Origin of the sequence: Roseovarius tolerans (assembly GCF_028885395.1) — a bacterium.
Lineage (GTDB): Bacteria > Pseudomonadota > Alphaproteobacteria > Rhodobacterales > Rhodobacteraceae > Roseovarius > Roseovarius tolerans.
The window spans coordinates 1458644-1684711 of sequence record NZ_CP118494.1 but is presented as its reverse complement, the minus strand read 5'-3'; the positions used below and the strand labels follow the sequence as shown (position 1 = coordinate 1684711).

The window sequence follows — 226068 nt, the reverse complement described above, 5'->3', positions numbered from 1 at the left end:
TGACCGTTGGCATAGGGCGGGCCATCGTGCAGGGTAAACGGCTCACGGCCCTCCGCCCGCCCGCGCAGCCGGTCATAGATGCCGATTTCCTCCCAACGGGCAAGCCATTCCGGCTCGCGCTTGGGCAGGCCCGCCCGCATCGGGAACTCGGTCTGCGGCAGGTTCAGGGTGTCTTTGTACTCGGGCGTGTCAGAACACATGGGTGACGTCCTTTGTCACTGGGTGTTGAAAATCTGGGGTTCTGGGGCGGCGCGATGGCTCAAACGCCTTTTCCCGGCGGCTCGATGGGGTCAGAGCGCCGGGCATGTAATTCGATTAATGATCGCTATGCGTCTCATCATGCCCGCCTTATAGGCGCGCACCCGGGACGCGTCCAGAGGGGGAGCCCCCGCTTTCTTGAAAAGAAAGCGTTCCGAAATCTTTTGAAGATTTCGCCCCGGCCCAGTCACAAGAGGGGATTGCCTCGGCCCGCGTCTCGCGCCACATAAAGGCCATGAGTATCGCCCTGCCCCCGCGTTTCGACATCACCCGCCCGGAGATCGAGCGGGTCGTCGCCGCCTTCTACGAGGCAGTCCGCGCGCATCCCACGCTCGGACCCGTCTTTGCCGTGCATGTCGATGACTGGCCCGCGCATGTGGCCAAGGTCGCCGATTTCTGGGCCAATTCGATCCTGCATGAGCGGGTCTATGACGGCTCACCCATGGCCGCGCATGTAAAAGCAAAAAACGTGCGCCCGGGCATGTTCTCCACCTGGCTCGATCTGTTCGACAACGTGCTGCGCGCGGAACTGCGCCCCGATCAGGCTGCCGCGTGGTCGGCCTTGGCGCATCGCATCGGGCGGTCCTTGCGCGCGGGCGTGGTAGAGCGTGACACCCTCCCCGGCGGCGTGCCGAAGCTGCGCTAGCTGCTGCCCTTGGCGCGATCCCATTGCGCTGACATCTTGCGATTGAGCCACACCAGCCCCGCCAGCCCGAGACCAAGACCCATGAAGGACATCACCCGGATCAGGCCCGACAGGCCGGAGGTATCGATCACGAAAACCTTGGCCACGGTCAGCGCAACCCCCAACATCGCCAACTTTCGCAGCACGACCGAGCGGCGAGCAAAGGCAAAGAGCAAAAGAGCCACCGACACGGCGAGCATGGCGACGGTATAGGAGTATAGCTCTGGCTGTGTCACGCCGGGCACCGAAAGGTCGGGCCCACGCCACAGCCTGCGTATCTCGAGCGTCGCATACGCAGCCGCATAGCCCGCGGTCAGAGCGACACAACCCATCCGCAAGAGGCGCGGCAGATGCGCAAGCCGCCAAGCCGCAACGCCGAACGCAACGGCAAGAGGCAGATAGGCCACCGCAAGGCTGTCGAGGAGTGGCGGGCCAAGCACACGCTCATTGCTTAAGAGATCAAAGACCGGGTTGAAAAGCGTCGCCTGCAAAAGCATCACGCCCGCGCCCATTAGCCCAAAGACGCAGGCCAGACCGATCCGCACCGCGCGGATGAGGCCCCCACCTGCCTTCATCCGGTAGAGCTGGTTGACCGCCGAGGCGACCCAGATCGTCGCCAAAAGGCCAAGTCCCCAATGGCTGAACAGACGGTCCTCACCCATCATGCGGAAGAGCAGAACGCAGGCAAAGACCGCTGAGAGGGTCCAGACCGCACTTTCCAGCACCACCCGTGCCGCGGATTGCGGGCGATGCGCCATGAGCCAACACGATGCGCCCAGCAGGGCCGTCGCGCCGCCATAGGCCAGCCAAACCTGCACGGTCGCGGCGTCGATGCCCCAGAAGACGCCGGGATCGACGATCAGCCGATACCCGATGATCACCGCGCCGACCTGCACCACCCAACCAAGGAGCGGCAAATCGTGACGCCGGTCGATCACCACCGTGCCCAGAACCATCACGCCAAGCGCCACGGTCAACGCCGCATCGGCCAGCATGAGGAACAGCGCAAGCGCAATCAGGGTCAGCGCCGCAACGCCGAATATGGCGGCCCGCAAGGCTGGCTCGACCGGCCCCGCAGCTTGGTGACAACGCGCGGCCATCCCCGTCATCAACGCCGCGAGGGCAAGCGCGTGCAACGCCCAGACGTAAGCCCCGAGAACCACCGCCGGTTGCCAAAGAAACTCGAACATCAAGAGCATCCCCGGCGCGAACATGGCGGCGCCGATCGCCCAGAGGATCGCCGGGCCTGGCGCTGATACCTCCGCCGCGCGCTGCATCCGTCCGTAGGCCAACAGGCTGGCAAGAGCGGCCAACCCAAGGATCACCGTGACCGTCAGCGGCATACCCGACTCAGGCACGCGCGGGGCGCGGAAAGCACTCAGGAGCGGCCCAAAGGGATAGGCCGCCTGTTCCGCCAGGACCAAGGCCACGGCAATCGCGGGGGCCAGGGCGATGTCCTGCAAGCCCTCAGCCTCACGCAACCACCAAAGCGCGCCACCAAGCATCAGCGCCAGCAGGCCAAGCGCGAGCCAGACCAGCACGACAGTCTCCGCATCCGCAGCGACGACGACCGCCCCGATACTGGCCGCGATGACCATCCCACCACCAAGTCGGGTCGGAAATTCCGGCCAGGGGCGTTGTCCCAGAACCATGCCAAGTATCGGCGTTCCGGTATGGCGCGGCATCAACCGCCGTTCGGGAATGACGAGCGCCATGGCACTGAGCAAAGCCAGGAACACGAGGAAATGCACGGCCTCCACGCCCATGACGTAAAGACCAGAGGCTGCCAGCATCGTCACCACAATCACCAGCGCTGACACCCAGGCCCATCTCTTGACCGTATCCACGGCAAGCCCGGCGAGGGCGATCAGCGCAAAATAGTAGTAGAACAGCCAAGGCGCCTCGGAGGAGCCGCCCAGAAGAAACGGCGCGGCGGTTGCGCCGATGATGCCACCGGCGGCAAGCACCGGCCCGTAAAACCAGCCCAACACAATGGCCACAGCGGCAACCGCCACCAGCCCAAGCAGCGCCGTTCCTGCGGGAACGAGGGCGTAAAGTGCATGCGCGGCCAGCACCCCCGCAAAGAGCGAGACAAGCCCTGCCCCGGACAGCACCGAAGGAAGCGATTGCGTCGCACCTCGTGTTTCGTCGCCATGCCGCCGCCGGATCACCTCGCCCACAGCGATCAGGGCAGCCCCTAGGATCAGCGCGCCAGTGACGCGCCAAACCGGCGTCAGCAACCCCTGCTCGACCCCGTATTGCACCATGAACACCCCGGCGAGCGCCATCGACAGCCCCGCCACCGCCAGCGCCCAGTTGTCGCGCAACCACCGCCCGAGGGCGGCAATCCGGTCAGCGCGAAACACGAAGGCGCGCGGGACCTGACCGCGCGCCGCAGATGGTGACGCCGCGGCGTCCGGCTCTGACATCTCTGCACGCGCCTGTTTAACGCTAGCCGCCTTTGGTGCCGGCTGCGAGGGTCGTGCGATCTCGGGTATCGGAGGTGTGGCGTCATCAATGCGCTGCGAGGCCGAATCTGCGCGCAGGTCCGACATTGTCTCTTCCAGGGCGCGTAGCCTGCGTCTCAGCCCGACCTGCGCAATCAGCAGATATGGCACGGCCAAAACCAGAAGGACCGACCCCAGACCGACAAACCCGAAAATAATATCCACGCCACGCACCCGCCTTCACCGTTACGGTCCGCTGACGCTAGCGCGTTGGAAAGAGCCCAACAAGCGCGCGTTTGACCAGACCCGAGACCGAGGGACGACGCACTCGAAGGAAGGGCAGCGGGCGGCAGACCTCCATCGTCGCGACCCCCACACGCGCGGTCAGCGCGCCGTTGACCACGCCTTCTCCAAAGCGGCGCGACAGTTTCGAGAGCATGCTGCCGCCCGCGACGCTGCTGATCATGTCGTCCCCCACGGCCACCGCGCCGGTCGCCACCAAATGCGCCATCACCGCCCGCGTCAGCCGCCAGCCACCCAGCACACCCGCGCGCCCGCCATAGATCTCGGCGATGCGTCGGATCATCCGCAGATTGGCAATCAGCGCGCCTGCCACATCCGCAAGCGCCAACGGCACCAACGCGGTGACCGTCGCCACCTGCCGCGACGCCAGCTCGATCTCTTGCAGGGCCTGCGCATCGAGCGGGGCCAGCAACTCGGCCTCCGCCAGCCCGAGAAGCGCCTCGGCGTCGAATTGATCCGCCTCGCGCTCTTTCAGCCGGGCCTGCCCCCATTGCAGCACATCGCGCCCAGCATAAAGTGCCGAGAGCCGCGTCACCGTGGCGCGCGCACCAGAGAGGTCCTCCTCTGCCAGCGCCGCGCTTGCCGCGCTGCGCAGACTGTCGAGCCGCCCCAGACGGGCAAAGGCCGCGATCTCGCGCAGGGCGATGAGCACAATCACGATGAGCAGCGCCACGCCCATACCCGCCACCACATAGCCCAAAAGCGGGGCCCGCGCGATCAAGCCGGCCGCGAAATCCCAGGCCGCGACCGAAATCGCCGCGCCAATGAGGCCGAGCGCCAGCGCCCAGAACGCCCGCGCCAAGCGCGAGGGCGGCCGCGCCGCCCGCGCCATTGCCGCCTGCATCGCACGGCCCTCAGGGCGGGGCTGGTCATCGGGAACCGGCGGCGCGCGATCAGGCTCTGCCGCCCTGTCCTCGTCAAGATCAATCAGAACCGGACCGTTACTCATGCCGCCTCTTCCTCTTCACTCCAGATCATCAGGATATCGGGCAAGCCCTCGTCATTGCCCGCCCCCTGCCCGCGCGCCGCCTCGCGAAAGCCCTGCGCCGCGTAAAAGCCGCGCGCACCCGCGTTCTGTTCCAGCACCCACAGGTCGAGCGCGCCGGTATCGGCCTTGGCCTCGGCCAGCAGCGCGCCGCCATGGCCCTGCCCGCGCCGCGCAGGCGCGACGTAAAGCGCATGCACCCGCGAGCCGTCGCGCACGATGAAGGCGGCGATGCCAGACCTGTCGCGCACAATCCTGACCCAACCCCGCCGCGTCACCCAAGCGAGCGCGCGCAGATCGTCGCGCGGGCTGCGCACTTGCGGCAGCCAAGGGGTCGCCCGGGTAAACGCCCACAGGATGCGCGCCAGATGTGGCAGATGCCAGAGCCGGGCGCGCGCGATACTCATAGCCGATCCCCGATCAGGAACTGCGCGGCACGATCCAGCCGGATATGCGGCGGCCCCTCGCCGGGGCGCAGGTTGAGGACCGAAGGCGCAAAGCGCATCGCCCGATACTCGCCGTCAGGCCATGCCTCCGCGCCGCCCCGCGCCGCCGCCAGAAGGCGCGCGGGATCCTCGGGCAACGCGCCCGGATGAAACGCCGCCTGTCGCCCGGTGTCCAAGAGCCGCCCGCGCACGCAATCGAGATCGCGGCCCTGATGGTTCATTCGGTCCTCGACCGTGGCGCGTAGCGCGGCGATGGCCATGGCGCGGGTCTCGGCCCCGGCGAAGTCCGCGCGGTCGCGGGCCGCGCGCAACAGCGCCTCCATGATTGCGGTCAGGCGTACGTGCTGAGTGTGATGCAGATGATCGGCTTTGGTCGCGGCAAAGAGGATCTTCTCCACCCGCCGCCCCATCAGAAGCTGCGTCAGAAACGCATTCCGCCCGGGGCGAAACGCCCCGAGGATATCGGCCATGGCACCACGCATGTCCTCGACCGCGCGCGGCCCCTTGTGGATCGCGTCGAGCGCATCGACCAGCACCACTTGCCGGTCGATCCGCGCGAAATGATCGCGGAAAAAGGGCCGCACCACCTCGCGTTTATAGGCCTCATAGCGCCGCGCCATCTCGGCGCGCAGGCTTTTGCGCGGGGGCGCGCCGTCGGCGGGTAGCGGCGCGAAGGTCACCACCGGCGAGCCCGCCAGATCACCGGGCAACAGAAACCGCCCCGGCGTGCAATCATAAAACCCGGCATCGCGCGCGGCGTTGAGATAGGTGGTAAAGCCCTGCGCCAGACGCTGTGCCACTGCCTCCTCCAAAGGGGCCGCGGCATCGGTGGCGCGCGCGGCCTCCAGATAGGCGGCGGCCTGCGGACGTGCCTGGATGCGGGCCAACACCTCCTCGCACCACTGATTATAGCTCTTGTCCAGCAGCGCCAGATCGAGCAGCCATTCGCCCGGATAATCCACGATATCAAGATGCACCACGCGCGGGCCGGTCATACCTGACAGAAAGCCACCCGGCCGCACCCGCAGCGACAGGCGCAGTTCCGAAACGGCGCGGGTGCTCTCGGGCCAATGCGGCGCGGGACCGGTGAGGGCCGCCAGATGCGTCTCATAGTCGAAACGCGGCAGGGTCACGTCGGGCTGCGGTTGCAAATAGGCCGCAAGAATGCGCCCCTCGCCCTCGGCCAGAAGGCCCGGCATGCGCGCGCGGTCGAGCAGATTGGCGATCAGCGAGGTGATGAACACGGTCTTGCCCGCGCGGGCAAGGCCCGTGACCCCCAATCGCACCACCGGCTCGAAAAACGCGCCTGAAACGCGATCCCCGAATTCCTCAATGCCGCGCGTCAGCCCGTCCGCCAGCCCTGCAATCGCCAAACCTGCCCCTTTCCTCTTTGCCCCCAAGATAGAGGCGCACCCGGGGGCTTGCTAGGGGCCATTTTCGCCCGTCCTTCCGCAACCCGATTGCGCGCGCGCCGCATCCGGCGGATATGAGTATTTTTGCCAAGAAGAAGCTGCATGCCAGCGATGGTCAAAGGCGCGTTTCTTGGCTAAGACGGGCGAAATTGCCAAGGAGCGCCCAGATGGACGAGATCGAGCAGCCGCAAATCTATCTCATCACTCCGCCAGAGTTCGAGCTGGAGATATTCCCCGACCGTCTGGCGCATGTGCTTGACGCGCACGAGGTGGCCTGCCTTCGGCTCAGCCTTGCCACCCGCGACGAGGACCGCATCGCGCGCGCCGCCGATGCCTGCCGCGAGGTGACCCATGCGCGCGATATTGCACTGGTGATCGACAGCCATGTGCTGATGGTGGAACGGTTGGGGCTCGACGGGGTGCATCTACTGGATGGCTCGCGCGGGGTGCGCGCCGCGCGCAAGGAACTGGGCGAAGAGGCCATCGTCGGGGCCTTCTGCGGCACCTCGCGCCATGACGGGATGAGCGCGGGCGAAGCAGGTGCCGATTACGTGAGCTTCGGCCCCATCGGCTCCACCGGTCTTGGCGATGGGAGCCATGCAGACCGCGAGATTTTCGAATGGTGGTCAGAGGTGATCGAAGTGCCGATCGTCGCCGAAGGCGCGCTTGGCGTGGCGGAAGTGGCCTCCTTCGCCCCTGTCAGCGATTTTCTGGCCTTCGGCGAGGAGATCTGGCGCGAAGACGATGCAGCCGCGGCGCTCAGCCGCCTGATCGCCGCCATGGCTGACGGCTAGCCGCCCTTCAACCGCTTGAGCAAAACCACCTCGCTATCCTCGGCAATCGGCTGGAACCAGCTGTCGTTATAGACCCGCCCGTCGATCGACACCGACACGCCGCGCTCCAGTTCCGGGCGCAGGCCGGGGAATTTCTCCCCCAGCCCGTCGAGCAACTCGCGCAAGGTGGCGGCCTCGACCTCGACCTTGCGCGCGCCGTCCGCCTGATCGGCGAGCGAGCCCCAGAGCAGCACTTCGACCATCAGCCCTCCGCTTTGGCCTGCAGAGCCGCCAGCACACGCGGCGGCGACATCGGTAGTTGCGTCATCCGCACGCCTGCCGCCTCCGAGACCGCATTGGCGATGGCCGCCAGGGGCGGCACAATCGAGGTCTCGCCCACCCCGCGCACGCCGTAGGGGTGGCCGGGATTGGGGATTTCCAGAATGACCGTGTCGATCATCGGCAGGTCCGAGGCCACCGGAATCCGGTAGTCGAGGAACCCGGCATTCTGCAAGATGCCATCCTCGCCATAGATATACTCCTCGTTCAGCGCCCAGCCAATGCCCTGCACCGCGCCGCCCTGAAACTGCCCTTCGACATAGGAGGGATGCACCGCCTTGCCGGCGTCCTGGAACACCGTGTAGCGCAGGATCTTGGTCGATCCGGTGTCGCGGTCAAGCTCCACATCCACCATATGGGTGGCGAAACTCACGCCTGCACCTTCGGCGTTGACCTCGTGATGCCCGGCAATCGGCCCGCCGGTGTTGGAGGCGATGGCGGCGATTTCCTTGAGCGTCATGGGCGGGAATTTCCCGGCATTCGGCCCCGCAGGACGCGCAGCGCCGTCTTCCCATTCCACGGCCTCCTCGTCGATGCCCCAGACCAGCGCTGCCCGGCGGCACATCTCCTTTTTTGCAGCCTCAGCGGCCTTGATCGTGGCCAGCCCCACGGCAAAGGTTACGCGGGAGCCGTCGGTCACCTCGTTCTGCCCCAATGATCCGGTGTCGGCGATGATCGTGCGAACCTGATCGTAGGGTATGCCCAGCTCCTCGGCGGCCATCATCGTCATCGACGCGCGCGACCCACCGATATCGGGGTTGCCCTCCGACACGGTCACGGTGCCATCCGGCGTGATGTTGAGCGACACGCAAGTGTCGCCGCCGAAATTGAACCAGAACCCGCAAGCGACACCCCGACCCTGATTTTCACCCAAAGGGGCGGACCAGTGCGGGTGCGATTTCGCCGCCTCCAGCGTCGCCTTGAGGCCGATGGCGGGATAGGTCGGGCCGTAAGAGGCCTTGGTCCCCTCATCCGCACCGTTCATCAACCGCACCTTTAGCGGGTCGAGGCCAAAGCCCTTGGCCGCCTCGTCAATCGCGCTTTCGATGGCGAAGGCGGCCATCGGCGCGCCGGGCGCGCGGTAGGCGGCGGCCTTGGGCCGGTTGGTCACCACGTCCCAGCCCACGGTCTTGACGTTTTCCAGATCGTAAGGCGCAAAGCCGGACATCGCGCCCATATCGACGGGCGATCCCGGATAAGCACCGCCCTGATAACGCAACTCGGCGAAACCGGCGGTGATCTTGCCGTCTTTGGTCATGCCGATTTTCACGTCAATTGAGGTCGAAGAGGTCGGCCCGGTGGCGCGCAGCACCTCGGAGCGGCTCATCACCATCTTGACCGGGCGACCCGCCTTCTTGGCCAGCATGAGTGCGACAGGTTCAAGGAAAACCACCGTCTTGCCGCCGAAGCCGCCGCCAATTTCGCTGGCGGTGACGCGCAGTTGTCCCTGCTCCATACCCAGAATGGCGGCACAGGTGTTGCGCACCATGTAATGCCCCTGGGTGCAGACCCAGAGATCGGCGCGGCCATCCGAGCCCATCGTGGCCAGACAGGCATGCGGCTCGATATAGCCCTGATGGGTGGCCGCGGTGCGATAGGTGCGCTCAACCACGCGGTCGGCCTGCTTGAGCCCGGCCTCGATATCGCCATGCCCGAATTCAGAGCGCGCGATCACGTTCTGAGACAGGCCCTCGGGCACCGTCTCCTGTTGGCGGCCCTCATGCAGTACCGCCGCGTCGGGCTTTATCGCCTCGTCCACATCCGTCACATGCGGCAAGACCTCGTATTCGACCTCGATGAGTTTCAGTGCCTTGCGCGCCACCGCCGGGCTGCTTGCGGCCACAGCGGCCACCGCGTGACCATCATAAAGCGCCTTGTCGCCCGCCATGCAATTGTCGAGCACATCGGCCACATCCTCGGGCACCTCGCCGAAATCGGCGCGGGTGACCACGGCCTTTACGCCCGATAGCGCCTCGGCCTTCGACGCGTCGATCCTGACGATCCGCGCATGGGCATGCGGCGAGCGTAGGATGCGCCCGGTCAGCATGCCGGGTGCCACCATGTCGGCACCAAAGCGCGCGCGCCCCGTCACCTTGTCGATGCCGTCGGGCCGGTCGGGGCGCGTGCCGACGACCTTGAATTCGCGCGTTTTCTTGGTGTCATCCAATGCCATTACGATGCCCTCCGCATATCCGCCGCCGTTTCCATCACGGCGCGGATGATCTTGTCATAGCCGGTACAGCGGCAGAGATTTCCTGCCAACCAATAGCGCACCTCTTCTTCGCTCGGATCGGGGTTGCGCTCCAGCAGCGACTGCGCCGCGACCAGAATGCCCGGCGTGCAGATGCCGCATTGCAGCGCGGCCATCTCGATGAATTTCTGTTGCAGCGGGTGCAGTTGATCGCCGGTCGCCATGCCCTCGATGGTGGCGATGTCGCGGCCCTCGGCCTCGGCCCCCAGCATCAGGCAGGAACAGACAAGACGTCCATCCACGGCCACCGAACAGGCCCCGCAATCGCCGGTGCCGCAGCCTTCCTTGGTGCCGGTCAGGCCCAGCCGGTCGCGCAGCACGTCGAGCAGCGTGTCCTCGGCCTCGCAGAGAAACTCGGTCTCATCTCCGTTGATCTTGGTGGTTACGTGTAGCTGGCTCATGCCGTTTCTCCTTTCGCGCGTTTGGCCGCGATCACCGCCGCGCGGCGGGCCAGAACGCCCGCGACGTGGCGACGGAAATCAATCGTGCCGCGCTTGTCGTCAATCGGTGTGGCCGCCGCCGAGCAGGCCGCCGCCAGATCGCTCAGAGCCGCCTCGTCGAGAACGCGCCGCGTTATCGCTTCTGCCGCCTCCTCGACCAACATCACCTTGGGGCCGACCGCGCCAAGCGACACCCGCGCCGCCGTCACCCGGTCGCCCTCGTCAAGGCTCAGCGAGATGCCACAGCCGACAACGGCGATATCCATCTCGGTGCGCGGGATGAAGCGCAGATAGGCATCGCTAGAGCGTTCGCCACGGGCAGGCAGCCAGACAGAGGCGATGAATTCGCCACGCTCCAGCGCCGTCTTGCCGGGTTTTTGGGGGACGTCGATCACATCCATGTCACGCATGCCGTTCGGCCCGGCAATACGCACGGTCGCGCCCGCCGCAACCATCGCCGGGACGCTGTCCGCCGCAGGTGACGCGTTGCAGAGGTTCCCCGCCAGCGTGGCGCGGCCCTGGATCTGCGTCGAGCCAATGAGCCCCGCCGCCTCGACCACACCGGGCCAATCGGCGACAAGCCCCGCATGCTCGCCCATCTCGGCGCCCGAGACCGCAGCCCCGATGCGCCAACCACCGTCCTCGGCGGCAATCTCGCGCATGCCCTCGATGCGCTTGATATCGACGATCATCTCCGGCTCGATCATCTCCGAGCGCAGCTTGACGAGCAGGTCGGTGCCCCCCGCCAGCACATGCGCACCATCCTGCCCGGCCAGCAGGCTCACGGCATCTTCCAACCGTCTTGGTGCCTCGTATCGCATATGGATTGTCCTTTCCTCTTGATCGCCCGTGCAGGGCACAGCCTGACTCGGTCGCTATTTGGCACGACTATCCCGCATGTGAGGACGAGACGCAAACACCCCGCCGACATCCGCAGGATCACGCGCGGCATCACGTTATTCACACCGCAAAACCTGCCAAACGTCACATCACCGCTTCTTTCGCGCGCCAAAAGCGCCTTAATCCTCCGTCAATCTTCAATGGCTATTCAGACGAGACTGATTTCGACGAGTGACCCGATGACCTATGCCCGGCAAGCTGACGGATACACCGAAAAGAGCCCGCGCCACGCGTTGCTCTTCGAGCTCATTCGGCAACGTAGCATGGCGCAGCATGTAAGCCAGCGCATCGCGCAAACACCACCAGCCAATCCCGTCGAGGTTCTGCTTTTCGCCGATGATGCGCGCAGGTCCCTCGTCATGCAAGAGCACCCGCGCGTCACCTCATAGCCTGATCGCTACATCGCCGCTTGGAAGAGCGCCGCCAGGTTTTCTTCCGTCAGTTCAATGGGATTGCCGCCGCAGGACGGATCCTTGATCGCGCCCTTGACAAGTGTCGGGATGGCATCCTCGGTCACGCCGAGCGCAGCCAGCCCCTTGGGCACGCTGAAGCTGTCGTTGAAGCGGTCCACGAAGGCGCGAAAGCCGTCATAGCCGCCCTCGATGCCCAAATAACCCGCCGCACGGTCGAAGCGGTCGGCAATCATGGGCGCGTTCAGGTCCAGAACGGCGGGCATGCAAACCGCGTTGGTGGTGCCGTGATGGGTGTTGAAATGCGCGCCGATGGGATGGCTCATGGCGTGGATCGCGCCCAGACCCTTCTGGAACGCCGTCGCCCCCATGGCCGCAGCACTCATCATATGGGCGCGCGCCTCGATATCGTCAGGCGTCTCATAGGCGCGCGGCAGGTTCTCGATCACCAGCCGCATGCCTTCGAGCGCGATGCCCTGAGACATCGGGTGATAGTGCGGCGAGGAGAACGCCTCGACGCAATGCGCGAAGGCGTCGAGCCCGGTGCCCGCGGTGATCGCCTTCGGCATTCCGACGGTCAGTTCGGGATCACAGATCACCGTGACGGGCAGCATCTTGGGGTGAAAGATGATCTTTTTCTCGTGGCTTACCGAATTGGTCAGTACGCCCGCGCGCCCAACCTCCGAGCCCGTTCCGGCGGTGGTGGGCACGGCGATGATCGGAGCGATGGCATCGGCATCGGCGCGCGTCCACCAATCACCGATGTCCTCGAAATCCCAGATCGGGCGCGTCTGCCCCGCCATGAAGGCCACGCATTTGCCAAGGTCGAGCCCCGAGCCGCCGCCGAAGGCGATCACCCCGTCATGGCCCCCGGCCATGTAGGCCTCGACCCCGGCGGCGAGGTTGATCTCGTTTGGGTTGGGATCGACCTCGGAAAACACGGCGGCCTCCAACCCCGCCTTGCGCAGGATCTCCATTGCCTGCGCGGTGATCGGCAGCGGGGCCAGCCCCTTGTCGGTCACGAGCAGCGGGCGGGCGATGCCTGCCTGTGTGCAAGCCTCGGCCAGTTCCGCGATGCGGCCCGCCCCGAAACGGATGGCGGTGGGATAGGACCAGTTTGCGGTGAATGTCATGTCGTAGCCTTCTTGAGATGATAAGATTTCGGACGGGTCAGGTTGTGATAGCCGATGACCGAGAGCGCGCCACCGCGTCCGGTGCTCTTGCAGCCGGTCCAGCACAGCGCGGGATCAAGGTAATCGGCGCGGTTCATGAAGACTGTGCCGGTCTCGATGGCATCGCCGACCTGTGCGGCGCGAACCGCGTCACGGGTCCAGAGCGAGGCGGTCAGGCCGAAGGGGCTGTCATTCATCAGCCGGACTGCCTCGGCGTCATCCTTGACCGGCATGATGCCGACCACGGGGCCAAAGCTCTCGTCGCGCATGACCCGCATGTCATGGGTGACATTGGTAAGGATCTGCGGCGTCAGGTAGCAGCCGCCATCGTCCTGCGGCATGGTCGCGATGTGCGCCACAGCCCCCGCCGCCACGGCCTCATTGATCTGCGCGCGCACCTCTGCGGCAAAGCGTGTGTTGGCCATCGGGCCGATTGTGGTCTCGGGGTCCAGCGGATCGCCCACGCGGTAGCCGTTCACGATCTCCACGGCCTTTGCCACGAAGGCATCAAACAGGCTATCGTGCACGTAAATCCGCTCAATCCCGCAACAGCATTGGCCGGAATTGAACATCGCGGCGTCAATCAGCCCCTCGGCTGCGGTCGCGGGGTCGGCATCGTCCATCACGTAGCCCGGATCCTTGCCACCCAGTTCCAGACCCAGACCGGTAAAGGTGCCTGCGGCGGCGCGCTCCATCGCCTGCCCGCCGCCGACCGAACCGGTGAAATTGACGAAATCGAACTGCCGGTCGGCTATGAGCGTCGATGTGGTGTCGTGATCCAGAAACACGTTGCGGAACACGGCCTCAGGCACGCCCGCCGCATGGAAGGCCCGCGCCATGCGCTCGCCCACCAGCAGAGTCTGAGTTGCGTGTTTCAGCACAACCGCGTTCCCGGCTATGAGTGCCGGGGCCACGGTGTTGATCGCCGTCATGTAGGGGTAATTCCACGGCGCCACCACGAACACCACGCCATGCGGCACGCGGCGGATATAGCGGTGGAACGCGCCATCATCCGACACCTCGATATCCGCCAGCCCCTCCTCAGCGATCTCGGCCATATAGGATGCACGCTCGTTGAAACCGCCGAATTCGCCACCATAGCGCACCGGGCGGCCCATCATGCGGGCCAGTTCCGGCACGATCTCGTCGTTCATCTCACCGACAGCGGCAACGCCCGCCATCACCAGGTCTATCCGCTCCTGCAAGGGGCGCGCGGCCCATGCGGCCTGCGCCGCGCGGGTCTCGGCAATGGCCGCACGCGCGGCCTCGGCGCTCAGCGTCTCGCGGGTGGCAAAGACCGATCCGTCGATCGGAGATATACAATTGAGGGTAGTGGTCATTCTTCTTCGAATCCCGTTGTTTCGTCCTCAAGCTCGTGCAGGCTTGTGTGTTGAATTTTCCATCCCCCGTCAGATTGACGCTCAAGGGTGTGGAGGCTGGCCCCAAAGACCGGGCCGTTATCTGTTTCGGCATTGTAGCGAAGCAGACAGACCGCCAGATCGCCGTCGATCTTGAGGTCTTTTATCGTCATAACCTTGTTGCGCTCTTCTTCGGAAAACCAATCGCGATGCGCGTCAGCGATGGCCACGCGCCCGCGCAATGGCGCAGCCCAGGGCGAAAGAACCAGAGCGCCCAGAGTATAGAACGAGGCGCAACCGACGTCATCGCGCGCCTCATAGGCCGTGAGATAACCTTCGACGAGCGCGGCGATGAGGGCTTTATCATCCATGGTCACGCACGCTCGAAGCCCCTCTGCACTTCGTAGTCGGTCACCGCGCGGTCGAAATCCTCCTGCTCGACCTCCGCCGCGCGGGTGTAGTGATCGACCACCGCATCGCCGAAGGCATGCCGCAGCATGGCTGAATTGCGGAAGGTCTCGGTCGCCATGCTCAGTTTGTGCGGCACCTCGGCCACGTCGGCCATGCTGTAGAGATCGCCCTGCGCCGGATCGGGCAAGTCCAGCCCCTCCTCGATCCCCGCAAGCCCCGCCGCCAGTTGCCCGGCACAGGCGAGATAGGGGTTCATGTCCGACCCCGGAATGCGGCATTCGATGCGCACGCCCTTGGTGCCCTCGCCCACAAGGCGGAACCCGGCGGTGCGGTTGTCGATCGACCAGGCGGTCTTGGTGGGGGCAAAGGTGCCCGGCACAAAGCGCTTGTAGCTGTTGATATAGGGGGCCATCAGCAGCATGCAGTCGGGCGCGTATTTCAACAGCCCGGCCACGTATTGACGCATCACCTGCGACATCGAATGCGGCGCACCCGCATCAAAAAATACATTGCCCTCGGCGTTGAACAGCGACTGGTGGATATGCGCGGCACTGCCCACCTTGTCAGCGCGCCATTTCGGCAGGAAGGTCGCGGAATGACCATGCTGGGCGGCGATCTCCTTGACCGCGTGCTTGGCCAAGGTGTGCCGGTCGCACGCCTCGAGCGCGTCACCATAGCGGATATTCAACTCCTCCTGCCCGATCTCGGCCTCACCCTTGGTGTTCTCCACCGGAATGCCCATGGCGTATAGCGCGTTGCGCACCGGGCGCATGACATGCTCATCGCGCGTGGTGAACTGGATCGAGTAATCCTGATTGTATTTCACCAGCGTCGTCAGGTCACGGTAACCGCTAGCGCGGATCTCGTCGTAGGAGCGCTCGAACAGGAAGAACTCCAACTCGGTCGCCATCATCGGCGTCAGGCCCATGGCGGCTGCGCGCTCCATCTGCGCCTTGAGAATCTGGCGCGGGGAATGCGGCACCGGACCATGGGAATGGTGATCGAGAAAATCGCACAGCACCAGCGCGGTGCCCTCGAGCCAAGGCACCGGGCAGAGCGTGGCAAGGTCCGGCTTCATCGTGTAATCGCCATAGCCCATTGCCCAGCTTGTCGCGGCATAGCCGTCGGGCGTTTCCATCTCCAGATCGGTGGCCAGCAGGTAGTTGCAGCAATGCGTTTCCTCAAAACCGGCTTCGAGAAAGTTCGACACGTGGAACCGCTTGCCCACAAGGCGGCCCTGCATATCCACGGCGCAGGCGAGCACCGTGTCGATCTCGCCGCTCGCGGCCTTGGTTTTCAGCGCATCCAGTGTCAGGGCAGTCATGGTCTTTCGCTCCGTTCAGGCTTGGGAAAGGGGGCCCGGCACGGGCCCCCTTCTGGTATCGGCACAGGCCCCGCTCAGGTATAGCGGTAGGGGCGTCCGGCCTTTTCCATATCGGCGTTGTACTGCTTGAAGATCTCCACGACCTTGGCCTTGGTCTCGGATTGCGCCGCGATCTCGTCCCAGAACTCGCGCGCGGACGTCTCCACCGTGGCCCATTCCGCATCCGGGATTGTCGTCAGCTGCATCTTCTCGCCATGCACGCGCAACCGCGCCTCGCCGCCCCAATACCACCACTGGCGATAGTAATGCGACTGTTCCATGCAGGTGGCGAGCAGAAGTTTCAGATCCTCCGGCAGTTCCTCCCAACGGCCCATATTGGCAAAGAAATGGCCAACCCACGCGCCCGAGATGTTGTTGGTCAGGAAGTAGTTGGTCACATCGGCCCAACCCACCGTGTAATCCTCGGTGATGCCCGACCATGCGATGCCGTCAAGTTCGCCGGTCTGCACCGCAACCTCGATATCCTCCCATGGCAGGGTCACTGGGACCACGCCGAATTGCGACAGGAACCGGCCCGCCGTCGGGAAGGTAAAGACGCGCTTGCCCTTGAGATCCTCAAGGCTGTGGATCGGGTCCTTGGTGGCGAAATGGCACGGGTCCCATGACCCGGCGCTGATGTGTTTGACGCCGACGCGTGCGTATTCCTCTTCCCAGATCTCCTTTAGGCCGTACTGGTTGAACAGGACCGGAACATCGAGGCTATAGCGCGAGCCAAACGGGAAATAGCCGCCAAAGACCGTCACTTCGGTCGGGCTCGCCATGCTGTCATCGTCGGACTGCACGGCGTCGATGGTGCCCTGCTGCATGGAGCGGAAAAGCTCACCGGTGGGCACCAGCTGATCGGCATAAAAGAGCTCGATCTGCATGCGGTCGCCCGCGATCTTGTTGAACGTGTCGATGGCCGGTTTCACCACATGCTCGGCCAATGCCGCGCCGGCATAGGTCTGCATCCGCCAGGTGATCGTCGATTGCGCGAGCGCGGGAGCGGCCAGTGGTGCGGCCACTGCACCGGCGCCCGCGGATTTCAGGAACTTGCGTCTTGTCGTCGTCATCGTTCTTCTCCTTGTTGCAATGATGGCCCCTTCGTCAGGGCTCTTCTGGGGTTATTTTCCGTATACGTATTCTGGCAGCCACAGCGCGATTTGCGGAAAGATCATAACCAGCGACAGCGCCACCACCATCACGCCCACGAATGGCACGATGGAGCGGTAGATGTCGCGCAGCCCGATCTCGGGCGGGGCCATGGCGCGCATCAGAAAGAGGTTATAGCCGAAGGGCGGTGTCATGTAGGCGATCTGCGTTGTGATCGTGTATAGCACACCATACCAGATCAGATCGAAGCCAAGTGCGCCCACCAGCGGCACGTAGAGCGGCGCCACGATCACGAGCATCGCGGTGTCGTCCAGAAACGTGCCCATGATGATGAAACTGAGCTGCATCAGGATGAGGATCATCCACGGGCTGAGGTTCAGCGTTTCGGTGAACAGCCCCTCGATGGCGTTCACCGCCCCCAGCCCGTCAAAGATCGCGCCAAAGCCGAGTGCCGCAAGGATGATCCACATGAACATGCATGAAATCGCCAGCGTGTTGCGCACCGTTGTCTCGAACACCACCCGCGTCATCCGCCCCTTGAGGACGGCGGCAAGGAAAGCGGCAATCGCGCCGATGGCAGAGCTTTCCACCAGGCTCGTCCAGCCTTTGACGAAGGGCACCATCATCACCGCGAAGATCACCAGCGGCAACAGCCCCGCGCGCAGCAGACGCAGCTTTTCGGACAGCGACACGTTGCGCTCGTCTTCGGGCAACACCGGGCCGAGATGCGGCTGAATGCGGCAGCGGATATAGATATAAAGGATAAAGAGCGAGGCCATGAGCAGGCCCGGGATGACCCCCGCCAGCCACAACTGCCCCACCGGCTGCCGCGCGATCATCGCATAGAGCACCAGCACCACCGAGGGCGGCACGAGGATGCCAAGCGACGAGCCCGCCTGCACCACCCCCGTCACCATGATCTTGTCATAGCCCCGGCGCAGCAACTCGGGCAGCGCGATGGTGGCCCCGATGGCCATGCCCGCGACGCTCAGCCCGTTCATCGCCGAAATCAGCACCATGAGACCAATCGTGCCGATCGCCAGCCCGCCCCGCACCGGCCCCATCCAGACATGGAACATCTTGTAAAGGTCGTCGGCAATGCGGCTCTCGCTCAGGACATAGCCCATGAAGATGAACATCGGCAGGGTCAGCAGCGGATACCATTTCATCAGCTTCATCGCCGCCGAGAACGGGATTTCAACGCCACCCGTCCCCCAGAGCAGCACGCCCGCCAATGCCCCGACAAAACCGATGGCCCCAAACACCCGCTGCCCGGTCATCAGCATCAGCATCATGCCCGCGAACATGACGATGGCGATCATCTCATGCGGCATCGGTGTCTCCCTCGCGCAGGTATTGGATGTCGCGGAAGAACTCCGCCAACGCTTGCAGGATCATCAGGAACACGCCAAGGCACAGCACCACCTTGATCGGCCAGAGCGGCGGCCGCCACGCGGTCGGGCTGCGTTCGAGAAAGCCGAGTTTCTCTTGTGCGGCGCCCGGCCCCTCGGTGATCAGGGTCAGGAACAGATCCCCGAAAAAGGCAAACGGCTCCATCCCGAAATATCCAAGCGCGTAGGCGGTGGAGCTGACCGCGCCCATGAAGAGGACCACAAGGTAGAACAGCAGAAAGAACACGGTGAATCCGTCCACCATCGCCTTGGTGCGCGGTGACCAATCCCCATAGAACAGATCCATCCGCACGTTCGAACCCAATTGGATCGAATAAGGCCCGCCCAGAACGTAATAGGCGACCATCACGAATTGCGCGGTCTCCAACGTCCACAGCGACGGGGTCGAGGCTGCCTTGGATACAGACGACCAGAGAAGCACCCCCATCAGCACAAAGACCAGATACATGGCGATGCGCCCGATAAAGCGGTTCATCCTATCTATCGCGCGGATATAGCCTCGCATCGCGCTACGCATCATGGGCCTCCATCAGCTTGAGCCACACGAGCGCCGGACGCAGCAGGCGCAGCAATTCGGCGGCAACACGATCCTGCTGCGCGGGCGTCGCGATGAGGTCGTTGCGAACCTCCAGCATCACATTCGGCAGACCATTGGCGATCCCGTGCAGGCGCAGGCTATGCGTCACACCGTCGGCGGGGCCATAGGGCGCGTTGCGCTCGACCTGCCTGCCCGGCACCTCCTGCGCCAGCATCGCATCGGCAAGCCGCGCATCGCTGTCATGCAGGATACCGATCTCCACGGCGCGCGGCTGTCCCATCCATTGGGGCGTGAAGCTGTGCATGGTGATCAGCGCAAAGGGCGTGCCCACCCTGCCCCGCCGCGCGATCAGGTCAGATGTGGCGCGCGTGAACGGCGCATAGACCCGCGCCGCACGCGCCGCACGCGCGGCCGCACTCAGCCCGACATTGCCGGGCACCGCGATTCTTTCGCTGCGCTCGGGCATCGCACTCGGGGCCTCGGGCGGGCGGTTGCAATCATAAACCAGCCGCGAGACGCGCCCGGCAATCATCGGCGCCTCCAGCGCCTCCGACAGGCGCCGCGCCGCATCCTCCGCCCCCGGGTCCCACGCCGCGTGACTGTCGCGCGCCGACGGGTCAAGACCGAGGCCGTCATAGTCAGCGGGGATATGATTCGAGGCATGTTCACAGACGATCACGGCCGGTCCGACCCCGTCCGCGTTGATGATTTCATAGGCCTCGGCACGTTTTGCGAGCATGTTTCCCCCTGTCGCTGGAAAAAGCTTTCCATGAGAGAAGTTTTTCGTCAATATTTTTCCAGAACCATCCAGAGAAGATTTCCGTTGACCTGCCCCGCACCGCCCCCTTTGCACAGAATGTCACCGCGAAAGGCCCGCCTGTGACCGATGATCCGCCCATCGACCCCGCGCTGCCGATGACATCGGCCACGCCGACGGTGCGGCAACTCATCCGCAGTCAGTATCAGGACCTGACCCAATCCGAGCGCAAGTTCGCAAACACCCTGATGGAAAACTACCCCAATGCGGGCCTCGCCTCGATCACCACCGCCGCCGAGGGGGCGGGCGTCTCGGCCCCGGTGGTGGCGCGGATGGTGCAGAAACTGGGCTTCAAGGGCTACCCGCAGTTCCATCAGGCGCTGTTGCAGGAATTGCAGGCCAAGGTCTCGGGCCCGACCGAGCGCCGCGCAGTCTGGACCGTCGAGGCCCCCGAATCGCATATGCTCAACCGGTTTGCCGGGGCGGTGACGCAGAACCTCGCGCAGACCTTCGCCAATATCGACACCGCGCAATTCGACGCCGCCGCGCGTCTGCTGGCCAGCGAAAACGGGCTCTATATCGTTGGCGGGCGCATCACGCGGTCACTGGCCGAATATGCCTTCACCCATTTTCAGGCGATCCGCGAGCGGGTCACGCATCTCACCTCCTCGCCCGCCACATGGCCGCATTACGTGCTCGACATGGTCGAGGGCGACACGCTGCTGATCTTCGATATTCGCCGCTACGAGGAAAACCTTCTGCGGCTGGCCGAGATCGCCTCGGCACGCGGCGTGCGGGTGATCCTGATCACCGATCAATGGGCCAGCCCCGTCGCGGGACTGGCCGAAGCGACATTTCATTGCTGGGGGGAAATCCCGTCGGCGTGGGATTCCAACATCGCCACGCTATCGCTCACCGAGGCACTGATCGCGGCGACGCAAGAGGAACGCTGGCCCGAGGCGCGCGACCGCTTCGAGCGGCTCGACAGCCTGTTCGAGATGACGCGGCTCTTTCGCAAACCCTGAACGGGGCCACCGCGCGGCCCCGGGAAAGGAGATCACGGGCGCGGATCACAGCCGATGCAGGCAAGAACGGTTTTCATGGAAACGTCACCGAACCTGCGCTAACACTCAGAAACGAACAATTACGATCACGTTGTTCAAGACAGGGAAAACACATGAAACTCACATCCACGCATATGACCCTGGCCGCCGTTCTGACCGGAACGCTGGCCTTCGCACATCCCGCCGCCGCGGATACGCTGCGGCTGCTGACATGGGGCGGATACGCCCCCGAGGACGTCATCGCCAAATTCGAGGAAGAGACCGGCCACACCGTCGAGGTCACGCTCTCCAACAACGAGGAAATGATCGCCAAGCTGCGCGCCACCGGCGGCGGCGGCTTCGACCTTGCCCAGCCCAGCCAGGACCGTATCGCCGGCCCGCAGGCCGAGTTCGGCATCTACAAGCCGATGGACATCTCCAAGATCAACGAATCACTCTTCATCCCGTCGATGCTCAAGGCGACCAAGGCCAACACCACGGTCGGCGGCGAAGTCTACGGCGTGCCGCATGTCTGGGGCACGTCGGGCCTCGTGCTCGACACCTCCAAGGCCGACATGGTCAAGGACTACACCGATCTGTGCTCCGACGCCGTGGCCGGTGACGTCTCCTACCGCCTCAAGCGCCCGACGCTGATCGGCTTTGCCTTCGCCATGGGGATGGACCCCTTCGCCGCCTATGGCGACGAGGCCGCCTATACCGAGATCATGGAAAAGGTCGAGGCCAAGCTTGTCGACTGCAAACCCAATGTCAAAGCCTATTGGGGTGGCGGCGACGAGCTGATGAACCTGATGCGCTCGGGTGAGATCGTGGCGGCGATGGCCTGGGATACCGGCGGCTGGAAGCTGAACGAGGACAGTGCCGACATCACCTTCGTCGCGCCTGCCTCGGGTGCGCTTGGCTGGATCGACACCTTCGTGCTGCCCGCCAAGGGCCGCGCCGATGACGCTGCCTATGACTGGATCAACTTCGTGATGCAGCCCGAGGTGTCGGCGATGATCACCGCATCCGCAGGCAACTTCACCGCCTCGCAGGGCGCGGACGAATTCGCCTCCGACGCGCTCAAGGCGAAGTATCAGGCCAGCTTCCCGCCCGAAGCAGTGGACAACATCAAGTGGTATCCGCCGGTGCCCGCAGGGCTTGAGGTGATCGAGGGTGGCGTGCTCGACCGCGTCAAAGCCGCGAACTGAAGCTGCGCAATATCTCCGAGGCTCCCGCCGCACTGGCGGGGGCTTCTTGCATTGAAGGACCCCGACATGACGCAGCCCGATCTTGCCTGCACCCATCTCACCAAGCGGTTCGGCGACACGACCGCCGTCGACGATGTCAGCTTCGAGGTGCCGCCGGGCTCGTTCTTTTCGATCCTCGGGCCGTCAGGCTGCGGAAAGACGACGATCATGCGGATGATCGCGGGCTTCCTCGCGCCTTCTGATGGCGACATCCGGATCAAGGGCCGCTCGGTACTCGACGTGCCCCCCAACAAGCGCCCGGTGAACATGGTGTTCCAGCATCTCGCACTTTTTCCGATGATGAACATCGCTGACAACATCGGCTACGGGCTGCGCCGCAAGGGCCTGCCCAAGCCTGAGATCACAGCCAAGGTGGGTGAGGTGCTAGAGCGGATCGGCCTGCCCGATATCGGCACGCGCCGGGTCGAGGAACTCTCGGGCGGGCAGAAACAGCGCGTGGCGATCGCCCGCTGCATGGTGCTGGAGCCCGATGTGCTGCTCCTTGATGAACCGCTCGGCGCGCTCGACCTGAAGCTGCGCGAACATATGAAGATCGAGTTGAAGGCGCTGCAGGCCGCCTTTGACACCACCTTTGTCTATATCACCCATGACCAGAGCGAGGCGCTGGTCATGTCCGACACCGTCGCGGTGATGAATGCCGGGCGGTTCGAGCAGATGGGTGCCGCGCGCGATCTTTATTACCGGCCCGAAACCGCCTTTGTCGCGGGCTTTGTCGGGGACAGCAACCGCTGGCGTGGCCGCGTCGAAAGCGTGGATGGCGACGCCCTCCGCCTGCGCAGCGACAGCGGGCTGGCACTTTTGGGAAGCCGCCACGGGCGCGCCCTTTCCGACGGGACCACGGCCGATATCTATGTGCGTCCCGAGGCGATCCGCCTTGGTCACACGCCCGGTGACGTGGCACATTTCGACAATCGCCTGTCGGGCACCGTGACCAGCCTTCTGTTCAATGGTGCCGCCAGCCGTATCCTTATGCGCCCTGACCAGGGCAGCGAGGAAATCGAGGTGGCGCTGCCGCAATCCGGCGAGTTCGCCCATCTCGAGCGCGGATCAGCGGTGCATGTCGGCTGGTCCAGCGATCAGGGCAATTGCTTTGCGGCGGAGGCAGGCTGATGCAGGCCGCACAAAGGCTCGGGTTTCTGCTTCTGGTGACACCGCTCCTGCTATGGCTGGGTCTGCTGATCATCATCCCGCATGTCGACATGTTCCTCGTCTCGCTGCGCGAGCGGGTGGGGGTCGGAGAATACGCGACGAGCCTCGCCAATTACCGCAGCTTCATCGACGAACCGCTGTACCTCATGACCTTCGCGCGCACCGCCGTGATGTCGGTGATGGCGACGGCGCTCACCCTTCTGATCGGCTTTCCGGTGGCCTATTACATCGCCAAGATGGCGCGCGGGCGGGTGCGTTCGGCGCTCTTTCTGCTGTGCCTCGTGCCGTTCTGGGTGTCGGAACTGGTGCGCACCTTCGGCTGGATGATCCTGCTGCGCGAAACCGGCCTGTTCTCGTCGGTCCTGCAATGGGCAGGGCTGGCCGATGCGCCGGTCGAGATGCTCTATAATGACGCCGCGATCATGGTGGGACTGGTCTATACCTCGATGCTGTTCATGGTGGTACCGCTGATCACCACGCTCGACAGTCTCGACGACGCGGTGATCGAGGCGGGCTATGATCTCGGCGGCTCGGGCCCGTCGATCCTGCGCGAGATCGTCATTCCCCATGCCATGCCCGGCATCGTCTCGGGCTCCATCGTCGTCTTCATGCTATCGCTCGGCAATTACCTCACCCCGATCATGCTGGGCGGCAAGGACAGCCTGTGGTTCACCGAACTGATCTATTCGCAGTTCATCGTGCGCTTCAACTGGGAACTTGGCGCGGCTTTCGGCTTCATGCTGCTGATCCTGTCATCGGTAATCGTCTGGGGCACGCTGCGCGTGACCGGCCAGACCCTTGAAAAAACCATGGGATGAGAGACACGCCATGATCCCCACCATCCCCCAGAGCCGCTTGATCAAGGTGACCTACACCGCCTATGTGGTGCTCTTTTTCACCTATCTCGCGCTGCCGCTCACGGTGGTCGCGGTCTTTGCCTTCAACGACAGCCAGTTCCCCTCGCTGCCCTGGGAAGGGTTCACCTGGGACTGGTTCTTCGGCGAGGAACAACCCAAGATTGGCGTCTTTCACGAACGTCCCATCCTGCGCGCCATCGGCACCTCGGCCTTTGTCGGGCTTTGCGTCTCGGCGCTCTCGGTCGCTGTGGGCACCACCAATGCGTTTCTCTTCAACCGCTACCAGTTTCGCGGCCGTGGGCTGCTTTATGTGCTGATGCTGACGCCGCTGGTCATTCCCGGGATCGTTCTGGGCATCTCTATTCTTGTCTTTTCCTCGACCGTCGCCAATGCGGCCTGGGACGCGATGGAATGGGATATAACGGCGCTGCGCCCCGGCCTTGTGCTGGTGATCCTCGGGCAGTTCTCCTTCATCACCACCATCGCCACGCTGGTCATCGCCGCCCGGTTGCAGAAATTCGACCGCACGCTGGAGGAGGCCGCCCTCAACCTCGGGGCGGGTCACCTGACGGCGGTGCGCTCGATCACCATCCCCTACCTCATGCCCGCCCTGATCGGGGCCTTTGTCGTGGCGTTTCTGATGAGCTTCGAGAATTTCAACACCACGCTGATGCTGGTAGGATCCGACGCACCGCTGACCATCGCGATGTTCGACCGGCTCAAGGAAGGCTCCACCCCGCTGCTCAACGCGGTGTCGCTGCTGCTCATGGTCGGGTCGAGCCTGCTGGCGCTGGTCATGATCGCGTTTCAGCGCAGGTAGATTGCTCAAGCGGTCTTGAGCGTCATCGCCACATCGCCGAGACCGGCGATGCGGCCTTGAGCAGTCTTCGGCGGTGTGATCCACGGCAAGCCGTTGAGCGAGCCGGTGATCACCACCTGCCCCATCTGCAAGCCGCCGCAATGATCGCCAAGCCCACGGGTCAGCGCGCAGAGCGTGGCAAAGGCATCGCCGCCCGGTACGCGCGCCACACCGTCAAGCAGGGTCTCGCCGCCAAGCAGCAGCCGCGCCTCGGCGCGTGTTACGTCAAGGCTCTGCCAGTCACGAACCGCCTCGCCCAGAACCACTGCACCGTTGAGTTGGTTGTCCAGCAATTTGAGCGCCGGTCCCGCGCCCTTCGGGTCGGCGAGGCGGCTTTGAACCAACTCGAACGCAGGCAGCAATTCCACCGACGCGCGCAATCGGGCCTCGAAATCGGGGGCATCCCGGTCCGGCGGGCTCGCGATCAGGCGAAAGGCGTATTCCAGTTCGATTCCCACCTCTTCGCCTGCCGAAACGGTGATCTCGGCGGGAGTTTGGTAGATATCGCACGCCATGATCGGCGCGATCACAATGGGGGCATCCGGCGGACACGCCACCTTGAAGCCCCCCACCGGGCCAAGCCGCACCGCAACCGCGTGCTGTACCTCGAATATACGGGCACGGGACAGACCTTCGCCTACTTTTGCAGGGAGTTTCGCCCCACCCTCCCGCGCCGCCAGCAACTGCGCCACGAGGGGGTCATTCATGCCGCAATCACCGCACCCGAGGCGACCATTGCCTCGATTTCCGCCGCGTCATAACCTGCCTCCTGCAACACCTCGCGGCTGTGCTGGCCCAGAACCGGCGCGGCGCGGCGCAGGCTGGCGGGTGTCTCGCTGAATTTGACGGGATGGCCCAGGGTCTTGACGGGGCCCGCCACCTGATGATCCACCTCGACGATCATCTCGCGGGCACGCGCTTGCGGGTCGGCCTGCATTTCGAGAATGTCCAGCACTGGCCCGGCGGGCAGCCCCGCCTGCTCCATCCGCTCCAGCCAGACCGCCGAGGTCTCGTGCCGCAGATAACTGTTGAGGATTTCTTCCAACTCTCCCAGATGCTGCATCCGGTCGTGGTTCGAGGCAAAGCGCGGGTCGTCGTTCAACTCCGGCGCGCCGATCACGTCGAGAAAGCGCAGCCAGTTGCGCTGATTGGCGGCACCCACGTTGATCCAGCCATCCGCCGTCTCGAACGCCTGATAGGGGCCGTTGAGCGGGTGCGCCGAACCCATCGGGCCGGGGGCCACGCCGGTGGCGAAGGCAATCGCCGATTGCCAATAGGTCTGGGTGATCGCAGCCTCGAACAGCGAGGTATCGACCTTTTGCCCCTCCCCCGTCTGCAACATCCGCGCATAGGCCGCCGAGACGCCCATAGCCGCCACGATCCCCGCCGTGATGTCCGACACGGGCGCACCGGTCTTGACCGGGGGGCGGCCCGGCCCCTCTCCGGTGATCGACATCAGACCCGACATGCCCTGTGCAATGAGATCGAACCCGCCGCGCTGCGCATAGGGGCCGGTGCGGCCAAAGCCGGAGATTTCGCAATAGATCAGCCGCGGATTGATCGCGCGCAGCTCCTCATATCCCAGCCCCAGCCGTTCCATCGTGCCCATGCGGTAATTCTCGATCACCACATCGGCCTCTTCCAGAAGGCGGTGCAGCGCCGCGACGCCCTGCGCATCCTTGAGGTTCAGCGCCACGCCCCGTTTGTTGCGGTTCATCATCATGTAGGCGGCGGACTCGCCTTGGATCGCGGGCGGCACAAAGCGGCGGCTATCATCACCGTCGGGCTTTTCCACCTTGATCACATCGGCACCCATATCGGCCAGCATCAGGCCACAGACCGGCCCGGCCATGATATGCGCCAGCTCGATCACCTTCATCCCCGCAAGGGCACCTGTCTTCGTCATGTCCCGCTCCATTCGGGTTTTTCCTTGTTGAGAAATGCCTCCAACCCGTGGCGGAAATCCCGGCTCATGTAGCACATCTCGATCAGATCGGCGTCCTCGACCCGAGTAGCGGCGCTGACCCGGCGCATCGCCTCCTTGGTGGCGCGCAGCGTCAGGGGGGCCATCTGCGCCAGCGTGTCGGCCAGTTCCCCGGCGCGGGCCATCAATGCGTCTTCGTCCTCCAGCGACTCGGTGATCAGGCCACAGCCCTGCGCCTCTTCTGCGCCGATCAGACGGGCGGTAAAGATCATCTCGCGCACCCGCCCCGCACCCATCAAAGAGGCCAGCCGCGCGAGATTGGCGGCGGCCAGGCAATTGCCAAGTGTGCGGGCAATGGGAAAGCCAAACTTGAGGTTCGCGGTCGCAATGCGGATATCGCAGGCCCCGGCAATCGCGGCTCCACCGCCAGTGCAGGCCCCGTTGATCGCGGCCACCGTGGGCAGCGGGCAACGCTCCACCGCCTCCAGCACACTTTCGATCCGGGCCTCATAATCAAGCGCATCCTGCGCCTTGTCGAAGGCGCGAAACTGCGTCATGTCGGTGCCCGCCGCGAAGGCCTTGCCCCCCGCGCCGTGAATGACCACCGCGCGAACGCTACCATCGGTCGGCACCTCCCGGCAAAGGGTCGCCAGCCCCTCATACATTTGAAACGTCAAAGCATTGCGCGCCTGCGGGCGGTTGAAGGTAATCCAGAGCGTGTGGTCCCGCACCTGTGACAGTATCTCGCTCATGTCAGCCCCCTAGCGGTAGAAATATTCAACGAGGAACAGCGGCACCGACGGCACATAAGTACACAGCATCAGCACGGCCAATAGTACCAGCACGAACCAGATATTGACCTTGGACACTTCCCAGATATTGGCCCGCGCAACCGCACAAGAGGTGATCAGCACCGAGGCCACGGGCGGCGTCTGTTGCCCGATGGCAAGGTTCAGCGTCACCACCAGCCCGAAATGCACCGGGTCGATGCCTGCCGCCGTGATCAGCGGAATGACGATCGGCACCACGAGGATGATTGCCGCTGCCGAATGCAGGAAGAACCCGATAACGAGGAAGAAGAAGTTGAGGATCAACAGGATCATCCATTGCTGATCGGTGATGTTGAGAATGCCCTCCGCCAGTTGCTGCGGGATCTGCGCGCGGGTCAGGAAGCCTCCCATCAGCACCGAGGCCGCGACCAGCAGCATCACAACGGCGGTCTGCATGCCACCATCGAGCATGGCACGGCGCAAATGCGCGATGTCGATCTGCCGATACCAGACCGATACAACGATAGCCGCGATCACCGCCAGACCCGCCGCCTCGGTCGCGGTGACGAACCCGCCGAAGATGCCGCCAAGGATGATCACCGGCAGGGTGAAGGCGGGCAGCGCCTCCATGAAGGTTTCGCGCAGGCGCGGGATGTTGAACGCCTCTTCGGTCGGCAGATTGTATCGCCGCGCAAAGATATAGGCGACCATCATCAAGCCGAACGCGCCCAATAGGCCCGGCACCACGCCCGCCACGAAAAGCTGCTCGACCGAGGTATTGGCCGAGGCCGCATAAAGGATCATCGGGATCGACGGCGGAATGATGATCGCCAATGAGGCCGAGGACGATGTGACGGCGGCCGAAAGCTCCTTGGAATAGCCGCGTTTCTTCATCTGCGGAATGAGGATCGACCCCATGGCCGCCACATCCGCCACGGCGGAGCCCGAGATTTCGGCGAAAAACAACGATACGCCGATGTTGACCATCGCGAGGCCACCGCGCACGAAGCCGATGATCGCCGAGACGAAATTGATCAGCCGGTCGGTGATGCCGCCCGCGTTCATGATCGCCCCCGCCAGCACGAACATCGGAATTGCGATCAGCGAGAACTTGGTCGAGCCGTCATACATGTCGAGCGCGATGGTCACGAGGCTGCCCGCACCTTCGGTGACCAGAAGGCCCATGACCCCCGCAAGGGCCAGCCCGATTGCGATCGGCACGTTGATGCAGATCATCGCCACGAGGGCTATGAAAATCGCCAGCATCAGCATCAGCCGCGCTCCTTGTTCTTTTCCATTTCGGTCTCGACCTCTTCCTCGATCTCGGCATGTTCGAGCGATATGCCTTGTGCGGTCTTGGCCCAGTAATGCGGCAGGCTCAGCAATTGACAGATGATGAAGAGAACGGCACCGATGGGAATGACCGATTGGGTCAGTTGCACCGGCACCCAGGGCAGCGAGGTGAGGCTGTCACCCTCGAGCACCTCAAGCACCTGAAATCCGGCCCGCGCCATGAGCACGAAGAAGGTCAGCACCAATGCCTCGCCCACCAGCACCGCCACCATACGTGCGCGCGGCGGTATGGCCAGCAAAACCGAGTCGAACCCGATATGCCGCCGGTGCAGCGCAGCGAGCGCCGAGCCGTAATAGGTGATCCAGGCGAGCATGATCGCCGCCACCTCGTCATACCACGAAAAGCTGTGGCCCATGAGGCGGGCGAGCACGGCGACGATCACGATGGCCGTCAACGCGACCATCAACAGAACGGTGATCCACTCCAGCAGGCGGCTTGCAATCCGGTTCGTTCGGTGAAGAAGAGCGTTCATTCGGGCCTGTCTTGCGCTGCATCGGCACCGCCCGGCGCGCAAACGCACCAGGATCGGGCCGTCATGGGTGTATCAGGGGTCATCCGGCGGCCCCGGTCAGGGCCACCGGAAAAGGCAATCAGCTTGCGTTGCCGAGAGCAAGCACCTTGTCGATCATCTCCTGCCCGCCATCGACCTCGGCGGCAAAGGCTTCGTAGATCGGCTTGGAAGCGCTGATGAACGCGTCCTTGTCGGCCTCGTTCACCTCGACGCCCGCATCCTTGATCACGCCGAGCAACTCGGTCTCGAGCTCCGCCGCCTTCTCATAGGTGAAGGTCTGCGTCTCTGCCGCGCAGTCGCTCAGCATCGCCTGCACCTCTTCGGAATGCTTGCCGAAGTGCTTTTCAGACGCGAGGATGTAGGCGGGCGTGTAGACATGCCCGGTGATGGACAGATACTTCTGCACCTCTTGGAACTTGGCCGAGGCGATCTGCGCATAGGGGTTTTCCTGCCCGTCGATCACGCCGGTCTGCAAGGCGGTGAACACGTCAGAAAAGGCCATAGGCGTCGGGTTCGCGCCGTATTGCTTGAACATCTTCACACGCCATTCGCCGTTGGGCGTGCGCAGCTTCACGCCTTGCAGGTCCTCGGGCGTGTTGATCGGACGGATGTTGTTGGTGATGTTGCGAAAGCCGTTCTCAGCCAAGCCCACGATGTGATAGCCATTATCGTTGGCCGCACCCTGGAACGTGTCCATCATAGCGTCCTGAACACGGCGCATATGGTCGCGGTCCTTGATGATATAGGGCATCTCGAAAATGCCGAACACGCTGTCGACCGAGGACATCACTGACGAGGGCAACGCGAAATCGACCTGCCCCAGCTTGAGCTTCTGCAACAGCTCCTTGTCCTTGCCGAGCTGCGACGAGCCAAAAGTCTGCACCTCAACCGAACCGCCGGATTTATCACCCACGCAGGCCGCGTAATGGTTCACCGTCGCCTCGAAGAGCGAGCCGGGCGCGCCGACATGGCCGAATTTCAACGTCGTGTCCGCCGCCGTGGCGGGCACTGCGGCGAACGAGGCCACAACGGCTGCAATCAGTGTCTTTTTCATTATCTTTCCTCCCTTGGTTTCAGTGTCCCGCACGGCTCCTTCCGCGCGGTGGTCTTTGCGTTGCCCGAACGTCTCGGGTGCGTCCCGCGCAGGCTCCTCCTCCTGCGCGGAACATCCGCCATCAGGCGGCGGCGCGATTGGCCAGGGCAGTCTCGCCCAGCACTTCCATCGCAGCCTGCACGCCGCCCGCGCGGTACGGCACGCCTGCATCACGCAGGCCCATTTCCACACCGGCCAGCGTGCCGATCAGCATCAGATCGTTGAAATCGCCCAGATGCCCGATCCGGAACACCCGATCCGCGACCTTCGAAAGCCCATTGCCGAGCGACATGTCGTAATTGCGCAAGGTGACCGCGCGGAAATTGTCGGCCGAATGCCCCTCGGGCACCATCACCGCCGTCAATACCGGCGAGCGGTCGGAGGGCGTGTTGCACAGCACCTCGAGCCCCCAGGCCTCAACCGCCGCGCGCGCCGCAGCACCGTGCCGCCGATGCCGGGCAAAGACGTTTTCCAGCCCTTCCTCGTGCAGCATGTCGATCGCCTCGTTGAGACCGTAAAGCAGGTTGGTCGCGGGCGTGTAGGGGAAATAGCCGGTGTCGTTCGGTCCTGCCATCTCAGCCCAGCTCCAATAGGAGCGGATCAAACCGGCGCTCTCGGACGCGGTCATCGCCTTGTCGCTGACGGCATTGAAGGACAGACCCGGCGGCAGCATCAGACCCTTTTGCGAGCCCGAGACCGTCACATCGACGCCCCACTCGTCATGCCGGTAATCGACCGAGGCGAGCGAGGAAATCGTATCCACCATCAAGAGCGCCGAATGACCCGCCGCGTCGATGGCGCGGCGCACGGCGGCCACATCGGTGACAGAGCCGGTCGAGGTCTCGTTATGCACGACGCAAACCGCCTTGATCTCTTGCCCTTTGTCGCCGCGCAGATGCTCCTCGATGGCCGCGGCATTTGCCCCGCCGCGCCAATCGCCCTCAATGAAGACGGGGTTGAGGCCCAGCTTCTCGGCAAGCTTCTTCCACAGCATCGCGAAATGGCCAGTCTCGTACATCAGCACCGTGTCGCCGGGCGACAGCGTGTTGACCATTGCGGCCTCCCACGCGCCGGTGCCCGAGGATGGGTAGATCACCACGCGGCTATCGGTCTTGAAGATGCCCTTCATCCCCTCCAGCGCCTTGCGCCCGACATCGGCAAAGGCCGGGCCACGGTGATCCATCGTCGGATAGTCCATCGCCCGCAGGATGCGATCAGGCACGTTCGACGGCCCCGGAATTTGCAGAAAATGGCGGCCAGCAGGCATGTCGTTCCTCCCCAAAATGACGGCACCTGCGCCCGCGAGGGGCCGAGTAGCGAAGACTCGGATGCAGGTGAATTTTGTTGAATTGAATTCTGAATTCAATATTCTGTCAAGACATTATCTCAAGCCACTACCGGATCGGGGGACCATGCTGGACAGCGCCATTCAAGACCGCCTCAGCCGCGAGGTGCGGGGCGAAACCCGCTTCGATGCCTTTTCGCGCGGGCGCTATGCGACCGATGCCTCGATCTACCAGATCATGCCCGCAGGCGTGATCGTGCCACGCGCACCCGAGGATATCGCAGCCGCTATTGAGGCCGCCCGTACCGCCGAAATCACGCTCACAATGCGCGGTGGCGGCACCTCGCAATGCGGTCAGACGGTGAATTCCGGGCTGATCGTCGATTGCTCGAAACATCTCAACCGCATCCTCGAGCTGGACGTCGAAGGACAGCGCGCGGTGGTCGAGCCGGGGATCGTTCTGGATGATCTCAACCGCGCGCTCAAACCGCACGGATTGTGGTTTCCGGTCGACGTCTCCACCGCCTCGCGCGCCACGATCGGCGGCATGGTCGGCAACAATTCCTGCGGCTCGCGCTCGCTGCGCTATGGCACGACGCGGGATAATGTCGCCCGAATCGAGGGCTATCTCGCCGATGGGACGCCTTTCGATTTCGGCCCCGGGTCGGGCAACCGCGTGCCCGAATCCCTGCTTCGGCAGATGCTCGATCTGGGCGCGCGCGAAGCCGATGAGATCGCTGCCCGTTTCCCGCAGGTGCAGCGCCGCGTTGGCGGCTACAATATCGACGCGCTGGTGCCCGGCGACACGCCCATCAACCTCGCCCATCTGCTGATCGGCTCGGAGGGGACGCTCGCCACCTCCACCGCCATCGAGATCAAGCTCTCCCCCCTGCCGTCCAAAACCCGTGTCTTGGGTGTCTGCCATTTTCCCACCTTCCGCGCCGCGATGGAGGCCGCGAAATCGCTGGTCGCCCTTGGCCCCACCTCGGTCGAACTGGTCGACAGCACCATGATCGACCTCGCCCGCGCGATCCCGCTCTACGCCAAAACGCTGGAGCAATTCGTGCGCGGCAAACCGGCGGCGATGCTGCTGGTGGAATTCGCCGACAGCCCACCCGAGAACAAAGAGAACATGCGCCGCCTGGCAGACACGATATCAGATCTGGGCTATGGCTTCGGCAAGGGCGACAGCCACGAAGGCGGCGTGGTCGAGGTCTGGGACATGGCCCTTGCCGCCGAGATCGGAGAGCTGCGCAAGGCGGGGCTCAACATCATGATGTCGATGAAGGACGAGGGAAAGCCCGTGTCCTTCGTCGAGGATTGCGCCGTGCCGCTTGATCATCTGGCGGATTACACTGACCGTCTGACAGAGGTCTTTCATCAGCACGGCACCACCGGCACATGGTATGCCCACGCCTCCGAGGGGTGCCTGCACGTGCGCCCTGTGCTCAACCTCAAGCTGGAACAGGACGTGCGCAAGATGCGCGAGATCGCCGAAGCCGCGTTCGAGATGGTGCGCGACTACAAGGGCTCGCATTCCGGCGAGCATGGCGACGGTATCGTGCGCTCCGAGTTTCACGGCGCGATGTTCGGCCCGCGCATCCTGCGCGCCTTCGAAGAGGTCAAGGCGGCGTTCGATCCCGACACCCGCCTCAATCCCGGCAAGATCGTGCATGCGCCGAAAATGGATGACCGCAGCCTGATGCGCTATCCGCCGGGCTATGATTTCGCCGATCTCAAGACGGGGCACGACTGGTCCGCCTGGCCCGGCAAGGGCGGTGGCTTTCAGGGCGCGGTCGAGATGTGCAACAACAACGGCGCCTGCCGCAAGCTGGCGGGCGGCGCGATGTGTCCCAGCTACCGCGTGACCCGCGATGAGCGCGACGTGACGCGGGGCCGCGCCAACACACTGCGGCTTGCGCTGTCGGGCCGATTGGGCAAGGACGCGCTCTTTTCCGACGAGATGGCCGAGACGATGAAGCTGTGCGTCGGCTGCAAGGCCTGCAAGCGCGAATGCCCCACCGGCGTGGACATGGCCAAAATGAAGACCGAGGTGCTCTATCAGCGCGGCCAAAAGCTTGGGTTCGGTCTGCGCGCCCGCCTGATCGCCGAGATGCCGCGCTATGCTCGCCTCGCCGTGGCACTGCGCAGTCTCATCGCCCTGCGCAACCGCGCGCCGTTTCTGGCCACCTTGGGTGAACGCATCACCGGGCTGGCGCGTGCACGTTCCCTGCCAATGTTTCGCGGCGATTATTTCCGCGATGCCGAGGTGAAGCGCGCCCGCGCCTCGACCAAGGCGGGCAAGGTCATTCTCTTCACCGACACGTTCAACCGCTGGATGGAGCCGGATATTCCTCGCGCTGCGCTGCGCGTGCTGTCTCGGGCCGGCTATGAGGTAATCACCGCAAATGCCCCCGGTCGCCCGCTCTGCTGTGGCCGCACCTATTTGGCGGCGGGCATGATCGACAAGGCGCGTGCCGAGGCGCGGCGCACGCTTGAAGCGCTCCTGCCGCATATCCGCGCAGGCGTGCCGGTGGTGGGGCTGGAGCCGTCGTGCCTGCTGACCCTGCGCGACGAGTTCCTGACGCTGCTGCCCGGAGAAGACGCGCGGCTCTTGTCGGAGAATGCCTTTCTCTTCGAGGAATTCATCGCTCGGGAATCCCGCGCAGGCAAACTCAACCTGCCTCTTTCCGACCTGGAACAGACCGCCCATGTGCACGGCCATTGCCACCAAAAGGCGGCGGGCGTGATGGGCGACATGGGCAAGGCCCTCGCCCTCATCCCCGGGCTCGATCCGCAGACAATCGAAAGCAGTTGCTGCGGCATGGCAGGCGCGTTCGGCTATCAGGCGGAAACCATCGAGGTGTCGCAGAAAATGGGCGAATTGTCCCTGCTGCCCGCCGTGCGCGCCGCCGCGCCCGATGACATTCTGATCGCCAACGGCACCTCCTGTCGTCACCAGATCGCCGACGGCACCGACCGCCGCGCGCTGCATATCGTGGAAGTCTTCGACAAGGCGTCGGAAAATGCTGTAAAGGAGGGCCGCAGCAATGGATGACCAAAGCCAAGAGGCCCCGATGACCGCCCTCAAACCCGATCCCATCGGTCGCACGGCATTGGCCGTGGAGATCACCAACCGCCTGCGCCAGATGATTCTGGAAGGCCAGTTGGACCCCGGCGAGAAGATCAACGAGAAGCGCCTGACCGAACAATTCGGCGTCTCACGCACGCCGCTGCGCGAGGCGCTCAAGGTGCTGGCCTCTGAAGGGCTCTTGAATCTCATCCCGCATCGCGGCGCGGTAATCACCCGCCAGAGCGAAGCCGAGCTGGACGAGGTGTTCCGCGTTCTGGCCGCGCTCGAAGGGCTGGCGGGAGAACTGGCGGCGGAACAGGCAGAGGACCGCACGCTGCAAGAGATCGTGCGCCTGACGCAGGACCTGCGTCGGTCGTTCGAGCAGTCGGACCGTCCGACCTATTTCCGGATCAATCAGGCCATCCACAACGCGATCCTCGCGGCGGCCGGCAATGACACACTCATGCGCTCGCATGAATTGCTGGCCTTCAGGGTGCAGCGCGCGCGCTATCAGGCCAACCTCACCCCCGACCGCTGGCGCGCGGCCGTCGAGGAACACGAAGCCATTGCCGAGGCACTCCTGGCCCGCGATGCGGCGCGCTGCTCAAGGCTCATGCGCGATCACCTGTTGCAGAAATTCGCCTCGATCAAGGCCAAGACGCGCGACTGAGCGCCACCGCCTGCCTGTCAGAAGCAGACGATTTCGGCCTCTGCCTGCGCCCGGCGCAGATCGGCGACCATCGCCTGAGACGGCGCGGCGCTCTGGAAATAGGCCATGCGCTCGCCACCCACCCGTCGCATCGACAGCACGGTCTCGGCTTCTAGGTATTTCTCATAAGGCAGGATCGCCGCGATCTCGTCGATGGAACACGAACAGCGCCGCAGCATGTCGCGGTTCTGCCCATTGGTCGCCATGCAGGCAAAGACATAATCGGCGCGCGCCTCGGTCGGGTAATCGTTGAAGCGTTCGGCCACGTCCTGCGCCGCAGCCGTGCCACTCGCGATTGCCACAGCCAACGCCAAACCCACCCCCCGGATCATTGCAGCACCTCCTCTGCGTCGAATTGCAGGCTGGAACGATACATTAGCCCGGCACCATCGGGGGCCGGGGCCTCTGCCACCAGCGACAGATACCAGCCCGGCACGGCCTCGGACATGGTCACGCTCAGTTCCAGCGCACCAAACCCCATCATCCGGTCAACATTGGGATCACCCTCGAAGGGCCGCATCCGGATCGTCCTCGTGGCCACTTCTTCGCCGTTCACCATCGCCGTGCCCGGCACCACCTCCGAGGGCTGCACCAGTGCGTCCTTGACGCGGTTGCGGATATAGAACGGGCTGCCACCCGCCGTTTCCGCCATGTCGCGGACGACCGATTCGTAGAACACCATGATCATCGGATTGCCAACGCTCGCTGGAAACGAGCCCATGCCGCGATGCTTGCCGTCCCGGCGAAACTCCAGCCGGACCATCTCCATATCCTCGGCCTGCTCGATCCGCAGGCCGATCTCGCCGCTGTCGCGCGCCGCCGCATCGGGGTTGAGCGTATTCGTGACCTCGCGCTGATAGACGAGCGTATGGTCGCGGCTTACCGGATCGAGCGTGCCATCGCGGAACAACAGGTCATACGTCGCCTCGCCATCCACCGACGTGGCAAGGCCCGGCCCCGCCGTCATCGTCAGGGCGAGGCCCAGTACCAAGGCTACGCGTTTCATCATGCTCAAATCCTCCCGCCCGTCAGCCTATGCGTTCCGCACGCCCTGTCATGGCCGACTTTTGTCGGTATCGCGCGCAGTTCAGCCAAACGGTGCCCCGCCGGTGTTCCAGTGAATTGCCCAGTCGATCAGCGGGCGCAGCCGCGACAGCTTGACCGGCTTGGGCATGACCGAGATATCGTCACGCGCAGCCTTGCGGCGCAGCGTCTCGGAGCGGTCGGCGGTGATCAGGATCGCGGGCAGATGATGCCCGGACCAGTCGCGCAAGGCGGCCACGGCGTCCAGCCCGGTCTCGCCATCGTCGAGATGATAATCGGCCAGCACGATATCGGGCACCGCCCCGGTTTCCTCCAGCAGAACAAGCGCGGCATTGGTTGATTGCACCCCCAGCACCCGCGCGCCCCACCGCTCCAGACGCTGCGTGGTGGCAAAGAGCACGTCCGCGTCGTTCTCGATCACCAGAACGTGGTAGTCGAACGGCACGTCGCCCTTGGCCTGAATCAGTGCCGCCGGATCATCCTGCGCCACGCGACCCTCGATCACCTCCATCTCGATGCTGAACACCGATCCGCGCCCGGGGGCCGAACGCACACGCAGCGCATGCCCAAGGTGACGGCAGGCGCGATCCACGACCGACAGCCCAAGCCCCATGCCAGTGCCGAAGGCCGCATTCTCGGCGCGGGCGAATTCCTCGAAAATGCGCTTCTGATCTGTGCGCTGAATGCCGATTCCGGTATCCCAGACCTCCAGCACCACCTGACCGCCGCGCCGCCGCGCGCCCAGCAACACGCGCCCGCCCGGTTCGGTATACTGGATGGCGTTCACCACGAGGTTCTGGATCGAGCGTTGCAGATAAACCGGATCGGACCACACGAAGAGATGACAGGGCACCACGTCAAGGCGCACGTTCTTTGATTCCGACAGCGGCAGCTGATCGGCGAACACCCCCTCCATCAGTGGACCGAGACTGACATCGGTGGGCGTGACCGCGTCAGGGTCGGCACTGTCGAGCCGCGAGATATCCAGCAGCGCGTGCAACAGCTGCTCGGTCGAGCTGAAGGCGCGGTGCAGCCGGTCCACCATCGGCGAAAGGTGCGACTCCTGCGCGGCCTCCTGCAGGGTCGAAATCAGCAGCTTGGCGGCGTTGATCGGTTGCAAGAGGTCATGGCTCGCCGCCGCCAGAAACCGCGTCTTCGACGACACCGCCGCCTCGGCACGTTCCTTGGCAAGGCGCAACTCCTCCTCGACGCGGGCCATTTCCTCGAATTGTTCGGTCAGGCGTTCGTTGGCACGGGTGAGTTCCGCCGTGCGCTCCAGCACCCGGTTCTCCAGCATTTCCGTGGCACGGCTCTCCAGCGTGACGTCTTTCAACTCCACCAGAAACCCGCCATCGGGCAGCCCGTTGGCCTGCACATCCAAAACCCGGCCCTTGCCATGCCGCACCCGCCGCCGCAGCCAGCCGTTTTTCTTCAACTGCTCCTGCCAGTTGGCAATTTCCAGAAAGGCATCGTCGCGCACCAGATCATTGGCCTGCATGAAGGCCAGCAGCCGCTCCAGCGTGGTGCCGCGCTGCAATTCGGTATAGGGCACGCCGAGGATCTGGCGAAACTGCCGGTTCTGCATCATCACCGTGCCCTCGGCGGAAAAGGTGCAGACCCCCGACGTCATGTTCTCAAACACGGCCTGCAGATAATCCGCCTGCTGGTCGATCAGCGTCTTTTTCTCGGACCGGTTCTGCCGCACGATCGGCGTGATATCCGTCAGCAGCAACACGACATTGTCGGACGAGGTACGTTGAAGACCAAGCTGATACCAGATATCGCCCGTCACCTCGATCAGCAGCGACATGGCCATCGCGCCGTCATCCGCCTTTTTCAACTGCGCGGCGGGGTGATGGATCTTGCGGTCCGTCGAGACAAGGTGGCGGCTGCGCACCATCAGGTCGAAATAGGCATCAAGCGTGATCCCCGAGTCGACCTCGACCGCCACGTCCGGCAACACGTTGCGAAACAACTCGTTGCACACGTCGAGCCGCCCGTCGGTAAAAAGCGCGAACCCCTCATGCATCGCCGAGAGCGCGTCATGCAGGTTGCGACGGGTACGTTCACGATCACCGCGCACCGATTCCAGTTCAGTCGCGGCGCGTTCCAGATCACGGGTCTTGGCGGCGACCTGCGCCTGCAACTCGATGGCCGACTGAAAGGCGCTATAGGCCGAGACGTTCAACTCGTTCTGCCGGTCCGCGCGCCGCATCAGCGCGGCAATGATCCGCGACTGCCGCTCGATCTGGATATCGGACGGCTGGTTCGGATCAATCAGATTCACAACACCCCCGGGCCGTCAGGGCCGAAAAAGGCGACGCCCACAAAGGTCTGGTTCATGTGCACGCCGCAATGTTGCTCGCCATAGGTGTTGAAGCCCAGCACCCGCGCCTCGCGAAAGATCTCCGACACCTCGCGGCTCAACTGCCTTTGCTCCACCTCGAGACGCCGCAGCACGCAATCGAAGCCAAGGATGAAATCGGGCCGCTCACGCTTGGTGCTCTCGAGATCGAGCCCCGTGCGTAGGGTTTCGATCATTTCCTTGCCGCGCCCCAGCGTCATGATAACCCCGTCATCGATCGCCGCCATGAAGGAGAGCGCGTCATCCTCGGTGGCGTCACTGATCGCGCGCACGAAATAACGGCCCTTGTGGTGAACGAGAATGGGATTCTCGGCGAATATCCGGGGCGAGAGGGCATCGCGGGCACAACCGACCAGCCGGGCATATTCCTGCGCCGCCGGCGCGCCGTTGATCTCGAACACCAAACGATCCTCGGGGTCAGCGCCGGTGATGATAAGCTGTTCGTCGGTGGGCTGGAAATGATCGAAGCTGAATCCCTTGAAGCCGAGCGATGTCTCGATGATCAGCAACAGCGCAGCATCTTTATAGAACCGCCCGCCCTGCAAAACGAAAGTCTCGTCGAAATCGAGCCCGTCCCCGGCAGAGCCGCCAAAGACGGGAATGTCCGGCAGCACCGTCTCCAGCGTCGAAACCAGGAGATCTTCCTGCTTCGACAGCCCGTCGGTGAACAGCAGCGCCAGCCGGTTCCATCCTGCGGTATGCTGAAACTGCACCTCCTGCCGTTCCGCCGCCGCCGCGATGGCGGAAAAGGAGAACGGGCGCAACTGCTCGATCAGCACCGAGGCGCAGCGGAAATAGGCCTTGGGAAAGGCCAGCAGCAACAGCGCGTCCGAACTGTAGCCATCCGGCGTGATCTGCCCTGCCGAGGTGCAGCCGAACACCGGCAAACCGCCAAGCCGCGCCTGCAGCGCACCGCCGACCTCGTCGAGGCAAAGCCCCTTGGGCACGAAGGCAAGGACGAAACAGGTCTCGCGCAGATTGAAGCCCGCCGCAGCCTCGTCCACGGCGCGGGCCGCCTCCGCGGCACTTGATTGTCCCACCCAGACATGACGCGGGCCGGTGACACCGTCGCGCATGACGTCAGCCGCTCAGAAAGGCGCGCGCCTCGGGATCGCCCGTCTCGCCGCCCATCGTGCTCTTGACCAGCACCGCGGCCTGTGTCCGGTTCTTGACACCTAACCGGTTCAGCAACCCGGTGATATGCGCCTTGACCGTGGCCTCGGCCAGCGAAAGTTCATAGGCGATCTGCTTGTTGGCCTTGCCCGCGCAGATCAGCTTCATGATCTTTTGCTGCTGCGGGGTCAGCGCAGACAGCGTGGGATGCTCGGGCTCGGCACGCCCGCCGCCCTCGTCGCGCGCGATGCGCTCGGCATAGGCCTTGGGCAGGTATTTACCGCCCGCACCCACCCGCGCGATGACACGGCGCAATTCCTGCGCAGACGTCTCCTTGGGCAGGAACCCAGCGGCCCCTTCCGCCATCAGCGTGCGCACCAGTTCAGACGAGGACAGCGCCGAAATCACGAGGATCGGCACAGTCTTCAACCTGTCGCGCATGGTAATGAAGCCAGAGATTCCCGAGACATCCGGCAGCTTGAGGTCGAACATCACAAGATCGGGCCGAAAGCCCGTTTCGAGACGCTTGAGCGCATCCTTCAGACTTGCGGTCTGTTCGACGACACAATTGGGAAAGACCACGGGGATCGCAGCAGCCAGGGCATCGCAATAAAGCGGGTGATCGTCCACGATCAGAACTGAACTCACCTGACCGCGCGGCCGCAATTCGGCTCTCACGTTCATGACATTTCCTCCCTGACCGAACTTTACCCCCTCTTTCATCTTTTGCAAGACAGCAGTGACACGCCCCCGTTCACCCGGCGGTTGATCGCGCGGACGTGAACGCGCGCACCATGTCCGGCAGGTCCAGTGTCATCGGCGCGGCAGCAAAGATGGCACGGTCCAGCCGCCCAAGCAGCGCCAGACGCGCAGGATGCGGGCCGTCGCGCGCGAGCATCAAGGCGGCGGCACGGCGCAGTGCCCGCGCATCGCCCGCCCGCGCCGCCCGCCGCATTTGCCGTGCCAGCGGATCGAGCGGTGCAAATCTTTGCAGCCGGTTCAGCCCGTCGATCCGCCAACCGCGCACCGCAAGCCACAGGCCCAGCAGAAAAACAGCGCCCCCCAAAACCGCCTGCGATGCGCCCGGCAGGCGCGTTTCCCGCAATGGCGCGACCTTGGAAGACGTCGGCAGAACCGTGCCATAGGCCACCCGCTGCGCCGAAATCGTCACCTCATGCGGCACGCGTCCCACCGTATCGAAATACCTCAGGCGGATTGGCTCCACGATGGCCGAGGTGTCATTGCCGGGCCGGATCGTCCAGCGCCAGAACGCATAGGTCATCGGTCCCTCCGGCGTCAGTTCGACCAGGCGTTTTTCGGGATGCGCAAAGATCAGCCCGGAGGGCGAGTGCAGGTCCGGCATGGGCGGGATCATGCCCGGCATCGCGCCCAGGGCCTCGATCCGCAGCACCCGCAGCACGCCCTCGCCGGGGGCCAGTTGATCAGGCGCGTTCGACCAATCGTCGCTGATCCGCAGACGCCGCACAGGAAACCACTCCGACGCAGGTGCAGGCGCGGGGGCCACGCTGATCTCCACCGGCTCGGAGTGCACGGAATGCCCGAACCACTCATCGCCCTCATCTGTCAGGGTCAGGTGATGGGTAAAGGCCCCGATGGTCAACTCACCCGCCCGCTCGGGGTAAAGCGCCATCCGCCGCTCGAATATCTTTACCGGGCGACCGCTAATCCGCTCTTCGTACCAGCGGTCGGGACCAAGCTGCGACCAACTGAACCCGTCAAGCGGCGGTTGCTCCACCCGTTCGCGGGTGATGTGCCGCCGATAACTGCCACGAATGGTCACCAGAATCATCTCGCCGCGATACGGCTGATGCCCGGTCTGCTCGACCTCGACGGAAAGCTGCAACTGCTCCGGCAGAACCTCGCGGCTTTGTCCCCAGCCGATCAGCGGCCAGACGGCCAGCAGCGCCGCGATCATCCAGCCTCTCATCGCCGCCCCTCCAGCGCCGCGCGGCGCTTGCGCTCATGAGCGATGCGAGCGGCCAGAAATTCTCCTGGCACATCTGAAAGCTGCGTCAGCCAGCGTTCATCGGCCAGCACGAAACTGTCGTCAAAAACCTGCCGCACCCCGAGCCGCCCCCGGCTTTCAAGCTCCACCAAACCCGGCAGCGGGTCCGAATTCGTTACCTCGTCGCCGGTGCCAGAGGCCCGCGCATCGCCCCGTGCCACGAAGGACGCGGCCTCAGGCCCCTCGTCGCGCTCGGGAAACCGGCCAATGCTCGCGGGGTCGATGGCGCTTCCGGCATAGAGCGCCATGACAAGATCGAAATTGGCCTGCGCCGCCGCGTCGCCCGTGGCGCGCGCGCGGTCATAAGCTTCAAGGGCGGCAGCATAGCGGCCCTGCCGCGCCTCGGCATTTCCAAGGTTGAACGCGGACCTTGCCACTGCGAATTCCCGCGCGGCCCCGGACATGTCCCCGGCCCGGTAGCGCGCCACCCCACGCCAGCCCGGATCAGAGAAAAACGGCACCGCCACCCCCGGCAGGTGCAGTGCGAGGGCAATCCGACCGAACGGGGCCGCTCCGCCAAGCGCAACTGCCAGCAGCACCGCCAGCAGGCCAAGGATCGCCAGCCCCCTCATGCCGCGCCTCGCCTGAACAGCCACAACAGGGGCAACAGGCCAAACGCCAGCAGATACCGCCCCAGATCATGCCAGAACAGAAGCGGATAGCCCTGCCGTTCCAGCCGGGGCCGCGCGCTCTGCGTCAGCCAGTCGGTCAGTGCGTTCACCTCATCCGCGCCGAAGACCTGCCCGCCGGTCAGGGTGGCATGGCTCTGCATCTGCGGGCTGACATCGCGCAGTGCCACAAAGGACAGCCGCGCTCCCGCGGCCTTCAATTCCGTCGCCGCGCGCAGCGTCTCGGGGCCAAGCTCGGAGCCATCGGTAAAAACCAGCACGTCGCCAGCGATCACCTCGGCCCCGCGCAGCACATGCGCCGCTAGCATCAATGCCCGATCCGGCCGCGCGCCGGGATCAGGCACGGTGCCCGCCTCCAGCAGCGACAGCGTCTGTCCCAGTTCGCGCAAGTCGCCGGTCATGTCCACCGCCTCATAGGCATCGCCCGCATAGACGATGAGCCCGCCGGGCCGCGAGCCAAGCGCCCCAAGCGCGAACCGTGCCGTCATCTGCAGATCCGGCCATCCTTCCGAACCGGTGACCCCCTCCGATACGTCCACCACGAACAGCACCCCGTCGAGATTGCGAAACGCAGGCGCATCGCGCCGCTCCGCCGCCGGACCGGCGAGCGCGATCACGATGATCACCGGCAGCGACAGCGCCACCCATAGCGGCATGCGCCCGGCCGCCGGCGTCACCCGGCCCAGCGCGGTCATCGCCACCAGCAATTCGGGTCTCGCCGCGCGCTGCCACACTGCCGCCCCAACCCCGCGCCGCCAAAGCCAGAGCGCAAGCAGCGCGATCCCGGGGAGCGCCAGCAGCCAAAAGGGGCGCAGCAGGGTCACATCACCGACCATCACCGCGCCTCCCGCCAGACCAACAGCAGCGCCAGCAGCCCCGCGACAGCGGCGGGCCAGATCCAGAACTCCCGATAGATCTCGGCGGCCAAGCCGTCGCTCTCGGTGGTCTCCAAGCGGTCGAGCGCACGGCCCACCTCGACCAGGTCCTCCGTATTGCGGACGCGAAAGCTCTCGCCCCCCGAAATCTCGGAAATCGCCCGCAATGTGGCGGCATCGACAACACCACGCTCGCCCGGGGCCGCGCTCTCCTTGTCCTTGGGGCCAAGTGCTATGGTGTGTACCCGCACCCCCATCCGCGCCGCCAGCCCCGCCACATCGCGCGGCGTCGTCATGCCAGCGTTGTTCGACCCGTCCGACAGCAGGATCACCACCTTGCTGCGCGCCTCGGAGCGCTGCAACCGCTTGAGCGCAAGGCCCAGACCGTCCGAGATATTCGTCGCGCGCCCCGAGATGCCGATGGTGGCGGCCTCGATCCGCCGCGCCACCGATCCAACATCGAAGGTGAACGGAGCGGCGTAATACGCCTCTGATCCGAACAGGATCAGCGCCACCCGATCACCGCCGCGCCGCCGCGCAAAATCCGCGCCCACGGATTTGACCGCCGCGAGCCGCGTGACCGGCGCGCCATTCAAGTGAAAATCGTCCCGCACCATCGAGCCCGACAGGTCGAGCACGATGGCCAGATCGCGCCCGCTGACCTTGAGCGCGCGCACCGGGGCCAGATCGCGAGGCCCGCTCAGCGCCAACAGCAGCAGACCCCAGATCAGCCATGACAGGATCAGGCGAGTGTCGGCGCGCCGCCCCGCCCGCTCGGCGCGCCCCGCCGCCAGCAATGCGCCACCGATCCGGTCCGGCACGATGAGATGGGCACTCCCGGCGACACGCGGCGGCAACAGGCGGCGCACCAGCACGGGCAGCGGCGCGAGCAGGATCAACCAGGGTTGCGCCAGTTCAAACACGGCCGCGCACCTCTGCCTCCAGCGCCGCCAGGTCGAGCGCCCCATCGCGCCGGTAAAGGCGTTGGCGCAAACAGGCATAGTGATCAGGATCGCGCGCCCGTATCAGATGCAGCAGCGCAACGCGCCGGTCGTCCCCCGAAAGCGCCGACAAGGCATCGAGCGGATTGGCCTCGGGCGCAGGCGGCACGTGGCCTGCGCGCCGCCCAATCAATCGTGCACCCCCCGCGACAACCAAGGCAGCGACCGCGCCGAGGGCCACCGCCGCCGCGAGTTCGGCCACGGCGCCACCTGCGGCCTCGACAGGCAGGCGAATGTCGCGCAGCCCGGCCAGCAGCGTCTGCGCGCGCTCGTCATCATCCGACATGGCGGAGCCCTTCCGCCGCGATACGTCGCGCGATATGGGCAGGGTCCCGGCCTGCATCGATCACCAGCGCCGCGCGCCCGGCAACCCGTGCAGCCTCGTCCTCGCTCGCTTCCGGCCGCGCAGCACTCAACCGCACCGTGGCGCGGTGCCCGTTGCGCTGGCGGATCGGATAGCGCCCGGCGGGCAGGTGCCGCTCCAGTTCCTCGGTCACCAGCAACAACCGCAGCGCACGCCGTCGCGCAAGCGCATCGAGCCGGTCCGCCAACTCCGCGCCCGGCACATCAAAACCCGAGGCCAGCACGACCTCCGCCCCCGGCGGCACCAGCCGCGCCGCGCGGGGCAACAGCCGGTCAAGTGGCGGATCACCCTGTCCGTCCATCGCGAGGGCCAATCCCATCTCATGCGCCCGCACCATGCCGCCGATCACGTCGAGCATACCGCGTGCCCGGGCACGGGCAGGCACGATCACCGCATCCGCAGCGGTCAGCGCCATCAGCCCCACGCGCCCGCCCTCCTCGGCCAGCCGCCAGCCGATCATGCACAGCGCCTCGGCCGCCGCCACCGACAGAAACCGCCGCCCGACGCCCCAGTGCATCACCGGCCTGAAATCGGCCACAAGCAGGGTCACGCGGTCGCGCTCTTCGCGGTATTCGCGCAGATGCAGCCGCCCGGTGCGCGCCGTGGTGCCCCGGTCAAGCCGTCGCAGATCATCGCCCGGTACATAATCGCGGGTGTCGGCGGGCTCCAGCCCTGCGCCCTTGCGCCGCGTCGGATGCCCGCCAGGCAACTGCGCGAGCGCCGGTGCGCCCCGCGCGGCAAGCGCCACGTGCCGCAGCGCGATCAGCGCCTCGGCCCGCAGGACCACGCCTTCGCCCTGCAGGGCAGGCGTCACAGCGGTGCCACCCGGCTCAGGACGTCAGCCACGATATCGCGCGCCCGCCGCCCCTCGGCCACCGCCGCCCAACTCAGCACCATGCGATGCGCCAGCACATCCGCTGCAAGTGCCACCACATCCTCGGGCAGCGCATGATCGCGCCCGTCCAGATATGCCCGCGCCCGCGCGGTCGCGGCCAGCGCCAGCGTACCGCGCGGCGATACGGCATGCTCCACCTCGGCGCGCAGACCCGGATCGCGCGTCGCCATCACCAACCGCACGATATAGTCGCGCAATTCTGGTGCTAGATATACATCCCTGACCGCCTTTTGCGCCTCTTTCAGCTGCACCAAGGTCATTGGACATGCGCGCGAAGCGGTTTCTTTCGCCTGCCCTTCGGCCTCGACCAGATCGAGAATGCGCCGCTCGGTTTCGATGCCCGGAAGATCGAGCACCACATGCATCAGGAACCGGTCCAGCTGCGCCTCGGGCAAGGGAAAGGTGCCGTCATGCTCGATCGGGTTCTGCGTCGCCACCACGAAAAACGGATCGGGCAGCGCGTGGGTGGTGTTGCCCGCAGTCACCTGATGCTCCGCCATCGCCTCGAGCAGCGCCGACTGAACCTTGGGCGGCGCGCGGTTGATCTCGTCGACCAGCACGAGGTTGTTGAAAACCGGCCCCGGCATGAATTCGAATGTGCCATCCTTCGGGTGATAAACCGGCGTGCCGGTCAGGTCCGAGGGCATCAGATCCGGCGTGCATTGGATGCGCGCGAACCGCGCCGCGATCCCCGCCGCCAGCGCCTTGACCGCGCGGGTCTTGGCCACACCGGGCGGCCCTTCGACCAGCAGATGCCCCCCGGCCAGTAGCGTGATCAGCAACCGCCTTATCAACAGTCCGTGCCCCGCCAGTTCCGCCTCCAGCGTCTGCGCGAGTGCAGCCACGCCCTGCGGCACCTCCTCGGCTCTCTTGTCCATGGCCCCTCCCGGCTGATCCCGGGATAAGACTAGCCGCAAAGCACCGCCCCACAAAGACAGCCTATTGTCTTAGCTTCGCGGCCTCCCGCGGGGCGCATGCGGGATCGAGCACGGGGGCAAAGCGCGGCTCGCCCATCGTCGCCTCGGTCAGTGCCTGCAACGGTGCGAATTCTGCGTCGATATAGGTCAGAAAGTCGGGGGCCGTGGTCTCATCCACCGGCGCACGCGCCACGGCATGGAGCATGAAGATGTCAAAGGCACAAAGCGCAGGCGGGTTCGAAGACAACATCGCCGATTTGAACCCGCTCGACCCCCAGGCCGCATGACGCAGACGCAAGGGGTTCTCTTCCAGCTTGGACAGGAACGGCACCTGCGCATCGAGATGCAGGATATCCATGCCAAAGGTGAAGGTCTGAAACAGTTCCTCCACCAGGAGAGACCGGAAATATTCCTGATCCAGCGGACCAGCCCCGCCGGGTGCCGCCTGCTGCACCATCACATGCGTGCCAGAGCCTTTGCGCCCGAAGAACGTCTGCGCCATCGCCGGTGAAGAGGCCGCCCAGACATGGCGAGACGGCAACCCCAATTCGTAGACCCGGTCCATCCACGCCAGATCGCGGCCCAGCGCCCGATTGGGCGGCGGTCCGGAATAGAGCCGCAGGATCACGTTGCGGCCCGGCCCGCAGGCACTGATATCCGCGCCCGCCTCGTGCAGCGGCACAGGCACACCGTGGACATGCTCCAGCAATGCGCGAAAGGCACCCAGCACCGCACGGCTGCCCTCGGTCGGCAGCTCGCCTACCAGACAGATCTGCGCGCCCTTGAGGTCGCGGCCATTGATATGCACCGGGATCGACATGTCGCGCCCGACCATGGTCGAGCGCAGCTCATAGCTCCAGCCGCGCCGCGCCATGTCGAGATATTGCGCCTTGTCAGCAAGAGCCGGCCCGATGGCGAGCCCGAGAAGCGCGGTCAACAAACCCGCTATATGACGACACATACGGCGCATGACCGGATATTAGGCCAAGCGCCGCGGCTGTCCACAGCGCTTTGCGACGTCCACGATCGGCCAGCCCTTGCCGAAACGCCACATCCGGCCCGGCGAACCGCCGCCGACGGCCAAAATCCGCCCCGCGCAGGCGCAGAAAACGGCAGACCACCGCCTGAATATCACTCGGCTCTGGCGCAGGACCGACAGCGGCCTCACCTCGATTATACTGAGATCCCAGATAAAGGAGACTGCCATGTATACGCCCAATGACGACATTCACCGACAGGTCAACCGCGACCGCAACCGCTATGCAGCCCCCGGATACGAAAGCAGCGCTGCGTCAAACGGCGGGCTGCTTGCATTGCTGGTCGTCGTGGCCCTGCTTGGCGGGTTGATCACCCTCAGCATGCTCGGGCCCTCGACATCCGATGGTGGCCCCGCCCCCGAGGCAACGGCCCCCGAAAGCATCTCGGGCGGACAGGCCACGACACCCGCCGACTAGGCTCTCGGCTCAGGCCAGCGAGGTGACCCACAGGATCGTCGCATCCTCGGCGCTGACCGAGATTACGTTATGCCCCATCGTGGCATCGTAATACGCAGTGTCGCCCCGGCGCATCTCGATGGGTTCGTAGAACTCGGTGTAAAGCCGGATCACGCCGGTCAGCACATAGAGAAATTCCTCGCCGTCGTGACGGACCCAACCGCCGAATTCCTCGATACCGCGCGCCCGGATGCGCGCGCGGTAGGGCAGCATCCGCTTCTGGCTCAGTTGCTCGGCCAGTAGTTCATGCTCGTAGGTCGAGGTGGCCTTGGGGGCGCCCTCGCCCGACTTGGTCAGCGCCATGCGACCATTGATCCGCTCGCGCAATGGCGGGGTAAAAAGCTGCGGCACGGAAATCTCCAGCCCCAGCGCGAGCTTTTTCAACGCGTCATAGGTCGGCGACATCTGGCCATTCTCGATCTTCGACAAGGTGGACCGCGCCAACCCCGCCTGCTTTGCAGCCTGCTCCAGCGTCCATCCACGCGCCTTGCGCAACTCGCGCACCCGCGCGCCCAGATCAAGCGGCTCGGGCGTGCCACTCTCGCCTGTGTCACGCGCGACACGGATCAGGGGGTGCGAGGCTTGATCGGACATAGCACAGTCCTATAGGCAGGCTCGGACCCACTTGCAACTGGCGCGCGTCCTGCCTAAGCCGAAGGTATGCATGCCGTTTTCGACGCGGGCCCAAGCGCCCCCTGCCCCTCGCCCTTCAACCTCGCCGCCCATGTGATGGGCCGCGCCGAGGCACAGCCCGACAAGATCGCCCTCGCGATCCTGCGCCTGTCCGGTGCCGAACGCTGGAGCTATGCGCGCCTGCACGCGGCCATTCGCGGCACCGGGACGGGGCTGATGCGCGCAGGCTTGCAGCCCGGCGACCGGATGTTGATGCGGCTTGGAAACACGGTGGAGTTTCCCATCGCCTATCTCGGTGCCATCGCCGTAGGCCTGGTGCCCATCCCGACCTCCAGCCAGCTAACCGCGCCCGAGGTGGCCGGAATCATCGCCACCACGCAGCCCCGCCTGATCCTGCGCGCAGGCGACATCGCCTGCCCCGAGACGGAAATCCCCGTTCTGTACGAACCCGCGCTCGAGGCGATGCGCGACCTGCCCCCCGCTGAGTATGACATGGGCGATCCCGACCGGCTGGCCTATATCATCTACACCTCCGGCACCTCCGGCACGCCGCGCGCGGTATGCCACGCGCATCGCGCGATCTGGGCACGGCGGATGATGTATGACGGCTGGTATGGGTTGCGCGGCGACGACAGGCTCTGCCATGCCGGGGCCTTCAACTGGACCTTCACCCTCGGCACCGGGTTGATGGATCCGTGGGCCATGGGTGCCACTGCTCTCATTCCCGCGCCCGAGGTGACGCCGGATCAACTTCCGCTCCTGCTCAGCCGCCATGACACAACAATTTTTGCCGCAGCACCAGGCGTTTATCGCAAGATATTCAAGCAAAACATGAAGCTTGCTCTGCCCCGTCTGCGCCACGGCCTCGCGGCGGGCGAAAAGCTCTCGGACACGATCCGCCAGCACTGGCAGGACGCCACCGGCACGCCCGTCTTTGAAGCATACGGCATGTCCGAATGCTCCACATTCATTTCCGGCAGCCCCGATCACCCGGCCGCCCCCGGCACGCTCGGCCGCCCGCAACAAGGGCGGCGCGTGGCGATCGTCGGGCCGGAGGGTCCCGTCGAGACCAATGAGGAGGGTACCATCGCCATTCACAAATCCGATCCCGGCCTGATGCTCGGCTATCTCGGCGCGCCCGAGGCAACGGCGGCGAAGTTCAGCGGCGATTGGTTTTTGACCGGCGATCAGGGCGCGATGGACGAAGGCGGCCAGATCACCTACATGGGCCGCGCTGACGACATGATGAACGCGGGCGGTTTTCGTGTCTCGCCTATGGAGGTCGAGGCCGCTCTCACCCTGCATCCCGGCATCACGCAGGTCGCCGTCACTGACATTGAGGTGAAAGAGGATGCACGCGTCATAATGGCCTTCTATACTGGCCCCGACCCGCTCGACCCCGCAACGCTCGACGCTTTCGCGCGCGAACGCCTCGCGGGTTACAAAGCCCCGCGTGGCTATATTCACGTCACGGCCCTGCCCACAGGGGCCAATGGCAAACTCCTGCGCCGCGCCTTGCGGCCGATTTACGAGGACCTTCATGGTCAAGCTTGACATCATTTCCGACCCGATCTGCCCCTGGTGCTATATCGGCAAAACCCTTTTGGATCAGGCGCTTGCCCAGCGTCCCGACCATCCGTTCCAGATCGAATGGCACCCTTTCCAGCTCAACCCGGACATGCCCGCCGAAGGCATGGACCGGGCCGAGTATCTTGAGACGAAATTTGGCGGCAAGGACGGCGCTATCAAGGCGTACGCCCCGGTGCTCGACCGCGCAGAGGCTGCCGGGCTTTCCATCGACTTTGCCGCGATCAAGCGCACGCCCAATACGCTCGACGCGCACCGCCTTCTGCATTGGGCGGGGATCGAGGAATGCCAGGACCGGATGGCGATGGCGCTCTTTCACGCCTATTTCGAAGAGGGCCGGGATATCAGCGATCACGAAACCCTCGCCGATATCGCCGACAGTCTCAGCATGGATGGCGCGATGATCCTTCGCCTTCTGGGGTCCGACTCGGACCGCGAGGACATCAAAGCGCGCGACGCGCAGTTCCGCGAGATGGGGATATCCGGCGTGCCCACCTTCATCGTCGCCGGTCAGCATGCCGTGCCCGGCTGCCAGCCGTCCGAGATGTGGCTCAAAGTGATCGACGAGATCCGCGAGACCGCCGAAGGCTAGACCGTGCTCAACCTGCGCACCCGTTTGTTACTGGCTCTGCTGGCGTCGATCATCGCCAGTGGAACGGTCTTTTTTCGATTTGTCGAAGGCTGGTCCTGGCTGGACAGCTATTTCTTCACTGTCGTGACTCTCTCTACGGTGGGTTATGGCAATCTCGTGCCTGCGACGGTGCTAGGCAAGATCGGCACCACCGTGTTCATCATCACAGGTCTCGGTATATTCGCAGCGGCGATCCAGCATTTTGCCGTGATCACAATCAAGAAGCGCGAGCATCACGGCAGGCACCTGATGAACGAAGACCAGCCCGAACAGGCCGAGACGGACATAACCGAGACAGACCAACGACGCGACTGATGGCTCAGCCCATCGGCGGCCACATCCCGTAGCGCGCAGTAATCTCGTCAAGGCAGGCGCGGTTTGCAGCTGCCCGGTTCCGCCCGTCGATCATCGCATCCTGCAAACCATGCGCATCGCTGAAAGCAGGGCAAATCCCCTCGCGTGCCTCGGGTGCCAGCCGGATAGCAACCCCCTGCCGCGCCAGTTGCGCCGACAGCCAGATGTCATCGACCGGCCATGCCAGAGGCGGCGGCGCGCACTCCGCCGCCGCCAGCCACTCAGGCCGCACCGCCACCCCTGCAAAGCCCTGCGCGATGTCGGCATAGCCCGCGCGCGGTGCCGCTTGGCCCTTTCGCCTGAGCCGCCGCACATTGAACCCAGAGCCAGCCACCGCCTCACTCTCGTCTCCAGCCAAGAGCCGCGCTGCCCAGCCCTGCGTCATGATCCAGTCATCGTCGCAGTAAATCAGTCGCCCGCCCTGCCCCGCCAGCAGGCGTGCGGCCGGCAGGACCTTGATCGCCGGTCCGATGTCCTCGGCCAAGGGCAAGACCTCTACCCCATCGGGCACCTTCGGCCAGGGCGCGGTCGCGAACCGCATGGGCCGGTGCGGGAGGCACAGCAACACCCGGTCAGGCGCGGGCCGCTGCGCCAGAAGGCTCTCCAGCACCGGGCCAAGCTGCGCGTATCGCGGTGGAATCGAAGTCAGCGAAATCGCATACATTCTCTCGCTCAAACGAAAACGGGCCGCCCCGTCAAGGGCGGCCCGTATAGGACACGGTCAGGCGCGCGCGATCAGCCTGCGATCAGACCCATCGATTCGAGCTTCAGAATGACCTGATGCGCGCAGTTGTCGACATCGACATTCTCGGTCTCGACACGCAGTTCGGGGTCGGCGGGCACGTCATAGGGGTCGGAAATTCCGGTGAACTCCTTGATCTTGCCCTCGCGCGCCAGCTTGTAGAGACCCTTGCGGTCACGGCGCTCGCATTCCTCGATGCTGGTCGCGACATGCACCTCGATGAAAGCGCCGAACTCCTCGATATCCTCGCGCACCGCGCGGCGGGTGGCGGCATAGGGGGCAATCGGCGCACAGATCGCAATGCCGCCATTCTTGGTAATCTCGCTCGCCACATAGCCGATCCGGCGAATGTTCAGGTCGCGATGCTCCTTCGAGAACCCCAACTCGGAGCTGAGGTTCTTGCGCACGATATCGCCATCCAGAAGCGTCACCGGACGCCCCCCCATCTCCATCAGCTTGACCAACAGGGCGTTTGCAATCGTGGATTTGCCAGAGCCGGAAAAGCCGGTGAAGAACACGGTAAAGCCCTGCTGCGAACGCGGCGGGCGGGTGCGGCGCAATTCCGTCACCACCTCGGGAAACGAGAACCAGTCGGGAATCTCCAGCCCTTCCTGAAGGCGGCGACGCAACTCGGTGCCCGAGATGTTAAGGATAGTGACGTTGTCCTTGTCCTCGATCTCGTCGATCGCCTCGTATTGGGCGCGCTCCTGAACATAGACCATGTGTTTGAAATCGACCATCTCGATGCCGATCTCGTCCTGATGCTCGCGGAACAGATCCTGCGCATCATAGGGCCCGTAGAAATCTTCACCGGCGGAGTTCTTTCCGGGGCCCGCGTGGTCGCGCCCGACGATGAAATGCGTGCAGCCGTGGTTCTTGCGGATCAGGCCATGCCAGACCGCCTCGCGCGGGCCGGCCATGCGCATTGCAAGGTTCAGCAGGCTCATCGTGGTGGTGGCACCGGGGTATTTGTCCAGCACCGCCTCGTAGCAGCGCACGCGGGTGAAGTGATCGACATCACCCGGCTTGGTCATGCCGACAACGGGATGAATGAGCAGGTTGGCCTGCGCCTCCTTGGCGGCACGAAAGGTCAGTTCCTGATGCGCGCGATGCAGCGGGTTGCGCGTCTGGAACGCCACGACGCGCCGCCAGCCCAGCTTGCGAAAGAGCGCGCGCAATTCGTTGGGGGTGTCGCGACGGCCGCGGAAATCATAATGCACCGGCTGCTGAATGCCGGTCACCGGGCCGCCCAGATAGACCTTGCCGGCCGTGTTGTGCAGGTAGTTCACCGCCGGATGCGCGCTGTCATCGGCCCCGAACACATGCGCCGCCTCACGCGCCTTGTCCGGCGTCCAGCGGTCGGTCACGGTCATCGTCCCGAGGATCACACCCTCCTGATCGCGCAGCGCGATATCCTGACCGATCTCGATGCTGTCAGCGAACTTTTCGTTGACGTCCAGCGTGATCGGCATCGGCCAGAGCGTGCCGTCGGCAAGGCGCATGGTCTCCACGACGCCATCGTAATCGGCCTCGCTCATGAATCCCTTGAGGGGGTTGAACCCGCCGTTCATCAGGAGTTCCAGATCGCAGATCTGGCGCGGGCTCAGGTCCCAGCTTGTCAGATCAGCGGCCTCGATCTTCAATTTCTGCGCGCTCTCGTAAGAGACATAGAGTTCGGGAACGGGGGCAAGGTTGGGCAGTTGCATCGTGAGCCTCGGGCAATTCGCGGATTTTAATAATGTTGCAGCGCAACGGGGTTGGCCGGGGATTAGCCCCGCTAGGGACGTAAGTTCAAGACATAGCCGGTTTGTTTGGTGAATTGAGACAAAAATGACGCGAGAAACCGCCGGTTTGGAACAACAACCACCATTCCCGCAAGATGGCGACTGATCGGTTCCAGACCCGAGGTGGTCTTGAGACAGATCAAATCCGCCTCTCTCAGAAACGTTTAGAATGATTCTAAGCGCGCGAATCCACGCAATCCAAGGAGAAATTCCGTGACACGTCCCCTCAAACTGATTCTCGGCACGGTTTCCGCGCTGGCGCTCGCTCAGGGAGCCGCCGCATCGGAACTACGCGAGCGCGCGCAAGACATGTTCGCGCCGCTGCCCTCGACCATTCCGGCCCTCAACGACAACATCCTCACCGAGGAAAAGGTCGATCTCGGCAAGGCGTTGTTCTTCGATCCGCGCATGTCCGCATCGGGCGTATTTTCCTGCAACTCGTGCCACAACCTCGCCACCGGCGGCGATGACAACATGGAAACCTCGATCGGCCATGCCTGGCAAAAAGGCCCGCGCAACTCGCCCACCGTGCTCAATGCCGTGTTCAACGATGCGCAGTTCTGGGATGGCCGCGCCGCCGACCTTGCCGAACAGGCCAAGGGCCCGGTGCAGGCCGGTGTCGAGATGGCGAACACGCCAGATAACGTGGTCGCCACGCTCAATTCCATGCCGCAATACGTGGAGTGGTTCGAGGCCTCCTTCCCCGACGTGGCCGCCCCTGTCAGCTTCGACAACTTCGCCAAGGCAATCGAGGCTTACGAGGCCACGCTGATCACGCCAGCACCGTTCGATGCATGGCTCAACGGGGACGATGGCGCGCTCTCGGACACACAGGTGGCCGGGCTGGAACTGTTCATCGACAAGGGGTGTTCGGCTTGCCACAACGGCGTCAACCTTGGCGGCAATGGCTATTATCCCTTCGGCCTGATCGAGAAACCGGGGGCCGATGTGCTGCCACCCGATGACCGGGGTCGTTTTGCAGTGACCGAGACGGCGGACGACTCTTACGTGTTCCGCGCCGCGCCCTTGCGCAATATCGACCAGACTGCGCCCTATTTCCACTCTGGCAAGGTCTGGGATCTCAAGGTCGCGGTGCAGATCATGGGCACCTCACAATTGGGCACCGAAATCAATGACGCGGAGGCCGATCAGATCGTCGCCTTTCTCGGGGCGCTCACCGGCAAGATGCCCGAAGTGGTCTATCCGGTGCTGCCCGCTGAGACGCTGAAAACACCCCGCCCCACCGGCGAGGTCCAGTAAGGCCCGATTTCTCGGGACAATTTCCAAGGGCGCGGGCCTCTCCCGCGCCCTTTTTTCATATCGTTCAGAACGCCGGGAGCCCTTCGGAAAGCTCATAGGATTTCACCGCCTGCAAAGGCTGGTCCCCCTCCAGACCGAACACGAAGACATGCGCGCGCTTATCGGCCAGCGTCATCCGGCAAAACTGCGTGTCGGGATCAAACTCGGGCGGGCACCCCGCCAGATCGGCATGCTCGACCGTGTGCTCGAAGAGTTCATAGGTCATGCGGCCATCCATGGCCTCGTCCGCCTTGACCGCAACCGCACCGACCGAGATCAACGCTGCAAGGCTGAGAGAGTGAAATACTGTGAGCTTCATTGTCCGATTCCTTTTGTCAGGTATTTACGTCTCAATCCTTACTTTTATTGTCATCTACCGACAAGCCTGATCTGGTCACATAGCATCCTCCATGCTAAGCCCGCTTCATAACGCCGAAAAGGACACTGCATGACCGGCCCGATCGCCCCTGCCCGCGCGCTCAAGCGGCCGGAATTCATCGCGCTCATGGCGATGATGGCGGCCACCGTGGCCTTTTCCATCGACGCCATGCTGCCGGGCCTGCCGCATATCGCGCAATCGCTCACCCCCGAGGCGCCGAACCGCGCGCAGCTGATCATCACCGCCTTTCTGCTCGGTCTGGGGCTGGGCACCTTCGTGTCGGGTCCGCTTTCGGACAGCTTCGGGCGCAAGCGGGTGATCCTCGGCGGGGCCGCGATCTATATTACCGGGGCAGCGCTCGCGATGATCGCGCCCAGCCTTGAGACCCTGCTGGCCGCCCGTGCGATCCAGGGGATTGGCGCTGCGGCGTTCCGCATCGTCTCCATCGCGATCATCCGCGACCTTTATGCCGGGCGCGACATGGCGCGGCTGATGTCCTTCGTGATGATGGTCTTTGCCCTCACCCCCGCCATGGCCCCGCTTCTGGGTGCAGGCGTGATCGCCGTCGCGGGGTGGCGCGGGGTGTTTGGCGCGTTCATTCTCTTTGCCACGTTGCTATCGCTCTGGATGGCGTTGCGCCTGCCCGAACCGCTGCCGCGCGAGGCCCGCGGCCCGTTCCGTGCCGCCCCTCTCCGCGCCGCCCTGCGCGAGGTGCTGGCCCACCCCGTCACGCGCACCGCCATCGCGGTGCAAATGCTGTGCATGACCACGCTTTTCACCTCGCTCAGCATGGTGCAACCGATGTTCGACGAGGTGTTCCACCGCGCCGACAGCTTCCCCTATTGGTTCTTCCTGATGGCCCTGATCGCGGGCAGCGGCAGTTTTCTAAACTCGCGCCTTGTCATGCGTCTCGGGATGGAGCGGATGGTGCGCGCCGCCCTCACCGCGCAAATCCTGCTCTCGCTCGCCGCTATCGCGCTCTGGCAGATCGGCCTGCCGCCGGACGCACAATTCGGCGTGTTCGTGATTTGGCAGACATCCGTGTTCTTTCAAGCGGGCCTCACGCTCGGCAATCTCAACGCGCTCGCCATGGCGCCGATGGGCGCCATCGCGGGGATGGCCGCCAGCGTCACCGGTGCCATCGCCACGGTGGGCAGCGTGGTGATCGCCATTCCCATCGGTCTGCAATTCAATGGCACGCCGATGCCCGCGCATCTGGGCGTGTTGGGTGCAGTGCTGGCAGGCTATGCACTGATGCATCGGCTCAAGACGCGGATGATCGAGACTGTCTGACGCAGATTTATTTTGTATACCGTCGCATACTATCTTTTACAAAGCCGGTTTTTCCGCTAAGACAGCGGCAATTCCAGCGAGTCGCGTGACCTGAACACCGCACGCGACACCGTGCAAATCCAGATCGGAAAGGACACCCGATGGCCAATACCTCCACTCCCGATATCGTCTACACCAAGGTCGACGAGGCCCCGGAACTCGCCTCCGCCTCGCTTTTGCCGATCATCCGCCGCTTTGCCTCCGCCGCAGGTGTCTCTGTCGACACCCGCGACATCTCGCTCGCCGGTCGTATCCTCGCCGCCTTTCCCGATCATCTGACCGAAGATCAGCGCGTCAGCGACGATCTGGCCGAACTGGGCGAGCTCGTCAAAACCCCCGGCGCGAACGTGATCAAGCTGCCCAATATCTCCGCCTCCGAGCCGCAGCTGGTCGCCGCGATCAAAGAATTGCAGGGGCAAGGCTATGCCCTGCCCGATTACCCCTATGACCCCAAGACCGAAGACGAGAAAGCCGCCCGCGCGCGCTATGACACGCTCAAGGGTTCTGCCGTGAACCCGGTGCTGCGCGAGGGCAATTCCGATCGTCGCGCCGCCGCCGCCGTCAAGACATTCGCTCAGAACAACCCGCACCGCATGGGCGAGTGGTCCGCTGACAGCAAGACGCGCGTCGCCACGATGGGCGCGGGAGACTTCTTCGCCAACGAGAAATCCGCCACCCTGCCCAAGGACAGCGGCGCGAAAATCGTGCTGGAAGCCGCCGGTGGCGAGACCGTGCTCAAGGACGGGCTCAGCTACCCGGCGGGCACCGTGGTCGATGCCACCTACATGAGCGCGAGCGCCCTCGACGCCTTCCTCGCCGAGGAAATCGAAAAGACCAAATCCGAAGGAATCCTCTTTTCGCTGCATATGAAGGCCACGATGATGAAGGTCTCCGACCCGATCATCTTCGGTCACGCGGTGCAGCAGTTCCTCGCCCCCGTCTTCGAGCAATATGGCGACGAGATGAAAGCGCTCGGCGTGTCGCCCAATGCAGGCCTCGGCGACCTGTTGGAGCGCGTCAAGGACAAGCCCGAAATCCTCAAGGCCATCGACGCCTGCATGGCCGACCGCCCCGCGATGTACATGGTGAACTCTGACAAGGGCATCACCAACCTGCACGTGCCCTCGGACGTGATCATCGACGCCTCGATGCCCGCGCTCATCCGGGGCGGCGGCAAGGGCTGGGGTCCGGACAACAAGGAACATGACGCGGTCTGCGTCATCCCCGACAGCAGCTATGCCACCGTCTATGACGAGGCGATCAATTTCTTCAAGGCGAACGGCAAGCTCAACCCCGCGACCGCAGGCACGGTGCAGAATATCGGTCTGATGGCACAGAAGGCCGAGGAATATGGCAGCCACCCCACCACCTTCGAGATCCCCCAAACCGGCACCGTCAAGATGATCCTCGACGACGGTACCGTGCTGCACGAGCATTCCGTCACGGCGGGCGACATCTGGCGCTCGGCCTCGGCGCGCAAGGCCCCGATCGAGGATTGGGTCAACCTCGCCATCGAACGGCAGAAGGCAACGGGATATCGCGCGATCTTCTGGCTCGATGCCACCCGCGCCCATGACGCGGAACTGATTTCTTACGTGAAGCCCATCTTGGAAGCCGCTGGCGTGACTGACAAATTCGAAATCATGGCCCCACGCGAGGCGACCCGCGCAAGCCTCGAGACGATCACCAAGGGCGAGAACACCATCGCCATCACCGGCAACGTGCTGCGCGACTACCTGACCGACCTCTTCCCGATCCTGGAGCTTGCCACCTCGGCCAAGATGCTCTCCATCGTCAAGTTGATGAATGGCGGCGGGTTGTTCGAGACCGGCGCGGGCGGCTCTGCCCCCAAGCACGTGCAGCAGTTGCAGGAGCAAAACCACCTGCGGTGGGACAGCTTGGGCGAATTCTGCGCGCTTGGCGAAAGCCTCAAGTTCCTTGCCGAGACCCATGACAATGCCCGCGCCCGCGTGTTGGGCGAGGCTGTCGAGGCCGCAACGCAGGGCGTGCTCGATCACGGCCGTTCGCCAAGCCGCAAGGTCGGCGAGCCCGACAACCGCGACAGCCATTATTGGTTCGCCCGCTACTGGGCCGAGGCCCTAGGGGCACAATCCGATGATGCTGCACTTGCCGAGGAATTCGGCCCGGTCGCCAAAGCGCTTGCGGAAAACGAGGCCAAGATCGTGGGCGAACTCGCAGCGGCACAAGGCAGCCCGGCGGATACCGGCGGCTATTACCACCTCGATCTTGAGAAACTCGCTGCCGTGATGCGGCCCTCGGCGACGCTCAACGAGATCATCGGCTAGGCACGAAACGCGCGGGTCATGCCCGCGCCGCTTGAGACGTCACGCGACCGGGGCCTTGCTTGAGGCTCCGGTCGTTGCACGTTCGGTCACTGACCCCGGTTGTGGGTCTGTGCATACATCGTCGCGATCATCCGGCTCGCGGTCTTTTCGAACAGGCACGGGATCACCGCGTGAACCAACGCGGCACAGGCCGCCGCAAAGAGCCGCAGCGCGAACCAGCCCGCGAATATCGCATGCTCGACATAGCTTTCTTCCACCTTGCGGGGATGGTCCAGAAACAGCCTCGAAATCATCTGTTGGTCCTCCTGTTCATTGGCTGGCGCCAAGCTATGGGAGTCTCTGCGTGACATTATCCCAAATTTCTCGCAATACTCCTTTATATTGGGACAATTTCCACAAGAGGCGTGACTTCATGACAGAACTGGACGATCTCGACCGCAAGATCCTGACAGAACTTCAACGTCATGCCGATACCCCGCTGGATGCGCTTGGGCAGGTCGTGGGGCTGTCGCGCAATGCCTGCTGGCGGCGGATCAAGGCAATGGAGGCGGCCGGCGTCATCCGCGCCCGGGTGGCGCTGCTCGATGCCGCAAAAGTCGGCCTGCCGCTCACCGTGTTCATGCAAATTCGCGCCGCAGCCCATGATGCCGACTGGCTGGCGAAATTCGCCCGCGCGACCCGCGCCATGCCGCAAATTCAGGGGGTTTACCGCATGACCGGCGATCTCGACTACCTGATCTGCGCGCGGGTCGCGGATATGGCCGATTACGACCGGCTCTACCAGACGCTGATCGCGCGGGTGCCGATGGGCGATGTCTCGGCCAGCTTCGTGATGGAGGAGATCAAGCACAGCACGGAATTGCCGTTGTTTGAGGGGTGATGGGGCGGGGGTGTTGGGCATTGAGCTGCCGTTGCCGGTTTCAGAGACAAGCCGCGCGGTGCCTGACCGCCGGGTGGGCGCAGCAACCTCGGTGGATCGCACTTTATGCCAGCCAAACACTCTCGCGTTTTCAATGGCCTGAAACGTTGCAAAAGCGCCCGCCCGAGGGGGCGGTCGGGCGCTGCGTGGCGGTGCCTGCGGCACCTTGATTCCGCGCATTGGTGCTGAATTCCAACGCCCGCTCGAGGCCAACTCCGTTGTGTCTTTCCCGGTAGACCCGCCCCCACCCCTCGCGTATTCCATTCACCAAACCCACCCAGAACCGAGAGCGCCCCATGATCCCCACGGTTTATCTCATCCTCTTTCTCGCCATCCTCGCCGAAACCGCAGGCACCACGGCGCTTCAGGCCAGCCAGCAATTCACCCGGCCCCTGCCTTCGGTCGTCGTCGTCATAGCCTACGGGATCAGCTTCTACCTGCTCGCCCTCACGCTGCGCACCATGCCCGTAGGGGTGGTCTACGCGATCTGGTCGGGCCTCGGCATCGTCTTCATCGCCGCCATCGGCTACGTGGTTTTCGGCCAGAAACTCGACCTGCCCGCGATCCTCGGAACCGGGCTGATCCTTGCCGGAATCGTCGTGATCCAGTTATTCTCGCGGACAGCCCCGCACTAGACCACCACCAAAGGGGCAAAAAGGGTGGAAACACCGCCCGCTTGCCGCTATTGCAGCGACCGAAGACCACATGAGGCCGCCCATGCGCGACACCATCACCGAACGCTGCGAGGCCAAGGGCCTGCGCATGACCGATCAGCGGCGCACCATCGCCACGGTACTGGAGGCCTCCGACGATCACCCGGACGTCGAAGAGCTATACGGCCGCGCCTCGGGCGTCGATCCGCGCATCTCGATCGCCACAGTCTACCGCACCGTCAAGCTGTTCGAGGAGGCGGGCATCATCGACAAGCTGGAGTTCGGAGACGGGCGCGCGCGCTACGAGGATGCAGAGCGCGACCACCACGACCACCTCATCGACATGAATTCCGGCAAGGTGATCGAATTCGTGGATCCCGAGATCGAGGCGCTGCAGGAGAAGATCGCCGAGAAGCTGGGCTACCGCCTGATCGGCCACCGGCTGGAGCTTTACGGCGTGCCGCTGAAATCCGGCAAATAGGCGCGGACATGGTCACACCCCCTGCCAGACGGATCATGCGGATCGCAATCGGTAGCGTGATCGTGGGCCTTGCCGTGCTGGCGCTCAAGGCCGTGGCCTGGCAACTGACCGGCTCGCTCGCGCTGATGTCGGACGCGCTCGAAAGCCTGGTCAACGTGGCGACGGCGCTTGCCGTGATTGTGGCGCTGCGGGTGGCGCGGCGGCCTGCGGATGACAATCACCCCTATGGCCACCATAAGGCCGAGTTCTTCTCAGCGGTGCTCGAAGGCGTGCTGATCGTCATTGCCGCGCTTTTCATTCTGCGCGAGGCCTATGCTGGGTTCCTCAGCCCGCGCGCCCTTGATGCGCCGCTGATGGGGCTGGCGATCAACGCCGGGGCCAGCCTGATCAACGGGGTCTGGGCCATGATCCTGATCCGCAACGGGCGCCGCCACCGCTCGCCCGCGCTGGTGGCTGACGGGCGACACCTGATGACCGATGTGGTCTCATCGGTGGGGGTGCTGATCGGCGTTGCGCTCGCGTTCGCCACCGGCTGGTGGTGGCTCGATCCCGCGATGGCGGTATTGGTCGCGCTCAACATCCTGTGGTCGGGCTGGGTGGTGATCAAGGGATCATTGAGCGGGTTGATGGACGAGGCCGTCTCGGACGAGGAGATGGCCACGATCCGCCGCGTGATCGCGCAGGCCGCAAGCGACGATGCTGCCCTTGAGGCGCATGACCTGCGCACCCGCCACGCGGGGCAGGTCACCTTCATCGACTTTCACCTCGTGATGCCCGGCGAGACCACCGTCGAGGCCGCGCATGACCTCTGCGACCGGATCGAGGCGGCGCTGATGGAGGCGCTGCCCGATGCCCGTGTCACCATCCATGTGGAGCCCGAACACAAAGCCAAGCATAGCGGCATTGTCGTGTTGTCATAGCTCTGCTGCTTTCTTGTGCAGTTGTCCTGCGCTAACAGGGTCAGGCACCCTGACACGAAAGCCCTCTGACATGGAAAACCTGCGCGGCAGCATCCTGATGGTCCTCGCGATGGCCGGTTTCGCGCTGGAGGACATGTTCATCAAGCGGCTGGCCGATGCGCTGCCGGTGGGACAGATCATCATCTTTCTGGGCCTCGGCGGTGCGCTGATCTTTGGCGCGATCACCATGGGGCAGGGCCGCAAACTGTGGTCGCGCGACCTGCTGTCGCGCCCGGTTCTCTTGCGCAATTTCGGCGAGATTGTCGGCACCCTGGGCTTTGTCACCGCCATTGCCCTCACGCCCCTGTCCTCGGCCTCGGCCATCCTTCAGGCCACGCCGCTCGCGGTCACGCTCGGCGCAGCTCTCTTTCTCGGCGAGGCCGTGGGCTGGCGGCGGTGGAGCGCCATTCTGGTGGGTTTCATGGGCGTGCTGATGGTGATCCGTCCGGGGCTTGAGGGGTTCGAGCCGGCATCGCTTTTCGCCGTACAGGGCGTGATCGGTCTGGCGATCCGTGATCTGGCGACCCGCGCGGTGCCGCGCAGCATCTCGTCAATGCAGCTTTCGACCTATGCCTTTGCCACGCTGGTGCCCACCGGGCTGATCCTCTTGGCGTTCAGCGGCACGCCTGCCCTGCCCTCTGGCCTCAACTGGCGCGATCTGGTGTTGGCGCTCTTTTGCGGGGTGGCGGCCTATTACGCCATCGTGGCGGCGATGCGGCTGGGCGATGTGGCGGTGATCACGCCGTTCCGCTACTCGCGGCTGATCTTTGCGCTGATCATCGGCGTGACGCTCTTTGACGAGCGCCCGGATATCTGGACGCTGACCGGGGCCGCGATCATCATCGCTTCGGGCATCTACACCTTCTGGCGCGAGCGGCGGCTGGCCCGGCGCGGCGCCACCCCCTCGGCTCCGATCACGCCACGCGGCTAGCTATCGCTTGCCAGCCATGGCCCGCCGCCCCATATTCAAGTCATGCTCAAGTTCACGCCGATCCTGCTCGCCATCCTCTACGCGCTCGCCATGTACCGCTTCTCGGTCTGGCGCACCACGCGCGAGCTTGACACCCAATCGACCGAACTGGCCGATCCGGTGCTCAAACGCATGACGGACCAGCTCGCCTCAGCACTCGACCTACCGCGCGTGCGCGTGCATATCTACGAGATCGACCCGGTGAACGGGTTGGCCGCCCCCGATGGCCGCATCTTCATCACCCGCGGGTTCTATCGCAAATTCAAGACCGGTGAGGTCTCGGCAGAGGAAATGGCCTCGGTCATCGCGCATGAGCTGGGGCACGTCGCATTGGGGCATTCGCGCCGCCGGATGATCGACTTTTCGGGCCAGAACGCGCTGCGCACGGCGCTTGCCATGTTGCTGTCGCGCTTTCTGCCCGGGATCGGTGTCTGGATCGCCAATGGTCTGACCACACTTCTGGCCGCGCGCCTGTCGCGCGGTGACGAGTATGAGGCCGACGCCTACGCCGCCGCGCTGCTGACCAAGGCCGGGATCGGCACCGCGCCGCAAAAATCCCTATTCAAGAAGCTCGAGGCACTGACCTCGGGCGCGGGCGGCGCGATGCCCGCATGGCTGCTCAGCCACCCCAAGACCGACGAGCGCATCGCCGCGATCGAAACCCTTGAAACCCGCTGGCAGCAGAGCCTGAGTTGACCCGCGTTCCTCATCATCCTCGGGCCTGACCCGAGGACCTTGCGGCCAAGAGATCGTCCGGTCGAGCCGGACGATGACGCTGAGAAAGACACGCGCCGCGCACAGCTCGAAATTTTTTGATCAAATTATCTTGGCAAAGCCCCCGCAGCCGGGATAGGTTGCCGCAAACCTCTATCAGGACGCCTCTCAATGGACCTCACACAGTTCCAGACCTTCCGCGTGGCTGCCTGCGATCTCAACGGTCGCATGCGCGGCAAGCGCCTGCCTGCAAGCCATGGTGACAAACTCGGCGGCGGCACCCTGCGCATGCCGCTCAGCTCGCTCAACCTCGATGTTTTCGGCGCCGATATCGAAAACTCTCCGCTGGTGTTTGAGACCGGCGATATCGACGGCTGCCTCTTTCCGACCGAGCGCGGCGCAGTCCCCCTGCCCTGGCTCGACGTGCCGCAGGCGCTGGTGCCGATGGTCATGCATACCGAGGACGGCGCACCCTTCGCGGGTGACCCGCGCCACGCGCTAGCCGCCGTCCTCGACCGATACGCCACGCGCGGGTGGGAGGTTTTTGCCGCGACAGAGCTGGAATTCACCCTCGTCGATCCGTCCGGCAAGTCCTTGAAAACCGTGCGCGATCCGCGTTCTGGTCGGCGCATAAAGGCCCCCGGCATCCTCAGTCTCGGGCAAATGGACGCCTTTGACGCCTTCCTGTCCGATCTCTATTCCGCCGGGGCCGAGATGGAGATCCCGGTGGAAACCGCGATCAGCGAGGCCGGGATCGGGCAGTTCGAATTGACCCTGCATCACCAATCGGCGATGCGTGCCGCCGACGATACCTGGCTCTTCAAGACCATGATCAAGGGGCTGGCGCGTCAACACGGATATGTCGCCACCTTCATGGCCAAACCCTTTGCCGACGATACCGGCAACGGCATGCACATGCATTTCTCGGTGCTGGACGGCGAGGGCCACAACGTGTTTGACGACGGCACCGAACGGGGCACCGACACCCTGCGCAGCGCAGTCGCGGGCTGCCTTGCCGCGATGCCGCCCTCGACGCTGATTTTCGCGCCCCATGCCAACAGTTACGCCCGTCTCGTGCCCGGCGCGCATGCTCCTACCGGCGCGGGCTGGGGCTATGAGAACCGCACCGCGGCGGTGCGCATCCCCGGCGGGCCCAATGCCGCGCGCCGGATCGAGCATCGCGTCGCGGGCGGTGACATTAACCCCTATCTAAGCTTTGCCGCCATCCTTGGTGCTGCGATCACCGGCATCGAGGACGGCATGACACCCCCTGCCCCGATCACCGGCAATGCGTATGAGGCTGACCTGCCACAACTCGCCGCCGATTGGGGCGCGGCCATCGACCTTTTCGAGGCCGATCCGCTGATCGCGCGCATCTTTCCGGCGGAGCTGATCCGCAATCTTGTGATGACCAAGCGACAGGAACATGCGCATATCTCGAAGATCGACGCAGAGGACCACTGGAAGACTTATCTCGAAACGGTGTAGCCTCTGTGCAGCAGCACCACGTCAAAATTTGATCAAATAACGAGCCAATGATGAAAATAGGCATCCTCCAAACCGGCCACGCCCCCGACATGCTCCTGCCGGACACGGGCGATTACGACGCAATGATGGCGCGCATGCTGGACGGCCAAGGATTTGAATTCGAGACCTACGCGGTCGTCGATCAAGAGTTCCCAAAAGGCCCGCACGCTGCCGATGGCTGGCTCATTACCGGATCGAAGCACGGCGCTTACGAGGATCACCCATGGATTCCGCCGCTTGAAGAGCTGATCCGCGCCATTCACACCGCAAACCTGCCGATGGTCGGCGTCTGCTTTGGCCATCAGATCATCGCGCAGGCGCTTGGCGGCAAGGTGGTGAAACACCCTGATGGCTGGCGCGTGGGGGCCACGCAATACGATATCGAGGGCACCCCCCTCACCCTCAACGCGTGGCACCAGGACCAGGTGATCGAGGCCCCCGACGGTGCGGAGATCATAGGTCGCGCCGAGGGCTGTGACATCGCCGCAATGCGCATTGGCGAGCGGATCTACACGGTTCAGCCGCATCCCGAATACGGGGCCGCCTTCATGCAGGGCTTGCTGGACCATCGCGCGCCCGGCGTCGTGCCCGACCCGCTGAGCGACCATGCACGCGCGCTGCTCTCTACGCACACCGACAACGCCGCCATGGCCACGCGCATCGCGGATGTCTTCAGGAAAGGGGCCTGACATGGCCGATCTACGCGACTTTACCAAAACGCTGCCGCAGGCGGCCCAGACCTATCTGGAGAACCGCAGACTGGACGAGGTGGAATGCATCATCTCGGATCTGCCCGGCATCGCGCGGGGCAAGGCCGTCCCGGCCTCGAAATTTGCCCGTCAGCAATATTTCCACCTGCCGGATTCGATCTTTTACCAGACCATCACCGGCGACTGGGGCGAGGCCGCGGACGAAGACGGGTTCATCGAGAAGGACATGATCCTGCGGCCCGACATGTCGACCACCTCCGCCGCGCCGTGGACGGCAGACTGGACGCTTCAGGTGATCCATGACGCGTTCGACCGCGACGGCGCGCCGATCCCGTTCTCGCCCCGCAACGTGCTGCGCCGCGTGGTCGAAATGTATCACAAGCGCGGCATGAAACCGGTCGTCGCCCCGGAAATGGAATTCTTCCTCGTGGCGCGCAATCTCGATCCGGCGCATGCGATCAAGCCGATGATGGGCCGATCGGGCCGCCCCGCCGCCGCGCGGCAGGCCTATTCGATGACCGCCGTCGATGAATTCGGCCCCGTGATCGACGACATCTACGATTTCGCCGAGGCGCAGGGCTTCGAGATCGACGGCATCACGCAGGAAGGCGGCGCCGGGCAGCTGGAAATCAACCTCCGCCACGGCGACCCGATCAAGCTGGCCGACGAGGTGTTCTACTTCAAGCGCCTCATTCGCGAGGCGGCGCTGCGCCACGATTGTTTCGCCACCTTCATGGCCAAGCCGATCGAGGACGAGCCGGGCAGCGCCATGCATATCCACCACTCGATCCTCGACATCGAAACCGGGCGCAACCTGTTCTCGGGACCGCAGGGCGGCGAAACCGACGCGTTTTTCCACTTCATCGGCGGCTTGCAGAAACACCTGCCCTCGGCGATCGCGGTGCTCGCCCCATACGTCAATTCCTATCGCCGCTACGTCAAGGACCACGCCGCCCCGATCAACCTCGCCTGGGGCCGAGACAACCGCACCACCGGCATTCGCGTGCCGCTCTCGGGGCCGGAATCGCGCCGCGTGGAAAACCGCATGGCCGGGATGGACTGCAACCCCTATCTCGGCATCGCGGCAAGCCTTGCCTGCGGTCTGTTGGGCATCATCAAGGAAGACTGGCCCGACAAACAGTTCAAGGGCGACGCCTATGCCGGAGAGCCGGATATCCCCAACGTCATGGGCGAGGCGCTCAACGTGTTCGAGGAGGCGAGCGACCTGCACGAGATCCTCGGATCGGAATTCTGCCGCGTCTACAACATCGTGAAACGCACCGAATACGAGGAATTCCTGCAGGTGATCAGCCCGTGGGAACGCGAGCACCTGCTGCTCAACGTCTGATCCGGTCCAAGCGGTCGGATTTTGAGTATTTTGACCAAGAAGACGCCATGAACCTGCTCTATGCCAATGACCGGCGCGGCGAATACCCGCCAAGCTGGTATGCCGCGACCACCGCACCGCTGGCCCCCTTTGCGCCCCTGCGCGGCGAGGTGCGGGCGGATGTCTGCGTGGTGGGGGCGGGCTATACGGGACTCTCGGCGGCGCTGCATCTGGCCGAGGCGGGGCTCGACGTGGTGCTGCTCGAGGCGCAGCGCGTGGGCTTTGGCGCCTCGGGGCGTAATGGCGGTCAACTGGGCAGCGGGCAGCGGATGGAGCAGACGGGCCTCGAGCGGTTGGTCGGACAAGAGGATGCGTCGAAACTCTGGGATCTGGCCGAGGACGCCAAGACGCTGGTCAAGTCGCTGGTGGCGCGGCACGGCATCGACTGTCACCTGAAACCCGGCGTGGCGCATGCCTGTTTCTCGGCTCGCGAAACGGCGCACGAGCATGCCTATGCCGATCATCTGGCTGAGAGATATGGCTATGATCAGCTTGAGAAGCTCGATGAAGCCGCAATGCAGACGCTATGCCCCTCACCCGCCTACAGCGGCGGAACCCTCGATATGGGCGCGGGTCACTTGCACCCACTGGCCTATGCGATTGGCCTCGCCCGCGCCGCGCAGGCGGCGGGCGTGCGTATCTTCGAGGGGTCGGCAGTGCATCACGTCACGCGCGGCATCCCGGCGCGCGTGGCCACCGATGCAGGCGCGGTCAAGGCCGATCACGTGATCCTCGCCTGCAACGGTTATCTCGGCGGGCTCGACCGCAAGGTTGCCGCCCGCGTCATGCCAATCAACAATTTCATCGCCGCGACCGAGCCCCTCGGCGATGAGGTCGCGCGTGTGCTGGCCCGCGACGTCGCCGTGGCCGACAGCAAGTTCGTGGTGAATTACTTTCGCCTCAGCCACGACAAGCGCCTGCTGTTCGGCGGCGGCGAAAGCTATGGCTACCGCTTTCCGCGCGACATCGCCGGGCTGGTGCGCAAGCCGATGCTGGAGATCTTTCCCCATCTGCGCGACGCGCGCATCGACTATGCTTGGGGCGGCACGCTGGCGATCACCATGAAACGCATGCCCTATCTCGCGCGGCTTGCGCCCAACATGCTCTCGGCCTCGGGCTATTCGGGGCATGGCGTCGGCACCGCGACCCATGCGGGCAAGCTCATGGCCGATGCGGTGCGCGGCGAAGCAGCAGGATTCGAGACGCTGTCGCGCGTACCTGCCCCTACCTTTCCCGGCGGCAGTGCCCTGCGCACGCCGCTTCTGGTGCTGGCGATGACCTGGTTTTCGATGCGCGACCGGCTCGGCGTCTGATCCGACGCCGCTTCGGCTGAAAAACGCACCCCTCACGGGTGAGGCGGGGTTTTCTTTGACAAACTGTCACAATTGCGGCCTATATGTTCCGGAAAACCGAAAGCTACATTCAGGAAATCCGAAAACATGACAGCCACACCCAATGTCTATGACGCGGAACCCATCCCCGAAGCCGCTCGCGCGGAAATCGACCGGATGCTGCAATCGGGCGACCTCTTTCGCTACACCGCGCCCGAGAATGCGCCGGTCACGTTACTGGAGCAGGAATTCGCGGCTCTTCTGGGCTCGAAATACGCGCTCGCGGTCTCGTCCTGCTCGGCGGCGCTCTTTCTCTCGCTCAAGGCGCTTGGCCTGCCGCGCGATGCGCGCGTGCTGATCCCCGGCTTTACCTTCGCCGCCGTGCCCTCTTCGGTGGTGCATGCCGATTGCGTGCCGGTGCTTTGTGAGGTGGGTGAGAATTACCGCATCGACATTGCGGATTTCGAGGCGCGGCTAGACGATGTGCAGGCCGTCATCATCAGCCATATGCGCGGCCATACCTCCGACATGGACCGGATCATGGCGCTCTGCGACGCGCGCGGCGTGCCGGTGATCGAGGATGCGGCGCATTCGCTCGGCACCACGTGGGGCGGGCGCAACATCGGCACAATCGGGCGCGTCGGCTGTTTCAGCTTTCAGTCCTACAAGCTGGTGAATGCGGGCGAAGGCGGGATCATGGTCAGTGACGATGCCGATCTGATTGCCCGCGCCGTCATCATGTCCGGGGCGTACGAGCATAACTGGACCAAGCATCTGGGCGCGCCAGACCCGGAGATCGAGGCTGGGTTTGCCCGTTGGCAGAACCGCCTGCCACTCTACAATCTGCGCCTCAACAACCTGTCGGCCGCGATCATCCGCCCGCAACTGCCCGAGGTGGCGCGACGGGTGCGCGACGGACGCGCCAATCACGACTATGTCGCAGACCGGCTCAATACCTCACCCTGGCTGTCGGTTCCTGCAAAACTGCCACCAGAAGAGCGCGCCCCGGACTCCATCCAGTTCAACCTTGTGGGTCTGAGCGATCAGGAAACCCGCGCCTTTGCCGAGGCGGCGGCGGCGCGCGGGGTCAAGGTGCAGATATTTGGCCTAAGTACTGACAATGCCCGCGCCTTCTGGAACTGGCAATTCCTGCCGGGAGAGATGCCCGATCTGCCGCAAACCCGCGCCATGCTGATGCGCGCCTGCGATGCCCGCCTGCCCGCCCGCCTGACGCGGCCTGAATTGGATATGATCGTCGAGGCAGTTTTGGCAGCTGCAGACGATATCATGGCCCCGGACCGCGCCTACGGCACCTGAAAAGCACGATGAAAAAAGGGCCGTTCGCATCCCCGCGAACGGCCCCGCTTTTCCGTGAGTGGAGCAGCGGTTTTATTCGCCCTTGCCAGCCTCGATCGAGATTTTCACCTCGACCTCGTCGCTGACATATGGGGCGAACTTGTCGACCCCGAAATCCGAACGCAACAGCGTAGTGCTGGCATCAAAGCCCAGCCACGGCTTGTTGTTCATCGGATGCGCGTCGGCCTTTTGGTTGAGCGTGGTGTCGAGCACAACCGATTTGGTGACACCGTTCATCGTCAGATCGCCGGTGATGTTGGCGGTGTTGTCGCCGGTCACTTCAATGCCCGTCGAGGTGAAAGTGACCATGTCACCCTCGCTCGCACCGAAGAAATCATCGGACATGAAGTGCTCTTCGCGCTTTTCCCAGCCTGTGAACATCGACATCACCGGCATCGAGACATTGACAGAAGAGGCCGCCGGGTCTTCGGCGTCGAACATGATCTCGCCTTCAAAGCCCGAGAACATGCCATAGGTGGTCGAGAAACCGAGGTGATTATAGGAAAACACGACCTGACTGTGGCTCGGGTCGAGCGTATAGGCCTCGGGTGCGGCGAATGCGCCGGTTGCCCCAAAGGCAAGCGCGGCGGCGATTAATGTCTGTCTCATCACGGAAACCTCCAAACAGATTATGTCGAATTGACATGATCGAAATTGGCATGGTTGCCGCGAAGCACAATACTACAGTTTCAAACAGACCCTGTGGATTGGCGAACAATCGCCGGTAGAGCGCCGTCAGGCAACAAGGCTCAGCGCACGGCGCAAGGTCTGCTCGGTGCGCGCATCGTGCAATTCCAGCGTCACGATCTGGCGTCCATCACGGTCCCGCGCGGTCAGCATCCGGTCGCACAGCGACAATTCCGTCAGGTCGTCGAGGTCATGCACCATTACGCGCGCCGTGCGCCCGCCGGGCTGAGGGTAGAGCACGCGCAACTGCCGGGCGTGGGTATCAAGCGCAATCTCGGGAAGGTCGCTGTCGCGATCCGACCGAAACAGGCACAACATTCCCGCCCAGAAAAGAGACAGCGAGAACAAGAGTTTGATCAGCATCATCGCCGGATCACCGGCGCCGGTCGGCACGATCCAGACACCGAATGTCGATGCCATCAGTGCCGTGCCACACAATCCGCGCAGCACCCGGGACGCCTCGATCCGGATCATTCGTTGCTCGGGCAGGTGCGCAGGCTCCTGAAAGCTGTGCGGGGCCTCGGTGAATTCACGTTCGAAATCGGGCAATGCAACCATGGTCTTGTCCTTCTGCTCGTACTCTTCAAAACTGCCCTCGAAAAGCGCCGGAAATGGGGCGCCGACACGGCAATCCGTGGGCTTGCGACGGACCTTGAAATCGGCTTGCGCCATTCCATGCGGCCATGTATGAGCTAACGACCTTTCGCATTCGTTATTTACCGCGCAGTCTCTCGTGGGTGGGCCGCGAAAGGGAAAATGCCCGTCCTATGAAATGCGCCTTGATAGAAATGGAGCTGACATGCCGCTATATGAGCATGTGATGATCGCGCGTCAGGACCTGTCCAATGCGCAAGCCGAAGGCCTTGTCGAACATTTTGGTGCCGTGCTGACCGACAATGGCGGCACACTCGTGGATAGCGAGTATTGGGGCGTCAAGACGATGGCCTACAAGATCAACAAGAACCGCAAGGGCCACTATGCCTTTCTGCGCACCGACGCACCCGCTTCGGCCGTGCAGGAGATGGAACGCCTGATGCGCCTGCATGACGACGTGATGCGCGTCCTGACCATCAAGGTCGACGAGCACGCCGAGGGCCCCTCGGTCCAGATGCAGAAGCGCGAAGAGCGTGGCGAGCGCCGCGAGCGCCGCTGAACCATCACCTGAAGAAAGGAACATAAACCATGGCTACAAAACCGTTTTTCCGTCGCCGCAAGGTCTGCCCCTTCTCGGGTGATAACGCACCCAAGATCGACTACAAGGACACGCGCCTGCTGCAACGCTATATCTCCGAACGCGGTAAGATCGTGCCCTCGCGCATCACCGCCGTATCCGCCAAGAAGCAGCGTGAGCTGGCCCGCGCGATCAAGCGCGCCCGCTTTCTCGCTCTGCTGCCCTACGCTGTGAAATAAGGAGAAATCAGATGCAAGTGATCCTTCTTGAACGCGTGGCAAAACTCGGCCAGATGGGCGAAGTCGTCGAAGTGAAGCCCGGCTTTGCGCGCAACTACCTGCTGCCTCAGGGCAAAGCACTGTCGGCCTCGGCGCAGAACATTGCCGATTTCGAAGCCCGCAAGGCGCAGTACGAGGCCCAGAACCTCGAAACCCGCAAAGAAGCCGAAGCGATGGCCGACAAGCTGCACGGCCAGCAGTTCATCGTGATTCGCCAGGCCTCCGACAGCGGCGCGCTCTATGGCTCGGTCAGCACCCGTGACGCGTCCGACGCCGCCACCGAAAACGGCTTCAGCCTTGAACGCAAGCAGGTCGCGCTGACCCGCCCAATCAAGGAACTGGGCCTGCATGACGTGATCGTCACGCTTCACCCCGAGGTGGAGGCCACGATCCAGTTGAACGTCGCGCGCTCCAACGAAGAAGCCGCATTGCAGGCTTCCGGCAAGTCCATCCAGGACGCCGCCGCCGAAGCCGACGAGGCCGCCGATTACGAGATCGCTGAACTGTTCGAGGATATCGGTGCCGCCGCTTCGGACGATGACGATCTCGCTGAAGTGGCCGAGTCCGTCGAGCGTGACGATAGCGCGAACTGAGCCAGACGCGCCACCTAAACCGAACGCCGCGCGGGCACTCGCGCGGCGTTGCCTGTTATCAAGGGCGGTTTCCACCTGAACCGTTTCGTGGTCTTCGCCCCTCGCAATTCGGGCAATAATCGCTAATGTTGTAAAATCTGCGTGACAGCAACTATACTGCACCGTAGGCAACGCAGCGAGGATAAGAGCATGGAGCTCATCGACCTCAGCAAGATCCCCCATTCTGATGACCGGTTTGCCCGGTTTCTCGATGACGTTTGTCAGTCTCTCGAATTCGACCACGCCTCCTACGCCACCTTCAACCCGATTTCGGGTGCCATTCAAGGCTTTGCGAATTATCGCACTGACTGGATCATGCATTACACCCGCAAGGGACTGCACCGCATAGATCCGACGATCCATATCGGGCGGAAGTCAATCGCCCCGGTTGACTGGAACCGGCTGGAGCGCACGCCGCATTTCCAAAGCGTCTTCAATGATGCACCGGCCTTTGGTGTGGCCGCCAGGGGCCTCACCGTGCCTGTTCGCGGCCCCTATGGAGATGTTGGCCTGATGAGTGTGACCCGCGACTGCAGCGATCAAGAGTGGCATCTTCTCAAGAAGAAAGTCATTGGGAACCTGCAAGTTGCCGCTGTGCACATGCACGACAACGTCATGAGTTCAGACCTGCCGATGGCCGCGTTGAACCTTCCGGTGCTATCGACGCGTGAACGCGAAATCCTGCAATGGGTGGCCGAAGGAAAGACCCAGCAGGACATCGGCGACATCCTCGCTATCTCGCACCGCACCGTCGAGGTGCATTTGCGCTCCGCACGCACCAAGCTGGGTGCTCTCAGTACGCCTCAAGCCATTGGTCGCGCGGTGGGGCTTGGCATGATAAAACCGGGCTGACGCGTGTTGGCTCGGCCCGGATGTCGATCACGGTGGCGTGTATCACATACGGGAAACCCCTAATGGCATCTGCGCGCCTGATGCGCGAAACTTCCCCTAGAACAATCATATTGGGGAAGAAACATGATCATCGTCATAGATGCGCTGAATCGAGATCGCTTCAGTGATCTCGTCAAGGAAATGTTCCGGCTGCGGGCACGTGTATTCCGTGACCGGCTGGGATGGGACGTCACGATCACCGACGAAATGGAAATGGACATCTACGATTCGCTTGATCCGGCCTATGTCGTGTCGCTGGACCAGGATGGCCATGTCGTAGGATGCATGCGCCTGTTGCAGACGACGGGCCCGCATATGCTAGCGGATGTGTTCGCGGACATTCTGGAAGGCGAACCGCCGCTGCGCAGCTCGCAGATCTGGGAAGCAACAAGATTTTGCGTTGACACCGAGCGCCTGTCGCGCGGCGGTCGCGCCACCAACTCGATCTCATACGTGACATCAGAGGTGATGGTCGGTGCCTTCGAATACGGACGCGACGCCGGCGTGCTTGACGCCGTTGCGGTGATTGATCCTGTGATGAACCGTGTGATGATCCGCTCTGGTAATGCGCCATATGACTACATCGGCAAGACCGTGGACATGGGCAAAGCGCACGCGCTCGCGGCGCTGCTGGACTGTTCGAATGAACGCATTGATCGCATCCGGACACATGCCGGTATCGACGGCGATGTATTCCTGTCCGACGCGGAGGCTCTTTCGCTGAGCGAACGCGGAAAGGCGCTGCGGACTGAACCGGTCAAATCCGACCTCGAAATCTACTGCGATGAGCAGATCGCGAATGCCACAACCGCAAAAGAAAGGGTGGACGCGCTGCGCCTCAAGGCCACGCTCGTAGAAAAGATTCGTTCGCGCACGGACGTCGGCGCCTGACCCCCAAAGGGGCCGATATCGCGCGGATGCTAGGCATGGACGTCCGCGTACACTCACGCACGAACGAAAAGGGCCGCCCCACTTCTCCCCGGGGCGGCCCTTCATTCACAAGACCTCGGCGGGTCGATTACTCTTCGTCGTTCATCGCCTCGATGGCTTTTTCGAGCTCATCCTTGGACACCTCCTTGTCGGTGACATCGGCCAGCTCGACAACGTAGTCGATCACCTTGTCCTCGAAGATCGGCGCGCGCAGCTGCTGGCGCATCTGCGGGTTCTTCTGGACGAATTCGAAGAATTCACGCTCCTGGCCGGGATATTGCCGCGCCTGATTCATCACCGCCTGGGTCATCTCGGCATCGGTTACCTCGACTTCGGCCTTCTGGCCCAGATCGGCCAGCAACAGCCCCAGACGCACGCGGCGTTCGGCCAGCTTGGTGTGCTCTTCGGTAGGCTCGACCTCGGGGTGATCATGGCCCTGCACATCAGGGTTCTCGTCATGCCAGATCTGATGCGCGATCTGCTTGGCCTCGGTCTCGACCATGGTGGGCGGCAGGTCAAAGCTGACCTTTTCGTCCAGCGCATCGAGCACATGCCGCTTGAGGATCGCACGCGCGGCCCCGGCATATTCCTGCTCCAGCCGCTCGCGGATCTGCTCTTTCAGCGCGTCCAGATCCTCGGCGCCGTATTTCTGCGCCAGTTCATCGTTGAGCTCGGCCGCGACCGGCTCCTTGACGGCCTTGACGGTGCAGTCAAAGACCGCTTCCTTGCCCGCCAGATGCGCGGCCTGATACTCCTCGGGGAAATTGACCGTCACGGCCTTTTCCTCATCGACCTTCACGCCGACAAGTTGCTCCTCAAAGCCCGGGATGAAGCTGCCTGAGCCAAGAGTCAGAGGGTAATCCTCGGCAGTGCCGCCTTCGAAGGCCTCGCCATCGACCTTGCCGACGAAATCGATCACCACCTGATCGCCGTCCTTGGCCTTGCTGCCCTTCTTGCGATCCTTGAAATCCTGCGCACTCTCCGCGAGGTTCTGCAGTGCCTCGTCGACCGAAGCCTCATCCGCCTTGGTCACCATCCGCTCCAGCTTGAGCGACCCCAGCTCGACCTCGGGGATATCGGGCAGTGCCTCGTAGGTCATCTCGATCTCGACGTCGTCGCCCTCTTTCCATTCCTGGTTGGCCATCTTCACGTCGGGCTCGAACGCGGGGCGCTCGCCCTTTTCCTCGAAATGCACCTTCATCGCGTCATCGACGCTTTCCTGCATCGCTTCACCCAGCACACGCTGACCGAACTGTTTCTTCAGCAGCGGCAGCGGCACCTTGCCCTTGCGAAAGCCCTTGAGCTCGACATCCGGCTGGGCCTCTTTCAGCTTTTCATTGACCTTGTCGTCCAGCGCCTGAGCCGACAGGATCATCTTGTATCCCCGCTTCAGACCTTCGTTGAGTGTCTCGGTGACCTGCATGTTCGTCCTTCCATATGCATCGGGCCGCGGAGGCGTCCGCGGCGGTCAAAATCACGGCTCTTCTATTGAGGCGATTTCATGCGTGCAAGGGAAAACCGGTGCCACGCGGGTCAGCCGGTTCCGTGGTGCGGGTGGAGGGACTTGAACCCCCACGCCTTGCGGCGCCAGAACCTAAATCTGGTGCGTCTACCAATTTCGCCACACCCGCACGGGATCGCGGACCGCAAGAGGGCACCGCTGGCGTGTTCTCTAGCAAAGCGCGCCACCGGATGCGAGGGGAAATCACGCCCCACACGCCCGGTCAGCACCGAAAAAAAGGCGCGACATTAACCCAATCTTGCCGTAATGTGATGGAAAACTGAGGCAGTCATAAAGCGAGAAACGCCATGAAACCGAATACGGTCAGGCGGACGGGCGGCGATTTGGCCGTGATGCCCGCAATGGAAGCAAGCGGCCTGTGCGCCGACAGCATCATCCTTACTCTTGACGGCGAAACGCGCGTGCGCGATCTGCGGCCTGGCGCGCGGGTTATCACCCGTGATAGCGGCACCGCTACGCTGCGCGCTGTGGACCGGCGACGCAGCACTTGCCGGGCGGTGCATATCCGCGCCGGATCGCTTGGTCATACCCGGCCCGAACATGACGTCACCCTGCCCGCCACCCAGCCAATCCTGGTGCGGGACTGGCGTGCTCATGCGCTCTTTGGTGCAGGCCGCGCGATGGTCCCCGCAGAACGGCTCGTCGACGGCGAATTCGTCACGCTGCGGCCCGCACAGGTGTTCGACCTCTATCACCTGATCTTTGATCAGCCGCATATCCTCTATGTGGACGGTCTGGAACTGGCCAGCATGGCGCAAGACGCGGACTGACCGCCCTCGTTACCCGGCCTCTTCCGGGTTGAGCCGCAGCACCGAGGCGTTCAGCGCCCCGGCCACGCTGACCCATGCCAGATAGGGCAGGAACAGCAGCCCCGCGATCATATCGACCTGCCACAGCGCCACCACCGAGGCCGCGACAGACACCCACAGCCCGCTCAGCACTATCAGCCCCAGCCGCATTTTCTTCAGCCCGAAGAACACCGGCGTCCACAAACCGTTGAGTGCGATCTGCAACGCCCAGAAGGCCATGGCAATCCCGTTATCCGGGCTGACCGCCACCCGCGCGCCCGCCGCCGCCATGCAGACGTAAAGCAACGTCCACGCCACCGGGAACAGCCAGTTGGGCGGCGTCCACCACGGCTTTTTCAAGCGGTCATACCATTCCCCGGGTGAAAACAGCCCCCCGGTAGAGCCTGCGGCGAAACAGGCGGCCAGAAAAATCGCAAAGCAGATCCAGATCATGCGCGATATCTATCGCCCGCATCTCCATCAATCAAGACAAAGCCCCGGCTTGCATCCCGCGCCTTGAGCTGCGCCATTGTCGCATAGAGCGTGTCGCTCCAATCCCCGCGCTGCGGTGCACTTTCCGCCGCTGCTTCGACCAGAAACGTGCATTCCGGCAGGGGCCGCGCATAGATCATCGCCGAGCGCGGCATCACATATGTCGCCCCGGCCCGCAGCATCGCAAGGCTGAGCCAGCCCAGTTTCTGCCGTGTGTTGGTCATCGCCCGACGCGTCACCGAGTCGTAACCCGCCCGGCGCACCTGATGCCCGATCCCGGCATAGACATGGCGCGCGGCAAAAATCCCCGGACGGCAGGCACGCGGCAGCGCCGCAACCCCGGCCTCGGAGCGCAGATAGAGATCATCCGCCTCACGCAACAGCCGGTGCAGCATCCCCGCCATCTGCGTCGAGGGCTGCGGAGCCGCCAGAAAATCCTCCGGCTCCAGCCCGGCCTCGTCGAACCACTCCAGCGGCAGGTAAAGCCGCCCCTCGCGCGCATCCTCGCCCACGTCGCGGGCAATATTCGTGAGTTGCATCGCGACGCCCAGATCACAGGCCCGGGCCAAGGCATCGCCATCCCGTACCCTCATGAGAACGCACATCATAGCGCCGACAGCAGAGGCCACCCGCGCCGAATAGGCGCGCAGGTCCGACAGCGTCGAATACCTCCGCCCCATCGCATCCCAGGCCAGTCCCTCCAACAACGCCTCGGGCAACGCGCGGGGCATTTCGAAATCGGCGATGATCGCGGCAAAGGCGCGGTCCGCAGGCGCATTCTGCGGTCGTCCGGCATAGGCCAGATCCAGCCGCTCCTGCAGCCGCAGCACGGCCTCGGATTTGTTCGGTTGCAGATCGACCGCGTCATCGGCCAGTCGGCAAAAGGCATATAGCGCCAGCGCCGGATCGCGCAGGCTGCGCGGTAAGAGCTTGGAGGCGGCATGAAACGAGCGTGAGCCGTGGCGGATCGCCGCCACGCAGTGCTCCATATCGCGAGGCTCGATCATCGGCCGCGTACCGTCTCGGCGTCGGGCACCAGCTTGTCCAGCACCTCCGCGCTTGAGATCACCCCCGGCAGGCCCGCACCGGGATGCGTGCCCGCACCGACCAGATACAGACCCTGCGCCTCCTCGCTGACGTTATGCGGCCGGAACCACGCGCTTTGCAGGATGCGCGGCTCGATCGAAAACCCCGTGCCATGCGGGCTGAGATAGCGGTCGCGGAAGGTCTCGGGCGTGAACACGTCCGAGGCGGTCAGATGATCGCCCAGACCGGGCAAAAGCTGCTCTTCCAGCACCTTTTGTACCTTTTGGCGGTAGGGTTCCGCCTCGGCCTGCCAATCTACCGGATTTGCATGGCCCAGATGCGGCACCGGGCTCAGCGCGTAGAACGTGTCATCGCCCTCGGGCGCGACGGTCGGATCGGTGACAGAGGGGCGATGCACATAAAGGCTCATGTCCTCGGATAGTTTCCCGGTGCGGAAAATATCCCGCACGAGGCCCTTGTAGCGCGGCCCGTTGAGGATGGTGTGATGCCCCGCATCGCGCCACATCTCTGCCGTGCCCTTGGTGCCGAAGTACCACACGAACAGGCCCATCGACCACCGCGCGCGCCGCAGTCGGGCGGGCGTCCAGCGCCGCTTTTTGTGGTTACGCAAAAGGTGGTCGTAGGTATGGCCCGCATCAGCGTTCGAGACTACGATATCGGCGGTCACGATCTCGCCCGAACTCAGCCGCACGCCCCGCGCACGACCTTCTTTGAGCAGGATCTCATCCACCTCCGCCCCCTGCAGGATCATACCACCCTGATCCTCGACCACCCGCCCCATGGCCCGCGCGATGGCATCGACGCCGCCCATCGCATAATGCACGCCGAATTCCTTTTCGAGATGACTGACCAGCGTATACATTGAGGTCACGTTGAACGGATCACCACCGATGAAAAGCGGATGAAACGACAGCGCCATGCGCAGGCGCTCGTCCTTGACCCGCCGTGCGGCATGGGCATAGACCGACCGGTCGGCGCGCAGCCAGGCGAATTTCGGCAGCACCTTGATCAGATCCACCAACCGGTGCATCGACCGCCGCCCCAGATCCTCGAACCCGAACCAATAGCGCGCCTCGCTGTCGCGCACGAAGGCGTCATAGCCCTTCAGATCACCGGGCGAGAGCCGCGCCACCTCGGCGCGCATCGCGTCACCATCCTGGCGCGCGGTGAAGGTCGAGCCATCGGGCCAGCGAATCTCGTAGAACGGATCGAGCGCGCGCAGATCGACGTCGGCGTCGAAATCACGCCCGCAGGCGGCCCATAACTCACGAAAGATCTGCGGCACGGTCACGATGGTCGGCCCCAGATCGAAGCGGTATCCGTCGCGCATCAGGCTCGATCCGCGCCCACCGGGGCTGTCGAGCCGGTCCATCACGCTCACCCGGTAGCCCCGCGCGCCAAGCCGCATCGCCGAGGCGAGACCGCCCAGACCGGCCCCGATTACAACGGCATGCGGGGCGCTCGCCCGGGCCGCCTCTTCACTCATTTCCGGATCTAGACGTGTCAACATAAGAACATGCTACATGTGTCTAGTTAAATTGACAATCTCGGAATGCACCCTTTTCTATGCCTTGAAACCATGTCACTATTTCTGCACAGATCGTCACAGGGAGCGGCCCGATACAAACCGTCAGCCTCAGTTTCCATCGCTTCGACACCGGTGTCAGTCGGCTCTGGGCCTTTGCCATGATGGGCGCGGCGCGGCTGATGCTGCCGCGCGTGCCCGAAATCGATTTCTGGAAGCTCTGCGGCTCGGGCACCGGTGAAGGCTTTACCCCCGTTCCCAATACCGGCGTCTACGCGATCCTCGCCACATGGCCAGACCACGCCACAGCAGAACGCCAGACCGTGCAGGCCGATGTCTTTCGCCGCTACGCCCGCCACGCGGCCGAGGTCTGGACGGTGTTCCTGACCCCGGTCTCGGCGCGCGGCGCATGGGCGGGCGAAAATCCATTCCGGCCCTCCGACGACCCTGGCACCGGCCCGCTCGCGGCGCTCACCCGCGCCACCGTGCGCCCGGCCCGCGCGCTGCGCTTCTGGCGCCGCGTGCCCGATATCAGCGCGATGATCGGCCAGGACCCGAACGTCGCCTTCAAGATCGGCATCGGCGAGGTGCCGCTCCTGCATCAGGTGACCTTCTCGATCTGGCCCGACGCCGAGAGCATGGCGCTATTCGCCCGCGCCGACGGGCCACATGCCCGTGCCATCCGCGCCGTCCGCGAGGGCAACTGGTTCCGCGAAGAGCTTTACGCCCGCTTCCGCGTCACCGCGACGCGCGGCAGCTGGCACGGCACCCAACCGATCACCATGAAAGAGCCCGCATGACAGCCCCCTACCCGTTTTCCGCCATCGTCGGTCAGGACCAGATGAAACGCGCGATGATCCTCACCGCGATCGAGCCGGGGCTGGGTGGCGTGCTTGTCTTTGGTGACCGGGGCACTGGCAAATCCACCGCCGTGCGCGCGCTCGCGGCCCTTTTGCCCCCCATCCGCATGATTGAGGGCAGCCCCACCAATGCCGAACGCGCCGAGGACAGCCCCGACTGGGCCCCGCCCTCCGACGGCGCCATTGTCGAGTGCCCCACCCCCGTGGTCGATCTGCCCCTAGGTGTGACCGAGGACCGGGTGACCGGCGCGCTCGACATCGAGCGGGCGCTCACGCGCGGCGAAAAGGCGTTCGAGCCGGGCCTGCTGGCGCGCGCCAATCGCGGCTATCTCTATATCGACGAGGTCAATCTGCTGGAGGATCACATCGTCGATCTGCTGCTCGACGTAGCCCAATCCGGCGAGAATGTGGTCGAGCGCGAGGGGCTTTCGATCCGCCATCCGGCGCGCTTTGTGCTGGTCGGCTCGGGCAACCCCGAAGAGGGCGAATTGCGCCCGCAGCTGCTTGACCGGTTCGGCCTCTCGGTCGAGGTGCGCTCGCCCACCGATATTGAGGAGCGGATCGAGATCATCCGACGCCGCGACGCCTATGAGACCGACACCGCCGCCTTTCTCGCCCATTGGCAGGCCGAGGATGCCGCGATCCGCGACGCCATCCTTGCCGCCCGCGCGGCCAAACCCGATGTGACCACGCCCGACGATATCCTGCGCGATTGCGCAACCCTTTGCACCGCGCTCGGCGCGGATGGGCTGCGCGGCGAGCTGACGCTGATGCGCAGCGCGCGGGCGCTCGCCGCCTATGAAGGGGCCGCCACCATCACCCGCGATCACCTGCGCCGCGTCGCCCCGATCGCGCTCAGCCACCGGCTGCGCCGCGACCCATTGGACGAGGCCGGATCGGTGACCCGCGTCATCCGCCTGACCGAGGACTTGCTGGGATGAGCGGCAGCGCCGCATGGGCTCGCGCGCTCCGCGCGCTCAGCCTTCTGGCGATCGACCCGGAGGGCCTGTGCGGGCTGCATCTGCGCGCCCGCGCAGGCCCGGTCCGACAGCGCTTTGAGACGCTGCTTTCCACCCTGCCCGGGCCCGCCCGGCGCATTCATCCCGATCTCAGCGATACCGCGCTCTTCGGCGGTGCGGATGTCGCTGCCACGCTGGCCCAAGGGCGGCTGGTCTGGCAAGAGGGACTGGCCACGCAGCCCGCCCGCCTGATCCTGCCGATGGCCGAGCGCACGCCACCGCATCTTGCCGCGCGGCTGGCACAACTGCTCGATCGCGAGGCGAAGCACGGGCTGATCCTGCTCGACGAGGGCGCGGAGGAGACCGAGCGCGCGCCCGACGCGCTGATCGAGCGGCTGGCCTTTGGCCTCGACCTGAACGAGACCGGCTGGCAGCAGGCGCAGGCGACACTGCCCGCCCCCGCTGATCTCGACGCCGCCCGCGCGCACCTGCCCGAGATCAGGCTACACCCCGACCATATCGCCACGCTCACCGCCCTTGCCGCGCGCTTCGGCATCGACAGCCTGCGCGCGCCCCTGCTGGCGCTGCGCGCTGCCCGCGCTCTGGCCGCCCTGAACATGCGCGACGCACCCAATGACGACGACCTGCGCGAGGCGGCGGAACTGGTCTTTGCGCATCGCGCCACGCAGATCCCGCAAGAGGAAGACGAGGCGGAGCCGCAGGACGACACACCGCCCCCCGACCCCGAAACCGACAGCGCCGATATCGACGAGACACGAGGAGACATCCCCGACGACATGCTGATCGACGCGGTTGCGGCGCTTATCCCCCCGGGGCTGATGGAGCGGCTGCAAAACGCGCGCGGCGTGCGCGGCATGCGCGGTGCCGGGGCCGGCGCGCGGCGCAAGGGCAACCGGCGCGGGCGCCCCCTGCCGTCACGCCCCGGCAAACCCGACGGGCGCGCGCGCATCGACATCGTCGCCACCCTGCGCAACGCCGCCCCGTGGCAACCGCTGCGACGGCAGGGCGAGAGCGGCGCGCGCGTGATCATTCACCCCTCCGACATCCGTCTGCGCAGGTTCGAGACCCGCTCCGACCGGCTGCTGATCTTCGCTGTAGATGCCTCGGGCTCGGCGGCGATGGCGCGGCTCGCCGAGGCCAAGGGCGCGGTGGAACTGCTGCTGGCACAGGCCTATGCGCGGCGCGACCACGTGGCACTCATTGCCTTTCGCGGCACTGGAGCCGAGTTGCTCCTGCCACCGACCCGCTCGCTGGTGCAGGCCAAACGGCGGCTGGCGGGATTGCCCGGCGGCGGCGGCACACCGCTCGCGGCGGGGCTTTTGGCCGGGGCAACCCTGGCGGCGCAGGCGCGCGGGCGCGGGCTCGACCCTGCACTTGCCCTGCTGACCGACGGGCGCGCCAATGTCGCGCTCGATGGCAGCGGCGGACGGGCGGCGGCCATGCAGGAGGCATATGAGGTGGCAGCGTACCTGCGCGCCCTAGGCCTGCCCGCGATCCTGATCGACACCTCGGCGCGCAGCGCCCCCGAGACCGCGCAGCTTGCCCATGGCCTTGGCGCGCAGTACCTCGCCCTACCCCGTGCCGATGCAAACCGCATCAGCACCGCCGTCTCCACGACGCTCGACGCGACAGCCCGATGAGCGGCGGGGCCGACATCCCGCCCGACTGGCCCAACCGCGCCTGCTCGCGTCGCATCCGCCACCGCCCGCATGACTGGCATGTGCAGGAAATGGGAAGCGGCGAGACGCTGCTCTTGCTGCACGGTGCCGGGGCCTCGACCCATAGCTGGCGCGATGTGCTGCCACGGCTGGCGCAGCAATACCATGTCGTGGCGCTCGACCTGCCCGCGCAGGGTTTCACCCGCGCGGGCGACCGCCGGCGCTGCGGGCTGGTCGCGATGTCCACCGATATCGCGACACTGTGCGATACCCAAGGCTGGCATCCCCGCGCCATAATCGGCCATTCCGCCGGGGCCGCCATCGCGCTCGATCTCAGCACGCGGCTTACCGCGCCGGACGGCATGCCTCCGATGGTGATCGGCCTCAACGCGGCCCTTGACCGGTTTGAAGGCATAGCGGGCTGGCTCTTTCCGGTGCTGGCGCGGGTGCTGGCGCTCAACCCGTTGACCGCGACGATCTTCACCATGGGCGGCAACCCGGTCAATCGCGCAAGACGCCTGATCGAGGGGACGGGATCGACGCTCGACCCGGCGGGTCTGGCACTCTACGCCCGGCTGATCTCTGATCGCGGCCATGTTGACGGCACCCTGCGGATGATGTCGCAATGGGATATTGACGGCCTGCTCGAGCGGCTGGAACGCGTGACCGCCCCCTGCCACCTGATCACCGGCGAAAACGATCTCGCAGTACCGCCCAAGGTCTCCGACCGCACCGCACAACGCCTGCCCAATTGCACGGTCATGCATCTGCCCGGCCTGGGGCACCTTGCGCATGAGGAAGACCCGGAGAGGGTCTGCGATCTGGTGGAGCGGATATTGAGCGAGCCTGTTCCCCGAATACCTTGAGAGGAGGGCGCGGTAGGCCTGTTGCTGCCGTTGCCGTGAGCCGCGCGAAACGCACCGAAGGTGCCGCGCGATCGCCGGGCCGTCCCGCGGCCTAGCGATTTGATAGGGTGCGCAACGTGTTGAGTTTAGAATGACTTGGCTGGCATAAAGTGCCCGCCACGACCGTCGCTTCGCCAGTCCCCGGCCCTGCGAGCGCGCGACACCTTTTGGCGGGGTGCCATGTCCGCTTCAGGCCAAGCCATGCCGCAACAAAAAAGGCCGCCCCCTTCCCAGAGGGCGGCCCACTCTTGTCACGCAAACCGCCTCAGCCCGCCGCGGCCACCGCCCGGCGGGTCATAACGCCCACCAGATGTGCGCGGTAATCGCCCGAGCCATGCATGTCGGAAATCATCCCATCCCCCGACAGGCTCAGCCCCTCCACCGCACCCGCGGAGAAATCGGACGACAACGCCGCCTCCGCCTCGGACCAGCGAAACACGCCGTCCTCCGACGCGCCAGTGACGGCCACGCGCACACCATCGGCATATTTCGCCACGAACACGCCGACCAGCGCAAACCGCGAGGCGGGCTGCTCGAACTTCTGGTAATTCGCCTTTTCCGGCACCGGAAAGCGTACCTCGGTGATGATCTCACCTTCCTCCAGCGATGTGGTGAACATGCCTTCAAAGAAATCATCCGCGGCGATCTTGCGGTTGGTGGTCACCACCGTGGCCCCCGACCCCAAAACCGCCGCTGGATAACAGGAGGACGGGTCGTTATTGGCAAGGCTGCCGCCGATGGTACCGCGATTGCGCACTGCCGGGTCACCGATATTGGCCGCGAGACTTGCCAACGCGGGATAGGCCCCCGCCCCAGCCGCCACATCGGCATGACAGGTGCCCCCACCGATGCAGAGCGCGCCGTCATCGGCGGTGCAGATACCCTTGATCTCGTCAACGGCAGACAAGCAAACCAGACGCTCCGGCGCTGCAAGCCGCGCCTTTAGCGCCGGAATCAGCGTCTGACCACCGCCAAGGGGCTGGCTGTCGGTCGCATCGCTCAGCAGTTTCACCGCATCGGTCAACCGCGTAGGTCTTTCGATATCGAATGCATACATGATCGCTCTCCTTACCCTTGCATCGCCTGCCAGACGCGCGACGGCGACAGCGGCATGTCGATATGGGTGACATCCTTGCCCCCCGATTGCAGCGCGTCTATGACGGCGTTCACCACCGAGGGCGGGCTGCCAATGGCCCCCGCCTCGCCACAGCCCTTCACGCCCAATGGGTTATGCGTGCAGGGCGTCTGGCAGGAATGATCCACCTGATAGAACGGCACGTCATCGGCGCGCGGCATGGCGTAATCCATGTAAGAGCCGCTCTGCAACTGCCCGTTTTCGTCGTAGACGCAGGCCTCCAGCAGCGCCTGACCGATACCCTGACCGATCCCGCCATGCACCTGCCCCGACACGATCATTGGGTTGATGATATTGCCGAAATCGTCGGCGGCGGCAAACCGCTCGATAGTCACCTTGCCGGTATCGGGATCGACTTCGACCTCGCAGGCATAGGCCCCCGACGGGTAGGTAAAGTTCGACGGATCGTAAAACGCCGTCTCCTCCAGCCCCGGCTCGATATCCTCGAGCGGATAGTTATGCGGCACGTAGGCGGCCAGCGTGACATCGCCCCAGGCCACCGACTTGTCGGTGCCCGCGACGCTGAACTGCCCGTCTTTCAACTCGATATCGGCCTCGGATGCCTCCATCAGGTGGGCCGCGATCTTCTTGGCCTTGTTGATGATCTTCTCGGTCGCCCGCACCATGGCAGAGCCTCCGACCGCAATCGAGCGCGAGCCATAGGTGCCCATGCCCATCGGCGTGTTGGCGGTGTCGCCATGCACGATCTCGACCTGATCGGCGTCGATGCCGATCATCTCGGCCACCACTTGCGCGAATGACGTCTCGTGCCCCTGCCCGTGCGAATGCGAGCCCGTCATCACCACGAGGCCGCCGGTGGCATTCACCCGCACCGTGGCACTCTCATAGAGCCCCGCGCGCGCGCCCAACTGACCCACAAGGTTCGACGGCGCGATGCCGCAAGCCTCGATGTAGCAGTTGATACCGAGTCCGCGCAGCTTGCCCTTGGCCTCGCTCTCCTTACGGCGCGCTGCAAAGCCCTTGAAATCAGCGATCTCTTCCAGCTTGTCCATCGTGGCGTGATAGTCGCCGGTGTCATATTCCACCGCCACCGGCGTGGCATAGGGAAACTCGGTGATGAAGTTCTGCCGCCGAAGAGCGATTGGATCAACGCCCAACTCGCGCGCCGCCTTGTCGATCACGCGCTCCAGCTGATAGGTCGCCTCGGGGCGTCCAGCGCCGCGATAGGCATCGACCGGCACGGTATTGGTAAAGACCGCCTTGACGTTCACATAGATCAGCGGTGTCTTGTAGTTCCCGGCCATCAGCGTGCCATGCAGCCAGGTCGGCACCGAGGGCGCAAAGGTGCTCAGATACGCGCCCATATTGGCATGGGTGTCGGTGCGCAGCGCGGTGAAGTTGTTGTCGGCATCGAGCGCCAGTTCGATCTTGGTCACATGGTCGCGGCCATGGGCGTCGGTCATGAACGCCTCGGAGCGCGAGCAGGTCCATTTCACCGGACGGTTGAGCGCCTTGGCGGCAAAGGTGCAGAACGCCTCTTCGGCATAGTGAAAGATCTTGGAGCCGAAGCCGCCGCCCACATCCGGGGCCACCACGCGCAGCTTGTGCTCGGGGATGCCCAACACGAAGGCCCCCATCAACAGGCGGATCACATGCGGATTCTGGCTGGTGGTATAGAGCGTGTGATCCCCGGTCGAGCGGTTGAAATCGCCCACGGCAACGCGTGGCTCCATCGGGTTGGCAACCAGCCGGTTGTTCACCAGTTCCAGCGTGGTGACGTGCGCGGCCTTCTCGAAGGCCTCATCCACCGCCGCCTTGTTCTCCTCAACGAAGCCCCAGTCATAGCAGAGGTTCGAGGTCAGATCGTCGTGGACCTTCGGCGCGCCATCCTTGAGCGCCGCCTTCATGTCCACGACCGCTGGCAATTCCTCGATATCAAGCTCGATCGCCTCGGCGGCATCGCGCGCCTGTTCGCGGGTCTCGGCCACCACGGCGGCGATCGGATCGCCGACATGCCGCACCTTGCCCTGTGCAAGAACCGGGTGCCCCGGCTCCTGCATCACCTCGCCGTGCCGGTCGGTCACCTGCCAGCCGCAGGGCAGCCCGCCAATGCCTTCGAAATCCGCCCCGGTAAAGATGCGGATCACACCGGGCATCCCCTCGGCGGCGCTTGTGTCGACGGTGTTGAGCCGCCCATGCGCCATGTCCGAGCGCAGGAAATGCACATAGGCCTGCCCGCGCAGATTGATGTCATCGGTGTAATTTCCCGTGCCGGTCAGAAACCGCACGTCCTCGCGCCGCTTGGTGCTGGCGCCGATGCCTCCGTCCTTTGGCATGTCTTGACCTCCCTGAATGGTCCGGGGTCACCCCCATCAAACCCGCAGCATTTTCATCTTGCCCGAAATATTCCGGGGGAGCGCCGCAGGCGCGGGGGCAGCGCCCCCTCTTGTCCGCTTATTCCGCCGCGATCTTGCTCACATCCTGGCCGGATGCCGCGAGGATCGCCTTGACGATATTGTGATAGCCCGTGCAACGGCACAGGTTCCCTTCGAGGTAGTCGCGCACCTCGGCCTCGGTGGGCGTGGGGTTGTCCTTGAGCAGCGCCGCCGCGGACATCACCATGCCCGGCGTGCAGAACCCGCATTGCAGCCCGTGATGGTCCTGGAACGCGGCCTGAATGGGGTGCAGCGTGCCGTCGGGCTCGGCCATTGCCTCGATGGTCTTCACCTCCATGCCCTCGGCCTCGGCGGCGAACATGGTGCAGGCCTTGACGGCGCGGCCCTCCACATGCACCACGCAGGCCCCGCATTGGCTGGTGTCACAGCCGACGTGCGTGCCCGTCAGGCCCAGGTTCTCTCTCAGGAAATCGACAAGAAGCGTGCGGCCTTCGATCTGGCCCGACGCTGGCTTGCCGTTCACGGTCATCTTGACCTCTGGCATTGGCTCCTCCCGGTTCGATTGTATATCTCTCCCAATCAGACTTTAGTCACTTCTGTCTAACTGTCCAATGCGACTAAAGCATGCCTCCCGCCACTTGAGAACCCGGTTTCTTTGTCTCAGCCGCGCGGGCCGCGCCGAGGCTGCGGACGCGTCGGGATTTCCTTGAGCAGGCCACCCACCCCCATCGCGGCGATCGCCGCCGCGCCACAGGCCAGGCCGCAGGCGACCCGCGCCAGCACCCAATCGGCCCCGTGCAACACCGGGCTGCGCGCCGAGCCGGGCAGGCCGATCACCGGCTTGCCCATTATATCACCCAGAAACAGCAGGTTGCCGGGATCGACCGGCATGCCGAACCGCTCAACCTGCCCGCCCGCAAGGCGCAGCGCCTGCGGCGCGGTATCATAGGGGTCCGACGTGGCAGAGGCGGTGAGGATCAGCACGATCTCGCCGTTGGCCGCGCGTATGGCCCGCGCCAGCGCGCCTTCCTCATGGGCACATGTCACCACTTCCGCCATCTCCATGCCGAGGCCCGTGACCCGTGCATCGATCGCCTCCACGCCCTTGGTTCCCGGACCGCCCGGCACGTCCGTGACGATCAGGCTCACCGTTGTGTAGCGCGCCGTGGCCAGCCGCACCGCCCCGCGCGCGGCCTCTGCTGCGGCCTCCACCGCCACGCCCGGCACGCCATAGGCGATGATCTTGACCGTGGCGATCATGCCGCCCGCGCGGATCTGATGATGGTCGGGCACGGTGGCCACGGTGATCATCGGATGCACCGCATTGGCGGCGTTGATCGCGCCCACGTCGAGGCAGACCACGCCGGGCCCCTCCGCCGTCAGATTCACTCGGCCCGTGAAAGGCTGGCTCAACCCGATGCCAGCCGCCCCGTCATGCAGCGCGCGGGCGAGAGTTTCGGCGGCGGCATCCTCATGCAGATCGTCCGCCTCAAGCCGTGCGACTGTGACAGTGTCATAACCCGCCTCCGCCAGCGCCGCGATCTCACCTGCGCCCAGCACCGCGCCCTTGCGCAGCCGTCCCGCCGCCACCTGCTCTGAATGCGCAAGGATCGCACCCTCCGCCTCGGCCAGCGGCACCGGGCCGAACTTCATGCGCCTTTCCTCAGAACCCGCGTCATCTCGGCCAGAACGCTCACCGCGATCTCCGACGGCCCTGCCGCCCCGATGTCGAGACCGATGGGCCCGTGAATCCGCCCGATCTCGGCCTCGGAAAACCCGGCCTCGGTCAGCCGTTCCACGCGCTTCGCATGCGTCCGGGTAGACCCGAGCGCACCGATGTAGAACACGTCAGAGCGCAGCGCCTCGATCAGCGCGGGATCATCGAGCTTGGGATCATGGGTCAGCAGCACCAGCGCGGTGCGCAGATCGAGGCCCAGGGCTCTCAGCCCCTCGTCGGGCCAGTCATGCAGCACCGTCTCGCCGGGAAACCGCGCCTCCGAGGCAAAGCTTTCGCGCGGGTCGATCAGGATCGGATCATAGCCCGCGATCCGGGCCATCGGCACGAGGGCTTGCGCGATATGCACCGCCCCCACCACGATCATGCGCAGCGGCGGGTTGTGGATGGCAACGAACGTCTCGCCATCCTCCTCAAACCCCGAACGGTCCATCCGAAAGCGGCCCTCATGCCCCTCACGCTCCAGCCTGCGCCCCCCCGGCCCGGACACATAGGCCACCGGCACGCGCGCCTCGCGCGCCAGCACCAGATCCGCCAGCAGATCCTCTGGCATGACCGAGCCCACAGGCTCTACCAACACCCGGATCGTGCCGCCGCAGGCCAGCCCCACGGCAAAGGCATCGCCATCGCTGACGCCGTATTCCAGCATGACCGACCGGCCCTCCTCGATGGCATCGAGCGCCTCGGCGACCACAGCCCCCTCGACACAGCCACCCGAGACCGAGCCCTCAATCTCAGCCTCGCCGGAAATCGCCAGTTGACTGCCCACCCGGCGCGGCGCGCTGCCCCAGGTCTCGACCACCGTGGCCAACGCCGCCCCCTTGCCTGCCCGGTGCCATTCGAGCGCGGTCTTTGGAATATCGTCGAACAGGTCCATTCCCTCATCCCTCCTGCAACGCCGCCATCAGCCGCGCCTTTTCGCCATCATCATCCCGACGCGAAATCGCCTCGGCCAGATCCTCCAGCGTGGCGATGGAATGGCCCGCGCGGAAGGCGTCCACATGCGGCAGCATCGCGCGGATGCCTTGCGCCTTGGGCGCAAATCCCTCCCACCTCAGCAGCGGGTTGAGCCATATGAGCCTCCGCGACGAAAGGTGCAGGCGTTCCATCTCGTGGCTCAGCGCCTCGGGCGCGTCGCGGTCCAGACCGTCGGTGATCAACAGCACCACCGCCCCCTGCCCCATAACCCGGCGCGACCAATCGCGATTGAACGCGTGCAGCGACGCCCCGATGCGCGTGCCGCCCTCCCAATCCTGCGCCTGTTTCCCGGCGGCGGCAAGGGCGGCATCCACATCCCGCGTCGCCAATTGGCGGGTGATATTGGTCAGTTGCGTGCCAAACGTGAAGGCGTGCACGCGCGCCCAGCCCGCCCCCCTCTGATTGGCCACAGCGTGGAGAAAGTGCAAGACCATGCGGCTATATTGGCTCATAGAGCCGGAAATATCGCACAAAACGACAAGATTGGGCCACCGCTCACGCGGCTTTTTGCGGTGAATGCGGCGCATTTCACCGCCGTGGCGCAGCGCCCCGCGCATGCTGCGGCGCATGTCGAGCCGCGCGCCCTGCGGGCTCGCCACGCCCCGACGCGAGGCGAAGGGTTTGACTGGCAAAGTCAGCCGCGCCAGCATGCGCTTGGCCTGCGCCACCTCGGCATTGCTCATCTGCTCGAAATCGAGCTTGCGCAGCCGCTCCTCACCCGACATCGTGGCCGAGGCGTCGATGTCTATCTGCACCTCGTCGCTGTCATGTTCCTCGATCTCGGGTGCGTCGCGCGCCACACCGTCAAGCAGCGCCTCCGCCGCGCGCTTCTCGGCGGCCTGAGCACTGCGATCCTCCTGCACACCCCGGATGGCGGGCAGCATCATCGCCATCATGTGCTCCATATAGCGCGGATCGCGCCAATAGAGGCGAAAGACCTGCGCAAAGACCGTTAGATGTTCCGGCCGCGTCACAAGGCACGCGCGCAGCGTGTAAAAATAGTCCTCCCGGCTCGTGAACCCGGCGGCAGCCACCGCCCGCACCGCGTCGATCACCCGCCCCGGCCCGATGGGCAGCCCCGCCGCCCGCAGCGCGCGGGCGAAATGGGTGATGTTGTGCGTCAGCTTGGGATCGTCTGGCAACTCCAGCGGGGCGTAGTCTGTCATGGCGTTGCGTGGGGGTGCCGCCCCCACACCCCCGGAGTATTTCGACCAAAAAGAAACATCAGGCGGGTGCCAGCGTGCTGCGCACCTCGTCGAGAATGCGCTTGGCCTCGGAGCCCTGCATCCGGGCGATATCGTCCTGATATTTCAGGATCGCGCCAAGCGTGTCGGCGATCACCTCGGGGCTGAGGCTGATCACGTCGAGCGCCAGCAGGCATTTGGCCCAGTCGATGGTCTCGGCCACGCCCGGCTTCTTGAACAGATCCTCGGTGCGCAGCGCTTGGACGAAGGCCACCACCTCGCGGCTCAACTGCTCCGCCGCCTCGGGCGCGCGGGCCTGCAGGATATCGATCTCGCGCTCGAATGTGGGGTAATCCACCCAATGATAAAGGCAGCGGCGCTTCAGGGCATCATGCACCTCGCGGGTGCGGTTCGATGTTAGGATCACGATCGGCGGCTCGGGCGCGTGGATCGTGCCAAGCTCCGGAATCGTAACCTGAAAATCCGAAAGCGCCTCCAGCAAGAACGCCTCGAAGGGCTCGTCGGTGCGGTCGATCTCGTCGATCAGCAGCACCGGCGCGCCGCCCGCTTGCGGCCGCATCGCCTGCAGGAGCGGGCGCTCGACCAGATAGTCTTCGGTGAAAAGCTCATCCTTCAGATGTCCGCGATCCACGCCGCCTGCGGCCTCGGCGGTTCGGATGGCGATCATCTGTTCGGCGAAATTCCATTCATAGACGGCGCTTGCCGCATCCAACCCCTCGTAGCATTGCAACCGGATCAAACGCCGCCCCAGACCCGCAGCGATGGCCTTGGCGATCTCGGTCTTGCCGGTGCCCGCCTCTCCCTCCAGAAACAGCGGCCGCCCGAGGGTCAGCGCGAGATAGGTCACCGTGCCCAGGGCGCGCCCGCAGACATAATCCTGTCCCGCCAGCATGTCCTGAACTGCACCGATGGATGTGGGGTTTTGCACGCTCTCGCCTCCGCTGCACCTTGCCTGCGCTCATCAAGTGCATCGCAACTGCCCATCGGTCAAGGGCGCAGACCTCACACAAAGGTCGCAAATCCGCGCGGAAAGCTCTTGGATTCTCCCAAGTTTTGCCCCAATGCGAGGCCATGTTTAACCATCTTAATGGACGGCGCAGACCGACCACGCGTGACCGAGGGTTCAAGCAGTGATGCAAGACAGCGCCGATATATCCAAGGCCGATCTTTCCGGGCTGAACTGGGAGGCTTGGATCGAGCAGGCCGACACGCTGGCAGGCGATGACGGCTATTGCCAGCCACTGGGCGACAGGCACGCGGCCCTGCTGATCGAGCGCAAGCCGGTTCTGCTGGTGACCTTCGAGAGTTTCAATCGCCTGCCCGACAGTTCCGCCACCGCACAGCCCTTTGGCTGGTCGATGATCGAGCGCTTTGGCTGGTCGCATCTGTGCCTGCTCAGCCACGGCGACACATGGTTTCGCGACACCCGTGTCTATGGCTATTTCGACAGGCTGATCGACGACGGCTTTTTCGATGAATTCGATCAGGTGATCTTCTACGGCGCGGGGCCCTGCGGCTATGCAGCGGCGGCCTTTTCGGTCGCCGCCCCCGGCGCGCGAGTGGCGATGCTCAGCCCGCAGGCGACACTCGATCCGCGCGTCGCGGAATGGGACGACCGGTATCTGCACATGCGCCGCACTGCGTTCACCGACCGCTACGGCTATGCCCCCGACATGCTCGATGCCGCCGACGCAGCCGTCCTGCTCTATGATCCGGAGGTGGAGCTTGACGCGATGCATGCCGCGCTCTTCACCCGCGCCAATGTGGTCAAGTTCCGCACCCGGTTCCTCGGCTACCAGATCGCGCAGACCCTGCAACGCATGGGGCTCATCGCGCAGCTGCTGGCCGCGCTCAGCGAGGCCCCCCTCACACCGCTCGACGTCGCGCGGATGTGGCGCGCCCGCCGCGAGGAGACCCCGTATCTCGCCAACGTGATGCGCCGTCTCATTGCGGACGAGCGCTATCACCTCACGGTGCTGCATTGCCGCAACGCCATCGCCCGCAAGGTCGGCGGCCCGCGCTTTCGCAAGGCGCTCGGCATGGCCGAGGCGCGACTTGCGAGCACCACCGATAGCACCGCCTGACCCTCTGGTCTTGGCGCGCGCGATTGTGTATGCGCATGGGCCATGACCCAGACCCTGACCCTCCGCCGTCCCGACGACTGGCACCTGCACCTGCGCGATGGCGCGATGCTGCGCGCCGTCCTGCCCGAAAGCGCCCGCCATTTCGCCCGCGCCATCATCATGCCCAATCTCGTGCCGCCGGTGGTCACGTCCCATGACGCCCAAGCCTATCGCGACCGGATCATGGCGGCACGGCCCGAGGGCGTCGATTTCACCCCCCTGATGACGCTCTACCTCACAGAGCAGACCGACCCCGACGACGTCGCCGCCGCCCACGCGAGCGGCCTCATATCGGCGGTCAAACTCTACCCCGCAGGCGCCACCACCAACTCCGCCTCGGGCGTGCGCGACTTCGACAAGGTGCGCCCGGTGCTTGAGAAAATGGCCGAGATCGGCCTACCGCTCTGCGTGCATGGCGAGGTGACCGATGCGGATATCGACATCTTCGACCGCGAGGCGGTGTTCATCGACCGTGTGCTCGATCCGGTCCGCCGCGCCACACCGGGGCTGCGGGTGGTCATGGAACATATCACGACGCGGGACGGTGTGGACTATGTCAAGGCGAACGACCGGGATCTCGCCGCCACCATCACCACCCATCACCTCGTGATCAACCGCAACCACATCCTCGTGGGCGGGATCAAGCCGCATTACTACTGCCTGCCTGTGGCCAAGCGCGAGGAACACCGCCTCGCGCTGCGCGCCGCCGCCACGTCGGGCGACGCGCGGTTTTTCCTCGGCACTGACAGCGCGCCGCATACCGACCCCCTGAAGGAAAGCGCCTGCGGTTGCGCGGGCTGCTTCACCGCCTCCAACACCATGTCGATCCTCGCCCATGTGTTCGAGGAAGAACGCGCACTTGACCGGCTCGAAAGCTTCACCTCGCTCAACGGCCCTGCCTTCTATGGCCTGCCTGCGAACGATGCGCAGATCACGCTGACCAAGGGCGATCCGGTCACCTATCCTGACAAGATCGAAACGGAGGACGGCCCCGTCACCGTGTTCGACCCCGGCTTTGCGCTGCACTGGCAGGTGAGCTGATCTTCATCTTGCCCAAAATATTCCCGCCGGAGGCATCACATCTCTTCGGCGCACCGCCCAACCCAAGGACCACGCCATGATCCCTGCCACCTACCCACCCAAAGCCGAAATCGCCCGCCTCACCGCCCGCATGCTGCTCGAAATCGGCGCGGTGCATTTCAATGCGGACGAGCCCTTCACGCTGGCCTCGGGCCTGCCCTCGCCGACCTATATCGACTGCCGCAGGCTGATCTCCTACCCGCGCATCCGCTCCACCTTGATGGATTTTCTCACCATCACCGTGATGCGCGAGGCAGGCTATGAGGCGTTCGACAATATCGCGGGCGGCGAGACGGCGGGCATTCCCTTTGCCGCATTGGTGGCCGAACGCATGGCCCTGCCGATGACATATGTGCGCAAGAAGCCCAAAGGTTACGGTCGCAACGCCCGCATCGAAGGCGCGATGAGCGAGGGCCAGCGGGTGCTTTTGGTCGAGGACCTCACCACCGATGGCGGCTCAAAACTCAGCTTTGTCGATGCCATCCGCGAAACCGGGGCGAGTTGCGGGCACACCGCCGTGATCTTCTATTACGGCATCTTCCCCGAGACCGAGAAAACCCTCGGCGATCACGGTGTCGCCCTGCATCATCTTTGCACCTGGTGGGACGTGCTGGCAGAGGCCCGCGATCAGGGATCAATCAACGCCGACACCCTCGATCAGGTCGAGGAATTTCTGCGTGATCCCCGTAAGTGGCAGGAAGCAAACAAGAAATAAAATCCTGTTCCGGCGCGGTGGATAACCTGCATCGCGAATCGAAATCGCCCTCCAGATATGGTAGCATAACAGGCGCGCACCACAGAATGCGGGGCGCGAACAGCCAGGGGCGGCTTGTTCAGAGGGTTATCCCGGCAACCATCCACAGGCTTATACATGTGGCATGCGCGCGGGGTTTGGCTTAGAACACCCGAACGCCAAAAAGACAAAGACGACAGGGACAGCAGGCATGAACGAGGTCAGCGTATTCAATCCAACCGGCACCGAGATTCAGGCCGCCGAGACGATGCCGCATTCGATCGAGGCAGAGCAACAGATCCTCGGCGCGATCCTGACCAATAACGATGTCTATGACCGCATCGCTGCCATTATCGGCCCGCAGCATTTCTACGACCCCGTCCATGCCCGCATCTACGAGACCGCCGCCGCGCGCATCGCCAAGAATAATCTCGCCTCTCCGGTCACCCTGCGCGCCTTTCTCGAAGAAGATGAGGGGCTGCAGGAACTCGGCGGCGCGAATTATCTTGTGAAGCTCGCCGGGGCCGCGATCTCGACCTATGCCGCGCGTGATTATGCGCAGATGATCTACGATCTCGCGATCCGGCGCGAACTGATCGCGCTCGGCCATGACATCGCAGGCAAGGCCGCCCGCGTCCATGTCGACAGCGAGCCCAAGGATCAGATCGTAGAGGCGGAACAAAAGCTCTACCAATTGGCCGAGCAGGGACAATCCGAATCCGGGTTTCAAAGCTTTCTCAAGGCCGTAACGGACGCCGTGAATGTCGCCAACGCGGCCTATCAGCGCGAAGGCGGGCTCGCGGGCGTCTCCACCGGCCTGCTCGACATGGATGGCAAACTCGGCGGGTTGCACAAGTCCGACCTGCTGATCCTCGCCGGGCGTCCTTCGATGGGCAAGACCTCGCTCGCCACCAACATCGCCTTCAACGTCGCCCGCGCCTACAAGAAAGGCACCCGGCCCGACGGCACGCAGGGTGCCGTGGATGGCGGCGTCGTCGGCTTCTTCTCACTGGAAATGAGCGCCGAACAATTGGCAGGCCGGATTCTGGCCGAAGCGTCCGAGATTTCCTCACACAAGATCCGTCAGGGCGACATGGACGAGGAAGAGTTCCGCCGCTTCGTCGAGGCCGCCAAATCGCTCGAATCCTGCCCCCTCTTCATCGACGACACCGCGGCGATCCCGATCTCGCAACTCGCCGCCCGCGCCCGCCGCCTCAAGCGCACCCATGGGCTCGACCTGCTGATCGTCGACTACCTTCAACTGGTGCGCGGCACCTCCGAGAACCGCGTGCAGGAAATCGGCGAGATTTCCATGGGTCTCAAGGCGATCGCCAAGGAACTCGACATTCCGGTACTGGCCTTGTCGCAGCTCTCCCGCCAGGTCGAAAGCCGCGAGGACAAGCGCCCGCAACTGTCGGACCTGCGCGAATCCGGCTCGATCGAACAGGACGCCGACGTGGTGATGTTCGTGTTCCGCGAAGAATATTACAAGGAACGCGAAAAGCCCGGTGATCACGAGATGGAAAAGATGGCCGAATGGCAGGAAGCCATGTCGCGTCTGCACGGCAAGGCCGAGGTGATCATCGGCAAGCAGCGGCACGGTCCCATCGGCACGGTCGAGCTCAGCTTCGAGTCGCAATTCACCCGGTTCGGCAATCTCGTGAAGCCGTGGCAACAGGGCGGCGGCGCGGAATTCTGAGGCCTCAACGGACCATCGTCATGCCGTCACCCGCGCGGCCACCTCGATGTCCGACAGCGCGCGTTCCACCAGTTCCGGCCCCGCACCGGGCCGCGTCGCCCCCTCCGACAACGTCCTGCGCCAGCCCCGTGCCCCGGGCCGCCCAGCAAACAGCCCCAACATATGCCGCGTGACCTGGTTCAGCCTGCCACCGCTGGACAGATGCGCCTCGATATAAGGAAGCATCCCGCGTACCGCCCCTTCGGCTGTGCTGTCGGGCCCTTCTGCGCCAAAGATCCGCCGATCCGCCGCACAGAGGATATCGCCGGGCTGATGATAGGCGGCGCGCCCCACCATGACCCCGTCAAGGCCCGCATCCAACAGGCCAACCGCCTGATCCAGATTGGTAATTCCGCCGTTGATCGAGATATGTAAGTTCGGGAAAAGCATCTTCATCCGCTGCACCAGATCGTAGTCAAGCGGCGGAATATCGCGGTTCTCCTTGGGGCTGAGCCCCTGCAGCCATGCCTTGCGCGCATGGATCTGCACCCGCTCACAACCCGCCGCCACGATCCGCGACAGGAATTCCGGCAGCACCGCCTCGGGGTCCTGATCATCTACCCCGATCCGGCATTTCACGGTCACATCCACATCGACCACATCCCGCATCGCCGCCACGCATTGCGCCACAAGCCCCGGATCCTGCATGAGAATCGCGCCAAACGTGCCCGATTGCACCCGATCCGACGGGCAGCCACAATTAAGGTTGATCTCAGCATAACCCGCCTGCGCCCCCAAGCGCGCCGCCCGCGCCAACTCCGCCGGGTCAGAGCCCCCAAGCTGCAAAGCCACGGGATGCTCCTCCGCGCTGTGCTCAAGCAGATGCAACGCACCGCCACGCACCAGCGCAGGCGCAGTCACCATCTCAGTGTAGAGCAACACATGCCGACTGAGCAGCCGGTGCAAGTACCGACAATGCCTGTCGGTCCAGTCCATCATCGGGGCAGAAGACAGGCGCGCGGCCGCGGTGGCTGCGTTGCTGGGCATTTCAAGGTCTCCTCGGGGCCGCGCGTATTTGAAACGGACCCACTGTGCACATCATACGCACACGGCACCTGTCCTGCCACCCCACCCCGCAGAAAGACAGGAAGAGGGCGGTGTTTGGGTAGGGCTGCCTTGAAAAGGGGGCATCGTCGAACCCTTCAGCTTCAAAGAATGCTGTACTCTGGAGCACTTGACCTGCCAGTGAACTTTCATCCAGCCGGAACCGGAGCCGTTTAGGTTGATACGCCGATTGGCGCAGGTGGGGCAACCGACATCCGCGCGCCCCGTGTTATCCGCTTTCGCGTCGACCAGACCGACAACGGGCCCGGCTTTTGCACCATCTTTTCGACATCGCCACACTCGTGCGCCGAGGCGTCGACGACCTTATCTACAACGTCCGGGTCGCAGACGTTCCGCTCACCGCTTGGGCAATCGGACGCTAGCTTGAAGACGACATTGCCATTGGTGCAAACGCGCCCCTCGCCCGCTCAGATGTCCAGCGTGTTGTCCTTTTCCCATTGGGTGAAATGCGACACATAGGCGTTCCATTCCTGCATTTTGAGGGTCAGGAACGCAGAAGAGAACGCCTCGCCCATAGCCGCCTTCAATGCCTTGTCCTTGTCGTAGGCGCGCAGCGCATCGAGCATGTTGAGCGGCAGGCTGGGCGCGCCGCGCACCTTGTGACCTTCGGCATACATGTCGATGTCGTGGCGTTTGCCCGGATCCGCCTGCGTCCGCAATCCCGACAGCCCCGCCGCGATGATCACCGCCTGCAGCAGATACGGGTTGGCCGCACCATCCGCCAGCCGCAACTCGAACCGGCCGGGGCCGGGCACGCGCACCATGTGGGTGCGGTTGTTGCCGGTCCATGTGACGCTGTTGGGGGCCCATGTCGCCCCGGACGAGGTGCGCGGCGCATTGATGCGCTTGTAGCTGTTGACCGTCGGGTTGGTGATCGCCGCCAAGGCGCTGGCGTGTTTCATGATCCCGCCGAGAAAATGCTTGCCGCGCTCCGACAGTCCAACCTCGCCGGTCGGGCCGTCACCGTCACCAGCAAAGACATTGGTCCTCGCCTTGTCACCGGGCGCATCCCAGACCGAGACATGCACATGGCATCCATTGCCGGTCAGCCCTTCGACGGGTTTGGGCATGAAGGTGGCGCGGAAGCCATGGCTCTCGGCCACCGACTTGACCATGAACTTGAAGAAGGAATGTTTGTCGGCGGTGTTGAGCGCGTCGTCGAACTCCCAGTTCATCTCGAACTGGCCGTTCGCATCCTCGTGGTCGGTCTGGTACGGGCCCCAGCCGAGATCGAGCATGTAGTCGCAGATCTCTCGCACCACGTCATAGCGGCGCATCACCGCCTGTTGGTCGTAGCACGGCTTCTCGGCGGTATCGAACGGATCGCTGATCCGGTCACCCTCGGGCGTCAGCAGGAAGAACTCGGCCTCGACCCCGGTTTTCACGTGAAGGCCCTCTTCGGCGGCCTCATCGATCAGCCGCCGCAACACGTTGCGCGGGGCCTGCGCCACGTCCTCGCCTTCCATGACGCAATTCGCGGCGACCCAGGCCACCTCCGGCTTCCACGGCAACTGGATGACCGTGGACGGGTCTGGAATGGCCAACATGTCGGGATGCGCCGGTGTCATGTCGAGCCACGTGGCGAACCCGGCAAAGCCTGCACCGTCTTTCTGCATGTCCGCGATGGCCTGCGCCGGGACCATCTTGGCCCGTTGGCCGCCGAAGAGATCGGTGAAGGAAATCATGAAATACGTGACGCCCGTGTCGGTGGCGAATTTGGCGAGATCCATGGTCATGCGCTCTGTTCCCTGTTGTCTGTCATCGAATTGAAAAAGGCGCAGCATCGGTGCCGCGCCTTCGGAGGTCTCCTAGAATGCCGGGCCGGGCTTGCCGGGCCACCAATCAGTTCCGGCCAACGGCACCTTTGCCATCGCCGCCGCTTCCATCGTGAGCGCGCAGAGGTCCTCGGGCTCGAGGTTCTGCAGCCTGTTCTTGCCGCAGGCGCGCGCGATGGTCTGGGCCTCGAGGGTCATCACCTTGAGGTAGTTGCGCAACCGCCGCCCGCCCTCGACCGGGTCGAGCCGCGCGGCAAGCTCCGGGTTCTGCGTGCTGATGCCCGCCGGGTCATTGCCTTCGTGCCAGTCGTCATAGGCCCCGGCAGTGGTGCCGAGTTCGCGGTACTCGTCTTCCCATTTGGGATCGTTGTCGCCGAGCGCGATCAGCGCCGCCGTGCCGATCGAGACCGCGTCCGCCCCAAGCGCCATGCATTTGGCGACATCCGCCCCGCTGCGGATACCGCCCGAAACGATCAGCTGGACCTCACGGTGCATGCCAAGATCTTCCAACGCGCGGACGGCCTCGCGGATACAGGCGAGGGTCGGCATGCCGACATGTTCGATGAACACATCCTGCGTGGCCGCCGTACCGCCCTGCATCCCGTCGAGCACGACCACATCCGCCCCGGCCTTGACCGCCAGCGTGGTGTCGAAATAAGGCCGCGCGCCCCCGATCTTGATGTAGATCGGAACACGCCAGCCGGTGATCTCGCGCAACTCCAGGATCTTGATCTCAAGATCGTCCGGCCCTGTCCAGTCGGGGTGGCGGCAGGCCGAACGCTGGTCGATGCCCTTGGGCAGGTTGCGCATCTCAGCCACGCGGTCGGTGATCTTCTGCCCCAGCAGCATGCCCCCGCCGCCGGGTTTCGCGCCCTGCCCGACGACGACCTCGATGGCGTCCGCCTTGCGCAGGTCATCGGGGTTCATGCCATAGCGCGACGGCAGGTACTGGTAGACCAGCGTCTTGGAGTGGCCCCGCTCCTCGGGCGTCATGCCACCGTCGCCGGTGGTGGTCGAGGTGCCCGCAAGCGTGGCGCCCCGGCCAAGCGCCTCTTTCGCGGCACCCGAAAGCGCGCCGAATGACATGCCTGCGATGGTGATGGGAATGTCGAGTTCTACTGGGTTGCGGGCATGGCGCGTGCCAAGCGTCACCGAGGTGTCGCAGGCCTCGCGGTAGCCTTCGAGCGGATAGCGAGAGATCGACGCCCCAAGAAAAAGCAGGTCGTCGAAATGCGGCACCTTGCGTTTCGCACCGCCACCGCGAATGTCGTAGATACCGGTGGCCGCCGCGCGGCGTATCTCGGCGTTCACGCTCTGGCTGAACGTGGCTGATTGAATGGGCGGGGTGCGCGGGGCGCGGCTGTGATCGTCTTTCATGGCAGCCACCTCAATACGCGTTGTCGATGTTGAAATTGTAGAGTTGCCGGGCCGACCCGTAGCGCCTGAACTCCTCGGGTCTGGCATCGCACCCGCCGCGTTCGAGAAGATCAGCCAACAGCGCGACATGCTCCGGGCGCATCTCCTTCTCGATGCAGTCGGCCCCCAGCGACTTGACGGATCCGCGCACGAAGAGCCGCGCCTCGTAGATCGAGTCGCCCAGCGCATCACCCGCATCGCCGCAGACGACAAGATTGCCCGATTGCGCCATGAAGGCCGACATATGCCCGACATTGCCGTGCACGATAATGTCGATGCCCTTCATCGAGATGCCACAGCGCGACGACGCATTGCCCTTGATCACAAGCGTGCCGCCATGGCCGGTGGCGCCCGCGTATTGCGAGGCGTCGCCGTCGATCACGACGGTGCCCGACATCATGTTCTCGGCCACGCCCGGCCCGACAGAGCCCCGGACATTGACCGTCGCCTGCTTGTTCATGCCCGCACAGTAATAGCCGGTGGAGCCTTTGACGGTGACCTCGATGGGTGCGTCGAGACCGACGGCAATCGCGTGGCTGCCGCGCGGGTTCTCGATATCCCAGGCAGTGCCGTTGGTCGCCCCGGCCTGCGCCTGAAGCGTGGCGTTCAAATCACGCAGCGGCGTGACTGCCATGTCGATGATCTGCATCTTACGCGGCCTTTTCGGTTGGGGTGGGGGTGTCGTTGTGGCTCCAGAAATAGACGGTCGCGGGTTCGGGTTCCCAGACGCGGGCCTGCTCGATGCCCGGCAGGTTCACCAATGCGCGGTACTCCGAGCCGAAGGCGACATATTGATCGGTTTCCGCCATCACGGCGGGTTTGCAGGCAATCGGGTCGCGCACCACGCCGAACCCGTCCTTGGTGCCGAAAACAAAGGTGAAAAAACCGTCGAGATCCCTCAGCGAGCCTTCCAGCGCCTCGCCCAGGGTCGCCCCGTTCTGCATGCGCCATGTCAGGTAGGCCGCGCCGACCTCGGTATCGTTCTCGGTCTCGATATGCATGCCCTCGCGCCGCAGCTTGCGGCGCAGGCGATTGTGATTGGACAGCGACCCGTTATGCACGAGGCATTGATCTGGCCCGGTGTTGAACGGATGCGCGCCCATGGTCGTGACCAGGGACTCGGTCGCCATGCGGGTATGGCCGATGCCATGCGTGCCGGACATCGCGCGCAGGTCGAACCGCTCTGCGACCTCGGTGGGCAGGCCCACCTCCTTGTAGATCTCGACCGTATCGCCCGACGACATCACCCGGATATCGGGGGCTATCCCGGCGAGCGCGGTGGCGGCAGCCGAAAGCTGACCGCGCGGGAGTTCGAGAACCGCATGGGTGTCCTTGCGACGCAGCCGCACATCGAGCCCGAGCGCGGCCCCGAGTTCCGCCTCCAGCGTGGCGAAGGCCTGATCGGGCGTGTCCGACTGGACCGTCAGCTTTGACACCGCCGGATTCTCCGCGCCGTATATGGCGATACCCGCACTGTCGGGGCCGCGATCCGTCATGGTGATGAGCATGTCCGTCAACATCGACCCAAGCCGCGGTTCAAGCGCCTCGTCCTTCAGAAAAAGCCCGACAATTCCGCACATTCGCGTCTGCTCCATGTCATGATTCCGCCCCTTGGGGTATCTCTCGAAAAAGCTAGCATCACGACACGTGATACGCAACCAAAGTGAAAAAAGTTTCCCTTAAGGCAATATCTCTCGCGTCATTCCTTGGCGCGTCCGCCTAAAAAAGCGGCACCGCTCCGGATCACTTGCGCTGCGGATAGCTGATGATCGACAGATACCGGATCGGGAACTTGATCAACTCCTCCGGACCATGCGGCGCGTCGGCGTCAAAGAACAGCGTGTCCCCCGGCTCCAGACGATAGGCATCGCTGCCATGGCGATACCCGACAATGCCGTCGAGCATGTAGATCATCTCGATCCCGTCATGCTGGAAGGTCTTGAACGTGTCGGATTCGTCGTTCAGCACGATCAGGTAGGGCTCGACGATCACGCCGCTGTTGTTCGACCCGATATGGCCAAGCAGGTTGTACTGATGCCCGGATCGTGTGCCCGCCCGTTCGGTCTCAACCCCCTCCCCCGCTTTCGTGTGAACCGCCTCGCGCCGCTCCTCGTACTGCTTGAAGAACGCGGTCAGCGGAACCGACAGGGCATTCGCCAGCGCCTGAAGCGTCGTCAGCGACGGCGAGGTGTTGCCGTTCTCGATTTTCGAGAGCATGCCGATGGACAGGTTCGTCAGCGCGGACAGTTCCGCCACCGTGATGTTCTGCTTCTTGCGAAACGCGCGAACCTCGCGCCCGATCGCAACTTCGAGAACCTTTTCCTTTTCCTCCAATCCCTTATGGGGATCCTGTGTCAGCTTGGCCAAGTTGTCCGCCTTTTGGATGTTCATGATCACGATGCTGTCGCGACTATACGGAAATCCTGACGACAATCCCACGGTTTGATTGTCGCTCAGGGATTGCCCCAAAACCGCGTCACTCAGGAAAAATCCATGCAATCATTCACGTCATCAACAGCTATTGCGGCGTGCTGCAGGCGCAGGAATGGATAACGCGCCAAGGCAATCAAACGCGCGGATGGACCCTAAGGCCATGAAATGCCCCGGCCATCCATAGGACAACCGGGGCATTGGATCAGGCGACCAAGAAATCCGCCTGCGTGTCGAGCCCGACAATCAGCGGATCGTGGTCGGAGGAGGCGACCACGTCCTCGCTTAAGAAGCCGGCATCGTTGAAGCGGCTGTTGTAGTTCAGCAGATCAGGCTCTTGGGCGTTGATGTGCCACTCGGTCACGCCGGTGACGAGCCCGGCGATATCGTCCGAGGCGAGCGCCTGATCGAGCGAGCCCTGCTGGCCGTCGAAGATGAAGCTGAACGCGTCTTCCTGACCAATGAAACTGTCGATCAGATCGACATAATCCGGGTCCTCGGCGATGGTCTGGACCGGGTCTTCCTTGGCATAGGCGTTGAAATCACCCAGCAACATGGCATTGTCCGTACCGATGCCGTAAGGTCAACGTCTAGAGATTGTGTCATGCACGGCGATTGGGCGTTCCCGCTCCGAGTGGCTTTTGGGATCGTCGGATCTGCCCGCTCGACACCGCCGCCGACCGCGTATTATAAGAATGTTTCGCAAATGGCGGACCCATCAGGATTCGAACCTGAGGCCTCTGCCTTCGGAGGGCAGCGCTCTATCCAGCTGAGCTATGGGTCCACTTGGGGCACCGTATAGCGGGGCCATTGCGACCCCGCAATCGTAAATTCAGCCGAAAAGCTCGTGGGCCAGTTCAAGTGCGTCGATCAGCGCATCGACCTCGGCACGGGTGTTGTACATCGCGAAAGACGCACGACAGGTGGCCGTGACGCCCAGGTGATCCATCAGCGGCCCGGCACAGTGATGGCCCGCGCGCACCGCCACCCCCTTCTTGTCGAGGATGGTGGAAATGTCATGCGCATGCGCCGCCCCGTCCATTGTAAACGAGAAAATCGCCGCCTTGTCGGGCGTGGTGCCCTGCACGCTCAGCCAGTTGAGCCCCGCGAGACGTTCCTGCGCGTAGTGACACAGATCGTCCTCGTGCCGCGCGATATCCGCCATGCCGACGCCCATCATGTACTCCAGCGCCACGCCCAGCCCGATGGTCTGCACGATGCCCGGCGTGCCGGCCTCGAATTTCATCGGCGGGTCGTTATAGCTCACGGCGTCCTTGCTGACCTCGCGGATCATGTCACCGCCACCCATGAACGGGCGCATTTCCCTAAGCCGCTCCTTCTTCACGAAGATCGCGCCAGAGCCCGAGGGACCATAGAGCTTGTGCCCCGTGATGGCATAGAAATCACAGCCCAGATCGTCGACATTCACTGGCATATGCACCGCCGACTGAGAGCCGTCGACGAGCACCGGCACTCCCTTTTCGCGCGCCGCATCACAGATCGCCTTCACATCAACCTTGGTGCCCAACACATTGGAAAGATGCGTGATTGCGATCAGCTTGGTCTTGGGCGTGATGGCGTCGATGATCTTCTGCGGATCGAGATAACCGCGCGAATCCACGTCCACCCATTTCAGGGCGACGCCCTGCCGCTCGCGCAGAAAATGCCAGGGCACGATATTGGCGTGGTGCTCCATCACCGACAGCAGGATCTCGTCGCCCGCTTCCATCCGCGGCATCGCCCAGCCATAGGCGACCATGTTGATCCCCTCGGTGGTGCCGGAATTGAGCACGACCTGCTCCTCTTCCGCCACGCCGAGGAATCGCGCGATGGTGCCGCGCACGCCCTCATATTTCTCGGTGGCGAGGTTGCTGAGGTAATGCAGCCCGCGATGCACGTTGGCATATTCATGGGCATAGGCCGTGGTGATCGCGTCAATCACCACCTGCGGCTTTTGCGCCGAAGCCCCGTTATCTAGATAAACCAATGGCTTGCCGTTCACGTCTCGTGCGAGAATCGGGAAATCGGCGCGGATTTTTTCTATATCGAGCATCTCAGCCCCCTCCCATCCGGGCGACACCGACGAGGCTCAGAAGCGCGCTCAGCCCGACCGCCATCGCCACGAGCGACAGAAGGATCACCCCTGCCGCCTTGAACATGTTGCCGAACCGGTGCGCGGCATCGACAAAGCTTATCAGAATGTAGATCCCCCACACCGCAGCGACGATCACGGCAAGCGCCCCCAGCACGGGCGCGACAAGGACCAGAACCAGCACGCCCAACTGCACCAGCAGCCGCAATACCTGCAACCATGTCAGCAGGACCAGGATGTCGTCCATCGACCCGGGCGCACCCCCCAGACCCTGCCCCACGTAATGGAGCGCGATCACCGTGATTGCCAAGGCCCCGAACAGGAAAACTGCGAACAGGATCGGCGAATGAAACGCGGGCGGCATCAGGGACGCCGAGGGATCGGTCGGCGGGCTGAGTTGCAGCGACAGCGAGTAGACGATCGAATTCAAGATCGACAAGAGCGCAAGCGCCATCCACAGCCCCTGCCGGGGCAGCCGCATCTCGATCAGCACACGCGCCGCCTCCTGCGGCTGAAACAGGGTCTGCCGCACCAGGTCCTTGAATTGATCGGGTATCATGCGCTGCTCCATTCCGCCTCTCGCAGACCGGATAGCCAGAACCAGCCGAAAACACCACACCAGATCAGCCCGACGCCCTGCAAACCCAGCCCGGGGCCGACAAAGCCGGCCACCAGCCCGTGCAACAGGATCAGCGGGCTTGCCGCCAGGAACGCCCAGAACAGCGCCAGCCGCGCGCCATAGGCGGTGCCACGCCCACCGATAAGCCGCGCGATCCCGTGGCTGATCAGCGCAATCGCATAGAGCAGGAGGGGCGCGATAAAGAGCCACGCCATCAGTGCACCGCCCAGAAGCGGGTTGAGGTCCCGTTCGGCCAGATGCGCCTCTCGTGCGAGGCGCGGCCATTGCGCGACGAAGACCACGACGCAGGCGCCGACCAGCATCACCAGCGCGCGATCCTCGCGCTCGCCCATATCCAGCAGCCGCCGCACCACCCGGCGCGGCCCGCGATAGGTGGCGACGATGTCGCGGGTGACCGGCATCAGCCCTTGCGCCAGTCCAGCCAGGTCGCCAGCTGCCCGTTGATCTCTTCGCGCAGGGCGTCGTCCTCGATCTCCTCGACCGCCTCGGCGACAAAGGCGAGGGTCAGCAGGTCCGTGGCGATATCCTTCGGAAGCCCCCGTGCGCGCAGGTAATAGAGCGCATCCTCGTCGATTGCCCCCGAGGTGGAGCCATGCGAACAGGCCACGTCATCGGCATAGATTTCCAGTTCCGGCTTGACCAGGAACTCGCTGTCGCCATCCAGCAGCATCGACTGGCTGATCTGATAGCCATCGGTCTTCTGTGCACCTGCCTTGACCAGGATCTTGCCCTGGAACACGCCGACAGCACCGTTGCTCAGCACCTTCTTGAAGACCTGACGGCTCTCGCAGCGCTCGGCGTCATGGGTGATGAACACCGTGTCATCCTGATGGAAATCGCCGTCGCCCATCGCGGCCCCGGCCACATGCGCCACCGCATCATCCCCGGTCAGCGTGACCACGCATTCATTGCGCGTCAGCACGCCGTTGGCGGTCAGGGTAAAGCATTTGAACACGCTTTCGCGCCCCAGCCGGGCAAACAGATTGGTGACCGCACGCCGCTCGTGGTCGCGGCCCTGCGCGCGCACCACATGCAGGGTGCCGCCATCGGCCACGTCGACTTCCATGCAATTGTTGAACCGCGCCGCCGCCGGCCCGTTTTCGAGAATGGTCGCGCAGGCGCCTTCCTCGACCCGCACCACGTGATGCAGGAACACGTCCGACGCGGTCGCCTCATGGGTATAGATCAGGTTGATCGGCTTGCTCGGGCGTCCGGTCACACGAATGGTCACGCCGTCACCCGCATAGGCGGTGTTGAGCGCGGCCAGTGGCCGGTCCACCGGCACCTGACCGGCAGCTTCCAGCGTGCCGTAGAAATCCTCGGCCCAGTGCTCAGTGCTGCAACAGACATCTTCCAATCGGTCGATCACGACCCCTTCCAGCGTCAAGTCATCCGACAGTTCGGGAGCGAACAGCCCGTCCACGAACACGATCTTGAGCCGGTCAAAACTGTCGAACACCGGCGCTTCGCCATCGTCGAACAGCGCCGCCTGCGGCGGCTCGGGCTGAACCAGAGTGTCGGGCCGGGTGAACTTCCAGTATTCATCGCGCCGATGCGGCAAGCCCATGCTGCGCAACCGCGCCAGCGCCTCTTGCCGCGCCTCGGAGGTGCAGCCGACATCGGGCACGACCATCGACGCCAGCCGCGCCTCGGTGGCCGAATGCTTGGTATCGTCCAACGCCATCACGCCACCTCTGCCTTCAGGTTCTCATAGCCGTTCTTCTCGACCTCGAGCGCCAGTTCCGGCCCGCCGCTCTTGATGATCCGGCCTTCGGACATGATGTGCACCACGTCCGGCCTGATGTGATCCAGCAGGCGCTGATAGTGGGTGATCACCAGAAACCCGCGCCCCTCGTCGCGCAGCGCGTTCACACCTTCGGCGACCAGCTTCATCGCATCCACATCGAGACCCGAGTCGGTCTCGTCGAGAATGCACATCTTGGGGGCCAGCATCGCCATCTGCAGGATCTCGTTGCGCTTCTTCTCACCGCCCGAAAAGCCCACATTCACCGGCCGCTTGAGCATGTCGGCGTCGATCTTGAGGGTCTTGGCCTTCTCGCGCACCTCCTTGAGGAAATCGGCGGCGCTCATTTCCTCCTGCCCGCGCGCCTTGCGCTGTGCATTTACGGCGGTGCGCAGAAAGGTCATGTTGCCCACGCCGGGGATCTCGACTGGATATTGAAACGCCAGAAAGAGCCCCTCGGCGGCGCGCTCTTCGGGCTCCAGCGCCAGCAGATCAACGCCGTCGAGCGTGGCCGAGCCTTGCGTGACCTCATAGCCATCGCGCCCCGACAGAACATAGCTCAGCGTCGATTTGCCAGACCCGTTCGGGCCCATGATCGCATGCACCTTGCCCGCCTCAACGGTCAGGTCCACACCCTTGAGAATGCTCTTTTCCTCGTCTTCAAGATCGACGTGCAGGTTTTTGATTTCCAACATTTTATTATGTCCTTCCTATTGTCTTCGCGGCGTCAGGGCCGCTGCATCATCTCTATCGTCGTCAAGAGCATCTCCGGCCGCAGCGGCATCGGGGCCACCTCGAATTCGGCCATCCGCCCGATCACCCGGCGCGGCGCGCCGATGTATTGCTCGATCCGGTGATACTGCTTGCGCGGCACGTAATCGTCGAAGAGCAGCGTCACGGGCCGCGTCGTGCGCAGCGCCACGGCCATCGCACAGCCCACCCGGAACCGCCCGTCGACCAGCACCACGTCGGGCTGCCCGACCGTATCCAGATCCCAGACCGCCAGCGGATACCGCGCATAGCGCGACCAGCCGCTTTGGTCCTTGGGAAAGCCCCATGCCTTGGTCGGCCCGATATCGGACCAGATCACCTTGACCGTCGTGCCTTCGGCGGGCGCGGTCATCGCGAACCAGTCGCGCATCATCTGCGCCCAGTCCGTGTCGCTCTCGACCGAGATCACGGTCTTGCCCGGCATCTCGGCGGCCATCACGGTCGATCCACCAGAGCCGTATTCGAGGATCACCGCCGCCTGCTCATAGGCATCCCGCAGATGCGACGCCTCCGCCTCGGGCAGGGTCAACTCGGGCCGCTCTATGCTCACCGCGTCCTGCATGTCAGCCCGGCTCACCGGCGCGCGCCCGGTCGATCAGACGCACCATCGCGATGGTCAGCACGCTCCAACACAGGAACAGGCCCAGCCCGATGATCAGTTCGACCATCTCGGCCCGCTGCGCGGCGATCATCCCGTTTTCCACGCATTCCGCGACGATCTCGTCATGGCCCAGAGCCAGCAGGAAGATCGTGAAATGCCCGAGGATCAACAGGCCAAGCCGCCGCCCCTCCTGCCGCAAACGCGGCGGAAACCGCGTCAGCCACGCAATCGCAAGCCGCTGCGGGCCGTTGATGGTGCCCTGCCCTGTCATCAGCCAACAGACCCTTCCAGCGAGATCGCCACCAGTTGCTGCGCCTCCATGGCGAACTCCATCGGCAGCGCCTGCAACACGTCGCGGCAGAAGCCGTTGACCACGAGCGCCACCGCCTCTTCCTCGTCCATCCCGCGCGAGCGGCAATAGAACATCTGGTCGTCATCGACCTTGGAGGTGGTCGCCTCATGCTCCACGCGGGAGGAGTTGTTCTTGACCTCGATATAAGGCACCGTATGCGCCCCGCATTTATCGCCGATCAGCAGGCTGTCGCACTGCGTGTAGTTGCGGCTGTTCTTGGCCTTGGGGTGCATCGAGACAAGCCCGCGATAGGTGTTCTGCGCCACCCCGGCGCTGATCCCCTTCGAGACGATGCGCGAGCGGGTGTTCTTGCCCAGATGGATCATCTTGGTGCCGGTATCGGCCTGCTGATGGTTGTTCGCGATGGCGATGGAATAGAACTCGCCCTGGCTCTCGTCGCCGCGCAGGATGCAGCTGGGATATTTCCACGTCACGGCAGAGCCGGTCTCGACCTGCGTCCACATCACCTTGGCCCGGTCGCCCCGGCAATCGGCGCGCTTGGTGACGAAATTGTAGATCCCGCCCTTGCCGTTCTCATCGCCAGGATACCAGTTCTGCACCGTGGAATATTTCACCTCGGCATCTTCCTCGACGATGATCTCCACCACTGCGGCATGCAATTGGCTCTCGTCGCGCTGCGGTGCGGTGCAGCCCTCGAGATAGCTCACGAACGATCCCTTGTCGGCGATGATCAGCGTCCGCTCGAACTGCCCTGTATTCTCGGCATTGATCCGGAAATAGGTGCTGAGTTCCATCGGGCAGCGCACGCCCGGCGGAATGTAGACGAACGAGCCGTCGGAAAAGACCGCCGAATTCAGCGTCGCATAGAAATTGTCACTGACCGGCACAACCGACCCGAGATACTTCTTCACCAGTTCCGGGTGCTCCTTGATCGCCTCGGAGATCGAGCAGAAGATCACTCCCGCCTTGCGCAACTCGGCCTGAAACGTGGTGCCGACGCTGACACTGTCAAACACCGCATCGACCGCCACCTTGCGGCCCTCGGCGGGCGCATCCTCGGCCCCTTCGACCCCGGCAAGGATCATCTGTTCCTTCAGCGGAATGCCCAGCTTGGCATAGGTTTCCAAGAGCTTGGGATCGACATCATCCAGCGATTTCGGCTTCTCGGCCATGCTCTTGGGGCGCGCATAGTAATACTGCGCCTGAAAATCGATCGTGGGGTAATCGACCATCGCCCAGTTGGGCTCTTTTTTCTCCAGCCAGCGCCGATAGGCCGCCAGACGCCACTCGGTCATCCATTCCGGCTCTTCGTTCTTCGACGAGATCAGCCGCACGATATCCTCGTCGAGGCCCATCGGTGCGTAATCCATCTCGATATCGGTGTTCCAGCCGTGCTTGTAGGCACCGCCCACCTGCCGCACCGCATCGACCGTTTCCTGATCAACGCCTTCCTTGACTTGGGTCTCGTCCAAAGCAACCATCGGCTATCTCCCTTCTTCTCAGGCCTTGCGCGCCTGATGTTTTGTGCAGCGCGTCAGCCAGCTTTCGGCAAAGCGCATGATCTCGTCTTCCGTCACATCCGGCCCCAGCGAGACACGGATCGCGCAACTGGCATGGACCTCGTCATAGCCCATCGCGCGCAACACCCGGCTCGCTCTGACCTTGCCACTCGAACAGGCGCTGCCCGCCGAAATCGCAAAGCCTGCAAGGTCCATTGCCATGACCTGCGTCTCGCCCTTCCAACCCGGCGTTATGAAGCAGCTTGTGTTGGGCAAACGCACCGAGTCTTTCCCGACAAAAATAGTCCCGTTCCCAGTCTCTGCAATAGTTGATTCTAGAATCTTTCTAAGTTTTTCGACCCGATCCCAGACCCCCGCCGCCAGATCGCGCGCCGCCGCCTCTGCGGCCGCGCCGAATCCGGCAATGCCGATGACGTTCTCGGTGCCCGCGCGGCGGCCCATTTCCTGCCCGCCGCCCCGGATCTGCGCCGCAAGATCGGTGCCGCGCCGGATCACCAGCGCGCCCACCCCCTTGGGTCCGCCCAGCTTGTGCGCCGACACCAGCGCCATCTGCGCGCCCGACCAGTTGAACGCCACTGGCAGCTTGCCAAAGCCCTGTGTCATGTCGCTCACCGCCAGACCCTCAGGCAACTCCTGCACCACGCCGGTCTCGGAATTGGCCAGTTGCAGCACCGCACGCGCGGGGTCCTCCACCGTCACCCTGCCAGCGCCGTCCACCGCCAGATCCTCACCCACCCAGGCCCCGACCGCATCATGCTCGATCGCGGCCCCGCTCAGGCCGCGCCCGGCACAGGCCAATGCGGCGCCTTCCGTGGCCCCCGAGGTAAAGATCACATCCGCGCCTTCAGCCCCGAATGCCGCGGCCACCTGCGCGCGCGCGCGCTCCACCAACCCCTTGGCGGCGCGCCCCTCGGCATGCACGCTCGACGGGTTGCCCAGCAGGTCCATGGCATGGATCATCGCGGCCCGCGCCTCCGCGCGGAGCGGGGCCGTCGCATTGTAATCGAGGTAAACCCTGTCCATGCCTGCCGTTTCTTTATGGTTGCAATACTCCGGGGGCGTGGGGGCTGGCCCCCACCCGGCGCGACGTCTCAGTCCTCGTCCACCACCGAGAAGAGATGCGGCACCGCCGGGCACGGGGCCAGCGAATTGCCCGCCACATCGCTCAACCTTGTCTGGTGCAGGAACACGTAGACCTGCGCGCTCAGCCCTTCCCACAGCCGGTTCGCCATGGATTGCGCGCGCGACCCGCTCGACCCGCCCGAGGCGCCCGCGCCCTTGTGCAGCGCATCCACCGTCTCGTCGACCGCCGCCAGCACATCGGCCACCCGGATTTCGGTCGCGGGCCGCGCCAGCCGGTAGCCACCGCCGGGCCCGCGCACCGAGGTCACAAGTTCCGCCCGCCGCAGCTTGACGAAAAGCTGTTCGAGATAGGGCAGAGAGATGTCCTGCCGTCGCGACACCTCGCCCAAGGTGACCACCTCGCCATCGGGTTGCAGCGCGATATCGACCAGCGCCACCATTGCGTAACGCCCCTTGGTGCTGAGTTTCATGGGCCTCTCCCCTCGCGAACAGATTGACCTTGCGCGACGCAGGGCTTATCTCGCTCTGAGCCAGTCCGGCACTGACCGTAATTTAGAAATGTTCTAAGGTGGTCGAGCGAATTCGTCAAGATTCTCGCCAGCCCCCGCAACAAGGACAAAAGGGACCCTATGCCCGAGGTAATCTTTCCCGGCCCCGAAGGCCGTCTCGAAGGCCGCTACCATCCGCAAGCCGACAAGGACGCACCGATTGCCATCGTGCTGCACCCGCATCCGCAATTCGGCGGCACGATGAACAACAAGGTCGTCTACAACCTGCATTACGCCTTCTACAACATGGGCTTCACCGTGCTGCGCTTCAACTTTCGCGGTGTCGGGCGGTCTCAGGGTGAATACGATCAGGGCGTGGGCGAGTTGTCGGATGCGGCCTCGGCCCTCGATTACCTGCAATCCATGAACAACAACTCCAAGCATTGCTGGGTCGCGGGCTTTTCATTCGGCGCGTGGATCGGCATGCAGCTTTTGATGCGCCGCCCCGAGATCACCGGCTTCATTTCCGTGTCGCCGCCCGCCAACATGTATGATTTCATGTTCCTCGCGCCCTGCCCCGCCTCGGGCCTGATCATCAACGGCAGCCATGACCGCGTCGCCCCGCCGGCGGACACCACCGCGCTGGTCGGCAAACTGCACGAACAGCAAGGCATCACCATCACCCATGAAGAGGTCGAGGGCGCCGACCATTTCTTCCGCGACCCCTATATGGACGGCATGATCGACACGGTCTCGACCTATGTCAAACGCCGCCTGACCGAGAGCACGCGCTAGGGGGCCGTCCGATGGGTATCACCGAGGATCTTGCAGACGAGTTGGCCCGCGACGTCATCAAGGCGATCGACGCCACCGGTGACGAGGATCTCGTGTCCGATATGCAAAAGGTGCTCGGGGCCACCTCGCAGACCGCCGAAGAGGCGTTTCTCACCGCCCTCCGCGTGCGCCGCGCCAATATCAAGGCGCGGGCGCTGCTGATGGACAAGCTCAAGAAGTTCAAGGCCGCGAAAGAGTCTGGCAAGGGCGACGGCTGACCGGTCGGGCGTCGTGATTTTTGGCCTGGAGCTGCCGTTTAGGTGCAGCTCCAATGCGCGGAATCAAGGTGCCGTAGGCACCGCCGCGCAGCGCCCGACCGCCCCCTCGGGCGGGCGCTTTTGCAACGTTTCAAGCCATTGATAACGCGGGAGTGCTTGGCTGGCATAAAGTGCGGTCCACCGAGGTTGCTGCGCCCACCCGGCGGTCGGGCACCGCGCGGCTAGTCTCTGAAACCGCCAACGGCAGCAGCAGGCGCGTCCCAGCCCCGTCACTCCCCTCACGCCCTGAGCCGCACCCCCTCCGGATCGAACGGCGGCTCGTGCAGGATGCGCGCGCGGTGCGGTTGGCCCAGCACCATCACCTCCACCGCATCGCCGGGCCCGGCGCCCCCCTTCACATAGCCAAGCGCCAGGCTCATCCCCACCGCATAGCCGTAAGCCCCCGAGGTCACGCGCCCTACGCCCACGCCATCCTTGAAGATCGGCTCGCCGCCCGTTGCATCTGCATTCGAGGCCATCACATCCGCCGCCTCCAGCGCCAGCAACACCAACCGCTCGCGCGGGGCCTCCCCGATCACCGCCTCCAGCGCCGCCTTGTTCAAGAAATCCTTGTCCATCTTGCACAGCCCGGCCAGCCCGGCCTCCTGCGGCCAGTATTCGGGGCTGTATTCGCGGGACCACGACCCATAGCCCTTCTCGATCCGCAGGCTCATCAACGCGCGGCTGCCCACCGGCCCCGCGCCCATCTCGCGCCCCGCCTCGATCAGCGCCGCATAAAGCCGCGCCTGATCCTCGGTCGCGCAATGCAACTCCCAGCCCAGATCGCCGGTGAAACTCACCCGGAGCGCCACGCAAGAAACCCCCGCGATCTCGATCTTCGCCGAGCGCATGAACGCAAAATCCTCGGTGCTGAGCGACGCATTGGTCAACCGCTGCAACATCTCGCGCGACCGTGGCCCCGCCACGTTGAAGCCGCAGACCGCCTCGGTCAGGCTCTCGAACACGGTCCCCTCCGGCAGCGGCACCGCATCGAAAAACCGCTTGTGATAGCGCTCCGCCATGCCCGAGGAGATCACCCAGAACTCCTCTTCGCCCAACCGCGTCACCGTCGCATCCCCGGCAATCCCGCCACGCACCCCGATCAGCGGCGTCAGGCACGACCGACCCACGGCGCGCGGCATCCGGTTGGCGAAGACGGCGTTGAGCCACTCCTCCGCCCCCGGCCCCTTGACCCGGTACTTGGCGAAATTCGAAATGTCGATGATGCCCGCCCGCTCGCGCAGCATGCGGGCCTCCTCGCCCACCGGCCCCCACCAGTTCTGCCGGGTGAAGCCGTTAGTATCGACGGTGCCGGGCACCTCGGAGAACCACAAAGGATGCTCCCAGCCATAGTTGAGGCCAAAGACCGCCCCCATGTCCTTCTGCATCTCATAAGCAGGCCGCACCCGTAGCGGCCGCCCCGCCGCGCGCTCCTCATTGGGGTAATGAATCGCAAACCGATGCGCGTATTGGTCCTTCACCTTGGCCTTCACAAACTCCCGGTCATTGGCCCAGAGGCCAAACCGCGCGATATCCCAGGCGAACATGTCGTATTTCATCTCGCCATGCACCAGCCATTCGGCCACCATCCAGCCCATGCCCGCCGATTGGCTGAACCCCGGAATGATGCCGTTACAGCAGAAGTAGCCTTTCAACTCAGGCACCGGCCCAAGGATCACATTGGCATCGGGCGACCAGATCATCGGACCGTTGATCACCCGCTTGATCCCCGCCTCGCCCACCACCGGAACCCGGTCGATGGCGCGCATCATGTTGTCCTCGATCCGCTCCAGATCGTCGGGGAAAAGATCATGCGCAAAATCCAGCGGCGTGCCCTCTTCCGCCCAGAACCGCATGTCGCGCTCATAGGCGCCGATCAGCAGGCCCTTGCCCTCCTGGCGCAGGTAATACTCCCCGTCCCGGTCCGCGACCGACGGCAGGCGCCGGTCCATCCCGGCGATCTCGGCAATCGTCTCGGTCACGAAATACTGGTGTTCGGTCGGTTGCAGGGGCAATTCGATCCCTGCCAGTTTCGCCACCTCGCGGCCCCACAGACCGGCAGCGTTAATGACCCAAGGGGTGTGGATATTGCCCTTCGGCGTCTCGACGATCCATGTCCCGTCCGCCTGCGGCACCGTGGCCATCACCGGGGTAAACCGGTGAATTTCCGCGCCCCGCTGCCGCGCGCCCACCGCATAGGCATTGGTCACGCCCGAGGGGTCCACATTGCCGCCATCGGGCTCGTACATGATGCAGCGGATGCCGTCGAAATTCACCAAAGGGTGCAGCCGCTCGGCCTCGTCCCGCGAAATCTCGTGGAAATTCATACCGTAAAGCTTAGCCTTGGCCGCCTGAAGCCGTAGCTGATGCGACCGGTTCTCGGTCTGCGCCAGATAGAGCGAGCCAGGCTGAAACACCCCGCAGCTTTGCCCGGTCTCTTCCTCCAGCGCATTATAGAGATTCATCGTGTAATGCTGCAAACGGCTGATATTGGCGCTGTCATGCAGCCCATGAATATTGGCCGCCGCATGCCATGTGCTGCCGCTCGTCAACTCGTCGCGCTCCAGCAGCACGACATCGCTCCAGCCCAGCTTGGCCAGATGATAGAGGATCGAGCATCCGATAACGCCGCCGCCGATCACGACAGCCTGTGCATGGGTCTTCATGGGGTTCCCTCGGGTTTTTCTCGCCCTTCACCCTGAAGCGCACACCGCTCCTGCGATTGCCGATTTCCGACATATCCTGTCGCGGTGATGCAAGGCACCGACAAACATGAAAAGGAACGGCCTGCCACCGAAGGGGCAGGCCGCAGGACAGGATTGAACGGTCAGGTCAGTGGGGGCTGACCCGGTTCAGCATGCACCGAAGGTTTGGCTGAACACCGTACTTCCTGCCACCACCACCGACACCTTGACACCGGTCGGGATGCCGAAATGCGTGCAGATCGTCAGACAGGCCTGTGCCGCCGTCCCGTTGGGGATATGCACCGGCAGGTGAAGGCAATGCTTGCCCAGCCCCAAAGGCAGGGTCAGACACACCTGATTGTTCGAGATCGTCACGGCAATGCATTGCGCCGCCACGGCGATATGCGCCCCGACCATGGGCAGACCCGACTGCGCGGTCAGGTTCTGAAGCTTCTCATTTCCCGAGTGGGTGCGCCGTGCAGCATCGAGAGCGGCATCAACGGCTTCACTGTCAAACTCATAAAAATCTTGTGCCATTTCAAAGGCCTCCTTGGAAAAATTAAAGTCCCCGCTAATTACTGCGGGTAATATTCTTATATATTAAGCTGAGTATTTTTTCAATGATTCGTCTTTAGGTTGTTTTTCTGCAAATTTCTTTTCAGGACAGCCCTCCTCTCGCCGAAATCGCCGCACCATGCCCCGATCCAAATACGGCAGCATTTGTCGCAGACAGACATGATCTTTCCGGCGCGGCAGGCAGGCTCGACCAAAACATCAGGGAGGCGTGACATGAAAACCAGCACCCGAGTGGTCGTGATCGGCGGCGGTGTCGTCGGCTGTTCCGTGCTCTATCACCTGACCAAACTGGGCTGGTCAGATGTCATGCTCCTGGAACGCTCCGAGCTCACCTCCGGCTCCACCTGGCACGCGGCGGGCGGCTTTCACACGCTCAACGGCGACACCAACATGGCCGCCCTTCAGGGCTACACCATCCGGCTCTACAAGGAGCTCGAAGAGCTGACCGGCATGTCCTGCGGGCTGCATCACGTCGGCGGCGTGACGCTCGCCGACAACCGCGACCGCTTCGACATGATGCTCGCCGAGCGCGCCAAGCATCGCTACATGGGCCTCGACACCCATATCGTCACGCCTGAGGAAATCCGCGAGATCGCGCCCGTCACCAATATCGACGGCATCATCGGCGGGCTTTATGACCCGCTCGACGGCCATCTCGACCCGTCGGGCACCACCCACGCCTATGCCAAAGCCGCGCGCATGGGCGGCGCGCAGATCGAAACGCACTGCATGGTGCAAGAAACCAACCAACGCCCCGACGGCACATGGGATGTGGTGACGGACAAGGGCACCATCCACACCGAACACGTGGTCAATGCAGGCGGCCTCTGGGCGCGTGAGGTCGGCGCGATGGCGGGCGTCTACCTGCCGCTCCACCCGATGGAGCATCAGTATATCGTCACCGACGAGACGCCCGAGATCTATGAGCGCGACAGCGAGCACCCCCATGTCATGGACCCGGCCGGCGAAAGCTATCTGCGGCAAGAGGGGCGCGGCCTGTGCATCGGCTTCTACGAGCAGCCCTGCAAACCATGGGCGGTGGACGGCACGCCATGGGATTTCGGCCATGAACTGCTGCCCGACGATCTCGACAAGATCGAGGCCAGCATCGAGTTTGCCTATCGCCGCTTTCCCGTGCTGGAGCGCGCGGGCGTCAAATCGGTCATTCACGGCCCCTTCACCTTCGCCCCCGACGGCAACCCGCTGGTCGGCCCCATCCCCGGCCTGCGCGGCTACTGGTCGGCCTGCGGCGTGATGGCGGGCTTTTCCCAAGGCGGCGGCGTCGGCCTGATGCTGGCGCAATGGATGACCGAAGGCGAATGCGAGCGCGACGTCACCGCCATGGACGTGGCCCGCTTCGGCGACTGGATCAGCCCGGGCTATACCCGCCCCAAGGTCATTGAAAACTATCAAAAACGCTTCTCCGTCTCCTACCCGAACGAGGAACTGCCCGCCGCGCGCCCCTTCCGTCAGACGCCAATGTATGACGTCTTTGACGACATGGGCGCGGTCTGGGGCGCGCAATACGGGCTGGAGGTGGTCAACTACTTCGCCGAAGAGCACGAGCCGCGCTTCGAAACCCCCTCCTTCCGCCGCTCCAACGCGTGGGAGGCCACAGCGCGCGAAGTGAAAGCCGTGCGCGAGGGCGTCGGCATCAACGAGGTCCACAATTTCGGCAAATACCTCGTCAGCGGCACAGGCGCGCGCGACTGGCTCGACCGGATCATGGCGGGGCGCATCCCCAAACCGGGGCGGCTCTCACTGACCCCGATGCTCTCGCCCAAGGGCCGGCTCTGGGGCGATTTCACCGTGTCCTGCCTCAACGATGAGACCTTCCAACTCACCGCCTCCTACGGCGCGCAGGCGTTCCACATGCGCTGGTTCGCGCAGAACGAGGCGGCGGGCGTGCGGGTCGAGAACATCTCGGATCGCCTCAATGGCTTTCAGATCGCCGGACCAAAGGCGCGCGACGTGCTCACCGCCTGCACCCGCGACAGGCTCGCGGACATGAAATTCATGGATATCCGCCCTGCCGTCCTCGGCATGGTCGATTGCCTCATTCAGCGCGTCAGCTATACCGGCGATCTCGGATACGAGATCTATTGCGACCCGATGGCGCAGCGCGCGCTCTGGGACGTGCTGTGGAGCGAAGGGCAGAACCACGGCATGAAACCCTTCGGCATGCGCGCGATGATGTCGCTGCGGCTCGACCGGTTCTTCGGCGCGTGGCTGCGCGAGTTCTCGCCCGACTATACCGCTGCAGAGACCGGCATGGATCGCTTCATCGCGTGGAAGAAAAACACCGATTTCATCGGCCGCGCGGCGGCAGAGGCCGAGCGCGCCCAAGGGGCTGCGCGCACGCTCGTCGCCTTTGAGGTGGAGGCGGAAGATGCCGATGTGAACGCCTACGAGCCGGTCTGGATCGAGGGCGAAGTGCATGGTTTCTGCACCTCGGGTGGCTATTCGCACCACGCAGGAAAATCCATCGCCCTCGCCCTCATCCCGACCGAGCGCGCGCGGGGCGGGCTGACGGCCGAGATCGAAATCCTCGGCCACCGCCGCGCCGCCCGGCTGATCACAGAGCCGCTCTTTGACGCCGACGGCGCGCGGATGCGAGGCTGATCGCAAAACCCCGGCGCAGGTCATGACTTGCACCGGGGTTTATTCGAGTATTTTCAGAAAGGTGAATGCCTCAGTTAATCCCGGCGTTCATCCGGATCGGATTGACCAACGCCAAGAAACAGCCGCTTGAGCGGGATGATCCAGATGAATCCCAGCCCCACATAAACCAGCAGTTCGATCCAGAACGACGGCCGGTCGATCCAGTTCACAAGGCTCACGGCAGCCACGATATAGGCCGGCAGCCCCACCAGAAGCACCACCAGAGACCAGCGTTTCCGGGCCTTGTAGCTGAGCATTCCGCCTCCTCAATCCGCGAACGGGTCGGTCACGAGGATGGTGTCCTCGCGCTCCGGTGAGGTGGAGAGTAGCGCGACCGGACAGTCGATCAACTCTTCGACACGGCGCACGTATTTGATCGCGTTGGCAGGCAGATCGGCCCAGCTACGCGCGCCCTCGGTCGATTCGGACCAACCCGGCAGCTCCTCGTAGACGGGCGTGCAGCGGGCCTGCTCCTCGGCGGCAATCGGCAGGTAATCCAGCCGCTTGCCGTCGAGATCATAGGCCACGCAGATCTTGAGCGTCTCGAACCCGTCGAGCACGTCGAGCTTGGTGAAGGAAATGCCGTTCACGCCGCTCGTGACACAGGTCTGCCGCACGAGGCACGCGTCGAACCAGCCGCAGCGCCTCTGCCGCCCGGTCACGGTGCCGAATTCATGGCCCCGCTCACCCAATCGCTGGCCATCTGCGTCCTGCAATTCGGTCGGGAACGGCCCCTCGCCCACGCGGGTGGTATAGGCCTTGACGATGCCCAGCACGTAGTCGATCGAGCCCGGCCCGATCCCGACACCCGTCGCCGCTTGGCCCGCGATCACATTCGACGAGGTGACAAAGGGATAAGTGCCGAAATCAATGTCCAGCAGCGCACCCTGCGCGCCCTCGAACAGGATCCGCTTGCCCGCCCGGCGCTGCTCGTTGAGCACCTTCCACACCGGGGCCGCATAGGGCAGGATCTGCGGCGCGATCTCCATCAGCTGCGCGATCAGCGCCTCGCGGTCCACCGCCTCGATCCCCAGCCCCCGACGCAGCGGGTCGTGATGCTGAAGCGCCCGGTCCACCCGCGCGATCAGCGTCTCTTCATCGGCCAGATCGGCCACCCGCACCGCGCGACGGCCGACCTTGTCCTCATAGGCGGGGCCGATGCCGCGCCCGGTCGTGCCGATCTTGGTACCCTTGCTCGCGGCCTCTTCGCGGGCGCGATCAAGCTCACCGTGAATCGGCAGGATCAGCGGGGTGTTCTCGGCGATCATCAGCGTCTCGGGCGTGATCGACACCCCCTGCTCGGTGATCTGCGCGATCTCCTTCACCAGATGCCACGGGTCGAGCACCACGCCATTGCCGATCACGCTCAGCTTGCCGCCCCGCACCACGCCCGAGGGCAGCGCGTTAAGCTTGTAGACCTTGCCGTCGATCACGAGGGTATGGCCCGCGTTGTGGCCACCCTGAAACCGCGCGATCACGTCGGCGCGCTCGCTCAGCCAGTCCACGATCTTGCCTTTTCCCTCGTCCCCCCACTGGGCCCCGACGACGACGACATTTGCCATGATTTACCCCTCGGCATTTGGTCCAAACCGCGCGCCGGTATAACGGGGGCCGCACGCGGGCGAAACAGCTAAATCACCGCGCCCCACTGGACAGCGCGCCCGCCCTGCGGCACATCGGGGCCGTGCAGTGCAAAAGCGAGGGTGACATGGGATTTCTGGCAAGATGGGCGGTGGCCTTCGTGCTGCTGGCGCTGACCTTCAACCCGACCGAGTGGAATTTCATCACCTGGGCACGGGGTAATTTCAGCGCGCAGATGCCGCTGACGGTTCTTCTGGGGCTGATCCTGCTGGTCGGCTACATCATCTACCTGCGCGCCACGCTGCGCTCCATCGGGGGCTTCGGCATGGGGCTGGTGCTGGCGATCGCGGCGGCACTGGTCTGGGTGCTGCATGATTTCGGGTGGATCAGCTTCGACAATCCCACGCTGAATGTCTGGCTGGCGCTGGTCGCGCTGTCGCTGGTGCTCGGCATCGGGCTCAGCTGGTCCCACGTCCGCCGCAAGCTCTCGGGGCAGGCGGATATGGATGATGTGGACGAGTAGCGGGTTTGGGGCGAGCGCCCTAGTCTTTGCGGCTGTGCCGTGGAATGAGTGTCCTGAAAACAGACGGCGCGAATGGCTTGGAGCGGACCTTGGCAGTGAGCCGCGCATCGCCGGGCCGCGGTGCGGCGATCCAACGTCAGTTTTGTAGCGCTTTATCTCAGCCAAATCCGAAAAACATCTGAGCGCAGAGATGGTTGCAGCCAAATCGCCGTGCCGGGGGCGGCCCGGCGATGCGCGGCGGCCTTCGGCCTTGTTCCGCGCAGGGTGCTTCAATCAGATGACCGCTCCCAGGCCAATCCCGACCAACGCATGCGACGCATGCACCTCATCGACAGCCCGACGCGAATGAAGGCTCCGGCCTGCCCCGGCCCCGGCTGAGTTTCTTCCGACCCGCACCAGAAGACCCCTCTGCCAAAGCCTCCCACATTGCCGGGTTGCGGGCGGCAGCGGAATTGCATAGATACCGCGCAGACCGCGATCAAGTGATAGGCCCTGTGACCCATGGAAAACGTCGTCCTGACCATCCACCTGCTTCTGGCGCTCGCGCTGATCGGCGTGGTGCTGCTGCAACGCTCCGAAGGCGGCGGGCTTGGCATGGGCGGCGGTGGCGGCGGCGCCATGACGGGCCGGGCCGCGGCCACGGCCCTGGGCAAGGTCACATGGATCCTCGCGGCGGCCTTCATCGTGACCTCGATCACGCTGACCATCATCGCAGCGCAGCAATCGGCGGGCAGTTCGGTGCTCGACCGTCTCGGCGACCAACCCGCCCCGGTAGAGGAAAGCGTGCCCGGCCTGCCCGGCGACGGCTCGCTCCTGCCGCCGTCCTCGGGCGACACGGCCCCGCTGACGCCCACCGCCGACTGACCACAAACGATTGAGGGCCGCGCCGAAACCGCAACATGATCTTGCGGTCGGCTTGCGCATCCCTCCCGAATCCTCTATTGGTTAAATCCCGTGATGGATGGCCTTTTCAGGGCCAATCCGGGCTTTTGATCAAGCATCACAAACGCAGTATCACGGGGGGCTTTGCGCGCGCATGGCACGTTACATCTTCATCACCGGCGGCGTCGTATCCTCGCTTGGCAAAGGGCTCGCTTCGGCCGCTCTCGGTGCGCTCTTGCAGGCGCGCGGCTTCTCGGTCCGCCTGCGCAAACTCGATCCTTACCTCAACGTCGATCCCGGCACGATGTCTCCGTTCGAGCATGGCGAGGTCTTCGTCACCGATGACGGGGCCGAAACCGATCTCGATCTCGGCCACTATGAACGCTTCACCGGCGTGCCCGCCCGACTGACCGATTCCGTCTCCTCGGGCCGGATCTATTCCAATGTGCTCGAACGCGAACGCCGTGGCGACTACCTCGGCAAGACCATTCAGGTCGTTCCCCACGTCACCAATGAAATCAAAGACTTCCTCGCAATCGGCGAGACGGAAGTCGATTTCATGCTGTGCGAGATCGGCGGCACCGTCGGCGATATCGAAGGCCTGCCCTTCTTCGAGGCGATCCGCCAGTTCAGCCATGACCGGGCGCGCGGGCAATGCATCTTCATGCACCTCACGCTGCTGCCCTATCTCGCCGCCTCTGGCGAGCTCAAGACCAAGCCGACCCAGCACTCGGTCAAGGAATTGCAGAGCATCGGTATCGCCCCCGATATCCTCGTCTGCCGCTCCGAACAGCCGATCCCCGACAAGGAACGCGAAAAGATCGCGCTCTTCTGCAATGTCCGCAAGGAACATGTCGTCGCCGCCTATGACCTCAAGTCGATCTACGAGGCGCCGCTGGCCTACCACCACGAAGGGCTCGATCAGGCCGTGCTTGACGCCTTCCAGATCAGCCCCGCACCGCGCCCCGACCTCAACGTCTGGCAGGACGTGGTCGACCGCATCCAAAACACCGACGGCGCGGTCAATATCGCCATTGTCGGCAAATACGTGCAACTGGAAGACGCCTACAAGTCGATCAAGGAGGCGCTCATTCATGGCGGCATGGCCAACCGGGTGAAGGTCAATGTCGAATGGGTCGATGCCGAGATTTTCGAGCGCGAAGACCCTGCCCCGCATCTCGAAGGCTTCCACGCCATCCTGGTTCCGGGCGGTTTCGGCGAGCGCGGCACCGAAGGAAAGATCAAGGCCGCCGAATTTGCCCGCACCCGCAAGATCCCCTATCTCGGCATCTGCCTCGGCATGCAGATGGCGGTGATCGAGGCGGCGCGCAACGTCGCCGGGCTCAAGCACGCAGGCTCCGAGGAGTTCGACCACGAGGCCGGCAAGAAACGCTTCGAGCCGGTGGTCTATCACCTCAAGGAATGGGTGCAGGGCAACGAGAAGGTCAGCCGCAATGTCAGCGACGACAAGGGCGGCACCATGCGCCTCGGCGCCTATGACGCGGTGCTCAAGGACGGCTCTCGCGTGGCGCAGATCTATGGCACGACCCAGATCGACGAACGCCACCGCCACCGCTACGAGGTGGACACAAAGTATCGCGAGAAACTCGAAGACTGCGGCCTGACCTTTTCGGGCATGTCCCCCGATGGCCGCCTGCCCGAAATCGTCGAATGGTCGGATCACCCGTGGTTCATCGGCGTGCAATATCACCCCGAATTGAAATCCAAACCCTTCGCGCCGCACCCGCTTTTCGCGGATTTCCTGCGCGCGGCGGTGGAAACCTCGCGGCTGGTCTGACGCCTCAGCCGCGCGGTTCCTTGTATTTCAGGATATCGCGATCCACCCCCAGCCCGATCAGCGGGGCCAGCAGCGCGCGCCAAAGGCTCGGGCGCGCGTTCCGCCAGGCGGTCTGTTCCGGCGGCGCGCTCAATTCATCGTTCAGCATCGGCGCGAGAATCGCCTCGTCGAGGATCCAGCGCCCGCGCCGCCCTTCGCGCCGGTCTGCCGCCTGATACTCGAGCCATCGCCGCAGGGATCTGTCGCTCGACGGCTTGCTGCCGGGCTGCACCAGATAGAACCCGCTATTGATCCGTAGGCAGATATTGTCGAGCACCCGCGCCGTGCCGCGCAGCGGGGCGGGCACGTGACCCTTGGGCATGTAATTGAAGCGCTCCGGTGCGCCGTTGAAAAACACGCAAACGGCCACGCGCAGATCAATTCCCTTTTGCGCCATGGCCCAGCCAAGCACCGGCTCAGGATGCTGTGACCAGTCATAATTGGTGACAAGATCGGCCATCTCCCGGACTGGCAGGCTGCGAAGCTGTGCCAATTGCGCCTCTGCCGACATCCCGGCCCACGCGTCAGCCTCGCTCATATCAAACTCCGTATTTCAACTAGCAGCATGCCTTTCTTTCGGCCCACAAAATGGGATTTCTTGGGAGCAATTGTGTCACCGTTGCGGCGCTGCACATTTTCGCGCGCCTCGCATGCGATCAGCGAGAATTCGCTTGGGTGCGCGGCCCGCGCGGATTACGATTCATGCATGCTGTCCCGTATCCTGCACGCCTTTCAGGCGCCCAAGCCCGGCCCCCTGCCCGAACCCGACGAGAAACTCGCACTCGGGGCGCTGATGGTGCGTGTCGCCAAGTCCGACCGCCATTACGACCTCGCGGAAATCAAGCGTATCGACCGCCTCCTCACACGGCTCTACGGGCTGAAACCGATCGAGGCGGCCAAGATGCGCGCCACCTGCGAGAAACTCGAACATGCCGCCCCCGATACCGACCGATTCGGCCACCTGATCCGCGAGACCGTCAGCCTCGAGGCCCGCGTCGCAGCACTCGAGGCGCTTTGGGAAGTGGTCCTTTCGGATGGCGACAGCCAGCCTCAGGAGCTGCAGGTGCTCGACGCCGCCCGCGAGGCCATGGGGCTCAGCCATGCCGACAGCGACACCGCCCGCGCGCAGGCCGAGGCGCAGTAACCGCGCGCAATTCTCCATTGGCCCGCGCGCCGCATCGCCCTATACCTGTGCCCATGTTCGCAGATTTCCTCAACCGGCTCATCCAGCCCGAACCTGATCCGCTCGACGATGGCGATGCCCGTCTGGCGCTCACCGCCCTGCTTGTCCGTGTCGCCCGCAGCGATGGCGATTACGCGGCCGCCGAAATCATTCGAATCACCCGCATCGTCGAGGCACGGTACAACCTCTCGCATGACGCGGCCGAGGCGTTGCGCATGGATGCCGAAACCCTCGAATCCGAGGCCCCCGATACCGTCCGCTTCACCCGCGCGATCAAGGATGCCGTGCCCTACGAAGAGCGTGTCGCGGTGATCGAGGCGCTGTGGCAAGTGGCCCTCGCCGATGGCGAACGCGAGAGCCATGAGGACTCGCTGCTGCGACTGGTCTCGAACTTTCTGGGCATCTCCGACCGCGACAGCGCGCTCGCCCGCCAACGGGTCACATCCACCGGATGATCGCCGCCCTGCCGATGTATGACCGCCCCGAGACGGCGGCGGCCAATGACCGGCTCTGGCAAGGCCTGCGCGCGGCTTTGGGATACGGCCCCGAGACGCTCACCCGCGACGGCGATCTCTGGAACACCTGGCAAAGCCCTGATCTGCTCATCGCACAGACCTGCGGCTATCCGTTCCGCGCCCGCCTGCACCCTCACGTGCAGCTTGTCGGCACGCCGGTCCTCGCCCTGCCCGACTGTCCGCCGGGGCACTATTGCAGCGCCCTTGTCGTCCGCGCCGACGATCCGCGCGACGCACCCGAGGCCTTCGGCGCCGCTCCCTTCGCCTATAACGAGGCGCTCTCGCAATCCGGCTGGGCCGCGCCGCAAAACTGGGCCGCCGCGCGCGGCTTCACCTTCTCGAACCCGTTCCAGACCGGCGCGCATCGCGCTTCTGCTCTCGCCGTCGCCGAAGGCCGCGCAGATATCGCCGCCATCGACGCGCTGACTTGGGACATCCTGCGCGGCCATGACCGATTCACCGACACTCTACGCGTTCTCGCCCGCACCGACCCAACCCCGGCCCTGCCCTATATCACCGCCCGAGACCGCGACCCCGCGCCACTCTTCAACGCGCTGCAAACCGCCATCGCCGGGCTGTCGCAGGACGACCGCACAACCCTCGGGATCACCAGCCTGATCCGTCTGCCCGCAACGGATTATCTCGCCGTGCCCAATCCCCCGCCACCGCCTCCGAATTGAGCTGACGATACGTCAATTCGGACGCCAGCCCCGCCATTCGCCCGCATTGCAAGTTGCATTGCACCATTTTTTCAGCCCTATTGTCATGAAAACGATAAACGACCAGCCAACAGGGTGACGCGCTTGACCACGACTCCGGTCCTCGAAATCCGTAATCTGCACAAGGCCTACGGCGCGCTCGAGGTGATAAAGGGCGTCGATATCACCGCGCCCAAGGGGCATGTGATCTCGCTCATCGGCTCTTCGGGCTCGGGCAAATCCACCATCCTGCGCTGCGCCAACCTGCTCGAAGACAGCCAGCAGGGCGATATCCTCTTCAAGGGAGAACCGGTGACATGGCGCGGCGAAGGGCTGAACCGCCACCCGGCGGACGCAGCCCAGGTTCTGCGAATCCGCACCAACCTTTCCATGGTGTTTCAGCAATTCAATCTCTGGGCCCACATGACCATCCTGCAAAACGTGATGGAGGCCCCGGTGACCGTTCTGGGCCGTGACCGCGCCGAGGCCGAGCACGCCGCGCGCGGCTATCTCGACAAGGTCGGCATCGGCGACAAATGCGACGTCTACCCGGCGCAGCTTTCGGGCGGCCAGCAACAGCGCGCCGCCATCGCCCGCGCCCTCTGCATGGAACCCGAGGCGCTCTTGTTCGACGAGCCCACCTCGGCCCTCGACCCGGAACTTGAACAAGAGGTGATCCGCGTCATCAAGGATCTGGCCAATGAGGGCCGCACCATGATGATCGTCACCCACGACATGAGCATGGCCCGCGATGTCAGCGACCACGTGGTCTTTCTGCATCAGGGCCTGATCGAAGAAGAAGGTGCGCCCGACGCGCTCTTCGGCGCACCGAAATCCGAGCGGCTACAGGGCTTTCTCAGCTCCACCATGGCCGCCTGAGACCAACCAACCAAAGGGAGAAAACCACTCATGAAAAAACTCATGCTTTCCACCGCCGCCTTCGCCATGATGGCGGGTATGGCCATGGCACAGGACGTCGTCCGCCTCGGGACTGAGGGCGCCTACCCCCCGTGGAACTTCATCAATGACGCGGGCGAGGTCGACGGCTTCGAGCGCGAGCTTGGCGACGAACTGTGCACCCGCGCCGAACTCAACTGCGAATGGGTGACGAACGATTGGGACAGCATCATCCCCAACCTCGTTTCGGGCAACTATGACGCCATCATCGCCGGCATGTCGATCACCGACGAGCGCGATCAGGTCATCGACTTCACCCAGAACTACACGCCCCCCGATCCCTCGGCCTATCTCGGCATGTCCGAGGACGTGGACGTCACCGGCGGCGTGATCGCCGCACAGACCGGCACCATTCAGGCGGGTTACGTCGCCGAATCCGGGGCCACATTGGTTGAGTTCGCCACCCCTGAAGAAACCATCGCAGCCGTCCGCAACGGTGAGGCCGATGCGGTGCTGGCCGACAAGTCGTTCCTCGCGCCCGTCGCGGCCGAAGATGCCGACCTGATGTTCGTGGGCGAAGACGTGCCGCTTGGCGGCGGCGTCGGCATGGGCGTGCGCGAATCCGATGGCGAGTTGCGCGAAACCTTCGATGCCGCAATCCAGTCGATGAAGGATGACGGCTCGCTCAACGAAATGATCAAGAAATGGGAAGTCTCCTCGACCTTCGAGTGACCTAATCCCGCCCCCGCGTACCCTGCGCGGGGGCCTCTCCACCCGAGGGAGACCGCCATTTTTTCCTTCTGCGCCGATCCATCGACTCTTGAGGGCCTGAAATGGCTGTCGTGCTACCTCACCACGGGCAAGCACGCCAATCTCTATGTCGCCACCGGCACCGTGCTGCTCTTGCTGGCGATCACCGCGCCCACCGCGCTCGCCTTCGGCTTCGGCGGGGCAATGGCGGCGCGCTCGCGGATCTGGCCGATCGCATGGTTCGGCAAGGGCTATATCGCCATCGTGCGCGGCGTGCCCGATATCGCCTTCTTTCTCTTTTTCGTCATCGCCCTCGATCAGCTGTTCGAGGCGATCCGCCACAAGATCAAATGCCCCGACTGGGATCAGGCGATCTGGCAGGGCAATGATTTCGTCGTCTGTCAGGCGGCCAAGCTGCCGCTTGGCAACGATCCGCAATGGATGCACGAAACCTACGGCTTTTTCCTCGCCGTCCTGACCTTCGCCATCGTGTTCGGCGCGTTTGCCGCCAACGTCCTGTTTGGCGCGATGCGCGCGGTGCCGCATGCGCAGCTTGAAACAGCCGCCGCCTACGGCTTCTCGCGGCGTCAGACCTTCTGGCGCATCCTTGTGCCGCAGATGTGGGTCTATGCGCTGCCCGGCCTCAGCAACCTCTGGATGGTGCTGACCAAGGCCACGCCGCTGCTCTTCCTTCTGGGGGTCGAGGATATCGTCTACTGGGCGCGCGAGTTGGGCGGCACCGCCAACCCCCGCTTTACCGACTATCCGCATGGTGACTGGCGGATGTGGTATTTCCTCGGCCTCATGGTCTTCTACCTCGGCCTCACCCGCATCTCCGAGATCTATCTCGAACGCCTGATGCAGCGCCTCACCCACGGTCAGGCCACGACGGGCGGCGAAGCGCAGAGGAAAGCGGCATGAGTTGCTGGCAGACCGTGCAGGACTACGCCTTCCGCTCGCTCGGCTACGGCGAACGTCTGCTCCCCCGCGAGGGCTATACGCTGTGCGAGCATTTCACCCTGATCGGGTCGGGGATGATCTGGAATGTCTATTTCGGCGTGCTCGCCCTTCTGGCCGGGTTCTTCCTCGCGACGCTAGTCGCCCTCGGCAAGGGCGCGCATAACCCGCTCCTGCGCAAGCCGTCGGAATGGTTCATCTTCGTGTTTCGCGGCTCGCCCCTCTTCATCCAGTTCTTCTTCGCCTATTTCCTGTTCCTCTCGCTGAAATCCGTCTCGCCCGTGTTCGACGCCTTCACCTCGGCCTGGCTCGGGGCGCTGATCGTTCTGTTTCTCAACACCGCCGCCTATTCCGGAGAGATCTTCTACGGCGCGCTGCGCTCCATCCCCAAGGGCGATGTCGAGGCCGCCGATGCTTACGGCTTCACCGGCATGGCACGCTTTCGCAGGATCATCTGGCCCACCATGCTGCGCCTCGCCTGGCCCGCCTATACCAACGAGGCGATCTTCCTCTTTCACGCCACCACGCTGGTCTTTTTCTCGGGCTTCCCGGCCTGGCAGCAACGCGGCGACGCGCTCTATTACGCCAACTACTTCGCTGACAAGACCTTCAACCCCTTCGTGCCCTACCCGATCCTTGCGGGATATTTCATCCTGCTCACGCTGGTGATCATCGGGATTTTCGGGCTGATCAACCGCCACCTCAACCGCCACCTGCCACAAGAGGCACGGCGCGGGCTGAAACTGCGGATGAACGTGATCCGCTAGGGGGAGACATTGGCAGATGTGCTGATCCTCATTCCCGCCGCCGGGGCCTCGTCGCGGATGCGCGGGCGCGACAAGCTGATGGAGGAGGTGCGCGGTGCGCCCCTTCTGCGTGACCGGGTCGAAATGGCGCTTGGCCTTGGGCATCCCGTCCTCGTCACCCTGCCGCCTGACCGGCCACGGCGCGCCGAGGCGTTGCGCGATCTCGCACATCCGCAGCTCTCCACCCTCGTTGTCGAGGATGCCGCCACCGGCCTTTCCGCCTCACTGCGCGCCGGGGCCGATTGGGCGCTGCGCCACGACCATAGCGCGCTCATGGTGCTGCTGCCAGATCTGCCGGACCTGACCGAAAAGGACATTAGAGCCGTTCTTCAAGCCTATGATGAAAAAGAAATAATCCGCGCTACGGCCCAGGACGGAACTCCCGGTCATCCGGTGCTCTTCCCGTCCCACTTTCTGCCCGCGATGCGCCACCTCACAGGCGATCAGGGCGCACAGGACATCCTGCGCGCCAACCCCGTTCAAACCGTCAGATTACCGGGCACCCGCGCCACCACCGATCTCGACACGCCCGAGGCGTGGACCGCGTGGCGCGCCGCCTCATCCGATCAGGACCGGTGATCGCTATCCCGAGGCGGGCGCTTGGCTCCGCCACCCATGCGCTTGCCGACCGCGTCCATCCCCGCATTCACACCCCGGCTCAGAAACCGGCGCATGACAATGCGGATCACCATGTTGATCATCTGATTGGCGTTCATAGCGCCTCTCCTCTCGCTGCCTCTGGCAGACCATAACACGCAAACGTGCAGATTTCAGGGCAAGGCCGGTAAAAGTTTACGGGCCGATGCAAACCGCCTCAATCCTCGAACAATTCGTTCTGCCCGGGCGCGGTCTCGGTCTCGTCGGCCTCCTCGCCCTCGCCCAGTTGCGGCATCGTGCCGGGCGGCGGGCGGTTTTCCAGCAACCCCGCCGCGCGCAATTCCTTGAGCCCCGGCAGATCGCGCGCGCTCTCCAGCCCGAACTGATCCAGAAACTCCTGCGTCACCACAAAAGTCACCGGACGGCCCGGCGTCATCTTGCGCCGTCCAAAGCGAATCCATTCCATTTCAAGCAGTTGGTCGACGGTGCCCCGGCTGACCGACACGCCCCGGATCTCCTCGATCTCGGCCCGCGTGACCGGCTGATGATAGGCGATGATCGCCAATGTCTCGATCGCCGCCCGGCTCAGCTTGCGGGTCTCCACTGTCTCGCGGCTCATAAGATAGCCCAGGTCGGGCGCGGTGCGCATCGCCCAGGCATCGCCGACCTTGGCCACCCTGACCCCACGCCCCTCATACCTTTTGCGCAGGTGCACCACCGCTTCCGCCGGATCACAGCCATGCGGCATCCGCTCGCCCATATCGCGCGTGCTCAGCGGCTCGGCACTGGCAAACAGCATCGCTTCGACCATCCGCTCCTGCTCCGCCATGGGCGGCGCATCGAACAGGCTTTCTTCTTTCTTTTCCGTTTCTTCTGACAAACTCTTAATCCTTACGCCGCAGCTCGATCGGGGCAAATGTCTCGGCCTGCCGCAATTCCACCCGGCCTTCCTTCACCAGTTCCAGCGAGGCCGCAAAGGTCGAGGCCGTCGCCGACCTGCGCCGCCCCGGATCGGTGGTGAATGCGTCGGGCAGATAGCTTGAGATATCCGTCCATGTCCCGGCGAAACCAATGAGCCCCCGCAGCCGCTCCAGCGCCTGTTCCATGGTGAAAATCGCGTCGCGGTCCATGACATAGGGGCGAAACTCGTCGCGCGTCCTGATCCGCGCATAGCCCTGCATCAGGTCCAGCAACGTCGCGGTATACTGCACCTTGCGCAGCCGCATCACGTTCTCGGGAATGCCGCGCGCAAAGAAATCACGCCCCAGTCGGTCCCGCCCCATCAGCCGCGCCGAGCAATCGCGCATCGCCTGCAACCGCTCCAGCTGAAACGCCAGATGCGCGGCCAGTTCCTCGCCCGAGGGCCCGTCCTCGGTCGGGTCGGGCGGCAGCAGCAGCCGTGATTTCAGAAACGCCAGCCACGCAGCCATCACCAGGTAATCGGCGGCCAGTTCCAGCCGCAATGCCTTGGCGCGCTCCACAAACGCCAGATACTGTTGCGCCAGTTGCAGCACGGAAATCTTGCGCAGATCCACTTTCTGCGTCCGGCTCAGCGTCAGCAGCAGGTCGAGCGGCCCCTCGAACCCGTCCACATCGACGATCAGCGCCTCGGCGGCCAGACGGTCCGCCACGTTGGTCACTGCCTCACCCTGATCGAAGTCGTCCTCAGCCATGCACGCGCCCACTCACCAGCGCGTCAAGCTGCGCCGAGAGGGCCGAAATGTCAACCGGATCAGGCGATTTGCGCCATGTCAGCGCCCGTTCCGCGCGGCGCTGCGCCGCGTCAGACATCTCGCCCGCCGCCTCCGCCACCGCCTGCCGCTCCGCCAGCGTGCCGTTGCAATGCAGGATCACGTCGCAGCCCGCGTCAAGCGCCCTGCGCGTGAGATCAGGCAGCGTGCCCTGCAGCGCCTTCATCGAGATATCGTCGGTCATGATCAAACCGTCAAAGCCGATCTCGTCCCGGATCACCCGCATCATCGGCGCCGACAGCGTGGCGGGCTCCCCATCGATGGCCGAATACACAAGATGCGCGGTCATCCCGAGCGGCAGATCGCCCAACTTCCGAAATGGCTCAAAATCAACGGCTTGCAGGTCACTCTTCACGGCATTCACCAGCGGCAGATCGTGATGGCTGTCCGCCTCGGCGCGGCCGTGGCCCGGGATATGCTTGACCACCGGTAAAACGCCACCGTCCAGCAGGCCATCCGCCACCGCACGCCCAATCGCCGCCACCCGTTTCGCGTCCTCGTCGTAGCAGCGATTGCGCAGGAACGGATGCGTGCCCGGCCCGGCCACATCGATCAGCGGCGCACAATTGCTGTCGAGCCCGAGCGCATGCAATTCAGCCGCAATGATCCGGTAGCGCAGATACATCGCCCGGGCGGCCTCTGCCCCGGCCTGTGCCACCTGATCCAGCGGCGCGGGCCAGTCGCGCCACTGCGGCGCGCGCAGGCGCTGTACGCGCCCACCTTCCTGATCTACGGTGATGACCGCGTCATGCCCCGCCGCCTCGCGCATCTCGGCGCAAAGCGCCCGCACCTGATCCGGCGTGTCGATGTTGCGCGCGAACAGGATGAAACCGAACGGGCGCGCATCGCGAAAAAACGCTTTCTCGTCAGGGGTCAGACACAGCCCTTCGGCATCGAGGATCGTCGCGCCATAGCGCGTCACCGGGTGACCACCGGAATGCAATCGGCGCGTTCAGCGACCAGCGCCGAACAGAACCGCCGCGCCTCGCCCAGATCGGCAAAGCCCATGGCGCGCAGCCGGTAAAAGGTCCGCCCGCCGCTCTCGGCCTTCTGAATGACCCGGTTCTTGCCCTCCAGAAAATCCTCGAACCGGCTGTGCAACCGGTCCCATTCCTCACGCGCGACGGCGGCCGACTCGAACGCCCCAAGCTGCGCAAGGCGCGTTCCCGTCGGGATCGCCTCGGGGTCAATCTCTTGCGCCGCAGACTCCGTGCTGCGGGCCGCCGCCACGGCGAGCGCGACCGCCTGCGATACATCGGGGCGCTGACGCGGACGCAAGGACCGGCTCAGCCCACCCTCGACCGCCGCCTGCTGCGGGGCCTCTTCGGCATCCTCCTGCGGCGGATCGAGCGGGGTCAGCGGGGCCACGTCTTCGGCGACCAGATCGGCCAGCGCCTGCACCGAGGCTTGCTGAAGCACCTCGGGCGCGTCATCCGGGGTTTCCTCACCCGCCTCGGCGGTCGGACTCACCTCCGCCGCCTCCGTCGCCGCAACAGCCGCGCGCGGCACATCCTCCAGCTTCAGATCGAGCGGCGGCGGCGCCAGGATCAGACGATCCGCAGGTGCGGCGGCGATGCCTTCGGCGGCCACCGCGTTGACCGCAAGCCCCTGATGATCGGCCGCCTGCCCGCCCGGATCTTCGGGGGCCATCCGCATCGGCCCCTCGACCGCGCGCACCACCGGCACACCCGACACATCGCGCATGATGAGTTTATAGCCCCAGACCCCTACACCCGCGACAAGCGCAAGTGACAGGACCGCGCCTGTGATATTGGTGAGTGTCCCGAGTGTCGCCGTGCGTGCGGGCGCGGGTTCGAACCCTGCATCGTGCATTTCAGCCATGCTCTGCCTCTTGCCTCACCGGCGATACATGGCCGCCGGGAATTGATCATACTGCCTCATCCCCGGCCTGATGTCGGATCGCTTAACGCATCTCTTCCGCCGGAGTTACGCCCAAGATACCAAGACCTGCGCAAATAACAACGGTTACGGCACGCACGAGGGCGATTTTCGCCTGTGACGTGGCCGGATCGCCCTCTTGCAGAAAGCGCAGCGCCGGTTCGTCATGGCCGCGATTCCACAGCCCGTGCAGATCCGAGGCCAGATCGTAGAGATAGAACGCCACCCGGTGCGGCTCGTTCGAGCGGCCCGCGATCTCGACAAGGCGCGGCCATTCGGCCACCTTCTTGGCGACCGCGATCTCGGCCTCATGGGTCAGCCCCGACAGATCCGCCGCAGCAAGCGTGGCATCATCCACCGCGATCCCCGCTTGTTGCGCCTTGCGCAGCACCGAATTCACCCGCGCATTGGCGTATTGCACGTAGAACACCGGGTTGTCCTTGGATTGCTCCATCACGCGTGCGAAATCGAAATCAAGCGGCGCGTCGTTCTTGCGCGTCAGCATCACAAAGCGGGTCACATCCGCACCCACCTGATCGACCACGTCGCGCAGGGTGACAAACGTGCCCGCACGCTTCGACATCTTGAACGGCTCGCCGTTCTTGTAGAGCTTGACCAACTGACACAGCTTGATATCGACCGGCACCCGCCCCTCCGACAGCGCCGAAACAGCGGCCTTCATCCGCTTGACATAGCCGCCATGATCCGCGCCAAACACGTCGATCAACAGGTCAAAACCCCGTTCGATCTTGTCATAGTGATAGGCGATATCGGGCGCGAAATAGGTCCAGCCGCCATCCGATTTCATGATCGGGCGGTCCACGTCGTCGCCGTGTTCGGTCGATTTGAACAGCGTCTGTTCGCGCGGCTCCCAATCCTCGGGCATCTTGCCCTTGGGCGGCTCCAGCACGCCGCGATAGATCAGGTTCTTGCCCCGCAGATCCTCGATCGCCGCCTCGATCAGCCCGGTGCCATAGAGAGACTTTTCTGAGAAAAACACGTCCATCTCGACGCCGAGCGCCTTGAGATCCGCACGGATCAGTTCCATCATCGCTTGGGTCGAAAATTCGCGGATCGGTTCCAACCAGACCTCTTCGGGCTGATCCAGATAGGCCTCGCCCACCTTGTCCTTGAGGGCGCGACCCACCTCGATCAGGTAATCGCCCGGATAGGTGCCATCGGCAAAGGCCACCTCCTGCCCATGCGCCTCAAGATACCGAAGGTAGACCGACCGCGCCAGCACATCGACCTGCGCGCCGCCATCGTTGATGTAATATTCGCGCGTGACCTCATAGCCGTTGAAATCCAGCAGGCTCGCCAGCGCATCGCCAAAGACCGCGCCCCGCGTATGGCCCACATGCAGCGGCCCGGTCGGGTTGGCCGAAACATATTCGACATTGACGCGGCGGCCCTGCCCCATGTTCGAGCGCCCGAAATCCGGCCCCGTCTCCAGCACGGTCCGCAGCACGCCATGCCACAGCCCCGGCGCCAGCCGCAGGTTCAGAAACCCCGGCCCCGCCACCTCGGCCACGGCAACGCGGTCGTCCTCGGCCAGCAGATCCGCCAGCGTGGCGGCAATGTCGCGCGGCTTCAGCCCCGCAGGCTTCGCGAGCACCATCGCGGCATTCGTCGCCATGTCGCCATGCGCAGGATCGCGCGGCGGCTCCACCGTGACATTGCCCATGTCGAGACCCTCGGGCAATTGCCCAGCCGCCTGCATCCGGGCCAGTGCGTCCAGCACGAGACTGCGGATGTCGGTAAAGAGATTCATGGCACGCCCTTCCTGCTGCGATGCGCGCCGGTTTACCACCGCCAGCCCGCGCGTCAATCACTCAGGCCCCAGATGCAGAACCGAGCCACAGGGCCCGGCCCGCTCCCCCGCCGTCAGCATCGCCACCGCAGGCCAGAGCCGCGCGCCACAGGAGCACTCCGCGCCCTCGGGCGCCAGCCGCAACGCATTGACCATCGCGCGGTTGCCGAATTCCTCCTGCATATGGCCTGCAAGGGCGCACATCGCGGCATCATAGGCCAGACCTTCGGCGCGGGCCCCCGGCCCCGGTGCGCGAAACACCGCGATCACGCGCCCAGCCCCGGCCGCCAACCCGGGCAAGAGCGCCCGGCTCAGCGCCGGGATCGCGGAAATCGCCGCCCCCGGACGACGCGGCATGCGAAGGGGCTGCAGATGCAGCAACAGATCCAGCGGGGTGGCGTCCCACACCGCGCCAAGCCGGTCACAATGGTCCGGCCGCAGCGCGTTCAGGCCCAGCGTCTCGATACGGTCGGGCCACGCCCGCGCCACCGCCCGCGCCCGGCTGGCCGTCTGCTCCAGCACGACCACCCGCGCCCCCGCCTGCGCGCAGGCATCCGCAAGGCATCGCCCCGCATCGCAGCCCGCAGCCGCAATCATCACCGTCTTGTCAGACAGCCCCCCATTCACACGTATACCCACCCGATCGCTACGCACCCGGCGCGACAGGTATCACCACGCAGCAAAGGGGGCAACGCCGAGGCTGCCGCGCCCCGCTTTTCCGCCTAGTCCGCCGTGTCGCGCGGCGGCCCAAGCGCGACAAGCCGCGTGCCGTCGCCGCCCTTGGCCTCGGTCTCGCGGGTGACAAAGGACAGCCCGCCACCCGCCGCCAATTCGGCCAGCGGCACCGCGTCGGGGTTGTCGCGCTGCCAGTCCTCCAGCGTGTAACTGTCGCTCAGCTTGGTGGCGCGCACTTTCCATCCCTGGCTCATGTGGCGGGCAATCTCGTAATACCCCAACTCACCGCCGATCTTGCGCCCGCCCAGCGTGGCGGGCAGCGCATGGCGCGCATTGTCCTCTTTCGCGCGGCGCAACTGATAGACATTCTCGCGCCCGAATTCCGGGGCAAGGTCGGTGGCCACCAGCGTGTTGTAGGCGTCGTTGTCGGTCACCGCCAAAACACGCCCGAAATTCACGATCTCGACCCCGTGTTCGGCGGCCTCTGACAGGATATCGCCGAAAAACGTGCGCAGCCCGGCCTCGCGGGCCGTGCGCAGGTGCGTGCGATTGGGGTCCGAGATCAGCACCGGCACCTCCAACTCCGACAGCGCCTTGCCGAGAGAGGCCGAGAATTGCGAGCCGCCGACGATGATCACCCCCGGCACCCCCTGCCCCGCCAGCCCCAGCAGTTGCCCGAGCGGGCGCAGGGAAAACCCGTGCAGCACCACCGTCGCCGCCACCAGTGCAAAGGCCAGCGGCGTGAGCCGTGCGGCATCCTCAAAGCCAAGCGCCACCAGCCGTTCACCGAAGAGACCCGCCACCGCCACCAGAACCACGCCGCGCGGCCCGGTGAACGCCACCAATAGCCGCTCGTTCATCGCCACCTTGGTGCCCACAAGCGAGACCATCACCGTTATCGGGCGCACCAGCAGGATCGTCACCACGACGAACACCGCCGCGCGGGCATCAAGCAGCGCCAGCGCCTCCATGTTCATCGACGCGGCCAGCAGGATGAACACGCCCGAGACCAGCAACACCGTCGCATGTTCCTTGAACCGGCGCAGTTCGGCATAGCTTGGCAGGTCGGTATTGGCCATGTAGACGCCCATCACCGTCACCGTCAGCAACCCGCTCTCATGCAGCACGGTATCCGACAGCGCGAACACCCCCAGCAGGACCGCGAAAAGCACCGGCACTTTCATGAATTCCGGCACATGCCCCGCGGTGAAGGCCCGCACCAGCCCCCAACCGGCCCCCAGCCCCAGCACCAGCGCCACCACGATGCCCCACGCCATCGACAGCGCGGCCCCGCCTGCGGTCTCGGATGCGGCCATCACCAGCACCACCTCGAAGGCCAGCACGGCCGCCAGCGCGCCAACGGGATCGTTGACGATCGCCTCCCATTGCAGCAGTTGCGCAGGGCGCCGCGCCAGTCGCGCCTGCCGCAGCAGCGGCGCGATCACCGTTGGGCCGGTCACGATCATGATCCCGCCGAACACGGCGGCAACGGGCCAGTCCAGACCGGCGGCATAATGCAGCGCCAGCGTCGAGCCGAGCCAGCCAAGCGGCGCGCCGATGATCACCAGCCGCCAGACCCCTTCGGCGGCCCCCCGCAGGCTCTGCAGGTTCAATGTCAGACCGCCCTCAAACAGGATGATCGCCACCGCGATGGCCACCATCGGGGCCATCAGCGGGCCGATATCGCGCGCCGGGTCGAACAGGTCAAGACCCGGCCCCACCGCCAACCCCGCCAGCAGCATCAGCACGATGGCAGGCATGCGCAGCCGCCAGGCCAGCCATTGCGCCCCAACGCCCAGCGCGCCCACCAAGGCGAACACCATCACCGGGGCCAGTTCACCCGCCTGTTGTTCAACGGCCATCGCTCATACTCCATCATGTGTCGCGGGGTCGGGGTCACCGTCGATCAGCCGCGCATGGCTTTGCAGCGCGAACCGGTCGGTCATCCCGGCGATGTAATCGCTGACCAGCCGCGCCAATGCGGTGCGGTCAGCGGCCTGCGCCACGTCGCTGCGCCATTCCTCGGGCAGATGCTCGGGCGCATCCAAGTAAAACGGGAACAGATCGCTGACCACGCGGTGCACCATGGCGCGCATCTCGTTCACTTTCGGCGCGCGATACATCCGGGTGTAGAGGAACCGGCGGATCGCCTGCAAATCCGTCCAGAGCGCAGGCGAGAACCGGATCACCGGCACCCCCAGATGGCGCACCTCCTCGACGGATGCGGGCTGCATCTCCTCCAGCGTGGCCTTTGAGCCTCTGATCACGTCGCCCACCATCACCCCGAACACCCGGCGCAACGCCTCATGCCTGCGGCGTTTCGGATCGAGCCGGGGATAAAGCCGGTCCACCTCGGCAAAGCAATCGCCGACGATGGGCAAAGCCGCGATCTCTTCATCGCTGAACAGCCCCGCGCGCAGCCCGTCATGCAGGTCGTGATTGTTATAGGCGATGTCGTCCGCCAGGGCCGCAACCTGCGCCTCGGCCCCGGAATGCGTGCCCAGTTCCAGATCGTGCTCCGCGTTGTAATCGGCCAGCGCATAGGGCAACGGACCGCTGACCGGGCCGTTATGCTTGGCAATGCCCTCCAGCGTCTCCCATGTCAGGTTCAGCCCGTCGAAGGCGGCGTAGTGCCGTTCCAGCAAGGTTACGATCCGCAGCGCCTGCGCGTTGTGATCAAACCCGCCATAGGGGGCCATCAAGGCCGCCAGCGTGTCCTCGCCCGCGTGACCAAACGGCGTGTGGCCCAGATCATGCGCCAGCGCCACCGCCTCGGTCAGTTCCGCATTGAGGCCAAGCGCCCCCGAGATCGTGCGCGCCACCTGCGCCACCTCGATCGAATGGGTCAGCCGGGTACGGTAGTAATCCCCCTCATGGGCCACGAAGACCTGCGTCTTGTGCTTCAATCGTCGAAAGGCGCTCGAATGGATGATCCGGTCGCGGTCGCGCTGAAACGGCGAACGGAACGCGCTTTCCTCTTCGGGCACGCGGCGGCCCCGGCTGCGCGCCGGATCGGTGGCATAAGGAGCCGTCATTCTGCATGTCCTTGTCGCCTGTTGCCTCGACCTCTATATTACAGATCGAATACCGACGTGAAACCGACGTTATGCAGACCACGACAATCCCCGGAGATGCGCCATGCAAATGCCCCCCACTGTGACCCCGCGCGCCTTTGCCCGTCTGGCAGAGATCGGAGCAGGCGAACAGAATCAGGCCCTGCGCGTTGCCGTCGAAGGCGGCGGCTGCTCGGGGTTTCAGTACGACATCAAGCTCGACCAGCCCGCCGAGGACGACATGGTGCTCGAGGGTCAGGGCCAGAAAGTCGTGGTCGACAGCGTCTCGCTGCCCTTCCTCGCCGGGGCGACGATCGACTTCAGCGAAGAGCTGATCGGCGCACGCTTCGTGATCGAGAACCCCAATGCAAGCTCGTCCTGCGGCTGCGGCACCTCGTTCTCGATGTAGGGTCAGGCGGCGCAGGTGTTGCCCGGCGTAGCCCCGTCGCGCAGCAATCGCGCCTCATGCGCCCGCAGCGTGCGCCGCGCGGCACTCATCTGCGGGCCCTGCCCCCCGAACTCAGGGAAAAGCGCGATAATTTCGGCGCGTAACGCACTGGTTTCCTTGCAAAGATAATCGCCGAACAGGAAACTCTCGCTCGCCAATCCCTCGGCCATGACGATTTCATGCGCATCGAACATGAAATGCACATAAGTCACCTGCGCACAGGGCGCACGGTGGATGGTGTCGCCATTGACCAGCATATGCGCCGGGCAGAGCGCCTCGTCCTCCCCAAGGTAGAACGCCGCGCGCCAGTCATCGAGCAGGATACGGTGTTGCGGCGAGACCAGAAGCGCCCCGTGATCCCCAAGCGCCCCCGGCGCGAACCGGATCGGGGCAAAGGCACCGCGCCCCGGCACCGTGCGCTGCCCGATCCAGCGGATCGGTTGCGCCCCATGATCCAGCGTCTCCACAAGGTCCCCGATGCGCAACCCCTCGACCGGGACAAACCCGCCGGGCACCGCGATCCGCGACCCGGCGACGAAACACGGGGGCCCGAAACTGCCCACCGGAAACTGCGTGTTCTGCGTGACGAAGGTGGTGGCCGTTGCCGTTCCACCATCCGGCAAGACCGAGCCATCGGACGGGGTGAAATAGCGAGCCCCGTCATCCGTGTAGAACGTCACCCCGGTGATCGTCACCCCGTTTATCGTGACGGTATCTCCGTCCCAGACCGAATTAACGTTGCTGCCGTTGATCTGATCGCCGGAATTGGGCCGGATCAAGCCATCATCGTCCGCATCGTTGATTTCCATCGTGACGACGGTGATCGTTGTCGGAAGGCCCGGCGGAACGCCCGGGTCAAAATTTCCAGCTATGGTTTGATCCGTGAAAACAGCCACGTGACACTCGCTCGCTCTGGTTCAGCACATCTTGCTATCTCTCCAGCGATAAGATTGTTTTTTGGTTTAAATGTGGACGGCGTCGGCCCTTTTTGTGAACGCACCCCATCTCGGCGCGCGTTTCTGAAACCACTTGCAACCCCACAAACACGCTGCGATAGCTGCAAAACCTGCCGAGAGGGGACATCCGCCATGAAGATCGCGAGTTTCAACATCAACGGGATCAAGGCGCGCCTGCAGGCGTTGACCGATTGGCTCGACGACGCGTCGCCCGATGTGGCCCTGCTACAGGAAATCAAATCCGTCGACGACAATTTCCCGCGCGAGATGTTCGAGGAGCGCGGCTATAACGTCGAAACCCACGGGCAAAAGGGCTTCAACGGAGTGGCGATCCTGTCCAAGCGCCCGCTCGAGGACGTCACGCGCGGCCTGCCCGGCGATGATGCCGACGAACAGGCCCGCTGGATCGAAGCGACGGTAATGGGAGATACCCGCGCTCTACGGCTCTGCGGGCTGTACCTGCCCAACGGCAACCCTGCACCGGGTCCGAAATACGACTATAAACTGGCCTGGATGGAGCGGCTGCACGCCCGCGCCGCAGCGCTTCTGGACACCGAAGAGCCGGTGCTCATGGGCGGCGATTACAACATCATCCCGCAGGATGAGGACGCCGCCCGCCCCGAGGCCTGGCACGAGGACGCGCTCGCCCTGCCCGACAGCCGCGCCACCTTTCGCCGCATCCTGAACCTCGGCTTCACCGAGGCATTCCGCGCTCGCACCCAAGGCCCCGGGCATTACAGTTTCTGGGATTATCAGGCCGGGGCGTGGAACCGCAATGACGGCATCCGCATCGACCATTTCCTGCTCAGCCCGCAAGCGGCAGACCTGATGACCGACTGCCATATCGAAAAAGACGTGCGCGGGCGCGAAAAACCATCCGATCACGTGCCCGTCTGGGTCGACCTCGACGCCTGAACGTCGCGCACTGACCTTAGGCGGCGTGCGTCACATCATGACCATATAGCCAGTCGAACTGGCGCATCATCCGGTCGGGAGCGATTGCGCCGCCAGCGCGCAAGGCGGTGTGTGCGGCCCATCTCAGCGGCGGGAAGGACAGGTGATATTTCCACGCGTTGCGGCTGGCAGCCCCGACAACCCGCGCCGCACGCCCCTCGCGGCGCGCCTGATAGCGTGTCAGGGCGGCCTCGCGTGTGGCCTCATCGCGCAGCGCATCGGCCAGCACCCACGCATCCTCGAGGGCCATCGACGCGCCCTGCGCCATGAACGGCAAGGTGGGATGCGCCGCATCCCCCAAAAGCGCCAGACCATCGCGCTGCCAGACCTTCGCCACCGGATGCCGGAACAGCCCCCACAGATGCACCTCTTGAACCGCGTCGAGCATGGCCCGCAGATCGGCGCTGAAATCCCCGAAGGCCGCGCGGAGCGCCACCGGGTCGTCCCTCTGGCTCCAGCTTTCTGCGGTCCAGGCGGCGCGCTCCTGCACCGCCACCAGATTGAGCAGCGCGCCGTCCCGCAACGGGTAGCTCACCACGTGGCGCATCGGACCCATATGCACCTGCACCTCGGGGCCGCGATCCCACAGGTTCGGCACTGTCGCGCGCCACGCCACCTGCCGGGTGAAGAACGGCGTCGAGACACCATTCAGAACCGGGCGCACCACCGAATGCAGGCCATCGGCCCCGATCACCAGATCGGCCTCGGTCCGCGCCCCGCTGGCCAGATGTACGCACGGCTGTGCGCCGCCTTCGACCGAGGAGACCTTTTGCAGCAGACGGATACGTGCCCCGGCCTCGCGCGCGCCCTCGGCCAGAACCTCGATCAGATCGGCGCGGTGGATAAAGTAATAGTCCCGGCTGTCGAGCGCGCCGAGATCAAGCCGCAGCACCTCACCCCGGCGGTAATCGCGCAGGCAGACCGCCTCTGCCTGCACCGCGCGCGCCCGCAGCGCCGCATCCAGCCCAAGCGCGCGCAGCACGGCAAATCCGTTCGGGCTGATCTGCAGCCCCGCGCCGACCTCCGATATCTCGGGGGCCTGTTCGAGCACGCTCACATCCGCCCCGCGCAAGGCCAGCGCACGCGCCACCGCGAGCCCGCCAATCCCCGCGCCGATCACGCATACCTTGAGCGTATCCAGTTTCATCGTGGCCTTTCAAAGACAAAACGCGCCGGAGAGTGATCTCCGGCGCATCATCTGCAAGACGTCCCCGCGCACGGTCACCGTGCCATCAGTCGTCGCGGTGAACCTTTTCACGCCGTTCATGGCGCTCCTGCGCCTCGAGCGTCATCGTGGCGATCGGGCGCGCGTCCAGCCGCTTGAGGCTGATCGGCTCGCCGGTCTTTTCACAATAGCCGTATTCCCCTTCGTCGATCCGGCGCAGTGCGGCGTCGATCTTGGCGACCAGCTTGCGCTGACGGTCACGGGTCCGCAACTCGAGTGCGCGGTCGGTTTCCTCGCTCGCGCGGTCGGCCACATCGGGAATGGCCCGGGTGCCATCCTGCAACCCTTCGATGGTTTCACGGCTGCCTTCCAGCAACTCCAGACGCCACTTCATCAGCTTGCGACGGAAATATTCGAGCTGGCGTTCGTTCATGAACGGCTCGTCCTCGGCAGGCTGATAATCCTCGGGCAGAAATACTTCGGCTTTCATCTCGATCCCCTCATCAAGGCCAGTGTCTGGCATCGTTTACTCCTCAGACAGTGGGTGCCCCATTGGGGGCTGATCTACACCTGACCGCCCGGATTGTCACTAGCCAATCACATGCCATTGATGTGAAATGTCGAACGGACTAGTTTAGCCGCGACACCGCTGCGCGCGGTCCCGAAAAGGATTGATAAACCGATGAAATTCGAAGGCACCGACGCCTATGTCGCCACCGATGACCTGACCGTCGCGGTCAATGCCGCCGTCACGCTGGAGCGTCCTTTGCTGGTCAAGGGAGAGCCCGGCACAGGCAAGACTGAACTGGCAAGACAGGTGGCGCAGGCGCTCGGGTTGCGGCTGATCGAGTGGAACATCAAATCGACCACCCGCGCACAACAGGGCCTCTACGAATACGATGCCGTAAGCCGGTTGCGCGACAGCCAACTGGGCGAAGAGCGCGTGCATGACGTGCGCAACTACATCAGACAGGGCAAGCTGTGGGAGGCGTTTGAGGCGGGCAAAAAGGTCGTGCTGCTGATCGACGAGATCGACAAGGCCGATATCGAGTTTCCCAACGACCTTCTTCAGGAACTCGACCGCATGGAATTCCATGTCTACGAGACCGGCGAGACGATCCGCGCGCGTCATCGCCCGGTGATCATCATCACCTCGAACAACGAAAAGGAACTGCCCGACGCCTTCCTGCGGCGCTGTTTCTTTCACTACATCCGCTTTCCCGAGGCCGAAACGATGAAAAAGATCGTCGAGGTGCATCACCCCGGCATCAAGGAGGCCTTGCTGACCGCCGCGCTCACCCAGTTCTACGAGATCCGCGATCAGCCCGGGCTCAAGAAAAAGCCCTCCACCTCCGAGGTGCTCGACTGGCTCAAGCTACTTCTGGCCGAGGATCTGAGCCCTGAAGACCTGCGCCGTGACGGCGCGGACGTCCTGCCGAAACTGCATGGTGCCCTGCTCAAGAACGAACAGGACGTGCATCTCTTCGAACGTCTCGCCTTCATGGCGCGGCGGCAGCGCTGAGGCGATGTCATGCGGGCGCGATCCGTCACCAGGGACAGACCGGCCCGCCCCGCAACTCGCGCGAAAGGCGATTGCCACAATTTTGCCTTGATTGCTCCTTACGCAGAACAGGATGAACATCAACTCTGCCCCGGACCCGGCACTGGATGCGGCAAGGGACAGACGTGGTTTGCTTCGGTTGCAACCGCGTCTCTTTTTGCCTCGCCCCGCCGTAGCCCGACCTTGCGCCATTCCGGCATCGGGTCGTTTACTGGCATAACTAGTTTCGGGGGCCTGATGCGCCGTGTCATTCTGCCAATCTGTCTGATGCTCGGGGCCTGCGTGCCCGGAAATTATACCTATAACGAACCCGCGTCGCGTGCCGCCCTCCCGCAAGAGAGCACGATGCCCCCGATGAAGGCGTTTTCCGCACCCCGCCCGGTGCCGCCACAGCGCTCCAACCGCGATATCATCCGCGATTTTCTCGATCTGAGCTTCCAGATGGAGTCGGGGCGCATGCTCCAGCACTTCTCGCGCTTCGAGGGACCGGTCACGTTGCGCGTGACGGGCGAGCCGCCGATCTCGCTGATGGCTGACCTCAACCGCCTGATCCACCGCCTGCGCACCGAGGCCGGGATCGACATTCGCCGCGTGAGCGACGAAGGTGCCAATATCACGATCGAGGCCGTGAGCCGTGATGATATCCGTCGGCAACTGCCAACGGCGGCCTGTTTCGTGGTGCCCAACATCTCGCGCATCACCCAGTATCGCAGCGCGCGCAACGCCCGCAGCACCGACTGGACGCGGATCACCCGGCGCGAAAAGATTGCGATCTTCGTGCCCAACGATTCCAGCCCGCAGGAGGTGCGCGACTGCCTGCACGAAGAACTGGCACAGGCGCTCGGTCCGCTGAACGATCTCTACCGCCTGAACGACAGCGTGTTCAATGATGACAACGTCCACGCGGTGCTGACCGGTTTCGACATGCTGATCTTGCGCGCCTATTATTCACCGGAATTGCGCGCCGGTATGACCCGCCGCGAAGTCGAGGCACGGCTGCCCGCGATCCTGTCGCGGCTCAACCCGGGCGGCGACCGGATCGGGCCGCGTTTCTACGGCTCGACGCCACGCGCCTGGATCGACGCCATCCAGACGGCGCTTGGCCCCGGTGCACGCCCCGCGCAACGGCGCGAGGCCGCAGTGGACGCGCTGCGCATCGCGCAGGCCGTGGGCTGGGCCGATCACCGGCGCGCGTTCAGTCATTTCGCGCTCGGACGGCTGACCCAGGCCAGCGACCCCGATTTCGCGCAGGATCAGTTCGCCGCCGCCGATCAGTTCTATCAGCGCACCCCCGGCACCGAGTTGCACCGCGCCTTTACCGCCGCTCAGCTGGCCAGCTACGCGATCGCGCAGGGCCGGGGCGAGGATGCCCTGATGCTGATCGGCCCGCATCTCGGCACGGCAGAGCGATTTGAGAATGCCGCCCTTCTTGCAACATTGCAGATGCTGCGCGCCGAGGCGCTCGAACTGACCGGACGCGTCGCCGAGGCGCGCAGCGTCAGGCTGGACAGTCTGGGCTGGGCGCGCTACGGCTATGGGGCAGATTGGGCGGTGCGCGCGAAACTGCGGGAAGTTGGCGCGCTCAGCCCGCTCAAGGGACCGAACGGGTAAGCGATGATTGTAATCACAGGCGCAGTTCTCGGGGCCATCGGTGGCGCTGCCGTGGCCTATAGCCGCAAGGGAAAACTCGCGGATATTCTGCTCTATGCCTTTGTCTACGGTCTGGTCTTCGGCCTCGCCGGGTTGTTCACGACACTGATCATCCATCGCAGCGCGATGTAAGCCGCGATGTTTCTGCCGTTTTTCGAACAACTCCGGAAAGCGGGCCTGCCCGTGTCCCTGCGCGAATTCCTCACCTTCCTCGAGGCAATGCGCGCCAATCTCGTGATCTACGATGTCGAGGGGTTCTATTACCTCGCGCGCAGCGCGATGGTGAAGGACGAGCGGCTTATCGACCGTTTTGATCGTGCCTTCGCCGCCAGTTTCTCCGGGCTGGACAGCATCACGATGCAGGATGTGCTCGACACCGTCGACCTGCCCGCCGACTGGCTGGAAAAGATGGCCGAAAAGCATCTCAGCCCCGAGGAGAAGGCCGAAATCGAGGCGCTTGGCGGGTTTGACAAGCTGATGGAGACGCTGAAAGAACGGCTCAAGGAACAGGAGGGCCGCCATCAGGGTGGCTCCAAGTGGATCGGCACCGCCGGCACCTCGCCCTTCGGCGCCTATGGCTACAACCCCGAAGGCGTGCGCATCGGGCAGAATGAGTCCCGCCATCGCCGCGCCGTCAAGGTCTGGGACAAACGCGAATTCCGCAACCTCGACGACAGCGTGGAACTTGGCACGCGCAACATCAAGGTCGCGCTCAAGCGTCTGCGCCGGTGGGCGCGCGACGGGGCACATGATGAACTGGACCTCGACGGCACCATCCGCGCGACAGCCGAGCATGGCTATCTCGACGTGAAAACCCGGCCCGAGCGGCGCAACGCCGTCAAGGTGCTGTTGTTTCTCGACGTGGGCGGCTCCATGGATCCGCATATCAAGGTGGTGGAGGAGCTGTTTTCAGCCGCGCGAGCCGAGTTCAAGCATCTCGAATACTACTATTTCCACAATTGCCTCTACGACGGGGTCTGGCGCGACAATGCCCGGCGCTGGAACGCGCAAACGCCAACCTGGGAAGTGCTCAACACCTATGGGCCCGATTACAAATGCATCTTCGTGGGCGATGCCAGTATGAGCCCCTATGAGATCGCCTATCCGGGCGGTGCCAACGAGCACTGGAACGCAGAAGCCGGACAAGTCTGGCTGGACCGCGCCCGCGCGCAATGGCCCGATCACCTGTGGATCAACCCGGTGCCGCGCCGCGAATGGGACTATACCCATTCCATCGGCATGATCCGCGAACTCTTCGACGACCGCATGGTGCCGATGACGCTCGAAGGGCTGGATCAGGGGATGAAGGCGTTGCTGCGCTGATATCGCATTCGAAGGACGGGGCAGATCTTCGCCTGGAGCGGACCTTCAGGTTCAGCACCTATGCGCGGAATCAAGGTGCCGCAGGCACCGCCGCGCAGCGCCCGACCGCCCCCTCGGGCGGGCGCCGCGCGGCTCACGGCAACCCCAGCCCCCAGCCAGATCACCCTCCCGAGAGCGCCTTGGCCAGTCGCGGCAGCCGCGCCTTCTTCAACAGCGGACGCATTTCCCAATCCCCCTGCGACAGCCGCCGTGCCTCTGCCAGAACGCCCGCCGCGACCTCCGCGACCAGCCCCGGCTGTGCCTGCCAGATGCCATGCAGGAACCCGTCGGGATCGGCCCGCCACAGCCCCTCCTCGGCCAGGATGTTGCGCGGAAAGTCACGTGCGTTCAGGGTAAGGATGCCGTCGGCAGACCCCGCGATCGCTGCGGCCAGAACATGGGTATCGGCGGGGTCAGGCAGCCACAGCCGGGCCTCGAGCGAGGGCGCGTAAGCGACGCTTGCCCCGGGCCACCGCGCCGCCATCAGCGCGGCCTCTCCCGCCGCCTGCGCCTGCGCATCCAGCCCCAGTTTTGCCGCCGCATGCAGCCACTCGCCAATGATCCGCTCGGACCAGAGCGGGGTGAAGGCCCCTGCCCCGGCCACGCCCAGGATCATCTCGCGCATCACCGTCGGATAGATCACGCAGGTATCCAGCAGGACCTTCATAGCCGGTAAAAGAGCGCCTTGAGATACCCCGATTCCGCCAGCTGCGGATGCAGCGGATGATCCGGCCCGGCAAACCCGGTATGGATGAGCGCGCCCGCACGCCCGGCCCGCCCGATGCCACGTGTGCAGGCCGTACGAAAGCGCGCCAGATCAGCGGCATGCGAGCAGGAGCAAAGCCCCAGATACCCGCCCGGAGCGACCAGCCCCGCCGCCAGCCGTGCGACCCGCTCATAGGCGCGCAGACCCTTTTCAAGTGCAGGTTTGGAAGGGGCAAAGGCGGGCGGATCACAGATCACCAGATCGAATTCCGCACCCTCGTCGATCAGCGCCTCCATCACCTCGAACGCGTCGCCGCGTCGGGTGTCAAAGCGGGTCTCGACCCCCATCCGTGCCGCGCCCTCGCGCGCCAGATCAAGCGCCGGGGCAGAGCCGTCCACCGCCAAAGCACGCTCCGCGCCCCCCGCCAAAGCGGCCAGGGCGAAACCACCCACATGGGCAAACACATCTAGCACGCGCGCGTCTTTGGCCAGCCGCGCGGCAAACGCGTGATTGGGGCGTTGATCATAGAAAATACCGGTCTTCTGCCCGCCCAGGAGATCCGCCATGTAAGTGGCACCATTCATCGGCACCGGGAGCGGCCCCTCGGGCGCATGTCCAACCAGAACACCGCTCAGATCGTCAAGCCCTTCCAACCCACGCGCCCGGCCCGAGGCATTCTTGAACACGGTCGAGACGCCTGTCACCTCTTGCAGCGCCGCCGCGATCTCGGGCAGCAGAACGTCGGCCCAGGCCGCATTGGGCTGGATCACGGCGATGTCGTCGAACCGGTCGATGACCACACCGGGCAGACCGTCCGCCTCTGCATGGACGAGCCGGTAAAACGGCGCCTCGAACAGCCGGGTCCGCAACGCCTGCGCGCGCGCCAGACGCGCCGCAAGCCACGCCTTGTCGATCCGCGCGCCGACATCACGATCCAGCATACGGGCCATGATGCGCGAGGCGGAATTGACCGCCACGAGGCCGAGCGGCGCGCGCTCGGCATCCTCGAGCACGGCGATGCTGCCCGGCGACAGCGCCCGCGTGCGCCGGTCGGTGACGAGTTCATTGTCGAACACCCAGGGCGCGCCATGGCGAATGGCGCGCGCCTCTGTCTTGGGTTTCAGGCGGATCACGGGATAAGGGGGCGGTGTCATGCCGCCCCCTTACGCCGTTTCCCCAGCCCGGGAAAGATCAGATTTGATTGAGCGCGCCCATGAGGCCGAGCGCCTCGGCATGATCGCCCTGCGGCTGGCGCAGTTCGGACCGGATCACGTTGGAAAGCTGCTCGGAGATACGCACCTTCTGCGTGATCCCCTGCCGCTCGGCATCAATCGCCGCCTGCCCGCCAAACGCCTTGAAATCGGCCTTGACCCGTTTCGGCGCGCCATAGGCTTCGCCGGTGGCGGGGTTGCGCAGCACGTATTCGAATTGCACCGCATGTACGCCGCCGATGGTATAGCGCGCCTTTTCGCTCAGCGCGTGAAACCGCGTGACCCTGACATCGAGGATCGCGGGCACAGACCCCTTGGGCATCTGCGACACGCCGGTTTGCAGGGCAGTCTCGAAGATCGCCTTGACCTGCGCGTGACGGTCGCCGGGCGGGTCCTCGCGCCACACGATGTCACCACCGGGGTAATAACGGTTCGCCTCGGACGCCTTCAGCGATTTCGGCACCGTCACACGAACGTCCTGAATGTCCAGCGACACCGGCACCGATTGGGTGATCGCGCTGTCCAGCGGGGCGTTGCGGGTGGCGGTATCGACGCTGGCACAGGCCGACAGGCCAAACCCCAGAACCAGTGCGGCGGCGAGACGAAATGTGATCATGATGTCCTCCAGGGCGTTGCCTGTTATGGTTGCAACCTGAAGGTGACCCCGAATTGAGGCGCATTTTAGACGAACTCAGCGCATTTTCCGTGCATTCCCAAGGCGGATGACACGTCCAAAGCCCCTTTTCAAATGTCGCGCGGGCGCGATCGCCAGCCACCGCGACGGCGCGCGGGGCCCGATTTCTCCATCCCCTCGCGCAACACCTGCGTCATCGGATGATCGGGATTGTCGGGCGCGTATTGCTCGATCAGCGCGGCAATCGCCACCTGTGGGCTGCCCTCCTGCGGCTGCGACAGCGCCCAGTCTAGAAAGATCGAGCGGCATTCGCCCGGCCCGATCCCGTCGATGCGGTACGCCTCGCGGATGAGCCCCTTGGGATCCAGCGGATCGCGCTGCATGGCCATGGTTCAGCCCTCCCCGGGGGTGCGGTCAAGGCGGGCGTCGATCACCTCTGCCGCCGCCGTGCAGGCCGTGTTCAGGCGCTCTTCAAGCATGCTCAGCGTCTCCCCCGAGGTCTCGCGCAGCAAAAACGCCGCACCGCCCTCGCCGATGCGGTCAGGCGCAAGCGTCTTGTCGCTGATCAGCCGAGACACCATCTGCACACGCCAACAAAGCGCATAGGCACGGGTGAGCGCTGCGCTGTCGGCGTCACTCAACCAGCCGATTGCGACACCGCCCGCAAAGCCCGACGCCACATCGCGCGCCGCCTGCCCCGCCATCAGGTTCCCGGCCTGCGCAACAAGTTCCAGATCGAGCAGGCGACCCGGCCCCAGCTTGGCATCCCAGGGCCCCTCCGACGGCTTGGCCTCGGCCACCTTTGCGCGCATCTCCTTGACCGATGCAAGCGCGGGCGCGGGCGCGGATTTCTCGGCGATGAGGCTCGAACGGAATGTCTCGACATCCGCCGCAAGCCCTGCATCACCGGTGATCACCCGCGCCCGTGTCAGCGCCAGATGCTCCCATGTCCACGCCTCGTTCTGCTGGTAATTCTCAAAGGACGGCCAGCTTGTCGCGACAGGCCCCTGATTGCCAGAGGGGCGCAGCCGCATGTCCACCTCGTAGAGCCGCCCCTCGGCCATCCGTGCGGTCAGGGCGGTGATCATCGCCTGCGTCAGCCGCGCGTAATAGGGCCGCGACGCCAGCGGACGCCGACCGTCGGAGCCCTCCGCCTCACCCGTGTCATAGATCACGATCAGGTCGAGATCGGAACCGGCGTTGAGCCGCTCGGCCCCAAGCGAGCCCATGCCGACCACGACCGCGCCACGGCCAGGCGGGCGGCCATGTTTCTCACTGAACTGATCAATCACCCTTGGCCAGACCGCGCTTATCACCGCCCCGGCCAGGTCGGCATATTGTTGCCCCGCCTGATCCGCGTCGATCAGGCCGCGCAGGTGATGCACGCCGATGCGGAAATGCCATTCCTTGTGCCAGCGGCGCGTGGCATCGAGGGCGCGCTCATAATCCGCCTCTCGCGCCAGCCGTGCCGCCAATTCCTCTTCCAGCGCCGCACGGCCCGGCCAATCCGCAAAGAAATCCCCGGCGATCACCGCGTCGAACACACCCGCATTGCGCGACAGGTACTGCGCCAGCACCGGGGCCGTGCCAACGATATCGACAAGCAGGTCGATCAGTTGCGGATTGGCCTCAAAGAGCGAAAACACCTGCACCCCTGCAGGCAGGCCCGACAGGAACCCGTCAAAAGCCAGCAACGCCTCGTTCGGCTCGGTGGTGCGAGCCAGACGCGCGAGGATATCGGGCTTGAGCCGGTTGAAAATCTCCACCGCACGCGCCGAGCGCAGCGCCGGATAACTGGGCCAGCGCGCGATCACATCACAGTCGAGCGTGTCCGGCACGGGGCACTCCTCGGCCCCGGTATCCTGCGCGAAAAAGCCCTCGATCAGGTCATGCACCTCGGTCAGCCGCGCCTCCAGATCGGCGCGCAGATCACCCGTGTCACGCCCCATGAAGGCGGCGAGCCGGTCGAATTCCTCGGCTGAGTTCGGCAGAAGATGCGTCTGCGCATCGCGCAGCATCTGAACCCGATGCTCGACCTCGCGGTGAAAGCGGTAATGACGGGTCAGCGTCTCGGCCGCGCTCTCGGGAATCCAGCCTTTCTCGGCCAGCCGCGCCAGCCCCGGCACCGTGCCGCGCACCCGTAGATCGGTATCACGCCCGCCCGCGATCAGCTGCCGTGTCTGAGTAAAGAACTCGATCTCGCGGATGCCACCGCGCCCCAGCTTCATATTGTGCCCCTCAAGGCAGAGATGCCCGCCCAGCCCCTTATGCTCGCGGATCGCGAGGCGCATGTTATGGGCGTCCTCTATGGCCGCGAAATCGAGATGCTTGCGCCAGACAAACGGGGTCAGCGTCGCGAGAAACCGGTCACCCGCCGCGATATCACCCGCACAGGCCCGCGCCTTGATATAGGCCGCGCGCTCCCATGTGCGGCCCAAACTCTCATAATAGGTCTCGGCGGCGGCCATCGCCATGCAGACCGGGGTGACGCCCGAATCCGGACGCAGCCGCAGATCGGTGCGAAACACATAGCCCTCGGCGGTGCGGTCGCTCAGCAGCGCGGACATCTTGCGCGTGGCGCGGACAAAACTGGCGCGGGCCTCGTGGAAATCGTCGCGCTCGAACCGGGTCTCGTCAAAGAGGCAGATCAGGTCGACATCAGAGCTGTAATTGAGCTCATGCGCGCCCATCTTGCCCATCGCGAGCACCACCATTCCGGCACCAGTGGCGATGTCATCCTCACTCATCCCCGGCAGCTTGCCGCGCCGGATTTCCGCACCGATCGCGGATTTCAGCGCCAGATCACAGGCCAGGTCGGCAAAATCCGTCAGGCGGCCGGTTACCTCCTCCAGCGGCCAGACGCCCGCCAGATCGGCAAGCCCGGTGAGCAGCGCCACCCGCCGCTTGGCCTCGCGCAGGCCCGGGCCAAGACGGTCCGGCGGCACGTCCTTCAACCCCGCAAATAGCGTCTCCAGCGCCGCTTCAGGCGCATCCAGAGCGTCACGCAGCCACTCGGCTTCCTGAAGAATGAGCGATTTCAGGAACGGGCTGCACCCCCCCGCCCCGGCCAGCAGATCCGACAGCGGACCAGTGAGGTCGGGCAGCGCGGCGCGCGCCTCCTCTCCCTCTGCGGGGTCAAAGGGTCGCGGCAGGCGGGTCAGGCGGTCAGTGAATGTCATGGCACGAGTGATACAAGGCGGGCGGGTCTGGTCAATGGCTGACAGAGTTGAAATAAGAGGAAAAAACCGGAGAAACGCCATGAGCAAGAGCCTCGCCCGCGTGACCCGTGCCCTGCAGGAGGCCGGGCTCGAGATCGCACCCATCGAGATCGGCAACGCCACCACCGCGCAAATGGCAGCCGATCTGGTCGGCTGCGATATCGCGCAGATCGCCAAGTCGATCATGTTTCGCGGGCAGCAGAGCGGCACGGCGATCCTCTTCGTCACATCAGGGGCCAACCGGGTGGACGATGCCCGCGCCAGTGCGGTGGCGGGTGAGACGCTTGGCAAGGCCGACGCCGCGCTGATCCGGGCGCAGACCGGCTTTGCCATTGGCGGCGTGTCGCCGGTGGGGCACCTGACGCGACCGCGCGCGTTCTTCGATCCGTATCTCTTGACCTTCGCCGAGGTCTGGGCGGCGGCGGGCACGCCCCGGCACCTATTCGGCATCGCCCCACGGCGCCTGATGGAAATGGCGGGCGCGCAAGAGGCGGGTTTCACCGCCTGACCCCTTGCAAATGCTCTGCCCATGCCCATCCTAAGAGGCGATGACCCAGACCCGATTGGCCCCCGCATGAGCGACATCACCTGGCACCTGCCCGACCCGGAGCGGCAACCGGAATTCTATGCCGACGTGGCGTCAAAACGACTCGTGGCCTTTATCGTGGATACCATCCTGATCATCTTGATCTGCCTGCTGATCGTGCCCTTCACCGCCTTCACCGGGCTTTTCTTCTTTCCGGTGCTGATGGCGGTGGTGGGCTTTGCCTACCGGGTCGTGACCATCGCCCGCGGCTCGGCCACATGGGGCATGCGCCTGATGGCGATCGAGTTTCGCGCCTCCGACGGCCAGCGCTTCGACCTCGGGCTCGCCTTCGCGCATACGCTGGGGCTCACGATTTCCTTTGGGTTGCCGATCCTGCAGGTCATTTCCATCGTTTTGATGCTCACCGGGCCGCGCGGTCAGGGTCTGAGCGATCTGGTTCTGGGCAGCGTCGCCGTCAACCGCCGCGCCGCGATGTGACAGAGGCGTGACAAGCCTCTTGGCGAGGGCGGTGATGGTTGTTATCGTCCGGTCCTAGGACAACGCGGAACACTCCCATGCGACACACGCTTCCCATAGCGCCCCAGTTCTATGTGACGGCACCGCAGCCCTGCCCCTATCTGCCGGGCCGGATGGAGCGCAAGCTGTTCACCGCCCTGCAGGGCGAGGGCGCGCAGCGCCTCAATGACGGGCTGTCGAAACAGGGGTTTCGCCGGTCGCAGAACGTGCTTTACCGCCCGTCCTGCGCCGATTGCGCGGCCTGTCTCTCGGCACGAATCAACGTGGCCGAGTTCACCGCCTCCAAGAGCCAGAAACGCACCGCGCGCCGCAATGCGCATCTCAAGCGCCGGGCGACCTCGCCCTGGGCGACCGAGGATCAATACGACCTCTTTCGCCGCTATCTGGAGAGCCGCCACGCCACCGGAGGCATGGCCGACATGGACACGTTCGAGTTCGCCGCGATGATCGAAGAGACCCCGATCCGCACGCGTGTCGTGGAATATACCGACCCCGAGAGCGACGGCCTGACTGCCGTCTGCCTCACCGATATTCTCGATGACGGGGTGAGCATGGTCTATTCGTTTTACGAGCCGAACCAGCCCAAGGCGTCTCTTGGCACCTATATCATACTCGACCATATCGACATCGCGCGCGAGAATGGTCTGCCGTATGTCTATCTCGGCTACTGGGTGCCCGGCAGCCCCAAGATGGGCTACAAGGCCGCGTTTTCCGGTCTTGAGGTCTACGTGGGCGATACCTGGCGCAAGATGCACGATCCCGACGCGTTTCGCGCCCAGGCCCACCCGCTGGTCAATGATCCGATTTCGGAACAGGTGGCGAATATCGCCCTTCCAGATGGCGGGCCGACCCGTCGCACCGGTCGCTGAGCCGCGTCAGGGGCTGGGACAGCCCCGGATGTCCACGGCATCGCCCGTGCTCAGCACCGTAAGCCGCAACCCCGACCGATCCAGCAGGAAGCCGCGCCCCTCGACATGGTGCATCTCGGTCTCCGCCTGCAACATGGCGCCACGGCGCTTGGTGTTCGTCTGGGCAACCCAGAGGTCGGGATTGTCGGTCTCGACCACCACCAGTTCCTGTGTGCCCATCTGCTCCATGTCGATCTGTGCCACCAGACGCAGACCGCCACCGGCAATCGGCGTGACCGAACAGGCGACCCGCCCGACGCCCGCCTCCGCTGCCGTGTAGGGGCGGGCGGCAAGGGCTGCTGCAATGCGCGGATCGCGATCACCGGACCCAAGCGGCAGATCCAGCCCGACGCCGATCTCGACCGGCACGCAGATATCGCTGCAAACGCCGATTTCCATCTCCGCCGACAGCGAGATCGGCACATTCGCCTGTTTCGGCGTCAATCGCACCGGCAATACGAGATCATGGGTATAGCCGATCGTGCGCATGCCGTTGGTTATGGTCTGCTCGGGGGTGGGCCAGATGATTTCCACCTGCGACAGGTTTTGCGACCCGCGCCAGTCGAACCGGGGCGGTATGCCCGCATCACCCGGCGCGCGCCAATAGGTCTTCCACCCGTCCTCGAGGCGAAACCGCAATGCCGCCATGTGCCGACCGTCGGACATCTGCCATCCCGGTAGCACCGAGACGCTGACCATGTCATCGGCAGATTGGGCCGCCCCCGCCGAGGCGAGCGACATGACGGCGATCAGGAGAGGCGCGAACAGGGATTTGAACATGTCCTTCAAATGGGGGATTTCGACGGAAATGCCAACTCACATTCAAGAGAGAAATCTTGCCACGATTTTAACACCCGTCTTGCACCGGGCTGTCCCTGCCCCCATTCTGGGGCCATGAGCAGAAGGGGCAACACGTGACGGAAGCGACCGATCTGACAGGAAAAATCCTTATCGCGATGCCCGAAATGGGCGATCCCCGCTTTGCCAATGCGGTGGTGTTTCTCTGTGCCCATTCCGAGGACGGCACGATGGGGCTGATCATCAACAAACCGACACAGGAATTGCGCATGCGCGACCTGCTCGAACAGCTGGAGATCACGCCCGGCCCCGATTTGCGCGACCTTCCGGTGCATTTCGGTGGCCCTGTGGAACATGGGCGCGGCTTTGTGCTGCATGATTACGGCTATCATTCCGCGATCTCCACGCTCGATATCGACGATGCCTTCGCGATGACCGCGACGCTCGATATCCTCGAAGACCTCGCCGACGGGCGCGGCCCGACCCACGCGCTCCTTGCGCTTGGCTATGCCGGATGGGGGCCCGGGCAACTCGAGGCCGAGATTGCGGATAATGGCTGGCTGACCTGCGAGGCCGACAAGGATCTGGTCTTTGCCACCGCCGATACCGACAAGTGGGAGGCCGCTCTGTCGCGCCTCGGCGTGTCGTCCCTGATGCTGTCCTCCGATGCCGGGCGCGCCTGAGCGGATTGCTGCTGGTCAACATCTGTCACGCGCTGATAGATTACCGACCATGTTCCGCGCTGCCCCCCGCATCATGCTCGTGCTCCCCATTCTGCTGGTCGTCGCCCTGATCACCGGCTCTGTGTGGAAATACGGCTACAGTCAGGCGCTCGACGCGCTCTCGCGCAGGGGCACGGCGGATATGTCACTGGTTTTGGGCGGGCTGGTCTCGGACCTGCAACGCTACCGCGATCAGGCGGTGGCGCTGGCCGATCACCCGACGCTCACGGTTCTGACCGGATCAAGCGTGCCGCATCAGGAAGCGGCGGCCAATCGCCTGCTGACCGCATCGGCGGACAGGACCGGGGCTGCCGATCTCTACTTTGTCGACGCCGCCGGAAATCTTCTGGCAGGCACGCGCGGTGCCCTTCCGCAGAACCTGACCGGCTCTGCCGCCTTTGCCCGTGCAATGGACGGCGCGCTTGGCACGACCCATGCCATGCAGCCTGCAGGCGACAGCCGGATATTTCAGTTCGCCGCCCCCTCGTTCGGGGCTGATGGCAGGGTGAACGGGGCCCTTATCAGCGTGGCCAATGCCGAGAATGTCGAATTCGGTTGGCGCGGTTTACAGACGGCCGTGTTCCTGGTGGATGAGGCGGGCCGCGTCTTCATGTCCAACCGCTCCGAACTGCTGGGCTGGGGCAAGGTGCCCGGCGAGGCGCAGCTGGTGCCGCCCGGCGGTGCGCCGATCCGCTTTGCACAAAGCCGCAGCGGCCCGCATGAAATCTGGCAGATCGACCTTGGGCCCTACCTGCCGCGCCGCGCGCTACAGGTGAGCGAGGCGCTGCCGCGGATCGGCATGACCGGGGCCGCACTGGTGGACGTGGCCCCGGCGCGGCGCATCGCGATGTTGCAGGCCGGTGCCGTGGGCGGGATGCTCTTGTTTTTCGGCGCGCTGCTGCTCTTTGCGCAGGAACGCCGCCGCACGCTGGCCCGCGCCAATGCCGAGCTAGAGCGGCGCGTGGCCGACCGCACGGCAAGCCTCACCGAGACCAACCTCGCCCTGCGCCGCGAAATCCGCGAGCGGCAGGAGGCCGAGGCCGCACTGCGCCGCGCACAGGCCGAACTGGTGCAGGCTGGCAAGCTCAGCGCGCTTGGCAAGATGAGCGCCGGGATCAGCCACGAACTCAACCAGCCGCTGATGGCGATCCGGCAATTCGCCGCCAATGGCGGCGCGTTCCTGCAACGCGGCACACCAGAAAAGGCCGCCGAGAACCTCACCCGCATCGACGAGATGGCCCACCGGATGAGCCGCATCATCCGCAACCTGCGCGCCTTTGTCCGGAACGAGAATGAACCGGTGACCCGGGTCGACATGGTGCAGGTGGTGCAAACCGCGCTCGAGATGACCGGCGAGCGACTGGCCAACGATGGCATAGAGGTGGACTGGCAGCCCACCGCGCATCCGGTGCCCGTGCGCGGCGGCGATGTGCGGCTTGGCCAGGTCGTGCTCAACCTCATCACCAACGCCGCCGATGCCATGTCCGAAAGCGACGCGCGCCGCCTCTCGATCACCCTCACCGACGGTGCGCCGGTCACGCTGCGCCTGTCGGATACCGGGCCCGGCATCGAGGAGCCGGAAAAGATTTTCGATCCGTTCTATTCCACGAAACTTGTCGGCGCGGGCGACGGCATGGGGCTGGGCCTCTCGATCTCATATGGCCTCGTCCAGAGTTTCGGCGGCAAGATCACCGGGGCCAACACCTCGCGCGGTGCGGAATTCACCGTCGAGCTGGAGCCATGGACAGAGCAACAGGAGGGTGCGGCATGAGCGGCGAGGTGCTTGTGGTGGATGACGACCGCCCGGTCCGCGAGGCGCTGACACAGACGCTGGAACTGGCCGAATACCGTGTGCGCGCCGTCGGCTCCTTCATCGAGGCCAAGGACCATATCGCGCCCGATTTTTCCGGCGTGATCCTGTCGGATATCCGCATGCCGGGGCGCGACGGGTTTCACCTGCTCAGCTATACCCGCGCCCTGGATGATGAATTGCCGGTGATCCTGCTGACCGGCGAAGGCGACATCCCGATGGCGGTCAAGGCCATGGGCGAAGGCGCCTTCGATTTCCTTGAAAAGCCCTGCGCACCCGATCAGCTGATCCCGGTACTGGACCGCGCGCTCAAGAACCGGCGTCTGGTACTGGAGAACCGCCGCCTGAAGGCGCAGCTTGAAACCGGCGATCCGGCGGCGCGCATGCTGTTCGGCACTTCGCAACTGGCAGAGGACATGCGCCAGACCGTGCGGCAGGCGGCACGCGCGGGCACCGAGGTGCTGGTCACCGGCCCACCCGGCGCGGGCGTTTCCAAGGTGGCCGAGGTCATCCACCTGATGTCGCAGGGCGCGAGTGGCCCGTTCGTCAAGCGCGCGGCGGCGGGGCTCGATCCACAGGCGCTCGAGACCGCCTATGCGCAGGCGGCAGGCGGCAATCTCTTCCTCGACGAGATCCTGGCCCTGCCCACGGCGAGCCAGTATGCGCTGCTCGAACGGCTCGACCCGGGGGGCGAGGCGCGGCTGATCGCGGGCAGCACCGCCAATCTCGGGCAGGCCGCCGCCGAGGGGCGCTTCAACGCCGATCTCTTCTACCGGCTGGAGGTGCTGCGCGTGCGCATCCCGGCCCTGTCGGAGCGGCCCGAGGACATTCCCGTGCTCTTTCGCCACTACGTGGCGCAAGCGGCCGAGCAGGCCGGGCTCTCGTCCCCCGAGATCAGCCCCGATCACCTCGCGGCCCTGATGGCGCAGGATTGGCCCGGCAACGCACGCTCGCTGATGTCCGCGGCGATGCGCTTCGTGCTGGGCATGCCCGACAACGCGGCGGAAGCGGCGGAACTGGGGCTCGCGGAACAGATGGCGCGCGTCGAACGCTCGCTGCTGATCGCGGCCCTCGGGCGGCAGAACGGGCGCGCAGCGCAAGCCGCGCAGGCGCTCAAGCTGCCGCGCAAGACCTTCTACGACAAGCTGGCGCGCTACGGGATTCGCCCCGAGGATTACCGCCGCTGATCCACGCCCAACCTGTGCGGAAATCCGCACAAGCCCCCAAGACCACGTGCGGATTACCGCACAAGCTATGCTGCAGGCGCAAAGCGGCCATGTGAAAATCGCCCCGCAAACACCTGATATAAGGTCAAAAATCAGGCAGCGTGCCCTAAAACCACGCAAGCCTTGAGCGGCGCGCATGATTCTCTCACCATAGCGACACCGCGCCCCGAACCGGGCGTTTCGGAACCTACAAAAATCCATGGGAGGAGACCCACATGAAATTCCTGACCGCTGCCGTATCGGCAATGGCCCTGACCGTTGGCGCAGGCGCCGCGATGGCCGCCTGTGACGATGGAGAGATCGTCGTCAAGTTCAGCCACGTCACCAACACCGACAAGCACCCCAAGGGCATCGCCGCATCGATGCTGGAAAGCCGCGTCAACGAAGAGATGAACGGCACCATGTGCATGGAGGTCTATCCGAACTCCACGCTCTACAATGACGACAAGGTGCTCGAGTCGATGCTGCAGGGCGACGTGCAACTTGCCGCCCCCAGCCTGTCGAAATTCGAGAAGTTCACCAAGCAGTTCCGCCTCTTCGACCTGCCCTTCCTGTTCTCGGACGTGAATGCGGTCGACCGCTTCCAGGCCTCCGAGACCGGTCAGGCGATGCTCGACTCGATGCAGCGCCGCGGCCTTCAGGGCCTCGCCTACTGGCATAACGGCATGAAGCAGATGTCGGCCAACGTGCCGCTGCTGGAACCGTCGGATGCCAACGGCCTCAAGTTCCGCGTTCAGTCCTCGGACGTTCTCGTCGCACAGATGGAAGCGATCGGCGGCAGCCCGCAGAAGATGGCCTTCTCCGAGGTCTACGGCGCGCTGCAGCAGGGCGTTGTGGACGGGCAGGAAAACACCTGGTCCAACATCTACGGCAAGAAGTTCTTCGAGGTGCAGGACGGGATCACCGAGACCAATCACGGCATCATCGACTACCTGCTGGTGACCAGCGTCGACTGGCTCGACAGCCTTGATGCGGATGTGCGCGATCAGTTCCTGACTATTGTCGCCGAAGTGACCGAGACCCGCAACAGCGAGTCCTCAAAAGTCAATCAGGACGCCAAGCAGGCGATCATCGACGCCGGTGGCGTGGTGCGTCAGCTTACGCCCGAGCAGCGCGAGAAATGGGTCGAGACGATGAAGCCCGTCTGGGAGCAGTTCGAGGGCGATGTCGGTGCCGAGAATATCGACGCGGCCGTCGCTTCGAACAGCAGCTCGTAAACCTGCATTGACGGTGCCGCCCCGCAACATCGGGGCATCGGTATCAGTATCGGGCGGGCCCCCGTGGCCCGCCCGACCTGCAACAGACTTCTGCAAGATCAGGGAACCGGGACGATGCCGCACAAGACTGGGCTAATCGACCAGATCGAGGAGACGGTGATCGCCGCACTGCTCGGACTGATGACACTCATCACCTTCGCCAATGTGGTGACGCGCTACGTATTCAACTCGAATATCCTCTGGGCATTGGAACTGACGGTGTTCATGTTCGGCTGGCTGGTGCTTCTGGGGGCTTCCTACGCGGTCAAGAAACACGCGCATCTGGGGGTGGACGCGATCCTGAACATGGTGTCGCCACCCGCGCGCCGCGTGCTTGCGCTGATCTCGGTGGCGGCATGCCTTATGTTTTCACTGCTGCTGCTCAAGGGCTGCTACGATTACTGGGCGGTCTTTGCCGACCTGCCCCCCACCTCGGGCCGCTGGTTCCCGACGGGCTTCGACATGAGCGCCCGCAGCCAGAGCTTCTACGAGGTGCAGGACGTGCCGATGGTCGGCGTCTTCCGTTTTCTGGAGGACATGATCAACTACGGCGAAACCTACGAGAAACTGCCCAAGGTCGTGCCCTATATCGTGCTGCCGATCTCGGCACTGCTGCTCGTGCTGCGCTTTTCGCAAGTGGCCGTCGCGATCTGGCGCGGCGATGTGGACCGGCTGGTCGCCAGCCACGAGGTCGAGGACGAGCTTGACGAGATCCGCGCCGGACATGCGCGCGACGAGCAGGGAGGATCCAACTGATGGATGTCGTCCTGCTCTTTTCCATGGTGATCGGGCTTCTGCTGATCGGCGTGCCGATCGCCATTTCGCTCGGCCTCAGCTCGACCATCTTCCTGCTGATCTATTCCGAAAGCTCACTCGCCTCGGTCGCAGGCACCCTGCTCGAAGCCTTCGTCGGTCACTATACCCTGCTCGCGATCCCGTTCTTCATCCTCGCCTCGGCCTTCATGACCACGGGCGGCGTCGCGCAGCGGATCATCCGCTTTTCCATCGCCTGCGTCGGGCACCTGCCGGGCGGGCTGGCGATTGCGGGGGTCTTTGCCTGCATGCTCTTCGCCGCACTGTCGGGGTCGTCCCCCGCGACCGTCGTGGCCATCGGCACTATCGTCATCGCGGGCATGCGTCAGGTCGGCTATACCAAGGAATTCGCCGCCGGTGTGATCTGTAACGCCGGCACGCTCGGCATCCTCATTCCGCCGTCCATCGTGATGGTGGTCTATGCCGCCTCGGTCGATGTGTCGGTGGGGCGGATGTTCCTTGCGGGGGTCATCCCGGGCCTGCTCGCAGGGTTCATGCTGATGACCACGATCTATGTCATCGCCAAGATCCGCGACCTGCCCAAGGGCGACTGGCAGGGCTGGGGCGAAATCTGGGCCTCGGGCCGCGAGGCGGGCTGGGGCCTCTTTCTGATCGTCATCATCCTGGGCGGCATCTATGGCGGCATCTTCACCCCGACCGAGGCCGCGGCGGTGGCGGCAGTCTATTCCTTCTTCATCGCCTGCTTCATCTACCGCGACATGGGGCCGCTCGCCACCACCGGCGACGGCAAGAACACGAGCCTCTTACGCAAGCCGCACGCGCTCATCACCGCCTTTGTCCACCCCGACACCAAGAAAACGCTGTTCGAGGCGGGCAGGTTGACGGTGACGCTCCTCTTCGTCATCGCCAACGCGCTGATCCTGAAACACGTGCTGACCGACGAACAGATCCCGCAAAGCATCGCCAACGCGATGCTCGGGGCGGGCTTCGGCCCGGTGATGTTCCTGATCGTGGTCAACGTGATCCTGCTCATCGGCGGGCAGTTCATGGAGCCCTCGGGCCTCTTGGTGATCGTGGCGCCACTGGTCTTTCCGATCGCCATCGAACTGGGCATCGACCCCATTCACCTCGGCATCATCATGGTGGTGAACATGGAAATCGGGATGATCACGCCGCCCGTGGGGCTCAACCTTTTCGTCACCTCCGGCGTGGCGGGCATGCCGATGATGGCCGTGGTGCGCGCCGCCCTGCCCTTCCTCGCGGTGCTTTTCGTGTTCCTGATCATGGTCACCTATATCCCGTGGCTATCGACCTTCCTGCCCAACACCTTCATGGGGCCGGAGATCATAACCAACTGACGCGAACAGACCGTGCGTCATCCGCCACGCGAGGGAAACTTCGCGTGGCGTTTTTCATCCAAGCTGCGGATTTGCGGTTGGAATGCGTTGCCCCCCGCGCTACCTGCGCCGTCGCGGTGACGTCTTTACCCCGCCCTGTTTCATCGCTACCCAAAGGCCTGACCCCAGTTCGAGGAGAGACGCGTGACCCAAGAGACCCCGAGCGTGGAACGTGACGCATTCCTTGCGGCCATGCGGCAGGTCGCAAGCACGGTCACCGTGGTCACGACCGACGGTCCTGCAGGGCGTGCAGGCGCGACCGTAAGCGCCTTCACCTCGCTCTCGGCCGATCCGCCCTCGGTTCTGGTCTGTCTGCGCACCGACAGCCGGATCGCCTCCACCGTGGCCGAAAACCGCGCCTTTTGCGTGAATATCCTGCCGGAACATGCCGTCGAGGTGGCCCGCGCCTTTGCCGGGCCCTCGCCCGACAATGCCGAGGACCGGTTTGCCGGGCTGTCCTTCGAGGCCGACGCGCATGGCCCCATCCTGCCGCGCGCCACCGCCTTTTCCTGCACGCTCACTGAACGGATGATCCATGGCAGCCACGCGATCTGCATCGGACAGGTCACCCGGCTCAGCAATACCGGCGAGCGTCCGCTGACCTATCTGAGCGGCGACTACCACATCGTGCGTCCGCATCGCGACTGACGCCTTCCCGTTTCTTTATGGCGAAAATACTCGAATCCGACGGCTGGCCAAACCGCGCGGCCCCTGCCATATCTGCGCGCGACCCAGCCAAGGAGACGCGCCCATGACCCGTATCATCACCGACCTGCATGAGGTATCCGACCGTTACGCCGCGCTCTTTGTCGATCTCTGGGGATGCGTGCATGACGGCGTGCGTGCCCTGCCTGATGCCGTCACCGCCTTGCAGGCCTATCGCAGGGCGGGCGGCACGGTGATTCTGGTGACCAATGCGCCGCGCGCCCGCGACGCGGTGGCACGGCAACTCGACGGGTTCGGCGTGCCGACCGATGCCTGGGACAGCATCGCCACCTCCGGTGACAGCGCCCGCGCAGCGATGTTTCGCGGTGTCGTGGGGCAAAAGCTGTGGTTCATCGGGCAGTCCCATGACGAGAGCTTCTTCGAACCGCTCCAGATCATCGAGGACCCGGTCGACGTCACCCGCGTGCCACTGGAAGAGGCCGACGGCATCGTCTGCGCCGGTCCCTTCGATCCCCATGCCGACCCCGCCGAGATGCGGCCACAATTCCTCTATGCCAAGCAAAAGGGCCTCAAGCTGCTCTGCGCCAATCCCGATCTCGTGGTGGATCGCGGCGAAACCCGGGAATGGTGCGCCGGCGCATTGGCGCAGCTTTACACCGAGATGGGAGGCGAGAGCCTCTATTTCGGCAAGCCGCATCCGCCGATCTACGATCTTGCGCGGCGGCGGCTCTCGGCCCTCGGGCGCGACGTTGAAAGCCACCGCATCCTTGCCATCGGGGACGGCGTGCAGACCGACATCAAGGGGGCCATGGGCGAGGATATCGATTCTCTTTTCATCACCGGCGGCCTCGCCGCGAAGGAGACCAAAACGTCGCACCAGCCCGAGGAAAATGCGCTAACTGATTATCTTGAAAGGGAAATGTCCTCTCCCACCTACGCGATAGGGTTCCTGCGCTGACAGAAACCGCTTGCTTTTTCTGCATCCGCAAAGTAATAAAATTCCAATTGCGGGCATGAAAGCGCCTGAATGTTACACGGCAAACCCTGCGGAGGGCGGAGATGTTGGATAATATGCCGCGCGGCACGATCTGTATCGAGGATATCGAAATGGGCATGACGCGCCACCTGCGCAAAGTCGTGACCGACCGCGATATCGAGATGTTCGCCGAGGTCTCGACCGACCACAATCCGGTGCATCTGGATGACGCCTATGCGCAGGACACGATCTTCGAGGGGCGCATCGCGCATGGCATGCTCACAGCCGGGCTGATCTCGGCGGTGATCGGTGAGCAGCTTCCGGGCCATGGCACGGTCTATATGGGCCAGACGCTGAAATTCCTCGCCCCCGTGCGCCCCGGCGACATGGTGCATGCCGAGGTCGAGGTCGTGGGCATCGACCACGGCAAGCGCCGCGTGCAGTTGGATTGCCGCTGCTTGGTAGAGGGCAAGAAGGTGCTGATCGGCGAAGCCACCGTGCTCGCGCCGTCGCGCAAGTTCGACTGAGCCACTGCTGATCGCCGCCTCTCGCACCCCAATAGGTTTTGCACGGCTTGGTGGGGGCTAAGGGCCTGTTTCTGCCGTTTTCGCATCCCGCGCGAAACGCACCGAAGGTGCCGCGCGATCGCCTGGCCGTCCCGCGGCCTGGCGATATGAGGGGGCGCGCAACGTGTTGAGGCTACAATGACTTGGCTGGCATAAAGTACCCGCCACGACCGTTGCATCGCCAGTCCCCGGCCCTGCGATCACGCGGCACCATCTGGCGGGGTGCAACGGCAAGTCAAACCCAGCGATACCTCCCGTAACCCCTTGCGCAGCACCACGCCACGCCGCATGCTCCGCACATGAGCCCGTCCCCCACATGGGGCCTTGTCGCCACGATCAAGGCCCCCACCAAAGACATCCTGAATTTCGTCGCCCATCACCTCGATCTGGGCGCGCACCGGGTGCATGTCTATCTCGACGCCGCCAACCCGCAGGCCGAGGCGGCGCTGCGCGCGCATCCCAAATGCCGGGTGATCCTGTGTGACGACGACTACTGGCACCGCCGTCGCCGCAAGGGACGCCCGGACCGGCACCAACCGCGCCAGAGCCTCAACGCCACCCATTGCCTCAACAAACGCCCGCAGGTCGATTGGCTCGCGCATATCGACGTGGATGAATTCCTCTGGCCTGCCAGCCCCCTGCCCGAGCAACTGGCCGCCTTGCCCGAGGACACGCTCAGCGCCCGCATCCGCCCCATCGAGGCGCTCGCCCCCGACCCCGCCGATCCTCCGGCGGCGGGTACGCATTGGTTCAAGTCCTGCGCCCTGTTGCAGATGCCCCGCCGCGAGCAGACCAACGCCATCTATCCCACCTACGGCCCGCATCTCAACGGCGGCTTTCTCAGCCATGTGGCGGGCAAGGTGTTTGTCCGCACCGGCCTGCCCGACATCAGCCTGCGCATCCACAACGCCTTCCGCGACAAGGTGATGGATGACGCGCCCGCAGAATTGCCCGACACGCATCTCTGCCACCTCCACGCCCCCTCATGGGAGGATTGGCAGGCCGCCTATCGCTTTCGCCTCGAACAGGGCTCGTATCGCGACAGCCTCAAACCCGCGCCGCAGCCCGGCGGTGGCGGGCTCAACATGCACGCCTTGTTCAGGATGATCGAGGACGAGGGCGGCGAGACGGCGCTGCGCCGCTTTTACGACGAGGTCTGCGTCGCTTCCCCTGCCCTGCGTGCGCGCCTCGCAGCACATGGGGCCTTGCATTCCATTCCTCTCGCGCTCGATGAAAAACGGCAAAAGCACTTCGCCGGTTTCGTCTGATTGTTTCGCATTCATACACAATCTGCCACCCCTCGGGCCATTGCCCTGGCACCTCGGAGGCATGTCATTGACCGCACCCGGCGCTTCAGGTATGGGACGCGCAGCGGGTCACCCATGTGGAGAACCACAGGCCCAGGAGGGGCCTGACCCGGCGACAGACGTACGGGCCAGGATTGTGTCCGTAAACCACGGATACGCATGACCAAATTTTCAGACCTGAATCTCAACCCCAAAGTCCTCAAGGCGATCGAGGAAGCGGGATACGAAACCCCCACCCCCATTCAGGCGGGTGCCATTCCCCCGGCCCTCGAAGGGCGCGACGTTCTGGGCATCGCCCAGACCGGCACCGGCAAGACCGCAGGCTTCACCCTGCCGATGCTGTCGCTGCTGTCGCGGGGACGCGCCCGCGCGCGCATGCCGCGCAGTCTGGTGCTGTGCCCGACCCGCGAATTGGCGGCGCAGGTGGCCGAGAATTTCGACACCTATTCCAAGCATCTCAAACTGACCAAGGCGCTGCTGATCGGCGGGGTCAGCTTCAAGGAGCAGGACAAGCTGATCGACAAGGGCGTCGATGTCCTGATCGCCACACCGGGCCGGTTGCTCGACCATTTCGAGCGCGGCAAGCTCTTGCTCACCGGCGTGCAGATCATGGTGGTGGACGAGGCCGACCGCATGCTCGACATGGGCTTTATCCCGGATATCGAACGGATTTTCAGCCTGACGCCCTTCACCCGGCAGACGCTCTTTTTCTCGGCCACCATGGCCCCCGAGATCGAGCGCATCACCAACACGTTCCTGTCGGCCCCCGCGCGGGTCGAGGTGGCCCGCCAGGCCACGGCATCCGAGACCATCGAACAGGGCGTGGTGATGATCAAGGCCACCCGCCGCGACCGCGCCGATAGCGAAAAACGCGCCGTTCTGCGCGCGCTGATCGACGGCGAGGGCGAGGCCTGCACCAACGCGATCGTGTTTTGCAATCGCAAGATCGACGTGGATGTGGTCGCCAAATCGCTCAAGAAAAACGGCTATGACGCGGCCCCCATCCATGGCGACCTCGATCAGAGCCAGCGCACGCGCACCCTTGATCAATTCCGCGCTGGGGACCTGAAAATTCTCGTCGCCTCGGACGTGGCCGCGCGCGGCCTCGATGTGCCAGCGGTCAGCCACGTGTTCAACTACGACGTGCCCAGCCACGCCGAGGATTACGTCCACCGCATCGGCCGCACCGGCCGCGCCGGGCGCTCGGGCAAGGCGATGATGATCTGCAATCCGCGCGATGAGAAGAACTTTGCCGCGATCGAGGCGCTGCTCCAGAAAGAGATCCCGCGGCTCGACAGCCCGGTACAATCTGCGGGCAGCGACACGCCGGTCGAGGCCGAGGCGGAGGACAAGCCCGCCAAGCCGAGCCGCAGCCGTAGCCGCACTGTCAGCCGCAAGAAGGCCGACGCGCCGCAGGAGGCCCCTGTCGAGGTGCAGGCCGAAACGCCCCCCGAGACGCCGAAGGCAGAGCCCAAGCCCCAAGCCAAACCCCAGGACAAGTCGCAAGACAAGCCCCAGGACCGTGGCCAGGAGCGCAATCAGGGCCGTGGCCGCAGCGGCGACTCCGGCCGCAGTGGCGCAGGTCGTGGCGGCGATCAGGGCAACAAGGTGGTGGGCATGGGCGATCACATGCCCAGCTTCATCGCGCTCAGCTTCGACGAACGTCGCGTCGGCTGACCGGGACCAGCCACCGCAAGCCGCCTGACGACGGCTTGCACCCCAAGGCTAGCGGGCAATCACGATATCCGCGCAAAGCCCGCCCAACCGCTCGCTTTCCCCAAGCCGCAGCGTGCCGCCATGGGCGCGCGCCACGTCCAGCACGATCGACAGGCCCAGCCCCACGCCGGTCCCGCGATTCTGGTTCCGCGCAGGGTCCAGCCGGGCGAAAGGCTTGACCGCCTCCTCCCGGTTCTCGGGCGAAATCCCCGGCCCGTCATCCTCGACCCGAATGCGCAACGATTTGTCGGTCATCGTCACGGACACGTCCGCGCGTGTTCCGTATCGCACCGCATTGCCGATCAGGTTTTCGACCGCGCGGCGGATATTCTCGGCCCGCAAGGCGATCTGCCCCTCGCCATGTGCCTCGATCAGGGTGACGGGGCTCTGCGCGCGCTGCGCATCCTCGACGACCTGACGCACGAGGGCGATCGGGTCCACCGGTTCGGGCTCTGCCCCATGAGCCCCGCGCGCAAACGCCAGAAACCCCTCCAGCAGGCGCTCCATCTCGACGACGTCGCGCAACATCGGCGCAGCCTCGTCCTCATCCAGCATCGCAAGGCTCAGCCGTAGCCGCGTCAGCGGTGTTCTCAGGTCATGGCTGACCCCGGACAGCATCAAGGTACGCTGCTCGATCTGCCGCTCCAGCCGCGCGCGCATATCGACAAAGGCATTCCCCGCCGCCCGCACCTCCAGCGCCCCGGCAGCCCGGTACGGCACATGCCGCCCGCGCCCAAAGGCCTCTGCCGCCTCGGCAAGCCGTGAAATGGGCCGCAGCTGCTTGCGCATGTAGAAATATGACACAGCGGTCATCAGGATTCCGTAAAAGGCGAGGTTGACCAGAACCTGATAGGGCCGCCGCGCCGATACCCTGCGCCGGTCGAATATCAGCTCCGTAACCGCCGCGCCATCTTGGAAATACAGCATCACCACCTGGCTGTCCGAGAGCGAAACACGCGCCAGGTCGGGGAAATAACCTCGCAATTCGCGCACCACCACGACGCCCGAAATGTCGAACCAGTCATAGCTGTCGGTCGCGGGCATATCGGCCTCGGAAACCCGGCGGCGCTCGATTTCCAGCGCGTCGGCCACCGGGCTGCCCTCCGGCTCGTCCAGCACCAGCCGCACCTCGCGCGCGACCGTCTTCACCATCTGCTGCGTCACATCGTCGAACAGGCGCTGCGCAAAGACCAGCGAGACCACCAGCAATAGCGTGATCACCGGCAGCAGCAGGATAAGTGTCGCCCGGGCATAGAGACCGCGAGGCAGATAGCGTTTGAGGATGCGTTTGGACATGGCTAAACCTATCCCCGTCGAGCACCGGAAGGAAGAGCGATGCGACTTGAACAGGGAGCGGCCCCACCCGTCGGCATCGCGCAGCCGCTTGGCCGCGATGTGCGCCGCATTCTCGCCCCCAACCCCTCGCCGATGACATTCTGGGGCACCAATACATATCTCCTCGGACACCGCCAGATCGCGGTCGTCGATCCCGGCCCGGACAGCGATGCCCACCTGGCTGCGATCCTCGACGCACTCGCCCCCGGTCAGAGCATCAGCCACATATTCGTGACACATGCACATCTCGACCACTCACCGCTCGCCACCCGCCTCGGGCAGGAAACCGGTGCGCCGGTGCTGGCCTTTGGTGCTGCCCGCGCCGGGCGCAGCCCGGTGATGGAAGAGATTGCACAAAGCGCCCCGATCGGCGGCGGAGAAGGCGTGGATACAGCCTTTGCCCCGGATATCAACCTGCGCGACCAGGACTGCGTCGAGGGCGACGGCTGGAGCGTGATCGCGCTCTGGACACCGGGGCATTTCGGCAATCACCTGTGTTTTGAGCTGGGCGATACGGTGCTCAGCGGTGATCTGGTCATGGGCTGGGCCAGTTCGCTGGTCTCGCCGCCCGACGGTGACCTGACCCAGTTCATGGCCTCCTGCGCCCGTCTGCAACAGCGGGCAGCCAAGGTGCTCTTTCCGGGGCACGGAGCGCCGGTGACCGACCCTGCCGCACGGCTCGACTGGCTCCTCGCACACAGGCGCATGCGCGAAGCCGAGATCCTCTCGACCCTGGCCGATGGCCCACAAACCGCCGCCGCACTCGCCGCGCGCATTTATACCGATACGCCAGCCGCCCTCCTGCCCGCCGCAAGCCGCAACGTGCTCGCACATCTCATTGACTTGACGGGAAAATCCCTCGCCCGCCCCCTCGGCGCACTGGACGCGGACACGCTCTTCGAGCCGGTCGCGTCGCCACCAGCGAATTCGTGAAATTTTTGTCACAAACCCTCTGGACCTCTCAAGACCGGATTGCTATACGCGCTCTCGTGTTCCGGCGTAGCTCAGCGGTAGAGCAGTTGACTGTTAATCAATTGGTCGTAGGTTCGATCCCTACCGCCGGAGCCAAAAAACCCCAAGAAAACAGCAGTTTAGCTTTAATCTTGCCAAGTGACATTGGCGTATTTTGGCTTGGGGTAACATCTAGGGTAACGGGCGGGTGATTTGGGTGACTGCCAAAATGTCGCGCCCATCATCGCTAGAAAATTTAGCGCTCTGGCAACCCACATGGCGGCGGCTTGATCGTCTGGTGCAATCGCAACTTGCGAAAGAACATTTTCTTGCAGCCATCGGCCAAACTCACGGTCTCCGGGGAACAACCCGCGCCCTTCATTCAGCGCCGCGCCCTTCAGGAAAGGCAAAAATCCCGCCTGCTTATCTACCTGCCATAATCGGAAGTGACATCGCACAAGGCAAATATAGTTGATCTTTGACATGCCATGCATTAGTTTTATTTGTGAAAACAGATGTCACATGAGGAAAAGCAATGTTTCGATCTGTTGTTCTTTTTACTGCCTCGATGATTCTTGCAAGTGCAGCGAATGCCAACACGATCTCTGGAGCCTACGTTGGTTGCCTCACTGAGACCGCTCTTAGCGAGTTTATCAGCGCTGCGGTAAACGGCGACACTAGGCAAGGGGATGCGCTTTTGGGGAGTGTTTGCTTCCAAATTAACGGACGCGAATACTCGATTGTTGATCGCGGTTTCATACGTAGCAAAATTCGCGTTTACGCTGGCAGTGGTAGCGTTTTACTATGGACGGTGTCTGAGGCCGTTAGGTAATCACGGCTCAACCCTCCCAATCCACCAGTTTGAGCGCCTCCGATGGATCGACACCGGCCTCTTTCGCCAGCGCCATCGCGTGCACAATCGCGCCAAGCTCACGCGCACGGCCCCCAGCGTCCAACGCTTGCAATGGTCGCATCACGTCCAGCGTGACGGGCTGGCCCAGCTTCTCGCTGGCCTCTTGCCCGATCATCGCGGCAATCGGCATAAGCGCCCATTGTGCGAGGTGGCGTTGCGCTTCCCGAACCATCGGCCAGTTCGCCGCGCCATAGGCAAGCAACAGAAAAGGCCGGGAAGCATCGCCCCCCAGCCCCTGTCCCAACTTGGGACACACGTCACAATGACGAAGCAAACGCCGCGTTTGCTGCAAGTGCCGCCGCATCAGCGCTGGTCGCCGTGGTGACGCCGCTCGCATGGTGACCGGGTGTTAATCGTTGAGGACGCTCGCATGGTGACTTCGGATAAGACGGTGATGGTGCCTCGCTTAGGCACCATATAATTCTTGTAAGTTGTTGAATTATATAGATAAAGACGAAATTAGGTTTTAGGTCATCCCCCTAATTATACACCTTTTGCCTCGCGCTTACGGCCTTTTTTATAGTCGGTATCGGCGTGCTTTTCCTGAAGAGCCCGCAGGGTCAGTTGACCACTTGCCCATGCCGGGCTTTGCCGGTCGCCAGCGCGTCACGGCCATTGTCGGGAAGGTAAACTGCACCAGATGCCCCAGACGGTTGGGTTACTTGCCATTTTTCTTGCCTTTCATTTTGACCTTTGCCGCTGCTTTGGATTCGGCCTTGGCGCGCTCTTGGTTCAGCTTGAAAAGGCGCGCCAGAATTTCGTCGTTGGTCAGTTTGCCGTCTCGCCAGTCGTCGCCCCAGCCGTAGGATTCGGCCACGGCTTCGTCCAAGGCTTTGTGGGCGTGGTCGAGCCATGCGGGGCGAGCGTTGTAGAGGTTTGTTAAGGTGCGCTTCTTGAGTTCCTTGGAAGCGGCGGCGTCTTTGGGCAGGATGCGGTCGGGGTAGCCCGCCACAACCTCTGGCACGCGGTCCACCAGATCGGCGGGGTTGAGCCAGTTTTCGCGGAGTTCGTTGAGGCGCTTGGCGGCGGCGTCGATTTTGATCGCGCGCGGATCGGCGGCGTAATTGGCGGCGGGGATGTTGGGGGTCAGACCAGCGGGGAAGGGGAAGGTCTCGAAAGTGGTGGAGGGGGTGTAGCGGGGGCGATCCTCCAGCGAAGTGCCCATCCGCAGCGCCCAGAGTTCATGGAAGTGCGAGTGCAGGATGCCGAAAGTGGTGTCGTCGTCGCGGGCGATAACGACAAGCGCGTGGTCGGCAAGTTCGAGGGAAGTTAGCCAGACAAACAGCCGGTGTTTCGCGACAGCAGGGGATACAGACATCGGACATATCGCTCTAGCGTTGCCCTATAGACCGGCGAAGGCCGAGCGTGCAGCCACCAGCGTTTTGCCTGTCCTTGGTCGCGTCGGTTCGATCTTTCTGGGAGAACCTGCAAACTCACAACCTTAAAAGGTTCTTCGAACAGAGCGGCTTCTGTCTCGGACATTCTCAGCCCAAAATCTATGACCCAACTATCTGTTTTCCCTTGTGTAATCTGCCTTGCATTGACAGAGCGCTTCAAAACCACCGAATTTGCAACATTATGGGGGTTTGGTAGCGCCAGCATTAGCCGGGCGTCTTCTCCAGTTATACCGAAAGAACCCTTTTGCTGCGAACCATAACAGCTTATTCCGTCGTTTTCTGAAAGTTGCCTCGCCTTTGTAAGGTCAAAGTCTGCCGAGTTTGCAGTTAGGTCGGACAGAATTTTTTGTGCAGGCAGGCCGTTCAGCCTCGCAGAATGGCCATGCATCCCATCGAAGCAGACCAGCGACACACGAACCGCCGCTCCATCAATTGTCCACGGCTCATCGGCCCAAGCCTCGTAAATTCGCCCACCATCCACAATCGGTTTCAGAACCTCGCGGTTGGCCCCGCCGCGAATGGAATTGGTGGAAACAAGCCCCGCCCGGGTTAATTCGCCCGCTTGAATCTGCGCCCATACCTTTGCAAACCAATAACAGACCAGATCGGCAAAGCCCGGCACCTTCTCGCCCCAGGCTTTGCGCAATGTGGCGGTGTAGTCCTCGCCTAGTTCGCCTAAAATTTTGCTCGCCCCCAGAAACGGCGGATTCCCCACCACCACATCGGCGCGCGGCCAGCCCGCCCGCGTGCCGTCGTCGTTCAGCACGGCATCGCGGCATTCGATGGTGTCCAGCGTGCGCAGGATCGGGTTCTTGCCGGCCTCGAACCCGTTGCGGCGCATCCACTGAATTTCACCAATCCAAACCGACACGCGGGCCAGTTCAGCGGCATAGGGGTTCAACTCTAAGCCTAGCACCGCCTCTGGTCCGATAGAGGGGAAAGCGCGGGGAAGGCCCAGCGCTTCGGCCTCCAAATTCGCGCGGTGTTCGAGGTTCTTCAACTCCAGAAGCGCGATGTAAAGGAAGTTGCCCGAGCCACAGGCAGGGTCCAGAACGCGAAAAGCCTTTAGCCGCTCGATGAATGCCTTATGCAACGCCTCGGCCTCGTTATGCGCCTTGGTGCTTGCCTCCAGTTCCTTGCCGCGCAGCAGCTTGTCTTTGGTGGCCTTGGGGGCATTGTCCAGCAGGGTTTCAATCGTGCCGCGCACCCCATCCCATTCGGCCAGCAGCGGTTCGACAATGACCGGCTTCACAATCATCATGATTTTTTCGCGGTCGGTGTAATGCGCGCCAAGTTGGCTGCGCTTGTCCGGGTCCAGCCCGCGCTCAAACAGCGTGCCAAGGATGGACGGGTCAATGTCGGACCAATCCAAGGCAGAGGCGCGGATCAGGTCATCAAGGTCTTGCCAGTCCAAAGGCAGGGCGTCGTCACTGTCAAACAGACCGCCGTTGAACCACTCAACCGATTCAAAGCCCACATCGCCGCCGGATTTCATCGCGGCAAACAGCTTGCGCGCGTGGCCCTCGAAGCTTTCGGGCTTTTTGCGCGCGGTCTTTATCATCCGTTCGAACATCTTGTTCGGCAAAAGCTGCACATCCTCAGCAAACATACAGAACACCAGCCGGTTGACGAAATGCGCCACCCGTTCCGGGTCACTGCCACGGGTGCGCAGGCGCTGGGCGAGGCCCGCAAATTTCTCAGCGGCTTCCTCGGTCAGCAGCTGACGCGTCTTTGTCGGTTTCAGTTTGTCGGGGTCAAGGAAGGCGTTGCGCAACAAATCGCGGTTGGTGGCGTCGCTCAGGTCGGCCAGAGCGATGGTGTGAATCTTCTGAACCGTGTTGGTCCAGTTGGTGTGGACCCTTATGATATCCATGTCCGAGACGATCAGAAGCGGCGGGTTTTCCAACGCGATTGAATATTGCAGCAGTTGGTCGAATGCCTTGTCGAGGTTTGCGCGCTTGCCCTTGTATTCCCAAGCAAAGCTGTCCTTGCGCCAGACATCCGCCCAGCCTTCGCCGCCGCTGGTTTTGGATGCGCCTTTCTCGAAGGTGAACCATTCGCCTTTGCCGTCTGCCGTCGTCGGGTCGTCGAGTTCAAGCAAGCGGCACAAGTCATTGAAATGCGACTGGGATGCGGACCGTTCTTTAAGTTCGTTATTGCGCCATTTGGCGATGAAGTCTTGCGGCGTCATTGCATTTCCCGTTGATACTGCACTTTGCCACTAAAGGCGGTGGGGGACACCGGGTCAATCGGTCATGGGCCAAAATACATTTCCAGTTCTTCGCGGCTGAGGGAATGTCGATACCTCCCAAGAAACGCGCGGTTGGCTTGGTCTTCGCACCATTCGATTTCGTCGCATTGCAGATCATAGGTGCGTTGCCACATCCCCTTTGGCTTGGGAGCGATGCCGTATGCCGTGCCACGTTGTCCGCCCATTGCCATGCGCCGCTTGTCAGCGCGGCGCAGCATCCGGTCTTCAACGGCCTCCGACTGGCTCGCATAGGCAATGCTGTAGCAGTGACGGCAGAGAAAGTAGCGCCCGCCCTTAAACAGCTTTGCAACTCTGCGTCGGCAAGGGGTGCCATTTACGACGCCAGGACAGCCAAAAAACGGTCGGTTGCCACCATAGTTGCAGGGGGTTCGGATGATAGGGATTGATTGCTCTACATCATAGTAGTCGCCCGTTTTTTCCGTGATGTGAAAACTTACGATCAACCGCGACTGTTCGGCGCTTAGACTTATGCCCGCGACTTGCTCGCAATCGCGGTGCCAGAGCCAGTTGCCAGACCAGCCGGGTTTTAGACAACCTTCACGGTTGAGCCGGTTCACATCCAGCTTGCGGCAATCCTCTGCCAACTGGTTGCGACGGGGACGTCCAGAGCCGTATCCACCCATTATCTGCCCGCCCAATTTTTTACGAAATCAATAGTCAACTTTAGGGTTCTCCCAGTTTTGGATTTGCCCGGTTGCCGCTGGCAAAGGTGCCCTCGGCGTGCACCCATCTACCCCAAACACCGTAACCGCACCTGTTCCCTGGCGTGTGCTGAATTCCGGCGGTGGTGGTGCTTTCGTCATGTCAAACCCAGCCTTTGTTACCCGTAAGTTACCCTTGTAGCATATATTGCAAATACATGTAAGCTAAGCTTATGTTTAAAAGCATTAATTATATTTAGGAAAATTGACTATGTTTCAAACTATCTTCACGTTCTGGGCAGAAAAAGGTGCGCAGGAGGGGTGATATTTGCAGCTGGCTACAACGCCCACACAATCCTCCCGTTCCCGACTATAAGTCCCCAAACCAGACAAACCACCGGGCGCACGGTCTTGCGACTGTCAGTTACCGACCAACACCGGGCACCAACCACATATCCCACGCACGACTTTTTCGTGCAGAACCTTATATCTCATGAAACTTGAGGTTAGTAAGAAGGTGAAGTTTAGGGGGAAGCTCTTTCTCGCACGAAAAAGTCGTGCATAGAGGGCGCTTTTTGGCCCGTTAGAATATCAACGGCCCGTAAGTTAAATTAATGCCGGTTCGCTAAATTTGCTGTAATTTATAGAACGTGCCTTTTTCGCTCGTCCTGCCCTTGACGAAACGCCGCCCGTTGATGGGACGATCCTTGTAGCGGCCAAACCAATGGGTGAACGCCTTTAAGGACATGTCTCTTTTGTCGATGACCTGCCGCACCTCATCCCCGAAGGTGCCCGTCCATCCCATGATCAGGTCGCTCTGTGTCATCTCTGCCCCTTTATGCATCCTTTCCCACAGGTCCATGACGGCATGGAGCATCGCGGTCTCGTCGTCATCGGCATAATTCTGGGCGATGACCGCCACGGGGTCGGTGAAGCCCATCCACATCGTACAGTCGCGGACCATCCGGCACCACGCTTCGAACGATCCGAACGGCGTGCCTGCCTGCACCGGCCTACCTGCGGCCATGTAAGCCTTCATCAACACCAGGGCGGCGCGGACCATGCCCGGCCAGTTCCTGACCGTCTCGCTCAGTGGGTCGAAGTCAAACCGGACCGCATGGGCGTCGATGCCCGGCGGGGTAATGTTGATACGAAGGACACGACGGTTGAGGTCGCCCGAGACTTGCACGTTATTGCCGGTGAACAGGAACAGCGCATTGGTCTGCACGGTCGGCGCGAATGACGCATGAAGCTTGCGCGCGACATACTCGGGCGAGGTCAGGACGGCGGCCAACGCATCGGATGCAACTGCGTTCTCGAGGTTGTCGAACAGCAGCGTTGACGGCAGACTGATCAGCAGGCTCAAAACAGTCTTTTGGATTTCTTCCTTGCCGCTCGGCCATTGGGCAGCGGGCACCTCCTTGCCGCATGTCATTGCGGCAAGGCAACCAGCCAGCTTCGTCTTTCCACTGCCCGCCTGCATCGCGCTGACCGCGAAGGCCGGTGCGGTCGGCAGCGTCTTGCGAACAACAGCCGTCAGCAGTGCCGCGACCAGCACGGCGCGGTCGGTGTCGCTGGGGAGGTTGTAGGCGCGGAATGGCCTCAGTAGCGTATCCTGCGCCTCGGTCACGTCCTGCGCGGTCGGTGTCTCAGGCACAGGCGGGAACATGGTGTTAGGCTGATAGAAGAGCCCGGTCGCCTCGTCATATCCGGCGCACTGGATGATCCGACCATCTGGCGTCATCGTCGGGGCATGGATGATACCACGCAGGACGCGCATAGTGCTGTGAGGTTGCAGGGTGGCACGCCTAATCTGCGCGGCGAGGTCTTTGGTCAGATTGTGGCCGACCATTTGCTTTCTCCGCCCGTCGAAACAAGTGAACCGGACCACTTGCGGCGCGGCAAGCTGTGTGTCGATGTCGTCCATCTTCATGGGTGCGAACAACTTCGAAACCGGATCGAACGCCACCCGCACCAGCCCTGCGGTGGTGCGGAACAGGTCGGGCTGCATCGCCATGACCTTGGCGACATGGACGGCAACCTCGTGCGCGTTGCCTTGCTTGACTTCGATGGTCTCCGAGATCGCCGTCAGATTGAACATCTGCCCGCCGTGGGCCTGCGAAACGACTTGGGGCGTGGCGTTGTCGAGATAGAGAATGGCCTTATTCCTGCCGCCGCCATACTCAGGCTCAAGCGGATCGGCCAGCGTAGCCCCGTGGTATTTCGTGCGGTCAGCCAGCACGTCCGAGACGCGGCGCTCCCCGTGGTTGTCCAGATGCAGGATGAAGTCGCCAAGAAGCACACGGTCACACGCGGCTGCGGTGAAGGTGCGGCGCGCTGCATCTCTTTCGGCTTCGGGCACGGTGGCGACACGATCCTCAACCCACGCATCACGGGCCTCGACCAGCGCGTCGGCGGCGTCGTCTAGGGCTTCCTCGCGCTTGCGGTCGGCTTCCTCTTTCGTGATCCGCAACGCATCCGGGCATGTCGGTCCCTCCCATGCGCGCCCCGGATAGTGCTGGAACATGCCCGCCGCTCGCGACTCCAGCGGCGGCATAGCCAAAGGCTTGCCTGCATAATCGAGGCGCTCGGGCTGAAATACGCTTCCATCAATCGGGCATCGGTAGAGAGGCGTCCCCGCTTTCGACGGCACCACAATTCCATAACCACGCGCCCACAGAGAATCGGTGATGTTATCGCCCGCGACCTTCGGGTCTACGCCAGCGGCGAGGCGGACATAGAGGCGCTGACCGCGAAGGCCGACGATCTCCTGATCGAGATTAAAGATGCAGCTAGACGCGCTCGGAGTCCACAGCATTTCGCACCCCGTCAGCGTCGGGCAAACGCTCTTCATTAGATCCACCAGGGCTGGCGGCTTAAGGGCGTCTTGGTCGGGCAAGGGGTCGTGGTCGAGCATAAGGATCGTGTCACTCGCTGGCCATTCGAAGTGATCGCGGGTCCGGGTGATGACTGCGCCGGACAGGTAATCCTTCACGGCGTCTCTGGTGACAACCTGAGCCTCGACCCTGCCGTTCTTCGGCACGCCATATCCCAGTGCCTGTGAGCTTTTTAGGGTCGCCCGGTATTTTGCGAATTGTTCGAGATCATCGACGTGATAGACGTGCACCGCGCCGCTTACCATCTTACCGCTAGCAACCGCGCGCCCGTCTGATCCGATAGTCTTTGAAAGGGCGTTCTGCCCGGTGAAGGTCGAAAAAAGAATGCGCGGGCTCGGCACTACCACCGGGGCATTTGCGCCCGTCTCCGGCTTTTTTTTTGTATTCATCTGCGTTTCCTCAGATATTGCCTAAGGCGCCGCAGTGTGGTAATAAAAAGTAATCCGCATTACCCTAGAATCCCGTCCGCGTGCCTTTCGTGGGCGGGTTTCTTTATGCGGTGGTGCGGTCGGCCTGAGCGTTAAGCCATTCGATCAGATCAGACTCACGCCAAAAACGGCGTTTGGCGATGTAGATCGGTCTCGGAAAAGTCGAGTCGCTATCCATTCGCCGCCAAATCCACATGTCTGATACGCCTCCGCACAATTCGCGCACGGCTGCGGCCTGAATTCGTTTCTCTGTCACGGTGGTAAATGCCGCGCGGTTCGATCCGGTTTGCGTCTGCATGGCGTCGTGCTCCTTCTGTTAGCACAAAGAAAAGCACGTGCCGAGGGGTGTTGTCAATCGGCACCTGAGACCTAACCCACTGGTAATAAAGGATAATAGTGGCTAATAATAGTTAACAAGGGCAGGTCGGGGTGCGACTTTTCAAAGGCTTATGCCGTTTCCATCATCCGTAAAAAAATCATGAATTGGCCGAAAAAAGCACCACGTTATCCGGTGTCCCGTCCACCAGATCGCCAACAAAGCGCGCCCAAGCGTCCAGCGCATTGCGCTTTTCGTCCGCATAGTCGTGCCGCTGATACACGCCCACAATGCCGCCTGCGGTGCCGCTAACGTGGTTTAGAACGGCCTCAGTGACGCGCACCGGGATGCCAAGCCGCGCCATGCCGGTTGCCGCCGTGCGGCGCAGATCGTGAAACGTCCAGTGCGGAATCTCCATGGCCTCGCCCGCCTCATGACTGGCAATCTCCGCCATACGTTTGGCAATGTGATTCCGGCCCTTGTGATAGCCCTGTAGGGCGGTTGCTCCGTTCATGGTGAACACATATCCCGCCTGCCCTTTGACGCGCTCCACGGCCCCCAGAACGTCGCGCGCGGCCTCTGACAGTGCTATGTCATGCGCGCGCCCGTTCTTGGTGCGGTCGGCGGTCAGATGCCATAGATCGTCGGTGATTTCGCCGTCGGTCATATTCACAACCTCGCCAAGCCGCTGACCGGTCAACAGCAGCATTTTACCAAGGTGGCCCCATGGCTGGCCTTCAACAGTGCAGGCCAGCCAGAACAGTTTGATTTCGGCATCGGTTAACACCCGGTCCCGGCTCTTTTCCTTTGCCGCCGGTTTAACGCCCATCGCTGGCGATTGCTTGATTATATGTAACTCCCAAGCACCCTCTCCGATAAGGTTGTGCGGGGGGCTGCCTTCAGAGCCGAGCGATGATCTGAGATGGTGACAGGGTCAGGGTGTCGAGGACATTGAGCCCGTGTTTTCTGGCCGTCGAGATGACGGACCTGATGTCGGCGAAGACCTGCGCACCCTCAACTGTGCGGAAGGTGCCCGAGATTTTCATGCGCAGCTTCATCATGCGCAGGTCCTGTTCAGCCTGGTTGTTGGTGAAGGGGACTGCGAAGTCGGCGAGGAACCGCAGGACGTCGTCGCGGTAGTCACGCAGGCGGATGAGCAGGTTATGGCCTGGCCGCCTGGCTTGTCGGCCGCGGGTGCCGGGGCTTTTGGCCAGTGGGGGCTGACGTTCGTGGAAGGCGAGCCCTTCGGCGAGGATCGCCATGTATCTGGTGACGATACCCTGGCGAACCGGTTCCGGAAGTTCGGTCTCGCCTCGGTGCTGAGCCTCGCACCTGAGCTGATTGGCGCGGTTGAGCACCGCGCTCACCTCTCTCGCCCACGGCTCCTTTTCGATCTCTTCGATGGCCTTGAGTTCGCGCAAGTGATGCGCCCCGCAGAGGGCGTGGGCGTCGACCCCACTCATATGGGCGTAGTAGGGTTTCCAGTGATCATGAACGATCGTCCCGCCGGTCAGGAAGGTTGGAACGGCACCGCGCCTGGTGTCGATGCGGTAATGCGTGAAGGCGGTATCGCAGATCGAGTGCAGCCAGTGCAGCTTGCCGGCAACACGAAGTCCGGTCTCGTCCAGATGCCGAACGCCGCCTTTGGTGAGGCGGGCAAGAATGTGCTCGACCACGCCACCCAAGGTGTGCGCCGCGCGGTTCACCCAGTTGGTCACGCTGGCTGCGCACAGGCTGGTGGCCCCAAACAGGTCGCGCAGGAGCAGGCAGACCCGATCCTCGGGTATCAGCTGCTGAACATTGCAATAGACCGCCGCCGCCCGCATGCGCGTGCCGTATTGCACATGCGCGTTCACGCCATCGGGAAAGCCAGCCGTCGTCATGGCTCGACAATGGTCGCAACAATAAACCGCCGCCTGATGCTCGGTGACCTCCAGGCGCGGCGCGGGCAGGTCGAACACCTGACGCTTCTCCATCCCCTTCGTCATCTCCGCCGTCAGGGCGCGTTGACACGCGCCACAACGCGTCGCTTCATGCCGTTCGACAAAATCGGGTGTTGGCGTCTGGCGCAGGGTGTTGCCCCGGTGGCCAACCTGGCCGCCGCTTTTCTTGCCGGACTTGCCACGCAGGCTGCGCGGTGACGGTTTCTTCAGGCCATCACTCGAAGGGGGCTTGCTGCTATTGTTGCTGTTCTTGGCCAACTGTCGGCGCAGATCCGCGTTTTCTTCCGCCATGGTCGCCAACGCGGCTTCAAGCTCAGTGATCCTGCGCAGAGCCGTGGCGAGTTGTTGTTCAAGGGTGGTAAGCCGATCCATGCCACCACTGATTCAGAGAAATCGACCCGGCGCCACGGAATTCAGCCCGGAACGAAAACTTCACGCGCCGAATGGCAAATTGGACTCACCCCGAAACTGACAATAACCCCTACCGCGGGGGTGCTTGGGAGTTACGATTATATCGCGCTCAACACACCAGCTTAGAAACTTGTTCAGATACGCCCGAACGCGGTTTGCAGTCACAACCCGCCCGCTGTCTGCAATCCCGTCCAGCAGGTCGATCACGTCGCGCTTTGTAATGGTTTGAATATCCCTTTCGCCCCAGATCGCCACAACGTGCCGGTTCAATTCGCGCTTGACCGTCTCGCCAGATTTCAGGGTGGACAGGTGCCGCGCGCCGAATTTCTCCACCAGCGTCTTGATCTTGTCGCGCTCGGATAGTTGGGTTTCCAGCCGTGCGGCCTTGGTCGCTTTCTTAGCTGCGCTTGGGTCGGTGCCATGGTCAACCGCCTCGATAGCCTCAGACGCGGCGGCGCGCGCATCGGCCAGCCCCATCACTGGCCAGCGGCCAAGGGTCAGTTTCTTAGGCTTGCCCGCGTAGCGATAGCGCAAGGCCCATGATTTAGCCCCGCTGGGTTGCACCACAAGGTAAAGGCCAGACAATGCCGGGTCTGGCAATTCTAGGCGTTGGTTTGGGTCGGGTTTGATCGCTTCCACGGTTTTCGTGGTTAGTGCGCGGCGTATAGTCAATTCATCACCTCAATCTGTTACCCCAAGGCTTCCCTTAGCCTCCAACGGCTTGCCGGAAAGCGGCTGTCGCTACCCGGCTTCGGCTCAAGATTTCCGCCGGGGTAACACAGGGGTAACAGATCTAGACGTTTTGCGCCGTTACCCCGCGTGCTAACATTGCATAAAATCTAGCGAAATATCAAGTAAAATATGGGGAAAAGTGCAGTCGATAGTTTTGCAAAGTTAGGGCAAGTTTGGCCCCAAATCTTGACTGTTAATCAATTGGTCGTAGGTTCGATCCCTACCGCCGGAGCCAATTCCTTCAAGTAGCTGATTTCAGACGGTTTTTCGACCGAGAGTCGAAGAATACGTCGGCTGGCACGATTCCTGTCCCTCCGCCTGGCACAAACGCTGGCACAGGAGTCGCAGACATGCAGGCCCGGCTCAGGACACAACCGCATCTCGAATACCGGCCCACGGGCTTTCACTGGCGCCGTCGCTGGCCCGGACGCATCCGGAAAATCTGCGACTCTCCAGAAAAATCCTTTCTGCTCTTCTCTCTTCGCTCCCACGTCATCCCCGACGCGAGGGCGCTGGCTCAGAAACTCACCCTTCTGAGCGACGTCGCCTTCGCCGGAGTGACGGAGAGAACGATGGCGATCGCGCCGGACATCATGGACAGGCTTCTTGTCGAGCTGTGCCGCTTCCTGATCGAGGCGGCCGATGTCGCGCGCGAGACCGCCCCCGCGCGCAGCCCCGACACCGCGGCCTACGAGCTTGCCTGCGCCAATGCCGCCATGGACAGCCTTAGAACCGCAATCGCCACGCGGGACCGCGACATGGCGCGCGATCCGCTTCGGGCCGTGGCCGCGCGACTGGGCGTCACGCTTGACGAGGACGATCCTGATTGGCGCCGCTTGGCCTTCCGGGCCTTGCGCGTCATGCTGGAGGCCGAGCAGGAAAATCACCGCCGCGACCAAGGTCAGTTCGAGACGCCCTCCGCCGCGTTCCAGACCGCAAGACCGCTGGTCGATGCGCCCCATGCTCAAAAAGACGCCGATGATCTTGCGGCATGCAGGCCGGCGCCGATGGGGCTTTCTCACACTCGATATGCGCATCCGATGTCGCCGACATCCGGTCCGGCCGCTTCGGACCACGGGGCTGTCACACCGGATGGCCCTCGCGCGTCCAAAGGGCCCGAGGCGGCGCCTGATGCGGTCGGAACGGCTCTCAAGCAGGAGGCATCCGTCGCCGCCGCGCAAGGCACGCCGCCCTGTCCAAGCATCACGGAAGGGGCGCAGATTTACATCGATCTGCGTAGCAAGGGCTACAAGACCTTCAAGCCGAACGAACAGACAAACGAAAAGGCCGGTGCAAGCTGGGCGCGCAATACCGCGCCGAATGTCCGCTCGACCGCTTGCCTGATGTCGCGGATTCTCGGCGACAAGCCTTACGACCAGATCACGGATGCGGATCTGAAACATGCATGGGAGCTCATTGCGCGACTGCCGCGCTCCTACCAGGCCAAAACCGCCAAACTGTCACCGCAACAAGCAGCAGATGAAGCGGATGCGACCGAGAAGCACAACCAGGAGATCACCCGTGCGCGGCTCCGGAAAAAAGGCGCCAGCCCGGGCAAGATCGAATCCGAGATGCTGAAGTATCGGCTGCCGCGTCTGAGGACGGCCACGATCTATCGGCACATGCAGGATCATCAGCGGATTTGCGTCTGCATGAAGAAGCAGGGCCATGTTCCGAGCAACATCATGGAAGATCACATCTGGGACTCGGCTGAATACCTGCGTCGCGAAACGCTCGAGGAAGACAACGAGCGTCTGACCTGGTGCGGTCACCTCGACGGCCTCTTCCGTTCACCGATCTTCCAGGAGAAGCTCGAAGATGTTGGCGATCCGATGTTCTGGGCGCCGCTGATCGCCGTGCATATGGGGCTCAGAAGCGAGGAGATCCTGCAGCTTTACGTGTCCGACATCAAGATCATCGGAGATGTGCCCTGCATCGTCCTGCGGCAAGGCCCGGGTCAAAGCCTGAAGAGCTTGGCGGCCAGGCGCACCTTGCCGATCCACGACAATCTCCTGAAGCTGGGGTTCATGAAGCTGGTCGCTCTGCGGGAGCGTGACGAGGAGCCACGTCTCTTTCCGTGGATCGAACGCAGCCAGAGCAAGAAGACCTTCACCGAGACGTTCTCGAAACGCTTCACCCGGTATCGCCAGGATCACAATATCTACGACACGCAGCGCGACTTCCACAGTCTCCGCACCAGCTTCAACCACCTTCTGATCGTGGCCGAATGCCCCGACACGCAGCGGCGCGCATTGATGGGGCATGTGGAGCGAGACATCGGGATCACGAACTACAACCCGCACGGGTTTTCGGAAGAACTGCTCCAGCGGCGCGTCAATTCGATCGAGGTGGATATCTCGATGATCCGGCCGCCTTTTGAAGAGCCCCGGAGCACGAATGTGGCGCATTTGTCGGACCGCCGTCAGCCGCGCCCGGCATGAGCGTGGCAAATCGGGAAATCCGAAGAACGTCCGCGGTAAGCTGTGTCATGGGATCGTCTTTGGTGCGCCGCTTTGCCCCGCCCGGCCTGCCACGCTTCAAAAACACCTGTACCCGCCACCTTTCAACCGTGACGCGCGCCTCAGCCATCCTAAGCTCGACCGCTACGATGTGGAGCGTCGCTTCGCCAGTTGATCAGCGGAAATAACCGAGCGTGACTCCCGACACCTGCCACGCCCGGGGTCGTCGCAGAGCACCTGATCGGCCTGCGTGTCGGGCGTCAGCCGATGCAGATTGGAAGGCGGCCTGCCGTGATCGTGTGGTCTTATCTCGGATCAGGCATTCCTGCAGCGGTCAGCTGTTGGGAGGGGTCTGAACACAGGTCACGTTGCAGGGCTGTTCGACACACACACACACACACACAACGAAACCGCTAAGCAACGGGAATTCCTCCCCGAAAAGGCAAAAATCTCTTTGTCTCCCGCTAAACGGATCAATTTCCCGAGCAGCCGGAGAGAACGCGCCGGTAGCGAAAGTAATACCGTTATTATCACTACATACCCGGAGGTTCAAGCTGATGATGTCAGCGCAGAAGAAATGGCGCAAACTCGATGGCCGGAACCGCCTGCCCGAGATCATCCAAGGGGTTGAGTTCCGCGACGGCCTCCGCCACGTTCAAGCCGCCGCCTGATCAGGCGTCACCAACTTCTGCGCATATCTCTCTGTCTCGCCGTGGTCGCTGTGTGCATCCTCTATTGCCCATCCCGGAAGAGTTTGCGCGGAGATGACACCCGCCAGCGGGCCTTCGCCCTCTTCCACCGCGAGGGTTGCCATACCCGACAGCGCGGTCAGCGTCAGCGCGAACAGCAAGGCCACCGTCATCGCGCCACCCGCCGGGCTATGGCCAACGTGACGTTTGGCCCGGCCCAGGACGAGATCGCGCAGATACCGGATCACGCGCCCCGGGCCAGTCACGAAATCAGAGAATCGCGGCCTCCGGGGGCCGATGAAACCCCAGACAATGCGCAGCGCAACCGTCCCGGCGATGGCGTAGCCTGCGTAAGTGTGAAGCCATGCGGCTTCCCCTTCCGTCAGGTAGGCGGTGGCAAAACCTGCCACAAGGACCCAATGCCCGATGCGGATCAAGGGGTCCCAGACCCGCATCGTGGACGTATCAGACGTGTTGGCCATCAGTCGTCATTGCGCTCATAAGGCCGGTCATCTTCGTCATAGTCATCGTCGCGGTAGGGCAGAACCTCACCCGTCACCGGGTCAAGGTAGGCTTCGACCTTCATGCCCTTGCCATCAAGCATATCAACCTCGTAGTGGCCGCGCTCGAACTCGATTTCCAGAACTGTGTATCCCTGTTCCTCGAACATCGTGGCGATTTGCACGACGCTCATGCGCTCTTGCGTCTGGGACTGCGCGGTGGCGCCAAGCGCAAACAGACCAAGGGCTGGAGTGCCCCCACTGAAGTGGTCCACCAACTGGGATAGTATTATCCCATTTCAGGAGGAGCAGAGATGGCTGGAAAGAGAGACAAACCCGAAGAGATCGTGCTGAAGCTGCGGCAGGTTGAAGTGTTGCAGGGGCAAGGCAGCTCGATTGCCGATGCCGTGCGCCAGATTGGCGTGACGCAGCAGACCTATTATCGATGGCGCAAAGAATATGGTGGCATGAGCCGGGATCAGCTCAAACGTTTGAAGCAGTTGGAGACCGAGAATACCCGGCTCAGGCGTGCGGTTTCAGATCTGACGCTGGATAAGATGATCCTGGCCGAGGCTGCACGGGGAAACTTTTAAGCCCTTCCCGTCGCCGTCAGTGCATTGATCATGTGCAGCAGACCCTTGGCGTATCTGAGCGCCGGGCCTGCCGTACACTCGGACAGTATCGTTCGACACAACGCAAGGTTCCTTGCGGTTTGCCGGACGAAGAACGGCTGACTGAGGACATCATTGAGTTGACGCGAGAGTTTGGGCGCTATGGATATCGCATGATTACCGGGATGCTGAACAACAGCGGCTGGCATGTAAATCACAAGCGCGTCGAACGCATTTGGCGGCAGGAAGGGCTGAAAGTCCCGCAAAAACAACCAAAGAAGGGGCGGCTCTGGCTGAACGATGGCTCATGCATCCGGCTCCGACCTGAGCGCCCAAACCATGTCTGGTCCTACGACTTCGTCCAGGATCGGACCCACGACGGACGGGTATATCGCACGCTCAATATCATCGATGAGTTCACGAAGGAGGCCCTGGTGATCCGCGTCAAACGCAAACTCAATTCCGTCGATGTGGTCGACGCCTTGACCGACCTGTTCATCCTGCGCGGTCCGCCGGAATACATAAGATCCGACAATGGCGCGGAATTTATCGCCAAAAAGGTACGCGCTTGGATCGGCGCGGTGGGCGCCAAGACGGCCTTTATTGCGCCAGGATCTCCGTGGGAGAACGGCTACTGCGAAAGCTTCAATGCCAGGTTCCGGGATGAGCTTCTGAACGGTGAGGTCTTCTACTCGCTACGCGAGGCCCAGATTCTGATCGAGAAGTGGCGCCGCCACTACAACACAGTCAGACCGCACAGCGCTCTGGGATACCGCCCACCAGCGCCCGAAAGCATCGTTCCGATAGACCAAAGGCCGACCATGCACTAACATTTAAAACGGACCACTCAGTGGGGGCAGACCACCCGATCAATCTGAATTACGATTTGGTCAGTCTGCGGACTGCGCTATCGGACATGGATGTATGCGTCAGTCCCGCGTACATCGTTCTCCGGGCGGTCCCCGAAAAGATTCATCCCGTTTTTGGGAACTATGTGCTTCATGTCTTCGACGTGTGCCATATGAAGACCCTTGGCGCGGGTGTTCGACAGACGATTACCTTCAAGGACATCGGGCAGTGCGTCTGGCCGCTCCCGCCGATGGAAGAACAGACCGCCATTGCCCACTTACTCGACCGCGAAATCATTCGGATTGACGGCCTGATCGAGAAGAAGACCCGGTTCATCGCGCTGCTCAAGGAAAAGATCCTTGGCTTTGCGGACTCGTGCGTTACCGGTAGGGACGACAGCCAACGCGCCCTCAAGAATATCGATATCCCGTGGGCGCCTCAGATTCCGGAAGGCTGGACCGTGCGAAAGGGCAAGCATCTCTTTGAAGAAATGGCACGCCCGGTGGGTCCAGAAGATGAAATCATCACCGCGTTCCGCGATGGGCAGGTCTGCCTCAGGAGCAAGCGGCGAACAGAGGGGTATACCTTCGCCGAGAAGGAAGTCGGATACCAAAGAATACTAAAGGGCGATTTGATCATTCACACCATGGATGCCTTCGCGGGAGCGATCGGGGTTTCGGAGGACGACGGAAAAGCGACCGGCGAGTACGCCGTGTGCAAACCTCGCTCCGATGAGGCTGTCCCCGAATACTACGCCTACCTGCTCAGGTGCATGGCGCGGCGAAACTACATCTATGTTCTGTGCCCATCTGTTCGTGAAAGAGCCCCGAGGTTTCGTTTCGTGCGGTTCGCGCCCGTGAAACTCCCCGTGCCTCCACGCGAGGAGCAGCTTGAAATCGTTGATCGGATCGAACGTGCCACGGCGCGGATGAAGAACCTGATCGCCCAGACCGAGCGTAGCATCGACCTCCTGCGCGAGAAGCGTTCCGCCCTGATCACCGCCGCCGTCACCGGAAAGATCGACGTGAGGGCCGCGGCATGAGCGACCTGCATCACGAGAAGCACCTCGAGTCCCATATCGTCGGCAAGCTCACCCAGGCGGGCTGGCTGGTCGGCACCTCCGACGCCTACGACGCCGACCGCGCCATGTATCCCGAGGACCTCGAAGCCTGGCTGCGCGCCACCCAGCCCCAGAAATGGGACCGGCTTCACGCGATGAACGGCGACAAGACCCTGACGGTTGTCATGGACCGGCTGGAGACCGCGCTGGAGAAACAGGGGATGGTGCAGACCCTGCGCCGGGGCTTCTCCATCGCGGGCGCCGGTCACCTCGACCTGTCCGAGGCAGCCCCCGAGGACCAGCGCAACGAGAAGGTCCTGCACCGCTATGCGTCGAACCGGCTGCGGGTCGTGCCGCAGCTGAAGTATCACCCGGGCCGCGAGCTCGCCATCGACCTCGGCCTGTTCCTGAACGGCCTGCCGCTCGCCACGGTCGAGCTGAAGACGGATTTCATGTAAGGCGTGCGCACCGTGCGATACTGCCCGGGCTCGGCCGAGGCGCGCGACGACAGCTTGCGGTGCCGGTCGGCCCATTCGGATACCGTCAGGTCCGGGTCGGGCCGCAGCCCTGCGCCCCAGGCACGCAGGATGTCCTGCGCCCCGTCGAAGGCCTGCGCGTCCGCGTCCTCAGCGGAGATCGGGCTGGATCTCGGCGAGGTCGTCGAGCTGGGATCGGACATGTTTCTCCAGAGCCTTCTGCATCGCGGCCGGTTCCACGCCCACATCGGCCGCCATCAGTGCGGCCACCCGGGCGGGCCAGTTGACCCAGACATCGCGCTCCTGCCGCGCCAGCCGGAACACCAGCGCCAGCGCGCGGGCGCGGTCGATCAGCTCGCCTTTCAGCTTTTGCAGCCGGATGCGCCGCTCCTGCGCCTTCAGCACCTCGTTGGCCGTCTTCGCCTGCAGGAAGGTCGTCCCGCCGCCCGTGGCCGGCGCGGCCAGGCCCTGTTCCTTGAGGGTATCGCCCACCGCCGAAACAGCCGCCTCCGGTACGGGCTTGCGCTTCGGCGCGGGCGGCTTGCGGGTTTTCGACGGGTCCGTGCTCTCGGCCCGGCGCGCGTCGCTGGCGTCGGGATCGATGCTCCCATCGGCGTGCAGCACCAGGCGGCCGGCGGCCTTCGCCTTCTGGATCGCCCCGCGCGAGAGGCCGACGCGGGCGGCGTATTGGCGCTCGCTCAGACCCTCCATGCCGCGCTCCGATTATCATTCGAAATCATGTGCTTATTGAGTTGATAAGCCTCTGCGCCGGAGCGAACCTGGATCCAGAAGGACGATGCAACTCAGCACACGGAGCCACCGGATGACCACGCGCCTGAACCCAATCACCACGCCCCGCCACCAGCTCCGCGCCGAGAAGGCGCGCCGCAACAAAGAAGCCGCGCTGAACGCCTTCATCGGCAAGAAAGCCGAGATCGACGAGATGCTCGCCCGGCTACAGGCGCTGAGCGACGACCATTTCAACTGCCACCCCGACGAGGTGGGCTGGGCGATGGTCGGCACCCTTGACCACTACGCCAGCCTCCTCAAGCGCATCACCGACAGCGCCTTCGGCGAGGGCGAGCACGCGGAGTAAGCACCATGGAAACCAGCACCATCCGCATCGCCATCCGCGGCCTGAACGAGCCTTGGGATGCCAGCCGCATCCCCGCCGTTCTCGAGGAGATCGGGGACGCCCTCCGCGAGGAAGCGGACATTTCGGCCCGCCTTACCGCCGACAGCATGACCATCGCCATCGACGTGGCGACGGATCGGCTGCCCGACGCCGCCACGCTCCTGCGAGACCTCGGGCTGATCTGACCTCCGGCCCCGCCGGAACTCCTGCCGCGCCAAGGCGCGGCTCGGGGTCGTAGGAGGGTCGCGACGGTCGCGGCCCCGACCAAGGAGACGACCCCATGACCAAGCTTTCCGATACCCAGCTCGTGATCCTCAGCGCCGCCGCGCAGCGCGAGGACCGCAACGTCCTGCCGCTTCCCGGCTCGCTCCGCGGCGGCGCGGCCGCCAAGGTGGTCGGCGCGCTCCTCTCCCGCGGGCTGATCGCCGAGACCACGACCGACAGCCGGACCAAGGCCGATGCCGCCCTCAACCGCATCTGGCGCAACGACACGGACGGCCGCGCCATCCTCCTGCACATCGCAGATGCGGGCCTCGCCGCCATCGGGATCGAGCCGGAAGGCGGCGACAGAGCGAACACGGGCGCCGACGCGGCGCCGAGCGCGGAGGCCCCGAAGGACGCTCCCGCCGAGGGCGACCCCGCGGCCAAGGCGCGCACACCGCGCGCGGGCACGAAGCAGGCGAAGCTGATCGAGATGCTCCGCGCCGAGGGCGGAGCCACCATCGCCGAGATCGTGGCGGCACTCGACTGGCAGGCTCACACCGCTAGGGGCGCCATGTCCGGCGCACTGAAAAAGAAGCTCGGCCTGACCATCACCTCGGAGAAGGTCGAGGGTCGTGGGCGCTGCTATCGCATTCAGGACGCGGACTGATGCCGCGCTTCAGGGTCAAGATCACCCGCGACGTCACCGAAAGCACCTTCGTGTCCGTCGAAGCACTATCCCCTGAGGCGGCGCAAGTCGCCGCCTTCAAGGTTCTGGCCGACATGGAAAACGCCGTCTGGACCCTCGATGAAGGTTCGTGGAATGCGGGCGGTGCATACGTCTCGGAAGTCGCCTCCGAAGAGTGACGCGCGGCGTCACCGCCAAAATTCGAACAGCCGGCGCAGAAGATAGCCGCGCGCCAGCGAGACGCCGACGAAGGCGAGGCCGATGGTCATGTGCTCGGCGAGACCGGTCTCGATCCCGAACAATGGGAACACGACGATCTGCGTGGCGATGGCCAGCACGTAGCCGACGACGACGTTCGTCGCGGCCTCGACCATCGACATGATCCGGCTCTGCTTCATCACAGCCCCTCCGGCAGGCTCTCCAGAAACGCCGTCACGAACTCCGCCGCGAGCGGCGGCACGATCGCATTGCCGTAGCCCCGCAGCAGCCCCATGCGACCGGATATCCTATCAACCAGCGGGAATGTTCCGGGCTCAACGGGCCGCCAGCGGCCATCGCGGCAGAGGAGCCAGTCCGGATCTCGCCAGACGCCGTCCGTCGCATCGGCGCCGGTGGGGTCGTCACCTTCGACCAGTCGACCAGCTTTACCGTCCTGCGGCTCGCATCCGTGTTGCCCGCCGCGTTGTACGCTGCCGTCGCGGGCGAGCCCGCCATCGCCGTCGGCCAGCCCGCCAGCCAGACCTGCCGGCCGAGTAGCGCGTTGATCGGCACCGCCCGGCATTCCGATCCGTCCTTGTGATCCCGCGCTGAGGCCGTTGCCCAGCCCGCCCGGCTCCAGGGCGGCGGCGCCGAAGAACAGCCGCTGGCGGATATGCGGCGCGCCGATGCCCGTAGCCGGCAGATCGGCCGCCGCGACGGCGTAAGATGCCGCTTCCAGCGCATCCGCCAGAGCGTCGAACCACGCCCAGTCATCTGCACCCGCAGCCGGCTTTCGAGACGCTGCGCCAACACGTCCGAGCACGGCCGCGCTCGCGACCTGTTCGCCGAAGACGAGGCCGGGTCGGCAGGCGGCGACGAGCCGCAGGAAGGCGGGGGCGAGATGGCGGTCATCGTCCTGTCCCTTGCGCTGCCCGGCCTGGCTGAAGGGCTGACAGGGCGGTGAGCCGGTCCAGACCGACAGGTCCTCGGCGACGCCCGCGAGGCGCAGCGCGTAGGGCCAGCCGCCGATCCCGGCGAAGAAATGGCATTGCTTAAAGCCCCGCAGGTCCGACGGCGTGACGTCGAGGATGGACCGCGCATCCACCTCGCCCGCGGGCAGCAGCCCGGCCGCGATCAGTTCCCGCAGCCAGGCACAGGCGGCGGGATCGGTATCATTGTAGTAGACGGCCATCAGGCGGCAGCGTCTGCCTTGTCGCCAAGCCGCTCCGACTTCACCTCGGCAAAAGTCCGGCCGTCGCCGTCGAGGATCGCGTCCTTGCCAGTGTCCGCCTGCCAGCGCTCCACGGCGACATCGACATAGGCCGGGCTGATCTCCATCGCGAACACGCGCCGCCCGTTGGCCTCGCCCGCCATGATCTGCGAGCCCGAGCCAGCGAACGGCTCGTAGCAGAGCCCTCCACGGGCGACGTGCTGGCGCATCGGGATCCCGAAAGCGTCGAGCGGTTTCGGCGTCGGGTGGTCGGGCCGGTCGTCCTTGGCGAAGGACGGCATCTCCCAAGTCGAGGGCAACGTCTGCTCGGCAACCTTCGGCGGGCGGTTCGGTCGGCGCCAGCCCATGAAGCAGGGCTCGTGCTTCCAGAGGTAATGCGACCGGGTGAGAACCCCGCGGTCCTTCACCCAGATGATCTGCTGGTGGACGAAGGCGCCGGCTTTCTCCCAGCAGGCCTCCAGCATCGCCTGCCGGCGCGAGGCGTGCCAGCAGTACCAGGCGGCGTCCTCGGTGATCGCCTCGGCGACGGCGGCCGCTATGAACCCGTCGTAGAGTTCGGCCCCTTGGCTGCTGTCGTCCCAAGTGACGCCGTAGGACTGGCTCCAGTCCTTGTTCCGCGTCGGGTGGTTCGATCCGTCGTAGTCGACGAGATACGGAGGGTCGGTCGCAAACAGCACCGCGCGCTCGCCGTTCATCAGACGGCGGACATCTTCGTGGTTCGTGCTGTCCCCGCAGAGCAGCCGATGATCGCCGAGGATCCACAGGTCGCCTGTCCGCGAGGCCGGATTGCGCGGTGGCTCGGGGATGGTCAGCGGAGGCACGGAGCCCCCGGCGCTACCTTCTTCTCCGCCGCCCACGTCCGTATCGAAGGCCAGCAGCTTGTCGAGTTCGCCGTCGGAAAAGCCGACCAGCGACAGGTCGTAGTCGTCGGCCAGCAGCTCGTTCAGTTCCGCCGACAGCAGCGCCTCGTCCCATGTTCCGAGTTCGGTCAATTTATTGTCGGCCAAACGATAGGCCCGGCGCTGCGCCTCGGTCAGGTGCCCGAGCACGATCACCGGCGCCTCGGTCAGCCCAAGTTGCGTCGCGGCCAGCACCCGCCCGTGGCCGGCGATCAGCTCGCCGTCCTCGCCCACGAGGCACGGCACGGTCCAGCCGAACTCGGCCATGCTGGCAGCGAGCTTCGCGACCTGGTCGGGCCCGTGCTGCTTCGCGTTCTTCGCGTAAGGCTGCAGGCGCGCGAGCGGCCAGTGCTCGATCCGCTCCGGGGCGAAGCTCAGCGTCATGCGTATTCCTGTCTATGGCATTGGGGCCGAAGGGATTGGACTCCCCCACGGGTGGACTCCGCGGTGGGGGCCACCGGCTTCCGGCTGGACTCCGAAGTCCGCGGGGTATCCACCCCGCGCGGCCGGTCAGGTCTTTGAAATCACGAAGCTTTCAGGGTGTCGTAGCTGGATGCTGGACACCGGTGGCTTCCCAAAAAATCGGCCCTGTCGCTGGCGACATTTTGCGCCACGCCCGCCAGCATACGTTTCGGCCCGGAAAGGAACCGTAAAACAATGACTTGGTGGCCTGGACCCCGGCTGGACCCTGCGCCGGACCCCGGGAAGCCAGCGGCGGCGGGCCGTCCCGCGCACGCCTCTCCCGAGTATATCCCGTTTGTAGCCCTCGGCCGGGGATCGGTGAACCCCCACCGATGTCTCTCCGAAAATTCCCTCACAGGATGATTTTTCTTGACAGCCGATCGGCGTTCTCGACCACGAAGCGCCGCGATCGCCTGGACGACGGCACGCGCCCGTTGAGCCGCCATGTGATCAGCGCCACGCCGTACTGCCAGTGCCGGTTGGCCGCCGGACGGCTCAGCCCGACCTCCCAGCCGATCTTCTTCCACGGCTGGCGGTTGGCGCGCAGCCAGACGATGCGGGCGTCGTCGCGCTCGAGCCAGCGCAGCCAGAGCATCGCCGCCTCGGCCTCGGTGATCTGCCGCGGGCTCGGGCGCGGTCGCTTCATCTCGGGCTCCTGGCCCACCTGATCTGCGAAGCCGTGGAAATACTCCGGCCACGCGTTGAAATACCCGGTGGGCTTCACGGCGGGCAGTTGTGCGAACACGTCGGCGGCGCTCTCGACCCGGTCCTGCACCCGTGCCATGGTCCATTCAGTCATGCCGCACCTCCCGGTCCCGCTGCCCGTAGAGCCGCTCGCCCAGCTGCCGGACGAGCTCGCGTTCGGGCCAGGTCAGGCGGTCGTCGTCAACGGAGACGGCCAGCACACCCTGTTCCTGCCAGCCGTCGCGCTTGACCTGCTGGGGGTCGCGGCGCCGCCCGCCATAGCCTTTCGGCGTGAACCGCATGCCGGTCATGCCACACCTCCCTGCGTCTCGATGGCCCAGAACAGGATGGCGATGGCATCGGCCTCGTTGTCATCGGCGGGCGAGAACCCGCGTGCCCGGACCGCGGCGATCATCGCCGCCTTGGGCGCGTTGCCCTTGCCGGTGGCGTGGCGCTTGATCGTGCCGACCGGGACGCCTGCATAGGGGATGCCGCGCAGCTCGGCCCACGCGGTCAGCGTGGCCATCAGACCCCCATAGACGTGGCTCGCATCGGTGCCTGCGTGCCGCCGAACTTCTTCGAACCAGATCGTGGCGATCGGACCTGACAGCCGGTCCAGTTCGGTCAGCCAGTTGGTGAACCGCAGATATCGCATGCCGCCGCCGTCGTAGCGGCTGGGCTTGAGCGAGACCGTCCCGCTGGTGATCAGGCCGTCCGCCGCGCGCAGCGCCCAGCCGGTGGTCGTGCCGAGGTCGAGGGCGAGGATCGTGTTTGCGCCGTGCTGGGGTTCGGGGCGCGTATCGGCAACGCGTTGGTGTTGTGTGTACATGGTGAAGGCTCACGGGATCGAGTGGGCCTTCGGCTTTGGTCGAGACAAGGCTAGTGCGCCGGATTCCGCCGAACAAGAAAAATCGCCACCTGGACCAACCCCTAGCCTGCGAGCGGATGTCGCCCGGCCCATGTCCCAACCTCATGGCGCGCTGTCCCAACCCTCTCAGGGGGTTGGGACAGGCTTTTATCGTTCCATGGCAATGCCTTGCCCAGATGTGGTCCCAACCTCGGTGTCCCCAACGGGGGTCCTTCTCTTTTCGTATAGAAAAGCATGTTCCCGACCTTTTCCGTTCTCCCACATGAATGTGTAGCAAAAGGTTGGGACCACGGGGTGAGGTTGGGGACACCGTTGTTTTTGAACGGCTTTTCGTGTCCCCAACCCCCTCGGGAGGTTGGGACAGGGTTGGGACCACCGGGGAGGTTGGGACAGAACGCCATGAATATTGCCAAGCAGCTTCAGATAAACAGAGGATGCGGACGAAGGTCGCGGAGCGGCCGTTGGTTGCGAAAACGAACTCGCCTGGCACAGCATCACAGAACAGCCATTCGACGATGCACCGCTAACTCTTGCATACGACCTGCGCACAATCCACTATATCTGGGTATCACTTGGAGCGTGCTTCCGATGCAAGAAGGCGTTTGCAGGATCTTGAGCTTGGACGGTGGGGGAGCGAAAGGCTTCTATTCCCTCGGAGTGCTGGCCGAGGTCGAAGCAGTGCTCCCTCAGCCCATTCACGAGAGCTTCGATTTGATCTTCGGGACAAGTACCGGCTCGATCATCGCCACGCTGTTGGCTACCGGAAAGACGGTCGAAGAAATCCATTGCCTCTATCGGGAGCACGTCCCGCATATCATGCAAGCCAAGAAACCGCGCGAGCGCACACGGCGTCTTCGGGCCGTAGGAGAGAAGGTCTTCGGAGAGGATGGTTTCGACACGGTTCGCACTGGCCTTGGTGTTGTGACTACGAAGTGGCAACTTGAGACGCCAATGATCTTCAAGAGCATGCAGACCCAGGCACACGGCAGGCGCGCTACATTCGTTCCGGGCTTCGGCTGCACGCTCGCCGACGCGGTGGAAGCGTCTTGTTCGGCGTACCCGTTCTTCGAGCGCAAGATCGTGAAAACGAGCACGGGTAACGATGTCGAGCTCTTCGACGGCGGCTATGTGGCGAACAATCCTGCGCTCTACGCGTTGGCTGATGCCACCGGGCCGCTTGGGTTCGCACCGACTGAGTGCCGCGTACTGAGCATAGGTTGCGGGCAGTACCCGGAGCCGCGCTACCCATTCTTCGAACGCATGAAACGCCGCTTCTGGCTGGTGCAGCTTCTGCAGAAGACGCTCGAAGTGAATACGGCGTCCATGGATCAACTGCGCCAGCTCTTGTTTGCGACCGTGCCGACGGCTCGGGTTAGCGACCATTTCAACAAACCGGAAATGGCGACTGACCTATTTGAGCATGACTTGAATAAGTTGAACTTGCTGCGTCAACAGGGCAGCGAGTCCTTCGGCCGCTACGAGAACAAAATTCATGACGTCTTGTTTAGTTGAGGTGTGAAATGGCAATTTCAGAGAACCAACTTGAAACTTGGTCCCATGTGGGATCCCAGCAGCAATCCGCAGCGACCTACCAGACGATACGGTCAGTCCTCGAGCATCCTGATGCTCCGTATGCAGGACGCGGGATCGACGTATTCCTGCAGGGCTCCTATGGGAACGACACGAACGTCCGCGGCTCCGAAAGCGATGTGGATGTGGTGATCTGTCTAACCGACGTCTTCAACAGCGACATATCTGGTCTCGATCCAGCGGAGAAGGAGGCGTATGAAGCGAACCGCTCGCCCGCAAAATACGGCTTAACGGAGTTCAAATCTGAAGTAGTCGCTTGGCTGAAGGCGAATTTCGGCGGCGGTGTGACCCCGGGTCGAAAAGCAATTGCTGTTCCGGGAGAGGGAAATCGACGCACCGCAGACGTTTTGGCTTGCATCGAGCACCATCGGTACACCTCGTATCGGTCGCCTTCGGATAACCGTCATCATATAGGAATATCGTTCATCACTGCTGACGGGGACCGGATTGTCAACTTCCCGAGGCAGCATAAGCAGAACTGCACATCTAAGCATCAAGCTACCAGTAACCGTTTTAAGCCGAACGTGCGGGTGCTGAAGAACATGCGCAACGCAATGGTCGACGAGGGCTTCCTCAAGAAGGGCGTCGCGCCGTCATACTTTCTCGAGGGAATGCTGTGGAGTGTCCCGAACCAGAACTTCGTTGCAGGATACCAGCAGAGCTTTGAGGACTATTTGTACTGGCTGGAGCGATGCAATGCAAACGAACTGTCCTGCGCGAATGATCTCTACTGGTTAATCCGAGAGAGCTCACATGTCTGCTGGAATATGCAGAACTATCAGACGTTTCTCGCGGCTGTGCGGCGCTACTGGAACAGCGGTCATCGGTAATTCTGACATCGATTGATCGCGCTACGAGATAGGCTGCATCGACTTTCCGGCCTGTAATCCGACGACTGCCTCCTTTTGCCCAGAAGGACGTTGGCAGCTCCAATCCACCTAAGGGTAGGCGTCCGCAGCGAGTGCTGCATTCCACCAGACTCAGCGGGATACAGCGATGTCGAGACCAAGGTCCGGTTTTCGCCGTTTGCCGCCTCATCACGAGTCTAGTCGCCTGTGATTTTCCCGTAAGCATCTGACAATGTATTCTTATTCTAGTTTTGATAATATCCGGAATCGCAAGGTTTCTGGTCGATACCCACGAAAACCTTGCGATTTCTGACGCGCTTGCGCGTAGGGGATTCCCATCGCCAACCGGTCGTGCTCCACTGCGATCAGGCCCCACCTACGTGCGAGATTGCGATGCGTCCGAAACTGCCCGAAGCCCGACCTGACGATCTGTTCAGGAGTTCTCTGGAGAGCATTCTCGATCCGAGGCACGAACTGCTGAAGCTGGCTGGCCTGATCGACTGGACCCGGTTCGATGACGCGTTCGGGACGCATTACCATGATCGGAAAGGCCGGCGTGGGTCGCCGACACGTCTGATGACAGGGCTCCATTTGCTCAAGCACATGAAGGGTCTGTCGGATGAGGAGACCTGCGCGACCTGGCTGGAGAACCCATACTTTCAGGCCTTCTGCGGCGAGACGTTTTTCCAGCACCGGCTGCCGATCGACCGCTCCTCGATGACCCGCTGGCGCCAACGGATCGGGGCCGAGGATCTGGAGGCGCTGCTGGCCGAAACCATTGCCGTGGCTGTAAAAACCGAGGCTGTGAGTGAGCGGCAGTTGGAACGGATCACGGTGGACACCACAGTGCAGACCAAGGCGGTGGCACATCCGACCGACAGCCATCTGATCCTGCGGTCGATCGAATGGCTGAACCGTCTGGCGAAGCGCCACGGGATCAAGCTGCGCCAATCCTTCCTGCGGCTGACAACCCGGGCCCGGCGCGAGGTTGCCCGGCTGCTGCATGGCCGGGGCCACAAGCAGGGCCTGCGCTGGTTGAGAAGCATGCGCACCTGGTTGGGACGATTGACCCGGGACATCCGCCGCAAGATCGCCGGGGACCCGGCGCTGGAGGCGGCATTCGCCACGGTGCTGGAGCGCGCCGAGCGCATCCTTGGGCAGCAGCCAGACGATAAGGACAAACTATACGCGTTCCACGCGCCGGAGGTCGAATGCATCGGGAAAGGCAAGGCCCGCACCCGCTACGAATTCGGCTGCAAGACCTCGATCGCCACGACCAACGAGCGCTGCAAAGGCGGCCAGTTCGTGCTCGGGGCCATGGCGCTGCCCGGCAATCCCTATGATGGTCACAGCCTCGCCGGACAGATCGATCAGGTGGCCCGCCTGACCGGAACATCTGTTGCCCGCGCCTATGTCGACCGCGGCTACCGCGGCCACAGGATCGAGCGTGACAACCTCGATATCACCATCTCCCACACACGCGGCATCACCTCGCCCACCATCCGGCGCGAAATGCGACGACGAAGTGCCATTGAGCCGGTCATTGGCCATTTGAAGGAAGACGGACACCTCGAACGGAACCACCTCACCGGACCCGAAGGCGATGCGATCAACGCAATCCTGACCGCCGCAGGGCACAACATGCGGCTCCTGGCAGCCTGGATCAGGTTGCTTTTCGTCTGGATCCTCTGCCGTCTCTACAACGTCGGCAATCCGACGACGCCGTACAGCGCAACAGCTGATCGCCGCGTAGCCGCATAATCGAGGAATTCACGGGCGACGAGTCTACCCAACACATCTACGATACCGCCACTCCCGCGGCGCCTCGCGCCCGCCCTCGTCGCGCCGTCGGTACCGCTCCCAGCCGTTCGCCTTGAGGTAGGCCGAGACGCGCATCTGGTCGCCGCGGGTCCAGCGCGCGGGTTCGAGCCCGATCGCCTCCTCTAGGATCTCGCCGACCGCCACATCCCTCAACGGCTCCGGACGCGGCACGCTCTCGGTGCGGGAGTTGCCGTAGTCGGGGAAGCCGTCCGACACGGTGCGGATCTCGTGCGTCAGCCAGTGTTCGATCAGGTCGTCCCAGGCGTCGGACTGGTAGCGGCTGTCCTGCGCTGCGCGGGCTTCGGCCAGCAGCGCTGGGTCCTCGATCCACCAGATCGCGCCGTCGCGGAAGCGGTGGACGGCTTCGGCCCAGAGCTGGTCGCGGTCGCGGTCGAGCGCCGCGATGTCGATGGTCCCGCAGCGGAGCGGCCAGAAGCGGCGATTGCCGGTTTCGTCGCGCAGGTAGGTGTCGGGGTTTACGGTGCCGGCGAAGACGCACTGGCGCGGGACCTCGACGGTGTCCCGCACTCCATCCTTTATGACAACGATCGTTGCCTGGTCTCGAAGATCCTGGCCGACGGGACGCGCCAGCGCGCCACGCTGTTCAGTGCCCTGCAGTCGCATTACCTGTTCCATGACCGCTACGGGCGGCCGGGCAAGGGAAACGACAAGGGTAAAGTCGAGGGCATCGTTGGTTACGCCCGCCGGAACTTCATGGTGCCGGTCCCGCGTTTTGCCAGCTGGGACGCGTTCAACGCGGATCTGGAGGCCCAGTGCCGCAATCGCCAGAACGAGATCCTGCGTGGCCATAAGGAAACGATTGGCGAACGGCTGCAGCGCGATCTGGCGGCGATGAAGCCACTGCCCGGGGCTCCATTCGAGGCTTGCGCGCAAGCCAGCGGCCAGGTCAGTTCGCAATCGCTCGTGCGCTACGAGACCAACGATTACTCGGTTCCCGTCGCCTATGGTCATCAGAATGTCTGGGTGCGCGGCTATGTCGATCAGGTCGTGATCGGCTGCCGTGGAGACGTGATCGCCCGGCATCCGCGGTGTTACGCGCGCGAGGATGTGGTCTTCGATCCGATTCATTATCTCCCGCTGATCGAACGCAAGATCAATGCCCTGGATCAGGCTGCGCCCTTGGCAGCGTGGGATCTGCCCGAAGAGTTCCAGACCCTGCGCCGCCTCATGGAGGCACACATGCTGAAGATGGGACGGCGTGAGTATGTGCAAGTCCTGAGACTGCTGGAGACATTCGGCCTCGACGACCTGCATGGCGCGGTCAAGGAGGCCCTGCGCCTGCGCGCGACGGGCTTCGATGCGGTCAAGCACATTCTGCTCTGTCGGATCGAGAAGCGCCCGCCCAAGCTTGACTTGGCCAGCTATCCCTACCTGCCGCGTGCCGATGTTGGGACGACCTCGGCTGCCAGCTACATGACCCTGATGACAGAGGCGACGGGATGACGGAGGCTCCGCAGATCCTGCTCAACCATCACCTGAAGACGCTGAAGCTGCCCACCTTCCTGCGCGAATACGAGAAGCAGGCACGTCAATGCGCCACTGAAGGGCTGGATCACGTCCAGTTCCTGGCGCGCCTCGTCGAAATGGAAATGATCGACCGCGAACGGCGGATGATCGAGCGTCGCATCAAGGCCGCGAAGTTCCCGGCCGCCAAGAGCCTGGACAGCTTCGACTTCAAGGCGATCCCGAAGCTCAACAAGATGCAGGTGTTGGAATTGGCCCGCTGCGGATGGATCGAGCGGCGCGAGAACACCATCGCCCTCGGGCCAAGCGGCACCGGCAAGACGCACATCGCCCTGGGCCTCGGGTTGGCGGCCTGCCAGAAGGGGTTGCCCGTCCGCTTCACCACCGCCGCAGCGCTGGTCAATGAATTGATGGAGGCCCGCGACGAGCGCCGTCTGCTGCGCCTGCAAAAGCAACTGGCCAGCGTCAAGCTGCTCATCATCGACGAGCTGGGCTTCGTGCCGCTCTCCAAGACCGGCGCCGAGCTGCTGTTCGAGCTGATCTCGCAGCGCTACGAGCGTGGTGCCACGCTGATCACCAGCAACCTGCCGTTCGACGAATGGACCGAAACCTTCGGCACCGAGCGCCTGACCGGCGCGCTCCTCGACAGGCTGACGCACCACGTCAACATTCTCGAGATGAACGGCGAGAGCTATCGTCTCGCTCAAAGCCGCGCGCGCAAGTCCAACAACAACGCCTGATCCAGCCTATCCAGATTTGGCCCTGACGGGCCAAAGCGGCCAGTCAACCGCCAGCTATTTGGGAAGCGCGGCTGACTGGCCGCCGCCTCGTGCCGCGCGTTACGCCCAAACCCAAAGTGGCCGGTTTTTGCGCCGCCCTGTGGCTGGATTTTACTCCGGCGTTGACAGTCCGGGCGGTATTTGCAGGTTCGGAACAGAGCCTCCGAGAAGGGATTATCGTTGCTGACGCGGGGGCGGCTGTAGGACGCGGTGATGCCAAGTTTTTCCATGGTTGTTTTCATTGTGGCACCCTTCATCGGGCTGCCATTGTCGGCATGCAGAACGAGCGGTTGCATAAAGCATCCCTCGGCCAGCACTGCCTGCCGGATCAGGACGGCCGCCAGGTCTGCACTTTCGCGCTCATGAACTTCCCAGCCCACGATCTTCCGGCTGAAGATATCCACGATCAGATAGAGATAAAAAAACATCCCCACGACCGGCCCCGGCATCCACGTTATGTCCCAGGTCCAGACCTCGCAGGGCGCACTTGCCTTGTAACTGGTGGGTGGTTTACGCCGAACCGGCGGCTTGGCCCGGCCACGGTGATGCTGCTGACCATCCGCGCGCAGAATGCGGTAAAAGCTGGACTCGGATGCAAGATACCGCCCCTGATCGGCTAGTTTGGGCACGATCTGGCAGGGCGGAAGGCTGGCAAAATCCGTTGAATTACAGGCTTCCAGCACCGCCGCGCGTTCGGCAGTGCTCAGCTTGTTCGCGGGTTCCGGGCGCGGCACGAGGGGTCGTTGATCGGCGTGAAGCTGGCCGTCTTTCCTCCAGCGCCGCAGAGTGCGGTCGCTGATTTCCAGCTCGGCACAGGCCTTGGCGCGCCGCGCGCCGGTGGTGACGGCATCTTCGATCAGCAGCGTGGCGGTTTGGCGATGTGGGGTGCTGATCATGCGTCCTCGCCGCCCCCCCAGATCGCTGACGCCTTTTTTCTGAGAACCAGAAGCGCTGCGGTTTCGGCTAATGCGCGGTCCTTGCGGGCAAGCTCGCGTTCCAGATCCTTGATCCGTTTCCTTTCTTCCTTGGTCGCCTGACCCAGACGTGCAGTGCTCGCACGGTCCCAGTCATTTGCCTGCTCGCAGGCCGATCGCCACGCCGTGATCTGCGCCGGATAGAGCCCGCGCTTGCGGCAGTATTCGGCCAAATCAGCCTCGTTCAGTGTCGCCGTTTCCAACACCGCCGCGAACTTGTCGCGCGAAGACCAACCCTCGGGGCCAGCGTCAGCGTCAGGCAGAAGCTGCCCCTTGCTGCGCGCCTCAGCCCGCCACTTGTGCAGCGTCGCTTCAGAAATCCCTTCCTCCTGCGACAGCTGCCGAATGGCCAAGTTGTTCGGCGGCAGCATCCGCTTCAGAACAGCCGATTTTCGTTCTGGTGAGTATCCCACGTCATTGTCCTATCCCGCCCACCTGAAAATTAGAGAAAAATAGAGCAGCGGACAACATCCCTGACAGAGGGGGGTACCGGCACGGCGATCGCGACCCTGTCCGGGGCCGCCGCGACGACGGCGACGCTCTACTGGGTCGGGTCGACTGTCGGGCTTGGTGTTGCCGCTGGAAGCCTCATCGTCGCGGGCGGCGCGCTCGCCGCTGGGATTCCGGCGGCAATCCTTGTCCGAAGACGCGTATTCGGACGTCGCAGAACCGAACAAGATCTGAGCCCCAAGGAGCGGGCAGTGCTCTACGCGGCCCTTCGCCTCGCCGCGCCGGTGCGGGCGCTGCGCGCCAGAGACGTGCAACCTCACCCCGTCGAGATGCGGCTCTTCGCCCGGCAGGGTCTGCACCCGCTCGCCTCTGCGCTTGCCAAACTCTACGCCAAAGAGACACGGACCGATCCAGACGAGACATGCGTAGCCTCGTCTGGATCTCTGGCCTATTGGCCGCAGCGCCGACTGCGTCGCGCGCACCTGCAGCTCGAGCGCATCGCCGGGAAATGGGCGACGGCATGAGCCGGCGCAGCGCCGCAGTGGTGCTTGCGGTCACATTCCAACGCCTGATCGACGATCCTGACCGCGCTTGGCGCGAAGAAGAACTGCTTGTGCTGAACGCGCTGCGCCGATCCCGAGGCGATTTGACAGAGGCCAGCGAAGCGGATCTGGCAAGCTATCTCTCCGGTCTCGAACCCGACCAGCTACGCGGCGTCGTCTCGAACGTGAAGGGCATCTACCATGAACTGGTCTTTGCGGCTGCGGAAGACACGGACGGGGACGCCGTGCTCGCGCAGTTGCCGGACGCCACGAACCACCCGGGATCGGACGTGGAGTTCACGGTTGACGGCGATATCATCGGCGCTGTGCAACTCAAGGCCGTCGCCTCCCCTGAGTATATTTACGAGCATTTGTCGCGGTATCCGGGCATCGACATCCTGGCGACCGAGGAAGTTGCTGCCATGATCCCGGGCATCTCCAGTAGCGGGTTCAGCAATGCGCAGCTGGAAGCGGAGGTTCGTGACGCGCTTGAACTCACGCCAGGCGACACGGTGTCAGAGGAAATCCTGGAGGCCGCAGGTGCGTCTGTTCTGGTGGGAGCGGCATTCGCGGCCGGGAACGCGCTTCGGGCTGGCCGGGTGGAGCCACGCGCGCTCAGGGTTGTCATGGGAGATCTGGGCGTCGGGCTGACAACCGCACTCGCGCTCGATGCACTCCTCGGTGGTGCATAGCGAACGCGCAAACACATCATGCGTGGCAGCTGCGCCGTCAGGTGCGCTGACCTGGTTTTGTGGGAAGGTCCTTGCCAGATGGCACAATGTACGACACAACCGATGTCACATCGCGGAGTCGGACAAGAGTCGCACCGGAAAAACCGTTTTATATCAGGCACTTGAACTTCCGTCTCCGGCCCCTACCGCCGGAGCCAATAAAATCAAACATTTAGGATCGGCATCGCGGGCCGAACTGTGAGCGGCGCGTCGTCCCGGCAGAGTTCGGATGGCACGTGATCGCCATATCCCGGCCAAGATATCGCTCTCGGCCAACGCAAAACAGGGCATCGAACTGGCCGAAGCGGTTTGCGACGGGATTTCCAATGCACATCCGAACCCTCAAGGATCGACGCCAGGGCGCCCGCCTGCCCGTCCTGACCGCAGCTTTCAGAACGGAAAGAACAGCGGGATGATGATCACCGCGACCACGGCGAACAGGATGTTGAGCGGCAGGCCCACCTTGATGAAGTCGGTGAACTTGTAGCCCCCCGCACCGTAGACGAACGTGTTGGTCTGATAACCGATGGGCGTCGCGAAACTGGCCGAGGCCGCGAACATCACCGCCATGATGAAGGGGCGCGGATCGAAACCGAGCTCGAGGGCGAGCGCGATCACGATGGGGCCGATCAGAACCGCCACCGCGTTGTTCGACACCATCTCGGTCAGCGCATTGGTCAGGACGTAGACGGCGGCGAGGATCGCCAGCGGTCCGACGCCGCCCGATGCATGCACCACCGCCTCGACAATCACGCGCGCGGTCCCGGTCGCCTCCATGCCCATCGACAGGCCCAGCATCCCGAAGATCAGGAACAGGATGCGCCAGTCGATGGCGTCGAACGCCTCTTCGGGATCGACGCAGCGGGTCATCATCACAACCACCGCCCCGATCACCGCAAGGCCCGCAATCGGCATGATGCCGAGTGCGGCCAGCCCCATCACACCAAAGATCGTCGCAATCGCAATCGGGGCCTTGGCGCGCCGCTGCGGGCGCTCGGTGGGCGCGGACAGGTTGACGATGCCGCCATCCTCCATCATCCGCTGCAACCCCTCGGGTGGCCCCTCCAGCAGCAACGTGTCGGCGAATTGCAGGCGCAGGTCCTGCAATTCCTGGCTGATATTCTGCTCTTGCCGATGCACGGCCATGAGATAGACGCCATATTTCCGGCGCAGCTTGAGATCCTTGATCGGCCGTCCGCGCAGATGCGAGTTCGGCCCCACGCTCGCCTCCATCGTGATCGTCTGATCGGCGGTCACCGGCTCGACATCGTGATCGTCGCGGTCCCGAAAGGCGATCTGCCCGTCCTCCTTGAGGCCGAGGATCTCACCGGTGCCGGTCTTGAGAACCAGCCGGTCGCCGACCTCCAGCACCAGATCCTTCATCGTGCGGCGCATCGAGACCTCGCCGCGCACCACGTCGAGGATGCGCGTCTCGGCCGTGTTGAACGGCAGGTCCGACAGCCGCTCGCCGACATATTTCGATCCGTTCGGGATCAGCAGGCGGGCCAGGAACCTGCGCTTGCCTTCCTGTCCCAAAAGCCCCGACAGGGACGCGCGATCGGGCAGCAGAAACCGACCCGCAAAGACCATGTAGAGCATGCCCGTCGTGGCAAAGATCAAGCCCGGCAGCGTCATTTCGAACATGGTGATCATCGGCTGCCCGGCCTCCTGTGCGACGCCGCTCATCAGGATGTTGGTCGAGGTGCCGACCAGGGTCAGCGTGCCGCCGAAGATCGCCGAGAACGACAGCGGAATCAAAAGCCGCGACGGGGCCACCCCGATCGAGGCCCCGACCGAGATCATGATCGGCGTGAGCAGGATCACCACCGGCGTGTTGTTCATGAAGGCCGAGGCCCCCATCGTGCCCGCCATCATCAACAGCATCGCCCGCAGGTACGATCCCCGCGCCTGCCGTTTCAGGACATCGCCGATGATCGTCAGCACCCCGGTGCGTTCCAGCGCCGCCGAAATGATGAACATCATCGCGATGGTGATCGGCGCGGAGGAGCTGAACACCGTCAGAAAATCGCCTGTCTCGATGATGCCCGTCGCCAACAGCGCCGCCGAGGCCGCCAGCGCGGTGACCTCAGGCGGATAGATCTCCTTGAAGAAGCTCAGGAAAACCACGCCGACAAGCGCGAGAACGAAGATCTGGTCGAGACTCATGTATGACCCTCTCATGGGCGATGGCACTCGACAGGTATAAACGATAAAGGGTCTCTCGGTTTCAATCGCAAACTGAAGGGTTTGCGCGATCTGATGCCGATATGTCCATGTCAGGGCAAGGAATTCCTCGCCATGGCCTCGGCGTCACGCCCATCACGAACTGAATATAGGGCGTGCCGGCCAACTGCCCCTTGTCGGCCATGTCCCGCGCCTTCAGGATATGGCTCAGATCAAACGCCTCGATCTCGGGCTTGCCGTCGTGGCTCGCGGCCCGTTGGGCCGCGTATCGCGCGGGTGCTTCAAATCAAAGCCCGCGCCATCCCAAAACCTATCCCGTCACACCCCGCGCAGCGGCACAACCTGTGCCTGGCCCGGCACCGCCACCTGTCGGATCGTCTCCGCGATATCGCCCGCCGTCATGCCCGCATCCGCGTACATCTGCGCCGGGCTCGCCTGATCTATATACCGATCCGGCAGGCAAATATTGCGGATCGCCAGCCCCCGGTCGAACGCCCCGCGCGCCGCCAGCTCGTGCATCACGATAGAGCCGAATCCGCCCATCACGCCTTGCTCGACGGTGATGAGCGCCCGGTGATGCCGCACAAGCTGCATCAGAAGATCAGTGTCGAGCGGCTTGGCGAACCGCGCATCCGCCACGGTCACCGAAATCCCCTCCTCGACCAGCATGTCGGCCGCCACCTGACACTCGAAAAGATGCGCGCCGAAACTCAGGATCGCCACATCCGATCCCTCCTCGACCACCCGGCCCTTGCCGATCTCCAGCACCCTGCCCCGCTCGGGCAGTGCCGCGCCGGTCCCTGCCCCGCGCGGATAGCGAAAGGCAATCGGGCCCGCGTCATGTGCCGCCGCCGTGGCGACCATATGCACCAGTTCCGCCTCGTCCGAGGCCGCCATCACCGTCATGCCCGGCAGGTTACTCAGATAGCCAATGTCAAACGCTCCGGCATGGGTCGCCCCATCCGCGCCCACCAAACCCGCGCGGTCAATCGCAAACCGCACCGGCAGGCCCTGCAGGGCCACGTCATGCACCACCTGATCATAGGCGCGTTGCAGGAACGTCGAATAGATCGCGCAGAACGGCCGCAGCCCGCTCGCCGCCATGCCCGCCGCAAAGGTCACCGCGTGCTGCTCGGCGATCCCGACGTCAAAGACCCGCCCCGGAAACCGCTCGGCCATTTTCGACACGCCGGTGCCGTCCGGCATTGCCGCCGTCACGGCGACCACGCGCTCGTCGCGCGCCGCCTCGTCGGTCAGCGCCTGCCCGAACACGGAGGTATAAGACGGCGCACCGCCCGAAGATTTCGCCTGCGCCCCGGTCATGGGGTCGAATTTCGACACGCCGTGCCCCTTGTCGGCGGCATCCTCGGCGGGGGCATAGCCCTTGCCCTTGACCGTGCAGCAATGAATAAGTACCGGCCCTGTCGCCCGCGTCCGCGCGGCGCGCAGCACCGCCAGCAATTGCCCCATGTCATGCCCGTCGATCGGGCCGACATACTGAAACCCCAACTCCTCGAAGAGCGTGCCAGAGCCCGTGAGCCCCGTCACCAACTGCCGCGCCCGGCGCGCGCCGTCGCGCATCGGCGCAGGCAATGCGGCCTCGAACCCTTCGGCCAATGACGCCACGCGCGCAAGCGGCTCGCTGGCATACATCCGGCTCAGATAGGACGACATCGCGCCAACAGGCGGCGCGATGCTCATCTCGTTGTCATTCAAAATCACGAACAGCCGCCGCCCCTCGGCGCCTGCGTTGTTCAGGGCCTCATAGGCCATGCCCGCGCTGATCGCCCCGTCGCCAATGACGGCAATGGCGTCGCCCGTCGCCTGCCCCATGTCGCGCCCCACGGCGAATCCCAACGCGGCGCTGATCGAGGTTGAGCTATGCGCAGCCCCGAACGGGTCATGCTGGCTCTCCGACCGCTTGGTAAACCCCGACAGCCCGTCCTTCTGACGCAAGGTGCGGATACGGTCGCGCCGTCCGGTCAGGATCTTGTGGGGATAGCATTGATGGCCCACATCCCAAACCAGCTTGTCCATCGGCGTGTTGAAGACGGCGTGAATGGCCACGCTCAACTCCACCACCCCGAGGCTCGACCCGAGATGCCCGCCGGTTTCCGACACGGCCGAAATCACCTCGGCGCGCAACTCATCCGCCAACAGGGCCAGCTTGTCATCCGGCATCTGCCGAAGGTCAGACGGCCCGGCGATCCGGTCCAACAGCGGTGTCTTGGGGGTCTCTTGGGTCATGTCGGCCTCCTCCTCGGTGGCGCATCGCCACCCGCGCGAGGGCGGCGCAAACTCTGCGGCGGGGGCGCAATCATCCGCGCCCCCGCGCCTTGGATCAGTTGCCGTAATCCGGCTCGCCACTCGTGGTGGCAAGCTCCGGCCAGTCCTTGATCACGTTGGTGCCCTGCAACGGCTGCTGATAGCCCTTGTGGCAGGTCTTGCAGGCCGCCTTGGGCGCGTCGGCATAGACCGGGCCAAGCCGGTTCTCGGGCAAGAGGCCCTCGAGCGGCACCAGATAGGTGTTGTTGAGTTCCAGAACCATCTGGATACCCAGCATCTCGGTGCCCCATTGCGGCGTCACTTGGGACCCGTCGTAGAAGGCCCGCGAATTGTGGCAGAACACACAGTTCACCCCGAGCGAATTGCTGACATAGTTCATCAGCGAATAGGTCCGCTCAGCCTGCTGAATGCCCGGATAGCCATCCGTCCCCGGTACACCCGCGACGCGGCTTTCAAGGTCGTGGACATTGATCGCCTCACCGTCGAGCAGGTACTTCTCCAGCGCGTCCGACGGCAGCGAGGTATATTGCGACTGCATCGTCACCCGGTTCTGATTGGCCGACCAGCCTTCGACGCTCTCGTTCACCGGGCTGATCTTGTACCAGACATCCGACGGCACCGGCTGACCACGGTGGCAGGTGTAACAGGTCACACCCACCTCCTTGTTGGCCATCACGTGACCGGCCCATTCCTCGTTGAGATTCTGGGTCATCCCGATCATCACGTGGCCGACGCTGGTCTGATAGCTTGCCGGATCGTCGAAGAGATCGGGAATGCCCGTCCATTCGCGCATCGCCGCCAGCAATCGGTCGTAATTCTCGACCGTCAGACCCTCCAGCCCCGGCGGCACGTTCTCACGCGCCGCACCGGCCGTCTCTTCACCGCCCTGCGGCACCACCGGCGCGGAGGTCGAGGCGAGAAACGCCTCGATCCCCGGGTCCGGCTTGGCGAGATCGACCTTGAACTCGGGGCGCGACATGCCGGTGCCACGCGGGCCGGTCTGCAGACTGTCCGTCGCATTGGGCTGCCCGAAGGCGATCAGCATGGTCGCGGTGAACACCGCCCCCCCGATCACCCCGATGGCAATGGCAGGGCCATAGATGTCCTTGGGGTTCTCGCGGTTCCATTTGTCAAACCATCTTGGAAACATGACTCACTCTCCCTGTCCGATGAAGGCTTCGTAGGAGCCGTAAGCCTCGTAGCCATAAGAGCCGTCATACATGGGCGCGAAATTATGCTCCTGTGCCCAGATGAACCAGTTATCCACCACAGTCCCCGTGAGCAGGATACCGATCCCGCCGGTTATCGGGGTCAGCACCGCGAACCACCAGGCCCACCGGTGAATGCCCTCCATCGTGGCGTTGAAGCCCATGGTCCAGCGCCAGAACAGTGCCGCCCGCTCCGAGGCGGTGCCCCGGTCGACGATCTGCTCCAGCTCCCGGTCGCCGCCATAGCGGGTGACGGCCAGAATGGTCGCCCCGTGCATCGCAAACAGCAGCACCGAGCCATAGAGGAACACGATCGAAAGACAGTGGAACGGGTTGTAGTAAAGGTTGCCGTAGCGGATCGAGAACGCCGTGGTCCAGTCGAGATGCGGGAAGATCCCGTAAGGCACCGCCTCCGACCAGCTGCCCATCAGCACCGGGCGGAAGAGACCCAGCACCAGGAACAGCCAGATCGCCGAGCCGAACGCCCAGAACACGTGCTTGCCCATCTTGTGGCTGACTGCGAGCTGATAGCTGCGCGCCCACCACGCGAGCACCGCGACCAGCAGGAAGAACGAGGAGATGATATACCAGCCCCCGTCATTCAGCGGCGGCATCGACAAGCCATGCTCCGGCCCCGGCGGCTCCAGCGCCAACCAAAAGAGCTGCCGCAGGAACTCCGGCAAGGACCAGCCCACCTGAGCCAGCATGTTCACGCCCACGATGAAGAACCACAGCAGACCGCTGGCAAGGCTCAACACCCCCAGCATCCCGAGGTTGATCGGCCCCAGCTGCGCATTGCCCAGCCAGCCCAGCAGCTTCGAGAAGCCGGGCTTACCGACGCGTTCCTCGGTCAGGCGACCACCGGTGTCGTCCATGCCCATCTCGGGCGTGCCCTGCACCTGCACCTGGGTGAAGATATTCTGATATTCAATCATCGGTCACATCCCTACCTGAGAGGGCCAGATCGGCAGTTCGAGCCACCAGTTCCACCATTCAGGCCAGCCCTTGGTCCAGACCGGGCCGGAGATGATGATACAGATGGCCGACCAGAACCCGGCATTGAGCGCGAGCAGCAGGCCCACACGGTGAATCCCCAGCGTGCCGACCGAATAGCCGATGAAATCGCGAAAGAACGTGTCCTCGTGATCCGGCGTCTTCATGTCCTCGCCCTTTTCAGGGTTCGCCGCCGACAGGATCAGCCCGCCATGCAGCGCCAGCGCCAGCGTCGTGGTGAAGAAGAACGTCACCGCCAGCATATGCGCGGGGTTGTAGTGGAAGTGCAGATAGGCATAGCCGGTGTTGCTGACCCAATCGAGATGGCTGAAGATGCCATAGGGAAAACCGTGCCCCCAGGCCCCCATCAGAAGCGGGCGGAACACCACCAACGTCACATAGGCAAAGATCGCCACGCTGAAGGCAAAGGGCACGTGATAGCCCATACCCAGCTTGCGGCAGATCTCCACCTCGCGCAGCGCCCAGCTGCAAAAGGCACCGATCGCGCAGATCGTGATGATCTGCCACAGACCGCCATCCATCAGCGGCGCCAGCCCCAGACCGTATTTCAGGTCAGGCGGCGCGATATTTATGAGCCAGGGGTTGAAGGTGCCCTGTTGCGAGGCCCCCCAGAAAATCAGGATGGTCCCAAGGAGCGCGAAAAAGGCCGTCGTGACCCCGAAAAAGCCGACATAGAACGGTCCGACCCAGAAGTCGAACAGATCGCCGCCAACGAGCGTCCCCCCGCGGACCCGGTATTTGCGTTCGAAACTGAGCAAAGCCATCGTCTTAAGTCTCCGCGTTCGGCCACGGGAGCGGAATCCGCCCGAGAGGCCAGTTTATTTTGATCTTGATAGCTGCGGGCGATGCACGAGGCCGCGCCCGCAGCGGGCTTTAGAACAGCGTGATCACCCGCCGTACTTGGCAGTCGCGATTTCAAGCCAGTTGAAACCGTCGGTGCTCAGAAGCACGAGGTGAATCATCACCGCCAGCAGAAACAGGAATACGCCCTGCGCCACGAAAACGCGGCGGGGGTCGAAGATCAGCCAGATCTTGTAAAACTTAGCCATTTTCTAACCCCTTTCTTCAGAACCACGGGAACCAGATGAAGGTTGCGATATGTGCAACCACTGCAATTGCCGAGAACAGCCAAAGGCCGCTCATATAGACAGAATGCAGCTCCTGGGCCTGCTCGTCTGTGAGACCTGTGAAGGACAGGTCGGATTTATCAGCCATGAACTTTCCTCCGGAATGTTATGCTGACGCCGCGTTCCCCGCGGCCGGGTCCTTTGGGCCCTTCGTGGTCCCTCAGGTTTCTGTCCACCCGTCGCCGGGCAGGCAGCTCGTGTCTCGGTCATGGGCCATTACGGCTCAGACCGAGAAAATCATTGGCGTCACCCGGTCCGCCTCAAGCCATGCGCGCGCTAGCGGGCCGCGCAGGTTGAGGGTGCGGTGACGGATCACGTCGCGCATCCAACGCAGGGTTGCGAAGGGGATGGCGACAAAGAAGATGCAGAAGAAATACACATGGTATTCCGCGCTACGCGGGCGTCCCGCGCGGCTCCGCTGCGGCGGGTTGGATGTCATGTCAGTCATCGGTCAGATCCTCCTTGTCGGATGCTGTCGGAAGTGTGGAAAACGCCTGGATGGTCTCCAGAACGACACGTTCGTCGCCCTGACGCAGCGCTGCCTCCTCGGCGGCATCGCGCAGTGTCTTGGCGGCGGAAATACGGGTGAGCACGGGGTGGCTGGACACGATCCGCTCCAACTCGCGCGCGGCATCCGAATCCCACGGAAAATCGCGGCGCAGCTGCGTCGGCGTGGCCGATCCTGCGTCCATCTCGGACCCGAGGGGCAGGATGTGGAACAGCGCATCGAATAGCCCGTTGCACACCTCCTGCAACAGATACGTGGCCCCGGCATAGCCCATCATCGGCGTGCCCGTGGCGCGCCGGATGGCGGCACCGGGAAAGGATGCGGGAATGAAGGTCGGGCGCGGGCCATGCCCGGCCTGCATCTCGGCGAGATACATTTTCTCGTTGATCGAGCCCATCAGGATCAGCGGGCGCTTGTTATGCACCAGCGATCGCACTTCTTCGTTGTTCGTCTTGGTGCCCGCGCAGCGCGCCACGGCAAAGGCGCAGGGCAGTCCCAGATCACCTTCGAGGTAGTTGCGGATCCCGCGCGCATAGGTCTCGCCCGCGACGATCCCGAAATTCGCGGTGGCAAAGAAATCCTGCGTGACGCTGCGCCACAGATCCCAGACCGGCTTCAGCGTGGAATGCTTCTCACGGGCAATGAACGGTTCCGGGTCAAGCCCCAGCATCTCGCCGAGTTTACGCAAGAACAACGTAGTCGACTCGACACCAATCGGCGCTTGCAGATAGGGCTTGCCCAGAACCTCGGCCAGACCGCGGCCAAACTCACGATACATCACGATATTCGCATCGGCGTTCACCAGGTTGCGCATCTCCGCGAGATGCGCGCCCATCGGCATCACCATGTTGACCTCGGCCCCGATGCCTTCGGCCAGCCGCCGGATCTCCGCGAGGTCCGAGGGCATGTTGAACGTGCCGTACATCGGCCCAAGGATATTGACGCGGGGCACACTGCCCTCCTCGCGCTTCTTCTCGGGCGGCATGCGCCCCTTGGTCATGCCCCATTCCGTGAACAGCCAGGTCATCGCCCGGTCGGCGGCCTGCCATTGATCCTCGTCGATGGTGCGCGGCAGGAACCGCTGAATGTTGGTGCCCTGCGGCGTCACCCCGCCGCCGATCATCTCGGCAATCGAGCCGGTCACGACGACCGCCGGCAGCGCCGGGTCGAGCGTGCCCCAGGCGCGTTTCATCGCCTCTTCGGTGCCCGCGCCCATTTCGCCCTCGCCCAGACCAGTCACCACGATGGGCAACTCATGCGGCGGCAGCGCGTCTGTATAGTGCAGGACGGATGTGACCGGCAGGTTCTCGCAGCCCACGGGGCCGTCGATCACCACCTGCAAACCCTTGACGGCGCAGAAGGCATAGACAGCCCCCCAGTATCCGCCCGCGCGATCATGGTCCTGAATCAGCATGGCGCACCGCCTCGCCGTGCACCGACGCAATACCGACGTGATACCGACGCGATACAGACAGCGATTTTTTGAGCCATCCCGCGCATCAGATCATCTCCTGCGCTTTGGCCGCGCGGGCCTTCTTTTCGATCTTCTTTAGGTTGGTCGCCCGGAAATCCTCGCGGATATTCGGCGCGCCTTCCCAGACACCCGCGGTGTCGCCGGTGCCCACGCCCTCAAAGAACGCACGCATCTTTCCCATGCGGTCCTTGTTGCCCATGGCGGCATTCACCACCTCGGCAAGACTGCCCGGCCCTGCGGGGCCCATCAGGGGGCGCGCCGACATGAGGTTCGTGAAGTAAAGGCTTGGAATACCTTTTTCTTTTGCCTTTTGCACAACAGGCGTCGTGCCGATGGCAAGGTCCGGTTCCAGCCCTTCCATCGCGGCGCAATCATCCTCCAGCGAGGCCCGGAATTTCACCGTCACACCGCGCGACGTCAGCCATTCGGCATCCGCCGCCGACCAGGGCGTCTTGGGACAGGCGGTGCCCACATAAGGCACCTCCGCCCCGCTCTCGATCAAGAGCCGCGCGACGAGCAATTCGCTACCCTCATACCCCGACAGGGTGATGCGCCCCTCGATGGGCGAATTGGCCAGCCCCTCACGGATCGCAGGCAGGAAAGCGTTCTGCGCAGCGGCAATCTTTTCCTCTGACAAACCAAACGCTTGCCCGATGTTCTTCAACCACTCAGAGGTGCCATCATGGCCCACCGGCGCAGAGCCCACGATGGGCCGCCCGGCGGCCTCGAACTCGCGCACGGCAGCGGTATAGAACGGATGAATCGCCGCCACCGCCCCGCAATCCAGCGCCGCATAAAGCTCGCGCCATTCACGGCACGGCACCACCGGCCCTGCCGCCAGCCCCATCGGAGCCAGCATCGCGCCGATCATCATCGGATCAGCCGGGAACATTTCACCCAACAGGGTAACGGTCGGCCGGTCCGAGACACCCGATTCCGGTGCCGCCACCGGCCCGGCCTCGACCTCCTTGCGCGCATAATTCAGCATCGCCCCCGCCAGCACATCCTTAGCCTCGGCATGGGTGGGAATACCAAATCCCGGCACGTCGATGCCGACAACACGCACCCCGTTGATTTCATTCGGCAAAAGGCGCAGCGGCACACCGCTCGCCGTGGGCACGCAGAGGTTGGTTACGACGATGGCATCGAACCGGTCCGGGTCCGCCATCTCATGCACGCTCTCGCGTATATCCTCGAACAGCTTGCCAGTGACCAGCGTCTCCGAATTGAACGGCACATACCCAACCGAGCGACGCGCGCCGTAGAAATGCGAGACAAACGTCAGCCCGTAGACGCAGCAGGCCGACCCGCTCAGCACCGTCGCAACCCGCTTCATCCGCAGCCCCACACGGAGCGAGCCGAAGGCGGGACACATGCTTTGCGGCTGATCATGCGGACCCTTGGGATAGTCTTTGGCATATTGGTCGAGCAATTCGGACTGCCCCGCCATGCGCGCGGCCTTCTCCATCTCGGACCCCGAATGACAGCCCATCCCCTCCTGCGGTGCCGCATTACCGGCGGGACCAGTGATCACAGGCGCGTCGGCGGTGCCGTCATATGTGACTTCATCGCTCATGACGCCCGCCTTTGGGGGGTGCTCTCACCTCGGTCGGCGCTCATCTCCGCGGCCTCGATATCCGCCAGAAGACGGCGCAATTGCTCGGGCCGGGCGCGCGCCAGCATGCGCTGCACCTGGGTCAATGTCTCGCGGCGGGGCTGCTCAGGCGTCGTCATAAACCACCTCCAGCGATGCCTTGGGGGCGGCGTATTTGCCGCGCATGTCCTCGTCCGTCGCAGGTTCCAGCACGTAGTCGCCGCCGGTGTCCTTGCTGTCGAACAGCCCCAGAAGCCCATCCTGATCAAGCGGCGTGGGCCGCACCGGCGGCGCGATGGAGACCGCATCGGCCAATTCGGCGAAAAGACCGCCCCACTGGCTCTGCGATGTGCCAACAATCTGGTAATTGGCGGATTTCTTGCGCAAATCGTCATCCTGCGGGATCGCGGCCAGAACCGGGATGTCCACCGCCTTGGCAAAGGCCTGCGCCTCGCCGGAATGATCGTCCTTGTTGATCACAAGGCCCGCAACGCCGACATTGCCGCCCAGCTTGCGGAAATACTCCACCGCCGAGCAGACGTTGTTTGCGACATAAAGCGACTGCAGGTCGTTCGAGGCCACAAGAATGACCTTTTGAGCCATGTCCCGCGCGATCGGCAGGCCAAAGCCGCCGCAGACCACGTCGCCGAGGAAATCCAGCAACACGTAGTCGAAATCCCAGTCGTGAAAGCCCAGCTTCTCCAGCAACTCGAAGCCGTGGATAATGCCGCGCCCGCCACAGCCCCGGCCCACTTCCGGCCCGCCCAGTTCCATCGCGAACACTCCGCCGCGCTTGAAACACACGTCGCCGATCTTCACCGGCTCCCCGGCGAGGTTCTTCTTGGTCGAAGTCTCGATGATCGTCGGGCACGCCTTGCCACCAAAGAGCAGCGAGGTGGTATCGGATTTCGGGTCGCAGCCGATCAGCAGCACCCGCTTGCCCTGTTCTGCCATCATGTGGCTGAGATTGGCGAGGGTAAAGCTCTTGCCGATCCCGCCCTTACCGTAGATCGCGATGATCTGGGTCTTGGAGGTCGGTTCCTCGGTGATCAGATCGGCCAGATCTTCATGCGCCTCATCGCGCAGCCGCTGGTCGAAGTCCTTGAGATTCGGCACGTCGTCCTTCACGCTGCATCCTTCCAGTTGAGTATCATTTTCAGGCATTCGGGGTCACCGAAAGCCGTGCGGTAGGCGCTCGGGGCCTCTACGGCGGGCGCCTGATGGGTAATCAGTCCGCCAAGGCTGAGCGCCCCCTGGTCGATGAGCGAACTCACCGCTGCCAGGTCCTCTCGCGCCCATTCGGCTGCCACGCGCAGCCGTGCCTCCTTCATGAAGGCGGGCGGAAAGGCAAAGCTGAGCGCCTCGGGGTAAAACCCCGCAAGGACGATCTCGCCGCCCTTCTGAATGCGCCCGATCAGGTCATTGAGGATCGCGGCATTGCCCGACGCATCATAGATCGTGCGATAGTCGCGGCGCGGGTCGTCTGCAGGGTCGATGACCTCGTAGCCCCGCGCGCCGTCCCGCCGTCCCGGCTCGGTTTCCCACACGGTCGGCGCGGGCGCGCCCGCCGCAAGGGTGAGCCGCGCCAGAAGGCGGCCAAAGACGCCGTGCCCGACGATCAGATCAGGCACCGCCTTATCCAGCCCCGCCATCGCATGCCGCGCCGTGGCCGCAAGCGCCAGAAGCGCGCCCTCCGGCCCCATCTGCGAATCGATTCGAGTAACACGCGATGCCGAGGTGACCAGACGCGACGCCGCGCCACCAAAGAGGCCAAACGCCCCGTCAAAGCAATCGGCGCCCGGAACGAACACATGATCGCCGGGGCGATAGCCCGTGCCCGGTGCGGCTTCGACCACCTCTCCGGCGGCCTCATAGCCCGGTACCAGCGGATAGCCCATACCCGGAAAGGGCGGCATCGTGCCGTTCCAGAACAGCTTTTCGGTGCCGGTGGAAATTCCTGAATGGGCAATCTCGACCACGATATCGCCCGCGCCCGGCGCCTTGAGCGCGAGGGTGTCGAGATGAAGATCCTCGGGACCGTTCAAAAAGACAGCGCGGGTTTCCATGATCGCCTCCCAGCTGTGGCCCGTTTCCTGCGTGAAAGACTCAGCAGGCGGATACGGGTTCATGATGTCAGTCTACTCGGACATGTTTATGTGTCAAGTTTACGTTACACAATTGCCTGAAATACTGTCATTCCGCCTTAACGCAGATCAACGCCCCGGTAATGTAGGGGCGCGGCGCACGCGGGATCGTCACGGTGTCGAATCCTGCCGCGCGACACATCTCGGCGATCCGCGCGGCAGAGCGCACGCGCCCGGTGCCCATGGCCATGGTATAGAACGAGAAATACACGTCCCCTGCACGCTCGGGCCGGGCCCCGCCCGACATCGGCTCGGCCACGATCAGCCGCCCGCCGGGCGGCAGCGCGGCATGGCACTTGGCCAGCAGGTCGGACACCGTGTCATCGGCATGATCATAGAGCACCCGGATCAGCGAGATCGCATCTGCCCCCTTCGGCAGCGCCTCTTCGCGGAATGAGCCGCCGCAAAGATCCACCCGGCCCGACAGCCCTGCCTCGGCCATACGCCGCGTGGCCTCCGGCATCACCTCGGGCAGATCGAAGAGTTGCAGGGCAAGGCGCGGATGGCGCTGCGCCAACGCGCGCAGAAACGCGCCCGATCCGCCGCCCACATCCATCAGGCAGGACACCCCGCGCAGCGGGATCATCCGCAGAACATCCTCGGCCACCAGAACCTGGCTTTGCGCCATCAGGTCGGAATACCGCTCCGCAACGTCGGGCGCAATTTCACCCGACGCACCGAATACATAGGGCCAGAACCGGGCCAGTTCGGTCTCGCCCTCGCCACGCAAGAGCGCCACAGGATCGGCCATGTCGACATAAAACGCACGGTGGTGGCGAATCATCGCCTCGAGCCCCGGCACCCCCAGCAGGGCCGCCCCGCGCCGGGCCAGTGCAAACCGCCCGTCGCGCCGACGCTTCAGTAGATCGAGCGCCGCACCCGCCTGCAACAGATGCGTCATCCGGTCGGGAGGGATGGCGGTGGCGCGGGCCAGCACCTCGGGCATTTGCGGGCCTAGATTGAAAAGACGGCGCAGGATATCCAGCTCGATCAGCGCGAACAGAACCTGCGATTGCACGAAGCCCTGCACGACATCAAAGAGCGCCGCACCGTCGCGGCGGGCAATCCCCCGGCTGAACGGTAACCGACTGGCAAGGCTCTGGAATCCGGGATTGGCGAGCAGCCGCGCAATAAGCCCCGCGCGCGGGCGCCGCGGGGCGGGGATTGCGTCCTGCACCGCCATGCGGCTCAGACCGAGCTTCGGGCGCGTGTGGGCACCTTGGGCATGATCTGTTGCGCCTGCTTGCGCACCATCTGCGCGAGCGCCGCCTCACCGGGGCAGGAGGGAATCGAGGCAATGGCCCCGGCCAGAATATCACCCAACCGCGCCATCGCACCCTCAACGCCCAGTTTCGCAACCGCATTGGGCCGCCCGTGGAGATCGTCCTGCCCCACCGGCTTGCCAAGGCTCGCCTCGTCGAGCAGCGCATCGCGCAGATCGTCGGCGACCTGAAACGCCTCGCCGATCAGTGCGCCCAGATCGGTCCAGTTCTCGGGCGCATGACCCGCCGACAGTGCGCCCATCTCGGTCGCCGCCATGAACAGCGCCCCGGTCTTGGAGCGGTGATAGGCGCGCAGGTCGATCTCTGGCTCGCTCTCCCATCCCTGCCCGGCGCAGATGCCGTTGGGCATGCCGGTCCGGTCCGAGAGCGCGCGGATCAGCCCGAGCGCACGGGCCGCATCGTCCGCGTCGGCGCGCGACAGCACGTCGAAGGCCATCACGATCAGGCTGTCGCCGGTCAGCACCGCCAGCGGCTCGGAATAGGCGCGATGCACGGACGGCTTGCCGCGCCGCAGATCGGCATCATCGAAACAGGGCAGATCGTCATGCACGAGGCTCGCGCAGTGAATAAGTTCCAGCGCCGCCGCTGCCCGATCGGTGAGCGCGGGGCGATCGTCGCCGCAAGCCATCGCTACAGAGACCAGGATCGTCGGCCTTATGCGCGCGCCGCCGGGCGTTGTGGCATAGTCGAGCGCCGAGGCCAGTTGGCGCGGGGCAAGCCCGCCCTGACCCCGCCTGATGGCATCGCGCAACGCGCTGTCGATCCGGTCGGTGAGTGGCATGCAAGCCTCCTTCGCTCTGCGTATGTCACTAATGGATGACATGTCATGTGTAAATCATACTGGACACATTGCGCATTCGAGTCAACAATCCCCCCATGAGCGAAAGAAATTTCCCGGAGCACAGCACCCCGCCCGTGATCGTCGTCGGCGCGGGCGTGGCCGGGCTTGCGGCGGCGGCGCGGCTGGCGCAGGCAGGGCTTCCGGTCACGGTGCTGGAGCGCCACGCCGCCCCCGGCGGCAAGATCCGCGTCCTGCCCTCGCGCGCCGGTCCGGTGAATACCGGGCCCACCGTGCTGACCATGCGCCACGTCTTCGACGATCTTTTCGCGCAGCTTGGCACCCGGCTTGAGGATCACGTGACCCTGCACCGGCAGGATGTATTGGCGCGGCATTTCTGGCCCGATGGCAGCACGCTCGACCTCTATGCCGATCACGAGCGCAGCGCCAACGCCGTGCGCGATTTCGCGGGCGCGCGCGGCGAGGCGCAGTTCCGCCGCTTCTGCGCGCGGGCCCGGACGCTGTTCGACGGGTTCGACCGCCCTGTGATGCAGTCTGCCACCCCTTCGCCCGCGCGGCTGATCGCGCATGTAGCGCGACACCCGCATCTGATACGCGCAATGGCCCCCGCTTCGTCGCTCGCGGGGATGCTCCAACGCAGCTTCGACGACCCGCGCCTTGCGCAGCTGTTCGGGCGCTACGCCACCTATGTCGGCGGCGCGCCGGACAAGGTGCCCGCACTGCTCGCGCTGATCTGGGAGGCTGAGGCGGCAGGGGTCTGGGTGGTCGAGGGCGGCATGACGCGGCTCGCGCAGGCGCTCGCCGATCTGGCGCAGGCGCATGGCGCGACATTTCACTACAACGCCCATGTCGCGCGGATCGAGACCGTAGGGGGCCGCGCCGCGCGGATGGTGCTGGCCGATGGCACGACACTGGCCGCACAGTCGGTGCTCTTCAACGGCGACCCCCGCGCGCTTGCCACCGGCGCGCTCGGGCCGGATGTGGCCCGCGTGGCCCCGCAGACCGCCCGTGCCGCGCGCTCGCTCTCGGCGGATGTCTGGGCCTTTGCCGCCACCCCGCACGGCCCCAACCTCGCCCATCACAACGTATTTTTCCGCGAGGACCCGCAGGCCGAATTCGACGCGCTCGACAAGGGCACCCGCCTGCATGACCCCACGCTTTATGTCTGCGCACAGGATCGCGGATTGCCCGCGCCACCGCCAGAGATCGAACGCTTCGAGATCATCGCCAACGCGCCGCCCCTGCGCCCCGGCCTTGCCCAATCAGAGGATGCCCACGCATGTCAGACACGCACCTTCCAGATGCTGCGCCGTTTCGGACTGCGCTTCGATCCCGCACCGGGGCCGGAGTGCCTGAGCACCCCGCAGACCTTCGAGAAACTGTTTCCCGCGACACTCGGCGCACTCTACGGGCAGAGCCCGCAGGGCATGTTCGCGGCATTTCAGCGACCGACAACCCGGACGCCTGTAAAGGGCCTCTATCTGGCCGGTGGCGGGGCGCATCCGGGGGCGGGCGTGCCGATGGCGACCCTCTCCGCGCGGCATGCGGCCGAGGCGATCTTGAGCGACCGAATTTCGACCTCGACGTGCCCGCGAACGGCTATGCCTGGTGGTATGTCGACGGCCTGAGCGACGACGGCAGCCGCGCAATCAGCGTGATCGGCTTTATCGGCTCGGTGTTCTCGCCGTGGTATGCGTGGTCGGGGCGCAAACGCCCGGCGAACCATGTCTGCATCAACGTGGCCACCTATGGCCCCGGCGGGCGCTTTACGATGACCGACCGGGGCGAAAGCGCCCTGCGCCAGAGCCGTGACTGCCTTACCGTCGGCCCCTCCTCGATGCGGTGGCAGGGCGACCGGCTGGTGATCGACGTGAACGAGATTGGCGCGCCACCGATGGTGTCCCGCGTGCGCGGACGCATCACCGTCACACCCACGGCGCTGACACAGGTGGAACTGCCCCTCACCCCCGATGGCAGCCATATCTGGCGCCCCTTCGGCCCCACGGCAGATATCGAGGTTGATCTGGAGACCCGGGGCTGGCAATGGCGCGGGCACGGCTATTTCGACGCCAATTTCGGCACTCGTGCACTGGAGCAGGATTTCAGTTTCTGGACCTGGGGGCGCTACCCGGCACGCGGCGGCAGCACCTGTTTCTACGATGCCATGCGACTTGACGGCACTGGCCTTGCCACGGCAGTGCATTTCGATGCGGATGGTGGCGCGCAGGTGATCGACGCCGCCCCCAAGGCGCGGATGCGCCGCAGCCTCTGGGCCGTGGCGCGCGAGACGCGGGCCGATCCGGGCTATCAGCCAAGGCAGATCAAACCGATGCTCGATGCGCCCTTCTATTGCCGCTCCGCCGTGCGGACCTGTCTGGATGGCGAGGAAACGGTGGGCGTGCATGAGGCGCTAGATCTGCGCCGGTTCCGCGCCGCCCTGCTCAAGCCGATACTGGCCGTGCGGGTGCCGCGCCGGGCGCAGTGGCAGTTCGAGGACTGAGCGTAAGGCCCCGAGCGCACGCAAGACCGATGGCAATTCCTCGGGCAAGTCCTCGGCGATCAAGCCGGGACCATAGGAGCGCGCGCATTCGACATGCAGCCAGGCCGCAGTTTCAGCCGCCTGCATCGGATTGAGCCCCCGCGCCAACAGTCCAGTGATGAACCCTGCCAGAACGTCGCCCGATCCCGCAGTGGCAAGCCAAGGTGCCGCGCGCTCATACTGTGCGGAGTTGATGCTGCATCGCCCGTCAGGCGCGGCGATCACCGTATCGGCGCCCTTGAACAGCACCACGCAGCCTGCCCTTTTGGCCGCCTCTCGGGTGGCATCCACCTTAGAATAGGCCGGGCCCTTTGTGGCAGGGGCGTTCAGCTTTTCAGCGATATCCGGGAACAGGCGGGCGAATTCCCCACCATGGGGCGTCAACACACAGTTCTTGTGAAGCATACCAAAGAGCGTCTCCGGCGCGTCCTCGAAAGCGGTCAGAGCATCGGCGTCCAGAACCGTCGGACGGGGGCCATTCCCGCAAAGCGCGACGGGCACCAAATCCAGCGCGCGCTCCACGCCCATGCCCGGTCCCAGACACAGCGCATTGATCCGGGTGTCCTCAAGCACCTCGGCAAGGGCTACGCCATCGTCAACCCGTCGCAGCATCAACGCGGTGATCTGCGTCGCCACCTCCATCTGTGCCGCTCCCGGCACGCCAAGCGTCACAACCCCTGCCCCGATCCGCAGCGCGCCGCGCGCCGCCAACCGCGGAGCACCGGTCTTGCCCGCGCCGCCGCACAGGATAAGCGCGTGGCCGTGGTAATACTTATGACCCGCGCGCTTCGCGACGGCGCGCACCGTTTGGCATGCCACAGCTTTCACAATTTCCGGCCCGGCCCGGTGCCTCAGGCCTATGTCATTAACGACAACCTTGCCGCCGGCAATGGGACCGTCCTGCAACACATGGCCCAACTTGAGGCAATGAAAGCTCACCGTCAGATCACTGTGCACGCTTGCTGCTTCCAAACGGTCTGGAAGACCAGTGAACTCCTCGGACACCAGCACCCTGCCGCTATCGCTGCACAGACCGCTTGGCAGATCGACCGACACGATCACCGGGGTCCAGTCCAGCCTGTCACCTTCGGTCATATGCGCACCCAAGCCACGGCTGTCGCACAAATCCAGAAG

The 226068-nt window shown here is 63.9% G+C and carries 227 protein-coding genes, 3 tRNA genes and 2 pseudogenes (2 of these 232 only partly in view); 95 read left to right on the top strand and 137 right to left on the bottom strand.

The window, feature by feature from the left end:
• On the bottom strand, positions 1-200 hold the 5' portion of the coding sequence (gene ileS / locus PVU19_RS08335) for an isoleucine--tRNA ligase (protein ID WP_050661818.1). It extends 2776 nt beyond the left edge of the window; the window shows 200 of its 2976 coding nt (coding positions 1-200); it begins with the start codon at positions 198-200; its stop codon lies beyond the left edge, outside the window.
• Between the two features lie 293 nt (positions 201-493).
• On the opposite strand from ileS, the gene PVU19_RS08330 reads away from it, so the two are divergent.
• Positions 494-904 (top strand): group III truncated hemoglobin, encoded by a 411-nt coding sequence (locus PVU19_RS08330; protein ID WP_050661819.1) that lies wholly within the window; start codon positions 494-496, stop codon positions 902-904.
• On the opposite strand, the gene PVU19_RS08325 is transcribed toward PVU19_RS08330, so the two are convergent.
• The 4 genes from PVU19_RS08325 to PVU19_RS08310 are packed head-to-tail and all read right to left on the bottom strand — an operon-like array spanning position 901 to position 6497.
• The gene (locus PVU19_RS08325; RefSeq protein ID WP_050661820.1) at positions 901-3615 is read right to left on the bottom strand and encodes a DUF2339 domain-containing protein; all 2715 of its coding nucleotides are present in this window, start codon (positions 3613-3615) and stop codon (positions 901-903) included. The two genes, PVU19_RS08330 and PVU19_RS08325, sit on opposite strands and share 4 nt — an antisense overlap.
• Before the next feature lie 37 nt (positions 3616-3652).
• The gene (locus PVU19_RS08320; protein ID WP_050661821.1) at positions 3653-4642 is read right to left on the bottom strand and encodes a YcjF family protein; all 990 of its coding nucleotides are present in this window, start codon (positions 4640-4642) and stop codon (positions 3653-3655) included.
• Positions 4639-5085: a GNAT family N-acetyltransferase gene (locus tag PVU19_RS08315; RefSeq protein WP_050661822.1), complete on the bottom strand. Its 447-nt coding sequence runs from the start codon at positions 5083-5085 to the stop codon at positions 4639-4641. Before PVU19_RS08315 ends, PVU19_RS08320 begins: the two co-directional genes overlap by 4 nt.
• A complete protein-coding gene (locus tag PVU19_RS08310; protein WP_050661823.1) occupies positions 5082-6497 on the bottom strand; it encodes a YcjX family GTP-binding protein in 1416 nt (471 codons plus the stop codon). Before PVU19_RS08310 ends, PVU19_RS08315 begins: the two co-directional genes overlap by 4 nt.
• A 206-nt stretch (positions 6498-6703) precedes the next feature.
• Between PVU19_RS08310 and PVU19_RS08305 the strand changes: the two genes are divergently transcribed.
• A complete protein-coding gene (locus tag PVU19_RS08305; protein WP_050661824.1) occupies positions 6704-7330 on the top strand; it encodes a thiamine phosphate synthase in 627 nt (208 codons plus the stop codon).
• Here PVU19_RS08305 and PVU19_RS08300 read toward each other — a convergent pair.
• From PVU19_RS08300 to PVU19_RS08285, 4 genes are read right to left on the bottom strand one after another with little or no spacing between them, the layout of a single operon-like run.
• Complete coding sequence (locus PVU19_RS08300; protein ID WP_050661825.1) at positions 7327-7572, bottom strand: MoaD/ThiS family protein; 246 nt, start codon at positions 7570-7572, stop codon at positions 7327-7329. The two genes, PVU19_RS08305 and PVU19_RS08300, sit on opposite strands and share 4 nt — an antisense overlap.
• Positions 7572-9821, bottom strand: coding sequence for a xanthine dehydrogenase family protein molybdopterin-binding subunit (locus tag PVU19_RS08295; RefSeq protein ID WP_050661826.1), 2250 nt, complete (start codon positions 9819-9821; stop codon positions 7572-7574). Before PVU19_RS08295 ends, PVU19_RS08300 begins: the two co-directional genes overlap by 1 nt.
• Positions 9821-10300, bottom strand: coding sequence for a (2Fe-2S)-binding protein (locus PVU19_RS08290; RefSeq protein ID WP_050661827.1), 480 nt, complete (start codon positions 10298-10300; stop codon positions 9821-9823). The genes PVU19_RS08295 and PVU19_RS08290 overlap by 1 nt, the downstream gene beginning before the upstream one ends.
• The gene (locus PVU19_RS08285; protein WP_050661828.1) at positions 10297-11160 is read right to left on the bottom strand and encodes an FAD binding domain-containing protein; all 864 of its coding nucleotides are present in this window, start codon (positions 11158-11160) and stop codon (positions 10297-10299) included. Before PVU19_RS08285 ends, PVU19_RS08290 begins: the two co-directional genes overlap by 4 nt.
• Between PVU19_RS08285 and PVU19_RS08280 the strand changes: the two genes are divergently transcribed.
• Positions 11092-11628: a hypothetical protein gene (locus PVU19_RS08280; protein ID WP_235575698.1), complete on the top strand. Its 537-nt coding sequence runs from the start codon at positions 11092-11094 to the stop codon at positions 11626-11628. The two genes, PVU19_RS08285 and PVU19_RS08280, sit on opposite strands and share 69 nt — an antisense overlap.
• Before the next feature lie 8 nt (positions 11629-11636).
• Here PVU19_RS08280 and PVU19_RS08275 read toward each other — a convergent pair whose 3' ends face one another.
• The 8 genes from PVU19_RS08275 to PVU19_RS08240 form a co-directional block, all read right to left on the bottom strand.
• Positions 11637-12782, bottom strand: a complete 1146-nt coding sequence (locus PVU19_RS08275) for an iron-containing alcohol dehydrogenase (protein WP_050661830.1) — start codon at positions 12780-12782, stop codon at positions 11637-11639.
• On the bottom strand, positions 12779-14161 hold the full coding sequence (locus tag PVU19_RS08270) for an aldehyde dehydrogenase family protein (protein WP_050661831.1): 1383 nt from the start codon (positions 14159-14161) through the stop codon (positions 12779-12781). The genes PVU19_RS08275 and PVU19_RS08270 overlap by 4 nt, the downstream gene beginning before the upstream one ends.
• Positions 14158-14550: a YybH family protein gene (locus PVU19_RS08265; RefSeq protein ID WP_050661832.1), complete on the bottom strand. Its 393-nt coding sequence runs from the start codon at positions 14548-14550 to the stop codon at positions 14158-14160. Before PVU19_RS08265 ends, PVU19_RS08270 begins: the two co-directional genes overlap by 4 nt.
• Positions 14551-14552: 2 nt before the next feature.
• Positions 14553-15914, bottom strand: coding sequence for a glutamine synthetase family protein (locus tag PVU19_RS08260; RefSeq protein ID WP_050661833.1), 1362 nt, complete (start codon positions 15912-15914; stop codon positions 14553-14555).
• Between the two features lie 74 nt (positions 15915-15988).
• Positions 15989-17026 (bottom strand): TRAP transporter substrate-binding protein, encoded by a 1038-nt coding sequence (locus PVU19_RS08255; RefSeq protein WP_050661834.1) that lies wholly within the window; start codon positions 17024-17026, stop codon positions 15989-15991.
• Positions 17027-17077: 51 nt separating this feature from the next.
• The gene (locus PVU19_RS08250; protein ID WP_050661835.1) at positions 17078-18400 is read right to left on the bottom strand and encodes a TRAP transporter large permease; all 1323 of its coding nucleotides are present in this window, start codon (positions 18398-18400) and stop codon (positions 17078-17080) included.
• Entirely contained in the window at positions 18390-18995 is a 606-nt protein-coding gene (locus PVU19_RS08245; RefSeq protein WP_050661853.1) for a TRAP transporter small permease subunit, read from the bottom strand. Before PVU19_RS08245 ends, PVU19_RS08250 begins: the two co-directional genes overlap by 11 nt.
• Positions 18988-19755, bottom strand: a complete 768-nt coding sequence (locus PVU19_RS08240; protein WP_050661836.1) for an N-formylglutamate amidohydrolase — start codon at positions 19753-19755, stop codon at positions 18988-18990. Before PVU19_RS08240 ends, PVU19_RS08245 begins: the two co-directional genes overlap by 8 nt.
• A 176-nt stretch (positions 19756-19931) precedes the next feature.
• Between PVU19_RS08240 and PVU19_RS08235 the strand changes: the two genes are divergently transcribed.
• The 5 genes from PVU19_RS08235 (at position 19932) to PVU19_RS08215 (ending at position 24910) form a co-directional block, all read left to right on the top strand.
• The gene (locus PVU19_RS08235) at positions 19932-20798 is read left to right on the top strand and encodes a MurR/RpiR family transcriptional regulator (RefSeq protein ID WP_050661854.1); all 867 of its coding nucleotides are present in this window, start codon (positions 19932-19934) and stop codon (positions 20796-20798) included.
• A gap of 173 nt (positions 20799-20971) precedes the next feature.
• Positions 20972-22024, top strand: a complete 1053-nt coding sequence (locus tag PVU19_RS08230) for an extracellular solute-binding protein (protein ID WP_235575697.1) — start codon at positions 20972-20974, stop codon at positions 22022-22024.
• A 66-nt stretch (positions 22025-22090) separates the two neighbouring features.
• Complete coding sequence (locus PVU19_RS08225; protein ID WP_050661838.1) at positions 22091-23194, top strand: ABC transporter ATP-binding protein; 1104 nt, start codon at positions 22091-22093, stop codon at positions 23192-23194.
• Positions 23194-24051 carry an ABC transporter permease gene (locus PVU19_RS08220; protein ID WP_050661839.1) on the top strand — a complete coding sequence of 286 codons (858 nt, stop codon included), beginning with the start codon at positions 23194-23196 and terminating at the stop codon, positions 24049-24051. The genes PVU19_RS08225 and PVU19_RS08220 overlap by 1 nt, the downstream gene beginning before the upstream one ends.
• 10 nt (positions 24052-24061) lie before the next feature.
• Positions 24062-24910, top strand: coding sequence for an ABC transporter permease (locus PVU19_RS08215; protein WP_050661840.1), 849 nt, complete (start codon positions 24062-24064; stop codon positions 24908-24910).
• A 5-nt stretch (positions 24911-24915) separates the two neighbouring features.
• On the opposite strand, the gene PVU19_RS08210 is transcribed toward PVU19_RS08215, so the two are convergent.
• From PVU19_RS08210 to PVU19_RS08180, 7 genes are all read right to left on the bottom strand, one after another.
• Positions 24916-25656 (bottom strand): 2-keto-4-pentenoate hydratase, encoded by a 741-nt coding sequence (locus PVU19_RS08210; protein ID WP_050661841.1) that lies wholly within the window; start codon positions 25654-25656, stop codon positions 24916-24918.
• Complete coding sequence (locus PVU19_RS08205) at positions 25653-26855, bottom strand: CaiB/BaiF CoA transferase family protein (RefSeq protein WP_235575695.1); 1203 nt, start codon at positions 26853-26855, stop codon at positions 25653-25655. Before PVU19_RS08205 ends, PVU19_RS08210 begins: the two co-directional genes overlap by 4 nt.
• Positions 26852-27625 carry an enoyl-CoA hydratase gene (locus tag PVU19_RS08200; RefSeq protein WP_050661843.1) on the bottom strand — a complete coding sequence of 258 codons (774 nt, stop codon included), beginning with the start codon at positions 27623-27625 and terminating at the stop codon, positions 26852-26854. The genes PVU19_RS08205 and PVU19_RS08200 overlap by 4 nt, the downstream gene beginning before the upstream one ends.
• Positions 27626-27634: 9 nt before the next feature.
• Positions 27635-28915 (bottom strand): TRAP transporter large permease, encoded by a 1281-nt coding sequence (locus tag PVU19_RS08195; RefSeq protein WP_050661844.1) that lies wholly within the window; start codon positions 28913-28915, stop codon positions 27635-27637.
• Positions 28915-29469, bottom strand: coding sequence for a TRAP transporter small permease (locus PVU19_RS08190; RefSeq protein ID WP_050661845.1), 555 nt, complete (start codon positions 29467-29469; stop codon positions 28915-28917). The genes PVU19_RS08195 and PVU19_RS08190 overlap by 1 nt, the downstream gene beginning before the upstream one ends.
• A gap of 118 nt (positions 29470-29587) precedes the next feature.
• On the bottom strand, positions 29588-30562 hold the full coding sequence (locus PVU19_RS08185) for a TRAP transporter substrate-binding protein (protein WP_050661846.1): 975 nt from the start codon (positions 30560-30562) through the stop codon (positions 29588-29590).
• Positions 30563-30683: 121 nt separating this feature from the next.
• Complete coding sequence (locus tag PVU19_RS08180; protein ID WP_050661847.1) at positions 30684-31868, bottom strand: pyridoxal-phosphate-dependent aminotransferase family protein; 1185 nt, start codon at positions 31866-31868, stop codon at positions 30684-30686.
• A gap of 145 nt (positions 31869-32013) precedes the next feature.
• On the opposite strand from PVU19_RS08180, the gene PVU19_RS08175 reads away from it, so the two are divergent.
• The gene (locus tag PVU19_RS08175; RefSeq protein WP_274789915.1) at positions 32014-34944 is read left to right on the top strand and encodes an FAD-binding and (Fe-S)-binding domain-containing protein; all 2931 of its coding nucleotides are present in this window, start codon (positions 32014-32016) and stop codon (positions 34942-34944) included.
• A complete protein-coding gene (locus PVU19_RS08170; protein ID WP_082237480.1) occupies positions 34937-35629 on the top strand; it encodes a GntR family transcriptional regulator in 693 nt (230 codons plus the stop codon). The genes PVU19_RS08175 and PVU19_RS08170 overlap by 8 nt, the downstream gene beginning before the upstream one ends.
• Positions 35630-35646: 17 nt before the next feature.
• Here PVU19_RS08170 and PVU19_RS08165 read toward each other — a convergent pair whose 3' ends face one another.
• The 13 genes from PVU19_RS08165 to PVU19_RS08105 all read right to left on the bottom strand — a co-directional run bounded on the left by PVU19_RS08165 (position 35647) and on the right by PVU19_RS08105 (position 47834).
• On the bottom strand, positions 35647-36000 hold the full coding sequence (locus PVU19_RS08165; protein WP_050662116.1) for a hypothetical protein: 354 nt from the start codon (positions 35998-36000) through the stop codon (positions 35647-35649).
• Complete coding sequence (locus PVU19_RS08160; RefSeq protein WP_050662117.1) at positions 35997-36677, bottom strand: hypothetical protein; 681 nt, start codon at positions 36675-36677, stop codon at positions 35997-35999. Before PVU19_RS08160 ends, PVU19_RS08165 begins: the two co-directional genes overlap by 4 nt.
• 78 nt (positions 36678-36755) lie before the next feature.
• Positions 36756-38999 (bottom strand): hybrid sensor histidine kinase/response regulator, encoded by a 2244-nt coding sequence (locus tag PVU19_RS08155; RefSeq protein WP_321164583.1) that lies wholly within the window; start codon positions 38997-38999, stop codon positions 36756-36758.
• A complete protein-coding gene (locus PVU19_RS08150; RefSeq protein ID WP_050662118.1) occupies positions 38996-40153 on the bottom strand; it encodes an FIST N-terminal domain-containing protein in 1158 nt (385 codons plus the stop codon). Before PVU19_RS08150 ends, PVU19_RS08155 begins: the two co-directional genes overlap by 4 nt.
• Before the next feature lie 4 nt (positions 40154-40157).
• Positions 40158-40874 carry a response regulator gene (locus PVU19_RS08145; RefSeq protein ID WP_050662119.1) on the bottom strand — a complete coding sequence of 239 codons (717 nt, stop codon included), beginning with the start codon at positions 40872-40874 and terminating at the stop codon, positions 40158-40160.
• Between the two features lie 70 nt (positions 40875-40944).
• Positions 40945-42138 (bottom strand): BatD family protein, encoded by a 1194-nt coding sequence (locus tag PVU19_RS08140; protein WP_050662120.1) that lies wholly within the window; start codon positions 42136-42138, stop codon positions 40945-40947.
• Complete coding sequence (locus PVU19_RS08135) at positions 42135-42788, bottom strand: tetratricopeptide repeat protein (RefSeq protein ID WP_050662121.1); 654 nt, start codon at positions 42786-42788, stop codon at positions 42135-42137. Before PVU19_RS08135 ends, PVU19_RS08140 begins: the two co-directional genes overlap by 4 nt.
• Positions 42785-43681, bottom strand: coding sequence for a vWA domain-containing protein (locus PVU19_RS08130; protein ID WP_050662122.1), 897 nt, complete (start codon positions 43679-43681; stop codon positions 42785-42787). The genes PVU19_RS08135 and PVU19_RS08130 overlap by 4 nt, the downstream gene beginning before the upstream one ends.
• On the bottom strand, positions 43681-44643 hold the full coding sequence (locus PVU19_RS08125) for a VWA domain-containing protein (protein ID WP_050662123.1): 963 nt from the start codon (positions 44641-44643) through the stop codon (positions 43681-43683). The genes PVU19_RS08130 and PVU19_RS08125 overlap by 1 nt, the downstream gene beginning before the upstream one ends.
• Positions 44636-45007 carry a hypothetical protein gene (locus tag PVU19_RS08120; protein WP_050662124.1) on the bottom strand — a complete coding sequence of 124 codons (372 nt, stop codon included), beginning with the start codon at positions 45005-45007 and terminating at the stop codon, positions 44636-44638. Before PVU19_RS08120 ends, PVU19_RS08125 begins: the two co-directional genes overlap by 8 nt.
• A complete protein-coding gene (locus PVU19_RS08115) occupies positions 44997-45899 on the bottom strand; it encodes a DUF58 domain-containing protein (protein ID WP_050662125.1) in 903 nt (300 codons plus the stop codon). Before PVU19_RS08115 ends, PVU19_RS08120 begins: the two co-directional genes overlap by 11 nt.
• Complete coding sequence (locus PVU19_RS08110) at positions 45896-46858, bottom strand: AAA family ATPase (RefSeq protein ID WP_050662126.1); 963 nt, start codon at positions 46856-46858, stop codon at positions 45896-45898. The genes PVU19_RS08115 and PVU19_RS08110 overlap by 4 nt, the downstream gene beginning before the upstream one ends.
• Positions 46859-46919: 61 nt before the next feature.
• Positions 46920-47834 (bottom strand): hypothetical protein, encoded by a 915-nt coding sequence (locus PVU19_RS08105; RefSeq protein ID WP_235575725.1) that lies wholly within the window; start codon positions 47832-47834, stop codon positions 46920-46922.
• 268 nt (positions 47835-48102) lie between these two features.
• Between PVU19_RS08105 and PVU19_RS08100 the strand changes: the two genes are divergently transcribed.
• Positions 48103-48351, top strand: coding sequence for a hypothetical protein (locus PVU19_RS08100; protein WP_050662129.1), 249 nt, complete (start codon positions 48103-48105; stop codon positions 48349-48351).
• A gap of 9 nt (positions 48352-48360) precedes the next feature.
• Here the strand turns inward: PVU19_RS08100 and PVU19_RS08095 are convergent, their stop codons facing one another.
• On the bottom strand, positions 48361-48984 hold the full coding sequence (locus PVU19_RS08095; RefSeq protein ID WP_050662130.1) for a helix-turn-helix domain-containing protein: 624 nt from the start codon (positions 48982-48984) through the stop codon (positions 48361-48363).
• Between the two features lie 66 nt (positions 48985-49050).
• On the opposite strand from PVU19_RS08095, the gene PVU19_RS08090 reads away from it, so the two are divergent.
• Genes PVU19_RS08090 through PVU19_RS08080 form a run of 3 tightly spaced genes read left to right on the top strand, consistent with a single transcriptional unit; the run spans position 49051 to position 51556 of the window.
• Positions 49051-50577: a class I adenylate-forming enzyme family protein gene (locus PVU19_RS08090; protein ID WP_050662131.1), complete on the top strand. Its 1527-nt coding sequence runs from the start codon at positions 49051-49053 to the stop codon at positions 50575-50577.
• Complete coding sequence (locus PVU19_RS08085) at positions 50564-51202, top strand: DsbA family oxidoreductase (RefSeq protein ID WP_050662132.1); 639 nt, start codon at positions 50564-50566, stop codon at positions 51200-51202. Before PVU19_RS08090 ends, PVU19_RS08085 begins: the two co-directional genes overlap by 14 nt.
• 3 nt (positions 51203-51205) lie before the next feature.
• Positions 51206-51556 carry a potassium channel family protein gene (locus tag PVU19_RS08080; RefSeq protein WP_082237483.1) on the top strand — a complete coding sequence of 117 codons (351 nt, stop codon included), beginning with the start codon at positions 51206-51208 and terminating at the stop codon, positions 51554-51556.
• 4 nt (positions 51557-51560) lie between these two features.
• On the opposite strand, the gene PVU19_RS08075 is transcribed toward PVU19_RS08080, so the two are convergent.
• Positions 51561-52259 carry a hypothetical protein gene (locus PVU19_RS08075; RefSeq protein ID WP_274789913.1) on the bottom strand — a complete coding sequence of 233 codons (699 nt, stop codon included), beginning with the start codon at positions 52257-52259 and terminating at the stop codon, positions 51561-51563.
• A 71-nt stretch (positions 52260-52330) separates the two neighbouring features.
• Positions 52331-54043: a bifunctional sulfate adenylyltransferase/adenylylsulfate kinase gene (locus PVU19_RS08070; RefSeq protein ID WP_050662134.1), complete on the bottom strand. Its 1713-nt coding sequence runs from the start codon at positions 54041-54043 to the stop codon at positions 52331-52333.
• Positions 54044-54376: 333 nt separating this feature from the next.
• Between PVU19_RS08070 and PVU19_RS08065 the strand changes: the two genes are divergently transcribed.
• Positions 54377-55381, top strand: coding sequence for a cytochrome-c peroxidase (locus PVU19_RS08065; protein WP_050662190.1), 1005 nt, complete (start codon positions 54377-54379; stop codon positions 55379-55381).
• A 64-nt stretch (positions 55382-55445) separates the two neighbouring features.
• On the opposite strand, the gene PVU19_RS08060 is transcribed toward PVU19_RS08065, so the two are convergent.
• Positions 55446-55739, bottom strand: a complete 294-nt coding sequence (locus tag PVU19_RS08060) for a hypothetical protein (RefSeq protein ID WP_152911610.1) — start codon at positions 55737-55739, stop codon at positions 55446-55448.
• A gap of 129 nt (positions 55740-55868) precedes the next feature.
• On the opposite strand from PVU19_RS08060, the gene PVU19_RS08055 reads away from it, so the two are divergent.
• Both PVU19_RS08055 and PVU19_RS08050 read left to right on the top strand, forming a co-directional pair.
• Positions 55869-57092 (top strand): multidrug effflux MFS transporter, encoded by a 1224-nt coding sequence (locus PVU19_RS08055; protein WP_050662136.1) that lies wholly within the window; start codon positions 55869-55871, stop codon positions 57090-57092.
• A gap of 140 nt (positions 57093-57232) precedes the next feature.
• Entirely contained in the window at positions 57233-59437 is a 2205-nt protein-coding gene (locus tag PVU19_RS08050; protein ID WP_050662137.1) for an NADP-dependent isocitrate dehydrogenase, read from the top strand.
• 86 nt (positions 59438-59523) lie between these two features.
• Here PVU19_RS08050 and PVU19_RS08045 read toward each other — a convergent pair whose 3' ends face one another.
• Positions 59524-59730 (bottom strand): DUF6356 family protein, encoded by a 207-nt coding sequence (locus PVU19_RS08045; RefSeq protein WP_050662191.1) that lies wholly within the window; start codon positions 59728-59730, stop codon positions 59524-59526.
• Between the two features lie 119 nt (positions 59731-59849).
• On the opposite strand from PVU19_RS08045, the gene PVU19_RS08040 reads away from it, so the two are divergent.
• From PVU19_RS08040 to PVU19_RS07990, 11 genes are all read left to right on the top strand, one after another.
• A complete protein-coding gene (locus PVU19_RS08040; RefSeq protein WP_050662138.1) occupies positions 59850-60317 on the top strand; it encodes an Lrp/AsnC family transcriptional regulator in 468 nt (155 codons plus the stop codon).
• 335 nt (positions 60318-60652) lie between these two features.
• Positions 60653-60991, top strand: a complete 339-nt coding sequence (locus PVU19_RS08035) for a DMT family transporter (protein WP_162838256.1) — start codon at positions 60653-60655, stop codon at positions 60989-60991.
• Between the two features lie 82 nt (positions 60992-61073).
• On the top strand, positions 61074-61490 hold the full coding sequence (locus tag PVU19_RS08030) for a Fur family transcriptional regulator (RefSeq protein WP_050662139.1): 417 nt from the start codon (positions 61074-61076) through the stop codon (positions 61488-61490).
• A gap of 35 nt (positions 61491-61525) precedes the next feature.
• Complete coding sequence (locus PVU19_RS08025; RefSeq protein ID WP_274789912.1) at positions 61526-62410, top strand: cation diffusion facilitator family transporter; 885 nt, start codon at positions 61526-61528, stop codon at positions 62408-62410.
• Between the two features lie 70 nt (positions 62411-62480).
• Positions 62481-63380: a DMT family transporter gene (locus PVU19_RS08020; RefSeq protein WP_050662141.1), complete on the top strand. Its 900-nt coding sequence runs from the start codon at positions 62481-62483 to the stop codon at positions 63378-63380.
• Positions 63381-63422: 42 nt separating this feature from the next.
• Positions 63423-64115: a M48 family metallopeptidase gene (locus tag PVU19_RS08015; RefSeq protein ID WP_050662142.1), complete on the top strand. Its 693-nt coding sequence runs from the start codon at positions 63423-63425 to the stop codon at positions 64113-64115.
• 189 nt (positions 64116-64304) lie between these two features.
• Positions 64305-65621 carry a glutamine synthetase family protein gene (locus tag PVU19_RS08010; protein WP_050662143.1) on the top strand — a complete coding sequence of 439 codons (1317 nt, stop codon included), beginning with the start codon at positions 64305-64307 and terminating at the stop codon, positions 65619-65621.
• A 50-nt stretch (positions 65622-65671) separates the two neighbouring features.
• Positions 65672-66349, top strand: a complete 678-nt coding sequence (locus PVU19_RS08005; protein WP_050662193.1) for a type 1 glutamine amidotransferase — start codon at positions 65672-65674, stop codon at positions 66347-66349.
• A gap of 1 nt (position 66350) precedes the next feature.
• Positions 66351-67718 (top strand): glutamine synthetase family protein, encoded by a 1368-nt coding sequence (locus PVU19_RS08000; RefSeq protein WP_050662144.1) that lies wholly within the window; start codon positions 66351-66353, stop codon positions 67716-67718.
• Positions 67719-67765: 47 nt separating this feature from the next.
• On the top strand, positions 67766-69070 hold the full coding sequence (locus PVU19_RS07995) for an NAD(P)/FAD-dependent oxidoreductase (protein ID WP_050662145.1): 1305 nt from the start codon (positions 67766-67768) through the stop codon (positions 69068-69070).
• Positions 69071-69196: 126 nt separating this feature from the next.
• Positions 69197-70405: a DegT/DnrJ/EryC1/StrS family aminotransferase gene (locus PVU19_RS07990; RefSeq protein WP_050662146.1), complete on the top strand. Its 1209-nt coding sequence runs from the start codon at positions 69197-69199 to the stop codon at positions 70403-70405.
• A 72-nt stretch (positions 70406-70477) separates the two neighbouring features.
• Here the strand turns inward: PVU19_RS07990 and PVU19_RS07985 are convergent, their stop codons facing one another.
• Together PVU19_RS07985 and PVU19_RS07980 are read right to left on the bottom strand one after the other, a co-directional pair.
• A complete protein-coding gene (locus PVU19_RS07985; RefSeq protein WP_050662147.1) occupies positions 70478-71053 on the bottom strand; it encodes a YceI family protein in 576 nt (191 codons plus the stop codon).
• A gap of 126 nt (positions 71054-71179) precedes the next feature.
• On the bottom strand, positions 71180-71803 hold the full coding sequence (locus PVU19_RS07980; RefSeq protein WP_235575726.1) for a hypothetical protein: 624 nt from the start codon (positions 71801-71803) through the stop codon (positions 71180-71182).
• Positions 71804-71930: 127 nt separating this feature from the next.
• Between PVU19_RS07980 and rpsF the strand changes: the two genes are divergently transcribed.
• From rpsF to PVU19_RS07955, 5 genes are all read left to right on the top strand, one after another.
• Positions 71931-72284, top strand: a complete 354-nt coding sequence (gene rpsF / locus PVU19_RS07975; protein WP_050662148.1) for a 30S ribosomal protein S6 — start codon at positions 71931-71933, stop codon at positions 72282-72284.
• A 29-nt stretch (positions 72285-72313) separates the two neighbouring features.
• The gene (rpsR, locus tag PVU19_RS07970) at positions 72314-72541 is read left to right on the top strand and encodes a 30S ribosomal protein S18 (RefSeq protein WP_013961325.1); all 228 of its coding nucleotides are present in this window, start codon (positions 72314-72316) and stop codon (positions 72539-72541) included.
• Positions 72542-72552: 11 nt separating this feature from the next.
• The gene (rplI, locus tag PVU19_RS07965; protein WP_050662149.1) at positions 72553-73173 is read left to right on the top strand and encodes a 50S ribosomal protein L9; all 621 of its coding nucleotides are present in this window, start codon (positions 72553-72555) and stop codon (positions 73171-73173) included.
• Between the two features lie 189 nt (positions 73174-73362).
• Entirely contained in the window at positions 73363-74064 is a 702-nt protein-coding gene (locus PVU19_RS07960; protein ID WP_050662150.1) for an autoinducer binding domain-containing protein, read from the top strand.
• Between the two features lie 123 nt (positions 74065-74187).
• Positions 74188-74994: an acyl-homoserine-lactone synthase gene (locus PVU19_RS07955; protein ID WP_050662151.1), complete on the top strand. Its 807-nt coding sequence runs from the start codon at positions 74188-74190 to the stop codon at positions 74992-74994.
• Positions 74995-75121: 127 nt separating this feature from the next.
• Here the strand turns inward: PVU19_RS07955 and tig are convergent, their stop codons facing one another.
• Both tig and PVU19_RS07945 read right to left on the bottom strand, forming a co-directional pair.
• Positions 75122-76456 (bottom strand): trigger factor, encoded by a 1335-nt coding sequence (tig, locus tag PVU19_RS07950; RefSeq protein WP_050662152.1) that lies wholly within the window; start codon positions 76454-76456, stop codon positions 75122-75124.
• A 123-nt stretch (positions 76457-76579) separates the two neighbouring features.
• A tRNA-Leu gene (locus tag PVU19_RS07945) sits at positions 76580-76664 on the bottom strand.
• Positions 76665-76887: 223 nt separating this feature from the next.
• Here PVU19_RS07945 and PVU19_RS07940 point away from each other — a divergent pair.
• Entirely contained in the window at positions 76888-77325 is a 438-nt protein-coding gene (locus PVU19_RS07940; protein ID WP_338049933.1) for a Hint domain-containing protein, read from the top strand.
• Positions 77326-77334: 9 nt separating this feature from the next.
• On the opposite strand, the gene tspO is transcribed toward PVU19_RS07940, so the two are convergent.
• From tspO to PVU19_RS07925, 3 genes are read right to left on the bottom strand one after another with little or no spacing between them, the layout of a single operon-like run.
• Positions 77335-77796, bottom strand: a complete 462-nt coding sequence (gene tspO / locus PVU19_RS07935; RefSeq protein ID WP_050662154.1) for a tryptophan-rich sensory protein TspO — start codon at positions 77794-77796, stop codon at positions 77335-77337.
• Positions 77793-78842 (bottom strand): 15-cis-phytoene synthase, encoded by a 1050-nt coding sequence (gene crtB / locus PVU19_RS07930; protein WP_050662155.1) that lies wholly within the window; start codon positions 78840-78842, stop codon positions 77793-77795. Before crtB ends, tspO begins: the two co-directional genes overlap by 4 nt.
• Entirely contained in the window at positions 78839-80392 is a 1554-nt protein-coding gene (locus tag PVU19_RS07925) for a phytoene desaturase (RefSeq protein ID WP_050662156.1), read from the bottom strand. The genes crtB and PVU19_RS07925 overlap by 4 nt, the downstream gene beginning before the upstream one ends.
• Before the next feature lie 110 nt (positions 80393-80502).
• Here PVU19_RS07925 and crtA point away from each other — a divergent pair, with 110 nt between their 5' ends.
• From crtA to bchO, 4 genes are read left to right on the top strand one after another with little or no spacing between them, the layout of a single operon-like run.
• Entirely contained in the window at positions 80503-81207 is a 705-nt protein-coding gene (crtA, locus tag PVU19_RS07920) for a spheroidene monooxygenase (protein WP_152911611.1), read from the top strand.
• Positions 81204-82208 carry a magnesium chelatase ATPase subunit I gene (gene bchI / locus PVU19_RS07915; protein WP_050662158.1) on the top strand — a complete coding sequence of 335 codons (1005 nt, stop codon included), beginning with the start codon at positions 81204-81206 and terminating at the stop codon, positions 82206-82208. Before crtA ends, bchI begins: the two co-directional genes overlap by 4 nt.
• Complete coding sequence (locus PVU19_RS07910) at positions 82205-83887, top strand: magnesium chelatase subunit D (protein ID WP_050662159.1); 1683 nt, start codon at positions 82205-82207, stop codon at positions 83885-83887. The genes bchI and PVU19_RS07910 overlap by 4 nt, the downstream gene beginning before the upstream one ends.
• Positions 83884-84771 carry an alpha/beta fold hydrolase BchO gene (bchO, locus tag PVU19_RS07905; protein ID WP_050662160.1) on the top strand — a complete coding sequence of 296 codons (888 nt, stop codon included), beginning with the start codon at positions 83884-83886 and terminating at the stop codon, positions 84769-84771. Before PVU19_RS07910 ends, bchO begins: the two co-directional genes overlap by 4 nt.
• A 304-nt stretch (positions 84772-85075) precedes the next feature.
• On the opposite strand, the gene PVU19_RS07900 is transcribed toward bchO, so the two are convergent.
• From PVU19_RS07900 to PVU19_RS07870, 7 genes are all read right to left on the bottom strand, one after another.
• Positions 85076-85867 (bottom strand): FAD binding domain-containing protein, encoded by a 792-nt coding sequence (locus tag PVU19_RS07900; protein WP_050662161.1) that lies wholly within the window; start codon positions 85865-85867, stop codon positions 85076-85078.
• 11 nt (positions 85868-85878) lie between these two features.
• Positions 85879-88242: a xanthine dehydrogenase family protein molybdopterin-binding subunit gene (locus PVU19_RS07895; protein ID WP_050662162.1), complete on the bottom strand. Its 2364-nt coding sequence runs from the start codon at positions 88240-88242 to the stop codon at positions 85879-85881.
• Positions 88243-88360: 118 nt separating this feature from the next.
• The gene (locus tag PVU19_RS07890; RefSeq protein WP_050662163.1) at positions 88361-88846 is read right to left on the bottom strand and encodes a (2Fe-2S)-binding protein; all 486 of its coding nucleotides are present in this window, start codon (positions 88844-88846) and stop codon (positions 88361-88363) included.
• Between the two features lie 116 nt (positions 88847-88962).
• Positions 88963-89955, bottom strand: a complete 993-nt coding sequence (locus PVU19_RS07885) for a molybdopterin-binding protein (protein ID WP_050662164.1) — start codon at positions 89953-89955, stop codon at positions 88963-88965.
• A complete protein-coding gene (locus PVU19_RS07880; RefSeq protein ID WP_050662165.1) occupies positions 89952-90914 on the bottom strand; it encodes an XdhC family protein in 963 nt (320 codons plus the stop codon). Before PVU19_RS07880 ends, PVU19_RS07885 begins: the two co-directional genes overlap by 4 nt.
• Before the next feature lie 4 nt (positions 90915-90918).
• Positions 90919-92181, bottom strand: coding sequence for a vWA domain-containing protein (locus PVU19_RS07875; RefSeq protein WP_050662195.1), 1263 nt, complete (start codon positions 92179-92181; stop codon positions 90919-90921).
• 58 nt (positions 92182-92239) lie between these two features.
• A complete protein-coding gene (locus PVU19_RS07870; RefSeq protein ID WP_152911612.1) occupies positions 92240-93148 on the bottom strand; it encodes an AAA family ATPase in 909 nt (302 codons plus the stop codon).
• A gap of 205 nt (positions 93149-93353) precedes the next feature.
• Here PVU19_RS07870 and PVU19_RS07865 point away from each other — a divergent pair, with 205 nt between their 5' ends.
• The 4 genes from PVU19_RS07865 (at position 93354) to PVU19_RS07850 (ending at position 97855) form a co-directional block, all read left to right on the top strand.
• On the top strand, positions 93354-94304 hold the full coding sequence (locus tag PVU19_RS07865) for a phosphoadenosine phosphosulfate reductase (protein ID WP_082237488.1): 951 nt from the start codon (positions 93354-93356) through the stop codon (positions 94302-94304).
• 42 nt (positions 94305-94346) lie between these two features.
• Positions 94347-95384, top strand: a complete 1038-nt coding sequence (gene pyrC / locus PVU19_RS07860) for a dihydroorotase (RefSeq protein ID WP_050662168.1) — start codon at positions 94347-94349, stop codon at positions 95382-95384.
• Between the two features lie 76 nt (positions 95385-95460).
• Complete coding sequence (locus PVU19_RS07855; RefSeq protein ID WP_050662169.1) at positions 95461-96138, top strand: orotate phosphoribosyltransferase; 678 nt, start codon at positions 95461-95463, stop codon at positions 96136-96138.
• Between the two features lie 229 nt (positions 96139-96367).
• Positions 96368-97855: a replicative DNA helicase gene (locus tag PVU19_RS07850; protein WP_050662196.1), complete on the top strand. Its 1488-nt coding sequence runs from the start codon at positions 96368-96370 to the stop codon at positions 97853-97855.
• Between the two features lie 18 nt (positions 97856-97873).
• On the opposite strand, the gene dusA is transcribed toward PVU19_RS07850, so the two are convergent.
• The 18 genes from dusA to iscR form a co-directional block, all read right to left on the bottom strand.
• On the bottom strand, positions 97874-98881 hold the full coding sequence (dusA, locus tag PVU19_RS07845; protein WP_050662170.1) for a tRNA dihydrouridine(20/20a) synthase DusA: 1008 nt from the start codon (positions 98879-98881) through the stop codon (positions 97874-97876).
• Positions 98882-99366: 485 nt separating this feature from the next.
• Positions 99367-100695, bottom strand: a complete 1329-nt coding sequence (gene glnT, locus PVU19_RS07840) for a type III glutamate--ammonia ligase (protein ID WP_050662197.1) — start codon at positions 100693-100695, stop codon at positions 99367-99369.
• Between the two features lie 72 nt (positions 100696-100767).
• Positions 100768-102111 (bottom strand): FMN-binding glutamate synthase family protein, encoded by a 1344-nt coding sequence (locus tag PVU19_RS07835; protein WP_050662171.1) that lies wholly within the window; start codon positions 102109-102111, stop codon positions 100768-100770.
• Positions 102112-102121: 10 nt separating this feature from the next.
• Positions 102122-102799 (bottom strand): GltB/FmdC/FwdC-like GXGXG domain-containing protein, encoded by a 678-nt coding sequence (locus PVU19_RS07830; protein WP_050662172.1) that lies wholly within the window; start codon positions 102797-102799, stop codon positions 102122-102124.
• Between the two features lies 1 nt (position 102800).
• Positions 102801-103730, bottom strand: a complete 930-nt coding sequence (locus PVU19_RS07825) for a class II glutamine amidotransferase (RefSeq protein WP_050662173.1) — start codon at positions 103728-103730, stop codon at positions 102801-102803.
• Between the two features lie 163 nt (positions 103731-103893).
• Positions 103894-104541: a helix-turn-helix domain-containing protein gene (locus PVU19_RS07820; protein ID WP_050662174.1), complete on the bottom strand. Its 648-nt coding sequence runs from the start codon at positions 104539-104541 to the stop codon at positions 103894-103896.
• A gap of 244 nt (positions 104542-104785) precedes the next feature.
• Positions 104786-105136 (bottom strand): hypothetical protein, encoded by a 351-nt coding sequence (locus PVU19_RS07815; RefSeq protein ID WP_050662175.1) that lies wholly within the window; start codon positions 105134-105136, stop codon positions 104786-104788.
• A gap of 151 nt (positions 105137-105287) precedes the next feature.
• Positions 105288-105364, bottom strand: a tRNA-Arg gene (locus PVU19_RS07810).
• A gap of 48 nt (positions 105365-105412) precedes the next feature.
• Positions 105413-106633 carry a cysteine desulfurase gene (locus PVU19_RS07805; RefSeq protein WP_050662176.1) on the bottom strand — a complete coding sequence of 407 codons (1221 nt, stop codon included), beginning with the start codon at positions 106631-106633 and terminating at the stop codon, positions 105413-105415.
• 1 nt (position 106634) lies between these two features.
• Positions 106635-107231 carry a YIP1 family protein gene (locus tag PVU19_RS07800; protein WP_235575737.1) on the bottom strand — a complete coding sequence of 199 codons (597 nt, stop codon included), beginning with the start codon at positions 107229-107231 and terminating at the stop codon, positions 106635-106637.
• The gene (locus PVU19_RS07795) at positions 107228-107713 is read right to left on the bottom strand and encodes a hypothetical protein (RefSeq protein ID WP_050662178.1); all 486 of its coding nucleotides are present in this window, start codon (positions 107711-107713) and stop codon (positions 107228-107230) included. The genes PVU19_RS07800 and PVU19_RS07795 overlap by 4 nt, the downstream gene beginning before the upstream one ends.
• Positions 107713-108996 (bottom strand): SufB/SufD family protein, encoded by a 1284-nt coding sequence (locus PVU19_RS07790; protein WP_050662179.1) that lies wholly within the window; start codon positions 108994-108996, stop codon positions 107713-107715. The genes PVU19_RS07795 and PVU19_RS07790 overlap by 1 nt, the downstream gene beginning before the upstream one ends.
• Positions 108996-109751: a Fe-S cluster assembly ATPase SufC gene (sufC, locus tag PVU19_RS07785; protein ID WP_050662180.1), complete on the bottom strand. Its 756-nt coding sequence runs from the start codon at positions 109749-109751 to the stop codon at positions 108996-108998. Before sufC ends, PVU19_RS07790 begins: the two co-directional genes overlap by 1 nt.
• A gap of 32 nt (positions 109752-109783) precedes the next feature.
• Entirely contained in the window at positions 109784-110389 is a 606-nt protein-coding gene (locus PVU19_RS07780; protein ID WP_050662181.1) for a hypothetical protein, read from the bottom strand.
• A gap of 1 nt (position 110390) precedes the next feature.
• Positions 110391-110699 carry a hypothetical protein gene (locus PVU19_RS07775; RefSeq protein ID WP_050662182.1) on the bottom strand — a complete coding sequence of 103 codons (309 nt, stop codon included), beginning with the start codon at positions 110697-110699 and terminating at the stop codon, positions 110391-110393.
• On the bottom strand, positions 110699-112222 hold the full coding sequence (sufB, locus tag PVU19_RS07770) for a Fe-S cluster assembly protein SufB (RefSeq protein WP_050662183.1): 1524 nt from the start codon (positions 112220-112222) through the stop codon (positions 110699-110701). The genes PVU19_RS07775 and sufB overlap by 1 nt, the downstream gene beginning before the upstream one ends.
• Before the next feature lie 18 nt (positions 112223-112240).
• Entirely contained in the window at positions 112241-113284 is a 1044-nt protein-coding gene (locus PVU19_RS07765) for a cysteine desulfurase family protein (RefSeq protein WP_050662184.1), read from the bottom strand.
• A 68-nt stretch (positions 113285-113352) separates the two neighbouring features.
• Positions 113353-113814, bottom strand: coding sequence for a Fe-S cluster assembly transcriptional regulator IscR (iscR, locus tag PVU19_RS07760; protein ID WP_050662185.1), 462 nt, complete (start codon positions 113812-113814; stop codon positions 113353-113355).
• Between the two features lie 159 nt (positions 113815-113973).
• On the opposite strand from iscR, the gene PVU19_RS07755 reads away from it, so the two are divergent.
• Together PVU19_RS07755 and PVU19_RS07750 are read left to right on the top strand one after the other, a co-directional pair.
• Complete coding sequence (locus PVU19_RS07755) at positions 113974-114627, top strand: alpha/beta hydrolase (protein ID WP_050662186.1); 654 nt, start codon at positions 113974-113976, stop codon at positions 114625-114627.
• An 11-nt stretch (positions 114628-114638) separates the two neighbouring features.
• Positions 114639-114884 (top strand): hypothetical protein, encoded by a 246-nt coding sequence (locus PVU19_RS07750; RefSeq protein WP_050662187.1) that lies wholly within the window; start codon positions 114639-114641, stop codon positions 114882-114884.
• Positions 114885-115162: 278 nt separating this feature from the next.
• Here PVU19_RS07750 and PVU19_RS07745 read toward each other — a convergent pair whose 3' ends face one another.
• Entirely contained in the window at positions 115163-117589 is a 2427-nt protein-coding gene (locus PVU19_RS07745) for a GcvT family protein (protein WP_050663444.1), read from the bottom strand.
• Between the two features lie 186 nt (positions 117590-117775).
• Positions 117776-118144, bottom strand: a complete 369-nt coding sequence (locus PVU19_RS07740; RefSeq protein ID WP_050663443.1) for a hypothetical protein — start codon at positions 118142-118144, stop codon at positions 117776-117778.
• Between the two features lie 252 nt (positions 118145-118396).
• On the opposite strand from PVU19_RS07740, the gene PVU19_RS07735 reads away from it, so the two are divergent.
• Positions 118397-120805 carry a GcvT family protein gene (locus tag PVU19_RS07735; protein WP_050663451.1) on the top strand — a complete coding sequence of 803 codons (2409 nt, stop codon included), beginning with the start codon at positions 118397-118399 and terminating at the stop codon, positions 120803-120805.
• A 74-nt stretch (positions 120806-120879) separates the two neighbouring features.
• On the opposite strand, the gene PVU19_RS07730 is transcribed toward PVU19_RS07735, so the two are convergent.
• Both PVU19_RS07730 and PVU19_RS07725 read right to left on the bottom strand, forming a co-directional pair.
• Positions 120880-121101 (bottom strand): DUF2842 domain-containing protein, encoded by a 222-nt coding sequence (locus PVU19_RS07730; RefSeq protein WP_050663442.1) that lies wholly within the window; start codon positions 121099-121101, stop codon positions 120880-120882.
• Between the two features lie 9 nt (positions 121102-121110).
• Complete coding sequence (locus tag PVU19_RS07725) at positions 121111-122406, bottom strand: adenylosuccinate synthase (protein WP_050663441.1); 1296 nt, start codon at positions 122404-122406, stop codon at positions 121111-121113.
• Positions 122407-122552: 146 nt separating this feature from the next.
• Here PVU19_RS07725 and PVU19_RS07720 point away from each other — a divergent pair, with 146 nt between their 5' ends.
• From PVU19_RS07720 to PVU19_RS07710, 3 genes are all read left to right on the top strand, one after another.
• On the top strand, positions 122553-122948 hold the full coding sequence (locus PVU19_RS07720) for a DUF6524 family protein (RefSeq protein ID WP_050663450.1): 396 nt from the start codon (positions 122553-122555) through the stop codon (positions 122946-122948).
• A gap of 501 nt (positions 122949-123449) precedes the next feature.
• Positions 123450-123812: a preprotein translocase subunit SecG gene (gene secG, locus PVU19_RS07715; RefSeq protein WP_050663440.1), complete on the top strand. Its 363-nt coding sequence runs from the start codon at positions 123450-123452 to the stop codon at positions 123810-123812.
• A gap of 172 nt (positions 123813-123984) precedes the next feature.
• Positions 123985-125628: a CTP synthase gene (locus tag PVU19_RS07710; RefSeq protein WP_050663439.1), complete on the top strand. Its 1644-nt coding sequence runs from the start codon at positions 123985-123987 to the stop codon at positions 125626-125628.
• A 4-nt stretch (positions 125629-125632) separates the two neighbouring features.
• Here PVU19_RS07710 and PVU19_RS07705 read toward each other — a convergent pair whose 3' ends face one another.
• Entirely contained in the window at positions 125633-126205 is a 573-nt protein-coding gene (locus PVU19_RS07705; RefSeq protein WP_050663438.1) for a hypothetical protein, read from the bottom strand.
• A 168-nt stretch (positions 126206-126373) separates the two neighbouring features.
• On the opposite strand from PVU19_RS07705, the gene PVU19_RS07700 reads away from it, so the two are divergent.
• The 8 genes from PVU19_RS07700 (at position 126374) to PVU19_RS07665 (ending at position 132052) form a co-directional block, all read left to right on the top strand.
• Positions 126374-126811 carry a tellurite resistance TerB family protein gene (locus PVU19_RS07700; protein WP_050663449.1) on the top strand — a complete coding sequence of 146 codons (438 nt, stop codon included), beginning with the start codon at positions 126374-126376 and terminating at the stop codon, positions 126809-126811.
• 53 nt (positions 126812-126864) lie between these two features.
• Positions 126865-127305 carry a tellurite resistance TerB family protein gene (locus PVU19_RS07695; protein ID WP_050663437.1) on the top strand — a complete coding sequence of 147 codons (441 nt, stop codon included), beginning with the start codon at positions 126865-126867 and terminating at the stop codon, positions 127303-127305.
• Complete coding sequence (locus PVU19_RS07690; protein ID WP_050663436.1) at positions 127302-128045, top strand: phosphate/phosphite/phosphonate ABC transporter substrate-binding protein; 744 nt, start codon at positions 127302-127304, stop codon at positions 128043-128045. The genes PVU19_RS07695 and PVU19_RS07690 overlap by 4 nt, the downstream gene beginning before the upstream one ends.
• Before the next feature lie 123 nt (positions 128046-128168).
• Positions 128169-128942, top strand: coding sequence for an ABC transporter ATP-binding protein (locus PVU19_RS07685; protein WP_050663448.1), 774 nt, complete (start codon positions 128169-128171; stop codon positions 128940-128942).
• 30 nt (positions 128943-128972) lie between these two features.
• Positions 128973-129692, top strand: coding sequence for a transporter substrate-binding domain-containing protein (locus PVU19_RS07680; RefSeq protein ID WP_050663435.1), 720 nt, complete (start codon positions 128973-128975; stop codon positions 129690-129692).
• A gap of 57 nt (positions 129693-129749) precedes the next feature.
• On the top strand, positions 129750-130631 hold the full coding sequence (locus PVU19_RS07675; RefSeq protein WP_050663434.1) for an ABC transporter permease: 882 nt from the start codon (positions 129750-129752) through the stop codon (positions 130629-130631).
• A complete protein-coding gene (locus tag PVU19_RS07670; protein ID WP_050663433.1) occupies positions 130628-131434 on the top strand; it encodes an ABC transporter permease in 807 nt (268 codons plus the stop codon). The genes PVU19_RS07675 and PVU19_RS07670 overlap by 4 nt, the downstream gene beginning before the upstream one ends.
• 9 nt (positions 131435-131443) lie before the next feature.
• Entirely contained in the window at positions 131444-132052 is a 609-nt protein-coding gene (locus PVU19_RS07665) for a nucleotidyltransferase family protein (protein WP_152911661.1), read from the top strand.
• Here PVU19_RS07665 and PVU19_RS07660 read toward each other — a convergent pair.
• From PVU19_RS07660 to PVU19_RS07620, 9 genes are all read right to left on the bottom strand, one after another.
• The gene (locus tag PVU19_RS07660; protein WP_160316373.1) at positions 132040-132189 is read right to left on the bottom strand and encodes a hypothetical protein; all 150 of its coding nucleotides are present in this window, start codon (positions 132187-132189) and stop codon (positions 132040-132042) included. The genes PVU19_RS07665 and PVU19_RS07660 overlap by 13 nt on opposite strands.
• Positions 132190-132287: 98 nt before the next feature.
• The gene (gene scpB / locus PVU19_RS07655) at positions 132288-132950 is read right to left on the bottom strand and encodes an SMC-Scp complex subunit ScpB (protein WP_050663432.1); all 663 of its coding nucleotides are present in this window, start codon (positions 132948-132950) and stop codon (positions 132288-132290) included.
• A gap of 4 nt (positions 132951-132954) precedes the next feature.
• Entirely contained in the window at positions 132955-133743 is a 789-nt protein-coding gene (locus PVU19_RS07650) for a segregation and condensation protein A (RefSeq protein ID WP_050663431.1), read from the bottom strand.
• The gene (gene nagZ / locus PVU19_RS07645) at positions 133736-134743 is read right to left on the bottom strand and encodes a beta-N-acetylhexosaminidase (RefSeq protein WP_050663430.1); all 1008 of its coding nucleotides are present in this window, start codon (positions 134741-134743) and stop codon (positions 133736-133738) included. The genes PVU19_RS07650 and nagZ overlap by 8 nt, the downstream gene beginning before the upstream one ends.
• Positions 134740-135663, bottom strand: coding sequence for an SPOR domain-containing protein (locus PVU19_RS07640; RefSeq protein WP_050663429.1), 924 nt, complete (start codon positions 135661-135663; stop codon positions 134740-134742). Before PVU19_RS07640 ends, nagZ begins: the two co-directional genes overlap by 4 nt.
• Before the next feature lie 82 nt (positions 135664-135745).
• Entirely contained in the window at positions 135746-137491 is a 1746-nt protein-coding gene (gene argS / locus PVU19_RS07635; protein ID WP_050663446.1) for an arginine--tRNA ligase, read from the bottom strand.
• A 57-nt stretch (positions 137492-137548) separates the two neighbouring features.
• Positions 137549-138127: a hypothetical protein gene (locus PVU19_RS07630; protein WP_152911660.1), complete on the bottom strand. Its 579-nt coding sequence runs from the start codon at positions 138125-138127 to the stop codon at positions 137549-137551.
• 125 nt (positions 138128-138252) lie between these two features.
• Positions 138253-140067 (bottom strand): cation:proton antiporter, encoded by a 1815-nt coding sequence (locus tag PVU19_RS07625; protein WP_050663427.1) that lies wholly within the window; start codon positions 140065-140067, stop codon positions 138253-138255.
• 3 nt (positions 140068-140070) lie between these two features.
• A complete protein-coding gene (locus PVU19_RS07620; RefSeq protein ID WP_050663426.1) occupies positions 140071-141240 on the bottom strand; it encodes a deoxyguanosinetriphosphate triphosphohydrolase in 1170 nt (389 codons plus the stop codon).
• A gap of 103 nt (positions 141241-141343) precedes the next feature.
• On the opposite strand from PVU19_RS07620, the gene erpA reads away from it, so the two are divergent.
• Positions 141344-141667, top strand: a complete 324-nt coding sequence (erpA, locus tag PVU19_RS07615; RefSeq protein WP_050663425.1) for an iron-sulfur cluster insertion protein ErpA — start codon at positions 141344-141346, stop codon at positions 141665-141667.
• A gap of 2 nt (positions 141668-141669) precedes the next feature.
• Here erpA and PVU19_RS07610 read toward each other — a convergent pair whose 3' ends face one another.
• Positions 141670-142515: a Hint domain-containing protein gene (locus tag PVU19_RS07610; protein WP_050663424.1), complete on the bottom strand. Its 846-nt coding sequence runs from the start codon at positions 142513-142515 to the stop codon at positions 141670-141672.
• A gap of 279 nt (positions 142516-142794) precedes the next feature.
• Here PVU19_RS07610 and xth point away from each other — a divergent pair, with 279 nt between their 5' ends.
• Complete coding sequence (xth, locus tag PVU19_RS07605) at positions 142795-143577, top strand: exodeoxyribonuclease III (protein ID WP_050663423.1); 783 nt, start codon at positions 142795-142797, stop codon at positions 143575-143577.
• A 16-nt stretch (positions 143578-143593) separates the two neighbouring features.
• On the opposite strand, the gene PVU19_RS07600 is transcribed toward xth, so the two are convergent.
• A complete protein-coding gene (locus PVU19_RS07600; protein ID WP_050663422.1) occupies positions 143594-144763 on the bottom strand; it encodes an FAD-dependent monooxygenase in 1170 nt (389 codons plus the stop codon).
• A gap of 85 nt (positions 144764-144848) precedes the next feature.
• Entirely contained in the window at positions 144849-145304 is a 456-nt protein-coding gene (gene dksA, locus PVU19_RS07595; protein ID WP_074784016.1) for an RNA polymerase-binding protein DksA, read from the bottom strand.
• Positions 145305-145463: 159 nt separating this feature from the next.
• Between dksA and PVU19_RS07590 the strand changes: the two genes are divergently transcribed.
• The 4 genes from PVU19_RS07590 to PVU19_RS07575 all read left to right on the top strand — a co-directional run bounded on the left by PVU19_RS07590 (position 145464) and on the right by PVU19_RS07575 (position 149315).
• Entirely contained in the window at positions 145464-146303 is an 840-nt protein-coding gene (locus PVU19_RS07590; protein WP_050663421.1) for an AAA family ATPase, read from the top strand.
• 276 nt (positions 146304-146579) lie between these two features.
• The gene (locus PVU19_RS07585; RefSeq protein WP_050663420.1) at positions 146580-147953 is read left to right on the top strand and encodes a DUF2927 domain-containing protein; all 1374 of its coding nucleotides are present in this window, start codon (positions 146580-146582) and stop codon (positions 147951-147953) included.
• A 3-nt stretch (positions 147954-147956) separates the two neighbouring features.
• Entirely contained in the window at positions 147957-148124 is a 168-nt protein-coding gene (locus PVU19_RS07580; RefSeq protein WP_050663419.1) for a hypothetical protein, read from the top strand.
• Positions 148125-148130: 6 nt separating this feature from the next.
• Positions 148131-149315: a vWA domain-containing protein gene (locus PVU19_RS07575; protein WP_050663418.1), complete on the top strand. Its 1185-nt coding sequence runs from the start codon at positions 148131-148133 to the stop codon at positions 149313-149315.
• A 160-nt stretch (positions 149316-149475) separates the two neighbouring features.
• Here PVU19_RS07575 and PVU19_RS07570 read toward each other — a convergent pair whose 3' ends face one another.
• From PVU19_RS07570 to PVU19_RS07550, 5 genes are all read right to left on the bottom strand, one after another.
• Positions 149476-150021 (bottom strand): RSP_2648 family PIN domain-containing protein, encoded by a 546-nt coding sequence (locus PVU19_RS07570; protein ID WP_274789910.1) that lies wholly within the window; start codon positions 150019-150021, stop codon positions 149476-149478.
• Positions 150018-151214, bottom strand: coding sequence for an RSP_2647 family RNA methyltransferase (locus PVU19_RS07565; protein WP_050663539.1), 1197 nt, complete (start codon positions 151212-151214; stop codon positions 150018-150020). The genes PVU19_RS07570 and PVU19_RS07565 overlap by 4 nt, the downstream gene beginning before the upstream one ends.
• Positions 151215-151251: 37 nt before the next feature.
• Entirely contained in the window at positions 151252-151887 is a 636-nt protein-coding gene (locus tag PVU19_RS07560) for a DUF6778 family protein (RefSeq protein WP_050663538.1), read from the bottom strand.
• Positions 151888-152015: 128 nt separating this feature from the next.
• A complete protein-coding gene (locus PVU19_RS07555) occupies positions 152016-152288 on the bottom strand; it encodes a hypothetical protein (RefSeq protein WP_050663543.1) in 273 nt (90 codons plus the stop codon).
• Between the two features lie 9 nt (positions 152289-152297).
• On the bottom strand, positions 152298-155084 hold the full coding sequence (locus PVU19_RS07550; protein WP_050663537.1) for a [protein-PII] uridylyltransferase family protein: 2787 nt from the start codon (positions 155082-155084) through the stop codon (positions 152298-152300).
• 79 nt (positions 155085-155163) lie between these two features.
• On the opposite strand from PVU19_RS07550, the gene PVU19_RS07545 reads away from it, so the two are divergent.
• The 3 genes from PVU19_RS07545 (at position 155164) to PVU19_RS07535 (ending at position 157055) form a co-directional block, all read left to right on the top strand.
• Positions 155164-155631: a YbaK/EbsC family protein gene (locus tag PVU19_RS07545; protein ID WP_050663536.1), complete on the top strand. Its 468-nt coding sequence runs from the start codon at positions 155164-155166 to the stop codon at positions 155629-155631.
• A gap of 66 nt (positions 155632-155697) precedes the next feature.
• The gene (locus PVU19_RS07540; protein ID WP_050663535.1) at positions 155698-156147 is read left to right on the top strand and encodes an RDD family protein; all 450 of its coding nucleotides are present in this window, start codon (positions 155698-155700) and stop codon (positions 156145-156147) included.
• Positions 156148-156224: 77 nt separating this feature from the next.
• Positions 156225-157055, top strand: a complete 831-nt coding sequence (locus tag PVU19_RS07535; RefSeq protein WP_050663534.1) for an arginyltransferase — start codon at positions 156225-156227, stop codon at positions 157053-157055.
• Between the two features lie 6 nt (positions 157056-157061).
• Here PVU19_RS07535 and PVU19_RS07530 read toward each other — a convergent pair whose 3' ends face one another.
• Positions 157062-157874 (bottom strand): protein-disulfide reductase DsbD domain-containing protein, encoded by an 813-nt coding sequence (locus PVU19_RS07530; RefSeq protein ID WP_082237729.1) that lies wholly within the window; start codon positions 157872-157874, stop codon positions 157062-157064.
• Positions 157875-158008: 134 nt separating this feature from the next.
• Between PVU19_RS07530 and PVU19_RS07525 the strand changes: the two genes are divergently transcribed.
• From PVU19_RS07525 to PVU19_RS07475, 11 genes are all read left to right on the top strand, one after another.
• On the top strand, positions 158009-158575 hold the full coding sequence (locus PVU19_RS07525) for a YqgE/AlgH family protein (protein WP_074783987.1): 567 nt from the start codon (positions 158009-158011) through the stop codon (positions 158573-158575).
• 49 nt (positions 158576-158624) lie between these two features.
• The gene (locus tag PVU19_RS07520) at positions 158625-160385 is read left to right on the top strand and encodes a sensor histidine kinase (protein WP_050663533.1); all 1761 of its coding nucleotides are present in this window, start codon (positions 158625-158627) and stop codon (positions 160383-160385) included.
• Positions 160382-161611, top strand: a complete 1230-nt coding sequence (locus PVU19_RS07515) for a sigma-54-dependent transcriptional regulator (protein ID WP_050663532.1) — start codon at positions 160382-160384, stop codon at positions 161609-161611. The genes PVU19_RS07520 and PVU19_RS07515 overlap by 4 nt, the downstream gene beginning before the upstream one ends.
• Positions 161612-161865: 254 nt before the next feature.
• Complete coding sequence (locus PVU19_RS07510; protein ID WP_050663531.1) at positions 161866-162867, top strand: DctP family TRAP transporter solute-binding subunit; 1002 nt, start codon at positions 161866-161868, stop codon at positions 162865-162867.
• Positions 162868-162981: 114 nt separating this feature from the next.
• Complete coding sequence (locus PVU19_RS07505; protein ID WP_050663530.1) at positions 162982-163662, top strand: TRAP transporter small permease; 681 nt, start codon at positions 162982-162984, stop codon at positions 163660-163662.
• Complete coding sequence (locus PVU19_RS07500; protein ID WP_050663529.1) at positions 163662-165038, top strand: TRAP transporter large permease; 1377 nt, start codon at positions 163662-163664, stop codon at positions 165036-165038. The genes PVU19_RS07505 and PVU19_RS07500 overlap by 1 nt, the downstream gene beginning before the upstream one ends.
• 183 nt (positions 165039-165221) lie before the next feature.
• Positions 165222-165725, top strand: coding sequence for a flavin reductase family protein (locus tag PVU19_RS07495; protein WP_082237726.1), 504 nt, complete (start codon positions 165222-165224; stop codon positions 165723-165725).
• Between the two features lie 103 nt (positions 165726-165828).
• The gene (locus PVU19_RS07490) at positions 165829-166701 is read left to right on the top strand and encodes a TIGR01459 family HAD-type hydrolase (protein ID WP_050663527.1); all 873 of its coding nucleotides are present in this window, start codon (positions 165829-165831) and stop codon (positions 166699-166701) included.
• Between the two features lie 101 nt (positions 166702-166802).
• A complete protein-coding gene (locus PVU19_RS07485) occupies positions 166803-167246 on the top strand; it encodes a MaoC family dehydratase (protein ID WP_050663526.1) in 444 nt (147 codons plus the stop codon).
• A 338-nt stretch (positions 167247-167584) separates the two neighbouring features.
• Positions 167585-168553, top strand: a complete 969-nt coding sequence (locus PVU19_RS07480; protein ID WP_050663525.1) for a glycosyltransferase family 2 protein — start codon at positions 167585-167587, stop codon at positions 168551-168553.
• A 198-nt stretch (positions 168554-168751) separates the two neighbouring features.
• Entirely contained in the window at positions 168752-170269 is a 1518-nt protein-coding gene (locus tag PVU19_RS07475; RefSeq protein WP_050663524.1) for a DEAD/DEAH box helicase, read from the top strand.
• Positions 170270-170317: 48 nt separating this feature from the next.
• Here the strand turns inward: PVU19_RS07475 and PVU19_RS07470 are convergent, their stop codons facing one another.
• Positions 170318-171604, bottom strand: a complete 1287-nt coding sequence (locus tag PVU19_RS07470) for an ATP-binding protein (RefSeq protein WP_050663523.1) — start codon at positions 171602-171604, stop codon at positions 170318-170320.
• 39 nt (positions 171605-171643) lie between these two features.
• Here PVU19_RS07470 and PVU19_RS07465 point away from each other — a divergent pair, with 39 nt between their 5' ends.
• Both PVU19_RS07465 and PVU19_RS07460 read left to right on the top strand, forming a co-directional pair.
• Positions 171644-172576: an MBL fold metallo-hydrolase gene (locus PVU19_RS07465; protein ID WP_050663522.1), complete on the top strand. Its 933-nt coding sequence runs from the start codon at positions 171644-171646 to the stop codon at positions 172574-172576.
• Positions 172577-172636: 60 nt separating this feature from the next.
• Positions 172637-172711 (top strand) — tRNA-Asn (locus PVU19_RS07460).
• Positions 172712-172740: 29 nt separating this feature from the next.
• On the opposite strand, the gene PVU19_RS07455 is transcribed toward PVU19_RS07460, so the two are convergent.
• The 10 genes from PVU19_RS07455 to PVU19_RS07410 all read right to left on the bottom strand — a co-directional run bounded on the left by PVU19_RS07455 (position 172741) and on the right by PVU19_RS07410 (position 184451).
• Complete coding sequence (locus tag PVU19_RS07455; protein ID WP_152911663.1) at positions 172741-173079, bottom strand: hypothetical protein; 339 nt, start codon at positions 173077-173079, stop codon at positions 172741-172743.
• Positions 173080-173433: 354 nt separating this feature from the next.
• Positions 173434-173763, bottom strand: a complete 330-nt coding sequence (locus PVU19_RS07450) for a hypothetical protein (protein WP_152911662.1) — start codon at positions 173761-173763, stop codon at positions 173434-173436.
• A gap of 402 nt (positions 173764-174165) precedes the next feature.
• Positions 174166-174825: a class I SAM-dependent DNA methyltransferase gene (locus PVU19_RS07445; RefSeq protein ID WP_200901869.1), complete on the bottom strand. Its 660-nt coding sequence runs from the start codon at positions 174823-174825 to the stop codon at positions 174166-174168.
• Entirely contained in the window at positions 174777-177095 is a 2319-nt protein-coding gene (locus PVU19_RS07440; protein ID WP_200901868.1) for a class I SAM-dependent DNA methyltransferase, read from the bottom strand. Before PVU19_RS07440 ends, PVU19_RS07445 begins: the two co-directional genes overlap by 49 nt.
• A gap of 62 nt (positions 177096-177157) precedes the next feature.
• On the bottom strand, positions 177158-177760 hold the full coding sequence (locus PVU19_RS07435; protein ID WP_235575862.1) for a hypothetical protein: 603 nt from the start codon (positions 177758-177760) through the stop codon (positions 177158-177160).
• Positions 177761-178442: 682 nt separating this feature from the next.
• Complete coding sequence (locus PVU19_RS07430) at positions 178443-181103, bottom strand: hypothetical protein (protein ID WP_050663519.1); 2661 nt, start codon at positions 181101-181103, stop codon at positions 178443-178445.
• 103 nt (positions 181104-181206) lie between these two features.
• Positions 181207-181440: a helix-turn-helix transcriptional regulator gene (locus tag PVU19_RS07425; protein WP_050663518.1), complete on the bottom strand. Its 234-nt coding sequence runs from the start codon at positions 181438-181440 to the stop codon at positions 181207-181209.
• Positions 181441-181618: 178 nt separating this feature from the next.
• On the bottom strand, positions 181619-182167 hold the full coding sequence (locus PVU19_RS07420) for a site-specific integrase (protein WP_235575861.1): 549 nt from the start codon (positions 182165-182167) through the stop codon (positions 181619-181621).
• A gap of 190 nt (positions 182168-182357) precedes the next feature.
• Entirely contained in the window at positions 182358-183773 is a 1416-nt protein-coding gene (tnpC, locus tag PVU19_RS07415; protein WP_274789764.1) for an IS66 family transposase, read from the bottom strand.
• A 60-nt stretch (positions 183774-183833) separates the two neighbouring features.
• Complete coding sequence (locus PVU19_RS07410) at positions 183834-184451, bottom strand: Arm DNA-binding domain-containing protein (RefSeq protein WP_235575924.1); 618 nt, start codon at positions 184449-184451, stop codon at positions 183834-183836.
• Between the two features lie 443 nt (positions 184452-184894).
• Between PVU19_RS07410 and PVU19_RS07405 the strand changes: the two genes are divergently transcribed.
• Positions 184895-186985: a site-specific integrase gene (locus PVU19_RS07405; protein ID WP_082238063.1), complete on the top strand. Its 2091-nt coding sequence runs from the start codon at positions 184895-184897 to the stop codon at positions 186983-186985.
• 673 nt (positions 186986-187658) lie between these two features.
• Here the strand turns inward: PVU19_RS07405 and PVU19_RS07400 are convergent.
• Positions 187659-188174 carry a cytochrome b/b6 domain-containing protein gene (locus PVU19_RS07400; protein ID WP_050664485.1) on the bottom strand — a complete coding sequence of 172 codons (516 nt, stop codon included), beginning with the start codon at positions 188172-188174 and terminating at the stop codon, positions 187659-187661.
• Entirely contained in the window at positions 188174-188467 is a 294-nt protein-coding gene (locus PVU19_RS07395; RefSeq protein ID WP_268785377.1) for a PepSY domain-containing protein, read from the bottom strand. Before PVU19_RS07395 ends, PVU19_RS07400 begins: the two co-directional genes overlap by 1 nt.
• A 39-nt stretch (positions 188468-188506) precedes the next feature.
• Between PVU19_RS07395 and PVU19_RS07390 the strand changes: the two genes are divergently transcribed.
• The 3 genes from PVU19_RS07390 (at position 188507) to PVU19_RS07380 (ending at position 191170) form a co-directional block, all read left to right on the top strand.
• Positions 188507-189633 (top strand): IS3 family transposase gene (locus PVU19_RS07390; RefSeq protein ID WP_274789758.1). Its coding sequence is split into 2 segments (ribosomal slippage): positions 188507-188771 and positions 188771-189633, totalling 1128 coding nucleotides; the frame shifts between segments, so codons are not numbered across the junction.
• Between the two features lie 86 nt (positions 189634-189719).
• Positions 189720-190694, top strand: a complete 975-nt coding sequence (locus tag PVU19_RS07385) for a restriction endonuclease subunit S (RefSeq protein WP_274789909.1) — start codon at positions 189720-189722, stop codon at positions 190692-190694.
• The gene (locus PVU19_RS07380) at positions 190691-191170 is read left to right on the top strand and encodes a type I restriction endonuclease (protein ID WP_274789908.1); all 480 of its coding nucleotides are present in this window, start codon (positions 190691-190693) and stop codon (positions 191168-191170) included. The genes PVU19_RS07385 and PVU19_RS07380 overlap by 4 nt, the downstream gene beginning before the upstream one ends.
• Positions 191171-191338: 168 nt before the next feature.
• On the opposite strand, the gene PVU19_RS07370 is transcribed toward PVU19_RS07380, so the two are convergent.
• Positions 191339-191899: a hypothetical protein gene (locus tag PVU19_RS07370; RefSeq protein WP_050663604.1), complete on the bottom strand. Its 561-nt coding sequence runs from the start codon at positions 191897-191899 to the stop codon at positions 191339-191341.
• Positions 191900-192011: 112 nt separating this feature from the next.
• On the opposite strand from PVU19_RS07370, the gene PVU19_RS07365 reads away from it, so the two are divergent.
• From PVU19_RS07365 to PVU19_RS07350, 4 genes are all read left to right on the top strand, one after another.
• The gene (locus PVU19_RS07365; protein WP_050663603.1) at positions 192012-192284 is read left to right on the top strand and encodes a hypothetical protein; all 273 of its coding nucleotides are present in this window, start codon (positions 192012-192014) and stop codon (positions 192282-192284) included.
• A gap of 5 nt (positions 192285-192289) precedes the next feature.
• Positions 192290-192508 carry a hypothetical protein gene (locus PVU19_RS07360; protein ID WP_050663602.1) on the top strand — a complete coding sequence of 73 codons (219 nt, stop codon included), beginning with the start codon at positions 192290-192292 and terminating at the stop codon, positions 192506-192508.
• A 95-nt stretch (positions 192509-192603) separates the two neighbouring features.
• Entirely contained in the window at positions 192604-193194 is a 591-nt protein-coding gene (locus tag PVU19_RS07355) for a DUF3489 domain-containing protein (protein ID WP_274789792.1), read from the top strand.
• Positions 193194-193391 (top strand): hypothetical protein, encoded by a 198-nt coding sequence (locus tag PVU19_RS07350; RefSeq protein ID WP_050663600.1) that lies wholly within the window; start codon positions 193194-193196, stop codon positions 193389-193391. The genes PVU19_RS07355 and PVU19_RS07350 overlap by 1 nt, the downstream gene beginning before the upstream one ends.
• Positions 193392-193400: 9 nt before the next feature.
• Here PVU19_RS07350 and PVU19_RS07345 read toward each other — a convergent pair whose 3' ends face one another.
• The 6 genes from PVU19_RS07345 to PVU19_RS07320 form a co-directional block, all read right to left on the bottom strand.
• Positions 193401-193610 carry a DUF7220 family protein gene (locus PVU19_RS07345; protein ID WP_050663599.1) on the bottom strand — a complete coding sequence of 70 codons (210 nt, stop codon included), beginning with the start codon at positions 193608-193610 and terminating at the stop codon, positions 193401-193403.
• Entirely contained in the window at positions 193610-194602 is a 993-nt protein-coding gene (locus PVU19_RS07340) for a DNA cytosine methyltransferase (protein ID WP_274789907.1), read from the bottom strand. The genes PVU19_RS07345 and PVU19_RS07340 overlap by 1 nt, the downstream gene beginning before the upstream one ends.
• A complete protein-coding gene (locus PVU19_RS07335; RefSeq protein ID WP_274789906.1) occupies positions 194602-195924 on the bottom strand; it encodes a site-specific DNA-methyltransferase in 1323 nt (440 codons plus the stop codon). The genes PVU19_RS07340 and PVU19_RS07335 overlap by 1 nt, the downstream gene beginning before the upstream one ends.
• A 430-nt stretch (positions 195925-196354) precedes the next feature.
• Entirely contained in the window at positions 196355-196801 is a 447-nt protein-coding gene (locus PVU19_RS07330) for a DUF6362 family protein (RefSeq protein WP_050664392.1), read from the bottom strand.
• Positions 196794-196997 (bottom strand): hypothetical protein, encoded by a 204-nt coding sequence (locus PVU19_RS07325; protein WP_438829815.1) that lies wholly within the window; start codon positions 196995-196997, stop codon positions 196794-196796. Before PVU19_RS07325 ends, PVU19_RS07330 begins: the two co-directional genes overlap by 8 nt.
• Positions 196994-197515, bottom strand: coding sequence for a crossover junction endodeoxyribonuclease RuvC (locus PVU19_RS07320; protein ID WP_050664393.1), 522 nt, complete (start codon positions 197513-197515; stop codon positions 196994-196996). The genes PVU19_RS07325 and PVU19_RS07320 overlap by 4 nt, the downstream gene beginning before the upstream one ends.
• Positions 197516-198172: 657 nt before the next feature.
• Here PVU19_RS07320 and PVU19_RS07315 point away from each other — a divergent pair.
• The 3 genes from PVU19_RS07315 to PVU19_RS07305 all read left to right on the top strand — a co-directional run bounded on the left by PVU19_RS07315 (position 198173) and on the right by PVU19_RS07305 (position 201753).
• A complete protein-coding gene (locus tag PVU19_RS07315; RefSeq protein WP_200901897.1) occupies positions 198173-199066 on the top strand; it encodes a patatin-like phospholipase family protein in 894 nt (297 codons plus the stop codon).
• Positions 199067-199074: 8 nt separating this feature from the next.
• Complete coding sequence (locus PVU19_RS07310; protein ID WP_050664395.1) at positions 199075-199974, top strand: nucleotidyltransferase domain-containing protein; 900 nt, start codon at positions 199075-199077, stop codon at positions 199972-199974.
• Positions 199975-200385: 411 nt separating this feature from the next.
• On the top strand, positions 200386-201753 hold the full coding sequence (locus PVU19_RS07305; protein WP_050664396.1) for an IS5 family transposase: 1368 nt from the start codon (positions 200386-200388) through the stop codon (positions 201751-201753).
• A 24-nt stretch (positions 201754-201777) separates the two neighbouring features.
• Here PVU19_RS07305 and PVU19_RS07300 read toward each other — a convergent pair whose 3' ends face one another.
• Positions 201778-202437: a VapE domain-containing protein gene (locus PVU19_RS07300; protein WP_274789905.1), complete on the bottom strand. Its 660-nt coding sequence runs from the start codon at positions 202435-202437 to the stop codon at positions 201778-201780.
• Here PVU19_RS07300 and PVU19_RS07295 point away from each other — a divergent pair.
• Together PVU19_RS07295 and istB are read left to right on the top strand one after the other, a co-directional pair.
• A pseudogene (locus tag PVU19_RS07295) lies at positions 202333-203277 on the top strand (Mu transposase domain-containing protein); the annotation flags it as partial. The gene PVU19_RS07300 and the pseudogene PVU19_RS07295 sit on opposite strands and share 105 nt — an antisense overlap.
• The gene (istB, locus tag PVU19_RS07290; protein WP_274789796.1) at positions 203274-204038 is read left to right on the top strand and encodes an IS21-like element helper ATPase IstB; all 765 of its coding nucleotides are present in this window, start codon (positions 203274-203276) and stop codon (positions 204036-204038) included. The pseudogene PVU19_RS07295 and the gene istB, both read left to right, overlap by 4 nt.
• On the opposite strand, the gene PVU19_RS19435 is transcribed toward istB, so the two are convergent.
• On the bottom strand, positions 204002-204973 hold the full coding sequence (locus tag PVU19_RS19435) for a DDE-type integrase/transposase/recombinase (protein ID WP_082237593.1): 972 nt from the start codon (positions 204971-204973) through the stop codon (positions 204002-204004). The two genes, istB and PVU19_RS19435, sit on opposite strands and share 37 nt — an antisense overlap.
• Complete coding sequence (locus tag PVU19_RS07280; protein WP_050662784.1) at positions 204970-205464, bottom strand: transposase; 495 nt, start codon at positions 205462-205464, stop codon at positions 204970-204972. The genes PVU19_RS19435 and PVU19_RS07280 overlap by 4 nt, the downstream gene beginning before the upstream one ends.
• 288 nt (positions 205465-205752) lie before the next feature.
• On the opposite strand from PVU19_RS07280, the gene PVU19_RS07275 reads away from it, so the two are divergent.
• Together PVU19_RS07275 and PVU19_RS07270 are read left to right on the top strand one after the other, a co-directional pair.
• Positions 205753-206025 carry a hypothetical protein gene (locus tag PVU19_RS07275; RefSeq protein WP_050662783.1) on the top strand — a complete coding sequence of 91 codons (273 nt, stop codon included), beginning with the start codon at positions 205753-205755 and terminating at the stop codon, positions 206023-206025.
• Positions 206022-206735, top strand: coding sequence for a hypothetical protein (locus PVU19_RS07270; protein ID WP_152911636.1), 714 nt, complete (start codon positions 206022-206024; stop codon positions 206733-206735). Before PVU19_RS07275 ends, PVU19_RS07270 begins: the two co-directional genes overlap by 4 nt.
• 429 nt (positions 206736-207164) lie before the next feature.
• On the opposite strand, the gene PVU19_RS07265 is transcribed toward PVU19_RS07270, so the two are convergent.
• From PVU19_RS07265 to PVU19_RS07190, 16 genes and pseudogenes are all read right to left on the bottom strand, one after another.
• A complete protein-coding gene (locus tag PVU19_RS07265) occupies positions 207165-208940 on the bottom strand; it encodes an SLC13 family permease (protein ID WP_050662781.1) in 1776 nt (591 codons plus the stop codon).
• A gap of 145 nt (positions 208941-209085) precedes the next feature.
• A pseudogene (locus PVU19_RS07260) lies at positions 209086-209199 on the bottom strand (3-keto-5-aminohexanoate cleavage protein); the annotation flags it as partial.
• A gap of 77 nt (positions 209200-209276) precedes the next feature.
• Positions 209277-211205, bottom strand: a complete 1929-nt coding sequence (gene dxs / locus PVU19_RS07255) for a 1-deoxy-D-xylulose-5-phosphate synthase (RefSeq protein WP_050662780.1) — start codon at positions 211203-211205, stop codon at positions 209277-209279.
• Positions 211206-211299: 94 nt separating this feature from the next.
• Complete coding sequence (gene pufC / locus PVU19_RS07250; RefSeq protein ID WP_050662779.1) at positions 211300-212394, bottom strand: photosynthetic reaction center cytochrome PufC; 1095 nt, start codon at positions 212392-212394, stop codon at positions 211300-211302.
• A gap of 3 nt (positions 212395-212397) precedes the next feature.
• Positions 212398-213387 (bottom strand): photosynthetic reaction center subunit M, encoded by a 990-nt coding sequence (pufM, locus tag PVU19_RS07245; RefSeq protein WP_050662778.1) that lies wholly within the window; start codon positions 213385-213387, stop codon positions 212398-212400.
• 3 nt (positions 213388-213390) lie between these two features.
• The gene (gene pufL / locus PVU19_RS07240; RefSeq protein ID WP_050662777.1) at positions 213391-214230 is read right to left on the bottom strand and encodes a photosynthetic reaction center subunit L; all 840 of its coding nucleotides are present in this window, start codon (positions 214228-214230) and stop codon (positions 213391-213393) included.
• A 123-nt stretch (positions 214231-214353) separates the two neighbouring features.
• The gene (gene pufA / locus PVU19_RS07235; RefSeq protein ID WP_050662776.1) at positions 214354-214515 is read right to left on the bottom strand and encodes a light-harvesting antenna LH1, alpha subunit; all 162 of its coding nucleotides are present in this window, start codon (positions 214513-214515) and stop codon (positions 214354-214356) included.
• 16 nt (positions 214516-214531) lie between these two features.
• Positions 214532-214681, bottom strand: a complete 150-nt coding sequence (gene pufB / locus PVU19_RS07230; protein WP_050662775.1) for a light-harvesting antenna LH1, beta subunit — start codon at positions 214679-214681, stop codon at positions 214532-214534.
• Between the two features lie 135 nt (positions 214682-214816).
• Complete coding sequence (gene pufQ / locus PVU19_RS07225; protein WP_050662774.1) at positions 214817-215041, bottom strand: cytochrome PufQ; 225 nt, start codon at positions 215039-215041, stop codon at positions 214817-214819.
• On the bottom strand, positions 215034-216515 hold the full coding sequence (gene bchZ / locus PVU19_RS07220) for a chlorophyllide a reductase subunit Z (RefSeq protein ID WP_050662773.1): 1482 nt from the start codon (positions 216513-216515) through the stop codon (positions 215034-215036). The genes pufQ and bchZ overlap by 8 nt, the downstream gene beginning before the upstream one ends.
• 85 nt (positions 216516-216600) lie before the next feature.
• On the bottom strand, positions 216601-218151 hold the full coding sequence (gene bchY / locus PVU19_RS07215) for a chlorophyllide a reductase subunit Y (RefSeq protein WP_050662772.1): 1551 nt from the start codon (positions 218149-218151) through the stop codon (positions 216601-216603).
• Positions 218148-218309, bottom strand: a complete 162-nt coding sequence (locus tag PVU19_RS07210; protein ID WP_162838258.1) for a hypothetical protein — start codon at positions 218307-218309, stop codon at positions 218148-218150. The genes bchY and PVU19_RS07210 overlap by 4 nt, the downstream gene beginning before the upstream one ends.
• Positions 218296-219333: a chlorophyllide a reductase iron protein subunit X gene (locus tag PVU19_RS07205; RefSeq protein WP_438829809.1), complete on the bottom strand. Its 1038-nt coding sequence runs from the start codon at positions 219331-219333 to the stop codon at positions 218296-218298. Before PVU19_RS07205 ends, PVU19_RS07210 begins: the two co-directional genes overlap by 14 nt.
• On the bottom strand, positions 219294-220235 hold the full coding sequence (gene bchC / locus PVU19_RS07200; protein WP_050662788.1) for a chlorophyll synthesis pathway protein BchC: 942 nt from the start codon (positions 220233-220235) through the stop codon (positions 219294-219296). Before bchC ends, PVU19_RS07205 begins: the two co-directional genes overlap by 40 nt.
• A gap of 127 nt (positions 220236-220362) precedes the next feature.
• The gene (locus PVU19_RS07195) at positions 220363-221496 is read right to left on the bottom strand and encodes a methyltransferase (protein ID WP_050662770.1); all 1134 of its coding nucleotides are present in this window, start codon (positions 221494-221496) and stop codon (positions 220363-220365) included.
• A 5-nt stretch (positions 221497-221501) separates the two neighbouring features.
• Positions 221502-222377 carry a polyprenyl synthetase family protein gene (locus tag PVU19_RS07190; RefSeq protein ID WP_050662769.1) on the bottom strand — a complete coding sequence of 292 codons (876 nt, stop codon included), beginning with the start codon at positions 222375-222377 and terminating at the stop codon, positions 221502-221504.
• A gap of 95 nt (positions 222378-222472) precedes the next feature.
• Between PVU19_RS07190 and crtD the strand changes: the two genes are divergently transcribed.
• A complete protein-coding gene (gene crtD, locus PVU19_RS07185; protein ID WP_050662768.1) occupies positions 222473-224023 on the top strand; it encodes a 1-hydroxycarotenoid 3,4-desaturase CrtD in 1551 nt (516 codons plus the stop codon).
• Positions 224020-224895 (top strand): carotenoid 1,2-hydratase, encoded by an 876-nt coding sequence (crtC, locus tag PVU19_RS07180; protein ID WP_050662787.1) that lies wholly within the window; start codon positions 224020-224022, stop codon positions 224893-224895. Before crtD ends, crtC begins: the two co-directional genes overlap by 4 nt.
• Here the strand turns inward: crtC and PVU19_RS07175 are convergent.
• On the bottom strand, positions 224806-226068 hold the 3' portion of the coding sequence (locus PVU19_RS07175) for an NAD(P)H-hydrate dehydratase (protein ID WP_082237588.1). It continues 435 nt past the right edge of the window; the window shows 1263 of its 1698 coding nt (coding positions 436-1698); its start codon lies beyond the right edge, outside the window — the gene reads right to left on this strand; it ends in the stop codon at positions 224806-224808. The two genes, crtC and PVU19_RS07175, sit on opposite strands and share 90 nt — an antisense overlap.

Excerpts from the sequence above, each read along its gene's own strand:
- PVU19_RS07955 (WP_050662151.1), top strand. The coding sequence starts at position 74,188 with ATGATCATCGTCATAGATGCGCTGAATCGAGATCGCTTCAGTGATCTC.
- PVU19_RS08215 (WP_050661840.1), top strand. The coding sequence starts at position 24,062 with ATGATCCCCACCATCCCCCAGAGCCGCTTGATCAAGGTGACCTACACC.
- PVU19_RS08205 (WP_235575695.1), bottom strand. The coding sequence starts at position 26,855 with ATGACGAAGACAGGTGCCCTTGCGGGGATGAAGGTGATCGAGCTGGCG.
- xth (WP_050663423.1), top strand. The coding sequence starts at position 142,795 with ATGAAGATCGCGAGTTTCAACATCAACGGGATCAAGGCGCGCCTGCAG.
- PVU19_RS07570 (WP_274789910.1), bottom strand. The coding sequence starts at position 150,021 with ATGAAGGTCCTGCTGGATACCTGCGTGATCTATCCGACGGTGATGCGC.
- PVU19_RS07925 (WP_050662156.1), bottom strand. The coding sequence starts at position 80,392 with ATGTTGACACGTCTAGATCCGGAAATGAGTGAAGAGGCGGCCCGGGCG.
- PVU19_RS08045 (WP_050662191.1), bottom strand. The coding sequence starts at position 59,730 with ATGATTTCGAGGCTGTTTCTGGACCATCCCCGCAAGGTGGAAGAAAGC.
- PVU19_RS08135 (WP_050662121.1), bottom strand. The coding sequence starts at position 42,788 with ATGAGGGGGCTGGCGATCCTTGGCCTGCTGGCGGTGCTGCTGGCAGTT.
- PVU19_RS19435 (WP_082237593.1), bottom strand. The coding sequence starts at position 204,973 with ATGATCAGCACCCCACATCGCCAAACCGCCACGCTGCTGATCGAAGAT.
- pufB (WP_050662775.1), bottom strand. The coding sequence starts at position 214,681 with ATGGCTGATAAATCCGACCTGTCCTTCACAGGTCTCACAGACGAGCAG.
- PVU19_RS07830 (WP_050662172.1), bottom strand. The coding sequence starts at position 102,799 with ATGCAGATCATCGACATGGCAGTCACGCCGCTGCGTGATTTGAACGCC.
- PVU19_RS07815 (WP_050662175.1), bottom strand. The coding sequence starts at position 105,136 with ATGTTGCTGGGTGATTTCAACGCCTATGCCAAGGAAGACCCGGTCCAG.
- PVU19_RS07855 (WP_050662169.1), top strand. The coding sequence starts at position 95,461 with ATGATCCCTGCCACCTACCCACCCAAAGCCGAAATCGCCCGCCTCACC.
- PVU19_RS08175 (WP_274789915.1), top strand. The coding sequence starts at position 32,014 with ATGCTGGACAGCGCCATTCAAGACCGCCTCAGCCGCGAGGTGCGGGGC.
- PVU19_RS07850 (WP_050662196.1), top strand. The coding sequence starts at position 96,368 with ATGAACGAGGTCAGCGTATTCAATCCAACCGGCACCGAGATTCAGGCC.
- PVU19_RS07820 (WP_050662174.1), bottom strand. The coding sequence starts at position 104,541 with ATGAACATCCAAAAGGCGGACAACTTGGCCAAGCTGACACAGGATCCC.
- PVU19_RS07610 (WP_050663424.1), bottom strand. The coding sequence starts at position 142,515 with ATGGAAATCAACGATGCGGACGATGATGGCTTGATCCGGCCCAATTCC.
- PVU19_RS08265 (WP_050661832.1), bottom strand. The coding sequence starts at position 14,550 with ATGGATGATAAAGCCCTCATCGCCGCGCTCGTCGAAGGTTATCTCACG.
- PVU19_RS08200 (WP_050661843.1), bottom strand. The coding sequence starts at position 27,625 with ATGAGCGAGATACTGTCACAGGTGCGGGACCACACGCTCTGGATTACC.
- PVU19_RS08170 (WP_082237480.1), top strand. The coding sequence starts at position 34,937 with ATGGATGACCAAAGCCAAGAGGCCCCGATGACCGCCCTCAAACCCGAT.
- PVU19_RS07730 (WP_050663442.1), bottom strand. The coding sequence starts at position 121,101 with ATGCTCAGCTACAAGGCCCGGAAACGCTGGTCTCTGGTGGTGCTTCTG.
- bchI (WP_050662158.1), top strand. The coding sequence starts at position 81,204 with ATGACAGCCCCCTACCCGTTTTCCGCCATCGTCGGTCAGGACCAGATG.
- PVU19_RS08100 (WP_050662129.1), top strand. The coding sequence starts at position 48,103 with ATGTATACGCCCAATGACGACATTCACCGACAGGTCAACCGCGACCGC.
- PVU19_RS07765 (WP_050662184.1), bottom strand. The coding sequence starts at position 113,284 with ATGGACAGGGTTTACCTCGATTACAATGCGACGGCCCCGCTCCGCGCG.
- PVU19_RS08255 (WP_050661834.1), bottom strand. The coding sequence starts at position 17,026 with ATGACGACGACAAGACGCAAGTTCCTGAAATCCGCGGGCGCCGGTGCA.
- glnT (WP_050662197.1), bottom strand. The coding sequence starts at position 100,695 with ATGACCATGGATCTCGCCAAATTCGCCACCGACACGGGCGTCACGTAT.
- PVU19_RS08000 (WP_050662144.1), top strand. The coding sequence starts at position 66,351 with ATGGCCGATCTACGCGACTTTACCAAAACGCTGCCGCAGGCGGCCCAG.
- bchC (WP_050662788.1), bottom strand. The coding sequence starts at position 220,235 with ATGGAAACCCGCGCTGTCTTTTTGAACGGTCCCGAGGATCTTCATCTC.
- istB (WP_274789796.1), top strand. The coding sequence starts at position 203,274 with ATGACGGAGGCTCCGCAGATCCTGCTCAACCATCACCTGAAGACGCTG.
- PVU19_RS08280 (WP_235575698.1), top strand. The coding sequence starts at position 11,092 with ATGCGCACCATCCTGCCCGGCCAGCAGGCTCACGGCATCTTCCAACCG.
- bchZ (WP_050662773.1), bottom strand. The coding sequence starts at position 216,515 with ATGCTGATTCAGGACCATGATCGCGCGGGCGGATACTGGGGGGCTGTC.
- PVU19_RS08260 (WP_050661833.1), bottom strand. The coding sequence starts at position 15,914 with ATGACTGCCCTGACACTGGATGCGCTGAAAACCAAGGCCGCGAGCGGC.
- PVU19_RS08120 (WP_050662124.1), bottom strand. The coding sequence starts at position 45,007 with ATGTCGGATGATGACGAGCGCGCGCAGACGCTGCTGGCCGGGCTGCGC.
- PVU19_RS07425 (WP_050663518.1), bottom strand. The coding sequence starts at position 181,440 with ATGCAGACGCAAACCGGATCGAACCGCGCGGCATTTACCACCGTGACA.
- PVU19_RS07210 (WP_162838258.1), bottom strand. The coding sequence starts at position 218,309 with ATGACGACGCCTGAGCAGCCCCGCCGCGAGACATTGACCCAGGTGCAG.
- PVU19_RS07565 (WP_050663539.1), bottom strand. The coding sequence starts at position 151,214 with ATGACACCGCCCCCTTATCCCGTGATCCGCCTGAAACCCAAGACAGAG.
- PVU19_RS07400 (WP_050664485.1), bottom strand. The coding sequence starts at position 188,174 with ATGGCCAACACGTCTGATACGTCCACGATGCGGGTCTGGGACCCCTTG.
- PVU19_RS07510 (WP_050663531.1), top strand. The coding sequence starts at position 161,866 with ATGAAATTCCTGACCGCTGCCGTATCGGCAATGGCCCTGACCGTTGGC.
- PVU19_RS07265 (WP_050662781.1), bottom strand. The coding sequence starts at position 208,940 with ATGAGTCTCGACCAGATCTTCGTTCTCGCGCTTGTCGGCGTGGTTTTC.
- PVU19_RS07725 (WP_050663441.1), bottom strand. The coding sequence starts at position 122,406 with ATGGCAAATGTCGTCGTCGTCGGGGCCCAGTGGGGGGACGAGGGAAAA.
- PVU19_RS08050 (WP_050662137.1), top strand. The coding sequence starts at position 57,233 with ATGGCCAATACCTCCACTCCCGATATCGTCTACACCAAGGTCGACGAG.
- PVU19_RS07660 (WP_160316373.1), bottom strand. The coding sequence starts at position 132,189 with ATGAACGCCAATCAGATGATCAACATGGTGATCCGCATTGTCATGCGC.
- PVU19_RS07500 (WP_050663529.1), top strand. The coding sequence starts at position 163,662 with ATGGATGTCGTCCTGCTCTTTTCCATGGTGATCGGGCTTCTGCTGATC.
- PVU19_RS07805 (WP_050662176.1), bottom strand. The coding sequence starts at position 106,633 with ATGCTCGATATAGAAAAAATCCGCGCCGATTTCCCGATTCTCGCACGA.
- PVU19_RS07710 (WP_050663439.1), top strand. The coding sequence starts at position 123,985 with ATGGCACGTTACATCTTCATCACCGGCGGCGTCGTATCCTCGCTTGGC.
- PVU19_RS07865 (WP_082237488.1), top strand. The coding sequence starts at position 93,354 with ATGCAAGACAGCGCCGATATATCCAAGGCCGATCTTTCCGGGCTGAAC.
- PVU19_RS07630 (WP_152911660.1), bottom strand. The coding sequence starts at position 138,127 with ATGATTGCGGCTGCGGGCTGCGATGCGGGGCGATGCCTTGCGGATGCC.
- PVU19_RS07515 (WP_050663532.1), top strand. The coding sequence starts at position 160,382 with ATGAGCGGCGAGGTGCTTGTGGTGGATGACGACCGCCCGGTCCGCGAG.
- pufM (WP_050662778.1), bottom strand. The coding sequence starts at position 213,387 with ATGATTGAATATCAGAATATCTTCACCCAGGTGCAGGTGCAGGGCACG.
- PVU19_RS08235 (WP_050661854.1), top strand. The coding sequence starts at position 19,932 with ATGACATCGGCCACGCCGACGGTGCGGCAACTCATCCGCAGTCAGTAT.
- PVU19_RS07365 (WP_050663603.1), top strand. The coding sequence starts at position 192,012 with ATGACCACGCGCCTGAACCCAATCACCACGCCCCGCCACCAGCTCCGC.
- PVU19_RS08130 (WP_050662122.1), bottom strand. The coding sequence starts at position 43,681 with ATGGTCGGTGATGTGACCCTGCTGCGCCCCTTTTGGCTGCTGGCGCTC.
- PVU19_RS07885 (WP_050662164.1), bottom strand. The coding sequence starts at position 89,955 with ATGAAGTTCGGCCCGGTGCCGCTGGCCGAGGCGGAGGGTGCGATCCTT.
- PVU19_RS08330 (WP_050661819.1), top strand. The coding sequence starts at position 494 with ATGAGTATCGCCCTGCCCCCGCGTTTCGACATCACCCGCCCGGAGATC.
- PVU19_RS07650 (WP_050663431.1), bottom strand. The coding sequence starts at position 133,743 with ATGGCTGAGGACGACTTCGATCAGGGTGAGGCAGTGACCAACGTGGCG.
- dusA (WP_050662170.1), bottom strand. The coding sequence starts at position 98,881 with ATGCCCAGCAACGCAGCCACCGCGGCCGCGCGCCTGTCTTCTGCCCCG.
- PVU19_RS07790 (WP_050662179.1), bottom strand. The coding sequence starts at position 108,996 with ATGGCGTTGGACGATACCAAGCATTCGGCCACCGAGGCGCGGCTGGCG.
- PVU19_RS07700 (WP_050663449.1), top strand. The coding sequence starts at position 126,374 with ATGCTGTCCCGTATCCTGCACGCCTTTCAGGCGCCCAAGCCCGGCCCC.
- PVU19_RS07755 (WP_050662186.1), top strand. The coding sequence starts at position 113,974 with ATGCCCGAGGTAATCTTTCCCGGCCCCGAAGGCCGTCTCGAAGGCCGC.
- PVU19_RS07880 (WP_050662165.1), bottom strand. The coding sequence starts at position 90,914 with ATGGACCTGTTCGACGATATTCCAAAGACCGCGCTCGAATGGCACCGG.
- PVU19_RS08290 (WP_050661827.1), bottom strand. The coding sequence starts at position 10,300 with ATGAGCCAGCTACACGTAACCACCAAGATCAACGGAGATGAGACCGAG.
- PVU19_RS07825 (WP_050662173.1), bottom strand. The coding sequence starts at position 103,730 with ATGTGCGGAATTGTCGGGCTTTTTCTGAAGGACGAGGCGCTTGAACCG.
- PVU19_RS07835 (WP_050662171.1), bottom strand. The coding sequence starts at position 102,111 with ATGAAAGACGATCACAGCCGCGCCCCGCGCACCCCGCCCATTCAATCA.
- pufQ (WP_050662774.1), bottom strand. The coding sequence starts at position 215,041 with ATGACTGACATGACATCCAACCCGCCGCAGCGGAGCCGCGCGGGACGC.
- PVU19_RS07800 (WP_235575737.1), bottom strand. The coding sequence starts at position 107,231 with ATGATACCCGATCAATTCAAGGACCTGGTGCGGCAGACCCTGTTTCAG.
- PVU19_RS07335 (WP_274789906.1), bottom strand. The coding sequence starts at position 195,924 with ATGACGCTGAGCTTCGCCCCGGAGCGGATCGAGCACTGGCCGCTCGCG.
- PVU19_RS07535 (WP_050663534.1), top strand. The coding sequence starts at position 156,225 with ATGCGACACACGCTTCCCATAGCGCCCCAGTTCTATGTGACGGCACCG.
- PVU19_RS08145 (WP_050662119.1), bottom strand. The coding sequence starts at position 40,874 with ATGAACGTGAGAGCCGAATTGCGGCCGCGCGGTCAGGTGAGTTCAGTT.
- PVU19_RS08040 (WP_050662138.1), top strand. The coding sequence starts at position 59,850 with ATGACAGAACTGGACGATCTCGACCGCAAGATCCTGACAGAACTTCAA.
- PVU19_RS07775 (WP_050662182.1), bottom strand. The coding sequence starts at position 110,699 with ATGACAGGGCAGGGCACCATCAACGGCCCGCAGCGGCTTGCGATTGCG.
- PVU19_RS07575 (WP_050663418.1), top strand. The coding sequence starts at position 148,131 with ATGTTTCTGCCGTTTTTCGAACAACTCCGGAAAGCGGGCCTGCCCGTG.
- PVU19_RS07405 (WP_082238063.1), top strand. The coding sequence starts at position 184,895 with ATGCAGGCCCGGCTCAGGACACAACCGCATCTCGAATACCGGCCCACG.
- tnpC (WP_274789764.1), bottom strand. The coding sequence starts at position 183,773 with ATGGATCGGCTTACCACCCTTGAACAACAACTCGCCACGGCTCTGCGC.
- PVU19_RS07320 (WP_050664393.1), bottom strand. The coding sequence starts at position 197,515 with ATGTACACACAACACCAACGCGTTGCCGATACGCGCCCCGAACCCCAG.
- tspO (WP_050662154.1), bottom strand. The coding sequence starts at position 77,796 with ATGATCTGGATCTGCTTTGCGATTTTTCTGGCCGCCTGTTTCGCCGCA.
- PVU19_RS07780 (WP_050662181.1), bottom strand. The coding sequence starts at position 110,389 with ATGCAGGACGCGGTGAGCATAGAGCGGCCCGAGTTGACCCTGCCCGAG.
- PVU19_RS08305 (WP_050661824.1), top strand. The coding sequence starts at position 6,704 with ATGGACGAGATCGAGCAGCCGCAAATCTATCTCATCACTCCGCCAGAG.
- PVU19_RS08190 (WP_050661845.1), bottom strand. The coding sequence starts at position 29,469 with ATGAACGCTCTTCTTCACCGAACGAACCGGATTGCAAGCCGCCTGCTG.
- PVU19_RS07720 (WP_050663450.1), top strand. The coding sequence starts at position 122,553 with ATGGGATTTCTGGCAAGATGGGCGGTGGCCTTCGTGCTGCTGGCGCTG.
- dksA (WP_074784016.1), bottom strand. The coding sequence starts at position 145,304 with ATGCCAGACACTGGCCTTGATGAGGGGATCGAGATGAAAGCCGAAGTA.
- PVU19_RS07300 (WP_274789905.1), bottom strand. The coding sequence starts at position 202,437 with ATGCGACTGCAGGGCACTGAACAGCGTGGCGCGCTGGCGCGTCCCGTC.
- PVU19_RS07585 (WP_050663420.1), top strand. The coding sequence starts at position 146,580 with ATGCGCCGTGTCATTCTGCCAATCTGTCTGATGCTCGGGGCCTGCGTG.
- rpsF (WP_050662148.1), top strand. The coding sequence starts at position 71,931 with ATGCCGCTATATGAGCATGTGATGATCGCGCGTCAGGACCTGTCCAAT.
- PVU19_RS07900 (WP_050662161.1), bottom strand. The coding sequence starts at position 85,867 with ATGTATGCATTCGATATCGAAAGACCTACGCGGTTGACCGATGCGGTG.
- PVU19_RS07695 (WP_050663437.1), top strand. The coding sequence starts at position 126,865 with ATGTTCGCAGATTTCCTCAACCGGCTCATCCAGCCCGAACCTGATCCG.
- PVU19_RS08285 (WP_050661828.1), bottom strand. The coding sequence starts at position 11,160 with ATGCGATACGAGGCACCAAGACGGTTGGAAGATGCCGTGAGCCTGCTG.
- PVU19_RS08150 (WP_050662118.1), bottom strand. The coding sequence starts at position 40,153 with ATGCGCGACGGTGTCACCGGCCCGCGTCATGTCTGGGTGGGACAATCA.
- PVU19_RS07890 (WP_050662163.1), bottom strand. The coding sequence starts at position 88,846 with ATGCCAGAGGTCAAGATGACCGTGAACGGCAAGCCAGCGTCGGGCCAG.
- PVU19_RS08095 (WP_050662130.1), bottom strand. The coding sequence starts at position 48,984 with ATGTCCGATCAAGCCTCGCACCCCCTGATCCGTGTCGCGCGTGACACA.
- PVU19_RS07545 (WP_050663536.1), top strand. The coding sequence starts at position 155,164 with ATGAGCAAGAGCCTCGCCCGCGTGACCCGTGCCCTGCAGGAGGCCGGG.
- PVU19_RS07505 (WP_050663530.1), top strand. The coding sequence starts at position 162,982 with ATGCCGCACAAGACTGGGCTAATCGACCAGATCGAGGAGACGGTGATC.
- PVU19_RS07470 (WP_050663523.1), bottom strand. The coding sequence starts at position 171,604 with ATGTCCAAACGCATCCTCAAACGCTATCTGCCTCGCGGTCTCTATGCC.
- PVU19_RS07345 (WP_050663599.1), bottom strand. The coding sequence starts at position 193,610 with ATGAAGCAGAGCCGGATCATGTCGATGGTCGAGGCCGCGACGAACGTC.
- PVU19_RS07385 (WP_274789909.1), top strand. The coding sequence starts at position 189,720 with ATGGATGTATGCGTCAGTCCCGCGTACATCGTTCTCCGGGCGGTCCCC.
- PVU19_RS07910 (WP_050662159.1), top strand. The coding sequence starts at position 82,205 with ATGAGCGGCAGCGCCGCATGGGCTCGCGCGCTCCGCGCGCTCAGCCTT.
- iscR (WP_050662185.1), bottom strand. The coding sequence starts at position 113,814 with ATGAAACTCAGCACCAAGGGGCGTTACGCAATGGTGGCGCTGGTCGAT.
- PVU19_RS08240 (WP_050661836.1), bottom strand. The coding sequence starts at position 19,755 with ATGCTCGCAAAACGTGCCGAGGCCTATGAAATCATCAACGCGGACGGG.
- PVU19_RS07205 (WP_438829809.1), bottom strand. The coding sequence starts at position 219,333 with ATGCCTGAAAATGATACTCAACTGGAAGGATGCAGCGTGAAGGACGAC.
- PVU19_RS07190 (WP_050662769.1), bottom strand. The coding sequence starts at position 222,377 with ATGCCACTCACCGACCGGATCGACAGCGCGTTGCGCGATGCCATCAGG.
- rplI (WP_050662149.1), top strand. The coding sequence starts at position 72,553 with ATGCAAGTGATCCTTCTTGAACGCGTGGCAAAACTCGGCCAGATGGGC.
- PVU19_RS07600 (WP_050663422.1), bottom strand. The coding sequence starts at position 144,763 with ATGAAACTGGATACGCTCAAGGTATGCGTGATCGGCGCGGGGATTGGC.
- PVU19_RS08015 (WP_050662142.1), top strand. The coding sequence starts at position 63,423 with ATGCTCAAGTTCACGCCGATCCTGCTCGCCATCCTCTACGCGCTCGCC.
- PVU19_RS07455 (WP_152911663.1), bottom strand. The coding sequence starts at position 173,079 with ATGTCAAAGATCAACTATATTTGCCTTGTGCGATGTCACTTCCGATTA.
- PVU19_RS07875 (WP_050662195.1), bottom strand. The coding sequence starts at position 92,181 with ATGACAGACTACGCCCCGCTGGAGTTGCCAGACGATCCCAAGCTGACG.
- PVU19_RS08030 (WP_050662139.1), top strand. The coding sequence starts at position 61,074 with ATGCGCGACACCATCACCGAACGCTGCGAGGCCAAGGGCCTGCGCATG.
- PVU19_RS08165 (WP_050662116.1), bottom strand. The coding sequence starts at position 36,000 with ATGATCCGGGGGGTGGGTTTGGCGTTGGCTGTGGCAATCGCGAGTGGC.
- PVU19_RS07690 (WP_050663436.1), top strand. The coding sequence starts at position 127,302 with ATGATCGCCGCCCTGCCGATGTATGACCGCCCCGAGACGGCGGCGGCC.
- PVU19_RS08070 (WP_050662134.1), bottom strand. The coding sequence starts at position 54,043 with ATGCAACTGCCCAACCTTGCCCCCGTTCCCGAACTCTATGTCTCTTAC.
- PVU19_RS07980 (WP_235575726.1), bottom strand. The coding sequence starts at position 71,803 with ATGGCGCAAGCCGATTTCAAGGTCCGTCGCAAGCCCACGGATTGCCGT.
- PVU19_RS07370 (WP_050663604.1), bottom strand. The coding sequence starts at position 191,899 with ATGGAGGGTCTGAGCGAGCGCCAATACGCCGCCCGCGTCGGCCTCTCG.
- PVU19_RS08270 (WP_050661831.1), bottom strand. The coding sequence starts at position 14,161 with ATGACCACTACCCTCAATTGTATATCTCCGATCGACGGATCGGTCTTT.
- bchY (WP_050662772.1), bottom strand. The coding sequence starts at position 218,151 with ATGAGCGATGAAGTCACATATGACGGCACCGCCGACGCGCCTGTGATC.
- PVU19_RS08035 (WP_162838256.1), top strand. The coding sequence starts at position 60,653 with ATGATCCCCACGGTTTATCTCATCCTCTTTCTCGCCATCCTCGCCGAA.
- PVU19_RS08140 (WP_050662120.1), bottom strand. The coding sequence starts at position 42,138 with ATGAGAGGCTGGATGATCGCGGCGCTGCTGGCCGTCTGGCCGCTGATC.
- PVU19_RS07705 (WP_050663438.1), bottom strand. The coding sequence starts at position 126,205 with ATGAGCGAGGCTGACGCGTGGGCCGGGATGTCGGCAGAGGCGCAATTG.
- PVU19_RS07680 (WP_050663435.1), top strand. The coding sequence starts at position 128,973 with ATGAAAAAACTCATGCTTTCCACCGCCGCCTTCGCCATGATGGCGGGT.
- PVU19_RS07475 (WP_050663524.1), top strand. The coding sequence starts at position 168,752 with ATGACCAAATTTTCAGACCTGAATCTCAACCCCAAAGTCCTCAAGGCG.
- PVU19_RS08250 (WP_050661835.1), bottom strand. The coding sequence starts at position 18,400 with ATGCCGCATGAGATGATCGCCATCGTCATGTTCGCGGGCATGATGCTG.
- PVU19_RS07620 (WP_050663426.1), bottom strand. The coding sequence starts at position 141,240 with ATGACGGCTCCTTATGCCACCGATCCGGCGCGCAGCCGGGGCCGCCGC.
- PVU19_RS07310 (WP_050664395.1), top strand. The coding sequence starts at position 199,075 with ATGGCAATTTCAGAGAACCAACTTGAAACTTGGTCCCATGTGGGATCC.
- PVU19_RS07640 (WP_050663429.1), bottom strand. The coding sequence starts at position 135,663 with ATGGCTGAAATGCACGATGCAGGGTTCGAACCCGCGCCCGCACGCACG.
- PVU19_RS08010 (WP_050662143.1), top strand. The coding sequence starts at position 64,305 with ATGGACCTCACACAGTTCCAGACCTTCCGCGTGGCTGCCTGCGATCTC.
- rpsR (WP_013961325.1), top strand. The coding sequence starts at position 72,314 with ATGGCTACAAAACCGTTTTTCCGTCGCCGCAAGGTCTGCCCCTTCTCG.
- PVU19_RS07735 (WP_050663451.1), top strand. The coding sequence starts at position 118,397 with ATGAAAACCAGCACCCGAGTGGTCGTGATCGGCGGCGGTGTCGTCGGC.
- PVU19_RS07520 (WP_050663533.1), top strand. The coding sequence starts at position 158,625 with ATGTTCCGCGCTGCCCCCCGCATCATGCTCGTGCTCCCCATTCTGCTG.
- PVU19_RS08085 (WP_050662132.1), top strand. The coding sequence starts at position 50,564 with ATGGTCAAGCTTGACATCATTTCCGACCCGATCTGCCCCTGGTGCTAT.
- PVU19_RS07590 (WP_050663421.1), top strand. The coding sequence starts at position 145,464 with ATGAAATTCGAAGGCACCGACGCCTATGTCGCCACCGATGACCTGACC.
- PVU19_RS07795 (WP_050662178.1), bottom strand. The coding sequence starts at position 107,713 with ATGCCGGTCACCCGCGACATCGTCGCCACCTATCGCGGGCCGCGCCGG.
- PVU19_RS08185 (WP_050661846.1), bottom strand. The coding sequence starts at position 30,562 with ATGAAAAAGACACTGATTGCAGCCGTTGTGGCCTCGTTCGCCGCAGTG.
- PVU19_RS08300 (WP_050661825.1), bottom strand. The coding sequence starts at position 7,572 with ATGGTCGAAGTGCTGCTCTGGGGCTCGCTCGCCGATCAGGCGGACGGC.
- PVU19_RS08195 (WP_050661844.1), bottom strand. The coding sequence starts at position 28,915 with ATGCTGATGCTGGCGATTTTCATAGCCCTCGTGGCGATGATCTGCATC.
- tig (WP_050662152.1), bottom strand. The coding sequence starts at position 76,456 with ATGCAGGTCACCGAGACACTCAACGAAGGTCTGAAGCGGGGATACAAG.
- PVU19_RS07445 (WP_200901869.1), bottom strand. The coding sequence starts at position 174,825 with ATGTCTGTATCCCCTGCTGTCGCGAAACACCGGCTGTTTGTCTGGCTA.
- PVU19_RS07340 (WP_274789907.1), bottom strand. The coding sequence starts at position 194,602 with ATGGCCGTCTACTACAATGATACCGATCCCGCCGCCTGTGCCTGGCTG.
- PVU19_RS07985 (WP_050662147.1), bottom strand. The coding sequence starts at position 71,053 with ATGAGACAGACATTAATCGCCGCCGCGCTTGCCTTTGGGGCAACCGGC.
- PVU19_RS08160 (WP_050662117.1), bottom strand. The coding sequence starts at position 36,677 with ATGATGAAACGCGTAGCCTTGGTACTGGGCCTCGCCCTGACGATGACG.
- PVU19_RS08295 (WP_050661826.1), bottom strand. The coding sequence starts at position 9,821 with ATGGCATTGGATGACACCAAGAAAACGCGCGAATTCAAGGTCGTCGGC.
- PVU19_RS07195 (WP_050662770.1), bottom strand. The coding sequence starts at position 221,496 with ATGGCGGTGCAGGACGCAATCCCCGCCCCGCGGCGCCCGCGCGCGGGG.
- PVU19_RS08210 (WP_050661841.1), bottom strand. The coding sequence starts at position 25,656 with ATGAATGACCCCCTCGTGGCGCAGTTGCTGGCGGCGCGGGAGGGTGGG.
- sufB (WP_050662183.1), bottom strand. The coding sequence starts at position 112,222 with ATGGTTGCTTTGGACGAGACCCAAGTCAAGGAAGGCGTTGATCAGGAA.
- PVU19_RS08020 (WP_050662141.1), top strand. The coding sequence starts at position 62,481 with ATGGAAAACCTGCGCGGCAGCATCCTGATGGTCCTCGCGATGGCCGGT.
- PVU19_RS07530 (WP_082237729.1), bottom strand. The coding sequence starts at position 157,874 with ATGTTCAAATCCCTGTTCGCGCCTCTCCTGATCGCCGTCATGTCGCTC.
- PVU19_RS08275 (WP_050661830.1), bottom strand. The coding sequence starts at position 12,782 with ATGACATTCACCGCAAACTGGTCCTATCCCACCGCCATCCGTTTCGGG.
- PVU19_RS08075 (WP_274789913.1), bottom strand. The coding sequence starts at position 52,259 with ATGTATGCGATTTCGCTGACTTCGATTCCACCGCGATACGCGCAGCTT.
- PVU19_RS08245 (WP_050661853.1), bottom strand. The coding sequence starts at position 18,995 with ATGCGTAGCGCGATGCGAGGCTATATCCGCGCGATAGATAGGATGAAC.
- PVU19_RS08025 (WP_274789912.1), top strand. The coding sequence starts at position 61,526 with ATGCGGATCGCAATCGGTAGCGTGATCGTGGGCCTTGCCGTGCTGGCG.
- PVU19_RS07580 (WP_050663419.1), top strand. The coding sequence starts at position 147,957 with ATGATTGTAATCACAGGCGCAGTTCTCGGGGCCATCGGTGGCGCTGCC.
- pufL (WP_050662777.1), bottom strand. The coding sequence starts at position 214,230 with ATGGCTTTGCTCAGTTTCGAACGCAAATACCGGGTCCGCGGGGGGACG.
- PVU19_RS07270 (WP_152911636.1), top strand. The coding sequence starts at position 206,022 with ATGAGCCGGCGCAGCGCCGCAGTGGTGCTTGCGGTCACATTCCAACGC.
- PVU19_RS07560 (WP_050663538.1), bottom strand. The coding sequence starts at position 151,887 with ATGATCACATTTCGTCTCGCCGCCGCACTGGTTCTGGGGTTTGGCCTG.
- PVU19_RS07555 (WP_050663543.1), bottom strand. The coding sequence starts at position 152,288 with ATGCAGCGCGATCCGCTGGATCCCAAGGGGCTCATCCGCGAGGCGTAC.
- PVU19_RS07325 (WP_438829815.1), bottom strand. The coding sequence starts at position 196,997 with ATGACCGGCATGCGGTTCACGCCGAAAGGCTATGGCGGGCGGCGCCGC.
- pufA (WP_050662776.1), bottom strand. The coding sequence starts at position 214,515 with ATGGCTAAGTTTTACAAGATCTGGCTGATCTTCGACCCCCGCCGCGTT.
- argS (WP_050663446.1), bottom strand. The coding sequence starts at position 137,491 with ATGAATCTCTTTACCGACATCCGCAGTCTCGTGCTGGACGCACTGGCC.
- PVU19_RS07430 (WP_050663519.1), bottom strand. The coding sequence starts at position 181,103 with ATGAATACAAAAAAAAAGCCGGAGACGGGCGCAAATGCCCCGGTGGTA.
- PVU19_RS07990 (WP_050662146.1), top strand. The coding sequence starts at position 69,197 with ATGACAGCCACACCCAATGTCTATGACGCGGAACCCATCCCCGAAGCC.
- PVU19_RS08055 (WP_050662136.1), top strand. The coding sequence starts at position 55,869 with ATGACCGGCCCGATCGCCCCTGCCCGCGCGCTCAAGCGGCCGGAATTC.
- PVU19_RS08180 (WP_050661847.1), bottom strand. The coding sequence starts at position 31,868 with ATGCCTGCTGGCCGCCATTTTCTGCAAATTCCGGGGCCGTCGAACGTG.
- PVU19_RS07550 (WP_050663537.1), bottom strand. The coding sequence starts at position 155,084 with ATGACATTCACTGACCGCCTGACCCGCCTGCCGCGACCCTTTGACCCC.
- secG (WP_050663440.1), top strand. The coding sequence starts at position 123,450 with ATGGAAAACGTCGTCCTGACCATCCACCTGCTTCTGGCGCTCGCGCTG.
- PVU19_RS07305 (WP_050664396.1), top strand. The coding sequence starts at position 200,386 with ATGCGTCCGAAACTGCCCGAAGCCCGACCTGACGATCTGTTCAGGAGT.
- PVU19_RS07480 (WP_050663525.1), top strand. The coding sequence starts at position 167,585 with ATGAGCCCGTCCCCCACATGGGGCCTTGTCGCCACGATCAAGGCCCCC.
- PVU19_RS07420 (WP_235575861.1), bottom strand. The coding sequence starts at position 182,167 with ATGCTGCTGTTGACCGGTCAGCGGCTTGGCGAGGTTGTGAATATGACC.
- sufC (WP_050662180.1), bottom strand. The coding sequence starts at position 109,751 with ATGTTGGAAATCAAAAACCTGCACGTCGATCTTGAAGACGAGGAAAAG.
- PVU19_RS08060 (WP_152911610.1), bottom strand. The coding sequence starts at position 55,739 with ATGAAGCTCACAGTATTTCACTCTCTCAGCCTTGCAGCGTTGATCTCG.
- PVU19_RS07960 (WP_050662150.1), top strand. The coding sequence starts at position 73,363 with ATGGAGCTCATCGACCTCAGCAAGATCCCCCATTCTGATGACCGGTTT.
- PVU19_RS07670 (WP_050663433.1), top strand. The coding sequence starts at position 130,628 with ATGAGTTGCTGGCAGACCGTGCAGGACTACGCCTTCCGCTCGCTCGGC.
- PVU19_RS08220 (WP_050661839.1), top strand. The coding sequence starts at position 23,194 with ATGCAGGCCGCACAAAGGCTCGGGTTTCTGCTTCTGGTGACACCGCTC.
- erpA (WP_050663425.1), top strand. The coding sequence starts at position 141,344 with ATGCAAATGCCCCCCACTGTGACCCCGCGCGCCTTTGCCCGTCTGGCA.
- PVU19_RS07350 (WP_050663600.1), top strand. The coding sequence starts at position 193,194 with ATGCCGCGCTTCAGGGTCAAGATCACCCGCGACGTCACCGAAAGCACC.
- dxs (WP_050662780.1), bottom strand. The coding sequence starts at position 211,205 with ATGACCCAAGAGACCCCCAAGACACCGCTGTTGGACCGGATCGCCGGG.
- PVU19_RS07540 (WP_050663535.1), top strand. The coding sequence starts at position 155,698 with ATGAGCGACATCACCTGGCACCTGCCCGACCCGGAGCGGCAACCGGAA.
- PVU19_RS07465 (WP_050663522.1), top strand. The coding sequence starts at position 171,644 with ATGCGACTTGAACAGGGAGCGGCCCCACCCGTCGGCATCGCGCAGCCG.
- PVU19_RS08090 (WP_050662131.1), top strand. The coding sequence starts at position 49,051 with ATGCATGCCGTTTTCGACGCGGGCCCAAGCGCCCCCTGCCCCTCGCCC.
- PVU19_RS07380 (WP_274789908.1), top strand. The coding sequence starts at position 190,691 with ATGAGCGACCTGCATCACGAGAAGCACCTCGAGTCCCATATCGTCGGC.
- PVU19_RS07360 (WP_050663602.1), top strand. The coding sequence starts at position 192,290 with ATGGAAACCAGCACCATCCGCATCGCCATCCGCGGCCTGAACGAGCCT.
- PVU19_RS08315 (WP_050661822.1), bottom strand. The coding sequence starts at position 5,085 with ATGAGTATCGCGCGCGCCCGGCTCTGGCATCTGCCACATCTGGCGCGC.
- PVU19_RS07750 (WP_050662187.1), top strand. The coding sequence starts at position 114,639 with ATGGGTATCACCGAGGATCTTGCAGACGAGTTGGCCCGCGACGTCATC.
- PVU19_RS07490 (WP_050663527.1), top strand. The coding sequence starts at position 165,829 with ATGACCCGTATCATCACCGACCTGCATGAGGTATCCGACCGTTACGCC.
- PVU19_RS07440 (WP_200901868.1), bottom strand. The coding sequence starts at position 177,095 with ATGACGCCGCAAGACTTCATCGCCAAATGGCGCAATAACGAACTTAAA.
- PVU19_RS08320 (WP_050661821.1), bottom strand. The coding sequence starts at position 4,642 with ATGAGTAACGGTCCGGTTCTGATTGATCTTGACGAGGACAGGGCGGCA.
- PVU19_RS08230 (WP_235575697.1), top strand. The coding sequence starts at position 20,972 with ATGACCCTGGCCGCCGTTCTGACCGGAACGCTGGCCTTCGCACATCCC.
- PVU19_RS08110 (WP_050662126.1), bottom strand. The coding sequence starts at position 46,858 with ATGGACAAGAGAGCCGAGGAGGTGCCGCAGGGCGTGGCTGCACTCGCG.
- PVU19_RS08225 (WP_050661838.1), top strand. The coding sequence starts at position 22,091 with ATGACGCAGCCCGATCTTGCCTGCACCCATCTCACCAAGCGGTTCGGC.
- PVU19_RS07355 (WP_274789792.1), top strand. The coding sequence starts at position 192,604 with ATGACCAAGCTTTCCGATACCCAGCTCGTGATCCTCAGCGCCGCCGCG.
- PVU19_RS07995 (WP_050662145.1), top strand. The coding sequence starts at position 67,766 with ATGAACCTGCTCTATGCCAATGACCGGCGCGGCGAATACCCGCCAAGC.
- PVU19_RS07740 (WP_050663443.1), bottom strand. The coding sequence starts at position 118,144 with ATGGCACAAGATTTTTATGAGTTTGACAGTGAAGCCGTTGATGCCGCT.
- pyrC (WP_050662168.1), top strand. The coding sequence starts at position 94,347 with ATGACCCAGACCCTGACCCTCCGCCGTCCCGACGACTGGCACCTGCAC.
- PVU19_RS07895 (WP_050662162.1), bottom strand. The coding sequence starts at position 88,242 with ATGCCAAAGGACGGAGGCATCGGCGCCAGCACCAAGCGGCGCGAGGAC.
- PVU19_RS08005 (WP_050662193.1), top strand. The coding sequence starts at position 65,672 with ATGAAAATAGGCATCCTCCAAACCGGCCACGCCCCCGACATGCTCCTG.
- PVU19_RS07625 (WP_050663427.1), bottom strand. The coding sequence starts at position 140,067 with ATGGCCGTTGAACAACAGGCGGGTGAACTGGCCCCGGTGATGGTGTTC.
- pufC (WP_050662779.1), bottom strand. The coding sequence starts at position 212,394 with ATGTTTCCAAGATGGTTTGACAAATGGAACCGCGAGAACCCCAAGGAC.
- PVU19_RS07485 (WP_050663526.1), top strand. The coding sequence starts at position 166,803 with ATGTTGGATAATATGCCGCGCGGCACGATCTGTATCGAGGATATCGAA.
- PVU19_RS07940 (WP_338049933.1), top strand. The coding sequence starts at position 76,888 with ATGCCCGCAATGGAAGCAAGCGGCCTGTGCGCCGACAGCATCATCCTT.
- bchO (WP_050662160.1), top strand. The coding sequence starts at position 83,884 with ATGAGCGGCGGGGCCGACATCCCGCCCGACTGGCCCAACCGCGCCTGC.
- crtD (WP_050662768.1), top strand. The coding sequence starts at position 222,473 with ATGAGCGAAAGAAATTTCCCGGAGCACAGCACCCCGCCCGTGATCGTC.
- crtB (WP_050662155.1), bottom strand. The coding sequence starts at position 78,842 with ATGATCGAGCCTCGCGATATGGAGCACTGCGTGGCGGCGATCCGCCAC.
- PVU19_RS07745 (WP_050663444.1), bottom strand. The coding sequence starts at position 117,589 with ATGAAGACCCATGCACAGGCTGTCGTGATCGGCGGCGGCGTTATCGGA.
- PVU19_RS07330 (WP_050664392.1), bottom strand. The coding sequence starts at position 196,801 with ATGACTGAATGGACCATGGCACGGGTGCAGGACCGGGTCGAGAGCGCC.